This window comes from Methylobacterium sp. XJLW (genome assembly GCF_003254375.1).
GTDB classification, from domain to species: domain Bacteria; phylum Pseudomonadota; class Alphaproteobacteria; order Rhizobiales; family Beijerinckiaceae; genus Methylobacterium; species Methylobacterium fujisawaense.
Genome location: NZ_CP016429.1, coordinates 2,554,853 through 2,780,251, shown reverse-complemented (window position 1 = coordinate 2,780,251; position 225,399 = coordinate 2,554,853). Strand labels below are relative to the sequence as shown.

214 protein-coding genes, 2 tRNA genes and 3 pseudogenes (2 of these 219 only partly in view) are annotated in these 225,399 nt (G+C 70.5%); 100 read left to right on the top strand and 119 right to left on the bottom strand.

What is annotated here, in order from left to right:
- The 3 genes from A3862_RS12920 to A3862_RS12910 all read left to right on the top strand — a co-directional run.
- Window positions 1–882 carry the 3' portion of an NAD(+) synthase gene (locus A3862_RS12920; protein ID WP_043759060.1) on the top strand. 1,182 nt of this gene lie to the left of the window's left edge, so 882 of the gene's 2,064 nt are visible here — the last part of the coding sequence; its start codon lies beyond the left edge, outside the window; it ends in the stop codon at window positions 880–882.
- 116 nt (window positions 883–998) lie between these two features.
- Window positions 999–1,229: a hypothetical protein gene (locus A3862_RS12915; protein WP_043351157.1), complete on the top strand. Its 231-nt coding sequence runs from the start codon at window positions 999–1,001 to the stop codon at window positions 1,227–1,229.
- A 280-nt stretch (window positions 1,230–1,509) separates the two neighbouring features.
- Window positions 1,510–1,914 (top strand): PilZ domain-containing protein, encoded by a 405-nt coding sequence (locus tag A3862_RS12910; RefSeq protein WP_043351152.1) that lies wholly within the window; start codon window positions 1,510–1,512, stop codon window positions 1,912–1,914.
- 3 nt (window positions 1,915–1,917) lie between these two features.
- Here the strand turns inward: A3862_RS12910 and A3862_RS12905 are convergent, their stop codons facing one another.
- A complete protein-coding gene (locus tag A3862_RS12905; protein ID WP_043387800.1) occupies window positions 1,918–2,355 on the bottom strand; it encodes an HIT family protein in 438 nt (145 codons plus the stop codon).
- Between the two features lie 193 nt (window positions 2,356–2,548).
- On the opposite strand from A3862_RS12905, the gene A3862_RS12900 reads away from it, so the two are divergent.
- Window positions 2,549–3,508 (top strand): cation diffusion facilitator family transporter, encoded by a 960-nt coding sequence (locus A3862_RS12900; protein ID WP_043351145.1) that lies wholly within the window; start codon window positions 2,549–2,551, stop codon window positions 3,506–3,508.
- 547 nt (window positions 3,509–4,055) lie between these two features.
- Window positions 4,056–4,316: a PepSY domain-containing protein gene (locus A3862_RS12895; protein ID WP_100794007.1), complete on the top strand. Its 261-nt coding sequence runs from the start codon at window positions 4,056–4,058 to the stop codon at window positions 4,314–4,316.
- A gap of 182 nt (window positions 4,317–4,498) precedes the next feature.
- Here A3862_RS12895 and A3862_RS12890 read toward each other — a convergent pair whose 3' ends face one another.
- From A3862_RS12890 to A3862_RS12870, 5 genes are all read right to left on the bottom strand, one after another.
- Window positions 4,499–5,353, bottom strand: coding sequence for an SDR family oxidoreductase (locus A3862_RS12890; RefSeq protein ID WP_043759062.1), 855 nt, complete (start codon window positions 5,351–5,353; stop codon window positions 4,499–4,501).
- Window positions 5,354–5,363: 10 nt separating this feature from the next.
- Window positions 5,364–5,543, bottom strand: a complete 180-nt coding sequence (locus A3862_RS12885; RefSeq protein ID WP_043351142.1) for a DUF1328 domain-containing protein — start codon at window positions 5,541–5,543, stop codon at window positions 5,364–5,366.
- A gap of 112 nt (window positions 5,544–5,655) precedes the next feature.
- A complete protein-coding gene (locus tag A3862_RS12880; protein WP_053611052.1) occupies window positions 5,656–7,035 on the bottom strand; it encodes a chloride channel protein in 1,380 nt (459 codons plus the stop codon).
- Between the two features lie 103 nt (window positions 7,036–7,138).
- A complete protein-coding gene (locus A3862_RS12875) occupies window positions 7,139–7,426 on the bottom strand; it encodes a GCG_CRPN prefix-to-repeats domain-containing protein (protein ID WP_043351140.1) in 288 nt (95 codons plus the stop codon).
- A 284-nt stretch (window positions 7,427–7,710) separates the two neighbouring features.
- Window positions 7,711–9,099 carry a deoxyribodipyrimidine photo-lyase gene (locus A3862_RS12870; protein ID WP_043387797.1) on the bottom strand — a complete coding sequence of 463 codons (1,389 nt, stop codon included), beginning with the start codon at window positions 9,097–9,099 and terminating at the stop codon, window positions 7,711–7,713.
- Between the two features lie 541 nt (window positions 9,100–9,640).
- Between A3862_RS12870 and A3862_RS12865 the strand changes: the two genes are divergently transcribed.
- Window positions 9,641–10,753: a hypothetical protein gene (locus A3862_RS12865; RefSeq protein WP_111473630.1), complete on the top strand. Its 1,113-nt coding sequence runs from the start codon at window positions 9,641–9,643 to the stop codon at window positions 10,751–10,753.
- Window positions 10,754–10,867: 114 nt separating this feature from the next.
- Here the strand turns inward: A3862_RS12865 and A3862_RS12860 are convergent, their stop codons facing one another.
- Both A3862_RS12860 and A3862_RS12855 read right to left on the bottom strand, forming a co-directional pair.
- Complete coding sequence (locus tag A3862_RS12860) at window positions 10,868–12,280, bottom strand: phosphatase PAP2 family protein (protein WP_043351132.1); 1,413 nt, start codon at window positions 12,278–12,280, stop codon at window positions 10,868–10,870.
- A gap of 138 nt (window positions 12,281–12,418) precedes the next feature.
- Complete coding sequence (locus A3862_RS12855) at window positions 12,419–13,552, bottom strand: TRAP transporter substrate-binding protein (RefSeq protein WP_236952723.1); 1,134 nt, start codon at window positions 13,550–13,552, stop codon at window positions 12,419–12,421.
- 147 nt (window positions 13,553–13,699) lie between these two features.
- Between A3862_RS12855 and A3862_RS12850 the strand changes: the two genes are divergently transcribed.
- Window positions 13,700–14,269, top strand: a complete 570-nt coding sequence (locus A3862_RS12850; RefSeq protein ID WP_043759068.1) for a tyrosine phosphatase family protein — start codon at window positions 13,700–13,702, stop codon at window positions 14,267–14,269.
- Window positions 14,270–14,281: 12 nt separating this feature from the next.
- On the opposite strand, the gene A3862_RS12845 is transcribed toward A3862_RS12850, so the two are convergent.
- From A3862_RS12845 to A3862_RS12830, 4 genes and pseudogenes are all read right to left on the bottom strand, one after another.
- The gene (locus A3862_RS12845) at window positions 14,282–15,418 is read right to left on the bottom strand and encodes a branched-chain amino acid ABC transporter substrate-binding protein (RefSeq protein ID WP_043387790.1); all 1,137 of its coding nucleotides are present in this window, start codon (window positions 15,416–15,418) and stop codon (window positions 14,282–14,284) included.
- A 150-nt stretch (window positions 15,419–15,568) separates the two neighbouring features.
- Window positions 15,569–16,736: pseudogene (locus A3862_RS12840) on the bottom strand (polysaccharide biosynthesis/export family protein).
- A gap of 261 nt (window positions 16,737–16,997) precedes the next feature.
- Complete coding sequence (locus A3862_RS12835) at window positions 16,998–17,246, bottom strand: hypothetical protein (RefSeq protein ID WP_043351125.1); 249 nt, start codon at window positions 17,244–17,246, stop codon at window positions 16,998–17,000.
- A gap of 186 nt (window positions 17,247–17,432) precedes the next feature.
- Complete coding sequence (locus A3862_RS12830) at window positions 17,433–17,717, bottom strand: DUF3072 domain-containing protein (RefSeq protein ID WP_043761416.1); 285 nt, start codon at window positions 17,715–17,717, stop codon at window positions 17,433–17,435.
- Between the two features lie 174 nt (window positions 17,718–17,891).
- Between A3862_RS12830 and A3862_RS12825 the strand changes: the two genes are divergently transcribed.
- The 7 genes from A3862_RS12825 to A3862_RS12795 all read left to right on the top strand — a co-directional run bounded on the left by A3862_RS12825 (window position 17,892) and on the right by A3862_RS12795 (window position 23,555).
- Window positions 17,892–18,464, top strand: coding sequence for a gluconokinase (locus tag A3862_RS12825; protein WP_052083670.1), 573 nt, complete (start codon window positions 17,892–17,894; stop codon window positions 18,462–18,464).
- A gap of 4 nt (window positions 18,465–18,468) precedes the next feature.
- Entirely contained in the window at window positions 18,469–19,290 is an 822-nt protein-coding gene (locus A3862_RS12820) for a Cof-type HAD-IIB family hydrolase (protein ID WP_043759069.1), read from the top strand.
- A 188-nt stretch (window positions 19,291–19,478) separates the two neighbouring features.
- Entirely contained in the window at window positions 19,479–20,474 is a 996-nt protein-coding gene (locus A3862_RS12815; RefSeq protein WP_043759076.1) for a lytic transglycosylase domain-containing protein, read from the top strand.
- A 334-nt stretch (window positions 20,475–20,808) separates the two neighbouring features.
- Complete coding sequence (locus tag A3862_RS12810; RefSeq protein WP_043388170.1) at window positions 20,809–21,693, top strand: helix-turn-helix transcriptional regulator; 885 nt, start codon at window positions 20,809–20,811, stop codon at window positions 21,691–21,693.
- A gap of 227 nt (window positions 21,694–21,920) precedes the next feature.
- Window positions 21,921–22,772, top strand: a complete 852-nt coding sequence (gene cysE / locus A3862_RS12805; protein ID WP_043388169.1) for a serine O-acetyltransferase — start codon at window positions 21,921–21,923, stop codon at window positions 22,770–22,772.
- A 93-nt stretch (window positions 22,773–22,865) separates the two neighbouring features.
- Window positions 22,866–23,081, top strand: coding sequence for a DUF3126 family protein (locus A3862_RS12800; RefSeq protein WP_007565940.1), 216 nt, complete (start codon window positions 22,866–22,868; stop codon window positions 23,079–23,081).
- Window positions 23,082–23,225: 144 nt separating this feature from the next.
- A complete protein-coding gene (locus A3862_RS12795) occupies window positions 23,226–23,555 on the top strand; it encodes a DUF6949 family protein (RefSeq protein ID WP_043759078.1) in 330 nt (109 codons plus the stop codon).
- 6 nt (window positions 23,556–23,561) lie between these two features.
- Here the strand turns inward: A3862_RS12795 and A3862_RS12790 are convergent, their stop codons facing one another.
- Window positions 23,562–24,269, bottom strand: a complete 708-nt coding sequence (locus tag A3862_RS12790) for a transglutaminase-like cysteine peptidase (protein WP_051976324.1) — start codon at window positions 24,267–24,269, stop codon at window positions 23,562–23,564.
- A gap of 315 nt (window positions 24,270–24,584) precedes the next feature.
- Here A3862_RS12790 and A3862_RS12785 point away from each other — a divergent pair, with 315 nt between their 5' ends.
- Entirely contained in the window at window positions 24,585–24,842 is a 258-nt protein-coding gene (locus A3862_RS12785) for a hypothetical protein (protein WP_043358027.1), read from the top strand.
- 6 nt (window positions 24,843–24,848) lie between these two features.
- Here the strand turns inward: A3862_RS12785 and A3862_RS12780 are convergent, their stop codons facing one another.
- From A3862_RS12780 to A3862_RS12745, 7 genes are all read right to left on the bottom strand, one after another.
- Window positions 24,849–25,481: a transglutaminase-like cysteine peptidase gene (locus tag A3862_RS12780; RefSeq protein ID WP_043759079.1), complete on the bottom strand. Its 633-nt coding sequence runs from the start codon at window positions 25,479–25,481 to the stop codon at window positions 24,849–24,851.
- A 322-nt stretch (window positions 25,482–25,803) separates the two neighbouring features.
- Window positions 25,804–27,537, bottom strand: a complete 1,734-nt coding sequence (locus tag A3862_RS12775; RefSeq protein WP_111473629.1) for an AMP-binding protein — start codon at window positions 27,535–27,537, stop codon at window positions 25,804–25,806.
- 64 nt (window positions 27,538–27,601) lie between these two features.
- The gene (locus A3862_RS12770; protein ID WP_043759083.1) at window positions 27,602–28,381 is read right to left on the bottom strand and encodes an enoyl-CoA hydratase; all 780 of its coding nucleotides are present in this window, start codon (window positions 28,379–28,381) and stop codon (window positions 27,602–27,604) included.
- Window positions 28,378–29,271 carry a 3-hydroxyisobutyrate dehydrogenase gene (gene mmsB / locus A3862_RS12765; RefSeq protein WP_043759084.1) on the bottom strand — a complete coding sequence of 298 codons (894 nt, stop codon included), beginning with the start codon at window positions 29,269–29,271 and terminating at the stop codon, window positions 28,378–28,380. The genes A3862_RS12770 and mmsB overlap by 4 nt, the downstream gene beginning before the upstream one ends.
- Window positions 29,272–29,453: 182 nt before the next feature.
- Complete coding sequence (locus tag A3862_RS12755) at window positions 29,454–30,515, bottom strand: enoyl-CoA hydratase/isomerase family protein (protein WP_043759086.1); 1,062 nt, start codon at window positions 30,513–30,515, stop codon at window positions 29,454–29,456.
- Window positions 30,512–31,657, bottom strand: a complete 1,146-nt coding sequence (locus A3862_RS12750) for an isobutyryl-CoA dehydrogenase (protein WP_043759088.1) — start codon at window positions 31,655–31,657, stop codon at window positions 30,512–30,514. Before A3862_RS12750 ends, A3862_RS12755 begins: the two co-directional genes overlap by 4 nt.
- A 196-nt stretch (window positions 31,658–31,853) precedes the next feature.
- Window positions 31,854–33,350 (bottom strand): CoA-acylating methylmalonate-semialdehyde dehydrogenase, encoded by a 1,497-nt coding sequence (locus tag A3862_RS12745; protein ID WP_043385717.1) that lies wholly within the window; start codon window positions 33,348–33,350, stop codon window positions 31,854–31,856.
- A 116-nt stretch (window positions 33,351–33,466) separates the two neighbouring features.
- Here A3862_RS12745 and A3862_RS12740 point away from each other — a divergent pair, with 116 nt between their 5' ends.
- Window positions 33,467–34,375, top strand: coding sequence for a LysR family transcriptional regulator (locus A3862_RS12740; protein WP_043759090.1), 909 nt, complete (start codon window positions 33,467–33,469; stop codon window positions 34,373–34,375).
- 88 nt (window positions 34,376–34,463) lie between these two features.
- Window positions 34,464–35,627 carry an iron-containing alcohol dehydrogenase gene (locus A3862_RS12735; RefSeq protein WP_043759092.1) on the top strand — a complete coding sequence of 388 codons (1,164 nt, stop codon included), beginning with the start codon at window positions 34,464–34,466 and terminating at the stop codon, window positions 35,625–35,627.
- 104 nt (window positions 35,628–35,731) lie between these two features.
- On the opposite strand, the gene A3862_RS12730 is transcribed toward A3862_RS12735, so the two are convergent.
- Window positions 35,732–36,961: an ABC transporter substrate-binding protein gene (locus tag A3862_RS12730; RefSeq protein WP_043759093.1), complete on the bottom strand. Its 1,230-nt coding sequence runs from the start codon at window positions 36,959–36,961 to the stop codon at window positions 35,732–35,734.
- Between the two features lie 258 nt (window positions 36,962–37,219).
- Between A3862_RS12730 and cpaB the strand changes: the two genes are divergently transcribed.
- The 7 genes from cpaB (at window position 37,220) to A3862_RS12695 (ending at window position 45,215) form a co-directional block, all read left to right on the top strand.
- Complete coding sequence (cpaB, locus tag A3862_RS12725; RefSeq protein WP_043349290.1) at window positions 37,220–38,035, top strand: Flp pilus assembly protein CpaB; 816 nt, start codon at window positions 37,220–37,222, stop codon at window positions 38,033–38,035.
- A 5-nt stretch (window positions 38,036–38,040) separates the two neighbouring features.
- Complete coding sequence (locus A3862_RS12720) at window positions 38,041–39,603, top strand: type II and III secretion system protein family protein (protein ID WP_420845322.1); 1,563 nt, start codon at window positions 38,041–38,043, stop codon at window positions 39,601–39,603.
- A gap of 36 nt (window positions 39,604–39,639) precedes the next feature.
- A complete protein-coding gene (locus A3862_RS12715; protein ID WP_051976176.1) occupies window positions 39,640–40,383 on the top strand; it encodes a CpaD family pilus assembly protein in 744 nt (247 codons plus the stop codon).
- Between the two features lie 75 nt (window positions 40,384–40,458).
- Window positions 40,459–41,703: an AAA family ATPase gene (locus A3862_RS12710; protein WP_043349286.1), complete on the top strand. Its 1,245-nt coding sequence runs from the start codon at window positions 40,459–40,461 to the stop codon at window positions 41,701–41,703.
- 57 nt (window positions 41,704–41,760) lie between these two features.
- On the top strand, window positions 41,761–43,203 hold the full coding sequence (locus A3862_RS12705; RefSeq protein ID WP_043759097.1) for an ATPase, T2SS/T4P/T4SS family: 1,443 nt from the start codon (window positions 41,761–41,763) through the stop codon (window positions 43,201–43,203).
- A gap of 4 nt (window positions 43,204–43,207) precedes the next feature.
- On the top strand, window positions 43,208–44,206 hold the full coding sequence (locus tag A3862_RS12700) for a type II secretion system F family protein (protein ID WP_043385699.1): 999 nt from the start codon (window positions 43,208–43,210) through the stop codon (window positions 44,204–44,206).
- Window positions 44,207–44,237: 31 nt separating this feature from the next.
- Entirely contained in the window at window positions 44,238–45,215 is a 978-nt protein-coding gene (locus A3862_RS12695) for a type II secretion system F family protein (RefSeq protein WP_043385697.1), read from the top strand.
- A gap of 25 nt (window positions 45,216–45,240) precedes the next feature.
- Here A3862_RS12695 and A3862_RS12690 read toward each other — a convergent pair whose 3' ends face one another.
- Window positions 45,241–45,474 carry a GcrA family cell cycle regulator gene (locus tag A3862_RS12690; protein ID WP_020095642.1) on the bottom strand — a complete coding sequence of 78 codons (234 nt, stop codon included), beginning with the start codon at window positions 45,472–45,474 and terminating at the stop codon, window positions 45,241–45,243.
- A gap of 403 nt (window positions 45,475–45,877) precedes the next feature.
- Between A3862_RS12690 and sseA the strand changes: the two genes are divergently transcribed.
- Window positions 45,878–46,723, top strand: coding sequence for a 3-mercaptopyruvate sulfurtransferase (gene sseA, locus A3862_RS12685; protein WP_111473628.1), 846 nt, complete (start codon window positions 45,878–45,880; stop codon window positions 46,721–46,723).
- A gap of 161 nt (window positions 46,724–46,884) precedes the next feature.
- The gene (locus A3862_RS12680; protein WP_043759099.1) at window positions 46,885–47,361 is read left to right on the top strand and encodes a hypothetical protein; all 477 of its coding nucleotides are present in this window, start codon (window positions 46,885–46,887) and stop codon (window positions 47,359–47,361) included.
- Window positions 47,362–47,565: 204 nt separating this feature from the next.
- On the opposite strand, the gene A3862_RS12675 is transcribed toward A3862_RS12680, so the two are convergent.
- From A3862_RS12675 to A3862_RS12660, 4 genes are read right to left on the bottom strand one after another with little or no spacing between them, the layout of a single operon-like run.
- A complete protein-coding gene (locus A3862_RS12675) occupies window positions 47,566–48,390 on the bottom strand; it encodes an FTR1 family iron permease (RefSeq protein WP_043351362.1) in 825 nt (274 codons plus the stop codon).
- A 53-nt stretch (window positions 48,391–48,443) separates the two neighbouring features.
- Window positions 48,444–49,877, bottom strand: coding sequence for a 4Fe-4S binding protein (locus A3862_RS12670; RefSeq protein WP_043759100.1), 1,434 nt, complete (start codon window positions 49,875–49,877; stop codon window positions 48,444–48,446).
- Window positions 49,874–50,209 (bottom strand): cupredoxin domain-containing protein, encoded by a 336-nt coding sequence (locus tag A3862_RS12665; RefSeq protein ID WP_043351359.1) that lies wholly within the window; start codon window positions 50,207–50,209, stop codon window positions 49,874–49,876. The genes A3862_RS12670 and A3862_RS12665 overlap by 4 nt, the downstream gene beginning before the upstream one ends.
- A 17-nt stretch (window positions 50,210–50,226) precedes the next feature.
- Entirely contained in the window at window positions 50,227–50,790 is a 564-nt protein-coding gene (locus tag A3862_RS12660) for an iron transporter (RefSeq protein ID WP_205782340.1), read from the bottom strand.
- A 353-nt stretch (window positions 50,791–51,143) separates the two neighbouring features.
- On the opposite strand from A3862_RS12660, the gene A3862_RS12655 reads away from it, so the two are divergent.
- The gene (locus A3862_RS12655) at window positions 51,144–53,270 is read left to right on the top strand and encodes a carbohydrate porin (RefSeq protein ID WP_111473627.1); all 2,127 of its coding nucleotides are present in this window, start codon (window positions 51,144–51,146) and stop codon (window positions 53,268–53,270) included.
- Window positions 53,271–53,304: 34 nt separating this feature from the next.
- On the opposite strand, the gene lipB is transcribed toward A3862_RS12655, so the two are convergent.
- Complete coding sequence (gene lipB, locus A3862_RS12650) at window positions 53,305–54,036, bottom strand: lipoyl(octanoyl) transferase LipB (protein ID WP_043351352.1); 732 nt, start codon at window positions 54,034–54,036, stop codon at window positions 53,305–53,307.
- A gap of 88 nt (window positions 54,037–54,124) precedes the next feature.
- Here lipB and A3862_RS12645 point away from each other — a divergent pair, with 88 nt between their 5' ends.
- The 3 genes from A3862_RS12645 to A3862_RS12635 all read left to right on the top strand — a co-directional run bounded on the left by A3862_RS12645 (window position 54,125) and on the right by A3862_RS12635 (window position 56,700).
- On the top strand, window positions 54,125–54,430 hold the full coding sequence (locus tag A3862_RS12645) for a FliM/FliN family flagellar motor switch protein (protein ID WP_043351350.1): 306 nt from the start codon (window positions 54,125–54,127) through the stop codon (window positions 54,428–54,430).
- A 121-nt stretch (window positions 54,431–54,551) separates the two neighbouring features.
- A tRNA-Leu gene (locus tag A3862_RS12640) sits at window positions 54,552–54,636 on the top strand.
- Window positions 54,637–55,149: 513 nt separating this feature from the next.
- Window positions 55,150–56,700 (top strand): DEAD/DEAH box helicase, encoded by a 1,551-nt coding sequence (locus A3862_RS12635; RefSeq protein WP_043759103.1) that lies wholly within the window; start codon window positions 55,150–55,152, stop codon window positions 56,698–56,700.
- Between the two features lie 319 nt (window positions 56,701–57,019).
- Here the strand turns inward: A3862_RS12635 and A3862_RS12630 are convergent, their stop codons facing one another.
- Both A3862_RS12630 and A3862_RS12625 read right to left on the bottom strand, forming a co-directional pair.
- Window positions 57,020–59,158 (bottom strand): molybdopterin-containing oxidoreductase family protein, encoded by a 2,139-nt coding sequence (locus A3862_RS12630; protein ID WP_043759104.1) that lies wholly within the window; start codon window positions 59,156–59,158, stop codon window positions 57,020–57,022.
- Between the two features lie 136 nt (window positions 59,159–59,294).
- On the bottom strand, window positions 59,295–61,193 hold the full coding sequence (locus A3862_RS12625; RefSeq protein ID WP_111473626.1) for a tetratricopeptide repeat protein: 1,899 nt from the start codon (window positions 61,191–61,193) through the stop codon (window positions 59,295–59,297).
- Window positions 61,194–61,496: 303 nt separating this feature from the next.
- On the opposite strand from A3862_RS12625, the gene A3862_RS12620 reads away from it, so the two are divergent.
- The 4 genes from A3862_RS12620 to A3862_RS12610 all read left to right on the top strand — a co-directional run bounded on the left by A3862_RS12620 (window position 61,497) and on the right by A3862_RS12610 (window position 62,884).
- Window positions 61,497–61,682 (top strand): YegP family protein, encoded by a 186-nt coding sequence (locus A3862_RS12620; protein ID WP_043385745.1) that lies wholly within the window; start codon window positions 61,497–61,499, stop codon window positions 61,680–61,682.
- 166 nt (window positions 61,683–61,848) lie between these two features.
- Complete coding sequence (locus tag A3862_RS12615; protein WP_043385676.1) at window positions 61,849–62,118, top strand: hypothetical protein; 270 nt, start codon at window positions 61,849–61,851, stop codon at window positions 62,116–62,118.
- Window positions 62,119–62,267: 149 nt separating this feature from the next.
- Window positions 62,268–62,405: a hypothetical protein gene (locus tag A3862_RS31510; RefSeq protein WP_164706365.1), complete on the top strand. Its 138-nt coding sequence runs from the start codon at window positions 62,268–62,270 to the stop codon at window positions 62,403–62,405.
- Between the two features lie 26 nt (window positions 62,406–62,431).
- Window positions 62,432–62,884, top strand: coding sequence for an acyl-CoA thioesterase (locus tag A3862_RS12610; RefSeq protein ID WP_051976177.1), 453 nt, complete (start codon window positions 62,432–62,434; stop codon window positions 62,882–62,884).
- Here the strand turns inward: A3862_RS12610 and A3862_RS12605 are convergent.
- Window positions 62,877–63,416, bottom strand: a complete 540-nt coding sequence (locus tag A3862_RS12605) for a superoxide dismutase family protein (protein WP_043759105.1) — start codon at window positions 63,414–63,416, stop codon at window positions 62,877–62,879. The two genes, A3862_RS12610 and A3862_RS12605, sit on opposite strands and share 8 nt — an antisense overlap.
- 109 nt (window positions 63,417–63,525) lie before the next feature.
- Here A3862_RS12605 and A3862_RS12600 point away from each other — a divergent pair, with 109 nt between their 5' ends.
- The 5 genes from A3862_RS12600 (at window position 63,526) to A3862_RS12580 (ending at window position 69,170) form a co-directional block, all read left to right on the top strand.
- Entirely contained in the window at window positions 63,526–64,305 is a 780-nt protein-coding gene (locus A3862_RS12600; protein WP_111473625.1) for a TlyA family RNA methyltransferase, read from the top strand.
- On the top strand, window positions 64,302–65,555 hold the full coding sequence (locus A3862_RS12595) for a class I SAM-dependent RNA methyltransferase (RefSeq protein ID WP_111473624.1): 1,254 nt from the start codon (window positions 64,302–64,304) through the stop codon (window positions 65,553–65,555). The genes A3862_RS12600 and A3862_RS12595 overlap by 4 nt, the downstream gene beginning before the upstream one ends.
- A 53-nt stretch (window positions 65,556–65,608) precedes the next feature.
- Window positions 65,609–65,881, top strand: coding sequence for a hypothetical protein (locus tag A3862_RS12590; protein WP_043348336.1), 273 nt, complete (start codon window positions 65,609–65,611; stop codon window positions 65,879–65,881).
- 501 nt (window positions 65,882–66,382) lie between these two features.
- Window positions 66,383–67,387, top strand: coding sequence for a magnesium transporter CorA family protein (locus A3862_RS12585; protein ID WP_043348324.1), 1,005 nt, complete (start codon window positions 66,383–66,385; stop codon window positions 67,385–67,387).
- A gap of 97 nt (window positions 67,388–67,484) precedes the next feature.
- A complete protein-coding gene (locus tag A3862_RS12580) occupies window positions 67,485–69,170 on the top strand; it encodes a methyl-accepting chemotaxis protein (protein WP_111473623.1) in 1,686 nt (561 codons plus the stop codon).
- A 3-nt stretch (window positions 69,171–69,173) separates the two neighbouring features.
- Here the strand turns inward: A3862_RS12580 and A3862_RS12575 are convergent, their stop codons facing one another.
- From A3862_RS12575 to A3862_RS12555, 5 genes are all read right to left on the bottom strand, one after another.
- Window positions 69,174–69,494 carry a DMT family transporter gene (locus A3862_RS12575; protein ID WP_043759109.1) on the bottom strand — a complete coding sequence of 107 codons (321 nt, stop codon included), beginning with the start codon at window positions 69,492–69,494 and terminating at the stop codon, window positions 69,174–69,176.
- A 280-nt stretch (window positions 69,495–69,774) separates the two neighbouring features.
- Entirely contained in the window at window positions 69,775–71,460 is a 1,686-nt protein-coding gene (locus A3862_RS12570; RefSeq protein WP_043348316.1) for a B12-binding domain-containing radical SAM protein, read from the bottom strand.
- Between the two features lie 243 nt (window positions 71,461–71,703).
- Entirely contained in the window at window positions 71,704–72,510 is an 807-nt protein-coding gene (locus A3862_RS12565; protein WP_043348313.1) for an SDR family NAD(P)-dependent oxidoreductase, read from the bottom strand.
- Between the two features lie 32 nt (window positions 72,511–72,542).
- Entirely contained in the window at window positions 72,543–73,322 is a 780-nt protein-coding gene (locus A3862_RS12560) for an enoyl-CoA hydratase-related protein (protein WP_043348311.1), read from the bottom strand.
- A 10-nt stretch (window positions 73,323–73,332) separates the two neighbouring features.
- Entirely contained in the window at window positions 73,333–75,072 is a 1,740-nt protein-coding gene (locus A3862_RS12555; RefSeq protein WP_043759110.1) for an acyl-CoA dehydrogenase, read from the bottom strand.
- Window positions 75,073–75,209: 137 nt separating this feature from the next.
- On the opposite strand from A3862_RS12555, the gene A3862_RS12550 reads away from it, so the two are divergent.
- A complete protein-coding gene (locus A3862_RS12550) occupies window positions 75,210–76,208 on the top strand; it encodes an L-threonylcarbamoyladenylate synthase (protein ID WP_043761423.1) in 999 nt (332 codons plus the stop codon).
- A 133-nt stretch (window positions 76,209–76,341) separates the two neighbouring features.
- Here A3862_RS12550 and wrbA read toward each other — a convergent pair whose 3' ends face one another.
- Window positions 76,342–76,944 carry an NAD(P)H:quinone oxidoreductase gene (wrbA, locus tag A3862_RS12545; RefSeq protein ID WP_043759111.1) on the bottom strand — a complete coding sequence of 201 codons (603 nt, stop codon included), beginning with the start codon at window positions 76,942–76,944 and terminating at the stop codon, window positions 76,342–76,344.
- A gap of 131 nt (window positions 76,945–77,075) precedes the next feature.
- Here wrbA and A3862_RS12540 point away from each other — a divergent pair, with 131 nt between their 5' ends.
- Window positions 77,076–77,948 (top strand): LysR family transcriptional regulator, encoded by an 873-nt coding sequence (locus tag A3862_RS12540; protein WP_111473622.1) that lies wholly within the window; start codon window positions 77,076–77,078, stop codon window positions 77,946–77,948.
- A gap of 6 nt (window positions 77,949–77,954) precedes the next feature.
- On the opposite strand, the gene greA is transcribed toward A3862_RS12540, so the two are convergent.
- From greA to tuf, 16 genes are all read right to left on the bottom strand, one after another.
- The gene (gene greA / locus A3862_RS12535; RefSeq protein WP_043759113.1) at window positions 77,955–78,428 is read right to left on the bottom strand and encodes a transcription elongation factor GreA; all 474 of its coding nucleotides are present in this window, start codon (window positions 78,426–78,428) and stop codon (window positions 77,955–77,957) included.
- A gap of 97 nt (window positions 78,429–78,525) precedes the next feature.
- A complete protein-coding gene (acuI, locus tag A3862_RS12530; protein WP_043348299.1) occupies window positions 78,526–79,530 on the bottom strand; it encodes an acrylyl-CoA reductase (NADPH) in 1,005 nt (334 codons plus the stop codon).
- 66 nt (window positions 79,531–79,596) lie between these two features.
- Window positions 79,597–80,181 (bottom strand): hypothetical protein, encoded by a 585-nt coding sequence (locus A3862_RS12525; protein WP_043348296.1) that lies wholly within the window; start codon window positions 80,179–80,181, stop codon window positions 79,597–79,599.
- A gap of 212 nt (window positions 80,182–80,393) precedes the next feature.
- Entirely contained in the window at window positions 80,394–81,491 is a 1,098-nt protein-coding gene (locus A3862_RS12520) for a cell wall hydrolase (protein WP_043761425.1), read from the bottom strand.
- Window positions 81,492–81,757: 266 nt separating this feature from the next.
- Window positions 81,758–85,966, bottom strand: a complete 4,209-nt coding sequence (gene rpoC, locus A3862_RS12515) for a DNA-directed RNA polymerase subunit beta' (protein WP_043761427.1) — start codon at window positions 85,964–85,966, stop codon at window positions 81,758–81,760.
- 176 nt (window positions 85,967–86,142) lie between these two features.
- Window positions 86,143–90,267 (bottom strand): DNA-directed RNA polymerase subunit beta, encoded by a 4,125-nt coding sequence (rpoB, locus tag A3862_RS12510; RefSeq protein ID WP_043759115.1) that lies wholly within the window; start codon window positions 90,265–90,267, stop codon window positions 86,143–86,145.
- Window positions 90,268–90,513: 246 nt separating this feature from the next.
- A complete protein-coding gene (rplL, locus tag A3862_RS12505) occupies window positions 90,514–90,891 on the bottom strand; it encodes a 50S ribosomal protein L7/L12 (protein ID WP_012320773.1) in 378 nt (125 codons plus the stop codon).
- 48 nt (window positions 90,892–90,939) lie between these two features.
- On the bottom strand, window positions 90,940–91,458 hold the full coding sequence (rplJ, locus tag A3862_RS12500) for a 50S ribosomal protein L10 (protein WP_043348291.1): 519 nt from the start codon (window positions 91,456–91,458) through the stop codon (window positions 90,940–90,942).
- Window positions 91,459–91,973: 515 nt separating this feature from the next.
- Window positions 91,974–93,617 (bottom strand): B12-binding domain-containing radical SAM protein, encoded by a 1,644-nt coding sequence (locus A3862_RS12495; RefSeq protein ID WP_043348289.1) that lies wholly within the window; start codon window positions 93,615–93,617, stop codon window positions 91,974–91,976.
- Window positions 93,618–94,094: 477 nt separating this feature from the next.
- Complete coding sequence (gene rplA, locus A3862_RS12490; RefSeq protein ID WP_043348287.1) at window positions 94,095–94,793, bottom strand: 50S ribosomal protein L1; 699 nt, start codon at window positions 94,791–94,793, stop codon at window positions 94,095–94,097.
- An 11-nt stretch (window positions 94,794–94,804) separates the two neighbouring features.
- Window positions 94,805–95,254, bottom strand: coding sequence for a 50S ribosomal protein L11 (gene rplK / locus A3862_RS12485; protein WP_043385646.1), 450 nt, complete (start codon window positions 95,252–95,254; stop codon window positions 94,805–94,807).
- Window positions 95,255–95,471: 217 nt separating this feature from the next.
- Window positions 95,472–96,005, bottom strand: a complete 534-nt coding sequence (gene nusG / locus A3862_RS12480) for a transcription termination/antitermination protein NusG (protein ID WP_012320778.1) — start codon at window positions 96,003–96,005, stop codon at window positions 95,472–95,474.
- 73 nt (window positions 96,006–96,078) lie between these two features.
- Entirely contained in the window at window positions 96,079–96,375 is a 297-nt protein-coding gene (gene secE, locus A3862_RS12475; protein WP_043348282.1) for a preprotein translocase subunit SecE, read from the bottom strand.
- Window positions 96,376–96,557: 182 nt separating this feature from the next.
- Window positions 96,558–96,634 (bottom strand) — tRNA-Trp (locus A3862_RS12470).
- A 64-nt stretch (window positions 96,635–96,698) separates the two neighbouring features.
- The gene (locus A3862_RS12465; protein ID WP_124262968.1) at window positions 96,699–97,589 is read right to left on the bottom strand and encodes a hypothetical protein; all 891 of its coding nucleotides are present in this window, start codon (window positions 97,587–97,589) and stop codon (window positions 96,699–96,701) included.
- 203 nt (window positions 97,590–97,792) lie between these two features.
- Window positions 97,793–98,983, bottom strand: coding sequence for an elongation factor Tu (gene tuf / locus A3862_RS12460; protein WP_043348276.1), 1,191 nt, complete (start codon window positions 98,981–98,983; stop codon window positions 97,793–97,795).
- 309 nt (window positions 98,984–99,292) lie between these two features.
- Here tuf and A3862_RS12455 point away from each other — a divergent pair, with 309 nt between their 5' ends.
- The gene (locus tag A3862_RS12455) at window positions 99,293–100,156 is read left to right on the top strand and encodes an outer membrane protein (protein ID WP_043351243.1); all 864 of its coding nucleotides are present in this window, start codon (window positions 99,293–99,295) and stop codon (window positions 100,154–100,156) included.
- A gap of 147 nt (window positions 100,157–100,303) precedes the next feature.
- Here the strand turns inward: A3862_RS12455 and phnN are convergent, their stop codons facing one another.
- The 8 genes from phnN to phnG form a co-directional block, all read right to left on the bottom strand.
- The gene (gene phnN / locus A3862_RS12450) at window positions 100,304–100,834 is read right to left on the bottom strand and encodes a phosphonate metabolism protein/1,5-bisphosphokinase (PRPP-forming) PhnN (protein WP_193376701.1); all 531 of its coding nucleotides are present in this window, start codon (window positions 100,832–100,834) and stop codon (window positions 100,304–100,306) included.
- Entirely contained in the window at window positions 100,834–101,970 is a 1,137-nt protein-coding gene (locus A3862_RS12445; RefSeq protein ID WP_043351241.1) for an alpha-D-ribose 1-methylphosphonate 5-triphosphate diphosphatase, read from the bottom strand. Before A3862_RS12445 ends, phnN begins: the two co-directional genes overlap by 1 nt.
- A gap of 10 nt (window positions 101,971–101,980) precedes the next feature.
- Window positions 101,981–102,688, bottom strand: coding sequence for a phosphonate C-P lyase system protein PhnL (gene phnL / locus A3862_RS12440; RefSeq protein WP_043387921.1), 708 nt, complete (start codon window positions 102,686–102,688; stop codon window positions 101,981–101,983).
- On the bottom strand, window positions 102,685–103,458 hold the full coding sequence (phnK, locus tag A3862_RS12435; RefSeq protein WP_111473621.1) for a phosphonate C-P lyase system protein PhnK: 774 nt from the start codon (window positions 103,456–103,458) through the stop codon (window positions 102,685–102,687). The genes phnL and phnK overlap by 4 nt, the downstream gene beginning before the upstream one ends.
- Complete coding sequence (locus A3862_RS12430; protein WP_111474338.1) at window positions 103,455–104,246, bottom strand: alpha-D-ribose 1-methylphosphonate 5-phosphate C-P-lyase PhnJ; 792 nt, start codon at window positions 104,244–104,246, stop codon at window positions 103,455–103,457. Before A3862_RS12430 ends, phnK begins: the two co-directional genes overlap by 4 nt.
- A 188-nt stretch (window positions 104,247–104,434) precedes the next feature.
- A complete protein-coding gene (locus A3862_RS12425; protein WP_043387925.1) occupies window positions 104,435–105,541 on the bottom strand; it encodes a carbon-phosphorus lyase complex subunit PhnI in 1,107 nt (368 codons plus the stop codon).
- A gap of 3 nt (window positions 105,542–105,544) precedes the next feature.
- On the bottom strand, window positions 105,545–106,144 hold the full coding sequence (phnH, locus tag A3862_RS12420) for a phosphonate C-P lyase system protein PhnH (protein WP_043351234.1): 600 nt from the start codon (window positions 106,142–106,144) through the stop codon (window positions 105,545–105,547).
- 2 nt (window positions 106,145–106,146) lie between these two features.
- Window positions 106,147–106,617: a phosphonate C-P lyase system protein PhnG gene (gene phnG, locus A3862_RS12415; protein ID WP_170861899.1), complete on the bottom strand. Its 471-nt coding sequence runs from the start codon at window positions 106,615–106,617 to the stop codon at window positions 106,147–106,149.
- A 79-nt stretch (window positions 106,618–106,696) separates the two neighbouring features.
- On the opposite strand from phnG, the gene phnF reads away from it, so the two are divergent.
- On the top strand, window positions 106,697–107,440 hold the full coding sequence (gene phnF / locus A3862_RS12410; protein WP_043355026.1) for a phosphonate metabolism transcriptional regulator PhnF: 744 nt from the start codon (window positions 106,697–106,699) through the stop codon (window positions 107,438–107,440).
- Between the two features lie 24 nt (window positions 107,441–107,464).
- On the opposite strand, the gene phnE (A3862_RS12405) is transcribed toward phnF, so the two are convergent.
- From phnE (A3862_RS12405) to A3862_RS32060, 9 genes and pseudogenes are all read right to left on the bottom strand, one after another.
- On the bottom strand, window positions 107,465–108,331 hold the full coding sequence (gene phnE, locus A3862_RS12405) for a phosphonate ABC transporter, permease protein PhnE (protein WP_075380846.1): 867 nt from the start codon (window positions 108,329–108,331) through the stop codon (window positions 107,465–107,467).
- The gene (gene phnE, locus A3862_RS12400; protein ID WP_043355022.1) at window positions 108,328–109,209 is read right to left on the bottom strand and encodes a phosphonate ABC transporter, permease protein PhnE; all 882 of its coding nucleotides are present in this window, start codon (window positions 109,207–109,209) and stop codon (window positions 108,328–108,330) included. Before phnE (A3862_RS12400) ends, phnE (A3862_RS12405) begins: the two co-directional genes overlap by 4 nt.
- A 16-nt stretch (window positions 109,210–109,225) precedes the next feature.
- A complete protein-coding gene (phnD, locus tag A3862_RS12395) occupies window positions 109,226–110,155 on the bottom strand; it encodes a phosphonate ABC transporter substrate-binding protein (RefSeq protein ID WP_043387933.1) in 930 nt (309 codons plus the stop codon).
- A gap of 97 nt (window positions 110,156–110,252) precedes the next feature.
- A complete protein-coding gene (gene phnC, locus A3862_RS12390; RefSeq protein WP_043387936.1) occupies window positions 110,253–111,101 on the bottom strand; it encodes a phosphonate ABC transporter ATP-binding protein in 849 nt (282 codons plus the stop codon).
- A gap of 112 nt (window positions 111,102–111,213) precedes the next feature.
- Entirely contained in the window at window positions 111,214–111,834 is a 621-nt protein-coding gene (locus A3862_RS12385; RefSeq protein ID WP_043355958.1) for a chloramphenicol acetyltransferase, read from the bottom strand.
- Complete coding sequence (locus A3862_RS12380) at window positions 111,827–112,513, bottom strand: DUF1045 domain-containing protein (protein WP_043759134.1); 687 nt, start codon at window positions 112,511–112,513, stop codon at window positions 111,827–111,829. Before A3862_RS12380 ends, A3862_RS12385 begins: the two co-directional genes overlap by 8 nt.
- A 27-nt stretch (window positions 112,514–112,540) precedes the next feature.
- Window positions 112,541–113,689: a glycosyltransferase gene (locus A3862_RS12375; RefSeq protein ID WP_043759136.1), complete on the bottom strand. Its 1,149-nt coding sequence runs from the start codon at window positions 113,687–113,689 to the stop codon at window positions 112,541–112,543.
- Between the two features lie 91 nt (window positions 113,690–113,780).
- Window positions 113,781–114,680, bottom strand: coding sequence for an autotransporter outer membrane beta-barrel domain-containing protein (locus A3862_RS32065; protein WP_236961970.1), 900 nt, complete (start codon window positions 114,678–114,680; stop codon window positions 113,781–113,783).
- A gap of 1,409 nt (window positions 114,681–116,089) precedes the next feature.
- Window positions 116,090–116,977 (bottom strand): annotated as a pseudogene (locus tag A3862_RS32060) (autotransporter domain-containing protein); the annotation flags it as partial.
- A gap of 431 nt (window positions 116,978–117,408) precedes the next feature.
- On the opposite strand from A3862_RS32060, the gene A3862_RS12365 reads away from it, so the two are divergent.
- Window positions 117,409–119,037 (top strand): inorganic phosphate transporter, encoded by a 1,629-nt coding sequence (locus A3862_RS12365; RefSeq protein ID WP_043759139.1) that lies wholly within the window; start codon window positions 117,409–117,411, stop codon window positions 119,035–119,037.
- A 79-nt stretch (window positions 119,038–119,116) separates the two neighbouring features.
- Here the strand turns inward: A3862_RS12365 and A3862_RS12360 are convergent, their stop codons facing one another.
- Together A3862_RS12360 and A3862_RS12355 are read right to left on the bottom strand one after the other, a co-directional pair.
- The gene (locus A3862_RS12360) at window positions 119,117–119,365 is read right to left on the bottom strand and encodes a hypothetical protein (protein ID WP_043385309.1); all 249 of its coding nucleotides are present in this window, start codon (window positions 119,363–119,365) and stop codon (window positions 119,117–119,119) included.
- Between the two features lie 3 nt (window positions 119,366–119,368).
- A complete protein-coding gene (locus A3862_RS12355) occupies window positions 119,369–119,743 on the bottom strand; it encodes a MucR family transcriptional regulator (protein WP_269466598.1) in 375 nt (124 codons plus the stop codon).
- 483 nt (window positions 119,744–120,226) lie between these two features.
- On the opposite strand from A3862_RS12355, the gene A3862_RS32515 reads away from it, so the two are divergent.
- Complete coding sequence (locus A3862_RS32515) at window positions 120,227–120,502, top strand: hypothetical protein (protein WP_052083674.1); 276 nt, start codon at window positions 120,227–120,229, stop codon at window positions 120,500–120,502.
- 35 nt (window positions 120,503–120,537) lie between these two features.
- Window positions 120,538–120,885: a helix-turn-helix domain-containing protein gene (locus A3862_RS32510; protein ID WP_051976161.1), complete on the top strand. Its 348-nt coding sequence runs from the start codon at window positions 120,538–120,540 to the stop codon at window positions 120,883–120,885.
- A gap of 32 nt (window positions 120,886–120,917) precedes the next feature.
- On the opposite strand, the gene A3862_RS12345 is transcribed toward A3862_RS32510, so the two are convergent.
- The 5 genes from A3862_RS12345 to A3862_RS12320 form a co-directional block, all read right to left on the bottom strand.
- Window positions 120,918–122,246, bottom strand: a complete 1,329-nt coding sequence (locus A3862_RS12345; protein ID WP_043352551.1) for an MFS transporter — start codon at window positions 122,244–122,246, stop codon at window positions 120,918–120,920.
- Window positions 122,247–122,528: 282 nt separating this feature from the next.
- Window positions 122,529–123,455 (bottom strand): hydroxymethylglutaryl-CoA lyase, encoded by a 927-nt coding sequence (locus A3862_RS12335; protein WP_043352552.1) that lies wholly within the window; start codon window positions 123,453–123,455, stop codon window positions 122,529–122,531.
- Window positions 123,452–124,645 carry a CaiB/BaiF CoA transferase family protein gene (locus tag A3862_RS12330; protein ID WP_043352553.1) on the bottom strand — a complete coding sequence of 398 codons (1,194 nt, stop codon included), beginning with the start codon at window positions 124,643–124,645 and terminating at the stop codon, window positions 123,452–123,454. Before A3862_RS12330 ends, A3862_RS12335 begins: the two co-directional genes overlap by 4 nt.
- A gap of 100 nt (window positions 124,646–124,745) precedes the next feature.
- Window positions 124,746–125,666, bottom strand: coding sequence for a LysR substrate-binding domain-containing protein (locus tag A3862_RS12325; protein WP_043352554.1), 921 nt, complete (start codon window positions 125,664–125,666; stop codon window positions 124,746–124,748).
- Window positions 125,667–125,693: 27 nt separating this feature from the next.
- Window positions 125,694–126,068: a hypothetical protein gene (locus A3862_RS12320; RefSeq protein WP_043385305.1), complete on the bottom strand. Its 375-nt coding sequence runs from the start codon at window positions 126,066–126,068 to the stop codon at window positions 125,694–125,696.
- A gap of 214 nt (window positions 126,069–126,282) precedes the next feature.
- Here A3862_RS12320 and A3862_RS12315 point away from each other — a divergent pair, with 214 nt between their 5' ends.
- The 9 genes from A3862_RS12315 (at window position 126,283) to A3862_RS12275 (ending at window position 134,990) form a co-directional block, all read left to right on the top strand.
- Window positions 126,283–126,918, top strand: coding sequence for a LemA family protein (locus tag A3862_RS12315; RefSeq protein WP_043352562.1), 636 nt, complete (start codon window positions 126,283–126,285; stop codon window positions 126,916–126,918).
- A 22-nt stretch (window positions 126,919–126,940) separates the two neighbouring features.
- Window positions 126,941–127,735: a TPM domain-containing protein gene (locus tag A3862_RS12310; protein ID WP_043759142.1), complete on the top strand. Its 795-nt coding sequence runs from the start codon at window positions 126,941–126,943 to the stop codon at window positions 127,733–127,735.
- Window positions 127,725–128,357: a TPM domain-containing protein gene (locus A3862_RS12305; protein WP_043759144.1), complete on the top strand. Its 633-nt coding sequence runs from the start codon at window positions 127,725–127,727 to the stop codon at window positions 128,355–128,357. Before A3862_RS12310 ends, A3862_RS12305 begins: the two co-directional genes overlap by 11 nt.
- 289 nt (window positions 128,358–128,646) lie before the next feature.
- Window positions 128,647–129,957 carry a glycosyltransferase gene (locus A3862_RS12300; RefSeq protein ID WP_043759146.1) on the top strand — a complete coding sequence of 437 codons (1,311 nt, stop codon included), beginning with the start codon at window positions 128,647–128,649 and terminating at the stop codon, window positions 129,955–129,957.
- Window positions 129,954–130,193, top strand: a complete 240-nt coding sequence (locus A3862_RS12295) for a ferredoxin (RefSeq protein ID WP_043385300.1) — start codon at window positions 129,954–129,956, stop codon at window positions 130,191–130,193. Before A3862_RS12300 ends, A3862_RS12295 begins: the two co-directional genes overlap by 4 nt.
- Window positions 130,190–131,515: an NAD(P)/FAD-dependent oxidoreductase gene (locus A3862_RS12290; protein ID WP_043759147.1), complete on the top strand. Its 1,326-nt coding sequence runs from the start codon at window positions 130,190–130,192 to the stop codon at window positions 131,513–131,515. The genes A3862_RS12295 and A3862_RS12290 overlap by 4 nt, the downstream gene beginning before the upstream one ends.
- Window positions 131,508–132,749, top strand: coding sequence for a cytochrome P450 (locus A3862_RS12285; RefSeq protein ID WP_111473620.1), 1,242 nt, complete (start codon window positions 131,508–131,510; stop codon window positions 132,747–132,749). The genes A3862_RS12290 and A3862_RS12285 overlap by 8 nt, the downstream gene beginning before the upstream one ends.
- A 293-nt stretch (window positions 132,750–133,042) precedes the next feature.
- Complete coding sequence (locus A3862_RS12280) at window positions 133,043–134,218, top strand: zinc-dependent alcohol dehydrogenase (RefSeq protein WP_043759149.1); 1,176 nt, start codon at window positions 133,043–133,045, stop codon at window positions 134,216–134,218.
- Window positions 134,219–134,333: 115 nt separating this feature from the next.
- Window positions 134,334–134,990, top strand: coding sequence for an SOS response-associated peptidase (locus A3862_RS12275; protein WP_043357758.1), 657 nt, complete (start codon window positions 134,334–134,336; stop codon window positions 134,988–134,990).
- Between the two features lie 6 nt (window positions 134,991–134,996).
- Here A3862_RS12275 and A3862_RS12270 read toward each other — a convergent pair whose 3' ends face one another.
- From A3862_RS12270 to A3862_RS12260, 3 genes are all read right to left on the bottom strand, one after another.
- A complete protein-coding gene (locus A3862_RS12270) occupies window positions 134,997–135,758 on the bottom strand; it encodes a lytic transglycosylase domain-containing protein (protein WP_043759151.1) in 762 nt (253 codons plus the stop codon).
- A gap of 82 nt (window positions 135,759–135,840) precedes the next feature.
- Entirely contained in the window at window positions 135,841–136,101 is a 261-nt protein-coding gene (locus A3862_RS12265) for a hypothetical protein (RefSeq protein WP_043357761.1), read from the bottom strand.
- A gap of 60 nt (window positions 136,102–136,161) precedes the next feature.
- Window positions 136,162–136,458 (bottom strand): hypothetical protein, encoded by a 297-nt coding sequence (locus tag A3862_RS12260; RefSeq protein WP_051045121.1) that lies wholly within the window; start codon window positions 136,456–136,458, stop codon window positions 136,162–136,164.
- 136 nt (window positions 136,459–136,594) lie between these two features.
- On the opposite strand from A3862_RS12260, the gene A3862_RS12255 reads away from it, so the two are divergent.
- Window positions 136,595–136,807, top strand: coding sequence for a hypothetical protein (locus A3862_RS12255; protein WP_043357763.1), 213 nt, complete (start codon window positions 136,595–136,597; stop codon window positions 136,805–136,807).
- On the opposite strand, the gene A3862_RS12250 is transcribed toward A3862_RS12255, so the two are convergent.
- Window positions 136,801–137,427, bottom strand: coding sequence for an MSMEG_1061 family FMN-dependent PPOX-type flavoprotein (locus A3862_RS12250; protein WP_043357765.1), 627 nt, complete (start codon window positions 137,425–137,427; stop codon window positions 136,801–136,803). The genes A3862_RS12255 and A3862_RS12250 overlap by 7 nt on opposite strands.
- Before the next feature lie 53 nt (window positions 137,428–137,480).
- Complete coding sequence (locus A3862_RS12245) at window positions 137,481–138,647, bottom strand: hypothetical protein (protein ID WP_043759153.1); 1,167 nt, start codon at window positions 138,645–138,647, stop codon at window positions 137,481–137,483.
- A gap of 369 nt (window positions 138,648–139,016) precedes the next feature.
- Here A3862_RS12245 and A3862_RS12240 point away from each other — a divergent pair, with 369 nt between their 5' ends.
- The 3 genes from A3862_RS12240 (at window position 139,017) to der (ending at window position 141,814) form a co-directional block, all read left to right on the top strand.
- Complete coding sequence (locus A3862_RS12240) at window positions 139,017–139,625, top strand: NnrU family protein (RefSeq protein ID WP_043357769.1); 609 nt, start codon at window positions 139,017–139,019, stop codon at window positions 139,623–139,625.
- Window positions 139,626–139,718: 93 nt separating this feature from the next.
- On the top strand, window positions 139,719–140,429 hold the full coding sequence (locus tag A3862_RS12235) for a tetratricopeptide repeat protein (RefSeq protein ID WP_043357771.1): 711 nt from the start codon (window positions 139,719–139,721) through the stop codon (window positions 140,427–140,429).
- 29 nt (window positions 140,430–140,458) lie between these two features.
- Complete coding sequence (gene der, locus A3862_RS12230) at window positions 140,459–141,814, top strand: ribosome biogenesis GTPase Der (RefSeq protein ID WP_043357773.1); 1,356 nt, start codon at window positions 140,459–140,461, stop codon at window positions 141,812–141,814.
- A gap of 85 nt (window positions 141,815–141,899) precedes the next feature.
- Here the strand turns inward: der and A3862_RS12225 are convergent, their stop codons facing one another.
- From A3862_RS12225 to A3862_RS12205, 5 genes are all read right to left on the bottom strand, one after another.
- On the bottom strand, window positions 141,900–143,018 hold the full coding sequence (locus tag A3862_RS12225) for a carboxylate-amine ligase (protein WP_043759155.1): 1,119 nt from the start codon (window positions 143,016–143,018) through the stop codon (window positions 141,900–141,902).
- A gap of 61 nt (window positions 143,019–143,079) precedes the next feature.
- Window positions 143,080–143,490, bottom strand: coding sequence for a dihydrofolate reductase (locus A3862_RS12220; protein WP_043759157.1), 411 nt, complete (start codon window positions 143,488–143,490; stop codon window positions 143,080–143,082).
- A 63-nt stretch (window positions 143,491–143,553) separates the two neighbouring features.
- Window positions 143,554–144,303 carry an SDR family NAD(P)-dependent oxidoreductase gene (locus A3862_RS12215; RefSeq protein ID WP_043759159.1) on the bottom strand — a complete coding sequence of 250 codons (750 nt, stop codon included), beginning with the start codon at window positions 144,301–144,303 and terminating at the stop codon, window positions 143,554–143,556.
- A 65-nt stretch (window positions 144,304–144,368) separates the two neighbouring features.
- On the bottom strand, window positions 144,369–145,844 hold the full coding sequence (gene purF, locus A3862_RS12210; protein WP_043357788.1) for an amidophosphoribosyltransferase: 1,476 nt from the start codon (window positions 145,842–145,844) through the stop codon (window positions 144,369–144,371).
- 131 nt (window positions 145,845–145,975) lie between these two features.
- Window positions 145,976–146,584 carry a CvpA family protein gene (locus A3862_RS12205; RefSeq protein ID WP_043357783.1) on the bottom strand — a complete coding sequence of 203 codons (609 nt, stop codon included), beginning with the start codon at window positions 146,582–146,584 and terminating at the stop codon, window positions 145,976–145,978.
- A 263-nt stretch (window positions 146,585–146,847) separates the two neighbouring features.
- Here A3862_RS12205 and alr point away from each other — a divergent pair, with 263 nt between their 5' ends.
- Together alr and radA are read left to right on the top strand one after the other, a co-directional pair.
- The gene (alr, locus tag A3862_RS12200) at window positions 146,848–147,957 is read left to right on the top strand and encodes an alanine racemase (protein ID WP_100794008.1); all 1,110 of its coding nucleotides are present in this window, start codon (window positions 146,848–146,850) and stop codon (window positions 147,955–147,957) included.
- Between the two features lie 46 nt (window positions 147,958–148,003).
- Entirely contained in the window at window positions 148,004–149,440 is a 1,437-nt protein-coding gene (radA, locus tag A3862_RS12195) for a DNA repair protein RadA (RefSeq protein WP_043385270.1), read from the top strand.
- Window positions 149,441–149,548: 108 nt separating this feature from the next.
- Here the strand turns inward: radA and moaA are convergent, their stop codons facing one another.
- A complete protein-coding gene (gene moaA, locus A3862_RS12190) occupies window positions 149,549–150,601 on the bottom strand; it encodes a GTP 3',8-cyclase MoaA (protein ID WP_043357795.1) in 1,053 nt (350 codons plus the stop codon).
- A gap of 81 nt (window positions 150,602–150,682) precedes the next feature.
- On the opposite strand from moaA, the gene A3862_RS12185 reads away from it, so the two are divergent.
- Window positions 150,683–151,105 carry a gamma-butyrobetaine hydroxylase-like domain-containing protein gene (locus tag A3862_RS12185; RefSeq protein ID WP_043357798.1) on the top strand — a complete coding sequence of 141 codons (423 nt, stop codon included), beginning with the start codon at window positions 150,683–150,685 and terminating at the stop codon, window positions 151,103–151,105.
- 202 nt (window positions 151,106–151,307) lie between these two features.
- Window positions 151,308–151,634: a cupin domain-containing protein gene (locus A3862_RS12180; RefSeq protein ID WP_043759164.1), complete on the top strand. Its 327-nt coding sequence runs from the start codon at window positions 151,308–151,310 to the stop codon at window positions 151,632–151,634.
- Between the two features lie 52 nt (window positions 151,635–151,686).
- Here A3862_RS12180 and A3862_RS12175 read toward each other — a convergent pair whose 3' ends face one another.
- Both A3862_RS12175 and mdoH read right to left on the bottom strand, forming a co-directional pair.
- The gene (locus A3862_RS12175) at window positions 151,687–152,352 is read right to left on the bottom strand and encodes a L,D-transpeptidase (protein WP_043385259.1); all 666 of its coding nucleotides are present in this window, start codon (window positions 152,350–152,352) and stop codon (window positions 151,687–151,689) included.
- A gap of 411 nt (window positions 152,353–152,763) precedes the next feature.
- Window positions 152,764–154,692: a glucans biosynthesis glucosyltransferase MdoH gene (gene mdoH, locus A3862_RS12170; RefSeq protein ID WP_043759167.1), complete on the bottom strand. Its 1,929-nt coding sequence runs from the start codon at window positions 154,690–154,692 to the stop codon at window positions 152,764–152,766.
- A gap of 271 nt (window positions 154,693–154,963) precedes the next feature.
- Between mdoH and A3862_RS12165 the strand changes: the two genes are divergently transcribed.
- Entirely contained in the window at window positions 154,964–156,478 is a 1,515-nt protein-coding gene (locus A3862_RS12165; RefSeq protein ID WP_043759168.1) for a glucan biosynthesis protein, read from the top strand.
- Window positions 156,479–156,577: 99 nt separating this feature from the next.
- Here the strand turns inward: A3862_RS12165 and A3862_RS12160 are convergent, their stop codons facing one another.
- The gene (locus tag A3862_RS12160; protein ID WP_043357814.1) at window positions 156,578–156,778 is read right to left on the bottom strand and encodes a hypothetical protein; all 201 of its coding nucleotides are present in this window, start codon (window positions 156,776–156,778) and stop codon (window positions 156,578–156,580) included.
- A 121-nt stretch (window positions 156,779–156,899) separates the two neighbouring features.
- Window positions 156,900–158,372, bottom strand: coding sequence for a glucose-6-phosphate dehydrogenase (zwf, locus tag A3862_RS12155; RefSeq protein ID WP_043357817.1), 1,473 nt, complete (start codon window positions 158,370–158,372; stop codon window positions 156,900–156,902).
- A 219-nt stretch (window positions 158,373–158,591) separates the two neighbouring features.
- Here zwf and A3862_RS12150 point away from each other — a divergent pair.
- A pseudogene (locus A3862_RS12150) lies at window positions 158,592–158,880 on the top strand (GIY-YIG nuclease family protein).
- 150 nt (window positions 158,881–159,030) lie between these two features.
- Here the strand turns inward: A3862_RS12150 and A3862_RS12145 are convergent.
- Window positions 159,031–159,873, bottom strand: a complete 843-nt coding sequence (locus A3862_RS12145) for an SDR family NAD(P)-dependent oxidoreductase (protein ID WP_043759169.1) — start codon at window positions 159,871–159,873, stop codon at window positions 159,031–159,033.
- A 153-nt stretch (window positions 159,874–160,026) separates the two neighbouring features.
- Between A3862_RS12145 and A3862_RS12140 the strand changes: the two genes are divergently transcribed.
- On the top strand, window positions 160,027–161,205 hold the full coding sequence (locus A3862_RS12140) for an endo-1,4-beta-xylanase (protein WP_043759171.1): 1,179 nt from the start codon (window positions 160,027–160,029) through the stop codon (window positions 161,203–161,205).
- On the opposite strand, the gene A3862_RS12135 is transcribed toward A3862_RS12140, so the two are convergent.
- On the bottom strand, window positions 161,192–162,310 hold the full coding sequence (locus tag A3862_RS12135) for an acyltransferase family protein (RefSeq protein ID WP_043385243.1): 1,119 nt from the start codon (window positions 162,308–162,310) through the stop codon (window positions 161,192–161,194). The genes A3862_RS12140 and A3862_RS12135 overlap by 14 nt on opposite strands.
- Window positions 162,311–162,523: 213 nt before the next feature.
- Here A3862_RS12135 and A3862_RS12130 point away from each other — a divergent pair, with 213 nt between their 5' ends.
- Both A3862_RS12130 and A3862_RS12125 read left to right on the top strand, forming a co-directional pair.
- A complete protein-coding gene (locus tag A3862_RS12130; RefSeq protein WP_111473619.1) occupies window positions 162,524–164,341 on the top strand; it encodes a L,D-transpeptidase family protein in 1,818 nt (605 codons plus the stop codon).
- A gap of 136 nt (window positions 164,342–164,477) precedes the next feature.
- Window positions 164,478–165,011 carry a Dps family protein gene (locus tag A3862_RS12125; RefSeq protein WP_043385237.1) on the top strand — a complete coding sequence of 178 codons (534 nt, stop codon included), beginning with the start codon at window positions 164,478–164,480 and terminating at the stop codon, window positions 165,009–165,011.
- A 57-nt stretch (window positions 165,012–165,068) separates the two neighbouring features.
- On the opposite strand, the gene A3862_RS12120 is transcribed toward A3862_RS12125, so the two are convergent.
- Window positions 165,069–167,744: a bifunctional acetate--CoA ligase family protein/GNAT family N-acetyltransferase gene (locus A3862_RS12120; RefSeq protein ID WP_043759175.1), complete on the bottom strand. Its 2,676-nt coding sequence runs from the start codon at window positions 167,742–167,744 to the stop codon at window positions 165,069–165,071.
- A 406-nt stretch (window positions 167,745–168,150) separates the two neighbouring features.
- Here A3862_RS12120 and A3862_RS12115 point away from each other — a divergent pair, with 406 nt between their 5' ends.
- Both A3862_RS12115 and A3862_RS12110 read left to right on the top strand, forming a co-directional pair.
- Window positions 168,151–168,564, top strand: coding sequence for a MucR family transcriptional regulator (locus A3862_RS12115; protein WP_043357841.1), 414 nt, complete (start codon window positions 168,151–168,153; stop codon window positions 168,562–168,564).
- Window positions 168,565–168,662: 98 nt separating this feature from the next.
- Window positions 168,663–169,421: a restriction endonuclease gene (locus A3862_RS12110; protein ID WP_043759177.1), complete on the top strand. Its 759-nt coding sequence runs from the start codon at window positions 168,663–168,665 to the stop codon at window positions 169,419–169,421.
- 6 nt (window positions 169,422–169,427) lie between these two features.
- Here the strand turns inward: A3862_RS12110 and A3862_RS12105 are convergent, their stop codons facing one another.
- Together A3862_RS12105 and A3862_RS12100 are read right to left on the bottom strand one after the other, a co-directional pair.
- Window positions 169,428–170,069 carry a DedA family protein gene (locus A3862_RS12105; RefSeq protein ID WP_043385228.1) on the bottom strand — a complete coding sequence of 214 codons (642 nt, stop codon included), beginning with the start codon at window positions 170,067–170,069 and terminating at the stop codon, window positions 169,428–169,430.
- Between the two features lie 92 nt (window positions 170,070–170,161).
- Window positions 170,162–170,641: a peroxiredoxin gene (locus A3862_RS12100; protein ID WP_043357846.1), complete on the bottom strand. Its 480-nt coding sequence runs from the start codon at window positions 170,639–170,641 to the stop codon at window positions 170,162–170,164.
- Between the two features lie 501 nt (window positions 170,642–171,142).
- On the opposite strand from A3862_RS12100, the gene A3862_RS12095 reads away from it, so the two are divergent.
- Window positions 171,143–171,688: a YqgE/AlgH family protein gene (locus A3862_RS12095; protein WP_236953005.1), complete on the top strand. Its 546-nt coding sequence runs from the start codon at window positions 171,143–171,145 to the stop codon at window positions 171,686–171,688.
- 195 nt (window positions 171,689–171,883) lie between these two features.
- Here A3862_RS12095 and A3862_RS12090 read toward each other — a convergent pair whose 3' ends face one another.
- The gene (locus tag A3862_RS12090; protein ID WP_043385225.1) at window positions 171,884–172,867 is read right to left on the bottom strand and encodes a hypothetical protein; all 984 of its coding nucleotides are present in this window, start codon (window positions 172,865–172,867) and stop codon (window positions 171,884–171,886) included.
- Window positions 172,868–173,260: 393 nt separating this feature from the next.
- Between A3862_RS12090 and dnaK the strand changes: the two genes are divergently transcribed.
- The 4 genes from dnaK (at window position 173,261) to A3862_RS12070 (ending at window position 177,851) form a co-directional block, all read left to right on the top strand.
- Window positions 173,261–175,174, top strand: coding sequence for a molecular chaperone DnaK (dnaK, locus tag A3862_RS12085; RefSeq protein ID WP_043357850.1), 1,914 nt, complete (start codon window positions 173,261–173,263; stop codon window positions 175,172–175,174).
- Between the two features lie 317 nt (window positions 175,175–175,491).
- On the top strand, window positions 175,492–176,643 hold the full coding sequence (dnaJ, locus tag A3862_RS12080; protein ID WP_043759182.1) for a molecular chaperone DnaJ: 1,152 nt from the start codon (window positions 175,492–175,494) through the stop codon (window positions 176,641–176,643).
- Between the two features lie 139 nt (window positions 176,644–176,782).
- Window positions 176,783–177,421, top strand: coding sequence for a class I SAM-dependent methyltransferase (locus A3862_RS12075; RefSeq protein ID WP_043357854.1), 639 nt, complete (start codon window positions 176,783–176,785; stop codon window positions 177,419–177,421).
- A 109-nt stretch (window positions 177,422–177,530) separates the two neighbouring features.
- Window positions 177,531–177,851, top strand: a complete 321-nt coding sequence (locus A3862_RS12070) for a hypothetical protein (RefSeq protein WP_043357856.1) — start codon at window positions 177,531–177,533, stop codon at window positions 177,849–177,851.
- A gap of 57 nt (window positions 177,852–177,908) precedes the next feature.
- On the opposite strand, the gene deoA is transcribed toward A3862_RS12070, so the two are convergent.
- The 8 genes from deoA to A3862_RS12030 form a co-directional block, all read right to left on the bottom strand.
- Window positions 177,909–179,207, bottom strand: coding sequence for a thymidine phosphorylase (deoA, locus tag A3862_RS12065; protein ID WP_043761434.1), 1,299 nt, complete (start codon window positions 179,205–179,207; stop codon window positions 177,909–177,911).
- Window positions 179,208–179,209: 2 nt separating this feature from the next.
- Entirely contained in the window at window positions 179,210–179,941 is a 732-nt protein-coding gene (gene deoC / locus A3862_RS12060; protein ID WP_043759183.1) for a deoxyribose-phosphate aldolase, read from the bottom strand.
- On the bottom strand, window positions 179,934–180,758 hold the full coding sequence (locus A3862_RS12055; protein ID WP_043759184.1) for a purine-nucleoside phosphorylase: 825 nt from the start codon (window positions 180,756–180,758) through the stop codon (window positions 179,934–179,936). Before A3862_RS12055 ends, deoC begins: the two co-directional genes overlap by 8 nt.
- Window positions 180,751–181,179, bottom strand: coding sequence for a cytidine deaminase (locus tag A3862_RS12050; RefSeq protein ID WP_051045123.1), 429 nt, complete (start codon window positions 181,177–181,179; stop codon window positions 180,751–180,753). Before A3862_RS12050 ends, A3862_RS12055 begins: the two co-directional genes overlap by 8 nt.
- Window positions 181,180–181,279: 100 nt before the next feature.
- Window positions 181,280–182,038 carry an anti-sigma factor gene (locus tag A3862_RS12045; protein ID WP_043759185.1) on the bottom strand — a complete coding sequence of 253 codons (759 nt, stop codon included), beginning with the start codon at window positions 182,036–182,038 and terminating at the stop codon, window positions 181,280–181,282.
- Between the two features lie 103 nt (window positions 182,039–182,141).
- Window positions 182,142–182,777 (bottom strand): sigma-70 family RNA polymerase sigma factor, encoded by a 636-nt coding sequence (locus A3862_RS12040; RefSeq protein ID WP_043759186.1) that lies wholly within the window; start codon window positions 182,775–182,777, stop codon window positions 182,142–182,144.
- A gap of 58 nt (window positions 182,778–182,835) precedes the next feature.
- Window positions 182,836–183,390, bottom strand: a complete 555-nt coding sequence (locus A3862_RS12035) for a glutathione peroxidase (protein WP_043347523.1) — start codon at window positions 183,388–183,390, stop codon at window positions 182,836–182,838.
- 61 nt (window positions 183,391–183,451) lie between these two features.
- The gene (locus A3862_RS12030; RefSeq protein WP_043759188.1) at window positions 183,452–184,576 is read right to left on the bottom strand and encodes a patatin-like phospholipase family protein; all 1,125 of its coding nucleotides are present in this window, start codon (window positions 184,574–184,576) and stop codon (window positions 183,452–183,454) included.
- A gap of 373 nt (window positions 184,577–184,949) precedes the next feature.
- Between A3862_RS12030 and ispG the strand changes: the two genes are divergently transcribed.
- The 6 genes from ispG (at window position 184,950) to A3862_RS12005 (ending at window position 192,703) form a co-directional block, all read left to right on the top strand.
- Window positions 184,950–186,281, top strand: a complete 1,332-nt coding sequence (gene ispG / locus A3862_RS12025; protein WP_043356351.1) for a flavodoxin-dependent (E)-4-hydroxy-3-methylbut-2-enyl-diphosphate synthase — start codon at window positions 184,950–184,952, stop codon at window positions 186,279–186,281.
- A 429-nt stretch (window positions 186,282–186,710) separates the two neighbouring features.
- Entirely contained in the window at window positions 186,711–188,729 is a 2,019-nt protein-coding gene (locus A3862_RS12020) for a potassium transporter Kup (protein WP_043759190.1), read from the top strand.
- 111 nt (window positions 188,730–188,840) lie between these two features.
- Window positions 188,841–189,170 (top strand): DUF6968 family protein, encoded by a 330-nt coding sequence (locus A3862_RS32605; RefSeq protein ID WP_442919063.1) that lies wholly within the window; start codon window positions 188,841–188,843, stop codon window positions 189,168–189,170.
- Window positions 189,171–189,437: 267 nt separating this feature from the next.
- Window positions 189,438–189,917 carry a (2Fe-2S)-binding protein gene (locus tag A3862_RS12015; protein WP_043385201.1) on the top strand — a complete coding sequence of 160 codons (480 nt, stop codon included), beginning with the start codon at window positions 189,438–189,440 and terminating at the stop codon, window positions 189,915–189,917.
- Complete coding sequence (locus A3862_RS12010) at window positions 189,914–192,244, top strand: xanthine dehydrogenase family protein molybdopterin-binding subunit (protein WP_043759195.1); 2,331 nt, start codon at window positions 189,914–189,916, stop codon at window positions 192,242–192,244. The genes A3862_RS12015 and A3862_RS12010 overlap by 4 nt, the downstream gene beginning before the upstream one ends.
- 75 nt (window positions 192,245–192,319) lie before the next feature.
- Window positions 192,320–192,703 (top strand): hypothetical protein, encoded by a 384-nt coding sequence (locus A3862_RS12005; protein ID WP_043759197.1) that lies wholly within the window; start codon window positions 192,320–192,322, stop codon window positions 192,701–192,703.
- Between the two features lie 151 nt (window positions 192,704–192,854).
- On the opposite strand, the gene A3862_RS12000 is transcribed toward A3862_RS12005, so the two are convergent.
- The 3 genes from A3862_RS12000 to A3862_RS11990 all read right to left on the bottom strand — a co-directional run bounded on the left by A3862_RS12000 (window position 192,855) and on the right by A3862_RS11990 (window position 195,201).
- On the bottom strand, window positions 192,855–193,634 hold the full coding sequence (locus A3862_RS12000; protein ID WP_043385316.1) for a DUF1194 domain-containing protein: 780 nt from the start codon (window positions 193,632–193,634) through the stop codon (window positions 192,855–192,857).
- 311 nt (window positions 193,635–193,945) lie between these two features.
- Entirely contained in the window at window positions 193,946–194,173 is a 228-nt protein-coding gene (locus A3862_RS11995) for a hypothetical protein (RefSeq protein ID WP_043352204.1), read from the bottom strand.
- 314 nt (window positions 194,174–194,487) lie between these two features.
- Complete coding sequence (locus tag A3862_RS11990) at window positions 194,488–195,201, bottom strand: SIR2 family NAD-dependent protein deacylase (protein WP_111473618.1); 714 nt, start codon at window positions 195,199–195,201, stop codon at window positions 194,488–194,490.
- Window positions 195,202–195,321: 120 nt separating this feature from the next.
- Between A3862_RS11990 and A3862_RS11985 the strand changes: the two genes are divergently transcribed.
- The 9 genes from A3862_RS11985 (at window position 195,322) to A3862_RS11945 (ending at window position 204,684) form a co-directional block, all read left to right on the top strand.
- Window positions 195,322–195,882 (top strand): isochorismatase family protein, encoded by a 561-nt coding sequence (locus tag A3862_RS11985; RefSeq protein ID WP_043759202.1) that lies wholly within the window; start codon window positions 195,322–195,324, stop codon window positions 195,880–195,882.
- Entirely contained in the window at window positions 195,879–196,883 is a 1,005-nt protein-coding gene (locus tag A3862_RS11980) for a GlxA family transcriptional regulator (protein ID WP_043759204.1), read from the top strand. The genes A3862_RS11985 and A3862_RS11980 overlap by 4 nt, the downstream gene beginning before the upstream one ends.
- A gap of 203 nt (window positions 196,884–197,086) precedes the next feature.
- Entirely contained in the window at window positions 197,087–198,514 is a 1,428-nt protein-coding gene (hydA, locus tag A3862_RS11975) for a dihydropyrimidinase (RefSeq protein ID WP_043385186.1), read from the top strand.
- A 298-nt stretch (window positions 198,515–198,812) separates the two neighbouring features.
- Window positions 198,813–199,808: an ABC transporter ATP-binding protein gene (locus tag A3862_RS11970; RefSeq protein WP_111473617.1), complete on the top strand. Its 996-nt coding sequence runs from the start codon at window positions 198,813–198,815 to the stop codon at window positions 199,806–199,808.
- Between the two features lie 17 nt (window positions 199,809–199,825).
- Window positions 199,826–201,088, top strand: coding sequence for an ABC transporter substrate-binding protein (locus tag A3862_RS11965; protein ID WP_043386400.1), 1,263 nt, complete (start codon window positions 199,826–199,828; stop codon window positions 201,086–201,088).
- Window positions 201,089–201,293: 205 nt separating this feature from the next.
- The gene (locus tag A3862_RS11960; protein ID WP_043759208.1) at window positions 201,294–202,229 is read left to right on the top strand and encodes an ABC transporter permease; all 936 of its coding nucleotides are present in this window, start codon (window positions 201,294–201,296) and stop codon (window positions 202,227–202,229) included.
- 2 nt (window positions 202,230–202,231) lie between these two features.
- Window positions 202,232–203,122, top strand: coding sequence for an ABC transporter permease (locus A3862_RS11955; protein ID WP_043386406.1), 891 nt, complete (start codon window positions 202,232–202,234; stop codon window positions 203,120–203,122).
- 293 nt (window positions 203,123–203,415) lie between these two features.
- Complete coding sequence (locus tag A3862_RS11950) at window positions 203,416–203,832, top strand: hypothetical protein (RefSeq protein ID WP_124262967.1); 417 nt, start codon at window positions 203,416–203,418, stop codon at window positions 203,830–203,832.
- A gap of 159 nt (window positions 203,833–203,991) precedes the next feature.
- Window positions 203,992–204,684, top strand: coding sequence for a 50S ribosomal protein L25/general stress protein Ctc (locus A3862_RS11945; RefSeq protein WP_043386413.1), 693 nt, complete (start codon window positions 203,992–203,994; stop codon window positions 204,682–204,684).
- Between the two features lie 70 nt (window positions 204,685–204,754).
- Here A3862_RS11945 and pdxH read toward each other — a convergent pair whose 3' ends face one another.
- Complete coding sequence (gene pdxH, locus A3862_RS11940; protein WP_111473615.1) at window positions 204,755–205,378, bottom strand: pyridoxamine 5'-phosphate oxidase; 624 nt, start codon at window positions 205,376–205,378, stop codon at window positions 204,755–204,757.
- A 146-nt stretch (window positions 205,379–205,524) separates the two neighbouring features.
- Between pdxH and A3862_RS11935 the strand changes: the two genes are divergently transcribed.
- Window positions 205,525–205,962 (top strand): RT0821/Lpp0805 family surface protein, encoded by a 438-nt coding sequence (locus A3862_RS11935; protein ID WP_442919057.1) that lies wholly within the window; start codon window positions 205,525–205,527, stop codon window positions 205,960–205,962.
- 54 nt (window positions 205,963–206,016) lie between these two features.
- On the opposite strand, the gene A3862_RS11930 is transcribed toward A3862_RS11935, so the two are convergent.
- A complete protein-coding gene (locus tag A3862_RS11930; RefSeq protein ID WP_043386416.1) occupies window positions 206,017–206,316 on the bottom strand; it encodes a hypothetical protein in 300 nt (99 codons plus the stop codon).
- Window positions 206,317–206,675: 359 nt separating this feature from the next.
- On the opposite strand from A3862_RS11930, the gene A3862_RS11925 reads away from it, so the two are divergent.
- From A3862_RS11925 to A3862_RS11905, 5 genes are all read left to right on the top strand, one after another.
- Complete coding sequence (locus A3862_RS11925) at window positions 206,676–208,295, top strand: glucosamine inositolphosphorylceramide transferase family protein (RefSeq protein ID WP_111473614.1); 1,620 nt, start codon at window positions 206,676–206,678, stop codon at window positions 208,293–208,295.
- Window positions 208,296–208,431: 136 nt separating this feature from the next.
- Window positions 208,432–210,408 carry a monovalent cation:proton antiporter-2 (CPA2) family protein gene (locus A3862_RS11920; RefSeq protein ID WP_043356576.1) on the top strand — a complete coding sequence of 659 codons (1,977 nt, stop codon included), beginning with the start codon at window positions 208,432–208,434 and terminating at the stop codon, window positions 210,406–210,408.
- A gap of 17 nt (window positions 210,409–210,425) precedes the next feature.
- Window positions 210,426–211,862 (top strand): MATE family efflux transporter, encoded by a 1,437-nt coding sequence (locus tag A3862_RS11915; protein ID WP_043759217.1) that lies wholly within the window; start codon window positions 210,426–210,428, stop codon window positions 211,860–211,862.
- A 108-nt stretch (window positions 211,863–211,970) separates the two neighbouring features.
- Entirely contained in the window at window positions 211,971–212,744 is a 774-nt protein-coding gene (locus A3862_RS11910; protein WP_111473613.1) for a DUF937 domain-containing protein, read from the top strand.
- A gap of 73 nt (window positions 212,745–212,817) precedes the next feature.
- A complete protein-coding gene (locus A3862_RS11905) occupies window positions 212,818–213,135 on the top strand; it encodes a cupin domain-containing protein (protein ID WP_043759221.1) in 318 nt (105 codons plus the stop codon).
- Window positions 213,136–213,212: 77 nt separating this feature from the next.
- On the opposite strand, the gene A3862_RS11900 is transcribed toward A3862_RS11905, so the two are convergent.
- Both A3862_RS11900 and A3862_RS11895 read right to left on the bottom strand, forming a co-directional pair.
- On the bottom strand, window positions 213,213–213,659 hold the full coding sequence (locus tag A3862_RS11900; protein WP_043759223.1) for a hypothetical protein: 447 nt from the start codon (window positions 213,657–213,659) through the stop codon (window positions 213,213–213,215).
- On the bottom strand, window positions 213,656–214,348 hold the full coding sequence (locus A3862_RS11895) for a hypothetical protein (protein ID WP_124262966.1): 693 nt from the start codon (window positions 214,346–214,348) through the stop codon (window positions 213,656–213,658). The genes A3862_RS11900 and A3862_RS11895 overlap by 4 nt, the downstream gene beginning before the upstream one ends.
- 207 nt (window positions 214,349–214,555) lie before the next feature.
- On the opposite strand from A3862_RS11895, the gene glyA reads away from it, so the two are divergent.
- From glyA to A3862_RS11875, 4 genes are all read left to right on the top strand, one after another.
- A complete protein-coding gene (gene glyA / locus A3862_RS11890) occupies window positions 214,556–215,860 on the top strand; it encodes a serine hydroxymethyltransferase (protein ID WP_043356556.1) in 1,305 nt (434 codons plus the stop codon).
- A gap of 102 nt (window positions 215,861–215,962) precedes the next feature.
- Complete coding sequence (gene nrdR, locus A3862_RS11885) at window positions 215,963–216,496, top strand: transcriptional regulator NrdR (RefSeq protein ID WP_043386431.1); 534 nt, start codon at window positions 215,963–215,965, stop codon at window positions 216,494–216,496.
- Window positions 216,493–217,602, top strand: a complete 1,110-nt coding sequence (gene ribD / locus A3862_RS11880) for a bifunctional diaminohydroxyphosphoribosylaminopyrimidine deaminase/5-amino-6-(5-phosphoribosylamino)uracil reductase RibD (protein ID WP_043759227.1) — start codon at window positions 216,493–216,495, stop codon at window positions 217,600–217,602. The genes nrdR and ribD overlap by 4 nt, the downstream gene beginning before the upstream one ends.
- A gap of 3 nt (window positions 217,603–217,605) precedes the next feature.
- On the top strand, window positions 217,606–218,226 hold the full coding sequence (locus A3862_RS11875; protein ID WP_043759229.1) for a riboflavin synthase: 621 nt from the start codon (window positions 217,606–217,608) through the stop codon (window positions 218,224–218,226).
- A 6-nt stretch (window positions 218,227–218,232) separates the two neighbouring features.
- Here the strand turns inward: A3862_RS11875 and A3862_RS11870 are convergent, their stop codons facing one another.
- From A3862_RS11870 to A3862_RS11840, 7 genes are all read right to left on the bottom strand, one after another.
- Window positions 218,233–218,661 carry a PaaI family thioesterase gene (locus A3862_RS11870; protein WP_043386434.1) on the bottom strand — a complete coding sequence of 143 codons (429 nt, stop codon included), beginning with the start codon at window positions 218,659–218,661 and terminating at the stop codon, window positions 218,233–218,235.
- Between the two features lie 108 nt (window positions 218,662–218,769).
- Window positions 218,770–220,341, bottom strand: coding sequence for a SpoVR family protein (locus A3862_RS11865; RefSeq protein WP_043386436.1), 1,572 nt, complete (start codon window positions 220,339–220,341; stop codon window positions 218,770–218,772).
- Window positions 220,342–220,431: 90 nt separating this feature from the next.
- Window positions 220,432–221,733, bottom strand: a complete 1,302-nt coding sequence (locus A3862_RS11860) for a YeaH/YhbH family protein (RefSeq protein ID WP_043386438.1) — start codon at window positions 221,731–221,733, stop codon at window positions 220,432–220,434.
- Window positions 221,734–221,936: 203 nt separating this feature from the next.
- Window positions 221,937–223,889 (bottom strand): PrkA family serine protein kinase, encoded by a 1,953-nt coding sequence (locus A3862_RS11855; RefSeq protein WP_043348452.1) that lies wholly within the window; start codon window positions 223,887–223,889, stop codon window positions 221,937–221,939.
- 218 nt (window positions 223,890–224,107) lie between these two features.
- On the bottom strand, window positions 224,108–224,551 hold the full coding sequence (locus A3862_RS11850; protein ID WP_043348449.1) for an Ig-like domain-containing protein: 444 nt from the start codon (window positions 224,549–224,551) through the stop codon (window positions 224,108–224,110).
- A gap of 120 nt (window positions 224,552–224,671) precedes the next feature.
- Window positions 224,672–225,091 carry a hypothetical protein gene (locus A3862_RS11845; RefSeq protein ID WP_043759233.1) on the bottom strand — a complete coding sequence of 140 codons (420 nt, stop codon included), beginning with the start codon at window positions 225,089–225,091 and terminating at the stop codon, window positions 224,672–224,674.
- A 113-nt stretch (window positions 225,092–225,204) separates the two neighbouring features.
- Window positions 225,205–225,399: the end of a MerR family transcriptional regulator gene (locus A3862_RS11840; RefSeq protein WP_111473612.1), read on the bottom strand. The gene runs 297 nt beyond the window's last position; only the last 195 of its 492 coding nucleotides appear in the window; the start codon falls outside the window, past its right edge; its stop codon occupies window positions 225,205–225,207.

Sequence of the window (225,399 nt, the reverse complement as noted above, 5' to 3'; positions counted from 1 at the left end):
GGCTATCCGCGCTCGGACATCCTGGCCTACACGCTGCCGGGCTTCGCCACCTCGAACGCCACCAAGACCAATGCCCACGCCCTCATGAAGGCCCTGGGCTGCACGGCCGCCGAGATCGACATCCGCCCGGCCGCCCGGCAGATGCTCGCCGACATGAACCACCCCTTCGCCAGGGGCGAGGCGGTCTACGACGTGACCTTCGAGAACGTGCAGGCGGGCCTGCGCACCGATTACCTGTTCCGGCTGGCCAACCAGGCGGGCGGCATCGTGGTCGGCACCGGCGACCTCTCGGAGCTGGCGCTCGGCTGGTGCACCTACGGCGTCGGCGACCAGATGAGCCACTACGCGGTCAATGCCGGCGTGCCGAAGACCCTGATCCAGCACCTGATCCGCTGGGTGATCGGCCACGGCGAGGTCGGGCCGGACGAGGCGCGCACCCTCCAGGCGGTCCTCGACACCGAGATCTCCCCCGAGCTGGTGCCGGTGGACCAGGATGACAGCCCGCAGAGCACGGAGGCCACGATCGGCCCCTATGCGCTGCAGGACTTCAACCTGTTCTACACGCTGCGCTACGGGTTCCGACCCTCGAAGATCGCCTTCCTGGCGCTCCACGCCTGGGGCGACAGGGACAGCGGCTTCTGGGCGCCGGACTTCCCCGAGGCCAAGCGGGTCGCCTACGACCTGCCCGAGATCCGCCGCTGGCTCGGCGTGTTCCTCACCCGCTTTTTCGGCTTCAGCCAGTTCAAGCGCTCGGCGCTCCCCAACGGGCCGAAGGTCTCGGCCGGCGGCTCCCTCTCGCCCCGGGGCGACTGGCGCGCGCCCTCCGACGGGTCGGCGCGCATCTGGATCGCGGAGTTGAACCGAAACGTCCCCGAAACTTGACCGACACAAACTCGACCGATTGTGCCATTATGAGCACGGTCAAGCCGATTCTTCGCAATGCAAAATACCGTATTGGGAAAATTTGGCTTTGAGGGCGGCCAGGCGGAGGACTTCGGATGCGAAGCTACAACCTGTTCCAGCTCAAGAGCGTCGAGGGTCTCTGCTGCGCGGTGCCTGAGGCGAGCACCGTCCCGCCTTTCATCGGCGCCGGCCGCTGGACCTTCGGCGGCAAGCTCTGCGACGGCAGCCGGCAACCCCTCGACTTCGACGACCGAGCCGCCGACACCGCCGTGCGCTTCAACGGATTCTACCTGTTCCAGACGGTGGACCGGCGCTTCATCGCGTGAGCGGGGGCATCGGGAAGGACTGAGCGCGCCCATGCGGCGCGCGGGCCGAGCCGCCGGCCGGCGTTCCGCAACGCAGCACGAAGAACGCCGTCCGCCCGGCGGCGCCAGCCGCGCCGGCTTGAAACCGGATCACCCCGCGCACCGAGCCGGGACCCGGCGATGGGACCCCCGTCGGCAGGGATCCCGCCGCGCGGCGGGCCCCGACTCTGCGATCGCAACGAAGATTCCTTAAGGGCTGGCGTGCAGGACTGGCGGCATCGTCAGCTTCGGAGCCGGCCGCATGTCGGAGCATCGCAGAGAGGCGCGCCAGAGGGTCTTCCTCAAGGGTCGCATCGTCTTCAACAACGGCTCGTCGAGCTTCGATTGCCTCGTGCGCGACATGTCCTCCGCCGGTGCGCGGCTCGTCATGAGCGACGCCACCACGCTCCCGGAGGCGTTCGATCTCTACATTCCGCAGAAGGATCGGACCTACCGGGCCATCCTGCGCTGGCGCCGGGAGGACGGCATCGGCGTGACCTTCGAGCAGCCGGCCAGCGCCGCGCCCGCGGCGCCCGTTGCGGCCGCGACGGACGCCTCCGTGACCCTGCTGCTGAAGCGCGTCAGCGAACTCGAGACCGAGAACGCCGCCCTGCGCCGCCTGCTCGCCAGCATGGCCCAGTCGGCCGATCCGGCGAGCGCGGCCTGATCCTCAGCCCTGCCCCTCCAAGGCCGCGCGGATGCGTGCGGCATGCTCGGCCAGAACCGCGTTGTCGGCCATCCCGCCCTCGTGGCGCTTGAGCGGCACGCCCTCACGCCGCGGGATGATGTGGACGTGCAGGTGGAAGACGGTCTGGCCGCCGGCCGGCTCGTTGAACTGGAAGAGGGTCAGCCCCTCGGCCTGGAACGCCGCCTTCACGGCGCGGGCGACCTTCTGGACGCGCGCCATCAGGACGCCGAGCGACTCCGGATCGGCATCGAGCAGGCCCCGGGCCGGCGCCTTCGGGATCACCAGGGTGTGGCCTTCCCCCTGGGGCATCACGTCCATGAAGGCCAGCGTATGGTCGTCCTCGTAGACGCGGTGGCAGGGGATCTCGCCCCGCAGGATCTTGGCGAAGATGTTGTCGGGATCGTAGGGGGCGTCGGCCATGCTGCCTCCGGGTCTCCGTGAGCGGTCGTCGAGCGGTTGCAGGTTGCACGGGCCACCCACCCGCGTCCACACGGGAACAAGCGGCCTGCCGCAACGCTTGCCTCGCCGCGGCCGCAGCGCCGTGCCGGGCTCCGTCGGTCCGGCTTCCAACGAGGCGCGCAGGTCGGCACGCGGCGCGCGCAAGGAGTTCCGGATGGCGCACGAGAGCACGGGGGCGATCTACGCGGCCGCGGGGGCCAATCTCGCCATCGCGGCGGCGAAGTTCGTGGGCGGTGCGCTGACCGGCTCGACGGCGATGCTCGCCGAGGGCGTGCACTCGGTGGTCGACACGGCCAATCAGGTGCTGCTGCTCGTCGGCATGAAGCGGGCCGGGCGCCCGGCCGATGCCCGCCACCCGTTCGGCTACGGGCGCGAGATCTACTTCTACGCCTTCGTGGTGGCGCTGATGATCTTCCTCGGCGGCGGCCTCTTCGCGATCTACGAGGGGATCGAGCGGATCCGCCATCCCGAGCCGGACGTCGATGCCGAGCTGTTCGGCTATCGGCTGCCGGGCCTCTGGGTGAATGTCGGGATCCTCGGCTTCGCCATCGCGGCGGAGGGCACCTCCTTCTTCGTGGCGATGCGCCAGTTCTGGGCCGAGAAGGGCCAGCATTCGGCCGTGCGGGCGATCCGGCGCAGCAAGGATCCGACCCTGTTCACGGTGCTCGCCGAGGACACCGCCGCCCTGATCGGCCTCGTCATCGCGCTCGCGGGCGTGGCCCTGTCGCATATCCTGGAGATGCCAAGCCTCGATGGCTGGGCATCGGTGGGCATCGGCCTCGTGCTCGTCGGCATGGCGGTGTTCCTCATGGTCGAGACCCACGGCCTTCTGATCGGCGAGGCGGCCGATCCCGAGATCGTCGCGGCGATCACGGAGCTGGCCCGGGCCGAGCCGGGCGTGCTCCACATCAACGAGGTGCTGACCCAGCACCTCGGCCCCTCCGACATCCTGGTCAATCTCAGCATCGACATGGCCGACGACCTCAGCGCCGGGGATGTCGAGAGCCTCGTCACCCGTCTCGACCGAGCGCTGAAGGCGCGCAGCCCCGACGTGACCCGGGTGTTCATCGAGATCCAGCACCACGGCGACCACACGGTGCGGCGGGCGGCCTGAACGGGACTCGCTGGGCCCCCGGCCCGCAGGTCTCGCATCTGAAGCGGCGAAGCCGGATCGCGGCGTCGATCCCGCGTCCTCACGCGGGGACGCATCAGACGGCGGCCGGTCGAGCATCCGGGCGAGGAGGGTCGGCCCCTCGCCGGGACGGCCATGAGAACGTGCGGTGCCCCCGATCTCGTGGCGGAGATCGCCGCGCTTGCGACCACCCACGTCATCGCCCGCGGGGCGCTGCGTCCCTTGTGCCCTCTCGGGCGAGGGTCAGGGTCGCCCGGCTCGTCCCGATGACGGCCTGTTCCACGCCTGCACGGCTGCCCCCTTCGAAGGACGCGGCGTCTGCGAGACAGGCCTGAGTTCGGCCATCTCCTGCATCGCGACGAGAGCGGCGTCGCGACATTGGCTCAGTCTTTCGGAACGGCAATTCTATCGTTCGGCCGTCCGCCAGGGCCGGTGACTGAAGCGGCCGGCAGAAAATGACGATGCGATACCCCCCGGATGACTGGGGCGCCCTAGATCATTCTCTGCGTGACCTCATGAGATACAGACAATGATCAAGCGAACGATACTCGCACTCGTCCTTGCCCTCGGCGCAAGCGCGCCCGTCACCGCCATGGCCGATCAGCCGGGGCCGGACTGGATGCCGGTGGAACAGGTCAAAGCCAAGCTTCTATCGTCGGGCTACACGTCGATCACGAAAATCGAGGCCGACGATGGGCATTGGGACGGCGAAGGGATCAAAAACGGACAGAAAATGAAGTTCGAGCTAGATCCCAAGACGGGGGAAATCCTCGGCGAGGCCCCCCATTAGGGAGGCCGAGGGCGGACCATGCGTTGCGGGTGTGCCGCCGGATCGTCGGTCGTTCGTGCTTCGACCTGACGTGTTTTCGGCTTGCCGGGCTCAACGCCGATGAAGGTCACGTCTGAAGGTCTCGTCCGCCTCCACGAGACCATTGCTGCCAGCCGGCGCGTCCATCGGGACGGGCGCGCCGTTCAGTCGCTCCGGCCGACCTGCTGGAGGCTGAGAGCCCAGAGCCGTTCCTGCACCGCCTCGTCGCGGCTCTCGGCCGAGGAGACCTTCGGCTGCCCGTGCGAGAAGTAGCGGCCGCTGACGCCGTCGAGGTCAGGGGCGCTGGCCACGCGGAGGGAGGTCCGTGCGCCCTTCTCGGGCGTGATCAGGAACGGCCGCATCAGGGCCCAGGCCGCGCCGAACAGGCCGCCGGTGTTCTTGGCGAAGCCGGTATTGACCACCCCCGGATGGAGGGCGTTCACCGTGATGCCGCTGTCGCGCAGCCGGCGGGCCAGGGCATAGGTGAACAGCACGTTGCCGAGCTTGGCCTGGGCATACGCCCCCATCGCCCGGTAGCGCCGGGCGCCCTCGATGTCGTCGAAGTCGATATGCCCCCGGTAATGGGCCGCCGAGGCGACGTTGACGATCCGCGGCCTTCCGCCGGCCGCCGCCGCTTGCCTCAGGGGATCGAGGAGTTCGAGGGTCAGGAGCACGTAGCCCAGATGGTCGAGCGCCCAGGTGCGCTCGATGCCGTCGGCGGTCAGCGTGCGCCGGTCGAAGATCGCGCCGGCATTGTTCACCAGCACGTCGAGGCGCGGATAGGCCACCCGCAGAGTCTCGGCGAGCCGGCGGATCTCGGCCTGCGCGGACAGGTCCGCGCAGTGCGGCTCCACGGCGGCACCGGGCACCGCGGCGCGCATCCGATCGGCGCAGGCCTGCAGCTTCCCGGCGTCCCGGCCGACGATCGCGACCCGCGCGCCGAGGCGCGCGAGCCCGAGGGCCGTCTCGTAGCCGATGCCGCCGGTCGCCCCGGTGACGAGGCAGACCGTGCCGCGCACAGCGCCGGCCTCAGAAGACCGCCTGACCGACCGCGAAGGCGATGACCACGATCACGATGGCGATGACCAGGAACAGCCCGAACAGGATGCGGGCCAGCGAGCCGGCTCCCGAGGCGATGCCGGTGAAGCCGAGACCGCCGGCGATCAGCGAGATCACGAAGCAGATGAGGGCCCATTTCAGAAGGGTCATGACGTCACTCCGGCTGCGGCCCGGCGCGGGGCCTGTCGCTCCTGCCTCAACCGACGCCAAGCGAGACCGTTCCGCGGATTCCGGCCCGCGCCGCTTATAGTCTTACGTGAGGTCAACCGGTCTTCGCCACGGGCTGCGCCGGCACGTCGGCGCGCTCCAGCATGATCTCCGCCAGGGTGTGGTAGAGCCCGCCCCGGCAGACCGCCTTGGAGGCGGCGTCGGCCAGGAGGGCCGCGACCATCAGCGGGATCACCATCGCGTGGTTCTGGGTCATCTCGGTGACGATGACGAAGCTGGTGATCGGCGCCTGCAGCACGCCGGTCAGGTAGGCCACCATCCCGATCAGCACCACGGCGCCCACGGGCATGTCCGGCAGGAGGCCGTGGACCGTGCCGCCGAGGCCGGCGCCGACCGCCAGGGACGGCGCGAACAGGCCGCCGGGGATGCCGCTGATCGAGCTCAGCACGGTGGCGCCGAATTTCAGGGGCGCGTAGGTCCAGCCGGCCGCCGCATCCCCGTGGAGGATGGCCCGGGCCTCCTCGTAGCCGGTCCCGTAGGCCGCGCCCCCGGAGGCGAGGCCGCAGAGGGCGACGCACAGCCCGCAGCCCGCGGCGAACACGACGGGCCGCCGCCGGATCAGCCGCCCGGCCGCCCCGGGCAGGCCGCGGGCGAACAGGATCACGACGCGGCTGAACAGCCCGCCCGCGAGGCCGCCGACCACGGCGACGAGCGGCACGATCCAGGCCGCCGCCAGCGGCAGGGCGGCATCGGTCGTCCCGAAATAGGTGTAATTGCCCAGAAGCCCGAGGGAGGTCAGGCCCGCCGCGACGATCCCGGCGACGATCAGGCCCGAGGAGCGCGCCTCGTAGGCGCGGCCCAGTTCCTCGATGCCGAACACGATGCCGGCCAGCGGCGTGTTGAAGGCCGCCGCGACGCCGGCCGCGCCGCCCGCGAGCAGCAGCCCGGGCAGGCGCTCGGGCGTCAGGCGCCCGAAGGCCGCCATGATCGCCGCGCCCACCTGCACGGTGGGCCCCTCGCGGCCCGCCGAGGCGCCGCAGAGCAGGCCCAGGAACAGGACCAGCACCTTGCCCACCGCCACCCGCGGCGAGATCAGGGAGAAGCGGAAGCGCGCGTCCCGGGCATGCCGGGCGGCGATCACCTGCGGGATGCCCGACCCTTGCGAATTCGGGAAGACCGTGCGGGCCAGGAGCGCCGCGAGGGCGAAGCCCGCCGGCGTCAGCACCAGGGCGATCAGCGGCGAGGGCGCGGTGAGGCGCCGGAACCCGTCCTGCGCGAGGTCGGCGCCCTTGGCCATCAGCACGGCGGCGAGGCCCACGCCGATGCCGCCGACCAGGAAGAGCAGGCGCCCGCGCCAGAGGGGAAAGGCCTCCATCGAGGCCGACCGCAGGCGCATGATCGAGCGGCGGTAGCGCGAGCGTTGCGGCGGCGGGGCATCCCTGGTGTCCCCAACGTCGTCCCGCATCTCGACCATGAAAGAGCACCTCGTCCGCGCAGCCGGAGCGGACGCTATAGCGCAACGGTCGAGGAAAGACCCGTTTCAAGGGAGGCCGGCACGCGCGTGCCGGCCCCACCGCTCACCAGCGGTAATGCCACGCGGCCCGGCGCCAGCCCCCATGATGGTGCCAGCCCCAGGGGCGGTGCCAGCCGACCCGGCGCCAAGCCCAGGGACGGTGCCAGCCGTAGACCACCGGCCGGGCGTAGTAGACCGGGCGGTAGGCGTAGGGACGCCAGTTCGGCTTGCACCAGCCGGACCAGCCCCGGTGGAAGCCCGGGCCGCAGCCCTGGGCGGCGTCCGCCGTGCCGACCGTGGCGGTCAAGGTTCCGAGCGCGAGGAGTGCTGCGCCTGCAAGCTTCATTCGCATCGTCGTCCTCCTTTCAGTCGCAAGCTATAGCGATGATCCGGTCTCGGTCGGACCGAGATGTCACCGGATGATGTCCGGCCGTTTGCGAGGAGCCGGAAGTGCGCTCGAAACACCCGGAGCCGGGACAGCGTTTCTTCACAAACCTGTGTGCTGCTGAGACCCGGGATCCGGCCGAAGAAAGCGTTGCAATACGGTGGGGGACCGCACGGACCGGGCGCGCCGTCGCGCGATGATTGCGACGATGCTCCTGCGCCCGGAAAACGCCGGACGGGCGGCGCGCCCCCTCACCCCTCGGCCGCGCAGAGCGTCTCCACGGCCCGCACATAGGCCTTGGCGTCGAACTTCTTGAGCGAGTTCTCGCTCTGATACCGCACGGTGCCGAAGATCTTGCGCTTCTGCCAGGGCCGGTCGTGCAGGCCGTACACCCAGGCGACGTTGGTGAAGGAGTTCGGATCGCGCCCGTCGAGGAAGTAGCGGTTGTTCAGCCGCAGCGTCCGGGCGAAGCCTTCCTTCGGCGACGGGGACCATTCGAGGATCTTCTTGCCCCAGTACATCCGCAGCTGATTGTGCATGTAGCCTGTCTCGCGCATCTCGCGCATCGCGGCGTTCCAGTAGCGGTCGTGGGTCTCGCCGGCGGCGAGCTGCTTCTCCGAGTAGGCGTGCGGGCGCGCGTCCGTCGCGTGCTCGGCCAGGGTCTTGCGCGCCCAGTCCGGGACGGCCTTGTCGTAGTCGTCGTAGCCCTCCGTGTAGAAGACGTGGTTCATGGCGAGCTCACGCCGGACGATCAGCTCCTCCAGATAGGCACCGCGGTCGTCGGAATCGCCGATCCCGGCCTCCCGGACCGCCAGGGCGATCTCGACCGGCGAGATCTGCCCGAAATGCAGGTACGGGCTCATGTGCGAGGCGGCCGCCGCCTCCGGCCTGTTGCGCCCCGCGCCGTAGCCGGCAAACCCATCCTTCAGGAACGCCTTCAGGCGCTTGCGGGCCTGCGTCTCGCCGCCGGTGAACCGCTTCACCGGCCCGACCGCCCGGTCGAGGCTCATCCCGGCGAGTACCGCCTCCGGATCGGAGACGTCGACCGCGCTCTTCAGCTTCAGGCGATCGGCCTTGTGCTTCACCGTGCGGGGCTTCAGCGCCGCGATGAACGGGTCCCACAGCCGGTTCAGCTTCGGCCGCAGCGTCCGGGCGGCGTATTCGTGCTTTCCCGAGGCCGTCTCGACCGGCACGACGACGTCGCCCTCGACCTGGACGATCCGCGTCGTCACCGCCTCGGCGATCTCCCGGTACCAGCCCTTCTGGATGGCGAGATAGCCGCGGTCGAGGACGAGGAGCGCCGCGTCCGCGGCGAGGTCGATGGCGATTTGCGCGGGCGAGACCTTGCGCATGACGAAGCCGATCCCGCGCTTCTCCAGGCCCGCCTTCGCATCCGCGAGACCCTGCAGCAGGAAGGCGTAGTGCCGGGCATTGGCTTCGGGAAAGCCGCTGGCGCCGTCGAGCAGGCCGAAGCAGGCGACCACCGGCAGGCCGAGGCGGTTCGCCTCCTCGATGGCGAGTTCGAGGGCCGGGTTGAACGTCGCCCGGTTGGCCTGCTGCAACAGGTACAGGACGTAGGCGCCGTCTCCGCGGGGCTCGACATCGTTGAGGATCCGGATCCGCTCACCCTGGATCGCCATGCTGACCTGCCCCTTGCTTAGCGCGCCGCGCCGGAAACTTGGCTGGAGAAGGTAGAGCGTTCGGGCAATTCGTCCGTCCGGACGGCGCGGATGAAAAGCCGCAGTCGAACCCTCGGGCCGGGCCCGGGTTCGATCCTGCAAAATCGCGATTCATCAGCGGCTTGCGCAATGATCGATCGGATTCCGTGGACACAAAGCAGGTTTCGATCGGGCCGACCGATCTGCGACATTTTCAACACAGGCCTGCGGCGATGCGTGCGCGGGCACACAAAGGACAGCCCTGCTGTCCTGAATGCCCTTGAATTTTCCGTCCAGGGGCGCAGATTGTGCAGCGCGGGAAGGCGATGGCGTCGCCCTCTCGCAGCCCTTCTTGGGCGTTTCCTCCCTAGACTTCGGGCCGCTCCTTCGGGAGTGGCCTTTTTTCTGTCCGGATGGTGGTCGGGCAGCCTCTGTCACCGAAGCGCGTGCGTCCCGCTGGATCCCGCCGGACCCGGCCGCCAGACTGGCGGTGAGCGCCGGGACAGGCGCCGGAGGACACGCCATGAGAATCGTCACCGCCCTGCCGGCGCTCGCCTGCCTGCTCGCCCTCGCGGGCCCTGCGACCGCGGAGCCGCCGCGGTTCCAGGTCGACCCGTCCTGGCCGAAGCCGCTGCCGAACGACTGGATCATGGGTCAGGCGGCCGGCGTCGCCGTCGACGCCCAGGATCATGTCTGGGTGGTCCAGCGGCCGCGGACGCTCACCGACGACGAGAAGGCGGCCAGCCTCGATCCGCCGCGCACGAAATGCTGCAGGCCCGCCCCGCCGGTTCTGGAATTCGCCCAGGACGGGACGCTGCTGCGGAGCTGGGGCGGCCCCGGGACCGGCTACGACTGGCCGTCCAACGAGCACGGGATCCAGATCGACGGCCAGGGCTTCGTCTGGATCGCCGGCAACGGCGAGCAGGACGGCCAGCTCCTGAAATTCACCCCCGAGGGCAAGTTCGTCCTGCAGATCGGCAAGTCCGGTCCGCAGACCGACAGCCAGGACACGACCCGCCTGGGCAAGCCCGCCAACGTCGATTTCGACATGGCGGCCAACGAGGTCTACGTCGCGGACGGCTACTTCAATCACCGCATCATCGTCTTCGACCGGGACACGGGCGCGTTCAAGCGGATGTGGGGCGCCTACGGCAAGCCGCCGACCGACGACAAGCTCGGCCCCTACGATCCGGCGGCGGCCCCGTCCCGGCAATTCGCCAACCCGGTCCATTGCGTGCGGATCGCCCGGGACGGGCTGGTCTATGTCTGCGACCGGACCAACGACCGCATCCAGGTCTTCAAAAAGGACGGGACCTTCGTGAAGGAGATCCTCGTCGAGAAGAACACCCGGGCCAACGGCTCGGTCTGGGAACTGGCCCTCTGGCCGGACGCTGACGAGACCTACCTGCTCAATGCCGACGGGGCCAACAACGAGGTGCGCACGCTCGCGCGGGATACGGGTGAGGTGGTCGGCGCCTTCGGCCGGAACGGGCGCATGGCAGGCCAGTTCCACTGGGTCCACAACCTCGCGGTCGACTCGCAGGGCAACGTGTTCACCACCGAGGTCGACACGGGCAAGCGGGCGCAGAAGTTCCTGGCCCTGGGACAGTTCGTTCTGCGCAAGCGGACGCCATAAGCGGCGGCGCCGGGATCCGCGGCGGCGCCCTCGGCCCTGTCCCGACGGCGCCGGCCGCGCCGGCGTGCCGTCGTTCCGGCCCGGGTGGAGGGAGCGGGCGCAACCGCCGGCCTCTCAGCGCGTCGCGCTGGTACCCGCCCGTTGCGCCGCCAGCGCGGCGGCCTTGCCGGCCGCCGTATAGAGGTCGAGGCGGGCGTAGACGCCGAATTCCGAGCCGTCGTCGAGGAAGCCGCCGCCCGGTCCCTGCGTCTCGGTGAGGATGGCGTTGGCCTCGTCCAGCGTCAGCGCCGGGAAGGCCGCGGTAAGCAGGTGCCCGGCCTCCGGGGCGATCTTGGCGACATCCTCCTGCCGGCCGGCGGTCTCCGGGTGCACCACCGGCAGGCCGTAGGTCTGGGTCGCCGCGTAGAAGGCCGCGTTGGCGGCCGGGTCCTTGAACCGGCCCGTATCCTTTGCGGCACAGGCCGCCACCGTATCGCCGCAGCCGGCCTTCAGCGCCTCGGCCATCGCCGCGCGGGCCTCGGCCAGGAGCGCCCGGTAATCGGTCACGCCCACCGTCCTGTCGGCCTCGGCGGTCGCCTGATCGAGGACGGCCGGATTCTTCCGGATCTGGCCGACATAGACCGGATCGTTGGCGAGCAGATGGGCCAGGGCGTGCAGCGAGGTCGCCCGGCCGCCCAGCACGTCCATGGCGTAATGCGCCCCGACGATGATCCGGTCGTTGCCGTACTCGGCGGCGCGGGCGACCATCTGCTGGTAGCGCTCGGGGACGAGGAGCGCGAGCACCATGGACTCGGTGTAGCCGTAGGTGGTGTGGCCGCTCGGATAGGACGGGCTGTTGACGAGATCCTGCGCGGGGCCGCGCAACCAGTCGAGGCTGTGGGACGGAGCGCCGAAGTAATCCTGGCCGCGATAGGCCCGCAGGCGCGGCAGGGTCTGGAACGGGCGCGAATTGCCGTAGCGGTCGGCGCCGGGGCTGCCGGCGGGCCGGTCATAGGCCTTGCCGAACACGTCGGTCACGGCGCCGTCCGCCAGGATCGCGGCAGCCGCGTCGGTGACCGGGGTCTTGCCGTTGGTGGTGGCGTTGGCGAAGAAGTATTTGCCGGAATTCGAATCCGACTTGGTGACGTTGTTGGTGTAGCCGATCAGGTTGGCCACCGCCGGCGCGATGCTCGTGAAGGTCTTGTAGTCGCTGTAGGTCGCCTTGGCCTGGTAGGCCTGCGCGAGGGTCGTGCCCAGACCGTCCGCGAGGCCGGCGGCGTTGCCGTCGGTGATGAAGCAGTCCCGCAGGGCGAGCTGCTGCTGCTCCGGGAACGGCAGGAGCGTCGGCTGCTTGAGGTCGCCGGTCTGGATGTCGCCGGTGACCTGCAGGTTCGCGTCGAGCGCCGCCTTGCCCGCGGGCGAGGCCTGCAACCGCGCCACCGGGACCAGCCCGCGCAGGGCCGTCAGGTTGGCGGCCGATTGTGCGACGGCCTGAAGGGGCAAGGCCGCCCCGAGCAGCGCCAATCCGACCCGCAGCGTCCCGAACATGCAGCCGTCTCCCTCGCCGAAGCCGTGCCGGACGCTAGAGCCGGCCGCCCTCGCGTTGCAATCGCGCGCGGCCCCGGCATCCCCATCTTTGACGGGGCCCCCGAGGCCGGAGCCGGATCCCCTGCGGCGGCGCGCGCTTCAGCCCCGCGCCCGGGCGCGGATCATGAAGTTGTCGTAGGTGTATTCCGCCACCTGGAACCAGAGGTACTCCTCGTTGCGGAAGGTGCGCATCGCCTCGTAGACGCGACGGAAATCGGCGTTCTTGGCGGCGATCTCGGCGTAGACGTCGTTGGCGTTCTTCAGGGCGGCTTCCATGACGTCCTGGGGGAAGGGCCTCAGCTGCGCGCCCCCGGCCACCAGCCGGCGCAGGGCCTGCGGGTTGCGGGCGTCGTACTTGGCCTGCACGTCGGCGCCGACCTCGGCGGCGGCGGCCCGGAGGATCGCCTGGTAGGATTTCGGCAGCGCCTTCCACGCCTCGGCGTTGAACCAGAAGTGCAGCATGGCGCCGCCCTCCCAGAAGCCGGGATAGTGGTAGATCGGCGCGACCTTCTGCAGGCCGAGCCGCTCGTCGTCGTAGGGGCCGATCCACTCGGCGGCGTCGAGCTTCTTGCTCTCCAGCGCCGCGTAGATCTCGGGTCCCGGCACCGCCTGCGGCTGGACGCCGAACTTGGTCAGCACCTGGCCGCCCATGCCGCTGATCCGGAACTTGAGGCCCTGGAGGTCCGCGAGACTCTTGATCTCCCGGCGGAACCAGCCGCCCATCTGCGCGCCGGTATTGCCGCCCGGCAGGCAGACCAGCCCGGCCTTGGCGAAGATCTCGCCGAACAGCTCGGCCGCGCCCCCGGCCAGCCACCACGCGGCGGCGCCCCGGGCGTTCAGGCCGAACGGCACCGCGGTGGCCAGCGCGAAGGTCGGATCCTTGGCCATGCCGAGGGTCGCGGGCCCATGGCCCATCTCGACGGTGCCGGCGGCCACGGCGTCGAGCAGCCCGTCGGCCGGCACCGGCTCGCCGGGGCCCTGAACCTGGATCTGGAAGCGCCCGTCGGTGGCCTCGGCGACGATCCGGCTGAGCGCCTCGGGGGCGCCGTACAGGATGTCGAGCGTCTTGGCGTAGGCGGAGGACAGGCGCCAGCGCAATTCCGGGGCACTCTGGGCCCGGGCCGGGGCGGCGAGCGGCCCGGTGAGCGCCGCGGCCGCGCCGAGGCCGGCGGTCAGCACGCTCCGGCGCCGGGTCCCGGCCGAGGGGGATCGCGCGAGGTGAGGTTCGTCCAACGGCATCTCGTCCGAGCAGATCCGGTCCGACCGGGGCCGGATCGGAGGTCGCAGGTAGCACGTCCGTGCCGGTACTCGAAAGCCGCGGGCGCCGGGGCGGTTCCGTCGCGCCTCGAAACCGGCCTCCGCCCGTGCTAGGCGCCGGGGATGCGAACCGAGCCCGCCGTCACCCTGCACACCGTCTGCGGCCTGGAGGAGCTGGCCGGCCACGGCGCCCGCGGCGTCAGCCACGTCCTGTCGCTGCTCGATCCCGGAACGCCGGAGCCCGAGGCCTTCACCGCCTACGGCGCCCATGCCCGCACGACCCTCCGGTTCCACGATTGCCTCGCCCCGGGCGAAGGCCTGACCCCGCCGGAGCCCGAGCATGTCGGGGCGATCCTCGATTTCGGGCGGCACCTCGACGGCGCCGGCCATCTCCTGGTCCATTGCCATTACGGCCTGTCGCGCTCCACCGCGGCGCTGCTGATGTTGTTCGCGCAGGCCGAGCCCGCCACCCCCGCCGCCGCTCTGGTCGAGCGTCTCCACGCCCTGCGCGAGCCCGCTTGGCCGAATGCGCGCATGATCAGCTTCGCCGACACGATGCTGAATCGGGAGGGACAGCTCAGCGCGGCGGTGCGGCGGCTGCACGCTCTGCAACTGCAGGTCCGCCCGCATCTCGCCGAGCTGCTGCGCGGTCTCGGCCGCGGCGCCGAGGTCGAGGCCGCGCAGGCGCTGTGAGCGGCGGGGCGCTCACTTCCCGGCCGGCGTGAAGCTCCCGTCCTTCCAGACATAGAGCACGTAGCCCTGCGCGGTGACGTCGCCCTTGGCGTCGAAGCCGACCGTGCCGAGCACGAGATCGAACCGCTCCGTATGCAACGCCTGCGCGATGGGGCGCGCCTCGGTTGAATGGGCGAAGTTGCCGGCCGCAACCAGGGCCTGCATGGCCGCATACCCGTAGATCGTCGAGCCGGTGGGATCGACGCCCTCAGCCTTGAAGGCCTTCACGACGGCCGCGGCGGCGGGCTGCCGGCTCGGGTCGAGGTAGAAGGTCATCAGCACGCCGTTGCTCGCCGATCCGGCGGTCTTGGCGAAATCCGGCGTGGCGATGGCCGAGGTGCCGAACCATTGCGGCCGGTAGCCCCGGTCCGCGGCGATCTTCACCAAGCGGCCCATCTCGGCGGCGTCGCCGCCATAATAGACGACCTCGATCCCCGCGCCCTTGAGGCGGTCGGCCAGGGCGGAATCGTCGGCGTCGCTGGGCGAGAACGACAGGAACAGCGCCTCGTTCACGCCGATGCGGTTGAGATTGTCCTTCGTGGCGGCGGCGAGGCTGCGGGCGGCGGGCGTCTGGTCCTGGATGAGAGCGATCTTCCGGTCGCGGAACCGCTCGGCCAGAACGGCGGCGGACAGGCGGGCCTGATCGTCGTCGCGCCCGCACACCCGGAAGATCGTCGGCAGCCCCCTGTCGGTGAGCCGCGCCGCAACCGAGGCCGCGGAAATCATCACCACGCCGTTCTGGGCGTAGATGTCGGAGGCGGCGATCGAGGCGTTGGAGCAGACATGGCCGACCACGAGCCGGACGTTGCCGCGCACGAAATGGTTGGCCACCGCCGTGGCGGTGTTGGAATCGCAGGCATCGTCCTGCACGTCGAGGGTGACGGGCTGGCCGTCGAGTCCCCCCATGGCGTTGGCGTCCCGGGCCGCAGCCTCGACCCCCCGCAGCACCTGCTCGCCGACCGCCACGTAGGGCCCCGACCGCGGGACGGCCACGCCGATCACCACGTCGGCCGCCGCAGGAGTGGCCGGCAGGAACGCGAGACACAGGCTCAAGGCGATCAGTGCGGGCCGGAGCGGCCCGTGGGCGGGGACGAAACGTCCGATCTTCATCGGGCTCTTCTGGGCATCCTTGCGCGGCGGGTCAGCGCGACGGCGGATGCGGCTCCGTAGCCCCGATCCCGCCCCGCACCCTGTGCCCATACGCGAGGACGCGGCGAAACGCGATTTTTTTCCGCCGCTGTCCCGTATGCGGACCGCCTCCTACTTGGCGTAGGAGTAGGCCAAGGCGGCGGAGGAGACCGGTCCGGTGATGCCGCTGAAGACGGTGAGCACCTTCTGGACCTCGGTGAACGGCGCGTTCGACACGTAGACCAGATCGCGGTTGCGCATGCGGAACGCCTGGGAGACGAACAGGCTGTTGGGATCGCGCATGTCGATCCGGTAGACCACCGGCACCAGCGGCGTGCCGAGCAGCCGCGAGCTGGGGCTGAGGCGCCGCACGACGCTGGCCGGCTCGAACCGGAAGATGAACGTCCCGGCCGGGTCGGCGGCGAAGTCCGACAGGCCGCGCGCCTTGGCCAGCGCCTGGGCCAGGGTGATGCCGTCGGCCTGGAACGGCAGCTCGGTGCTGTTGCCCAGCGCGCCCACCGCGATGAAGGTCTGCGGGTCGCGCACCAGGGTGAGCACGTCGTTGGGCCGCAGGTAGATGTTCTCCTTGGGGTTCGACACCACCGTGGTCAGCGGCACGGTCGCGGTCACCGGGCCGCGCGAGAGCCGCACGAAGGTCTCGTTGACCGGCGCGCGGTTGCCGCCGGCGGCGGCGATGACGTCGAGGATGCGGTCGCCGTGGCCCGAGAGCGGCAGGCGGGCGCCGGCGGCGCCCTCGCCGGTGACGGTCACCGCCTGGCTGATCGGCCGGGTGACCGAGACCAGCACCTGCGGCTGGATGGCCTTGCCGGCGAGTTCGTTCTCGATGAGCGCCTGGACGTCCTGGGTGCGGCGGCCGGCGACCTTGATGCGGCCGGCATAGGGCACCGAGATGGCGCCGTCGCGCCCGACGGGCTGCTCGGGATGAGGGCGGACTTGGAGCCCGCCGAGAAGCGGTCGGCCACCAGCGGCCCGGAGAACAGGCCGCCCGACCCGGCTTCCCAGATCGAGACCGAGACCATGTCGCCGACGCCGATCACCGGCTCCGAGGAGGGCGGTGGTCGCCGAAGGAGGCGAGCAGGCTGTCCAGCGGCCGGCCGCGCAGGGCCTCGACCACCGAGGGCGTGACGTCGATGATCTCGTAGCGGGCGATCAGGCCGCCGTCGGCGGTGGCCACCTCCGCCCCCGCCTGGATCGCGCTCGCCGTCGGACCCGCCGCAGGCAGGTACGTGCAGCCCGACATCGCCGTGACGGCGAGCAGGACAAGGGGAAGTTTGCGCATCCAGATGTTGCCCATCGGTATTGCCGAGCCCGTGCCTAGCCCATGGCGGCCCAGGTGTCCGTAGCGGGTGAGCCACACTCCGGCCGGCACGGCCAAGACTGCGAAGTCATCCTCGTTAAGCACAGCTTTTTCGGGGCATCGAGACGACGAATGCCGGGCGTTCGCCCGCGGTCGCAATATCGAGATACAAATCGGGACGTCATCAGCGGCCGCACATTGGCCGTTCCAGCCCAATGGCAGACAATCCCGCAACCGATCGGCTCAATTTCCCTGCGTGACTGCCGCGGTGATGTCGCCGTAGACGACGCTGACGCGGGACACGTAGTACCGGATGCTGCCGACGGCGACGAGGAAGATCATGCCGCCGAGCAGGGCGTATTCCATTGCCGTGGATCCGTGGACGTCGCGGGCGAACCGTACGGCCTCGGCACGAATCCGATCCGTCAAGCCGAACGCCGTCCGGACCCGTACCGCACGCCGTCCTGCTTCGCCGCCGCCCGGCTCATCCATGGTCGAACGTGCCTTCTCAGTCCCGCTGCCCGCGCGGCCTCACGCGCTGCATGGGGGATAACCTCTCGCCATTGCCGCCGGCTTAACGAGGTGTTCGAAACAGGCCACCTTGTCCATTCCAGCCGGGATACGCCGCCCGGACGTACACGGCGACGGGCGCGCCGGGGGAAACGCGCCCGGCTTGGCTCAGGCGTGGCCGGCCTTGTGGCGAAGGTCGTCGATCCGCTTCGAGGCTTCGGCCTTGTCGAGGTCAGGATCGAACGCCGCCGGCTCCTTGGCCTCTTCCGAGAGCGTCTTCAGATAGGAGGCCTGCGCGCCGGTCATCGGCTCGCCGCCAGTCGTCCACTGATCCGGATCCTTGATCTGGTTCGACACGTCCTTCGGGTCGGTCTTGGGGTTCTCCGTAGCGTCCTGATGCGATCCGGTACCCCGGCCGGCCTTCGGTGTTGCCTTCGCGGTTGTGCTAGTCATGCGATTCATGTTCCCTAAATGTTCGGCGTCTGCGGGTGAACGCGCCCGGCCGCGCCGCGGTTCCTGCGGGCGCCGCGGCCCGTTTGCATCCCCGGCGATCTTCCCTTCTGGAAACCCGCTCCTATTGATGTGAGGGGCAGCGCCCCGACGCGCCTCGGAGCCAGGGTGGTCCGGATGACGTCCCAATCGGAGCCGGCGCCGGATGCCGGAACGGCCGCCGCCGGTCAGGTGCTCGTTGTCATGGGCGTCTCGGGTTCCGGGAAGAGCACCGTGGCGGCGCTGATCGCCGAGACGCTTGGCTGGATCTTCGTGGACGGCGACAGCTTTCACACGCCGGAGCACGTGGCGAAGATGCATGCGGGCCTCGCCCTCGACGATGCGGATCGCGCGCCCTGGCTGGCCCGGATTGCGACTTGGATCCAGCAGCGCCTCGACGCTGGCGAGTCGGGCGTGGTGGCCTGTTCGGCCCTCCGCCGCGCGTACCGGGACGTTCTCACCCGCGGGAGCCAGCGGATTCGCCTCGTCTATCTGGACGGCGACCGGACCCTGATCGCGCAGCGCCTCGCCGAGCGGCAGGGCCATTTCATGCCGCCGCGTCTCTTGGACAGCCAGTTTGCGGCCCTGGAGATTCCGGGGGCCGATGAACACCCGATCACGGTCGGCATCCGCGAATCGCCCGAGGCCATTGCCGACCGGGTGGTCGCGGAACTCGCGGCCGAAATGCGCCGGGATACGGTTGGGAAGTGAGCGGATGATTGCAGGATCCGGCAAGGCTTCGGGCATCGCCCTGGTGATCTCGGACGTCGATGGAACCCTGGTGACCGGCGACAAGCGCCTGACCGAGGCGACGGTCACGGCCGTCCGGCGGCTGAGAGCGGCCGGCATCGGCTTCAGCATCGCCTCGGCCCGGCCGCCGATCGGGCTGCGGAATCTGGTCGCCGAACTCCAGCTCGACCTGCCGATGGGGGCGTTCAACGGCGCGAGCGTCGTGCGGCCGGACCTCTCGACCATCGAGGAACGGACCATCCCCGAGGCGGCGGCCCGGTCGGCCCTCGACCGGCTGTTGGCCGAGGGACTGGACGTCTGGGTCTTCGCCGAGGGGGCGTGGTGGCTGCGCGATCCGGAGGGCCCCTATGCCGACCTCGAACGCCGCACGATCGGCGCGGAGCCCCGCGTCGTCGCCGATCTCGGCCCACTCATGGGGAGCGCAGCCAAGATCGTCGGCGTCAGCCGCGACCACGCCCATCTGGCAGCCTGCGAAGCCCGGATCGGTTCGGCCCTGGCCGGTCAAGCCACCATCCACCGTTCGCAGAAATACTACCTCGACGTGACGCCACCCCATCTCGACAAGGGGCGATTCGTCACCTGGATGAGCGCGCATCTCGCCATCCCGCCGGAGCGGATCGCCACCTTCGGCGACGCCGGCAACGACCGTCCGATGTTCGCGCACAGCGGATTCTCCGTGGCGATGGGCAATGCCGAAGCGGCGGTGAAGGCGGCTGCGCGCGCGGTCACCGACAGCAACGACGCGGACGGCTTCGCCCATGCGGTCGAGCGCTTCCTCCTTCCCTGACCGCCCGGCCGCCGCCCCAGGCATCCCTTTGGATCGCCGCGCCGCCGCGTGACGCGTCGCTGTGGCCCGCGGATCACAAACGCTCCCGACACCCCGGCCGCCCACAGGCTGCCGAACCGGGGCCGCTTTCCGGCCTCATTTCCCCGTGACCTAGCTTGACCACAGAACAAGCAGCACCGGGTCTCGGAATGCATCGCCTCATCCTGGCCGCCGTCCTCGCGGTCGTGCCCGCAGCCGCCTTCGGGCAGAGCGCGCACGACAATATCGACGCGTTGATCGAGCAGCAGGCCAAGGCGAACGGCGTGCCGGCAAGCTTCGTTCACGCCGTCGTCAAGCGCGAGAGCAACTACAATCCGCGGGCCAAGGGCGGCAGCGCCCTCGGCCTGATGCAGATCAAGCACGCGACTGCCCGCAGCCTCGGCTACACCGGCGATGCGGCCGGCCTGTACGATCCCGAAACCAACCTTCGCTACGGCGTAGCCTATCTTGCCGGCGCCTATCGGACCGCCAAGGGCAATCTCGGCCAAGCGTATCAATACTATAACCGCGGCTACTACTACGCAGCCAAGCGCCAGGGCATTTCCACGGAAGTCGCGGCGGTGGTGGCGCCCGTCGCGGCCTCGGCCAGCGCCCTGGCGAGCCTGTTCAGCGGCGGTGCCGCCGAGACCCGGAACACCGCGGCGGCCTCAGCCCTGGCCTACGCGCCCACCGCGGCCGCAGTGGCGGAGGTCCCGACCGAGGCCGTCGAGGTGCCGCTGCCGCCGCGTCGACCGGCCGCCCTGGCCGGCACCACGATCGAGCTCGCCAGCCTGTCCCTAGATCCCGCCGCGGCTTCAGCCGCGAATTCTGCGGCGACTCCGGCCGCCGCGCAGGCGGCGGCGGTTCCGTCCGTGGAGGTGCCGCTGCCGCCGCGTCGACCCGCGGGTCTCGGGAGCGCCCTGGCGGCGACGGAGGCCGCGCCGGCGCAGATCGCGGAACTCCGGCTCTCGCCACAGGCCACGGCAGCATCCGCTCCGATGTCCCCGGCCGCCGCTTCGGCACCGGCCAACGAGGCGGCGGTCGAGGCGATCGAGGTGCCGCTGCCGCCGCGTCGCCCGTCCCTGCAGATGCTCGCCGCCGCCACGCCGCGCCGCGCCCCGGCCGCGGCCCCCGTGCGCGAGGCCACCGCTCTCCCGGTCGAGTAGCTCCGCCATTCCGGAGCGGCCGCGCGTCGGGGAACCCGGTGCGGATCGGCCCTCTGCCCACACAAGGATCATGCCCAAGGCTTGACCATCGCACCGTTCCGCAACACATAGGCGCCACGCCAGCAACGTGGTTGGATCGGCACGGACCGAAGCCGCAAAACAGCGGCCGTGCGCGCATGGCGCGCGACGGATCTCAGGGCAGGAACGCCGGTTCAGGCGCGCGAGGTCGGGCATTCTATCGCCCGATGGTACGGTAGGGCGCGATCGATCTCGAAGCGGCAGGCATGCAGGGCACCGACCCTGCTCTCAAGCTGGCAGGAAAGCGAACGGCGCCATGAGCGGCGTGGTTGAACAGGAATCACTTTTTCTCACAGACCTCGGGCGCCGCGTCAGGCACGCGCGCACCGTGCGCGGTCTGTCGCGCAAGGTTCTGTCACAGACCTCCGGCCTGTCCGAGCGCTACATCGCGCAGCTGGAAGGCGGCCAGGGCAACGTCTCCATCATCCTGCTCCGGCGGGTGGCCAACGCCATGGGCGTGCGACTGGACGACCTGATCACCGGCAATGACGGGCTGCCCGATTGGCCGGTGGTGCGCGACCTGCTCGCCCAGGCCAGCCCGGCCCAGATCGCCGCCGCCAAGGACGCCCTATCCGGCGGTAGCCGACCGGAATCGAGCAACCGCCCGCGGGTAGCGCTGATCGGCCTGCGCGGCGCCGGCAAATCGACCCTTGGCAAGCTCGCGGCCGAGCGCCTGGGCTGGACCTTCGTGGAACTCAATGCCGAGATCGAACGGGAGAACGCCCTCTCGGTCCAGGAGATCTTCGCGATCTACGGCCAGGAGGGCTACCGCCGGCTGGAGCAGGCGGCCCTGCGTCGCCTCACCGAGCATCCCGGGCCGCTGATTCTGGCCACGAGCGGCGGGATCGTTGCGGAGCCGTTGACCTACGACCTTCTGCTGCAAGCCTTCTACACGATCTGGCTGCGCGCGCGGCCGGAGGAGCACATGAGCCGGGTCCGCGAACAGGGGCACCTCGCCACGACGGGCGACCATGCCTCTGCGATGCAGGAACTGCGAGCCGTCCTGGCGAGCCGCGAGCCGCTCTACGCGCGGGCACCCGCCACGGTGGACACCTCCAACATCCCGGTCCAGACGATGCTGGACCGCCTGACGGCAGCCATCGAGGCGCGGTTCGGCCAAGCTGCGCCGTTGGCGGACTGACCGTCGCTCGTTCGCTGACAGCCATGCGGCCAATGCGGCTTTCGGGTCGCGCCGGCCCTTGATCGCGGCGGTGCAGCGCACCACGCTAGGTCCGAACACGCGGCCCAGCGATGGCCCGGCCCGTTTCCGCCCCGGACAGCGCCCCCTTCCGCTCAATCGAGCGACGGGTCCGCCGCCGCAGGCATGACCGACAGCGAATCCGAAGTTCCGGACATGAGCATCCGCCTATGAGCGCCAGTCCTGCCTTCACGCACCAGTCGCACGACCTCACGCACCTCGACCCGGTCTGGTCGCGGCTGCGCGCCGAGGCGGAGGATGTCCTGCGCACCGAGCCGCAGCTCGCCTCCTTCATCGTGGCGACGATCCTGAACCACACCACGCTGGAGGGCGCGGTCTCCCACCGGGTCGCCGCCCGGCTGGGGCATCCGTCGCTGCCGGCAGAACTCGTCGCCCACGCCTTCCATGAGGCGATCACGGTGGACCCGGACATCGGGCAGGCCTTCCGCGCCGATATCGGCGCGGTGATCGACCGGGATCCGGCGACACTCCGGGCGCTGGAACCGGTCCTCTACTTCAAGGGGTTCCACGCGCTCCAGGCTTACCGCCTCGCCCATCATGTCTGGAACCGCGGCCGGCGCGACCTCGCTCTCTACCTCCAGAGCCGGGTCTCGGAGGTGTTCCAGTGCGACATCCATCCGGCGGCGCGGATCGGGCGGGGCGTCTTCCTCGACCACGCCACGGGGCTTGTGGTCGGCTCGACCGCGGTGATCGAGGACGACGTGTCGATCCTCCACGCCGTGACGCTGGGCGGCACCGGCAAGCAGCGCGGCGACCGCCACCCCAAGATCCGCCGCGGCGTGATGATCGGCGCCGGCGCCAAGATCCTGGGCAATATCGAGGTCGGCGCCTGCGCCCGGGTGGCGGCCGGCTCGGTCGTGCTGAGACCGGTACCGCCCAACACCACGGTGGTCGGCGTGCCGGCGCGGGTGGTCGGCACCGCAGGCTGCGACGATCCCGCCCGGGCGATGGACCAGTTCGTCGCCTTGGACCAGTTCATCCACTTGGGCGACGGGATCTGAACCGCAACGCCGTCGCGCTTGCCGCTCCGCCCGAGGCGTGGCAAGCCCTCGGCCCATCCGCGGCGCCAGCGCCGCCAGGGGAGATCGATCAGCGTGACCAAAGCCGAGACCGCGAAGCTTCAGGACTATCTGCGCCGCAAGTTCGCGAACAACAACATCCGCCTCACGGCGATGAAGACCGGCGACTCCGCCGAGGTATTCATCGGCGAGGAATCGATCGGCGTGATCGCCGACGACAAGGAGGATGGCGACGATTCCTTCGTCTTCCGGATGGCAATCCTCGACATCGATCTCGAGGAAGAGGCCTAGCCGACGACGCGGCTGACCCCGCATCCCCGGTGGGGCTGCGCCGGCCCACAGCTGTGCACGGATTAACGCTACCCGAGACTCGTGCTTAACAAGCGGTAAACGGCATGAGTACAGTGCGCGCAACCTGTATCAGGAGCGCGAATAATGGTCATCACGCCCGCCGCCATCGAGTCGATCCGGACCCTGTGCATCGGACTGGCACTGTCCGGCTTGATCGCCAGCGCCTTCGAGCTGTTCGCAGCACGGCGGGCGAGCTTCAGCCTGCTGGAGCGGGGCGGCCTCCCGGCGGTGGCCGCCCTGCCGATGCTGGCCTTTTCGGCGCCGTTCATCATCCTGCGCAACACGGTGCGCGGCCGGCGGATCGAGGGCCGGCCGATGCCGTTCGTGATGCTGGCGACCATCGTCGCGTGCGGCTGGAGCCTGCTCTCGGGCCGGGTCGCCCTTGACCTCGCCGCGATGCTGGTCGGCGTCTGACCAGATTCAGGGCTCGGCGGTGGCGACCTGTGCGGTGCCGTCCTTGCCCTCGAGGGAGACCCAGGCCGGCCCGTCCTGACCGGCCTGCTTGATGAAGCTGTAGCCGGTACGCCGCCAGGAGCGGATCGCGTCGGTCTTGTTGTCGAGAATGAAGTCGCCGCGATCGGTGCGAACCGTGAGCACCGCGTGGCCTTCGTTGGTCTCGTCGATGACCACGGTCATCAGCAGGGCACGCCGCGGCAGGCCGCGCTCCACCAGCATCCGCCGTTTCAGCAACTGGTAATCCTCGCAGTCACCGAAGCCGTCATCGGGAAAATCCCAGCGATCCACGACGCCCCAATGGGCCTGATCGGTGATGGGCTTGATGCGGGCGTTCACTCGACGGTTGACGCTCTGCAGGGTCCGCCACACCGCCATGGTGAGCGGGATCGCGTTGGGCTCGGCAATGTCGACCACGCATTCCTGGGGCGTCCGCGCGCAGAAATCCGTCCAGCCCGCGATGGCGCGCACCGACCCAGCCTGTTCGACGGCGGTCACCTGATCCGGAAGAACGAGCCGGGCATGGGCATGGGTCGTCGCGCCGCCCATCGTGAGGATCGCGCCCACCAGCGCGAAGCTCGCGGCTTGGCGCGCCCGGCGCACCGCATGAGCCCAGCCCCGCCATTGCAGGGCGCCGAACACCTGACACGAGATTCCGCCATCCGCGTGCCGCATGGCCCAAGCCCCCGCCGCCCGATGATGACGGAAGGGTGACACGACCACGTGCGACGCACAATGGGTCAGGGCGAGACTGATAACGCGCGTCGAGCCCTATCGGTTCCGATTTAAGAGACGTTTGCATCCGCAGAGCTGACCCGAAACACATGCACGGAGCGAATAGCCGCTCTGCGCCCCCTCCGAGGGTCTTGATTCAGGTCAGTTTTGCCGGCTTCTCAGGGATGCTCACGCGCAGGATTCGCGGCGGGCCCGATTGAATTGCAAGAAGCCAGCCCGTCGCGGACGGGACTGCGCCTCAGGAAAGGACCCGCAATGCAGCCCGCCATCCAGCAGGTGATCAGAGCGCTCGCCGAGGATGGTCGGGCCGGCGCGATCAATATCGCGGAGCACGCGGTGGATTCCTATCTCGCCGATGCGCCGAGCGAGGGCGACAGGGCGCTGTCGCGGGACATCCTGGTGCGGGATCTCGCCAGCCTTCGCGGCGTCGCCCCCCATCTCGCTGCCTTCATCGGCCGGGTCGAGGCCTATGTGGCGAGCCTTGCCCAGCCGTCGCTGAGCCGGGCGGCCTGAGACGGATCAGCGGTTGGCGGTGGTGACCGGGGAGGTGACGCCGCCGAGCGAGACCCAGGCGACGGCGTCCTGGCTCTCGCGCTTGATGAACACGTAGCCGGTCTTGTGCCAGGGCAGGATCGCGTTGGTCTTGTTGTCGAGCACCAGGTCGCCCCGGTCGGTGATCAGGGTGAGCACCGCGTGGCCCTCGCCCTTCTCGTCGATCACCACGGTCATGCGCATCGCCCGCCGCGGCAGGCCGGCCTGGGCCAGCAGATGGCGCTTGAGCAGCTGGAAGTCCTCGCAGTCGCCGATGCCGTCCTCGGCCAGATCCCACCGGTCGGCCACGTGCAGGTGGTCCTGATCGGTCATCGGCTCGACCGCCTTGTTGACCCGCCGGTTCACCGACACGATCGTCGCCCAGGTCGCGGGCGTCAGGCTGATCCGGGCCGGTTCGCCCCGGTCGAGCGCGCATTCGGCCGCGTAGTTCTGGCAGAAGGTCGTCCAGGCCGCGATCGGCTTGGCGTCGCCCAGCACCCGGGCATTGTCTTCCGTCGGCAGGCTCGCAAGCGTCTGCGCCTGGGCCGTGGCGGCGAGGCCGAGCAGCGTCGCTGCTCCGACCAGCATCCCCCGAACCGTCTTGAGAAGCCCCGCGCCCATCGAACCCGTCCCCGTTGTTGAGAACAGGATTGCGCCGCAGAGCCTCCGCGCCGCTGAAGCGGATGCGCGCAATTTTATCGATCGGCCGGCGCGGGCCGGCTGACATGCGGCAGCGTCGACGGGAGACTTGAGAAGCCTTGTAAATCGCGGGCTTCGGATTGGGGAAACGGAAACCTTGAGGGTTTGTCACCCGCCAACATGCAGTCTTGGCGGGGCGCCATCGTCGTTGCGAGCGGAGCCCGGCAATTCCCTGGCGCCCCATCGGCCGGCGTCGCGCTGCCCCGGATCGCTTCGCTGGCGTGCGACGACGGCGTGGACGCGGTCAGCCCGCGGTCTGGTCGAGCTTGCGCTCCGCCTCACCCTTCAGTTCCGGGAAGTCCGCCTGCGTGTAGGCCCGGCCCCGGTGCGGATCCTCGGTGATGCCCTCGTGCTCCAGGCGGCGCAGTTGCACCCGCCGGATCTTGCCCGAGATCGTCTTGGGCAGGTCGGTGACGAATTCGAGGCCGCGCAGGCGTTTGAACGTCGCGAGCCGGGCATTGGTGAAGCGGAAGATGTCGAGCGCCGTCTCCGGCCCAGGCGTGGACCCCGCCACCAGGGACACGTAGGCCTTCGGGATGGTGTGGCGCATCGGATCGGGCACCGGCACCACCGCCGCCTCGGCCACGGCCGGATGCTCGATCAGCACGCTCTCGAGTTCGAAGGGGCTGATCCGGTAGCCCGACGACTTGAACACGTCGTCGGCACGTCCCACGAAGGTGTAACAGCCCTGATCGTCCACGAAGGCGACATCGCCGGTATGGTAGAGATCGCCGTCGGCTCCCGACAGATGGCCCTGGCCGTCGTCGTAACCCTGCATCAGGCCCGCGGGCCGGTACGCGCCGAGTTCCAGGCAGACCTCGCCCTCTGAGGCCGGCTGTCCGTCGAGGTCGAGGACGCGCACCCTGTAGCCCGGCAGGGGCCGACCCAGGGCGCCCGGCACCACCGGCTGTCCCGGGGTGTTGGCCATGAGCGCCGTGGTCTCGGTCTGGCCGTAGCCGTCGCGGATCGTGAGGCCCCAGGCGCTCTTCACCCGCTCGATCACTTCGGGATTCAGGGGCTCGCCCGCCGCGCAGACCTCGCGCAGGGCGAGCCGCTTCCCGGTCAGATCCTCTTGGATGATCATCCGCCACACGGTCGGCGGCGCGCACAGCGTGGTGGCACCGGTGCGTTCCAGCTGCGCCAGCAGGGCGGCGGCGTTGAACGGCGCTTGATTGATCACCAGGATCGTCGCGCCGGCATTCCAGGGCGCGAAGAACGAGGACCAGGCGTGCTTCGCCCAGCCCGGCGAGGAGACGTTGCAATGCACGTCGCCGGGCTGGAGCCCGAGCCAGTACATCGTCGAGAGCGCTCCCACCGGGTAGGAACGGTGGCTGTGACGCACCAGCTTCGGCTTCGCCGTCGTGCCGGAGGTGAAGTAGAGGAGCATCGGGTCGTCGGCCCCGGTCGGCCCGTCCGGCGCGAAGGTCTCCGACGCTCCGAACGCGTCGTCGTAGGCCGCCCAGCCCTCCGTCGCAGCCCCGGTGACGAGGCGGATGGCGCCGCCCGTGTCGAGGCCGGCGAACCGCGCGATCTGCTCCGGCCCGGCCACGATCGCCCGCGGGCGCCCGCGGGCGAGGCGGTCGGCCAGCTCGTCGGCGGTGAGCAGCGTGGTCGCCGGGATGACAACGGCGCCGAGCTTCATCGCCGCCAGCATGGTCTCCCACAGGGCCGGCACGTTGCCCAGCAGCAGGAGCAGGTGGTCGCCGCGCTTCAGGCCGAGCTGCCGCAGGTGGTTGGCCACCTGGTTGGAGCGGCGGGCGATCTCCCCGAAGGTGAGGCTCTGCTCGGCCCCGCTGCCGGCCTCGACGATCCGCAGGGCGGCCCGGTCGCGGCTCTCGGGACCGGCGAGGACGGCATCGAACCAGTCGAGCGCCCAGTTGAACGGCACCGGATCCGGCCACGCGAAAGCCGAGACGGCAGCGCCATAATCGGTGCGATGGGCCAGCAGAAGGTCGCGGGCCTCCCGGAAGCTCAGCATGGTCGTTCCCCTCCCCGTCTTGTGGTCTTGGCGCCCCGACCCCATCGGCCGGGGCGGGCTGCGCTCAGGTATTCTCGAACCGAGGCGGCCGCTTCTCCACGAAGGCGGCCATGCCCTCCTTCTGGTCATTGGTGGCGAACATGGCATGGAAGACCCGCCGCTCGAAGCGGATGCCCTCGGTCAGCGTGGTTTCGTAGGCGCGGTTGACCGCCTCCTTGGTCATCATGGCGATCGGCAGCGACATCGCCGCGATGGTCGCGGCCGCCGTCATGGCCTCGTCGAGGAGCCGGTCGGCGGCGATCACCCGCGAGACGAGGCCCGAGCGCTCCGCCTCGGCGGCATCCATCATCCGGCCGGTCAGGCACATCTCCATGGCCTTGGCCTTGCCGACGAAGCGGGTGAGCCGCTGGCTGCCGCCGATTCCCGGCATCACCCCGAGCTTGATCTCGGGCTGACCGAACTGTGCGGTGTCGGCGGCCAGAATGATGTCGCACATCATGGCGAGCTCGCAGCCACCGCCCAGCGCGTACCCCGCCACCGCGGCGATGATCGGCTTGCGCACGGCGATGAAGCGGTCCCAGTCGGCGAACCGGTCGCCCGCATACATCTCCGCGTAGGTGGCGTGCTGCATCTCCTTGATGTCGGCCCCGGCCGCGAAGGCCTTGGCCGAACCGGTGATGACGATGCAGCCGATATTCGGATCCGCATCGGCCTCGGTGGCCGCCCGGATCACCTCGCCGGTGAGCTGTGCGTTGATGGCGTTCAGCGCCTTCGGCCGGTTGAGGGTGATCAGAAGGACGCGCCCGCGCGTCTCCGTCAGGATCGTCTCGTACGCGTCGCTCACGACTCGCCTCCCTGCCCGCGGAGCATATTGATGATCGCGGAAAAGTCCTCTCCCCCGTGACCGGCGCCCTCGAACAATCCGTAGACCTGCGCGGCCTCGGCGCCGAGGGGTGTCGCGGCGCCGGAGGCCAGGGCGGCGGCCTGGGCGAGCCGGAGATCCTTGAGCATCAGCGCCGCCGCGAAGCCCGGTTTGTAGCCGTTGTTGGCCGGAGAGGTCGGCACCGGGCCCGGAACCGGACAGTAGGTGGTCAGCGACCAGCACTGGCCCGAGGAGACCGAGGCCACGTCGTAGAGCGCCTGGTGCGACAGGCCGAGCTTCTCGCCGAGCGCGAAAGCCTCGCTGACGCCGATCATCGAGATGCCGAGGATCATGTTGTTGCAGATCTTGGCCGCCTGCCCGGCGCCGGCCGCGCCGCAATGGAACACGTTCTTACCCATGGCCTTGAGCAGAGGCTCGGCCTTCGCGAAGGCGGCCTCGGCGCCACCGGCCATGAAAGTCAGCGTCCCGGCCTTGGCGCCGCCGGTCCCGCCGGAGACCGGCGCGTCCACCGACAGGCAGCCCCGCGCCTCCGCGAGGGCGTGGGCCTTGCGGGCGCTCTCGACGTCGACGGTGGAGGAATCGATCAGCAGCGTGCCGGCTGGCAGCGCCGCGGCGAGCTGCGTCCAGACCTCGACCACGTGCCGTCCGGCGGGCAGCATGGTGATGACCACGTCCGCGCCCTCGGCCGCCGCCAGGGCCGAGCCCGCAACGGTAATCCCCTCGGCGCGGGCGGCCTCCAGCGAGGCCGGGACCAGATCGAAGCCGCGCACCGTATGGCCCGCCTTCACGAGGTTGGCCGCCATGGGTCCGCCCATGTTGCCGAGACCGATGAACCCGATGGTCTGTGCCATCCCGTCCTCCCTGAGTTGTTTATCGCCTGTCCCACCCTCGCCCTCATCCTGAGGTGCCCGCGTCAGCGGGCCTCGAAGGAGGGCTCCAGAACACGCCGCAATCCCTGGAGCCCTTCTTCGAGGCCTCCGCTGCGCTCCGGCGCCTCAGGATGAGGGGATGAGTGGGTGAAGACGAAGCCTCATCACACCGCCCCAGTGCGCGATTCTGGAAAGACCGGCGCCGCCCGCTTCTCCAGCCAGCGGGCGATCCGGGCCGGATCGACCGCGTCCAGGCTCGGCGGGTTCCAGCGCGGGGTCTTGTCCTTGTCGATCACGGCGGCGCGGATGCCCTCGCGGAAATCGCCCTCGTCCAGCACCGCCAGGGACGCGTGGAACTCGCGCTCCAGGCAGGCCTCCAGGCTCGGCGCGGCGCGCCCGAGGCGCAGCAGGCAGAGCGTCAGGACGAGGCTCGACGGCGACTTCGTCAGCAGGATGTCGCGGGTCGCCGCCGCGAAATCCGAGCCGTCGGCCGCCAGCGCCGCCAGGGTCTCGTCGACCATGTCGAAGGCGAAGCAGCGGTCGATCATGCTCCGGTGTGCGGCCAGGGGCGCCGGATCCGGCTCCCGGGCGAGACGCCCGATCAGGTCCCGCACGCCCGCGTCGCCGGCATCCGGCGCCAGGGCCGAGAGCGCGTCGAGGAGATCGGGAAGGGCCCGGGACGGCACCATCGCGTCGGCCAACCCGCACAGGATCGCGTCGGCGGCACCGACCGGCTCGCCGGTCAGGCCGAGATAGGTGCCGAGCTCGCCGGGCGCGCGGGGCAGGAGCCACGTGCCGCCGACATCCGGCAGATAGCCGATCCCGGTCTCCGGCATGGCGATGCGCGAGCGCTCGGTGACGATCCGGTGGGCGGCATGACCCGACAGGCCGACCCCGCCGCCCATGGTGATGCCGTCCATCACCGCCACGAAGGGCTTCTCGTACTGGGCGATGCGGGCGTCGAGGCGGTACTCGTCCCGCCAGAAGGATTCGGCGAAGGCCGTGCCGTCGCTCTCGTAGAGGCCGCGCAGGTCGCCGCCGGCGCACAGCCCCCGCTCCCCCTCCCCGGTGAGCAGCACCGCCGCGATGCCGGGATCGGCGGAGAACTCATCGAGGGCCCGATCGATCGTGCCGACCATGCCGTGGGTCAGAGCGTTCAGGGCCTTCGGGCGGTCGAGGCGCAGGCGCCCCAGGGCGCCGACCCGCTCGACGATCACGTCGGTCATCGGCGGTCTCCGGTCAGCGCGCGGGCGATGATCACCCGCATGATCTCGTTGGTGCCTTCGAGGATCTGGTGCACGCGCAGATCCCGGACGATCTTCTCCACCCCGTACTCGGCGAGGTAGCCGTAGCCGCCGTGGAGCTGGAGCGCGTCATTCGCCACCGCGAAGGCCGCGTCGGTGACGTGGCGCTTGGCCATGGCGCAGAGCTGGGTGGCGGCGGGATCCTTGGCGTCGAGGGCGGAGGCCGCATGGCGCAGGAAGGTGCGCGAGACCTCCAGGCTGGTCGCCATGTCGGCAAGCCGGAACTGCAGGGCCTGGAAATCGGTGAGCTTCGCCCCGAAGGCGCGCCGGTCGCCCATATAGGCGAGCGCCTTGTCGAGGGCCGCCTGGGCGCCCCCGAGGGAGCAGGCGGCGATGTTGAGCCGCCCGCCGTCGAGGCCGCTCATGGCGATGCGGAACCCCTGGCCCTCGGCGCCCAGGCGGTTGGCCACCGGCACGCGGCAGCCGTCGAAGCGTACGGCGCGGGTCGGCTGGGCGTTCCAGCCCATCTTGCGCTCGTCGGCCCCGAAGGAGAGGCCGGGCGTACCCTTCTCCACCACGATGGCCGAGATGCCCGCCGGGCCGGCCTCGCCGGTGCGGACCATGCAGACGTAGAGGTCACTGGCACCGGCCCCCGAGATGAACTGCTTCTCGCCGGTGAGGACGTAATGGTCGCCGTCGCGCTCGGCGCGGGTGCGGAGCGCCGCCGCGTCGGAGCCCGAGCCCGGCTCGGTCAGGCAGTAGCTGGCGATCCGCTCCATCCCCATCAGGGACGGGATCCAGCGCCGGCGCTGGTCGTCGTCGCCGTAGGCGTCGATCATCCAGGCGCACATGTTGTGGATCGACAGGAACGCCGCCACGGTCGGGCAGCCGGTGCTGAGCGCCTCGAAGATCAGGGTCGCGTCGAGGCGGGAGAGGCCGGAGCCGCCGAGATCCTCGCGGACGTAGATTCCCGCCATGCCGAGGGCGGCGGCCGCCCGCAGCGTCTCGACCGGGAAGGTCTTGTCGCGGTCCCAGTCGAGGGCGTGGGGGGCGATGTGCTCGGCTGCGAAGCCCTGCGCCATCTCGCGGATCGCGATCCGGTCCTCGTCGAGCCCGAAACTCATTGGGCACTTCCTCTCGTTCGCCACCCAACTGCACGGGGCTCGCACATCCGCTGCCACGATGCGCGACGTGCCCCCTCTCCCGTGCGGGAGAGGGTTGGAGTGAGGGATCAGGTCTTTCCGGAGAGTCCCCGCCCCTCACCCTGTCCCTCTCCCGCACGGGAGAGGGACCCGCGCCCCATCCTTGGACCGTCGCGGCCTACCGCATCGTCGGGATCGAGAATTCCGCCCCGCTCTTGATGCCGCTCGGCCAGCGCTGCGTCACGGTCTTGGTCTTCGTATAGAAGCGGATCGAGTCCGGCCCGTGCTGGTTCAGGTCGCCGAAGCCCGAGCGCTTCCAGCCGCCGAAGGTGTGGTAGGCGATCGGGACCGGGATCGGCACGTTGACGCCGACCATGCCGACATTGACCCGGGCGGTGAAGTCCCGGGCCGCGTCGCCGTCCTGGGTGAAGATCGCGACGCCGTTGCCGTACTGGTGGGTCGAGGGCAGCGCCAGCGCCTCCTCGTAATCCTTCGCCCGCACCACCGAGAGCACCGGGCCGAAGATCTCTTCCTTGTAGATGGTCATGTCGGGGGTCACGCGGTCGAACAGCGAGCCGCCCATGTAGAAGCCGTTCTCGTAGCCCTGGAGCTTGAAGCCGCGGCCGTCGACCACGAGCTCGGCGCCCTCGGAGACGCCCTGGTCGATGTAGCCCGCGACCTTCCGGACCGCCTCGGCGGTGACCAGCGGGCCGTAATCGGCCGAGCCGTCATGCGACGGGCCGATCTTGAGCGACTCGACCCGCGGGATCAGCTTCTCCATCAGCCGGTCGGCAGTCTTCTCGCCCACCGGCACCGCCACCGAGATCGCCATGCAGCGCTCGCCGGCCGAGCCGTAGCCGGCGCCGATCAGCGCGTCGACCGCCTGGCCCATGTCGGCGTCCGGCATGATGATCATGTGGTTCTTGGCGCCGCCGAAGCACTGCGCACGCTTCCCCGTCTCGGCGGCGCGCACGTAGATGTATTCGGCGATGTGCGACGAGCCGACGAAGCCCACCGCCTTGATGTCCTCATCATCCAGGATCGCGTCGACCGCTTCCTTGTCGCCGTTGACGACGTTGAGGATGCCGGGCGGCAGGCCCGCCTCCAGGAAGATCTCGGCGATGCGGATCGGCACGCTCGGGTCGCGCTCGGACGGCTTCAGGATGAAGGCGTTGCCGCAGGCGATCGCCGGAGCGCATTTCCACAGCGGGATCATGGCCGGGAAGTTGAACGGCGTGATGCCGGCGACCACGCCCAGCGGCTGGCGCAGGGAGTAGACGTCGATGCCGGGCCCGGCGCCCTCCGTGTACTCGCCCTTGAGCAGGTGCGGGATCCCGCAGGCGAACTCCACCACCTCGACGCCGCGCTGGATGTCGCCCTTGGCGTCCGGCACGGTCTTGCCGTGCTCGGAGGCGAGAAGCTCAGCCAGGGAATCGTTCTCGGCGCGGATCAGCTCCAGGAAGCGCATCATCACCCGGGCGCGCTTCTGCGGGTTGGTGGCCGCCCAGGCCGGCTGGGCCGCCGCCGCGTTCTCGACGGCGGCGCGCATCTCGGCCTTGCTGGCCAGCGCCACCTTGGCCTGGACCTCGCCGGTCGAGGGATGGAACACGTCGGCGAACCGCCCGCTCTCGCCGCCGACAGCCCGGCCGCCGATGAAGTGCCCGATCGTGCGCATGCGCGCCTCCCTGTGATGATGCGTTTGATTTTGATGCACCCTAACAGGATCCCTTGAGCGATAAAGCCGGATGCGCTTACAGCCGTCGTGCATCGATGCACAGCGGGAGTGCGGCCATGGCCAGGACGGGGCCCAACTGGGACGACCTGCGCTTCTTCCTCGCGGTGGCGCGGACCGGGACCCTGAGCGCCGCCGGAGCACGCACCGGCACCGAGCACACCACGGTCGGCCGGCGGATCCGCGCCCTGGAGGAGGGTCTCGGCGCCCGCCTGTTCCACCGCAGCAACCTCGGCTACGCGCTCACCGAGGACGGGGCGAACCTGCTGGGCGTCGCCGAGGCCATGGAGAGCGCGTTCCTGTCGGCGAGCGCCGCCACGGGGGCGGCCCAGACGGTCTCCGGCACGGTGCGGATCGGCGCGCCGGACGGCTTCGGCAGCGTGTTCCTCGCCCCCCGGATGCACCGGCTCACCGCCCGCCATCCGGGGCTGGAGGTGGAGATCATGGCCACCGCCCGGATCTTCAGCCTGTCCAAGCGCGAGGCCGACATCGTGATCAGCCTCTCCGGCCCGCAGCAGGCCCGGGTGGTGGCACGCCGGCTCACGGATTACCGGCTGTTCGTCTATGCGGCCGAATCCTACCGCGCGGCCGCGCCGCCGATCGCCGAACTCGCGGACCTGCCGGCCCATCCGTTCGTCGGCTACATTGAGGACATGCTGTTCACCCGCGAGTTGAACTACCTCGGGGCGCTCGGCCCCGCGGTCTCGGCGCGGCTGCGCTCGACCAACCTCCTGGCCCAGGTCCACGCGACGCTCGGCGGGGCCGGCCTGTGCATCCTGCCGGCCTTCATCGCGGCGGCGCATCCCGGCCTCGTGCCGGTGCTGCCGGAGGCGGTCTCGCTGACGCGCTCGTTCCACATGCACATCCACGAGGACCACCGGAAGGCGGCCCATATCCGCGCCGTGGCGGGGTTCATCGCCGGAGAGGTGAAGGCCGCGGGGGCGCTGTTCGCCGGGCCGGCGGTGTAAGCCGGGACGGTTTCGCGGAATCCGCCGGCGCCGTAAGATCGGCCGGCTCCGGCAGGTCAGGTCACGCGCCGGGTGGAAGGATCAAGAGATGGTCGCCTCGATCGCCCTGCCCCGGCTGATGCGCGTCGGCGCCGGCGCCTCGCGGCTCCTGCCGGAGGTGCTCGGCCAGCTGGGCCTGTCGCGGCCCTTCGTGGTCACCGACCCCTACCTCGCCGGCAGCGGCCGCACCGACACGCTGCTGGAACGGCTGACCAGGGCGGGCGCCAAGGCGACGATCTTCTCCGAGACCGTGCCGGACCCGACCGTCGCCTCCGTGGAGGCGGCGCTCGCCGCGCTCAAGGCCGGCGAGTTCGACTGCGTGGTCGGCTTCGGCGGCGGCAGCCCGATGGACACCGCCAAGGCGGTGGCGGTGCTCGCCCGCCACGGCGGCCACATGCGCGACTACAAGGCGCCCCGTCAGCAGGACGAGCCCGGCCTGCCGATCGTGGCGATCCCCACCACCGCCGGCACCGGCTCGGAAGCCACCCGCTTCACCATCGTGACCGACGAGGCCTCCGACGAGAAGATGCTGTGCATCGGGCTCGCCTACCTGCCGGTGGCGGCGCTGGTGGATTACGAGCTGACGCTCACCAAGCCCAAGCGGCTCACGGCGGATACCGGCATCGACGCGCTGACCCATGCCATCGAGGCCTACGTCTCGCGCAAGGCGAACATGTTCTCGGACGGGCTGGCACTTCAGGCGATGGGCCTGATCGCCCCGAACCTGCGGCGGGTCTGGACCGATCCGGGCGATCGGGCGGCCCGGGAGGCGATGATGCTCGGGGCCACCCAGGCGGGCATCGCCTTCTCGAACGCCTCGGTGGCGCTGGTCCACGGCATGAGCCGGCCGATCGGGGCACATTTCCACGTGGCCCACGGGCTCTCGAACGCGATGCTGCTGCCGGCGGTCACGGCCTTCTCGGCGCCGGCGGCCGTCGACCGCTACGCGGCCTGCGCCCGCGCCATGAAGATCGCCGGGCCGGACACCGACGACCGGTCCGCGGTCTCGGCCCTGGTGTCGGAACTGGAGGCGCTCAACGACGACCTCGACGTGCCGGGGCCGCAGGAATACGGGATCGACCCGGCCCGCTGGGAGGCGCTGCTTCCTACCATGGCGGCCCAGGCGCTGGCCTCCGGCTCCCCGGCCAACAACCCGCTGGAGCCCAGCGCCGACGAGATCGTGGCGCTGTACCGGCGCGTCTGGGCGGGGTGAGAGGGTTCGTTGCGAGCGCCAAGGCGGCGCGAGGCCGGTGATCCGAGCGCCGCCTTGGCGCTCGGATCGGCTCGCACAGCGCGGTGTTCGACGAGTCCTAAACCCTACTTCGCCGCCGTCAGCGGGCAGCCGCTCTCGGCCGGGGACGCGAAGGCCTCCTTGCCGGGGATCGTGGCGAGCTGCCGGTAGAGATCCCACGGGCCTTTCGACTCGGCCGGCTTCTTGACCTCGAACAGGTACATGTCGTGCACCATGCGGCCGTTCGGCTGGACGATCCCGCCATGGGCGAAGACGTCGTCCACCGGCAGCGCCTTGAGCTTGGCGTTGACCGCATCCGTCTCGTCGGTGCCGGCCGCCTTGACGGCCTTCAGGTAGGACAGGACAGCCGAGTAGGTGCCGGCCTGGATCATGTTGGGCATCCGGCCGGTGCGCTTCATGTAGCGCTGGCCGAAGGCCCGGGTCTCGTCGTTGGCGTCCCAGTACCAGCCCTCGGTGAGCGTCAGGCCCTGCGCGACCTTCAGGCCGAGCCCGTGCACCTCCGAGAGGGTGAACAGCAGGGCCGCGAGCTTCTGGCCGCCTTCGACGATGCCGTACTCCGCGGCCTGCTTGATCGCGTTCGAGGTATCGAGCCCCGCATTGGCGAGCCCGATCACCTTGGCCTTCGAGCCCTGCGCCTGGAGCAGGAAGGACGAGAAGTCCTGGTTCGAGAGCGGGTGCCGGACGCTGCCCAGCACCTTGCCGCCGTTGGCGAGCACCACCTTGCTGGTGTCGGCCTCCAGCGCCGAGCCGAAGGCGTAGTCGGCGGTGAGGAAGAACCACATGTCGCCGCCCGCGCGGGTCAGCGCGCCGCCGGTGCCCACCGCCAACGCCCGCGTGTCGAAGGCCCAGTGATAGCCGTAGGGCGTGCAGGCCTTGCCGGTGAGGTCGCTGGTGGCCGCTCCGGTGGTGATGGTGATCTTCTTCTTTTCCCTGGACAGGCCCTGGACCGCCAGCGCCACCGAGGACGTGGTCAGCTCCATGATCGCGTCGACATTGTCGCGGTCGTACCATTGCCGGGCGATCGCCGAGGCGATGTCGGGCTTGTTCTGGTGGTCGGACGAGAGGATCTCGATCGGCACGCTGCCGATCTTGCCGCCCATGTCCTCCACCGCCATGCGGGCGGCCTCGACCGAGCCCTGACCGCCATACTCCGCGTAGAGGCCGGATTGGTCGTTGAGGATGCCGATCCGGACCGCATTGTCCGAGAAGGTCCCCTGCGCGGCCGCCGGTACGGAGCCGAGTGCGGTCCCCGCGATGGCAGCCGCCAAAACCGCGCTGCCGAATGTCCTGATCATGTTTCCCCCCGGTTCGCCCGAGCGCCCGCTTCTGAGGCGGTTCCGGTGGCACGATAGGTCACGAAGCGGTGATGCACCACGGCCGAGTTCGGGCGGATGCTGAAGGATCCTGCGGATTGTGACGCGCTTCTCGGGCGCCCCGTTTCCGGACCGGCGACAACGCCAGAGGTTATAATACCTTAACCATAATTACACGAATCCCCGCGCAGGTTCGGGTCATGGACGGCAATTCGGCCGTCTCCGGCGCGTGGCGATGCGATGAACCCAGCCCGTTTCGCCGTCCTCGGTATCGCCCTCGCGGCGGGAACCGGGGCGGCCTTCCTGATGAGCGGCGGCGATCCGCCACCGCCGCCTCCGCCGCCGAAGGCCGAGGCGCCGCCGCAACCGATGACCGACGTGCTCGTGGCCGCCATCGACATGCCCATGGGTCAGGTTCTCCGGGCCGCGGATCTGCGCTGGCAACCCTGGCCGGACAGCGCCGTGACGGCGGGCTACGTGACCCGCAAGATCAACCCCAAGGCGCTCGAGGAGACCGTGGGCGCCTCGGTGCGCGCAGGCTTCCTGGCGGGCGAGCCGATCCGCGCGCAGAAGCTCGTGCGCCCGGAGAGCGGATTCATGGCGGCGATCCTGCCGGCCGGCATGCGCGCCGTCGCCATCGTCACCGACAGCCGCGGCACCAACTCGGCCGGCGGCTTCATCCTCCCGAACGACCGCGTCGACGTGATCCGCACGTTCCGCGACGAGTCCAATTCGCGGGCCAACAACAGCGACGTGCAGCTCTCCCAGACGATCCTGACCGACATCCGCGTCCTCGCGATCGGGCAGCTGGTCCAGGAGAAGAACGGCACCAACGTGGTGACCGGCGAGACCGCGACGCTGGCCGTCACGCCCGCGCAGGCCGAGACCCTGGCGCTGGCCCAGAAGGTCGGCGCCCTCACCCTTTCGCTGCGCAGCCTCGCCGATGCCGGGCGGCCGCCCGAAGCCACGCCGCTGGCCGATGCGTCCGTGGCGCAGATGCCCGAACCCGCCTTGACCGTGGTGCGCTTCGGCGTCGCGCGGCAGCAGACGCCGTGATCGCCATGACCGCTCCGTCCCCCCACCCGCGCCCGATGAGCCGCCCCGCCGGCCGCGCGGCCGGCGCCCTCGCCCTGCTGGCCGTCCTGTCCGGACCGGCCCCCGCGCAGGACCGCCAGACCTTCGGTCCCGCGCCGATCCTGACGGTCGGCGCCGCGGAATCCGCCTCGACCCGGCGTGTCGAGCTGACCGCCGGCCGCTCCGTGATCGTCGACCTGCCGCGGGACGCCAAGGAGGTGTTCGTGGCCAACCCCGCGGTGGCCAACGCCGTGGTTCGCTCGACCCGCAAGGTCTTCGTGATCGGCATGGCCGACGGCGCGACCTCGATCTTCATCATGGATGCCGAGGGCCGCCAGATCGCCGCCCTCGACGTGTCGGTGGCGCGGGATCTCAACCTCGGGACCCTGCGCGAGTTGCTCGGCCAGAGCATCCCGGGCGGGCGCTTCGACGTGCGCTCCTCGGGGGCCTCGGTGCTGCTCTCGGGGTCGGTGAATTCCTCCGCGGACGCGCAGCAGGCGATCGACATCGCCAATGCGTTCGTGGGGCTGGGCGGCGGGGGCGCGGCGGGGGCCGCGGGGGCACCGAGCGGCGGTGTCACCGCGGGCGCGCGCGGCGCCGTGATCAACAACCTCACGATCCGCAACAAGGACCAGGTGATGCTCCGCGTCACCGTGGTGGAGGTGTCGCGCAACGTCCTGAAGCAGTTCGGGATCAACATGACCGGCAACTGGTCGGCGCTGAACCCGCTCGGTTCCGCGACGTCACCGGCGCTGATCAACAACCTGCCGTTCCCGATCAACCCATCGGCTCCGAGCGGCAACCAGATCCAGGCCTCGATCCAGTCGGGCGGCTTCTCGCTCCAGGCAACCCTGAAGGCCTTCGAGCAGGCGGGCGTCTCGCGGATCCTGGCCGAGCCGACGCTCACCGCCATCTCCGGGGAGGCCGCGAAGTTCCTGGCCGGCGGCGAGTTCCCGGTGCCATCCTCGGCCGCCTGCACGGTGGGCGGCGTGTGCACCCCCGGCATCACCTACAAGCCCTACGGCGTCGCCCTGTCGTTCACGCCGGTGGTGCTCGCCGACAACCGCATCTCGATCCGCGTCGCAACGGACGTGACCGAGATCGATCCACAGCAGAACTTCACCTACGTCGTCGGGAACAACTCGGTCGCGGTGCCGGGCACCCGGGTGCGGCGCTCCGAGACCACCGTCGAGCTGCCCTCGGGCGGCGTGATGATGACCGCCGGCCTGATCCAGCAGGTGAACAAGCAGGCGATCTCCGGCCTGCCCGGCCTGATCAATCTTCCGATCCTCGGCGCGCTGTTCCGCTCCCGCGACTACCAGCGCCAGGAGACGGAGCTGATGATCATGTGCACCCCCTACATCGCCCGGACGATGGAACCGAAGCAGGTGAGCCGGCCGGACGACAACTTCGTCGATTCCACCGACGGCCAGGCGGTGCTGCTCGGCCAGATCAACCGGCTCTACGGCAAGGTCGCCTCCCCCGGGGCGGCCGCCGCGCCGCCGCTCGGACGCACCTATCGCGGCCGCGTCGGCTTCATCGTCGAGTAGCGCCCCGCGTCACCGCCGCGCCCCAGGATCGGAACCATGACCGGACGTCCCCCGCCCACCCTGCCGCGCCGCGCCGCGAGCCTGCTCGCCGCCTGCACGCTGGGCGCCCTCGCGGCGGCCTGCAAGAGCGATCCCGCCACCACCGGCGGGATCGACGTGACGGATTACCGCGCACGCCACCCGATCGTCCTGACGGACGGGGCCCGCAACCTCGACGTGTTCCCCACCGGCGTAGGGCATCTGGATCCGCGCCAGGCGGCCGATGTCGATGCCTTCATGCTCGAATACCGCCGGTACGGCCGCGGCGCCCTGCTGATGGAGGTTCCGCAGGGCGTCCCGCCCAACCAAGTGGCCGCCGTCCAGCGGACCGCCTCGGTGCTCGGCCGGTTCGGGACGCAGAACGGCATCGGCGTCCGCGAGATCACCGTCACCGGCTACGTGGTCACCGCCCCGACCCTCGCCGCGCCGATCCGGCTGAGCTTCCAGCGCATGCAGGCCAAGGTGTCCGACGCCTGCGGCCTCTGGCCTCAGGATCTCGGGACCCGAAGCTTCGCCTACGATTACAGCAACCAGCCGAGCTGGAACCTGGGCTGCGCCACGCAGTCTAACGTCGCCGCCCAGGTCGCAGATCCGGTCGACCTCGTGCGCGGCCGCCCCGAGGGTCGGATCGATACGGTCAAGCGCGTCCGGGACATCGGGCAATTGCGGGACGGCAAGGATCCGTCAACCACATGGCGGCAAGATGGGCAGACCGCCGTGAAGTCCCAAGTCACCAACTGAGACAGCCGGCGTTGGGACGGGCAGCCCCGCCGCTCCCCGACGCCGCGCCCCGAACGCGAACCCGAAAGCGCCGTCATGGCAGACCTGTCCGAGACGAGCGAGCGCACGATCGCCCCGGTGCCCCGGATCACCATCCAGGCATTCTGCGAGACCGGCGAGACCGCCGCGATGATCGAGGGCGCAGCCCTCGACCGGCGCATGCAGAAGGCGCAGGTCAAGGTCCGGATGGGCGGCGGCGCCGCCGCGATCGAGGCCTATCGGCACGCGCCGACGCCCAACGTCATCATCATCGAGATCCAAGGCGCGCGCTCGAAGCCGATCGAGTGCCTCGATGCCCTGGCCGAGGTCTGCGACGAGGGCACCCGCGTCGTGGTGATCGGCCACCTCAACGACGTGATGCTCTACCGGCAGTTGATCCAGCGCGGGGTGTCCGACTACCTCATGGTGCCGGTCGAGCCCCTGACGCTGATCGCGGCGATCTCCGACCTGTTCACGGCCCCGGGCGTCAAGCCGGTGGGACGGACCGTGGCGGTCTACGGCGTGAAAGGCGGCATCGGCGCCTCCACGGTGGCGCACAATTTCGCGTGGTCGGTTGCCCGGAACCAAGGCGTCCAGACGGTGATCGCCGATCTCGACATCGCCTTCGGCACCGCCTCGCTGAACTTCAACCAAGATCCGCCGCAGGGCATCGCCGAAGCGGTCTTCGCCCCCGAGCGGCTGGATTCCGCCCTGGTGGAGCGGCTGCTGTCCAAGTGCAGCGACAACCTGAGCCTGCTCTCGGCGCCGGCGAGCCTCGACCGGACCATCGACCTGTCCGAGCCGGCCTTCGACGCGCTGATCGAGCACATGCGGGCGAGCGTACCCTGCGTGGTCCTGGACATCCCGCATCAGTGGAACGCGTGGTCGAAGCGCATCCTGACCGCGGCCGACGAGATCCTGATCGTGGCCGGTCCCGATCTCGCCTGCCTGCGCAACGCCAAGAACCTTCTCGGCGCGCTGAAGCACGGGCGCCCGAACGACCAGCCGCCCCGCGTTCTGCTGAACGGCGTCGGCGTACCGAAGCGGCCCGAGATCGGCACAGCCGAGTTCGCCAAGGCCTTGGAGACCCCGGTCGCCCTGTCGATTCCGTTCGAGCCGACGCTGTTCGGCACCGCCGCCAATAACGGCCAGATGATCGCCGAGATCCAGGCCGGATCGAAGGTGGCGGAGCTGTTCAACGATCTGGCCGCCATGACTCTCGGGCGTCCGGAGAGCCGGCGGGGACGTCCGAGCCTGCTCGAGCCGCTGCTCGCCAAGCTCGCCGGCCGCAAGGCATCCTGATGCGGATACGATCCTTCGTCCCACGGGCTCCGCAGGTCAGCGTCGGAGGGCTGACCCATGTTCGGTAGGCGACACGCCGGCGGCACATCGGTGGCCCCCCCGCCGATCCCGCAGGCCCGGACCCCGGCGCCGGCCACGCCGGTCCTGCGCGATGCGGCGGCTCCGGTCGCGCGTCCGGCACAGGCGGCGCCGGTCGTCGTCGAGACCGCGCGGTCCGAGGATTATTACCGCACGAAGAGTCTGATCTTCGGCGCCCTGATCGAGGCGATCGACCTGACGCAGCTCTCGCGCCTCGATGCCGAGACGGCGCGCGAGGAGATCCGCGACATCGTCACGGAGATCATCGGGCTCAAGAACATCGTCCTGTCGATCTCCGAGCAGGAGGAGCTGCTCGACGACATCTGCAACGACGTCCTCGGCTACGGCCCGCTGGAACCGCTGCTCGCCCGCGACGACATCGCCGACATCATGGTCAACGGCGCCCATCGGACCTTCATCGAGGTCGGCGGCAAGATCCAGCTGACCAGCGTCCGGTTCCGCGACAACCAGCAGTTGATGAACATCTGCCAGCGGATCGTCAGCCAGGTGGGCCGGCGCGTCGACGACGCCTCGCCGATCTGCGACGCGCGCCTGCCGGACGGGTCCCGCGTCAACGTCATCGCGCCGCCGCTGGCCATCGACGGCCCGGCGCTCACCATCCGCAAGTTCAAGAAGGACAAGCTGACCCTGGAGCAGCTCGTCCGCTTCGGGGCGATCTCGCCCGAGGGCGCCGAGGTTCTCAAGATCATCGGCCAGTCGCGCTGCAACGTGGTCATCTCGGGCGGCACGGGCTCGGGCAAGACCACGCTGCTGAACTGCCTGACCGCCTTCATCGAGCACGACGAGCGGGTGATCACCTGCGAGGACGCGGCCGAGCTGCAGCTCCAGCAGCCCCATGTGGTCCGCCTGGAGACGCGGCCGCCCAACATGGAGGGCCAGGGCCAGGTCACCATGCGCGATCTCGTCAAGAACTGCCTGCGCATGCGGCCGGAGCGGATCATCGTCGGCGAGGTGCGCGGACCGGAAGCCTTCGACCTGCTCCAGGCGATGAACACCGGCCACGACGGCTCGATGGGCACGCTCCACGCCAACAGCCCGCGCGAATGCCTGTCGCGTATCGAGTCGATGATCTCGATGGGCGGGTTCACCCTGCCGTCCCGGACCCTGCGCGAGATGATCTGCGGCTCGATCGACGTGGTGATCCAGGCCATGCGCCTGCGCGACGGCTCGCGGCGCATCACCCACATCACCGAGGTGCTCGGGATGGAGGGCGACGTCATCACAACGCAGGACGTCTTCCTCTACGACATCGTCGGGGAGGACGCGAACGGCAAGCTGATCGGGCGCCACCGCTCCACCGGCGTCGGCCGGCCGAAATTCTGGGAGCGGGCCCGCTACTACGGCCTGGAACAGCGGCTCGGCGAGGCGCTCGACGCCGCCGAGATCATCGACCGGAGCTGAGCGCATGCCGGACCTGCCCGCCGCGGCCGCCGGCGCCTCCAACCTGCCGCTCGCCGCGGGCCTCATCGGCATCGCGGTCGCGGCGGTCGCCTACGTGGCTGTCCTGCCCCTGCTCGGCGGCGAGCGCCGGGCGAACAAGCGTCTGAAGTCGATCAGCGTCTCCGCCTCCGGCGCGGCGACCCGGGGCGTCGCGGTCAACCGGCGCGAGCAGGTCGCCAAGACGCTGAGCGAGATCGAGGCGAAGGCCAAGGGCGCCTCGAAGGCCAGCGTGGAGCTGAAGCTCGCCCGCGCCGGCCTCGGATGGACGAAGCGGACCTTCTATACGATCTCGGCCGCCAGCGGCGGCGTCCTCGGGTTGCTGATCTTCGTGATCACCGACAATGCCCTCGCGGCGCTCGGGGCCGCTTTCGCGGGGGGCTTCGGCCTGCCGGCGTGGCTGCTGCGCCACCTGCGGCTCAAGCGCATCGCGAAGTTCAACAAGGAGCTGCCCAACGCCGTGGACGTGGTGGTCCGCGGCATCCGAACCGGCATCCCGGTGGGCGACTGCTTCCGCATGGTCTCGCGCGAGGCCGAGGAGCCGGTGCGCAGCGAGTTCCGGACCGTCGTGGAGACCCAGGCCATGGGCCTGTCGCTCGGCGAGGCGTGCACGCGGCTGTTCGAGCGGGTGCCCACCGCCGAGGTGAACTTCTTCGCCATCGTGATCAACATCCAGCAGCAGTCGGGCGGCAACCTGTCGGAGGCGCTGAACAACCTGTCCACGGTGCTGCGCGACCGCGCCAAGATGCGCGGCAAGGTCCAGGCGATGAGCATGGAGGCCAAGGCCTCCGCCTCGATCATCGCCTGCCTGCCCTTCGCGGTGGCGGGCATCACCGCCCTGACGAGCCCCGACTACATCTCGCTGCTCTGGACGACCGATACCGGAAAGGTCGCCCTGGTCGGCGCGGCGATCTGGATGTCCATCGGCATCTTCACGATCAAGAAGATGATCGCGTTCGAGTTCTAGGCGCGGTGCGCCCTCTGCCGGATACCGCCCGATGATCGAAGACATTGCCGAGAAGCTGTTCGATCCCCGCTTCATGGGCACGCTCCTGACCGCGGTCGCGGCGGCGGCGACCGCCTACGCGGTGGCGCAGCCCTTCCTGGAAACCGACAAGCTCAGCAAGCGGATGAAGCTCGTCAGCGACGAGCGCGAGCAGATCCGGCGGCGCGAGCGGGTGAAGGCGGACGGGCCGGCGACCCGGGCCACGCTGCGCGTGGAGCCGAAGGCCTACATGAAGTCCATCGTCGAGCGGTACCAGCTGCGCCGCTGGCTCGGCACCGACACGGCCAAGCGCATGCTGATGCAGGCAGGCTATCGCGGCCCGGGGTCGGAGACGGCGTTCCTGTTCTTCCGGTTCGTCGTGCCGCTCGCCTCGGTGATCGCGGCCCTGTTCTACCTGTTCGTGCTCGAGGTTCTGGATTCATCCTACCTCGTGCGGTTCGGGCTGGTGGTCGGCGCGGCCTATGCCGGCATCAAGGCGCCGGAGCTGTTCCTGGTCAACGCCGCCAAGAAGCGCCAGACCGAGATCCGAAAGGCGTGGCCGGACGCCCTCGATCTCACGCTGATCTGCGTGGAATCCGGCATGGCGATCGAGAACGCCTTCCGGAAGGTCAGCACCGAGATCGCCACCTCCTCGGTCGTGCTGGCCGAGGAACTCGCCCTGATGACCGCCGAGATGTCGTTTCTGCCCGACCGGCGGCAGGCCTACGAGAATCTCGTGCTGCGCACCGGCCTCGAGCCGGTGAAATCCGTCGCCACCGCGCTGATCCAGGCGGAGCGCTACGGCACGCCGGTGGGACAGGCGCTGCGGGTGCTGAGCCAGGAGAGTCGCGACCTGCGCATGAACGAGGCCGAGAAAAAGGCGGCCGCCTTGCCGCCCAAACTCACAGTGCCGATGATCTTGTTCTTCCTGCCCGTGCTGTTCGTGGTCATCATCACCCCCGCCGTCATCCAGGTCATGCGGACACAGTGACGGCCGGGACGAAGAGACGCTTCGCTCAGCGGATGCGGCCGGGCCGGGTCGGCTCGAACACGATGCGGCGGTGATAGGCGCACCAGCTCTTGCCGTCGGACACGGGTGCCCCGCAACAGACGGCTCGGTCGTTCGGCTCACCGATAATGTACTTGCACACGAAGGCTCCGGACTGCGCGAAGGGCACGCGCAGGTCGGCCGACGGCTCCTCGACGGTCTCGGCGTCGCCAATCTGGGACATACGGACGAGTTGATTCATGGCGTTGATCGGCTCAATAAGTATCCTGCTCGGTGGATCATGCACCCCGGCAGACAAGGGAAGTTTGAACGCGTCTCGTTCAGGCGACGGACCCGGCGCGCATCCGCAAGCGGGGCGCCCGGGTCGGCCAACACGATGCCGGCCGGACGACCGACGCGATTGGCGTCATTATGTTGTCGTAACTGGGGTTACGGCTCTTTAAAACAAGACCAGCCTGCGTCGGGTGCATCGGACCACGGTGCGGGATGCGTAGCTCGGCGCATTCGCGCATCGCTTCGATTGGCATTGGCCGGGCCTGACGAATCCGCCGGACGCTCGCCTCCGAGCCTGTCCCGGGCGTGCAACGCGGTGCGACCTGTGGTTCTGTGAGCCTGCAACGCGAACAGAGCCGGATCCGCTGACCATGGCCCACGCGCCCCTCGTGTCACCCGAATGGCTGCACGACCGCCTTCAAGCTCCCGACATCGTGGTCCTGGACGCCTCTTGGTACCTGCCGGCCGCAGGCCGGGACCCCGAGGCCGAATACCGCGCGGCCCACATTCCCGGCGCCCGCCGCTTCGATCTCGACGCCATGAGCGACACCGAGTCGAGCCTGCCGCACATGCTGCCGCGGCCCGAGGTGTTCGCCGCCCGGATGCGCGCCCTCGGCGTCGGCGACGGCATGCAGATCGTGGTCTATGACGGTCAGGGCCTGTTCTCGGCTCCGCGCGTCTGGTGGATGCTCAAGGCCTTCGGCGTGCGGGACGCCCTGGTCCTCGACGGCGGCCTCCCGGCCTGGATCGCGGCAGGCTACCCCACCGAGGAAGGCGAGCCGCACCCGCACGAGCGTCGCCACTTCTCGGCCCGCCTCGATCACGGCGCGGTGGCGGATGCGGACGACGTGGCGCGGGCGCTGGAAACCGGGTCGGCTCAGGTGGTCGATGCCCGTTCGGCGACACGATTCCGCGGCGAGGAGCCCGAACCCCGGCCCGGCGTCCGACCGGGGCATATGCCGGGCGCCTGCAATCTGCATTACGCGGCACTCCAGCGTGACGGCCGGATGAAGACCCCGGAGGAATTGAAGTCGGTCTTCGCCGAGAACGGCGTCGATCCGGACCGGCCGATCGTGACCACCTGCGGCTCCGGCGTGACCGCGGCGATCATCGCGCTCGCTCTCGAGACCATGGGCCGCCCGGCGCGAAGCCTCTACGACGGCTCCTGGTCGGAATGGGGTGCCGATCCGGCCCGCGCGGTCGCGACGGGCGCCTGAGGAAAACGGGCGCCTGAGAAGCGGGCGCGCCGCCAGAACCTGCCCTCGGACATGGCGGGCTGCCGCCGTGTCCGGACCGATCTGATCGTGTCCTTGAAACCTTCGTGGCAGATTTCGATATATCGAATGCGCCTGCGGTTGGGCGCTCCACGGAGAAAATCATGCCGCTTCACGACACGACCGCCCTCTCGGGCACCATCCGGCACGTCTTCGCCCATCGTTTCACCCTCGAGGCGGGCGGCGAGACACATCTGGCCGATCTCGGCCCGAAGGGCGTGGACGCGTTTCCGATCACGAGCGGGCTGCACGTGACCCTGGAGGGCGAGCGCCGTCCCTCGGAGATCAAGGTCACACGGATTTCGGCCGCGGGCCGGGATCCGGTGGAGATCCATCACAAGAAGCCCCACCACGCCCCCGGCTCCAAGCGGGCGGATGGCCCCGCCGATCCCGCGCATGCCCTCGCGGCGGCGGCCTCGGCGGGTTGGATGGTCGTAAACGCGCCGCGCCGCAAGCCGAAGCATTTCGAGGTGCTGGCGCGCCGGCGCGAAAGGGCCGACACGGAACTGCACATCGATTTCGGCGGCACGATCTACAGGGAGAAGCCGGCCGATCGCGCGAAATGGGCTGCACCGGCCTGAGGGCCGCAGCCCGATCCGCCGCATCGCCGATCGGTGCGGCGGAACCGGTCGCCTCGCGTCGAGGACACACAGCCGGGTGGCCCCTTGGCCCGGGACGCCCGCACCCCGGCGCCGGATCTGTCCCGACCGGGTCAGCCGGGCGGCGCACAGTCTCCGCACATCACGCTGTCGGACGGACCGGCCGCCATGGGGTCGGACGCCGCTCTACGCCGCCCGCACCGCGCGGCGCTGGTCGGCGGCGCTCCATTGCATCAGGCCGATCATCACCGCGATGGTGGCGATGTAGACCAGACCCTGCAGGGCGGTCGGGCGGTCCGTGTAGCCGACCAGGGCGTGCAGGACGCGGCCGGGCCAGGAATTCTCGGCGATCAAACCGGAGCTGTTCCACAGGGTGTGGCCGAGGACGTCCACCACGCCGGCATTGCTCAGAAACTGCGCGGCCTGCGCAGCCAAGCCGGCCGCGAGGAAGATGATCAGCACGCTCGTCACCGAGAAGACGTAGCGGCTCGGAATCGAGGCGAGGCCGAGATAGGTGACCGCCGAGAGGAGCACGCCCGCACCGATGCCGGCGACGGCGCCGAACTGGATGTCGGCCCCCGAGGTGCCCGAGGCCACGAGGCCATACAGGAACAGCACCAGCTCGGCGCCCTCGCGCAGGATCGCGGCGCCGATCACGATCGAGAGGGCCGCCGCCTCCCGCTCCCCCGATCGCACCGCCGCGCCGGCGGCGCGCAGCTCGCCCGCCAGTTCCTTGCCGTGCTTGCTCATCCAGGTGTTGTGCCAGACGAGCAGCAGCACGGCGACGATCAGGACCGCGGCGTTCAGGATATCCTGCCCGCTCCCCTCGAAGGCATCGGAGATCTTCTCGGCGAACAGCGCCACCAGGGCGGCACCCGCGAGGCCGCCGGCAACGCCGAGCAGGACCCAGCGCATCCGGCCCGGGATGCCCCGGGTGGCCGCCAGCACGATGGAGATGATGAGGCCTGCCTCGATGACTTCGCGGAAGGCGATGACGAAGGCGCCGATCATGGCGGTCTCCAGGGGTTATGCGAGAGCGTGAAGCACCGCGCGCGGACCGCGCGCTACCAGATCCAGAACAGGAGCACCCAATTGGCCACCGACAGGGCGGCCGCCCCGGCGATGCAGGCTGCGGCCGCCACCCGGCGGACCCCACCGACGGCAAGCCCCGCCACCTGCCAGGCGAGCCAGACGCTCCACAGGCTCGCGCCGGCGAGCAGGGCCGTGCGGATCTCCGCCACGTAGGGGATCACGATGCCGTCCCCGCGGAGGAACGTGACGGTCAGCGCCGACAGGCCCAGGAAGACGCCGCAGCCCGCCACGGGGATCAGCGTCTGGGTCAGGTGGTGGAAGCGGCGCAGGGACCAGCCCCCGAGGGACAGGGTCGCGAGCGCCACGATCCCCGACAGGGCGAGCCCGAGGACGATCGTCGCGGCGCCGATGTAGGCCAGCAGCAACCCGCCGTCGAGGAGGGTCATGACGTCGTTGCGGTCAGGGTAGTTCGTCAGCACGAACCAGGGCGCCGAATGCTCCAGGGGCCACGTGATCCCGCGTTCGATGAGCCACGTGGCGGCCCATTGCTTGGCGTCGACGTACCAGGGACTCGACGACCACTGGAAGGCGCCGACCGCCAGCGCCAGCATGCCGAACAGGATCAGCATGGTCTGGTCGAGGCTGGGCTCCTCGCCCGCAACGCGGACGATCTCGTGATTGGGGGAGCGCAGGGCGAGGCGCACGGCGCCGCGATGGCCGCTGCAGCGCCCGCACATATGGCAGGCGCCCGCGCCGCGCATGGTCTTTACCGGCACGAGGGGCGCGCAGTTGAAGCTCTCGGTGCCCCCGACGGGCTTGGGCGAGACCGCCCAGGCGGCGCTGTCGACCTGGAAGCTGACCGGCGCCAGCTTCGACAGCACCGCGAAGACGCCGTTGACCGGGCAGAGGTAGCGGCACCAGACGCGCTTGTTGCGCCCATAGAGCAGGCCGACCACGATCGCCGCCAGCGTCGAGCCCCCCAGGACCGCGAGGACCGGCTTGGGATAGCCGTAGACGCTGGTCATCTGCCCGTAGACGGTGGTGCCGGCAAAGGCCACGAAGGGCCAGCCCTGCCAGGTGATCCAGCGCGGCACGGCATAGCCGCGGCTCCAGCGGCTTGCGAATTCGCTGAGCGCGCCCTCGGGGCAGAGCACGCCGCACCACGCACGGCCGACCAGGACCATGCTCACCAGCACGAACGGCCACCAGATCCCCCAGAACGCGAACTGAGCGGCGAGCGTCAGGTTGGTCCAGATATGGGCGGCGTTGTCGGGGAGCGGCAGCAGCGCCGGGACGATCACCAGAACCGCGTAGACGGCAACGATCAGCCATTGCACGGCCCGGATGATCCAACCGTACCGGCGCAGCCCGTCGCCGAACCGGGCCAGCGCACCGTCGATGACGGATCGACGCGGCGGAACACGGCTCAGGGCAAGGGAGGCTGGCGCTGTCGTCGACGCGCTCATTTGGCCACCAAAGTCGCCTTCGCCTCCGGGTGGAAGTCGTCGAACACCTGGTAGGTGCCGGCATCGAGGGTGCGGAACACGATCGCCGAGGTCGAGCCCGCGGCCAGCGCCTTCTCGCGCTTGAGTTCCGTGCTCTCGAACTCAACCGGGCTCTGGCCGGTATTCGAGATCTCCAGCTTGAACCGGGTGTTGGCCGGCACCTCGATCACCGCCGGAAGGATCACCCCATCGCGCATCTCGACCTTGATGACCGGCATGTCGTCGGCCCGCGCGGACGCGACGGCGACCAGCAGCACGGCGGCAGGGGCGAGGAAGCGCGACAGGCGGGACACGGACAGCTCCGGCAAATTCAGTAGGCGCCCTTCTTGCCGACACCGGCGAAGGTGAAATCCTGGGTGACCGCGAAGGGCTCGAACCACGGACCGACCCCTGTCTCCTTGTCCACGTGGCGACCGAAATGGCTGTCCTTGCCCGGGGGCGCGACCATTACTTTGAGGCGATAGCGGCCGGGGCCGAACAGCTTGACGTTATCGCCGTAATGCGGCCCGTCATTGGCGACCATCGGCATCAGCACCCCCGACACCGTCTGGTCGGTGGGCTTGTCGCCATCGAGCTTCACCGCCTCGAACCGGACGTCGAGGGCCGGCACCCAATCCCCCTCGGCGAAGCCGTTGCGGTTGTCCTTGGCGGCGCGGATATCGGTTTCGAGGTGGATGTCCGACTTGGCGGCCTCGCGCATCATGCCGGGAGGATCCATCTCGATCGGCTGGAGATAGACGGCGGCGACCTCCAGGCCGTTCTGCGTCACATGCGGACCGATCGGCACTTCCTTGGCCGTCGCGGGGCCCGCGAAGGCGAGGAGCGAGGCCGCGGCGAGGCCGCGGAGAAGCGGAGTGATGGGCGACGCATGCATGCGGTCGCACATAATCCACCCCGCTCGAAGTTCAAACTGGAATCGCATCGATCTCAAATAATAACAATTCTAATCTGAGACCACCTTGGGGAGCCATGATCGTATTCGCATGTCTTTCCGGCACCGTGACGCGGTCATTGCAAAAGCTCACGGAGATGTTCGCTATACGATGACCCTCTGCATCTTGACCGAGACGGCGGGACCGGGATTGTCATTCCACTGCCATGCCGAGCATCGAGGATGGCGGGCGGAACGGAGATGACTTGCGAGGCGGCCTGTGGCGAGAAGGCGCACCCTGGCTTGCGCGATGCCAAAGACCGTTTTAGCAAGTGCTATACTTTTTTGTGAGTCGGATGAGAACCCGTTCCGTGCCCCTGGTCCGCACCGCAGCCCTCATTCTGACGACGCCCCTTCTCGTCCCGGTCGCCGCGCGGGCGGCCGACTTCGCCGCGCCGCGCCCCGACGCCACCCGGCCGACCTACACCGACTGGTCGGGCGGCTATGTTGGCCTCGAGGGCAGCGCCGGCGGATCCTACGGGGCCTACAATTTCGGTCCGACGACGATCGGCGGCCGGCCGATCCCGGCCTTCAAGAGCGGCGATTCCACGGGCCGCAGTGACCAGGGGCGCAACGCCACCACGGCCGTGGGCGGCGTGTTCGGCGGCTGGACCTGGCAGGCCGGGCCGTGGGTCTACGGCATCGAAGCGAATCTCGATCTGGCGAATCTGAAGCGTCCGGTCCCCGCGACCGTCGCGGGGTTCGGCTACGCGGATGCGGATCCGGCCTTCAACGTCGTGCGCGCCAAGACGAATCTCTACGGCGCCCTGCGTGCCCGACTCGGCTACAGCTTCGATCGCTATCTGATCTACGGCACCTTCGGGCTCACCGGTGCGAACGCCCGGTTTCTCGCCAGCTATCCGGATCTCGACACGGGCGGCCAGACCACCGCGCAGCGGGAATTGGGCTATGTCGGCTTCACCCTGGGCGCGGGCGTGCAATACGCCATCACTGACAGCCTCGCCCTGGGCATCGACTACCGCTACATCGATCTCGGCGGCAGCCGGCGCTTCCCGCTGGGCGTGGTGCCCGGCGACACGGGTGGACCGGTCACGACCCGGGCGAGCTTCACCTCCAACCAGCTGTTCGCACGGCTGATGTGGTTTCCGGGCGGCTTGAAGGTGCCGCCGGACCCGGACGAGACCGCTCCGCACGACCCCGACAACGGCGATACCGGCCGCTTCTCGCTGCACGGGCAGACGACCCTGATCGCGCAGGCCGTGCCCGGCTTCCGCTCGCCCTACGAGGGCGCGCAGAGCCTGATCCCCCATCAGGCCCGGCAGACCACCACGGCGACGATCTTCCTCGGCCTCAAGCTCACCGACAGCACCGAGATCTACTACAACCCCGAATTCAGCCAGGGCTTCGGCCTTTCGCGGACGCTGGGCGTCGCCGGCTTCGTCAACGGCGAGGCGCAGAAGGCGGGCGCCCCGTTCCCGAAGCTGCGCTCGAACCGCTACTACGTGAAGCAGACCTTCGGGCTGGGCGGCGAGACCGTGGATGTGCCGGACGGTCCGAACCAGGTGGCCACCCGCTACGATGCCGAGCGGATCACGCTGATCGCCGGCAAGTTCGCGCTGGGCGACTTCTTCGACGGCAACATCTACGCGCACGACCCGCGCGTGGACTTCTTCAACTGGTCGCTCTGGGGCGCCTCGGCCTGGGACTTCCCGGCGAACCTCCCGGGCTTCACGCAGGGCGTCTACGCCGAGTACAACCGGCCGGAATTCGCCATCCGCGCAGCCTACACGCAGGTGCCCAAGGAGCCGTCGAGCGACGTGCTCGACCCGCGGGTGTTCCGGCGTGCGGGGCTGAACGTCGAGTTCGAGGAGCGCCACGTCCTCCCGTGGCTGGAGCAGCCCGGCAAGATCCGAATCGGCCTGTTCTCGAATGTCGGTGTCTCGGCCAACAACCGCGACGTGGTCACCCTGACGCAGCTCGGCCTGTTCGACGACATCAACGACGCCGTCGCGGCGACAAGGCGCCCCCGCCGCAAGACCGGCGGCTTCATCAACCTGGAGCAGGGGCTGACGCCGGAACTCGGGCTGTTCGCCCGGGCGAGCCTGAACGACGGGCGCACCGAGAACATCTCCTTCACCGACATCGACCGGAGCTTCTCCGGAGGCCTGTCGCTGAAGGGCAAGGCCTGGGACCGGCCCGACGACACGATCGGCATCGGCGCCGCGATGAACGGGCTCTCGCCCTCACACCGGGCCGCCTTCGCGGCCGGCTACCTCGGCCTGCTGATCGGCGACGGGCGGCTGAATTACGGCACCGAGCGCGCGCTGGAGACCTACTACGCCCTGAACCTCACGAAATTCGTCACCCTGACCTTCGACTACCAGTTCATCGACAATCCCGGATACAATCGCGACCGCGGCCCCGCGCATTTCTTCGCCTCGCGGTTGCACGCGGATTTCTGATCGGCGCGGCCGGAGGCATCGGCGGCATGCCCGATCAGTCCGCCGCCTCGGTCACGGTGGCCCCGAAGAGCGCCTCGAAGGCGGCGCGGAGCTGCATGTCGACCTCCGGCAGGCTCACGGGCAGGCCGAGATCGACGAGGCTCGTCACCCCGTGCTCCCGGACGCCGCACGGCACGATCCCGTCGAAATGCGCGAGATCGGGCTCGACGTTCAGGCTGATGCCGTGGAAGCTGACCCAGCGGCGCACCCGGATCCCGATCGCCGCGATCTTGTCCTCGACGCGAGGCCCCTTCTCGGGCCGGCGTACCCAGACGCCGACCCGATCCTCCCGGCGCTCGGCGCGGACATTGAAGGCGGCGAGCGTCTCGATCAGCCACGCCTCCAGGCTCGCCACATAGGCGCGCAGGTCGCGGCTGCGCCGGTCGAGGTCGAGCATCACGTAGGCGACCCGCTGGCCGGGGCCGTGATAGGTGTATTGCCCGCCCCGGCCCGTGGCGTGGACCGGGAAGCGGTCCGGTGCCACCAGATCCTCCGGTCGGGCCGAAGTCCCGGCCGTGTAGAGCGGCGGGTGCTCCAGCAGCCAGACGCATTCGGGCGCCGCGCCGCGGGCGATCGCCTCCACACGCGCCTCCATCCAGGCGAGGGCGGCCGCGTAGCCCACGGGCGCGTCGCTCACGCGCCAGCCCACCGGGCCGGCGACCGGATCTGCGCCGGGTCGCTTCGGGAAGGCGTGCGGGCGGACCGTGAGGCGGGGCGCGTTTACCAAGAGTTCATCATCCTGCGTCGATGGTCGCAGCCTTCAACATTCGCGGCCGGCGCTGGCAAGGACCGGCCGTGAGACAGGATGGCGGCTGGTGGCGATCTTCGAGACCCTGAAGGTCGATCTGACAGTGGTGCTGGGCCGCGCCCGCATGCCGCTGCACATGCTGCTGCGCATGGGCCGCGGCGCCGTGATCGAGCTGGAAGCCAGCGACAGCGACATGGTCGAGATCCTGGCCAACGACCACCCGATCGCCCGCGGGCAGATCGTGGTGACCGGCGACCGCATCTCCGTCGAGGTGACCGAGCTGATCCGCAAGGCGGCCTCGATCGTGGAGCCCGGCATCAGCATCGGCGACGGCGCGGCGCCTTTCCTGGAGGGCGGCTACGATTCCCCGTGAGCGAGGCGCTTGTCGGCGGCGGAACGATCTGTTATCCGCTGCGCCGCGCGATACGAAAGCGGCCCCGGGTTCTCCCGCGGCGCGCGACGGTCGGGCAAACGGACCGATCTTCGCGTCCGATGCGGCCATGGCGGAATTGGTAGACGCGCTAGCTTGAGGTGCTAGTCCCGAGAGGGGTGGAGGTTCGAGTCCTCTTGGCCGCACCACATTGTTTCGGTTGCCCCGGATCTGCGGCAGCCCGGATGTGGTGCAAGACAGGGCGGTGCGCCGCCGATTGCGACACAACATCAGAGTAAGCCGATCCGCTCTGCGGAACCGAGGCCCGGTCCCGATCGACCGAAAGCTCGGGCGCCCTGGCGCTGCGGGAGGCGGAGGGCCATGCCCGGATCGCCGGCCGTGTTCGCGGGCTCGACGGAGCACTGGTACCGGTCCGCGTGGCCCTCGGCCTGATCGCGCCGCAACCCGGCCCTGCATTGACTTCGCAGTCGCACAGCCGCATATCGGCGCTGCAGCGTCAGCGGCCGTCATGGCCCGCTTGAGGGGGCTGCGTGACGGATCGGGCGCCTTCCCGGCGTGATCCGGCCCCCCTCTTCATAACGTGCATGCACCCGGGCCGCCCCATCACGCGGGCTGCCCCCTGCCAACGGACCGGCCCCAACACGGCATCGATCGCGTGCGACGCGAGGCGCCCGGCCGGCCCTGCTGCATCGGATACATCCTTGACCCAATTCACCGATTTCGGCCTCGCCCAGCCCGTGCTGCGGGCGCTCAGCGAGGCCGGCTACGTCGCGCCGACCCCGATCCAGGCCCAGGCGATCCCGCCCGCCATGGAAGGCCGCGACCTCTGCGGCATCGCCCAGACCGGCACCGGCAAGACCGCGGCCTTCGCGCTGCCGATCCTGCACCGCCTCTCGCTCTCGGACCGCCGCGCGCCGCGCCGCGGCTGCCGGGTGCTGGTGCTCTCGCCCACCCGCGAGCTCGCCAACCAGATCGCCGAATCCTTCTCGGATTACGGCCGTCACCTGTCCTTCACCAACACGGTGGTGTTCGGCGGCGTCACCATCAGCCGGCAGGAGCGCGCCCTGGCGCCGGGCGTCGACATCCTCGTCGCCACCCCCGGCCGGCTGATCGACCTGATCGAGCGTCGCTCACTGATCCTCGACGGCGTGGAGATCCTCGTCCTCGACGAAGCCGATCAGATGCTCGACCTCGGCTTCATCCACGCCCTCAAGCGCATCGTGAAGATGCTGCCCGAGAAGCGCCAGAGCCTGTTCTTCTCGGCGACCATGCCGAAGAATATCGCCGGCCTCGCGGCGCAGTATCTCACCGATCCGGTCCAGGTCGCGGTGACGCCCGTCGCCACCACGGCGGAGCGGGTCGACCAGCAGGTGATCTTCGTCCACACCGGCGCCAAGCAGGCGCTGCTCGGCCACATCTTGCGCGATCCGGCGATCGAACGCGTCCTGGTCTTCACCCGCACCAAGCACGGCGCCGACCGCGTCGTCCGCGGGCTCGACAAGGTCGGCATCGCGGCGGCGGCCATCCACGGCAACAAGAGCCAGCCGCAGCGCGAGCGGGCGCTGGCGTCCTTCAAGGACGGCTCCTGCCGGGTTCTGGTCGCCACCGACATCGCGGCCCGCGGCATCGACGTCGAGGGCGTGAGCCACGTGGTCAATTTCGACCTGCCGAACGTGCCGGAGAGCTACGTCCACCGGATCGGCCGCACCGCCCGGGCCGGCGCGGACGGGCTCGCCATCTCGTTCTGCAACGACGAGGAGAAGGCCTACCTGCGCGACATCGAGCGGGTGACCCGGCAGAAGGTGCCGGTGGCGGGCTTCCCCGAGGGCTTCACCCCGCCGTCCCGCCAGGAGGCGGCCGAGATCGCCCGCGAGGAGGAGCGCCGGCCCGAACGGCAGCAGCAGCGTCCCGGCGGCGGCCGCCAGGGTCAGCGGCCCCGGCAGTCGCAGGGCCGTCCCCAGCAGGGTCGGCCGGAGGGTGGCCGCGGCTTCGGCGGTCCCGGCCAGGGTGCGCCCCGGCAGGGCCGGCCCCAGGAGGGCCGGGCCGACGCCCGCGGCGACGGGCGGGGTCATGCCCCGCAGGGCCGCGACGTCCGCGCCGACCGGCCGGCACGACCGCAGGGCGAGCGCCCCAACCAGGGCCGTCCGAACCGCGACGCCCGGCCCCAGCGGGCCGATGCCCGGCCGCGCAGCGGCGGGGGCGGCGGCGAGGGTCGCAGCATCGGCTGGCTGGAGCGGGCGCCCCGCTCCTGAGCGTCACATTCGAGCCGCCCGGGACGGATCCGTCCCGGGCGGCTTTCCATTTCAGCGCAGGCCGCGGCCGCGAAGCCGCGCCGCGCGGCGATCAGTTTCCCCCTGACGCCCGTGACCATGCCTCGGGCCCTTGCGGCCCCGCACGCGGCGAGGGCGCCGCCGGCCGGATGGCGGGCGGGGACGCCCCGCGACCCCGTCTCCCCATGAGGGCTCCGCTGTCCCCGCGCGCGCAGCGACGCACGCCAGCCGGCACCACATCCCCGGCTGTGACGCTGCCCCGGCTCCCGTCGCTGCGCGCGGTTCCCATCACAGGACTCGGTCAGTTCGCCCGCGAGACCTCGACGAGGTTGTCGGAGAACGAGGGGGCGTGGCCCATATCGGTGAAGGCCGCCGACGAGATGCTGTTGACTGTCCCCTCGTTGAGCTGGCGCCAGTAGCCGAGGGTCGCCACCACGATTCCGTGCGTGACGTCGTCGGTGACGCGCGCGACGCCCTTGAAGGCGCCCCGGGCATTGGCGACCTGGACGCGGTCGCCGTCGACGATGCCCCGGGACTCGGCATCGGTCGGGCTGATCATCACGAACTGCTCGCCCTGGCCCTTCTGCTTGTCCGCCATGTTGGCGTAGCAGGAATTCAGGAAGTAGTGGCTCTTGGGCGAGACGATGTTGAGCGGGTAGCGCTTGGCCAGCTCCGGATCGTTCGCGTGCGATTCCCGCGCACCGACATAGTCGGGCAGCGGGTCGAGGGGTTCGCCGGGCTGGAAGCCCTCGTACATCTGCCGGAACGGCGGCGCGACGAAGTTCGTGGCGCCCTCGATCTTGAGCATGCACTTGCCGGTATCGGTCGGGAAGTTGCCCTCCCGGTGCGGGGCGCGGTCGTCCGGCGTGCCCACCTTCAGGCGGGCGAAGCCATGCGCGCGCATGTAGGCGAGGTCGATCCCCGCGCAGGCGGGCGAGGCCCAGTCGACGTAGTGCTCCAGGCACTCCGCGTCCGACCATTTGAAGTTCTCTTCCTCGAAGCCGAACCGGGCGGCGAGCCTGCGGAAGATCTCGTTGTTGGGGATCGCCTCGCCGGGCGCCTCCGCGCACTTGGTGTTGTAGGTGAGGTAGAGGTGGCCCCAGGAGAGGATCATGTCCTCCATCTCGGCGCCCATCGCGGCCGGAAGCAGGATGTCGGCGTAGGCGGCCGTGTCCGAGATGAAGTGCTCGGCCGAGACCATGAACAGGTCCTCCCGCATCAGGCCCGCGACGATCTTGTCGGTCTCGGGGGCCTGCGTCACCGGGTTCGAGTTCCAGCACATCATCGACATGATCGGCGGGTCGAGCTTCAGCTCCCCGGTGAGCGCGCGGCCGATCTGCAGGTTCGAGACGACCCGGGTGCCCTCCGGGATCAGGTCGGGCCGGCACATGACGTCGAACTTGTAGGGATGCTCCCAGACCGGGAACTGCGTGACGCCGCCGCCGACATGGCGCCACGCACCGGTGAGCGCCGGGATGCAGGTGACCGCCCGGATGGTCTGGCCGCCGCCGAAATGCCGCTCCAGCGCCACGCCCATGCGGATGCCCACCGGCTGGGCCGTCGCCATCTCGTGGGCGAGCCTGCGGATGTCGGCCGCCGGGACGCCCGTGATGGATTCCGCCCATTCCGGCGTGCGCGGGGCGGCCCGCTCCTTCAGATCGGCGAAGCCGATCGTGTGGTTGTCGACGTAGTCCTGGTCGACGAGGCCCTGCGCGATGATCGAGTTGATCAGCGCCATGGCGAGGGCGCCGTCGGTGCCGGGCTTCGGGGCGATGTGCCAATCGGCGGCCTTGGCGGTGCGCGACGCGTAGGCGTCGATGACGACGACCTTGGCGCCCTTTTTCTGCGCGTCCTTCACGATCGCCCAGTGGTGGAGGTTCGTGCTGACGGAGTTGCAGGCCCAGATGACGATGTACTTGGAGTGGATGTAGCTCTCCGGATCGAGGCCGGCGGTCGGCCCGACGGTGAGGAGCCAGGCCGTGCACGAGCCCTCGCCGCAGAAGGTCCGCTCGGTCACGGTGGCGCCCAGGCGGTTGAAGAAGGCGTCGCCGCCGTTCAGCCCGTGCACGAGGCCCTGGTTGCCGAGATAGCTGTAGGGGGCGATGGCCTGCGGCCCGTACTGGTCGATAATCGCCGTCCAGCGGCTGACGATCTCGTCGAGCGCCTCGTCCCAGGTGATGCGCGCGAATTGCTTGGAGCCCTTCGGGCCGACGCGCTTCATCGGGTAGAGCACCCGGTCCGGATGATAGTGGCGCTTCTCGTAATCCTTCAGCTTCACGCAGAGGCCGCCCCGGGTCATCGGGTGGTCCGGGTTGCCGCGCACGCTCAGAAGCTCGCCGCCCTTCACCTCGAACAGCATGGAGCAGGTGTCGGGACAATCATGCGGACAGGCGCCGTAGAAGACCTCTGAGACGGCCTCGGCCTGGACGATCTCGTTCATCGTTTCCTCCCTGACCCCGCAGGCGTCTCGTTATTATGCGTGTTTCTCGGCGCGGGTCGGGTCCAGCCTATATCGGGAAGAAGAAAAATTCTAATTCGAGCGCGGTGCCCGATCCGCGCCGGGCGGACGCGCGGGGTCAGCCCTCTGGCAGTCCAGCGCGGCGCAGGCCCTCGTAGATGCGTGCCCGCTGGGCCAGGAAGGTCGGATCGGTGGAGGTCAGGCTTCGGTAGCGGGCGAGGGTGTAGCCGGGGCGCAGCCTGAGGAACTCGGCGAGGGAGGCCCGCGCCTCCACATCCCGGCCGAGCCGCGCGAAGGCGCAGGCGAGATAGAGGTGGGGGAAGTCGAAGAGCGGGTTCACCGCCGCCGCGCGGCGCAGCGGCTCGATCGCCTCCTGATCCTGCCCGAGATGGAGCTTGGCCAAGCCGTCCCGGGCGAGCCACGCCCCGAGCAGGGGATCCTTGGGGCTGAGGCGGATGGCGGCGGCGATATCGCGCTCCGTCTCCTCGGCCCGTCCGAGGAAGATCTGGATGAGGCCGCGATAGGCGTAGGCCCGGGCGAAGCTGGGATTCAGGGTGAGCACCCGGTCGAACGCCGCGAGGGCCTCCGCGTAGCGCGATCGGGCGCGCAGGGTCTCCCCGCGCAGGTAATGCGCGAAGGGATGTGTCGGGTCGCCCTGGAGGACCGATGCGATCGCCTGCTCGGCCGTGTCGAGATCCGCCGTCCGCTCGGTCGTCCAGCCGTTCAGCACCTCGTCGACGAGCACCTCGGCGAGCCCCAGGCGCGCATCGACATTGGCCGGATCGAGGCCGAGCGCGCGCTCGAACAGCGGGCGGGCCTGGGCGTGGTTGTCGCGGGCGAAGGGCCGGTTGAGCAGCGCCTGTCCGCGCATGACCAAGTCCACCGCATCCGCCGGCTGGCCCGACCGGGCCTGCGTGGCGGCCTCGAGAAGACGCACGCCGAGGGCGCGGCCGACCTGGGCGACGAGGACGTCCTGCGCGGCGCCGACGGCGGTCCGCGGTCCGTCGTAGCGGTCGGCCCAGAGGGCGGCGCCGGTCTCGGCATCCGTCAGTTGCACGGCGAAGCGCACCTGCTCGCCGCTCTGCCGAAGGCTTCCCTGCACGACGTAGCGGACGCCGAGTTCGCGGCCGACGGCGCGCGGCTCGAGAGGCCGCCCCCTGTAGGCCTGTGCCGTACCGTGCGCGATGACGAAGGTTCCCGGGGCGCGGGCGAGATCGGCGGAGAGATCCTCGGCGAGCTGCTCGGCGAGATAATCCTGGTCTGCTTCGCCGCTCTGGTTCGCCAGGGGCAGGACCACCAGGGACAGCCTCGGGCGCAGAGACTCGCCCGGCCCATCCGTGCGCTCGGATCCGACGAGACGGGGCCAGGTCAGAGCCAGCCCCGCGGCGGCGAGGACCGCGACGGCGCCGAGCGTCGGCCGGAGGGCGGCGCGGGCGCGGCCCGCCCGGATGGCGCGCGACGTCCGCTGGTCGGGGGGCGGCACGGCGTACACGCGCACGGGGCGTGCGATGTTCTTGAGGCGCTGCGGGCCGAGATCGATGAACGGGATTTCCGAGAGACCACGAACCTGCAGGTAGGCGGCTTCCGAAAGCCTCAGGGCGCCGGGCTCGGCGGCGCTCTGCAGACGCGCGGCGATGTTGACGCCGTCGCCGAAAAGATCGCCGTCATGCACCATGATGTCGCCGAGATGGATCCCGATGCGGAGACGGAACTGCGCGGCCTCCCCCTCGGCCTCGGCGAGGGCTCGCTGGATCGCCACCGCACAGCAGACGGCATCCATGACCGAGGCGAACTCGGCCAGCACGCTGTCCCCGGCCGTGTTGGCGATCCGTCCGTGACGGGCCGCGATCATCCGGTCGACGATCCGCCGCGTGGCCTGGAGGGCGCGCATGGCGCCGCTCTCGTCGGCATGCATCGCCTTCGAATAGCCGGCGATGTCGGCGGCGAAGATCGCGGCCAGCCGGCGTTCCGGAACCGACCATTCCGATGCGCTGGACAGTGCCCTGTTCTCGCTCATCGCGATCCGTTCACGCCACGGCGACCCGGCAAGCCCGACCGTGGCCGCGTGATTCGCCACCCGCAGCGATGCAGCCGAATACTGCTTTGATCCAATGATGTCGAGCGAGCTCAGGCATTCGTGCGCGTAAAACAAGGAATCAAACCGGATCCGAGTCCGTCGCCGGGACTTCTCGAGCGTCGCGCAGCGGATGGCCCTTCCTCGACCGTCGCCCGACAGGACGGCCGCTCCGGCGCAGGCAGATCCTTTTATTGGCCGCGCCGTGCCCCCATTTCTGCCGACGGACGAATGGGGGCCTGCATCATGCGGTTCGAACTCTATCGGGACGCCAAGGGTGAATGGCGCTGGCGCCTCCGGGCGCGCAACGGCGAGGTGATCGCCGAATCCGGCGAAGGCTATAGCCGCCGCGAGGATTGCGAGCACGGCATCGCCCTCGTGCGCCAAAGCGCTGAGGCCCGCATCGAGGACATGACGACGAAGATCGCCTGACCCGTCGGGTCTCAACCCGCGATCAACCCTGTCCGAAACGTCGCAGCAGTTATGCTGCAACGCTTCCGCTCGCCTACGCGTTGCAGCGTTTCGGACCGGGCGGAGGGCCCTCGCTTCCCGTGCGGTTCGTCGACCAGGACGTAACCACACGAAGGGAGTCGAGACCGTGCTGAGGAAATTCCTGCTCGCGGCCCTGCTGGTGCTGGGCTTCGCGGCTGCGGCGCCGGAGGGCGCGTCCGCCGCGCCCATCGGCCCGGGGCTGGCCCTGCCCGCCGAAGCCGCGCCGGCAGTAGCCGAGAAGGCCCAGTACTACTACCGCCGCCGCTTCTACGGCCCGCGGCCCTACTGGCGCCGCCCCTATTACCGTCGCCGGTTCTACTACGGCCCGCGGCCGTTCTACCGCCGTCCCTATTACGGCCGCCGGTTCTACTACTGAGCGGTTCTCCGACCTGACCGGCCCGGCGGCTCCCTCGAGCCGCCGGGCTTTTTCATGCGCCGATTCGGGGTGCGCGCGGGCGGCCCTTGCTTTATCGTGCCGAGAACGGGACCGCCGACGGCAGATCGGTGCGCCCGAGAGGAAGCCCGATGAACGATATTGCGCAACGCGCCGAGCCTGCGGCGGCGACGCCGGACCTCTGGCAATCCATCCCGCTCGAATGCATCCTGAGTGCGGTCGCCGTGCTGCTGGCGGCGGGTCTCAAGCTCGCCGGCCTGATGTCCTGACGGCGCAGACGGGGCGGATGGACGGCATGCAGCACGTCACACTCTCACCGGCCGGAAGCGCGACACCGCCCGTGGAGGTCGATCTGCCCAAGGGCGACCTCACGGTGCGCACCATCGCCATGCCGGCCGACACCAATGCCAACGGCGACATCTTCGGCGGCTGGGTGCTCTCGCAGATGGACCAAGCCGGTGGCATCGCGGGGGTGGACCGGGCGCAGGGCCGCGTGGTCACCGTGGCGCTCGAATCCATGACCTTCATCCGGCCGGTCCGGGTCGGCGACGTGCTGTGCGTCTATACCCGGGTGGCGCATGTCGGCCGGACCTCGATGAAGATCGAAGTCGAGGCCTGGGCGCGGCGCTTCTGCACCCAGGTTCGCGAGCGGGTCACGCAGGCCACGTTCACCTTCGTGGCCATCGACGAGGCCGGCCGCCCGCGGCCGATCCCGCCGGCGGTGCCCTCGCCCTCCGCGACTACTTGATCACCCCGCAGGCGATCCGGTCGCCGGCGCCGCCGATCGGCTGGCTGGTGTGGTCGTCCTCGTTGGCGTGAATGATCAGCGCCGCGCCGTCACCATCCTTGAGGCCGCCCTCGCCGTTCAGCGGCGTCTCGCTCGAGACCTCGGCATTGGCCGAGCCGTCCTGCGCGGCGTAGAGGTTCGGCAGATCGCCCTCGTCGGGCCCCTCGGCGTTGAGCAGCCCGTGCTTGCTCTGGTCGTGGTTCACGTGGGCCTTCGAGTTCATGAACTTCGGATCCGAGCAGTCGCCCACGGCATGGAAATGCATCCCGTGCCAGCCGGGCGGCAGACCACCGGGCTGGATCGTCACACGCAGGACCAGGGCATTCGCCCCGTCGCGGATCGACAGGGCGCCGATCGCGTCGCCCTTGGCGTTCTTGATCGGCGCCGTGTAGGTCTCTGCCGGTTTGGCGGCCTCCTTCGGAGGCTCCTGCGCCAGGGCGGCGCCGGCGGCGACGGTCCCGAGCAATGCGAGCAGCGGCAGGGTGCGGGTCATACGGTGGCTCTCCTCTCCGGCCCGGTCTAGTTAGGGAGCGCGCCGGCCTTCGACAGGGCGGCGGCCCGAAACCTCCGTCGCAGATCTGCCGGGACCGCACGAAGCCCTGATGACCCGAGACCGGCCTATCCCGGACCGCGCGCCGCCCACGGACGATCCGTCCCCGCGTCGCGCCGACCTGTTCCTCGTGGCGCACGGCCACTTCGAGAGCCGGGCCCGGGCCCAGGCCGCGATCCGCGCCGGGCTCGTGCGGGTCGACGGGCGCCCGCTCGCGCGCCCCTCGGACACGATCGCCCCGGGGGCACGGGTCGAGGCGGAATCCGAGCATCCCTACGCCTCCCGCGGCGGCATGAAGCTCGCCGCCGCCCTGGATGCGTTCGGCCTCGACCCGGCCGGCCGTACCGGCCTCGACGTCGGCGCCTCGACGGGCGGCTTTACCGACGTGCTGCTGGCCCGCGGCGCCCGCCACGTCCACGCGCTGGATGTGGGCCGGGGGCAATTGCATCCGCGCCTCGCCGGGGATCCGCGGGTGACCAACCGGGAGGGGACCGACATCCGCGCCCTCGACCCGGACGCCCTCGTCCCGCGCCCCGATCTCGCCAGCGTGGACGTGAGCTTCATCGGTCTGCGCCTCGTCCTGCCGGTCCTGCCGCCGCTGCTCGCCCCGGGAGCGGAGGTCGTCGCGCTGATCAAGCCGCAATTCGAGGTCGGGCGCGGGCGGGTCGGCCGCGGCGGCCTCGTGCGCGACCCGGCGGTCCACGCAGAAGTCTGCGCGGCCATCCGCAAAACCCTGGAGGCGCTCGGCGCCGAAATCCTGGGCCTCATCGACTCGCCGGTGCCGGGCGGCGACGGCAATGCCGAGTTCCTGATCGGTGCGAGGTTGCCGTGAGCGAGACAGCCGACATCGAGACAGTCACGATCCGCGACCTCGGCGCCCGCGGCGACGGGATCGCCGAGGATGGGATCCTCGTGCCCTACACCTTGCCCGGGGAACGCGCGGAAATCCGCCGGGAGGCGCGGCGCGGCGACCTCATCGCCGTCACGCAGGCCTCCCCCGACCGGGTCGCGCCGTTCTGCCCGTACTACATGCGCTGCGGCGGCTGCCGCACCCAGCACCTCGCGCGGCCCGCGGAACTCGCCTGGAAGCGCGGCCTCGTCGCGCAGGCCCTGTCCCAGGCCCGCCTCGACGTGGCCCCTGCCCCGATCATCGACGCGCACGGGACCGGGCGTCGCCGCCTCACCCTGCACGTGCGGGAGATCGATGGCCGTGCCGAGGCCGGGCTGATGGCGGCGCGCAGCCACGCGCTGGTCCCGATCGACCATTGCCCGATCACCGTGCCGGCGCTGCACGCGGCGCCCGCGGTGGCGCGCCGCCTCGCCGCCCCCCTGGGCCATGGGCGCAAACCCCTCGACGTGGCCGTTACCGCCACCGACCAGGGCCTGGACGTCGATCTGCGCGGCCACGGCCCGGTGAGTGCCGGCGTGGGCACCGCGCTGGTGCGGATCGCCGGCGAACTCGGCCTCGCCCGCCTCTCCCTCCACGGCGAGCGGCTCATGGAGGCCGAGCCGGTCTCGGTCACCGCCGACGCGATCCGCCTCTACCCGGCGCCCGGCGGATTCCTGCAGGCGACCGCCGCCGGACAGGCGACGCTCTGCGATCTCACCCTGACGGCCCTCGGCCCCCGTGTCCGACGTGTCGCCGACCTGTTCGCGGGCTGCGGGCCGTTGAGCCTGGCGATCGCCCGGACGGCCGCCGTTCACGCCGTCGAGTCCGACGCCGCCGCCCTGGCCGGGCTCGAACGATCCGCGCGCATGGCCTCGGGCCTGCGCAGGATCACCACCGAGCGCCGCGACCTGTTCCGGCGGCCCCTGCTCCCCCTCGAACTCGAGGCCTTCGATGCGGTGGTGTTCGACCCGCCCCGGGCCGGCGCGGAGGCCCAGGCCCGCCAGCTCGCCGCCGCGCGCGTGCCCCTCGTGATCGGCGTCGCCTGCGACGCCGGCACCTTCGCCCGGGATGCGGCGACGCTGGTTGCCGGCGGCTACCGGCTGGAGGCCGTCACGCCGGTGGACCAGTTCCGCCATTCGGGCCATGTTGAGATGGTTGGCGTGTTCCGACGCGAGCCGGCGCGGCGCCGATGAGGCAAGCAACCCGCAGTGAAGTTCGGCGTTCTCTCGAAGACTGGAGAGGTTCCATGAGCCGAGGATATTTTCGTCTCGCAGGTCTGGCCGCGCTGAGTCTCACCCTCTCGGCTCCCCTCGCGGCACAGACGGTCGCGCCCGATCAGACGGGCACCGGCGGCGGCCCGGCCTCGACGATCACGGCGCCGAACACCAACAGCCTCGGCGTCACCAAGCCGCCGGGCACGTCGCTCGGGGCCGCCGAAGTGCCGTCCCGCACGGAGGAGCGGCGCGAGCGCGCCCTGACCGATCGGATCGAACGCAGCATCTGCGACGGCTGCAACTGAGCCTGGGTCCGGGGCACTCGCTCGCGGTCGGCGGACCTTGCCGCCGCAGGGTCGTCCTGGGCCGGGCGGCAGGCGACCATGGCCGCCAGAGTGAGCCCGGCTCGCCGGACGCGGGGACGATGCCACCCGGACCGAGCAGGCGCCTCTCCGGGCGGCGATGGCCGAATTCGGCGGGATCGCCCAGACGACGGTCGGCTGACGGCGCCCAGGCCGGAGCGACCGGTCGCGCCCGCGGCGGTCCATGAGACGATCCATGAGACGGCGCGCGACCGCTCCGTCACTCCTATTCAGCGCCCTTTCGACGCCAAGGCCCTCGGCGAGGCGGCGACCGGCCCCGCAGCGACCGACCCCGAGCTGTTCCGAGGGATTGGGCCGCGATGTCACGGAAGCGTCAGAAAACAGCGCCACATCCCCGGCACAGCTTGCATCGATCGTCGCGGTGCCGGATGCGGGCTGCGGCCCTGCGCTGTCCCGTGACCGATCCGTATCCGAGACCTGCTCGTGATCTTCATCCACCAGCCCGCCATCGGCGCCGGGGCCACGCTGCTTGAACGCCGCGTCATCGATCTCCAGGACACGATCCCCGAAGACACCGTCTGGCTCGACCTGATCCGCCCGAGCCGCGAGGAGGAGCTGAAGGTCGAGGCCTTCGCCGGCATCGAGGTGCCGACCCGCGAGGAGATGAAGGACATCGAGCCCTCGGAGCTGCTCTACGTGGAAGACGGCGCCCGCTACATGACCGGGCGCGTGCTCTCGAAGGTCAGCGATGCCGAGGAGCCGGGGCTCGCCGGCATCACCTTCATCCTGCGCGGCAACCGGCTCGTCACCGTGCGCCACGAGGAGCCGCAGGCCTTCCGCATGTACACGCAGCGCGCCGGGCGCTCGATGGGCAACGGCAGCGCGTCGGCCACCTCGGGCGAGACCATCCTGGCCGGGCTGATCGAGGCGGTGATCGACCGGGCCGCCGACGTGCTCCAGCTCCAGGGCGAACGCATCGACCGCCTGTCGGGCAAGATCTTCGAAGTGCAGGAGGATCCGTCCGCCCGCAACACCGCCCTCCAGGACACGTTACGCGCCCTCGGCCGGCACGGCGATCTCATCTCCAAGCAGCGGGAGAGCCTCGTCTCCATGGAGCGTATTCTGCTCTCGCTGTCGGCGACCTACCGGACCAACAAGGCCCCGCGCGATCTGCGCGAGGATGTCCGCTCCACCCTGCGGGATCTGCAATCCCTCGAGGAGCATGCCACCTTCCTGTCCACGAAAATTCAATTTTTGCTCGACGCAACACTCGGTCTTGTCAATCTTGAACAGAACAACATCATCAAGCTGTTCTCGGTCATGGCGGTCGTCTTCATGCCGCCGACGCTGATCGCGTCGATCTATGGCATGAATTTTAAAGCCATACCCGAACTAGATTTCTCATTCGGATACCCGATGGCGCTGGTCATGATGGTCGTCGCAGCGGTATTCCCTTACTTTTTCTTTCGCTGGAAGAAGTGGCTTTAACGGCGAAGTCTGCTCCAGGACCGGAAAAATATTAAGGTCTCTGCGGGAGTATGGTGAGACCTTTAGGCGCGGCATGGCCGCGATGACGGAACCTCCCATGCGTTTCTCCCTCAAGACGGTTCTCGCCGGTGCGATCGGCCTGCTTGCCCTCGCCGCCGTCGGCCAGGGAATCGCCAGTGTCGTGAGCCTGTCGGAGATCGAGCGCAACGCCGCGGCGATCTCCCAGCAGGCCCTGCCCACGCAGAACCAGGCCGAGGCCATCGGGACGGCCGTGCGGGACGCCCGCCTGCGGCTCTACCGGCTGGTGGTGGCCTCGCCCGACGCTGCAGCCCTGGACAAGAACCAGACCGCGCTGACCGACACCCTCGGCGAGCTTTCCGGCCTCCGTCAGGCTTACCAGGAGCGCCTGACGGGTTCCCAGGACCGGGAGATCTACGAGCGCTTCACCACCGCCTGGAACGCCTACCAGAACGTGCAGCTACAGGTGGTCGAGCTGATGATCGCAGGCGATCAGCCGGGCGCGCTCGCGCTGGTGCTGGACCCCGCGACGGGTGCGCAGAACGATGCCGCGGTGGCGAGCCTGACCGAGTCCATCGCCTCTGCCCGGGCACAGACCGCGGCCAATGTCGCCGTGACCGTGCAGGCGGCGACGCGCGCCAAGCTGATCGCGATGGCCGCCACCGTGGTGGGCCTCGTGGTCGCCGCCGCCGCGATGCTGTTCGCCCTGTTCGGGATCGCGCGCCCGATCGAGCGCATGACCGGGGCGATGGGCCGCCTCGCCCAGGGCGACGAGAGCGTGCCAGTCCCGCACACCGGGCGCCGCGACGAGATCGGCGCGATGGCGGCGGCCGTACAGGTCTTCAAGGACAACCTGATCCACACCCGCGCCCTGGAGCGGGAGACGGCCCAGGCCCGGGAGGGCGCCGAGGCGCAGCGCCGGCGGGCCGTTCACGCCATGGCCGAGTCCTTCGAGGCCGCGGTCGGCGGCGTGCTGACGCGGGTGGCGGACGCCGCCCTCGGCCTGCGGGCCGAGGCCGAGGCGATGACCAGCACGGCCACGCACACGGCCGAGCGCTCGGCCACGGTGGCGGGGGCCGCGCAGGAGGCCGCCCAGCATGTCGGCACCGTCGCGGCGGCCGCGGAGGAACTCGGCGCCTCGGTGCAGGAGATCGGCCGCCAGGTGGACGGGTCTGCCGAACTCGCCCGGAGCGCGGTGGTCCAGGCCGGCGCCACCGCCGGCCTCGTACAGGACTTGAGCACGGCGGCGGGCCGGATCGGCGATGTCGTGCGCCTCATCACCGACATTGCAGGCCAGACGAACCTGCTGGCGCTCAACGCCACGATCGAGGCGGCCCGCGCCGGCGACGCGGGACGCGGCTTCGCGGTGGTCGCCAGCGAGGTGAAGCAGCTCGCCGCCCAGACCGCCAAGGCCACCGAGGAGATTGCCGGTCAGGTCGGCCGGATCCAGGGCGCCACCGGACAGACCGTGGACGCCATCGACGGCATCGCATCCCGCATCCGCGAGATCGACGGCGTGGCGACCTCGATCGCGGCCGCCGTCGAGCAGCAGGGCGCGGCGACCCGGGAGATCGCCAGGAACGTCGCCGAGGCCGCATCCGGAACCGGCGCGGTCACCGGGACGATCGACGCAGTGGCGCGGGCGGCCGACGACACGGGCTCGGCCGCCACACGGATGCTCGCCTCGGCGACAAGCCTCTCGGAAGAGACCGCCGAGCTGCGGCGGGAGATCGACGGCTTCCTGCACACCGTGCGCGCGGCCTGACGCTCAGCCGGGGCTCGAAAGCTTCATCAGGACGAGCCCGGACCCGATCAGGCCGGCCGCGAGGATCCGGCTGGCGCTCGCCTGCTCGCCGAGCACGGCGATGCCGACCAGGAAGGCGCCGACCGCGCCGATGCCGGTCCAGATCGTGTAGGCGGTTCCCAGGGGCAACGTGCGCATCGCCAGCGCCAGGAAGCCGACACTGCCGGCCATCGACACGGCCATGATCGCGGTCGGCCAGAAGCGCGTGAAGCCGTCCGACTGCTTCATCGCGTAGGCCCAGACGACCTCGAGAACGCCCGCGATGACGAGAAAGATCCAGGCCATGGCGGCCCTCCTGAAAGGGCCGGGCCGTCCCGGACTTGTGCCCCGTTAACCGGAGGGAGGACGTGGCCTCGCGCGGGATCAGCTAAGGTTTACGGGGGACGGCGGCAAGGGCGCCGCACGGGCCCGATCCACGGACCTTATCCTGAGGTGACCGCGCAGCGGGCCTGGAAGGCGGCCTCCCGGAAGCGCGCCGCCCGGTGGCGGTCTTCTTCGAGACCAAAGCTGCGCTCCGGCACCTCGGGACGAGGGCGCGGGTCGGATGACCCGAACCGACGCCCCGTCACGCCACCGCAGCCAGGTGCTTCACCTCGGCCCGCGCCACAACCTTACCCACGGGCGGCGCCTTGCAGGTCTCAGCCTCGGGGGCCAGGACCGGCGGCTGCACCCAGCGGCCGGCGTCGAGGTCCGCGATCCGGCTGTTGATCTCGCGGATGACGTAGCGCGAGAACGGGTAGACGTGCAGGTAGATCACCATGTTGGTGACCACCGCCTCCAGGGCGGCCGGATTGCGCCGGGCGGTCTCCAGGAACACGCTCCAGAAGTGCTTGGCGAGCTCGGGACGGCGCACGGTCATCCGCCAGCACACGCGCAGCAGCGAATAGAGATCGTGGGCGATGTGGCGCCAGTTCAGCTTCTGAGCGGCGAATTTCGGCCGCTTCACCTGCCGCGCGACCACCCGGACCCGGTCGAAGAAGTTCGGCGGGTCGTAGATCTCCTGGAGGACGTCGCGGTAATCGGCCAGCACGTCGCGCTGCGGGCGCAGGGTCACGAAGTTGATGCCCTGCGTGCACTGGTCGCCCTGGTCGGCCGTGGTCGCCGCGTAGTTCTCGTAGAGGCGGCCCTCCTTGCGCAGGCGGCGCGAGAGCTGCGTGTTCGGCAGCGCGAAGAGCAGGCCGACCATGGCGATCGGGATGCCGGTCTGGCTGATGCACAGCGACATCGCCTTGCTGATGCTGTCCTTCTCGGTGTCGAAGCCGACGATGAAGCCGGCCGTGACGAACATGCCGTGCTCGTAGAGCTTGTGCACGCTGTCGGCGATCGAACGCTTGGTGTTCTGCTTCTTCTGCGTCTGGATCAGCGTCGCCTCGTCGGGCGTCTCGATCCCGGTGAACAGGGCGAAGAAGTTCGCGTCCCGCATCATCCCGAGCAGCTCGTCGTCGTCCGCGAGGTTCAGCGAGGCCTCGGTGGAGAACTTGAACGGGTAGCCGTGATCCTCCTGCCACTTGATCAGGTGCGGCAGGAACAGCTTGATGGCCTTCTTGTTGCCGATCAGGTTGTCGTCGACGAAATCGACATGGCCGCGGTAGCCGAGGCCGTAGAGCCGGTCGAGCTCCGCCAGCATCTGCGGCGTGGTCTTGGTCCGCGGGGCGCGGCCGTAGAGCTCGATGATGTCGCAGAACTCGCAGGTGAACGGGCAGCCGCGGGAGAACTGGACGCCGATGTAGAGGTAGTGGCTGAAGGTCAGCAGGTCGAAGCGCGGGATCGGGCTCGTGGTGACGTCGGCCTTGAACTTCTCGGCCGTGAGCCGGCCGCGGCGCTCGCCGGCCTCCCAGGCGGCCACGAACTTGTCGAGGATGCCCTCGGCCTCGCCCAGCACCAGGAAGTCGGCCTTGTCGTAGACCTCGGGCGTCGAGGTCGGCGCGGGGCCGCCCACGCAGACCGGGGTGCCGAGCGCCACGCAGCGGTCGATGACCACGAGGCAATCCGGCTCCTGGGGGAGCATGCCGCCGGTCATCACGAGGTCGGCGGCGCGGATCTGCTCGTCGGTCAGCTCCTCGCAATTGCGGTTGACGAGCGACACCTGCCAGGCCGGCGGCAGCATCGCGGCCAGCGTGATGAGGCCGAGCGGCGGCGCGGGCGCGCGGGCGCCCTGCAGCTCCATGGCCTCTTTGAAGTTCCACATGGAGTTTTCGTAGAACTTCGGGAACACCATCAGCACGCGCGGGGCCGTGTTCGCTTCCGACATGCCAGTTTCCCTCGTCCACACATACCCGGCCCCGCCGGCTCCAGACGGAACCGGGTGCAGGATCGCCCCCTGACCTGCGGGTCAATTAAGGCCGTTTTTCGCTCCCGCAGCAATCGGCACCGCCAATCCCGACAGGACGCCGGACCGAACGCCGAAAATCGCCCCGCCGGGGAGCGTTGAGGCTCGTTTGGCCCGTCCGTCGGGAGCGTGCGCCGGTTCCACGACACGCCCGACAAGGCCCCGTCACGGCCCGACCCGGAACCGCTCCGGCTGCGTCCCGTCGGCGTCCGTGAAGCCGTAGATCCGGGCGAGGTCGCCGGCATGCAGCACCGCACCGGCCCGGGCGGCGATATCCGGATCTGCCGCCAGCGCCGCCAGCGCCCGGCCGGCATAGAGCGGGCTCTCGGTGGCGTGCACCTCCTGGCCGAGATCGCGCGCCCGCTCGGTGGCGACGAAGCCCGGTGAGAGGCCGAGGGCGGTGACGCCGTGGGGCGCGAGTTCGCGGGCGAAGGCCAGGGTCAGCCGGTTGGTGGCGGCCTTGGCGGAATCATAGAACACGTCACCGAGGTAATCCTCGGTCCCGAAGGAGACGAGCGCCAGCAACCCGGTCCGCGCCGCCACCAGGGCGGGGGCGACCGCGCGGGCGAGCAGCAGGGCCGGCAGTGGCCCGGCTTCGAGCAGCCCGAGATACGGCTCGGCCGAGCGGCGCCAGAACGGCGTGCCCCATCCGGCCCCGTCCGGGTAGCGCTCGCCGTCATAGCCCTCGTTGCCGCTCCACACGCTGCAGGCCACGACGTCGATCCGACCGAACCGGCGCAGGGTCCAGTGGACCAGCGCGTCGGTGGCGCGCTCGGAGCGGTGATCGCAGAGGTAATGGTGACCCCGCCCGCCGGCCGCGTCGACCATGCGGGCGGTGTCCTCGATCGCCTCCGGGCGCATCTCGGTGCGCGGGCCGGTCTCGCTGGAGCGCGCCGTGACGATCACCGTGGCCCCGGCCTCTCCCAGCGCGCGGGCGAGCCCCCGGCCGACGCCCCGCGACGCGCCCGCCACGAGGCAGATCTTCCGGGAGAGGTCGGGCGGGCTCACGCCGAGACGGGCTTGGTGCGGTTGAGGAAGGCGGCGAGCCGCTCCTGGGATTCGGGCGAGCGCAGCTGCGCGTCGAAGGCCTTGGCCTCCGCTTCGAGGGCGGCCTCGACCTGCGCCTGATCACCCCGGATCAGCGCCCGGGTTGCCGCCAGCGCCCCGCGCGGCAGGGCGGCGAGGCGCGCCGCCTGCGCGACCGCCTGCTCCACCAGCATGTCGGCCGGCAGCACCGCGTTGACGAGGCCGAGCGCCTGCGCCTCGTCGGCCTCGAGCGGCCGGGACAGGAGCAGCAGCTCGGTCGCCCGGAGGCGCCCGACCCGCAGGGGCAGCAGGTAGCTCGAGGCCGCCTCCGGCACGAGGCCGAGTTCGACGAAGGGCATGCGCAGCCGCGCCGCCGGGCTCGCATAGACGAGGTCGCAATGCAGGCAGAGCGTCGCGCCGATGCCCACCGCGATCCCGTCGACCGCCGCCACCATCGGGGTTCGGGTGCGGGCGAGCTGGCGGATGAAGGCCAGCGCCGGCGAGGCGCTGAACCCGTCCCCGGCACGATCCCCGGAGGACTGGCCCATGAAGTCGGCGAGGTCGTTGCCGGCGCTGAACATGCCGGGCTGCCCGGCGAAGACCACGGCGCCGATCCGGTCCGAGGCGTCGGCCTCGACCAGAGCTGCACGCATCGCGTCGTACATGGCGCCGGTGAGCGCGTTCTTCTTCTCCGGGCGGTTCAGGGTGATCAGGCGGACGCCGCCCGAGAGGTCGTCGATCGCGACGGGTTCGGCCATAATCCGCTCCTCAAACCGCCAGCGCCAGGGTGGCGTCGTCCGTGAAGGCGCCCCCCGCCACGACGGTCTGCTCCAGGCCGCCGGCCGCGGTGAGCAGGTTCTCGGCGTAGAACCGGGCGAGCGCGATGCGGGCGGCCTGCGCCGGATCGGTCTCGCCGGCCTTCAGGGCGGCGCTGGCGGCGAGCGCGATGCGGGCGAGGCAGGCGCCCCCGAGCGTCAGGCCGAACAGGCGCAGATACGGCGTCGCGCCCGCCAGCGCCGCCTCGGGGCGGTTGGAGCTCAGCGCGGCGAGCTGGTGGCTCGTGGCCCGGTCGAGGCTGCCGATCCCGTCGCGCAGCCGTGCCGCCATGTGGCCGAAGGCGGGATCGCCGGCCTTGAGCAGGCCCTCGGCCGCCCGGCGCATCCAGGCGATCTGCGACCGGGCCGTGGCGCCGCCGTTCAGCGGCAGCTTGCGTGCGGTGAGGTCGATCGCCTGGATGCCGTTGGTGCCCTCGTAGATGCCGAGGATGCGGGCGTCGCGCATGAGCTGCGCCGCCCCGGTCTCCTCGACGAAGCCCATGCCGCCATGGACCTGCACGCCGAGCGAGGTCACCTCGTTGGCGAGGTCCGTCGCGAAGGCCTTCGCCACCGGCGTCAGAAGCGAGGCGCGGTCCAGGGCGGGTTGCCCCTCCGGGCCCTTCGACGCGTCGAGGGCGGCGGCGGTGAGGTAGCAGATGGCGCGTGCCGCGGCCGTGTACGCCTTCATGGTCAGCAGCATCCGCTGCACGTCCGGATGCGCCACGATCGGGCTCGTCGCCTCGTCGGCCCCGATGGCCTTACCCTGGCGCCGCTCTTGCGCGTAGGCGAGCGCCCGCTGGGTCGCGGCCTCGGCCACGCCGACGCCCTGCAGGCCGACGTTGAGCCGCGCCGCGTTCATCATCGTGAACATGCAGGCGAGGCCCTTGTTCTCCTGGCCGATCAGCCAGCCGGTGGCGCCGCCATCGTCGCCGAAGGCCATGGAGCAGGTCGGCGAGGCGTGGATGCCGAGCTTGTGCTCGATGCCGGAGCAGCGCAGGTCGTTGCGGGTCCCGTCCGGCAGCACCTTCGGCACCAGGAACAGGGAGATGCCCCGCGTGCCGGCGGGCGCGTCGGGCAGCCGGGCCAGGACGAGGTGGACGATGTTGTCGGCGAGATCGTGCTCGCCGTAGGTGATGTAGATCTTGGACCCGGTGATCCGGTAGGTGCCGTCGCCCGCAGGTTCGGCCCGGGTGCGCAGCAGGGCGAGGTCGGAGCCCGCCTGCGGCTCGGTCAGGTTCATCGTGGCGGGCCATTCGCCCGAGACCAGCTTCTCGAGATAGCGCGCCTTCAGATCTTCGGAGCCGTGGGCCGCGAGCGCCTCGATGCCGCCCTGGGTCAGGAGCGGGCAGAGGCCGAAGGCGAGGTTGGCGCCGTTCCACATCTCGGTGCAGGCGGCCTCGATCAGCTTCGGCAGGCCCTGGCCGCCATGGTCGGCCTCGGCCGAGAGCCCGTTCCAGCCGCCCTCCGTGAAGGTGCGGTAGGCCTCGCGCCAGCCGGGCGGCGTGGTGACCCGCCCCTCCGCGAAGGGGGTGCCGTGCCGGTCGCCGACCCGGTTGAGCGGCGCGATCACGCCGGCGGCGATCCGCCCGGCCTCGCTCAGGATCGCCTCGGCGTCGTCCGGATCGACGGAATCGAGCCCGGCCACGTGCCGGAGGGTGAAGAGCATCTCGGGGACCGGGGCGCGGTAACTCATACGATCCTCCCGTGTTGCGGCCCGCCCGCTCGTTCGATCCGGGGCGGGTTTGACCGCGCCCGCGCACCGGCGCTAGGGCGGGGCGAGGATAGGCGCGCGGGGCTCGCATCGCCATGACCTCAGAGACGGCTTCCCGCATGAATGATCCCGGGTCAACGGGTCCGACCGCGACCCGCCGGCTTCCTCCCGACGCGGCCGGCATCGCGGAGGCCGCCGCGCTTCTGCGGGCGGGGCGCCTCGTCGCCTTCCCCACCGAGACGGTCTACGGGCTCGGGGCGGACGCGACCGATGCCGCCGCGGTGGCGGGCATTTTCGCCGCCAAGGATCGGCCGCGCTTCAACCCGCTGATCTCGCATCTGGCCGATGCGGACGCGGCCCTGGCGGAGGGGGTCTTCGACGCGCAGGCCCGCCGCCTCGCCACGGCTTTCTGGCCGGGTCCCCTGACCCTGGTCGTCCCGGCCCATCCGGGCACACGGGTCTGCGACCTCGCCCGCGCCGGCCTGCCGAGCCTCGCCCTGCGGGTGCCGGCGCACCCGCTCGCCCAGGCGCTCCTCGCGGAAGTCGGCCGTCCGGTGGCGGCGCCCTCGGCCAACCGCTCCGGGCGCGTGAGCCCGACCCGGGCCGCCCATGTCCTCGACGATCTCGCCGGGCGGATCGCCGCGGTGCTCGACGGTGGCGACACGATGGTGGGCGTCGAGTCGACGGTGGTGGCCTGCCTCGGCGGCGCGCCGCGGCTGCTGCGGCCGGGCGGCATCACGCGGGCGGCGCTCCGGGACGTGCTCGGCCTCGATCCGGCATCTCCGGAGGCGGCCGACGCCGACAGGCCGGCGGGCCCCGGCATGCTCGCCTCGCATTACGCGCCCCGGGCGCGGGTCCGCCTGGATGCGGTGCGGATCGAGCCCGGCGAGGCGGTGCTGCTGTTCGGCGCCGAGCGCCCGGCCGGTCACGAAACCGCGCGGGCCAGCCTCAACCTGAGCCCGTCGGGCGATCCCGCGGAGGCCGCGGCCCGCCTGTTCGGCGCCCTGCGCGACCTCGATGCCTCAGGGGCCGGCACCATCGCGGTGGTGCCGATTCCGGAAGACGGCCTCGGCGAGGCGATCCGCGACCGCCTCGCCCGGGCCGCCGCGCCTCGCTGACGGCGCAGAAATTTTTGCCGGCAGCGGAACAGATGTCGGCCTGATCCGTTTATTGATCACGAAGGCCTTCTCAGCCCCCAATGGCCTTTTTCCTTTCAGGCTCGGAGCAATCCGAGCCTTTTTTCTTGCCTTCTCAGTCTCGGGCCAGCTTGGCGGCAATGCCGGCCACATGGCGACCCTGAAAGCGGGCCCCCTCCAGTTCCACGGCGCTCGGCTGGCGGGATCCGTCACCATCCGCGATCGTGCTGGCTCCGTAGGGCGTTCCGCCCTTGACCGCCTCGACACCGCCCTGGCCCTGGAAGCTGTAGGGCAGGCCGACCACCACCATGCCGTGGTGGAACAGCACCGTGTGGAAGCTCGTCAGCGTCGTCTCCTGGCCGCCATGCTGCGAGGCCGTCGAGGTGAAGACGGAGCCGACCTTGCCGACCAGCGCGCCCTTCATCCAGAGCCCGCCGGTCTGGTCGATGAACTGCTTCATCTGCGACGCCATGTTGCCGTAGCGGGTCGGCGTGCCGAAGATGATGGCGTCGTACTGCGCCAGTTCGTCCACGGTGGCGATCGGGGCCGCCTGATCGAGCTTGAAATGGCCCTGCCGGGCGACCTCCTCCGGGACCAGCTCCGGCACGCGCTTCACGACGACCTCGGCCCCCGTCTCGCGGGCCCCCTCGGCGACCGCGTAGGCCATCTGCTCGACGTGACCGTAGGTCGAGTAGTACAGCACCAGAACCTTGGCCATGGACGGGTCTCTCCTGTGTGTCGGGCGGCCGAATCGTCGGCCAGCGTCGTGCCCCTCCATCGCGCATTTGGCGCCTTGCAAGAATGCCCCACCATGCAAGAGTGATCTTGCGCAGACGCAAGGACCCGGGTGTGGCGCTCGACTGGGACGAGTTTCGGTTCGCAAAGGCCGTGGCCGACCGCGGCGGCCTGACCGCGGCGGCGGCGGATCTCGGCATCAACCACTCGACGGCGTTCCGACGCCTCGCGGCCCTGGAGGCGAAGCTCGATACGCGCCTGTTCGAGCGGCTGCGCACGGGCTACGTGCCGACCCCCGCCGGACAGGCGATGATCGCGGCGGCCGCGCGGATCGAGGCGGACGTGGCGCGGTTCACCCGCGTGGTCGCCGGCCAGGGCGAAACCCCGTCCGGCGAATTGCGGGTGACCGCGCCGGCCGGCTTCGCCGCAGAGCTGCTGATGCCGATGCTCGCGAGCTTCACGGAGCGGTACCCCGACATCCGGATCGAGCTGATCCTCGCCGAGGCGACGCTCAACCTGTCGCGCCGGGATGCCGACGTCGCGATCCGGATCAGCCGCGAGCCGAGCGAGACTCTGGTCGGGCGGCGTCTCGCAGTCACGGCGTGGGGGGTCTACGGCCGGGCCGACCGCGCCTATGGCGACCTCGCCCGGGAGGCGTGGATCAGTCCGGGACCGCTGGTGGCAGGGGGCTCGTTCATGCGCTTCGTGGAGGCGCGGGTGCCGCCCGACCACATCCGCCTCCGGCTCAACGCGGTGATCGGCCTGGAGGCGGCCGTGCAGGCCGGCCTGGGGATCGGTCCGCTCCCCTGCTTCACCGCCGACGTCAATCCGGCACTGCAACGCCTGTCCGGGCCGCATCCGGAGCTGGGGGCGGATCTCTGGATCCTGACGCATCCGGACCTGCGCCACGCGGCACGGGTCCGGGTCTTCATGGAACATATTGCCGAGGCGCTGTTGCCCCTGCGACCGCGCTTCGAAGGCCGCTGAACCGGCTCAGCGGATCTCTGCCACCTCGACCTCATTGCCGTTCACCTCGACCACGTCACCGATCGTCTTGCCGGTGATCGCCCGGGCGAGCGGCGCCACGTAGGAGATCGAACCCTTGTGCGGATCGGCTTCGTCCTCGCCGACGATCCGGAAGGTCTGGCGGGTCTCCTTGCCGGACTCGTCCTCCCGGACCACCGTGACGGTGGAGCCGAACTGAACCGTGTCGCCGGCCTTGGGCTCGACGAGCTGCGCGGTGTTCTTCCGGGCCGCCCAGTAGCGCAGGTCGCGCCCGATGCGGGAATCCTCCGCCTTGTCGGCAGGATCCAGCGAGGCGACTTCCTTCTCAAGGCGGGCGACTTCGGCCTCGATCTGCGCGAGGCCTTCCGGCGTCACGAAATTCGTGTGCGGCGAGATCGGCCGATCCGGCAGATTCTCGAACGCTTCTCCACCCTCGGGCTCTTTGACGAATGCAACGCTCATGAAAACATCAACATGCGATGCACGGCAAAGGTTCCGGGGGCGCGGCGAAATTCCGGTCCAGCCCGATGCCGGGACGGGTTGGCCAAACCCCCGAGGATCAGCGAGGACCGCCCGCCCGATCCACCTCCACCACGATCCGCCCGCGCACCTTCCCGGCCAGGATCTCCGCGCCGAGCCGGCCGACTTCCTCCAGGGGGACACGGCTCGTCATGGCGGCGAGCTTGCCCAGATCGAGATCCCGGGCGAGCCGCGCCCAGGCCTCGCGACGCTTCGGCTGTGGGGTGGTGACGCTGTTGATGCCGAGCAGCGAGACGCCGCGGAGGATGAACGGCGCCACCGAGGTCGGCAGATCCATGCCCTGCGCCAGCCCGCAGGCGGCGACGGCGCCGTCCGCCTTGGTCATGGCCAGCACGTTGGCGAGCGTCGTGGAGCCGACCGCATCGACCCCCGCGGCCCAGCGCTCCTTGCCGAGCGGCTTGCCGGGCTTCGACAACTCGGCCCGGTCGAGGATCTCCGCAGCGCCGAGGCCCTTCAGGTAGTCGGATTCGCCGTCCCGGCCCGTGGAGGCGATGACGTGCCAGCCCGCCCGTGCGAGGAGGGCCACGGCGACCGAGCCGACGCCCCCGGAGGCGCCGGTGACGATGACCGGGCCGTGCTCCGGCGTCACGCCGTGGGCCTCGAGGGCCATGCAGCACAGCATCGCCGTGTAGCCGGCGGTGCCCACCGCCATGGCCTGCTCGGGCGTGAGTCCCTGGGGTAGCGGCACCAGCCAGTCGCCCTTCACCCGGGCGCGCTGGGCGTAGGCGCCGAGATGCGTCTCGCCGACGCCCCAGCCGGTGAGCACCACCGCGTCGCCCGGCTTGTATTCGGGATGGTCCGACGTCTCGACGATCCCCGAGAAATCGATGCCGGGGATCATCGGGAAGCGGCGCACCACCGGCGACGTGCCGGTGAGGGCGAGGCCATCCTTGTAGTTCAGGGTCGAGTGCGTCACCCGCACGGTGACGTCGCCGTCCATCAGGTCGGCGTCGTCGAAGTCCTTGAAGGCGAGGCTCTGGCCGGCCTCGTTCTTCTCGACCACCCAGGCCTTGAACGTCCCCATCGTCACCTCCCGTGTTGCGCGGTGAGGTGTCGCCGGGACGTCCGGAATCAAGCCTTCGCGGCCGGATCAGTACCCCTCGTACCGGCTGCCCGTGTAGAAGCCGAGCCCGACGCCGATATCCGAAGAACTGGCCCCGGTGATGCCGACGGCGTCCGGGATCGAGCCGACCAGCGGGCCACCGTAAGAGGCCGGGCGGTAACCGTAGCCGCCGCCGACCGGCACCCAGCCGGCCCGGGCGGGCGCCACGAGGACCCGGCGGCTGACGCTGGCGTATTCCGGCGGGATCGTCTCGGGGATCGATTGCGCCGGACGGACCAGCACGGTCCGCGTGCGCACGGCGAAGCGCGGCGGCGTGGTGACCCAGCAGCCGATCAACTCACCGCCGGGACCGCGGCTCGTCTGCCAGTAGCGGCCACCCGGCGAGACCATCACGCGCTCGGACACCGTATCGTAGACCGGCGGCGTGGTCCGGTAGACCGTGCGGGGCGGACGGACCAGCACGTTCTCCTGCACGGTGTCGTAGACCGGCGGCGTGACGACGTGGCGGTAGCATTCGGAGCCGTAACAGCCGCCGGCCTGGGCGGGTGCGGCAAGGAGAACGCCGCCGAGGGCGGCGGCCAGGAGAGCGGTGCGAGCGACCGGCGCGGTCATGGAAGTCCTCTGATACGCATTACAACGAGAAGCGGCGCGCAAGCGGCGCTCGTCTCGACGTACCAGAGGCCAGACTCGTTGCCCGGCGCGCAAGCATTATCGGGAACGAAGGTAAAATTAACCCTTGGTTTCGACTGCTTAGTCGTCGCCTACCTAGGTAGCATTGTTCGAATTTTCCACAGTCTCTCTTACGAAGTCAGGCCAGAGCCGCCTCAGGTCTGACCCGCCCGGAGCTGGTAGAAGATGTGCCGGCCGATCACGTCCATCTTGCGCAGGCGGCGCGCCCAGCCCGGACGGACGTAGTCGGCGTGGTAGTGGGTCGCGGCGCCGACCTCGGCGAGGTAGGTCCGGCCCTCGATCACCGAGCGGGCGATGCGGGTCGCCGATTCCCAGGCGCCGGCATCGGTGATGCGCAGGGACTTGCCCTCGCAGGCGAAGGAGAACTGGCAGCCCATGTAGTGGTGCCGGTTCTGGTAGACGACGCCGCAGACGCTCGCCGGGTAGAGGCCGCTCTTCACGCGGTTGAGCACCACCTGGGCGACGGCGGCCTGGCCGGCCTCCGGCTCGCTCCGGGCCTCGAAATAGACCGCCTCGGAGAGGCAGCGCTGCTCCTTGTCGAGGGCGTTCGGGTCGATCAGGTCGGCGTAGCGCCGGCGCGCATCCTCGGGCACCGGCTGGGCGCTGTCCGGGCGCTCCGTGCGGATCGCGAAATCGGGGAGCGCGAGACTCGCCGCGGCGATCTCCACGGGGATCGCGTCCGCGGGCGCCGGCGTGGTGGACGAGAGGGCGATGGCACGGGGCACCGGCGGGGTCGAGCCGTCGAAGCGCTCGGGCCCGCCATCCGCGGTGAGGTCGGCCGTGCCTTCGCCCGTGGAGGCGGCCGTGCCGGCGCCGGTGGTCAGGCCGAGATCGGGCACGGGGACGAAACCGGCCTCCGGCTCGGAATCCGGATCCCAGACCGCAGCCCCCTGCGTCAGCACGCCGGAGACGCTGCCGGTGACGTCGCCGAACACCAGGGCGCCGCCGGGCTCCCGGAGGTTGGCGGCCCGGCGGGCGAAGCTCTCGGCCGGCGGCCGGGTGGGGTTGCCCTTGCCGCCCCGCTGCACCACCGGGAAGACGTGCGCACCGGTCTTGAACACCGTCTGGGGCGGCTCGTCACCGAGGCGGCGCAGGGCGGATCCGATCAGCAGGGTGCCGGGCGGCAGGGGCGGAACGGTCTCGGCATCGATCACCCCGAGCCGGCTCGCCCCGATGGCGTTCTCCGTGCCGGCATCGGCCGTGAACGACACCAGCAGGCCGAGCCCGACCATCCAGGGCGTCATCGCCGCCGAGAGCCAGCGCAGGCTCGATTCCCGTCCTCGTCTCGTGCCCACGACGCCAGACCCGCACTCACGCACCCGAACCGGCCCGATCCTCCCCGTTTCCAGGGTGTTTCTGGGGCCGCTCAGGATTTATCGCGCGGCATGGTTGAGCCTCGGTTAAGTCGGTCGCCGTGCCGGCGTCCCGGTTTGGAGAGCGGCCACGAAAAAGGGCGGCCCGAAGGCCGCCCTTGTCTCTCTCAATCCTGCCTGTCGCCTTATTCGGCGGCGGGCGGAAGCTCCTCGACCGGCATCGCGCCGCTCTCGGTCTGCTTCTGCTGCAGGATCATCGCGTCGCGGCGGCGGGCGATGGAGCGGATATCCGCCACCATCGACCCGGTGCCGGCCGGGATCAGCGATCCGACGATCACGTTCTCCTTCAGGCCTTCCAGGGTGTCGACCTTGCCGTTGACCGCCGCCTCGGTGAGGACGCGGGTGGTCTCCTGGAACGAGGCCGCCGAGATGAACGACTTCGTCTGCAGCGACGCCTTGGTAATACCGAGCAGGACCGGAACGCCCTGGATCGGCTTCTTGCCCTCGGCGAGCAGCTTCTCGTTGAACTCGGTCAGCTCCGTCCGGTCGATCTGGTCGCCCGAGAGGATGTCCGAGTCGCCGCCATCGGTCACCTCGACCTTCTGCAGCATCTGACGGACGATCACCTCGATGTGCTTGTCGTTGATCGACACGCCCTGCAGCCGGTAGACCTCCTGGATCTCGTTGACGAGGTAGGCGGCGAGTTCCTCGACGCCCTTGATCGCCAGGATGTCGTGCGGAGCCGGGTTTCCGTCGACGATGTAGTCGCCGAGCTCCACCACGTCCCCGTCCTGCAGGTGGATGTGCTTGCCCTTCGGGATCAGGTACTCGACCGCCTCCGAGCCGTCATGCGGCGTCAGCGTGAGCCGACGCTTGTTCTTGTAGTCGCGGCCGAACGCGATGGTGCCCGACTTCTCGGCGATGATCGCCGCGTCCTTCGGGCGCCGTGCCTCGAACAGCTCCGCCACCCGCGGCAGACCGCCGGTGATGTCGCGGGTCTTGGCCGAGTCGGTCGAGACGCGGGCCAGGATGTCGCCGGCCTTGACCGTCGCGCCCGGATCGAAGCCGATGATGGCGTCGACCGGCAGGAAGTAGCGGGCGTCCGAGCCGCGCGGCAGCTTGAGCGCCTTGCCCTCCCGATCGACCACGACCATCGCGGGCTTCAGGTCCGAGGTCCGGGCCGAGCCGCGCCAGTCGACGACGACGCGCTTGGCGATGCCGGTCGACTCGTCGGTGGTCTCGGTCATGGACTGGCCGTCGACCAGATCCTCGTAGGCCACGAGGCCGTCGACTTCGGTGAGGATCGGACGGGTGTAGGGATCCCACTCGGCGATCCGCTGCCCGCGCTTGATCTTGTCACCCTCGTCGACCCGGAGCTTGGCGCCGTATTGCAGGCGGTGGACCGCCCGCTCGACGCCGTCCGACCCCACGATCACGACCGCCACGTTGCGGCCGGTGGCGATCAGGTCCCCGTCCGTGTTCTTGGCGACGGCGCGGTTGCGGATCTTGATCGTGCCTTCGAAGCTCGACTCGATGAAGGACGAGTCGGCGATCTGGGCCGCACCACCGATGTGGAAGGTGCGCATCGTGAGCTGCGTGCCCGGCTCGCCGATCGACTGCGCCGCGATGACGCCGACGGCCTCGCCCATGTTGACGGGCGTGCCGCGGGCGAGGTCGCGCCCGTAGCAGGTGGCGCAGACGCCGCTCTTGGTGGCGCAGACCAGCACCGAGCGGATCTTCACCTCCTGGATGCCGGCGGTGTTGATCGCCGGCAGGTGCCGCTCCTCGATGGTCTCGCCGGTCTTGACGATCACCGTGCCGTCCGCGGCCACGAGATCCTCGGCCGTGGCGCGGCCCAGGATGCGGGTGGCCAGCGTCGCCACGACCTGACCGGCATCCACGATGGCGCGCATCTTGATGCCGTTGGTCGTGCCGCAATCCACCTCGCGGATGACTGCATCCTGCGCCACGTCGACGAGACGGCGGGTCAGGTAGCCGGAGTTGGCGGTCTTCAGGGCGGTGTCGGCCAGGCCCTTACGGGCACCGTGCGTGGAGTTGAAGTACTCCAGAACGTCCAGGCCTTCCTTGAAGTTCGAGATGATCGGGGTCTCGATGATCTCGCCCGACGGCTTGGCCATGAGGCCGCGCATCGCCGCGAGCTGCTTCATCTGGGCGGGCGAACCACGGGCGCCGGAGTGGCTCATCATGTAGATCGAGTTGATCTGCTTGTCGGCGCCGTGCTCGTCCTTCTGGACCGCGGAGATGCGGCCCATCATCTCGGCGGCCAGCTTGTCCGAGCACTTGGCCCAGGCATCCACCACCTTGTTGTACTTCTCGCCCTGCGTGATCAGGCCGTCGTTGTACTGCTGCTCGTAATCCTTCACGAGCGCGCGGGTCGTGTCGACGATCGACCACTTGTTCTCCGGCACGACCATGTCGTCCTTGCCGAACGAGATGCCGGCCTTGAACGCGTGGTTGAAGCCGAGCGCCATGATCCGGTCACAGAAGATCACCGACTCCTTCTGACCGCAGTGGCGGTAGACGGTGTCGATCATCGCCGAGATCTCCTTCTTGGTCATCAACTTGTTGACGACCTCGAAGGGCACCTTGGCGTGCTTCGGCAGGGCACCGGACAGGATCACCCGGCCAGGCGTGGTCTCGTAGGTCTTGGTCAGGGGCTGATTGTCCGGGCCGATGCCGGTCCAGCGCCACTTGATCTTGGTGTGCAGCGACACGGCCTTGGCGGCCAGGGCGTGCTCCAGCTCGCCCATGTCGCCGTAGACGCCCTGCATCGGGTTCTTGGCGTTGTCCGCCTTGAACTCGCCCGGCATGCCCTCGGCCACGATCGACAGGTAGTAGAGGCCGAGCACGATGTCCTGCGACGGCACGATGATCGGCTGACCGTTGGCCGGGTGCAGGATGTTGTTGGTCGACATCATGAGGACGCGCGCTTCCAGCTGCGCCTCGAGCGACAGCGGGACGTGCACGGCCATCTGGTCGCCGTCGAAGTCGGCGTTGAACGCGGCGCAGACCAGCGGGTGCAGCTGGATCGCCTTGCCCTCGATCAGCTTCGGCTCGAAGGCCTGGATGCCGAGGCGGTGCAGCGTCGGCGCGCGGTTCAGCATCACCGGGTGCTCGCGGATCACCTCATCGAGGATGTCCCAGACCTCCGGCTTCTCCTTTTCGACCAGCTTCTTGGCCTGCTTGACGGTGGCCGAAAAGCCCTTGGCGTCGAGGCGCGCGTAGATGAACGGCTTGAACAGCTCCAGCGCCATCTTCTTGGGCAGACCGCACTGGTGCAGCTTCAGCTCCGGGCCGACCACGATGACCGAGCGGCCTGAATAATCGACGCGCTTGCCGAGCAGGTTCTGGCGGAACCGGCCCTGCTTGCCCTTCAGCATGTCGGCGAGCGACTTCAGCGGACGCTTGTTGGCGCCCGTGATGACGCGGCCGCGGCGGCCGTTGTCGAACAGGGCGTCGACCGCCTCCTGCAGCATCCGCTTCTCGTTGCGGATGATGATGTCGGGCGCGCGCAGCTCGATCAGCCGCTTCAGGCGGTTGTTGCGGTTGATGACGCGGCGGTACAGGTCGTTGAGGTCGGAGGTCGCGAAGCGGCCGCCGTCCAGCGGGACCAGCGGGCGCAGGTCCGGCGGGATCACCGGGACGACCGTGAGGATCATCCATTCCGGCTTGTTGCCGGACATCTGGAAGGCCTCGATGATCTTGAGCCGCTTCAGGAGCTTCTTGGGCTTCAGCTCCGACGTCGTGACCGCGATCTCCTCGCGCAGATCGTTGGCGATCTTGTCGAGGTCGAGTTCCTGCAGGATGCGCCGGATGGCCTCGGCGCCGATCATGGCGGTGAACGAGTCCTCGCCGTACTCCTCCTGGGCGCGCAGGTACTCCTCCTCCGACAGGAGCTGACGCTCCTTCAGGGGGGTGAGGCCCGGCTCGATGACGCAGTAGGACTCGAAGTACAGGATCCGCTCGAGGTCCTTAAGGGCCATGTCGAGCAGCAGGCCGATGCGCGAGGGCAGCGACTTCAGGAACCAGATATGCGCGACGGGGGCGGCCAGCTCGATATGGCCCATGCGGTCGCGCCGGACGCGCGCGAGGGTGACCTCGACGCCGCACTTCTCACAGATGACGCCCTTGTACTTCATGCGCTTGTACTTGCCGCACAAGCACTCGTAGTCCTTGATCGGCCCGAAGATGCGCGCGCAGAACAGGCCGTCGCGCTCGGGCTTGAAGGTCCGGTAGTTGATGGTCTCGGGCTTCTTGATCTCGCCGTACGACCAGGAGAGGATCTTCTCCGGGGACGAGATCGAGATCTTGATCTGATCGAAGCTGACCGGCGTGGCCTGCTGGTTGAAAAGGTTCATGACCTCTTGGTTCATGATCCGCTCCTTGTTGACGCCGGCAGCCCCGCGCCGGGCCACCGCGTCCTGAAAAAGATCCGGCGCCGCACCCCGCACGGGCGCTGCTCACCGTCGTCGAACCCGGAAGGCCCCTCCCCTCCCCGCTCGACCGTGGCGGCGGGATCCGCCGCCACGGGAGGTGTTTGTGACTGGCTCTACTCGGCCGCGTCGGCCGGCGGCTCCAGCTGATCGTTCGCGGCCTTCTTCGAAGACGTCAGCTCGACGTTGAGGCCGAGCGAGCGCATCTCCTTGACGAGCACGTTGAAGCTCTCGGGGATGCCGGCCTCGAAGGTGTCGTCGCCGCGGACGATCGCCTCGTAGACCTTGGTGCGGCCGGCCACGTCGTCCGACTTCACCGTGAGCATCTCCTGCAGCGTGTAGGCCGCGCCGTAGGCCTCCAGCGCCCAGACCTCCATCTCACCGAAGCGCTGGCCGCCGAACTGCGCCTTGCCGCCCAGCGGCTGCTGGGTGACGAGCGAGTACGGGCCGATCGAGCGCGCGTGGATCTTGTCGTCCACGAGGTGGTGGAGCTTCAGCATGTAGATGTAGCCCATCGTGACCTTGCGGTCGAAGGGCTCGCCGGTCCGCCCGTCGTAGAGCGTCGACTGCGCCGAGCGGTCCAGCCCGGCCATCTCCAGCATCTGCTCGATGTCGGCTTCCTTGGCGCCGTTGAACACCGGCGTGGCCATCGGCACGCCACGGCGGACGTTGTTGCCGGCCTCGGCCAGCTCCTCGTCCGTCAGCCCGTCGAGCTCGCCCGGGGAGTAGATCGCCTTCATCTCCTCCCGCAGCGGCGCGATGTCCTGCGACTTCAGATAGGCATCCACCGCCTTCGACACCTTGCGACCCAGGCCCGCAGCCGCCCAGCCCAGGTGCGTCTCGAGGATCTGGCCGACGTTCATGCGCGAGGGCACGCCCAGCGGGTTGAGCACGATGTCGGCATGCGTCCCGTCCTCCAGGAACGGCATGTCCTCGATCGGCACGATCCGCGACACGACACCCTTGTTGCCGTGACGGCCGGCCATCTTGTCGCCCGGCTGGATCTTGCGCTTCACCGCCACGAAGACCTTGACCATCTTCATGACGCCGGGGGGCAGCTCGTCACCGCGCTGCAGCTTCTCGACCTTGTCGAGGAAGCGCTGCTCCAGGCGCTTCTTCGACTCGTCGTACTGCTTCTGCATCGCCTCCATCTCGGTCATGAGACGGTCGTCGATGACGGCGAACTGCCACCATTGCGAGCGCGGATAGTCGTTGATCAGCTCGCGGGTGAGCGTGGTGTCCTTCTTGAAGCCCTTCGGGCCGGCCACCGGCGCCTGACCGATCAGCACATCCGCCAGACGGGCGTAGGTGTTGCGGTCGAGGATCGCCTGCTCGTCGTCGCGGTCCTTGGCGAGCCGCTCGATCTCCTCGCGCTCGATCGCCTGGGCGCGCTCGTCCTTGTCGACGCCGTGGCGGTTGAACACGCGGACTTCCACGATCGTGCCGGTGACGCCCGGCGGCACCCGCAGGGAGGTGTCGCGCACGTCCGAGGCCTTCTCGCCGAAGATGGCGCGGAGCAGCTTCTCCTCCGGCGTCATCGGGCTCTCGCCCTTCGGGGTGATCTTGCCGACCAGGATGTCGCCGGCATTCACCTCGGCACCGATATAGACGATGCCGGCCTCGTCGAGGTTCTTGAGCGCCTCCTCGGAGACGTTCGGGATGTCGCGGGTGATTTCCTCCGGCCCGAGCTTGGTGTCGCGGGCCATCACCTCGAACTCCTCGATGTGGATCGAGGTGAACACGTCATCCTTCACGATCCGCTCGGAGAGCAGGATCGAGTCCTCGAAGTTGTAGCCGTTCCACGGCATGAACGCGACGAGCACGTTCCGGCCGAGCGCCAGCTCGCCGAACTCGGTCGAGGGACCGTCGGCGATGATCTCGCCCTTCTTCACGAACTCGCCGACGCGGACCAGCGGCTTCTGCGTGATGCAGGTCGACTGGTTGGAGCGCTGGAACTTCTGCAGGCGGTAGATGTCGACGCCAGGCTTGTTGGCGTCGGCCTCCTCGGTGGCGCGGATGACGATACGGGTGGCGTCCACCTGATCGATGATGCCGGCCCGGCGGGCCGCGATGGCGGCGCCGGAATCCCGGGCGACCACCGCCTCCATGCCGGTGCCCACGAACGGGGCGTCGGCGCGGACCAGCGGCACCGCTTGCCGCTGCATGTTCGAGCCCATGAGGGCGCGGTTGGCGTCGTCGTTCTCCAGGAACGGGATCAGCGCCGCGGCGACCGAGACCAGCTGCTTGGGCGACACGTCCATGAGGTCGACGCGCTCAGGCCCAACGACGATCACCTCGCCGGCCCGGCGGCAGACCACGAGATCCTCCGTGAGCTTGCGGGCCTCGTCCATCTGGGCGTTCGCCTGGGCGACGTAGTACTTCGCCTCCTCCATGGCGGAGAGGTAGGCAACCTCGTCGGTGACCACGCCGTCGCGCACGCGGCGGAACGGGGTCTCGATGAAGCCGTACTTGTTCACCCGCGCGAAGGTCGCGAGCGAGTTGATCAGACCGATGTTGGGGCCTTCCGGCGTCTCGATCGGGCAGATGCGGCCGTAATGGGTCGGGTGCACGTCGCGCACCTCGAAGCCGGCGCGCTCGCGGGTCAGACCGCCCGGGCCGAGGGCCGACAGGCGGCGCTTGTGCGTCACCTCTGAGAGCGGGTTGGTCTGGTCCATGAACTGCGAGAGCTGCGACGAGCCGAAGAACTCGCGCACCGCCGCCGCCGCGGGCTTCGCGTTGATCAGATCCTGCGGCATGACCGTGTCGATATCGACCTGGCTCATGCGCTCGCGGATGGCGCGCTCCATGCGCAGAAGGCCCAGGCGGTACTGGTTCTCCATGAGCTCGCCCACCGAGCGGACGCGGCGGTTGCCGAGGTGATCGATGTCGTCGACCTCGCCCTTGCCGTCGCGCAGCTCCACGAGCGCCTTCACCACCGCGAGCATGTCCTCCTTGCGGAGGGTGCGCACGGTGTCGGCGGCGTCGAGGTCGAGGCGCATGTTCATCTTCACGCGGCCGACGGCCGAGAGGTCGTACCGCTCGGAGTCGAAGAACAGCGAGTGGAACATCGCCTCGGCGGTCTCGAGGGTCGGCGGCTCGCCCGGGCGCATGACCCGGTAGATGTCGAACAGCGCGCCCTCGCGGTTGGAGTTCTTGTCCACCGCCAGCGTGTTGCGAATGTAGGGGCCGACATTGACGTGGTCGATGTCGAGCACCGGGAGCTCGGTGATGCCGACATCATCCAGGCTCTTCAGGAGCTTGTCGGTGATCTCCTCGCCGGCCTCGGCCCAGATCTCGCCGGTCTGCGCGTTGACGAGATCCTCGGCCACGTACTGGCCGACGAGATCCTCGTCGGTGGCCTTGAGGAACTTGGTGCCCTTGTCGGTGATCTGACGGGCGTTGCGGGCGTTGAGCTTCTTGCCGGCCTCGAGCACGACCTCGCCGGAATCGGCGTCGATCAGGTCGACGGTGGCCTTCATGCCCTTCATGCGCTCGGCGTCGAAGGGCACGCGCCAGTCGGCGCCGTCGCGGTCATAGACGACCTTGTTGTAGAAGGTCGACAGGATCTCCTCGCCGTCGAGGCCGAGGGCATAGAGCAGCGACGTCGCCGGCAGCTTGCGCTTCCGGTCGATGCGGACGTGGACGATGTCCTTGGCGTCGAACTCGACGTCGAGCCAGGAGCCCCGGTACGGGATGATGCGGGCGGCGAACAGGAGCTTGCCCGAGGAATGGGTCTTGCCCTTGTCGTGGTCGAAGAACACGCCCGGCGAGCGGTGCATCTGCGAGACGATCACGCGCTCGGTGCCGTTGACGATGAAGGTGCCGTTCTCCGTCATCAGGGGCATGTCGCCCATGTAGACGTCCTGCTCCTTGATGTCCTTGACCGACTTCGCCTGCGTGTCGGGATCGACATCGAACACGATGAGGCGCAGCGTGACCTTCAGCGGGGCCGCGAAGGTGATGCCGCGCTGGCGGCACTCGTCGACATCGTACTTGGGCGCCTCGAAGGTGTAGCGCACGAACTCGAGCAGGGCCGTGGAAGCGAAGTCGGAAATCGGGAAGACCGACTTGAACACGCTCTGCAGCCCCTCGTCGGCGCGCCCACCCTCGGGCTCGTCGACCATCAGGAACTGGTCGTAGGACGCCTTCTGAACCTCGATGAGGTTCGGCATCTCGGCAACTTCCTTGATCTTGCCGAAGAACTTCCGAATGCGCTTGCGACCGACCAGCGTGTTGGCCATGTGACCTCGCTCCTACCCGCGTACCTCTCGCCCGGGGAAGCGTTCCCGAAAGGGACCTCCCGCACCGGGCCGCGACGCGCGCCCCGCCGGGCAGCGCCACCGAACCGAAACTTCTCGCCGGTCCCTTCCGGGACCATCCGCCGAAGCGGCCTAAAGCCCGCGGGTGTTGCACCCGCGGGCTCCGGTCACGACAGGCCCGAAGCGGACCTCCGTGGGGTGATGGGCCGGGACCGGCCCATCGTCGACTTACTTGAGCTCGATCTTGGCGCCGGCCTTCTCGAGCTGGGCCTTGAGCTTCTCGGCCTCGTCCTTGGCAACGCCTTCCTTGACCGGCTTCGGCGCGCCCTCGACGAGGTCCTTGGCTTCCTTGAGGCCGAGGCCGGTGATCGCGCGGACCTCCTTGATGACCTCGATCTTCTTGTCGCCGGCGGAGGCCAGGACGACCGTGAACTCGGTCTGCTCCTCGACGGCGGCGGCGGCGCCACCGGCAGCCGGGCCGGCGGCAACGGCGACGGCAGCGGCGGCCGAGACGCCCCACTTCTCTTCGAGCATCTTGGCCAGGTCAGCGGCCTCGAGCACGGTCAGCGAGGACAGGTCGTCGACGAGCTTGGCGAGATCAGCCATTTTGAATTCCTCTCAATATCGGTTCGAACGGATGGTTTTTGAAGGGCCTCAGGCGGCCTCGTCCTTCTTGGCATAAGCCCCGAACACGCGGGCGAGCTTGGCCGCCGGCGCGTTGACGACCTGAGCGATCTTCGTCGCGGGAGCCTGCACGAGGCCCACGATCTTGGCGCGCAGTTCGTCGAGGGACGGGAGCGAGGCGAGGGCCTTCACGCCGTCCGGGTTCAGGGCGGTCTTCCCCATCGCGCCGCCGAGGATCACGAGCTTGTCGTTGGCCTTGGCGAAATCGACCGCGACCTTCGCGGCTGCGACCGGGTCGCCGGAATAGGCGAGCAGGGTCGGGCCCTTCAGGAGCGGCTTGATGGAGGCGACGTCCGTGCCATCGAGTGCGATGCCGGCGAGGCTGTTCTTGGCGACCTTCACGGTGGCGCCAGCCTGCTTCATCTGCGAACGCAGCTTCTGCATGTCGGCGACCGTGAGGCCCTTGTAGTGGGCCACGACGACAACGGCGCTCTCACTGAACACGCCGTTGAGCGTCGAGACGAGATCAGCTTTAGCTGTCCGGTCCACTGGGCTCTCTCCGGTTGGCGGAACCCGATCTCGGGTCCGCCGGTTGCACATGCCGCCCGGACGTCATCTCGGCCAAGAGACCGGGAACGTCCGAACGACGCTTCGCGGCCCTGTCCCCGCGCGTGCCCCTGGAGGCCGCCTCGGGCGAGTTGGTTCAAACCGACACCCCTCCGCGGCCGAGGCCTGGGCGAGGCTTTTCGAATTCGGTCTTCCCCGTCTGTGCAGGCTTGGGGATTAAGCCGGCGAGCCGGCACCTGCAGTCTCGGACAGGACATGGCCGGACAAGGCTCCGCGGGGCTCGTCGCCCCTGGGATCCGTCCGGCCTTTGCCACCCGGTTGCCCGGGCGACATTTCGAGCGGAAACCGGCCGATCGGCCGTCTCCTTCCGTGAGGATGAAATGCGTGAGGCGCGGTGTATAGAGCCTAGCAAGCCGCCTGCCAAGGGCTGAAGCGCGACTTTTCCGCCGCAGGCAAGGACTTGCTGCGGAATCTCCGGGCCTGACCGGCAACCCGCCTCACGCGGCCTCGCGTTCCGGCGCCAGCCTGCGCCGGGCCGATTCCCACCAGCTCCGGTCGCGGGCCGCCTTCGCCTCCGCGGCCTTGGCGGCGTAGAAGGAGGCGTTGTGCTCGCCGCGCAGGGCCTCGCGGGTGAAGCGGATCAGATGGTGGGCCACGAAGCCCATGTTGAACACCGCCTCGATCTGCCCGCGCTTCAGCGCGTAGCCGGCCGCACTCCAGAACGGCTTGCGGTAATCGGAAAAGATCCCGACCCGGGTGATGATGTTGAACCCCAGGATCAGGCCCCGGCGGAGATTGGTGAAGGTCAGCTTGCCGGCGGTCGGCGTGGTGATGCGGTTCGGGTAGGTCACCGCGCATTGGTGCTTGAAGCGCTCGAAGATCTTCTCCGGCGTATAGGCGTGCGCGATGGCCCGGCGCCAGCTGCCCACCACGGTGTCGTGCGGGCGCTTGAACAGCACGTTCGATTCCAATGCCGCATCGTGGACGAGCCGGCCCTCGCGTTCCAGCCGGTCCCAGAGTGGGGTCTTGGGCAGGGCCTGGAGCAGGTTGATGGTCAGCACGGGAATGGCCGAGCGGTCGATGAAATCGATCAGGTTCTGCTCGGATTTGTCGGTGTCGGAATCGAGGCCCAGGATAATGCCCGAGGTCACCTCCAGCCCGTAGGAATTAAGGGTCTCGATCGCCTCGTACATCGGGACGGCGGCGTTGTGGGTCTTGTCGATGCCCTTGAGGGCCTCGGCCTCCGGGGTCTCGATGCCGACGAACACCGTCATGAAGTTCGCCTGCCGCATCAGCTCGAGGATCTCGGGCTGCTTGGCCATGTTCAGCGTCGCCTCGCAGGCGAACTGAAGCGGGTAGTTGTTCTTCTTCTGCCACGCCACGAGGTGCGGCAGCATCTCGCGGGTCGCCTTGCGGTTGGCGATGAAATTGTCGTCGACGAAGTAGACGACGGCCGGATGGCCGGGCTGGCTGATGATGGCGTCGAGCTCGGCGCACATCTGCTCGGGGCTCTTGAGCCGCGGCTGGCGGCCATAGAGCTGCGGGATGTCGCAGAACTCGCAGCGATAGGGGCAGCCCGAGGAGAATTGCAGCGAGCCGATCAGATAGCGCTTGAGCGGTGCGTGGTCGTAGGCCGGGGCCGGGAAGTCGGCGAGCGCGAGCCGGTCCTTCGTCTCCAGAACCACCTGGGCGGGCGGGGGCGCGACATCGGCGTCGAGGCGCGCGACGAGCTGGTCGGTGGCGTCGCCGATCTCGCCGACATGGAGATAGTCGAAGTCGCCATATTTCTCCGGCGCGCCCGAGACCGAGGGACCGCCCAGAACCGTGACCTTGCCGGCGGCCCGGGCACGGTCGCGGATGTCGTGGATCTGCGGTTCCTGGATGTGCATGCCAGAAACGAACACCGCGTCGGCCCAGGCGAACTCGGCCGGGCTCGCGCGGCGGATATTCTCATCGATGAATCTGCATTCCCACGCCTCCGGCATGTAGGCCGCGATCAGCAGCAGCCCCTGCGGCGGCATGAACGCCTTCACCCCGCCCATCAGCGGGTAGGCGTGGGAGAACGTCCCGAAGGACGGCGTGTAGGCGGGAAAGACGCACAGGATGCGTCGCTTGGAGGTGACCGTCAGGGTGCATCGCATGTCGGCCTATCTAGCACAGCCGCGCGCGTTGGCGCCCCCTCTGCCGTTAAGAATGGCGTGAAGGAGAACGGCGCCGCTGTCGCGGCCTGTCGCGTGCCGGGTTCCGGATAGGATCCGCTTCAACCGTCCGAGACAGGGGTGCGGGTTTATTTCTCACCGGCCCTTCCCGGGCACAGGGCGCGTCAGCGATGTGCGACCCGGGATCCAGCACGAGAATCGCCGCGATTCGGCCCCGCCGATCAGATCCGCCGACGGGCCTCGGACGGGACCAGCATGGTCACGCCGTAATCCGGGGCGTTTCCCGGCAAGGTGCCCACGCGATGCGCCGGATCGGTCGCCGAGCCCGCGTCGAGAGTGCCGTTCCGGCGGCTCGCCCGACTGTCGCGGCGGGACGGCTGCTCCGTCCGCATGCCCGCAACGGAAAACGCCCGGCCGTTTCCGACCGGGCGCTCCGCAGCGTAGACGCTATGCCTTGCCTCAGGCGGTCAGAACCGTGTTCGGCTCGACCTTCACGCCCGGGCCCATCGTCGAGGTGACGGCGATGCGCTGGACGTAGGTGCCCTTGGCGCCCGCGGGCTTCGCCTTGGCGACGGCGTCCGCGAAGGCCTTGATGTTCTCGACGAGCTTGTCGGCGTCGAACGAGACCTTGCCGACGCCGGCATGGACGATGCCGGCCTTCTCGACGCGGAACTCCACCGAGCCGCCCTTGGCGCCGGCGACGGCGCCCTTCACGTCCATGGTGACGGTGCCGACCTTCGGGTTCGGCATCAGGCCGCGCGGGCCCAGCACCTTACCGAGACGGCCGACCAGCGGCATCATGTCCGGGGTCGCGATGCAGCGATCGAACTCGATCTTGCCGCTCTGCACGATCTCCAGCAGGTCCTCGGCGCCGACGATGTCGGCACCGGCGGCCTTGGCGTCGTCCGCCTTGGCGCCGCGGGCGAAGACCGCCACCCGCACCGTCCGGCCGGAACCATTCGGGAGGTTGCAGACGCCGCGGACCATCTGGTCGGCGTGGCGGGGATCGACGCCGAGGTTCATGGAGACCTCGACGGTCTCGTCGAACTTCGCGGTCGCCCGCTCCTTCACCAGCTTGATCGCCTCGTCGAGGGGATAGAGCTTGGTGACCTCGATGCCCTCGCGGGCGGCGCGGATGCGCTTGCCTTCCTTAGCCATGCTGTCCTCCCTCAGGCCGTCACTTCGAGGCCCATGGCCCGGGCGGAGCCGCGGATCATGGCAACGGCCGACTCGATCGAGTCGCAGTTGAGGTCGGGCATCTTCTTCTCGGCGATCTCGCGCAGCTGCGCCTCGGAGATCTTGCCGACGGTCGGGCCCTTGCCCGGGGTCTTCGAGCCGGAGGCCGGCTTCTTGCCGATCTTCAGGCCGACGGCCTTCTTCAGGAAGAAGGTGACCGGGGGCTGCTTCATCTCGAAGGTGAAGGAGCGATCCTGATACGCGGTGATGATCACCGGAATCGGGGTGCCCTTCTCCATCTGCGCGGTCTTCGCGTTGAAGGCCTTGCAGAATTCCATGATGTTGAGGCCGCGCTGACCGAGCGCGGGACCGATCGGCGGCGACGGGTTCGCCGCGCCGGCCGGGACCTGAAGCTTCACGTAGCCCGTGATCTTCTTCGCCATGGGACTGCTCCCAATGAGAATCCGCCCCCACGCGGCCTGAAGCGCGGCGGGTCGGACGGTTGCAGGTCGCGGTGCGAGCCGTGGATCCCGGAGGCGAGGCCGGGCGGATCTCCCGCGGATGATGCCCCAGCCTCAGGAGGATGGGGCAAGTTCGCGGCCGCCGCACAGCGACAGCCGGAAGGACGCGGCGGCCTCAGGGCCGCCGAAATCAGGAGGCTCAGGCCTTCTCGACCTGGGCGTATTCGAGCTCCACCGGCGTCGCGCGGCCGAAGATCGACACGGCCACCTTGAGGCGGGAGCGGGCGTCGTCGATCTCCTCGACGGTGCCGTTGAAGCTGGCGAACGGACCGTCGGCGACCCGGACGGTCTCGCCGATCTCGAAAGAGATCGAGGGCTTCGGCCGGTCGACACCCTCGGCGACCTGGCCCTTGATCCGTTCGGCCTCGGCGTCGGGGATCGGAACCGGCTTCGACTTGTCGGCGCCGAGGAAGCCCGTGACCTTCGGGGTGTTCTTGATGAGGTGGTAGACCTCGTCGGTGAGGTCGCACTTCACCAGCACGTAGCCGGGGAAGAACTTACGCTCGGCATCGACCTTCCGGCCGCGGCGGACCTCCACGACCTTCTCGGTCGGGACCATCACCTCGTCGAACAGCTCGGTCAGCCCGCGCTGAGCCGCCTGATCCTTGATGGACTGGGCGACCTTGTTCTCGAAGTTCGAGTAGGCGTGGACGATGTACCAGCGCTTCGACACGGTTCCGTTCAACTCCGACAAGTCCGCGGGGTCTCCCCCGATCGGCGGCGAGCCGCCCTCGTACGCCTCCGACTCAGACGCCCAAAATCAGGCCGACCAGGAAGCGCAGGGCCTGATCCACGACCGTGAAGAACAGGCTCGCGGCCACGACCATCACGAAGACCATGATCGTCGTGATCGTGGTCTCCCGGCGGGTCGGCCACGTGACCTTGCGGGCCTCGTCGCGAACCTGCGCGATGAACTCGCCCGGCGTGGCACGCTTCTGCGGCGCCCGGTTCGGCGTCGCCGGCCGGGCCGGCGGCGGATTCGCGGGACCGCGGGCTGCGCCGCGCACCAGGTCCACCTTCTTGGTCGCTTCGTTCGATGCCATGGCGCCAGTATCTGTGCGTGTTCGGCCCCGAGGCAGAGACCGCATCCGGGAATGCGAATGTCGGCGCCGAGGACCCGGATGGGCCCGCACCGACGGTCGCTTCAGATCTCGGATTGCGCCCGCTCTAGCGCAACTCCCCCGGCTTGTCGACCGGGCCACCGCGCGGGATCGGGCTGAATGTCTGGCAGGAGTGGAGGGACTCGAACCCGCAACCTCCGGTTTTGGAGACCGGCGCTCTGACCAGTTGAGCTACACTCCTAGCGCACCGCCCAATGCCTCATCGCGGCGCGGCTTGCAAGAGGTTCGCCGCCGATCGCCGCGCATCACCGGCCGTGATCCGCCCGCTCGGCGGCGGTCAGGGGCCGGAGCCCGCCCCGGTCGAAGCGGAACAGCTCGTCGCTGCGGCCGTAGGGGCCGGCGCGCATCTGCGTGGTGGCCTCTGCGGCCAGCTCGCGCCGCGCAGGACTGTCGGCGGGCCACGCCATGAGCAGATTGCGGGTCGGCCCGGTCAGCGTGATGCCGTCGGCCTTCAGCGCCTTGCGGATCTCCTCGAGCCAGTCCGGCACGAGCAAACGCGCGAGGGCGTAATTGTCGTCCTCCCTGGCGAGGGCGGCGACGGGCGTGCGGTCCGCGACGACGAGCTGGAACGGCACATCCTTGGAGGCCCCCGCGAGGTTCCGCACCGCCGTGGCTTCCACCACGGCAGGATCGACGTGCCAGCCGGCGATCATCTCGCGGGTGACGTACTGGTAGCGCCTGGACTCGTCGAGCACGTAGACGACGTGCAGCGTCTCGGAGAACCGGCGATGCGCGAGCTGCGGGTTCTGCTGAAGGATCTCATCCGGCACCAGCTGCACGCGCAGGCGGCCCTTGATCGCCGCGAAATCCGCCGGCTCCGGCGCAGGGCCGGCCTTGGCGAAGGCGAGGCCGAGGAATTCGTCGACCTCCCGCCGGCGCTCGGCCTCGGTGAGACCGCGGACATGCTGGTGGAGATTGGTGAGATCGAGCGTCTGGGTGCCGATGCCGAGCTGCGCCGGATCGGCATTGAGGTCGATCGCCACGTCCGGTCGACGGATCCGGATCTGCTTGATCACCGCGTCGCGAAAGCGGCCGTCGCTCAGGTCGTCTGCCCGCGCGCCGACCGGCAGGAACACGGAGCCGGCACAGATCAGGACCAGCAATCGCGCGGCCCGCCGAGCGGAATCTCCGAACATCCGAGCCTCCCCCAAGACAAGGCGGAGACAAGACAAAACAACGCCGGCACCCCGTCAAGACGGAGGCCGGCGCGAGTCACATCGAAGTCGATGGCCTGAGCCCTGACGCACCCCCGTGGTCTAGAGATGACCACGGACCATCCGCCGGCTGACGGCGCGGGACCGGCGCATCGTCTGTCGCGACGCGCCGGCCCTGCTCGAGCTCAATCGTTGATGGCGGCGACGACGCCGGCACCGACGGTGCGGCCGCCCTCGCGGATGGCGAAGCGCAGCTTCTCCTCCATGGCCACCGGCACGATCAGCGCCACGTCCATGGTCACGTTGTCGCCCGGCATCACCATCTCGGTGCCCTCGGGCAGCGTCACGATCCCGGTCACGTCGGTGGTGCGGAAGTAGAACTGCGGCCGGTAGTTGGTGAAGAACGGCGTGTGGCGGCCGCCCTCTTCCTTGGTCAGGATGTAGGCCTCGGCCTTGAACTTGGCGTGCGGCTTCACCGAACCCGGCTTGCACACGACCTGGCCGCGCTCCACGTCCTCGCGCTTCGTGCCACGCAGCAGCACGCCGACGTTGTCGCCCGCCTGGCCCTGGTCGAGCAGCTTGCGGAACATCTCCACGCCCGTGACCGTCGTGGTCTGCGTGTCGCGGATGCCGACGATCTCCACCGTCTCGCCGACCTTGACGATGCCGCGCTCGACGCGACCCGTCACCACCGTGCCGCGGCCCGAGATCGAGAACACGTCCTCGATCGGCATCAGGAACGGCAGGTCGATCGGACGCTCCGGCTGCGGGATGTAGGCATCCACCGTCGCCATCAGCGCCAGCACCGCCTCCTTGCCGATCTTCGGCTCCTTGTCCTCAAGCGCCATCAGCGCCGAGCCCTTGGTGATCGGGATGTCGTCGCCGGGGAAGTCGTACTTCGACAGGAGCTCGCGCACCTCCAGCTCGACCAGCTCCAGGAGCTCCTCGTCGTCGACCATGTCGACCTTGTTGAGGAACACCACCAGCGCCGGAACGCCGACCTGGCGCGCCAGAAGGATGTGCTCGCGGGTCTGCGGCATCGGGCCGTCGGCCGCCGAAACCACCAGGATCGCGCCGTCCATCTGCGCCGCGCCCGTGATCATGTTCTTCACGTAGTCGGCGTGCCCGGGGCAATCCACGTGCGCGTAGTGACGGTTCTGCGTCTCGTACTCCACGTGCGCCGTCGAGATCGTGATCCCGCGCGCCTTCTCCTCCGGAGCCTTGTCGATCTGGTCGTAGGCCGTGAACGTCGCCCCGCCCGTCTCCGCCAGAACCTTCGTGATCGCCGCCGTCAACGACGTCTTGCCGTGGTCAACGTGACCAATCGTGCCAATGTTGCAGTGCGGCTTGGTGCGGGAGAACTTTTCCTTGCCCATGATTCCCATTCCTGCGGCGGGGACCACACAAGGGCCCCGAATCCTGGTCAGCCGCCCCGAAGCTCGGACAGGGGCGAAAAACGCGGTCCGCTTAGAGGGTCGGCCGCCAGGGATCAAGCTCCGCGGCGCGCGGGCGCCCGACGACCGGCTCTGCTGTCAAGCCGCGGCCATGAGTCTTGAACGCCGAAACATCAACCACAGGCAGTATCCACGCCGCTTTCGCGCCACAGTGTGGCTTCGCGGGCATAGCGGGATCCGTGCGGCCGAGCTTAAGTGGGGACAACAACGCATCACCTCGGACCCCCCGCCATGATGAAGAAGTTCCTCCTCGCCACCGCCGCGACGGCGCTGGTCACGACGGCCGCTTCGGCCGCCGACCTGCCGCGCCGGGCCGCGCCGCCGCCGGTCTTCACGCCGGTGCCGGTCTTCACCTGGACGGGCTTCTACGCCGGTCTCGAGTCCGCCTACACCTTCACGGATCGTGAGCGCATCACCACGGTCGGCGTCCAGCCGGGCAACGCCACCAATGTGGCCCTCGGCCGCCGTCCCTTCCTGACCTCGACCACGCAGGACGGCTTCGCCAACATCGGCGGCACCGCCGGCTACAACTACCAGTTCACGCCGGGCTCCGGCATCGTCGTCGGTCTCGCCAACAGCATCGACTGGACCGACATCACCAAGAACCGCGTCGTCCTCGGCACCGGTAACGTCGCCGGCGGCCCGCCGAACATCAGCCAGTTCCGCCAGAGCCTCGACTGGCTCGGCACCCTCACGGGCCGCGTCGGCTACGCCTTCGACCGCGTCCTGGTCTACGGGATGGGCGGCCTCGCCTACGGCAACGTGTTCCACGACGCCAACTTCTACACCCCGGGCGGCCGCCTGCAGTTCGCCGGCCGCTACGACGACTTCAAGGTCGGCTACGCCTACGGCGGCGGCATCGAGTTCGCCCTGCCCACCGACAGCTTCCTGAACACCTTCGCGCTCGGCCGCTACATCGGCATCAAGTACGACGCCATCACGGTGAAGGCCGAGTACCTGCACTACGACCTCGGCAGCCAGAACGTGCTCGTCGGCGCGGTCCCGGGTGTCGGCAACGGCGCGTACATCTCGCGCTTCCGCACCGAGGGCAGCATCGTTCGCGCCGGCTTCAACTACAAGTTCGGCGGCCTCTGAGACCGACGGCGCCGGGGCTTCCCCGGCCGAGACCAACATGGGCGGGTGCCGATATCGGCACCCGCCCTTTTTCGTTGCTCCGGCGCGATCGGTGCATCGGCCGGCGCGACCCGGCAGTCGCACCCGGCGTGCGACGAAGATGTCCCGTCAGCAGGCGCGCAGATGCGCGACGAGCCGCGACGCGGCGTCGCCCGGGGAGCCGGTGTTGAGGATCGTCAGATCCGCGACGACGTCGCCCTCCCGGGCGAGACGCGCGGCGAGGTCGCCGTCCTGCGGCCGGCCCCGGGCGGCGATACGCTGCGCCAGGATCTCGGGCGGCGCGGTGACTTCGACGACGCTCACCCGCGGGCAGGTCCTCCGCGCCTCCGCGACGATGCGGCGCGAGACGTTGCAGATCACCACCTGACCGTCGGCGGCGCGCCTTCCGGCCTCCGCCGGGAGGGCGTAGCCGAGGCCATGGGCGCGCCAGCTCAAGGTGAAGCGGCCGGCCGCGCAGCCATCCGCGAAGGCAGCCTCGTCGATCTCGTCGTTGTCCTCGTCCGCCGAGGGTGGCCGGGTCACGAGACGCCGCGGGAAGACGTAGCGCGGATCGTCCGCCAGGGCCGCCCGGGCCAGCCGGATCAGCGTGTCCTTGCCGGCGCCGCTCGGGCCGACCACGAGGACGAGGCAGCCCGGCATCAGGCGACCCGCCGGCCGGCGCGCCAGACCTCGCGGACCACCGGCACGCCCTCGGCCCGCTGCACGCGCACGAGATCGGCCCGCAGCCCGGGCGCCAGGGCGCCCCGGTCGGTGAGCCCGGTGGCGCGGGCGGGATTGGCCGTGACGGTGGCCAGCGCCTCGGGCAGCGTGATCGACGGTGCCTGCTCGGGCAGCAGGAAGGCCGCCATCAAGAGGCTCGCCGGCACGTAGTCCGACGAGAGGATGTCGAGGTGCCCGGCCTCGGCCAGCGCCAGGGCGGCGACGTTGCCGGAATGCGAGCCGCCGCGGATCAGGTTCGGCGCGCCCATCATCACGGTGATGCCCTGGCGGTGCGCGGCCTCGGCCGCCTCCAGGGTGGTGGGAAACTCGGCCAGCCGCACGCCTTCGCCGACCGCGAGGTCGACATCCGCCAGGGTGGTGTCGTCGTGGCTCGCCAGCGGGATCCCCATCTCGCGGGCGAACTGGACCAGGGCCGGCCGGTTCTTCGCATTCAGCGACCGACCGTCGCGGATCTTGCGCTCGGTGTTGGCGCGGATCTCCTCCATGGGACGGCCGCCGCGCGTGGCGTAGGTGTAGTACTTCTCCATGTCGCGGAACTGCCGCTGGCCGGGGGTGTGGTCCATGAGCGAGATCAGCCCCACCGGGTAGCGGGCCGTGAAGGTCGCCACCGTGTCGAGCACATCCGTGGAGGGCAATTCGCAGCGCAGATGCGTGAAGTGCTCGGCCCGGAACAGGTCGCCGGCCCGCGCGGCGGCGATGGCGCCGGCGAGCTGCTCCAGCTCGGAGCCGAGGCCGCTGCCGTCCGGGTCGCTGCCGGCGCGGAGCGAATCGAACACCGTGGTGATGCCCGAGGCGGTGATCTGCGCGTCGTAGGCGAGCACCGCGCCGAGCGGATGCCAGCGGACCTTGGGGCGCGGCGCGTAGTGGCTCTCCAGATGGTCGGTGTGCAGCTCGATCAGCCCGGGGATCAGGTAATCGCCGCCGCAATCGAGGCCGCGCGCGGGCGCCCGGCCCTCGCCGATCTCGATGATCGCCCCGTCGGAGACGGCGAGCCAGCCGCGCTGCACCCGGTCGGGCAGGACCAGGGTCGCGTTCTCGAGGATGAAGTCGTCCATCGTGAATTCCTCAGGCTGCCCGGGCTTGCGGCGCGAAGCGGGTGACATCGACCACCCGGGTCGCCACAGCGTCGCGCATCTCGCTGTCGTGGAAGATGCCGAGCACGCCGGCGCCGGCCTTCAGCTTCTCGCGCACGAGGTCGGCCACCACGGCGCGGTTCTGCGCGTCCAGGGAGGCGGTCGGCTCGTCGAGGAGCAGGAGCGGCCGGTCGGCGATCAGGCCCCGGGCGATGTTGACCCGCTGCTGCTCGCCTCCCGAGAAGGTCGCGGGCGGCAGGCCCCAGAGCCGCTCGGGCAGGTTGAGCCGGGCGAGGAGGTCCTTGGCCCGGGCGCGGGCCGCCTCTTCGGACAACCCGCCCTCGCGGCCGGCGGCCTCGACCACGTCGAGGGCCGGGACCCGCGGGATCACCCGCAGGAACTGCGACACGTAGGCGATGACCCGCGCCCGCAGCGCCCAGACCACTCGCGGATCGGCCCGGACGACGTCCACCACCGCCTCGCCGTCGCGGACCCGGATGGCGCCGGCATCGCAGCGGTAATTGCCGTAGGCCATCTTCAGGAGCGAGGACTTGCCCGCCCCCGAGGGGCCGCCGAGCACCACGCACTCGCCGGGCTCGACCACGAGGCTCACGCCGCCCACCACCGGCAGGACGATCCCGCCGCGCAGGTGCAGGGTGAAGCTCTTGGCGACGTCCTGGAAGGTCAGAAGCGCAGTCATGCGGCGAGCACCGAGGCGACGAGGAGCTGGGTGTAGGCGTGCTCGGGATCGTCGAGCACCCGGTCGGTGAGGCCGGTCTCGATCACCCGGCCGGCCCGCATCACGGCGATCCGGTGCGAGAGCAGCCGCGCCACCGCGAGGTCGTGGGTCACGATGATCACCGCGAGGCCGAGCTCGGCCGAGAGCCGCCGGATCAGGTCGAGGAGCCGGGCCTGGACCGAGACGTCGAGGCCGGAGGTCGGCTCGTCCATCAGCACGAGGCGCGGCCCGGTGACGAGGTTGCGGGCGATCTGGAGGCGCTGGCGCATGCCGCCGGAGAATTGGCTGGGCGGGTCGTCCACCCGGCCGGCCTCGATCTCGACCCGGCCGAGCCAGTCCAGCGCCTGGCCGCGGATCCGGCCGTAATGGCGCTCGCCCATGCCCATCAGCCGCTCGCCGACATTGCCGCCGGCCGAGACCGCCATGCGCAGGCCCTGGCGGGCGTCCTGCCGGACGAAGCCCCAGTCGGTGCGCATCAGCCGGCGCAGCGCGGCGGGTCCGAGATCGGCGAGGCTGCGGGTCTGCCCATCGCGCATCCGGTAGCGGACCTCACCCGAATCGGGCACCAGCTCGCCGGCGAGCAGCGACAGGAGCGTCGACTTGCCCGAGCCGGACTCGCCCACGATGGCCAGCACCTCGCCCTCCGTGATGTCGAGGTCGATGCCCGCGCAGGCGAGCCGGTTGCCGTAGGCCTTGGTCAGGCCGTGGGCGGAGAGGAGCGGCGCGCTCATCGGGCCGCCTCCGCGACACGGGTCTCGCAGATGTCGGTGTCGGAGCAGATGAACATCCGGCCTCCGGAATCGTCGGTGACCACCTCGTCGAGGTAGTGGCCGCTTGCGCCGCACAGGGCGCAGGGCTGCGTGAATTCCTGCACGCGGAACGGGTGATCCTCGAAATCGAGGCTGCGCACCCGCGTATAGGGCGGCACCGCGTAGATCCGCCGCTCGCGGCCCGCGCCGAAGAGCTGGAGCGCCGGGCAGTCGTCCATCTTGGGATTGTCGAATTTCGGCGTCGGCGACGGGTCCATCACGTAGCGGCCGGCGACCTCCACCGGGTACGCGTAGGTGGTGGCGATGTGCCCGTGGCGGCTGATGTCCTCGTAGAGCTTGACGTGCATGGCGCCGTACTCGGCCAGCGCGTGGAGCTGGCGCGTCTCGGTCTCGCGGGGTTCGAGGAAGCGCAGGGGCTCGGGGATCGGCACCTGATAGACCAGAATCTGCCCCTCGGTGAGCGGCGTCTCGGGGATGCGGTGGCGGGTCTGGATCACCGTCGCCTCCGTCGTGCGGGTGGTGGTGGCCACCCCGGAGGTCTTGGCGAAGAAGCGGCGGATCGAGACCGCGTTGGTGGTGTCGTCGGCCCCCTGGTCGATGACCTTGAGCACGTCCGATTGCCCGAGGATCGCCGCCGTGACCTGCACGCCGCCGGTGCCCCAGCCGTAGGGCATCGGCATCTCGCGGGAGGCGAAGGGCACCTGGTAGCCCGGCACCGCGATGGCCTTGAGGATGGCGCGGCGGATCATCCGCTTCGTGCCCTCGTCGAGATAGGCGAAGTTGTAGCCGGAGCCGCGCGCGTTTCCTGCCGCGTCGAGGACGGACGCGACGAGCCCACTCTCCCGTTCGGGAGAGGGAACCTGCGCGTCATCCGGCGCGCGGCCCGGAAGCTCCCGGGAAGCGGAGCCACCAAGGAAGGGGGACATCCCTGTCGCGCTCATTCGGCGGCCTCCTGCATCTCGACGGTCTCGGTCTTGCGCTCGAACTCGGCGCGCAGGCGCCGGACCAGCTCCAGCTCGGCCTGGAAGTCGACGTAGTGGGGGAGCTTCAGGTGCTCGACGAAGCCCGTCGCCTGGAGGCTGTCGCAATGGGCCAGCACGAATTCCTGGTCCTGGGCGGGGCTCGCCACCGGCTCGCCGAGCTCCTCCGCGCGCAGCGCCCGGTCCACCAGGGCCATTGCCATGGCCTTGCGCTCGCTCTGCCCGAAGCTCAGCCCGTAGCCGCGGGTGAACTGGGGCGCGGCCGCGCCCGAGCCCTTGAACTGGTTGACCATCTGGCACTCGGTGAGCCGCACCCGGCCGAGCGGGACCGCGAAGCCCAGCTCCTCGGGCACGAACTCCACCGCCACCGCGCCGACCCGGATCTCGCCGACGAACGGGTGGGTGCGGCCGTAGCCGCGCTGCGTCGAGTAGGCGAGGCCGAGCACGAAGCCCTCGTCGCCCCGGGCGAGCGCCTGGAGGCGCAGGGCCCGGTCGGCGGGGTAATCCACGGGCTCGCGGGTGAGGTCGCCCACGGGGGCGCCGTCGTCCGGCGGCGAGGCCTCGATCAGCCCGTCCTGGGCCAGCAGGTCGGTGACCCGCGGGCAGGTTCCGGCATCGGCGCGCGGCTCGGCCTCGGCGGCGGGCTCGGAGGCGGTATCTGCCGCGAGCGCGAAGTCGACGAGCCGGTGGGTGTAGTCGAAGGTCGGCCCGAGCACCTGCCCGCCGGGCAGGTCCTTGAAGGTCGCGGAGACCCGGCGCTCGACCGCCATGGTGCCGGTGTCGACCGGCGCGGAGGCACCGAAGCGGGGCAGCGTGGTCCGGTAGGCGCGGACCAGGAACACCGCCTCGACCACGTCGCCGCGCGCCTGCTTGAGCGCCAGGGCCGCGAGGTCCGGATCGTAGAGCGAGCCCTCGGTCATCACCCGGTCGACGAGCAGCGCCATCTGCTCGCGGATCTGCGCCACGGAGAGTTCCGGAACGGCGGGGTCGCCCCGGCGGGCCTCGGCGAGGAGCCGATGGGCGTTGTCGATGGCGGCCTCGCCGCCCTTCACGGCCACGTACATGGGTCAGGCCTCCGTGACCGTCGTGGAGCGCGGCAGACCGGCCACGCGGCCGGGCGCGGTGAGGATCAGGTCGACGCCCAGCGGAAAGTCGGCGCGGTTCTCGGCGCATTGCGCCGCGAAGCCGTCCGGCAGAGGTCCCGGCGCGACCCGGACCGTGCCCCGGACGCCCGGGCCGGAGAGGCTCAGCCCCTGCCCGTCCGTGATCGTGTCGAGGGCGAGCACCAGGGTGGTGGAGGTGTCGGGGTAGGCCGGCGTGCCGAGGGCGAACCGGCCCAGCGGCGGGCAGCGTCGAGACTCGCGGACCAGCGCGAAGGCGGCCCGGGCCGGGTCGTCGGTGAGCGGCGCGCCGGTGTGAAAGCGCAGGTAAGCCGCGACGTCCGCGGCTTCGGCGAGGGCCGGATCCAGCCAGACCGGCGTGTCGGCGTCGGTGAGCGCCAGTGCGACGGCGGCCAGTTCCGGCGTGAGCGGCGCGGGCGGCGCGAGGAACGGCGCAAGGAACGGGGCGAGCGGCCGGACGAGCCCGGGGCGGGCGAGGGCGTCCATCACGGCGCGGAAGGTGCCCTGCGCGTCGTGGACCGGATCGGCGAAGCCGGGGGCGAGCATGCTCAATCGTCTCCGCGGGCGAGGGTCAGGAAGTCGACCCGGGTGGCCGCCGTGCGCCGGGCCGCCTGTTGCCGGTCCGCCGCGAGCCGCCGGGCGGCGGGCGCCAGGGCGGCCTCGACCCGGGCGCGCCGGTCCGGGTCCTGCCAAAGGGCGTCGAGGATCGCGGCGAGCCGCGCCTTCGTGCGGTCGCGGCCGAGATGGTAGGCGAAGCCGGCCGGACCGTCCGCGAGGCGGATGGCGGCCCGGGTCACGCTGACCTCGCCGAGGTTGAACGGGCGCCCGTCGCCGCCGATCCGGCCTGAGGCCATCACGAGCCCCGTCTCCGGCGGCCGGAGATCCGCGGCGGCCGGGGTGTCGAGGACCGACAGGGCCGCCTCCAGGTCCGTGCGGCTCGCCTCGGCACAGAGCGCCATCACGGCCTGGCGCGCCCCGATCTCCCCCTCGGATGCCGGATGTCTCGGGCTCGTCGTCATCGCGAATCCCTCCGTCGCTCGGTTGTATAGGTGTATAGACAACTGGCGTGCGCCGCACAAATGAAGTTTGGATGACAGGATGGATGCGCAGGAGCAGGCACCCGGCCTCGTCCGGGGCGAGGGTCTGACGGCGTGGCGGCAGATCGCCGACGCGCTGACGGCCGAGATCGCGGCGGGGCGCTATCCGCCGGGACAGCAGCTGCCCGCCGAGGCCGCCCTGGCGGCGCGCTTCGCCGTGAACCGGCACACCGTGCGACGTGCCCTCGCGGCGCTCGCCGAGGGCGGGCTCGTGCGCGCCAGCCAGGGCCGGGGCACCTTCGTGGAGGAGGCACCCCTCGCCTACCCGATCGGGCCGCGCACGCGGTTCTCCGAGATCGTCGCCGGGGCCGGACGCGAGGCCTGGGGCGACCTCGTCGCCTCGACCACGGTCCCGGCCGGGCCCGAGCAGGCGGCAGCCCTGGCCCTCGCCCCCGGCGCGCCGATCCTGGAGCTGCTGACGGTCCACCGGGCGGACGACGCCCCGCTCTCGACGGCGCTGACCTGGCTGCCGCTGCCGCGCTTCGCGGGCTTCGCCGAGGCCTATGCCGAGCGCGGCTCGATCACCCGGGCCTTCGCGGCCTGCGGCCTGCACGACTATACCCGGCTCTCGACGCGCATCCGCGCCCGGCCGGCCGATTCCGCGGAGGCGCAGCGCCTCGACATCACCCCGGGGCGGGTCGTTCTGGTGGTGTCGAGCGTCAACATCGATCCCGCCGGCGTGCCGATCCAGGCGAACCGCACCCTGTTCGCCGCCGACCGGGTGGAGCTGGTGATCGGCGGGTGATCGGCGGTTTATCGGGCCGCCGGCTCAGCGCGCCGCCGGCCCGATGATCGCCCGGCGCAGGCGGGTCGAGACCCAGTCGATCGCCGCCACGGTGACGAGGATCATCAGCACCAGGAAGGCGACCTGCTGCAGCTCCAGCACGCGGATCAGCTCGGTGAGGTACTGACCGATGCCCCCGGCACCGACGATGCCGATGATCGTCGCCGACCGGGTGTTCGACTCGAAGAAGTACAGGACCTGGCTCGCCAGCACCGGCAGGACCCCGGGGATCAGCCCGAAGCGGATGCGGTGCAGGCGCGAGCCGCCCGAGGCGACGACGCCCTCGCCGGCACGCTTGTCGCAGGTCTCGATCGCCTCGGAGAACAGCTTTCCGAGCGCCCCGAAATCCGAGCACGCGATGGCGAGCGCCCCCGCGAAGGGGCCCAGGCCCACGACGTTGATCCAGATCAGCGCCCAGATCAGCACGTCCACCGAGCGCATCACGTCGAGGCCGCGGCGGACGGCGAACCGCGCGAAGGGGTTGGGCACGACGTTCCGGGCCGCCAGGAACGCCACCGGGAAGGCGAAGACCGCCGCCGTCAGCGTGCCCAGGAAGGCGATGCCCAGGGTCTCGCCCAGCGCGTGCAGGAAGGTCCAGAACTGGCCCTCCGGGGACGGCGGTAGCATCAGCACCGCGAAGGTACCGAGCCGCCCGAGCCCGTGGAGGATCCGCGCCATCGAGAAGTCGAGGCGCCAGTAGCCGAACGCCGCGAGCCCGATCAGGACGGCGAGCAGGGCGGCGAGCCGCGCCCGCCCCGGCCAGTCGGTGCGGAACTGCGCGGGGTAGCGCGCGCGCAGGCGGGCGAGGTCGGCCCGGGCCGCCGCCCGCAGAGCCTCGGGACGCGGGCTCATCGGGCCTGCTCCGCGCCGATCAGGCGGTGACGGACCCGCTCGGTGGCGAGGTCGATGCAGAACACGGTCAGGATGATCAGCACGAGGATCGCGCTCACGTCCGCGTAGTAGAAATTGCGGATCGCCACGAGGAATTCCTGGCCGATGCCGCCGGCGCCGACGAAGCCCATCACCCCGGCCCCGCGCACGTTGATCTCGAAGCGCAGCAGCGCGTAGGAGGCGAAGTTCGACAGCACCTGCGGCAGCACCGCGAAGCGCACCGTCTGGACCCAGGTTGCGCCCGAGGCCGACAGGCCCTCGACGGGCCGCATGTCGATGTTCTCGACCACCTCGGAGAACAGCTTGCCGAGCGCCCCCGTGGTGTGGATCGCGATGGCGAGCACGCCCACCATCGGGCCGAGCCCGAAGGCGATCACGAAGATCAGGGCGAACACCACCTCGGGGACGGTGCGGCACAATTCCAGGAGGCGCTTGGCGCCGACGCGCAGCAGGCGCGACCGCACGAGGTTGGCGGCGGCCACGAAGCTGAGGGCGAAGCCCGCGAGCCCCCCGAGCAGCGTCCCGAGATAGGCCATGAGCAGGGTCTCGCCCAGCAGGCCCAGCCATTTGGGCAGGCCCCAGTACCAGCTGCGGACGTCCTCGAGCGGATGCTCGAGGCTGATCGGCGGCAGGATCTGCTGGATGTAGGCGGTGAACTTGCCGATGTTCTCGGCGAAGACCAGCGGCCGCACCTCGGCGACCAAGCCGGCGACCAGGGCGAGCGCCGCCACAAGGGCGAAGCCCGCCAGCGTGCGGCGGCGCGCAGCGCCGGTCGCCGCCGCGTAGAGGCCGGAGAGGGCGGCTTCCCGCTCCGGCGACAGGGGTGTCAGACCGCGCAAGGCGGGCGGGCCCGGATCAGGACTTCCGGCGCTGCTCGTCGTTGAACCGCAGCATGTCGATGATCGGCTGGTAATCCTTGAGGGTCACCGGCGTCAGATCTTGGTCCTTGCCGTCGGAGAGGCGGTCGAAGGCGGCCTTGTCGGCCTTCGGCAGGGCCACGAAGGCGTCGCGGATCTTGGCCTTCAGGTCGTCCGGCAGGCTCGTCAGCATGGCGAAGGGCCCCTCCGGCAGGAAGTCGGACTTGAACACGACCCGGAAGTCCGATTGCTGCATCGGCGTGCCGTCGGGCTTCTTGAGCATGCCCTTGGCGGCCATGCGGGTGACCATCGTGTCGGTCTCGGAATTCCACAGGTTGGCGGCGGCGTCGGCCGTGCCCTGGGTGAGCGCCAGCACGGCGTTCTCGTGGCTGCCCGCGTAGAAGGTCTTGCCGAAGAACTTCTCCACGTCGTAGCCGGCCCGCTTCAGGAAGAAGCGCGGCGCCTGGTTGCCGGAGGTGGAGTTCGGATCGACCAGGGCGAGGTTCTTGCCCTTGAGATCCTCGACGGTCTTGTAGGGGCTGGAGGCCAGAACGTAGACCACCGAATAGTAGCCCGAGGCGCCGGTCTCGTGCTTTTGGTTGACGATCGGCTCGATCTTCACGCCGGTCATCACGGCCCGCGCGAAGGAGGCCGGTCCGTACCACGCGATCTGGATGTTGCCGGCCCGCTGGCCCTCGATCACGGCGGCGTAGTCGCTCGCCACCCGCAGCTTCACCGGCACGCCGAGCGTCTTGGTCAGGTAGGCGGTGAGCGGCGCCCAGCGGTCGGCGGTGCCCGAGGCGTTCTCGGCCGGGATCACGCCGAGCGTCAGCTCCGGATACTGGGCCTTCCAGTCCTGGGCGGCGGCCGGCAGGCCGAGGAGGGCGAGAGCCGCGGCGGCGCCGGCGAGAGTGCGTCGGGTGATCATCGTGTCGTCCTTCGTGACGGCGTAGGGCAGGAAGTTCGGCCGGCCGGAGGCCGGTCGGGCATTTCCCGAATGGTTGTTGGGGCTTGGAGGGCCCGGATCAGGCGCCGAGGGCGGCCTCGCGGACCGGCCGCGCCGGCACGAGACCGGGCCGGCCGGGCATCGCGGCCCGCTGCTCCGCCTCGCGCTGCGCGGAATCGTCCAGCACCTCGCCGGCCTCCAGGCCGTAGAGCCGGCGCGCCACGTCCTCGGTGAGGTCGAACGGTCCGCCCTCGAACACGACCCGCCCGGCCGCGAGTCCCACGAGGCGGTCGCAATAGGCGCGCGCGAGGTCGAGGGAATGCAGGTTGCACAGCACCGTGATGCCGTAGCGCCGGTTCACCTCGGCCAGCGCGTCCATCACGAGCCGGGTGTTGCGCGGGTCGAGGGAGGCCACCGGCTCGTCGGCGAGCAGGATCTCGGGCTCCTGCACGAGGGCGCGGGCGATAGCGACCCGCTGCTGCTGCCCGCCCGACAGGCCGTCGGCGCGCTGGCCGGCGAACTCGCCCATGTCGAAGCTCTCCAGGGCGGCGAGCGCCATGGCTCGGTCTTCGGCGGACCATTGCCGCAGCAGGGAACGGTAGCTTGGCACGTGGCTGAGCCGCCCCATCAGCACGTTGGTCATCACGTCGAGGCGGCCGACGAGGTTGAACTGCTGGAAGATCATGGCGCAGCGGGTCCGCCATTCGCGCAGGTCGCGGCCCCGCAGGGTGGTGACCTCACGGCCGTCGTGGAGAATGCGCCCCGAACTCGGGTCCGCCAGCCGGTTGATCAGGCGCAGCAGCGTCGACTTGCCGGCGCCCGACCGGCCGATCACGCCGACGAAGCTGCCGGGCTCGATCCGGAGCGACACGCCGTCGACGGCGCGCCGGTCGCCGTACTGGCGCGTGAGATCCTCGATAACCAGCATGCCACCATCCGCCGGGGAATGGCCGCAGGTAAACGCCGATTTCACGACGATTGGATGACGAATACAGATCGGTTATGTTTGCCGGCGCAATTCTTACATTTTGATAGCCGGCTTAAACTTCATAGCGCTCGAGGAATGCTTCGATGGGCAGGCCGCGGAAATCCGGAAGCGCCCGGCGCAGCCGTTCGTGATCCCAGTCCCACCATGCCAGGCGCATCAGACGTTCGGCGACGGCCTCGGGGAAGCGGCGCCGGACCGGTTTGGCGGGATTGCCGACAACGATCGTGTAGGGTTCGACGTCGCGGGTGACGATGGCGCCCGCGCCGACCACGGCGCCGGTGCCGATGGTGCGGCCGGGCAGGACAACGACGCCGTGGCCGATCCAGACATCGTGGCCGATCGCCACCGGGCTCGCCCGGCGCCGGTCGAAGAAGGCGGGCTCGTCGGACTCCTCCGGCCAGTAGGCTCGTGCCCGGTAGGTGAAATGCGCCTGCGACGCGCGCTCCATCGGGTGGTTGCCGGGATTGATCCGCACGCTGGCGGCGATCGAGCAGAACTTGCCGATGGTCGTGTAGATCACCTCGCAATCCTGACCGATGTAGGAATAATCGTCGAGGATCGTCTCGGTGAGGCGGGTTCGCGCGCCGACCTCCGTGTAGTGACCGAGGCGGCAATCCACGACCCGGGCGCTGGGATCGCGTGCGGGTTCGAGTCCGAGGGGACGGTCAACCACGGGGCTCTCCGAAGGGCAGGCGCGCCAGGAGCCGGAACGGGCCGGACCCGTCCTGAGTCAGGAGGCACACGGCGTCGATCACAAGGGGCTCCGGCCCCGCGGCGGCGTAGGCCTCGGACAGGCGCCGGTGCCAGGCTTCGCGCTCCGCCTCCGGCAGGGCGTCGGTCAGGGTCACGTGGAAGCGGAAGGCCTCGAACACGTACGGGTAGCCCCAGCGCGCCAGCAGCGCCCGCCCGCGCGGGTCGAGGCGCTCCGGGCGGCGCTTGGCGCGCTCGGCCTCGGTGAGCGGCGCACGGAACGGGTCGAGGGCGGCGACGCACTCGGCGGCGAAGAGCCCCAGCTCCGGCGGGGGAGCTTCCGGCACGAGGGCGAGGAACGGCCCGAGGGCGGCGACCCGGAGCGGGCCCACCGCCACCGGCGGGTGCGCGGCCGCGAGGTCACGGGTGGCGGCGACGAGATCCGCCTCCGTGGTGCCCGCCGCGAGGCGCAGCGGCGCCTTGAGGGTGGCGTGGAACCCGTAGATCCGGGCCCCCGCCGTGACGGCGGCGAGGTCGCTCAAGCCCTCCGGGTGCGGGACCGCCGCCCCCGAGACGGGGTCGGTGCCGAGGACGGACCGGCCGAAGGCCTCCAGCCGGGAACCCGGGGCGGGCAGGCAGTAGAGAGCGTAGCGGCGCGACACCTTTCGGCCTCCGATCGTCGGCCGCCGTCAGGCCGTCGGCGCGTAGGGACGCGCCTCGGCGGCCCGCCGGGGGCGCACGTCCATGGCGTTGCCCCGCCACACGATGGCGCTCTGCATCCAGGCGCCGAGCCAGATCGCCGGGATCAGGGCGTCGCGCACCAGGAAGGCCGCCAGCAGGCGGGGCGAACGGTGCCAGCCCGCGCGGATCGCGAGCCGGTGCTCGGCGGCATAGCACAGGCCGGCGAGGCCGGCAGCGCCGACGAGGCCCGTGAAGCTGCCGGCGCAGAGGGCGATGAGAAGCGCCGGCAACAGGACACCGCTGCCGATCTCGGGAGCGAAGAACAGCGGGAAGGTCACGCGGCGCAGGCGCGCCCAGCGCAGCTGCCGCGCCCAGACCTCCTGGAAGCCGCGCGGCCCGAGCGGCTGCTCGAACGGGCTCGCCACGAGGTGGACCCGCTTGCCGGCGGCCCGGACGAGCTTGGTGGCGGCCGCGTCCTCGGCGATCTCGGCCGCGAGCGCCTGCAGGCCGCCCTGCGCCTCAAGAAAGGGCTTGTGCCACAGCATGCTCTTGCCCTGCGCGAAGCCCAGCCCGAACGCCTCGGCGGCGTATTGCCAGCGGGCCTGCAGGGTGTTCAGGAAGGCGCATTCCACCTCGGCCATGAAGCTGCCCGGGCGCGCCCCGGCGGGGGTCGAGCAGACGAGGCCGGTATCGTCCCGCCACGCCGCCTGGAGCCGCTGGAGGTAGTCCGGCGGCATGGCCACGTTGGAATCGGCGAGCACCACCCAGTCGTGGACGGCGGCCCGCCAGCCCCGCAGGCAATTGTTGAGCTTCGGGTTCTCGCAGAGGCGCTCGTCGCCGAGGATCAGGCGGGCGGGCACGCGCGGATGGGCCGCGATCAGCCGCCGGACCATCGGCACGATCGGGTCCCCGGGGTCGGCCACGCAGAAGATCAGCTCGTAGGACGGGTAGTCGAGGCGGAAGCTCCGGGTGAGCATCTCCTCGCTGTAAGCCTCGATCCCGTGAAGCGGACGGACCACGGAGACGGGCGCGCCGTCCGGAAACCGCGACGGCCCGTGGCTCCGGCCGAGGCGCCGGCCCGCGACGCCGATGCTGACGATCTGGACGAGGGCCAGAAGCGCGCCGAGGGACAGGGCCGGCACCGTGGCGTCAAGCATGCGGATCCCTCGATCGATGAAGCGAGCGGTCCGGTCCGCTAGCGGCCGGACCGCGTCAGGCGTGTGACAGAGGCGACGTCGTCCGGCGTGTTCAGAACCGGAGGGTGAAGGTGCCCTTCACGGCCTGATCCTGGGCGCGGGCGCCGGTCTGGCCGGTATAGGCCACACCCAGGCTCGCGTTCGGCGCCACCGCCAGATCGAGCCCGACCTGCACCACCAGCGCGTCCCGGTCGATCGGCACGCCCGCGCTCAGGAAGGCCGGGCCCGTGCCGAACCGCAGCAGGGCCGTCGGCACCACGTCGCCGAACGCCCGCCGGTAGCCGACCAGACCCCGCAGCGTCACCGGAAGACCCAGCCCCAGCTCCAGGCCCGTCTGCGCCCGCACCCCCACGGTCGCCGCGCCCAGATCGTAGTCCCGCGCGACGCTCGCCAGCGCCGCCGCGCCCCCGGTCTCCGCGAAGGCGTCCCGCCGGATGCCGACATACGCCCCGCCGACGAACGGCTCGACGTAGGAGGCCGTCGGCGGCACCGGCACCGCGACGCCGTCCCTCGACACCAGAGCCGCCGGAGCCGGCTGGCCGAGCGCGATCCTCCAGCCGATCTCGCCGAAACCCTGCACCGTATAGCCGCCGCCATGGCCGCTCAGCGTGTCCGACAGCCCGTACAGCACCGCCCGCCGGGTGCGCGTGTCGGTCCCGGCGTAGAGCGCTCCCAGCCGCACCGACAACGGCCCGACCTCATAGCCGCCATACAGGCCGCCGAAGCCGCTCTTGAGCGTGGCGCTCTCCGCCCGGCTCGTGCCGCCGGACCGGCCGGCGCTGTCGAGATACGCCTCCGTGTAGCCGCCGACCACGCCGACGCGCAGCCCGTTCGACACGCGGACATCCGCGCCCGCCGCGAAGCCGGCGATCTGCCGGTCGAGGTTGAACGCGTTGCCGCCGCCCTCGGCCGTGCCGAAGGCGCCGAAGCCCTGGCCCCAGAGGCCGAACACCTGCGGGTCGAGGGTCCGCACCGGCACGCCCGCCACCACCGGCTGGCGCCCCGGCAGGTCGGCCGCGTAGGCGGCCGGCAGGGTGCCGTAATCGAGGCCGGTGCCGGGCTGCCCCAGCGCAGGCGGTCGAGCACCGCCTCGCGCACGAAGAACGCGGTCTCGTAGGCGGTGGACACGGTGCCGGCATGGATGTCGCCGGCCAGCGCCCGGAAGCCGGCATCGGCCTCGGCCGTGGTGAAGGCGACCGCCGCGTCGAAGAGCCGGCCCGGGCCGGCCGCCTGGACGGCGTTGGCCGCCGCCATGCCGTTGCGGCTGGTGGCTGACGCGGCGAACGGCACGTCGTTGCGGGTGAGGGTCAGGTCGACCGCGTCGGTCCGGTAGCGCAGGCCCGGGCTGAGGAAGGCGAGGTTCGCCGTCACGCCGGCGAACTGGCCCGAGACGCCGCCGGCGGCGGAGAGGATCGTGTAGGTGGTGCGCGGATTGTAGGCGCCCGAGGCGGCCAGCACCTGGACGGTGCCGCCCGACAGGGTGGCGCTGCCGGTGGCGGCGATGCGGTCGGCCTGTCCGGCGGCGTTGGCCTCGACCCGGTAGGTCGAGCCGGCCGCGAAGGCGGCATTGCCGGCGACGGTGAGCGTGCCGATGGAGTTGCCCGGCGCAACCGTGCCCCCCGAGAGCGCGCCGATCCCGCCCACCGTGCCGGAGCCGCCGAGCAGGCCGCCGGCGCCCACGAAGACAGTCCCCGCGATGGTGCCGTTGGCGTAGAGCGCGCCGCCCTGTCCGATGCCGACATCGATGCCGAGGCGGTCGGTGGCGTCCATGCGCAGGGTGCCGGTGACGTTCCCGAAATACCCGGCGGCCGCATAGAGGTCGAGGCGGCTCCAATAGCTCAGGGGGCTGCCGTAGAAGGCGGCCAGCGCGTTGGTCTCGGTGTTGACCAGGATCTGGTTGATCGTGCTGGTGGCGAGCTGGCCGTAGAGGCCGCCGGTGGGCGCGAGGGTCCGCGCGGCGGCGGTCGATCCGCCGTAGAGCGGCGCGAGCAGGATCGAGGCGTCCGGCCCGCCGGCGGGAGCCGCCTCGCGGGGCGCCTGGGCGAAGCTGAGGGTCGGCAGGCCGTAGGTGAGGCGTTGCTGGTAGGCAGCCTGGTTACCGGCCGACGGCACGTAGGGATTCCCGGCCGCGTTGGCGGCGCTGCCCGCGCAGGCGGCGACGGTGTTGCCGCACTGGGCGGCGAGGTAGGCCTGCAGCTGGCTCTGGGCCGCCACGAACTGGGCGGGCAGGTTGATCGCCGTGCCAGTCACCGCGGCGTTGTTGATATAGGCCGGGTTGGTGAAGGCCTGGGCGAGGTCGTAGGTGGCGAGCGCCCGTCCGCCGATGATGTCCAGGGGGTAGTGCACGCCCAGGACGATGCGGCTGTTGGCGTAGTCGGCCGCCCGGGCCAGCATGCTCTGGTATTGCTGCGGCACCAGCATCGCGAGCAGGATGCCGTCGGTGAACGCGTAGGTGGTGTGCCCGCTCGGAAAGGACGGGTTCGTGGCGATGCCGTTGAGCGCGGTCGGGTCGAAGGTGTTGAACCGGGCCGGCGCCGCCTGGACGGGCCGCGAGGAACCGTAGACATCCTGGCCGGCTTGCGTGTTGGTCACGCCGTAGGCGAGGTCGTAGACGCTGTTGGTCGTGTTCGGCAGCCCGTTGGCGGTGGGCAGGCTGTAGCCCGCCGGCGCCACGGCCGGCACCGCCACGTAGTTGGCCGGGGTCACGCTCGGATTGTTGGCCGCGCCGTTGGCATAGTAGTTCTTGGCGACGCCCAGGTTGTTGCCTGTGAAACCGTAGGCACCGGCCAGCAGATTGACCACGCTGCCCAGGGGTCCGCTCGCGCCCTGCTCGACCCCGCGCTGGTAGATCGGGCCGAGTTGGGCACCCAGGCCGCCGACGAGCTGTTGCGGAACGATGCCGTTGATCGGCGTCTGGGCCGGCAGGCCGCCCGCGAGATTTGCAGCCACGCCGTATGTCCCGAGCCCGGCCGAGGACAGGTCGTTGCGCGCCGAGCCCAGCAGGTTCTTGTCGCTGATCGCGAGCTGCTGCTGGGCGAGCCCCGCGGCGGTGTTGATCGCGATCGACTGCGCCAGGTTGAGCTGCAGCGTCTGCTGACCGGTCGCCGTCGTGTTGAGCGTCAGGTACGGCGCCAGCAGATTGAGGACATTGACGTCCGAAGCGGTCGTGTTGGCCGTCTGTGCCTGCGCGCCCGGTCCGAAGGCAGCGACCGCCAACGCCACGATCGAGACGCCATATCGAAATGTCATGCCAACCCCCAAAGCGCGCGGCGATTCAGCCTGCGAGCCGGAGATTTAGCGAACTCTACGCGCTCGCCTTCGTCATAATCCAGTCACAAATCTAAAAGCTTACATTTGTATCCTGCCAGCAACAGGATCAAAACTTTGCCGGCGCAAATCATATCATGACTCATCTTCGTCTTAACCTTGTAGCGCGTGCCGTCATGACATGAGGATCGGGGCGATGGCCGTCCGTCATCGCAACGGGCCCGGCACAGACCGCCCATCCTCGGCGGCCCGAACACTGGGACGGCCCGGACACTGGGGACGGGACGAAATCCCGCAAATCGCTTCGGCCGGATGCCGTTGCGCGAGGCTGGACGCGGGATCGACGTCACCCGACCGTCACGGGCACATTTTAATCCCGGCTCACCATCACGAATGATTCCGCGCGAGGGTTCATGTCCGATTCCGCCGTGGCGCCGTCGGGGGCGGTCGCAGGCCGGCAGGTAGGGGGCCCGCGCCTCGACCACGGACTGCATCTCGGCGGGGTGGTCGCCTTCCTCCTCGTGCTGGTGGCGGGCCTCGGCTACGCGGTGCTGAGCCTGATCGCGGACATGAACGCCGTCGGCGAGGCGCCCCTCGCCTACGGCGCCTTCGCGCTGCTCGGCCTCGCCTTGCTGATCGCCCTCGCCTTCGAGTTCGTGAACGGCTTCCACGACACCGCCAATGCGGTCGCCACGGTGATCTACACCCACTCGATGCCGCCGCTCGTCGCGGTGATCTGGTCGGGCGTCTTCAACTTCCTCGGCGTGATGCTCTCCTCGGGCGCCGTGGCCTACGCCATCGTGACGCTGCTGCCGGTGGAGCTGATCCTCAATGTCGGCTCGCATGCGGGCTACGCGATGATCTTCGCGCTGCTGCTGGCGGCGATCCTCTGGAACCTCGGAACCTGGGCGTTCGGGCTGCCTAATTCCTCGTCCCACGCGCTGATCGGCTCGGTGCTCGGCGTCGGCCTCGCCAACCAGTTGATGAACGGCGGCGACGGCACCGCGGGCGTCGACTGGAGCCAGGCCCTCAACGTCTTCAAGGCGCTGCTGTTCTCGCCGGTCTGCGGCTTCGTGCTGGCGGCGCTGCTGCTGCTCGCCCTGAAATTCGCGGTGCGCCGCAAGGATCTCTACGCGGCGCCGAAGGGCGAAGCGCCGCCGCCCCTGTGGATCCGCGGCCTGCTGATCCTCACCTGCACGCTGGTCTCGTTCTTCCACGGCGGCAACGACGGGCAGAAGGGCATGGGCCTGATCATGCTGATCCTGATCGGCGCCGCCCCCACTGCCTACGCGCTCAACCGCACCATGGCGGACGACACGACGCCCGCCTTCGTGCAGGCTTCGACGGCGGCGGGCGCGGTGTTCTCCGCCCGGGCGCCCGGCGCGGAGGTGCCGGACGCCGCCGCCGCGCGCCGGACCGTGACGGAAGCGCTGAAGACCAAGGACCTGAACGCGCCGCCCGTCTACGCCGCGCTGGCGGCGCTCGCGAACGACATTGCCGCCAGCGTGAAGAATTACGGCGCGATCCGCACGGTGCCGGCCGCCCAGACCCAGAACCTGCGCAGCGACATGTACCTCGCCGCCGACGCGGTGCGCGTGCTGCCGGGCTCCGGGGCCGATCTCTCGGAGGCCGACAAGGCGACCCTCAAGCGCTACGCGGGCCTGCTCAACGACGGCACGCGCTACATCCCGGGCTGGGTCAAGGTCTGCGTCGCCCTCGCCCTCGGCCTCGGCACCATGGTCGGCTGGAAACGCATCGTCGTCACGGTGGGCGAGAAGATCGGCAAGACCCACCTGACCTACGCGCAGGGTGCCTCGGCGGAGATCGTCGCGGCCGGCACGATCGGGCTGGCCGAACTCTACGGCCTGCCGGTCTCGACCACCCACATCCTGTCATCCGGTGTCGCCGGGACGATGGCGGCCAACGGCTCGGGCCTGCAGATGGCCACCGTGCGCAACATGGCACTCGCCTGGATCCTGACCCTGCCGGCGGCGATCACCCTCGCGGCCGTGCTGTTCTACCTCCTGCGCCACATGTTCTGATCCGGCGTCTGGCCGGCTGGCCGGAGACCGGGCGTCATCCCATGGGGAGCAGCCCGGTCTCCGGCTTCCGTCGGCCCCCTCAGGAACCCGCCATCGCCCGCACGAAGGCCAGGCAGGTCCGGCGCGCGGCCGGATTCTCGATCGCCACGAACGCCGAGACGAGGTCGGCCGCCTGGGCGATGGCCGCGTCGGGCCGGTCGGCATCCGGGAAGAAGCTCGCCACCGGCACGTCGAGAATCCCGGCGATGCGATACAGCGCATCCTTCGAGGCCGCCCCGGGGGGAGGCTTGTGGGTCCGGGCGGGGCCCGGGGACGAGGCGGGCACCATCACTCACCCCGCCTTGTGGCCGAGCTGGATCGCCCGGGCGATCTCGGAACGCCGGGCCGCATAGCCCGGGGCGACCATCGGGTAATCGGCCGGCAGGCCGTACTTGGCCCTGTACCGCTCGGGCGTGAGGCCGTGGGCGGTCAGGTGGCGCTTCAGGGTCTGGTAGGCGCGGCCGTCGATGAAGCTGATCAGGCCCGCTTCCTGGATCGAGGCGTCGACCTGCTCCTGGCTCAGGCCGCCTGCCCCCGAACCCGACGGGTCGCGGCGGAGGACTGCGATCGCCGAATGCACTTGGTCGATGAGAGCCGGCAGGGCCCCGACGTCGATCGCGTTGCGCGAGACGTAGGCGGCGACGATGGCGCCGACCTTCTCCAACATGAACGTTGAACGGGCTGCGCTGAGGTTATCCATAGGAGACATCACCATTGAAAGGCCTGGCACCATGCGCCTGATCCACGACTGCCGGTCGGGGTGAACCGAGACCGCAGACGTTGATCAGGGTGCCGGATCGAAGGCCGGAGAATTGCTACCTCAAGTTGATATCGCGCCAATTCTTGAGGTTGCAGATAATATACAATATGAGCGGGCCGGGGTTTGTCCGTGAGCGCGAGGTTTTTTGATCCGTCGCGCAGGGCGACCGATCCTCGAATTGGTTACCGCGGCATTCACTGTTTTCGGCCGCCAAGATCGGCATCCGAACTCATTTTCGGCGTCGGCGGCCGCCTGTCGGGCTCCAGCCCGGGACGGTTCACCGGTGCCGTCTGCCGGGTCCGGGCACGGCCGTGCGGGATCTGCTCCGCCCGACGACGTCCCGCAGCCGACCGCTCTCTTCCCCCATCCCGGCGTCGCGGGGATCGATCCGTGCAGACTCTGTTCTCAACCGCCGGTCTTCCACCGCAGGACAGCGTCCGACGGTGGCGGGAGATCATCTCCGGCCCCCTCATGACGGTCGAGCTTCGGACGCTCCAAGCAGAGCCCTTTGCGGCCAAGCGGGAACGCGCGGAGGTCGGCTCCCTCGTCTTGGTCGATCGTCAGCCGCTGGTGGTGATGACGGAGACGGACAGTCGCCGGATCCTGGATGTGCCGCGCGACCGTCTGGATCGCGGCTCGGACCGGCCCGGCTCTACACGGCCCTGACCGTCGGCGCCGATCGCGCATCCGCAAGCCTGGCAATGAGCGTCTTCAGCGAGCTGATCCGTGTCCGCGACCGTCTCGGGGCAGCCGCAGCCGCGCGCATGACGGAGATCGGCATCGACTTGATCATCGCCGGTCTCTCGGAGCCGCTGGCCCGGGAGGTGCCCCAGCCCGTCAACGGCAGCGTCGTGGTCCAGCGCGCCAAGGCCCATCTGGAAGCCGCCGCCCGGCGGCTGGCCGATCCGGCCTGCGCGCACCTGTCGATCGGCCTGCTCGCCTATGGCTGCGGCTTCGCCGGCCAAGCCCACTTCGCCCGCCGCTTCAAGGAGCGCCACGGGGCAGCGCCCCGCGCGTATCGGCAGGCGGCCCTGGTGGGCGTCCCGTAGCCCGTCGGCCCGGGACGCCCGATGCGGCCGGATCAGGCCGCCCTGTCGCTCCGGCGCAGGCTCGCCGGCATGGCGAAGAGCGCGAGCCCGGCGGCGACGAGGCAGAGCACCCCGATGCCGTACAGGGCCGGCGTCGTCGAGCCGGTCAGGTCCTTCACCCAGCCGACCATCACCGGGCTGACGATGCCGCCGAACTGGCCCAGCGTGTTGATCAGCGCGATCCCGCCCGCCGCGCCGACGCCGGTGACGAGCTTGGCCGGCAGCGTCCAGAAGGTCGGGATCGAGGCGACGATGCCGGCGCCCAGCAGGGCCAGGGCGAACATCAGCGGCACGATGTGCTTGTCGAACAGGCCGGCGCCGAAGAAGCCGAGCGCCGCCGTGATGGCGAGGCCCGCGACGAATTTCGGCCGCTCGCCAGAGGCGTCGGAGAGACGCCCGATCACGACCATGCTGATCGCGCCGCAGATGTAGGGAATCGCCGTGAGGAAGCCCACCGAGGCCGCCTGGCCGCCGCTCGCGGTCTTGATCAGGTCCGGCCCCCAGAAGTTGAGGCCATACGAGCCGATCTGGAGCAGGAAGTAGATCAGCGCGATCATCAGGAAGCCCGGCTGCCGGATCGCCCCGAGGAGCGAATGGTCGCCGATCTCGCGGTTGTGGTGGGCGATGCGGCTGGACAGGAGCGCCTTCTCGGGCTCCGAGAGCCAGCGGGCGTCGGCGATCCGGTCGTCGAGGCGCGTCAGCACGAGCAGGCCGAGGACGAGGCAGGGCAGGCCGCCCGCCAGGAACAGCCATTGCCAGCCGGCGAGGCCGCCGACGCCGTTGAGGCCGCCGAGGATGAGGCCCGCCACCGGCGCGCCGAAGATGCCCGAGAAGGCCGAGGCCACGAACATGAAGCTGGTGATCCGCCCGCGATGCGAGGCCGGGAACCACAGGGTCAGGTAGTAGAGGATGCCCGGCGCGAAACCCGCCTCCATGGCGCCGATCACGAAGCGCAGGGCGTAGAAGTGCCACTCGCTTCGGATGAAGATCATCAGCGCGGTGGCGATGCCCCAGGAGATCATGATCCGGGCGATCCAGCGGCGCGCCCCGACCCGGTACAGCATCAGGTTCGAGGGCACCTCGAAGATCACGTAGCCGACGACGAACATGCTCGCGCCGAGCCCGTAGGCGACGTTGCTGAAGCCGAGGTCGCTCTGGAGCTGGAACTTGGCGAAGCTGATGTTGATGCGGTCGAAGAACGCGAACATGTAGCAGATCATGATCAGCGGCATGAGCCGCCACGCGACCTTGCGGACGACGCTCGTCTCCGTCACCGCACCGGCCTCGACGGCGGCCGGCGAACCCGACAGGGCTGCGGTCATGGTTTCCTCCGTGTTGTTGTTTTTGGACACGTGGTGGGGGGCGCCGCCTTCGGACGGGCGGCTTGCCCCGGGTGAGCTCAGAGCCTGTTCGACTGGGCGCCTCCAACCCGCGCCCTCATCCTGAGGTGCGGCGAAGCCGTCTCGAAGGAGCCCTCCGGTCCGAAGCGCGATGCCTGAAGACCTCCTTCGAGGCCTCCGCTGTGCTCCGGCACCTCAGGATGAGGGCGCGACCGGGATCTCCCTCGCGTGGCGCGGGATCGCGGCCGCAGGGTCAACGCACTCTCAGGCGGCCTTGGCCGGCGCCGGGTGGAGATCGCAGGGGCGTCCAGCCTTGGCGACCTGGCCGGGCACGTCGTGGCCGACGAGGCGGGGCAGATCCCGCGACAGGCCGATCAGCGCCGGAAGGTCGAGGCCCGTCGGCACGCCCATCTCGTGGGCCATGCTGACGAGGTCCTCGGTGCAGATGTTGCCGGTGGCGCCGGGCGCGAACGGGCAGCCGCCGAGGCCCCCGAGCGCCGCGTCGAAGCGGCGGGCGCCCGCGTCGTAGGCGGCCAGCACGTTGGCGAGGCCGAGACCGCGGGTGTTGTGGAAATGGAGCGTCAGGCGCCCGGGGCCGACCAGCGGCAGGACCCGCGCGACGAGGCGGCCCACCTGCCGGGGATTGGCCATGCCGGTGGTGTCGGCCAGCGTCACCCCGTCGATGCCGAGGGACAGGTAGCGCTCCACTTGCGCGACGACCTTGTCGACCGGCTGGTCGCCCTCGAACGGGCAGCCGAAGGCGGTCGCCACCGTGGCGTTGGTGCTGACCGGGGCGCCGCGCACCGAATCCATGATCCGGGCGAAGCCGGCGATCGAGTCGGCCGGGCTCATGCCCATGTTGGCGCGGTTGTGGGTCTCGCTCACCGAGGCGACGAGGTTGATCTCGTCGACCTTGGCGGCGAGCGCCCGCTCGGCGCCCTTCGGGTTCGGCACCAGGGCGACGTAGACGGTCCCGGGCCGACGCCGGATCCCGGAAAAGACCTCGGCCGCGTCGGCGAGCGCCGGCACGGCCTTCGGCGAGACGAAGGAGGAGACCTCGATCCGGCTGAAGCCGGCCGCCGCCAGGGCGTCGATCAGGCGGATCTTCTCCGCCGTCGGCACGAAGACCGGCTCGATCTGGAAGCCGTCGCGGGTGGCGACCTCCTGGACGATCAGCGTGTCGCCGCTCATGCCACGGCTCCCTTCTCGCGCAGCGCGGCAATGCGCGCCGGGTCGAGACCGAGCTCGGCGAGCACGGAATCGGTGTGGGCGCCCAGCGCCGGCCCCTGCCAGCGGACCTCGCCGGGCGTGTCGGAGAGCTTCGGCACGATGCCGGGCATCTTCACCGCGGTCCCGCCGGGCAGTTCCGCCTGCAGGATCATGTCGCGCGCCTGATAGTGCGGATCGGCCACGATGTCGGCCACCGAGTAGATCCGGCCGGCCGGCACGTCGGCGGCGTCGAGGACGGCGAGCGCCTCCTCGACGGTCTTGGTCTTCGACCAGTCGGCGATGGTGCCGTCGAGCATCGCGGATTGCTGCGAGCGGCCCTCGTTGTTGCGCAGTGCCGGGTCGTCGGCGAGGTCGGGCCGGCCGATAGCCGTCATCAGGCGGCGGAAGATCGGGTCGCTGTTGCCGGCGATGACCACGTAACCGCCGTCCCGCGTCGGATAGGTGTTCGACGGGGTGATGCCCGGCAGGGCGCCGCCGGTGCGGGTGCGGACCTCGCCCAGCAGGTCGTATTCGGGAACGAGGCTCTCCATCACGTTGAACACGCTCTCGACGAGCGAGACGTCGATGACCTGGCCCGCGCCCTGTCCGGTCTTGACCCGCAGCAGGGCCATCAGCGCGCCGATGACGCCGTGGAGCGAGGCCAGGGTGTCGCCGATGCTGACGCCGACCCGCGCCGGCGGAGCCTCCGGGCTGCCGGTGGTGAAGCGGATGCCGCCCATCGACTCGCCGATGGCGCCGAAGCCGGGCCGGTCGCGGTAGGGCCCGGTCTGGCCGTAGCCCGAGATGCGGACCATCACGAGGTTGGGGTTGAGCGCCGAGAGCACGTCCCAGCCCAGCCCGAGCTTTTCCAGACCGCCGGGCCGAAAGTTCTCGACCACGACATCGGCGCTCTTGGCGAGCTGCTTGACGATGTCGAGGCCATCTGGAGACTTCAGATTGACCGCGATCGACTTCTTGTTGCGCGACTGCAGGTACCACCAGAGCGAGGTGCCCTCGTGCATCTTGCGCCACTTCCGGAGGGGATCACCCTCACCCGGGGGTTCGACCTTGATGACCTCCGCGCCGAATTCGGCCATCAGCCGCGTGGCGAAGGGCGCGGCGATCAGCTGACCAAGCTCGAGAACGCGGATACCGCTGAGCGGACCGGACACGGCTTTCCTCCATCTTTGGTTGCCTGGAAAATACGGCCGTTCCCGCCGCGAAGTCCAAACGCCATGCATCATCGTGCGTTCGCGAGCGGAGAACGCAGACTCAGCGCCCGGCGGCCCGGAGATGGTCCAAGAGGAGCGCCGCCGCCGGGGATACCGGTCCGGGCCGGACCACGAGGCGCAGCGTGCGCGCCGCCCAGGGATCGGTGAGCGGCACCGCGGCGAGCCGCATCGGCGGTCCGAGCAGGGCGTAGACATGTTCCGGGACGGTCCCGAGACCCAGGCCGACCTGCGCCATCCGGCAGATGGCGTCGAAGCTCGGGACGTGCATGCGCAGACGCAGGGGCCGGCCGAGGCGCCGGGCCTCGTCGCGCAGGGCGGCGTAGATCGAACTCTCCGCGTGCAGCCCGACATGGTCGTAGTCGAGGGTATCGGCCAGGGCGACGGCGCCGCGGCGGCTCAACGGATGCCCGACGGGCATCACCAGGACGAGGCGGTCGCTCCGGTACGGGTAGGCGGTGAGGCTGCGGGTGTCGGTGTTGTCGGCACAGAGGCCGAGATCGGCGAGTCCCTCCTCGACGCCGGCCACGACGCCGCCGCTCGGGCGCTCCTCGAGGTCGACCCGGATCCCGGCCTGCGCCGCCAGGAAGGCCTGCAGGTCCTCGGGCAGGAATTCCACGATGGCCGAGAGGTTGGCGAGCACCCGCACGAAGCCGCGCACGCCCCGGGCGTGCTCGGCGAGTTCCAGGGCGATCTGCTCGGCGCTCGCCAGCATCCGGCGGGTGTGGTGCAGCAGGGTCTCGCCCGCCGGCGTGAGCCGCATGCCGCGCGGCTCGCGGGTGAGCAGGGTGCAGCCCAGCGCGTGCTCCAGCTCGGCGAGGCGCTTGCTCACCGCCGAGGGCGCGATCGCCGCCCGGCGGGCCGCGCCGTTCAGCGTCCCCTCTGCGCAGATGGCCGCGAACAGCCGGAGGGTCTTCAGGTCGAGGCGGCTGAGGGTTGCGGCCGCGGGCAGGTCGGCGGACATCCGGTGACGGCTCGGTCAGGCGTGCCGTCAGTCGCGGGATCCGACCGGCTGGCCGTAGGTGCCGAGACCGGCCTTGGCCCCCTCCCGGTTGACGAGGCCGAGCCGCAGCACCGCCTGTTCCAGGTAGTCGATCGCGTCGACGAGATGGGCGCGCGCCTCGGCGATGCTCTCCTCGCCCTCCTCGACCGGCGTCTCGGCAAGCTTCACCGCGGCGATCAGGACCCGGTCGCGTTCGTCCTCGATCCGTGGGTCGCGGGCGAGGTGGCCGCGGACCCGGGCGTCGAACGCCTCGATGATCGACCAGGGCAGCGCGTCCTTGCCGGAGGGCGCCCGGTACGCCAGGGCGTGGCGCCGCGCGGCGGCGCTGGCGGCCCGGACATGATCGGCGAGTGCTGCATCCATTCCCGGTCTCCGCGGCGCCGCGCCGATGGGTCCACCCGATGACCGACCCGAGGTCCGAACGTGCGCCGACCCGGTCCGTTGCCGAGGCCCTTACCGGGCGGCACCACAATCCTTCAAGGCCGAGGACGCGGGGACCTTACCTTGGCGGTTCCGGCGCTTATCTCTCGTGTTCGTGATCAAGCGGCCGAGTCTCGGCCGGCAGATGGGGGACGATATGGGAACGACGCTGACGGCCGGTGCGGGGCGCCGGACATCGCCTGCGGCGCGCCTTTTCGGCGTGCTCTCGGTGATCCTGGTGGCCGCGGGCCTCTCCGGCTGCGGGGCGGTCAACCGGGTGCCGACGCTGCAGGAGCAGGCCAAATCCGCCTGGAGCGAGGTGCAGAACCAGTACCAGCGCCGGGCCGACCTGATCCCCAACCTCGTCGAGACCGTGAAGGGCTACGCCCAGCAGGAGAAGGACGTGCTGATCGGGGTCACCGAGGCCCGCGCCAAGGCCTCCAGCGTGAAGGTCGACGCCTCCACGGTCAGCGATCCGCAGAAGTTCAAGGAGTATCAGGACGCCCAGAACCAGCTCTCTGGGGCGCTCGGCCGCCTGCTGGTGACAGTGGAGAAGTATCCCGACCTCAAGTCGAACCAGAACTTCCTCGCCCTGCAATCCCAGCTCGAGGGCACGGAGAACCGCATCGCGGTGGCGCGGCGCGACTACATCACCGCCGTCCAGGCCTACAACACCGAGGTGCGCACGATCCCGGGCCGCTGGATCGCGGCGATCCTGTATCCCGACGCCAAGCCGATGGAGACCTTCACGGCGACGCCGAACGCCGACCGGCCGCCGAACGTGAAGTTCTAGGGTGCGGCACAGGGGGCGGACCATGGGGCGGACCATGCCCGTCCGGGCGCGCCTCGCCCTGTCGCTCGCCGTCCTGGCAGCCTGCCTGACGGTCTCCGCGATCGGGGCGCTGGCGGCCGAGCTGACCTTCCCGGCGCTGACCGGCCGCGTGATCGACGCGGCCGGCATCCTCACCCCGGAGCAGCGCGGCACGCTGGACGCCAAGCTGAAGGCGCACGAGGACAAGACCTCGGACCAAGTGGTCGTTGCAACGGTTCCGAACCTGCAGGGCACGACCGTCGAGGATTACGCCAACCGCCTGTTCCGGGACTGGAAGCTCGGGCAGGCCAAGACCAACAACGGCGTCCTGCTGCTCGTGGCGCCGAGCGAGCGGAAGGTCCGGATCGAGGTCGGCTACGGCCTGGAGGGGGCGCTGACCGACGCCCTGTCCAAGGTCATCATCGCCAGCGCCATCACCCCGCGCTTCAAGACCGGCGATTATTTCGGCGGCCTCAATGCCGGCGTCGACGGCATCCTGTCGATCCTGTCGGGCGACGCGCAGGAATGGCAACGCAAGCCGCAGGTGCGGGCCGACGAGGTCGATCCCGCCCAGGTCGCGGTCTTCATCGCCCTGTTCCTGATCGTGCTCTTCGTCGCTTGGCGCATGAGCCGGGGCGGCAGGACGGGGCGGGGCGGCGGCCTCGTCATCCTGCCGGGCCCCGGCTCGGGCGGATGGGGCGGCGGCTTCTCGGACAGCGGATCGTCGGGGGGCTTCGACGGTGGTTTTTCCGGCGGCGGCGGCTCGTCGGGCGGCGGAGGAGCCTCCGGTGACTGGTAGACGCGCGGATGTTCTGACGCCGGAGGCGCGGGCGCGACTCGCCCGCGCGGTGGCCCGGGCGGAAGCCGGGACATCCGGCGAGATCGTCGTGATGGTCAGCCGGCGCGCCGGCGCCTATCGCTCCGTGATCCTGCTCGCGACCCTGGCGGCGGCGCTGCTCCTGCCCTGGCCGCTGATCGCCCTGACGGCCTGGAGCGCCGCGTCGATCCTGCTGGCGCAGGCGGCCCTCGTGGCCGCGATCCTCGTCGCAAGCCAGAACGAGCGGCTGCGCATGGCCCTCGTGCCGCGCCAGCTGCGCCGGGCCCGCGCCCGGGAGGCCGCCCGCCGGGCCTTCTGGTCCCGAGGCCTGAGCCTGACGCGCCGCCGCATCGGCGTACTGCTCTACCTGTCGCTCGCCGAGCGGCACGCGGAGATCGTCACCGATCTCGGCGTCCTCCGGGAGATCCCGCCCACCGCCTGGGACGGGATCCTCGCCGAGCTGGTCCCGGCCCTCGGTCGCGGCGCCGTCGAGGATGGCCTGACGGCGGCGGTCGAGCGTGTCGGCGCCTGCCTGGCGGAACATCTCCCCGCGGAGCCCGGCGACCCGGACGAGTTGCCGAACCGGGTGGTCGTGGTCGACTGACGGCTTTCCGGTCCGCCGAGGATGGCCGCCACGGCCGGTGCGCCCCTGCCTTGGACAGGCCGCGCGCGCCTCGTGGCATCCGACATTCGGATCTTGCGCGGTTGTTCGGCCGGGTGCGATGGTGCGGTGCCGCACGAAGCACCCTCCGGTTGTGTAACTGCGCAGGCCCGGCTGCGATTCCCCCTGTGAGTCCGGCGCGCCGGGGGCAACGGGGCCGCTGCGCATGAAGGCGCCGGCACCCTGATCCGAAGCGCCGCCGGCTCGACCGGCTGCGCTCGAAGAGGCCGTGATGAAGATCCTGATCGCCGCGACGCCGCTCACCGGCCACGTGAACCCGCTCCTCGCCATCGGGCGGACGGCTGCCGCCCGGGGGGACGACGTCCTCGTTCTCACCGACCCGGCCTTCCGGCCGAAGGTGGAGGCGGCGGGTCTGCGGTTCACGCCCTACGCGGACCATCATGCGGCCGCGTACCGCGAGACCGAACTGCCCGCGGGCCCGGAGCGCTACCGCCGGGAATTCGAGCGCCGCTTCGTGGATCCCATGCCGGTCCAGGCCGCCGCCCTGCGGGCGCTGATCGCCGCCGAGGCCCCCGACGTGATCCTGGCCGGCAGCATGTTCCTCGGGGTGCTGCCGCTGCTCCTCGATACCGCGCCGCGGCCGCCCATCGTGACCGTCAACGTCAGCTTCCTGTTCCTCGACCGGCCCGACCATGCGCCCGTGGGCCTCGGCCTGCCCCCGGCCCGCGACCGGGACGACCTGGTCCGCTATGCTAGCCTCAAGGCCGGCATGGACGCGGCCTTCGTCAACCCGGTGCGGGCCTATACCGACGCGACGCTTGCGCGGCTCGGCCTGCCGCCGCTGCCGGCCTCGCTGCCGCATTCCATCGTGATCCTGCCGGACCTGTTCCTGCAGCCGACCGTGCCGGGCTTCGAGTACGATTACGGCACCCTGCCCTCCGGCCTCCGCTTCATCGGCCTGCTCCAGCCGCCGACGCCGCCCGCGCCGCTTCCGGACTGGTGGCCCGAGCTGGAACAGGCGAACGCGGCGGACCGGCCCGTCGTGCTGGTCACCCAGGGGACGCTGGCCAACGCGGATTTCGGCGAGCTGGTCGAGCCGACCCTCGCGGCCCTGGCCGACCGGGACGATCTGCTGGTCCTGGCCACCACCGGCGGCCGTCCCGTGGACGCGCTGACGGGTCCGGTCCCGGCCAATGCCCGGGTGTCGTGCTTCCTGCCGTTCCGGGACTTGCTGCCGCGGGTGAGCGTGCTCGTCACCAACGGCGGCTATGGGAGCGTCTCGCAGGCCCTCGCCGCCGGCGTGCCGATCGTGTCGGCCGGCCTGACCGAGGACAAGGCCGAGGTGAACGCGCGCATCGGCTGGTCCGGCGTCGGGATCAACCTCGGGACCAACGCACCGAGCCCGGAGGCCATCGGCGCCGCGGTGGGGCGCGTGCTCGACGAGCCCGGCTTCCGGACGCGCGCCGGGGCGCTGCGGGACGCCTTCGCGGCCCGGGACGCCATGGCCTCCATCCTGACGGCGGTGGACGACCTCGCACGGTCAGGTGCCGGCGGCGCAGGCCGTCTCGCGAGGTCGGCATGAAGCCGGCCGCCGGCGCCGGGGCGCTCCGGGTCGTCGTCGACCTCAACCGCTGCCAGGGCTACGCCCAGTGCTGCTACGCCGCACCGGAGGCCTTCGCCATCCGCGGCCATGAGATCCTGTTCTACGATCCTGCGCCGCCGGCCGACCGGCGCGGCGCCGTCGAGCGGGCCGTCGAGGCCTGCCCGGTCCGCGCCATCAGCCTCCAGGCCGGCCCGGATGACGGAGACGCCCCGTGACCCCCGAACCCGCCGGCATCGTCGTGGTCGGGGCATCCCTCGCCGGCCTGCGCGGCGCCGAGGCGCTGCGGCGGGGCGGCTATGACGGCCCGCTCACCCTGGTCGGCGCCGAGCCGCACCGCCCCTACGACCGCCCGCCCCTGTCGAAGCACGTGCTCGCCGGGGAACTCGCCGCCGACGCCACCCGGCTGCCGGAACTGACCGACCTCCACGCCCGCTGGCGCCTCGGAAGCCCGGCCATTTCCCTCGATCGGGCGGCCCGCACCCTTCGGCTCGCCGACGGGTCGGTCCTGGCCTACGAGGCCCTCCTCATCGCCACCGGCGCCGAGGCCCGGCCCTGGCCGGCCGAGACCGGCGGCGGGCTCGCCGGTCTCTTCACCCTGCGCGGGCGCGACGATGCCGCGGCTCTCCGGGAGGCCCTGGTTTCCCGCCCGCGCCAGGTGCTCATCGTGGGCGGCGGCTTGATCGGCTGCGAGGCGGCGTCGTGCCTGCGCGATCTCGGCCTGCCCGTGACCCTCGTGGATCCGAATCCGGCGCCCCTGGCTCGAGGCCTGGGAAGCTTCGTCGGCGGGGTGATCGCGTCGTGCCTGCGCGACGCCGGCGCGGCGTTCCGGCCCAACACGATGGTGCGCGCCTTCGAGGGCGATGCGGCGGGGCATGTGGCACGGGCCCGACTGGCCGACGGCAGCACGATCGAGACCAACCTCGTCATCGCGGCCCTGGGGGCGACCCGGGCGACAGGCTGGCTGCGGGGCGCGGGCCTGAAGGCGGATGCCGGCGGGGTGACCTGCGACGCGGCCTGCCGTGTCCTCGACGCCGACGGGGCGCCCTGCCCGGACATCTACGCCGCCGGCGACGTCGCCCGGTGGCCGATCCCGCTCTACGGCGATCGCCTGATCGCGGTGGAGCACTGGGGCAACGCCGTCGAGCAGGCGGCCCACGCCGCGCGCAACATGCTGGCCGGCCCCGGCGACCAGCGCCCCTACGCGCACCTGCCGGCCTTCTGGTCGAGCCAGTTCGGGATCAACATCAAGGTGATCGGGCTTCCCGAGGGCGCCGATTCCGTCGCGGTGGTGCAGGGGTCTCGGTCCTCCCGGCGCTTTCTCGCCGTGTACGGCCGGGCCGGGCGCAGCATCGCGGCCGTCTCGTTCGATCAGGCCCGCTGGCTGCCCGCCTACGCGGAGGCGATCACGGCCGGCGCCGCCTTCCCGCCGATCATCGACGCCACCGACCAGCCGCGCGTTCAGACCGCCGCCCCGGGCTTCCCGTCTCCGCGCCAAGCCGCCCCGGCGCGCCCATCCACCGAGACCGTCGATGTCTGACGACGCATTGTTCGCCGCCGTGATGGATCCGGCAAACCGGGCCGATCCGTACCCGCTCTATGCCCGGTTGCGGCAGCGGCCGGTCTCCCGCCAGCGCGACGGCAGCTACGTCGTCTCCACGCACGCGGCGATCCGCGGATTGCTGTTCGATCCGCGGCTCAGTTCCGAGGATCTGCCGCCGCCCCGGCGTCCGCGCACCGGCAACCCGCTCAAGGACCTGATCCTCAATCCGATCAAGAACCGCATCAGCGCCACGCACCGACCGTTCATCTTCCGCGACCCGCCGGACCATGACCGGCTGCGCAGCCTCGTCATGCGGGAATTCTCGATCGCGCGCGTGCAGGCCCTGCGGCCAAGGATCGCCCGCGAGGTGGACGCCCTGATCGATACATGTCGGGGACGCCGGGAGGTCTGCCTCGTCAGCGATCTCTCCTATCCCCTGCCGGTGACGGTGATCTGCGAATTGCTCGGCGTTCCGCGGGAGGACGAGCCGCGGTTCCAGGCCTGGGCGACGCAGCTCGCCACCGCGGTGGAGCCGGACGCGCGCCACGACGACACGACCCGCCGCAAGATCGTCGGGGCCTTCGACGAGATCGCAGCCTATATGCGCGACCTCATCCGCGAGAAGCGGCGGCGCCCGACCGACGACATGCTGAGCGGTCTGGCCGCGCCGGGTCCGGACGGCCGCAAGCAGCTGAGCGATTTCGATCTCCTGTCGACGGCGGTCCTTCTGCTGGTGGCAGGCCACGAAACCACCGTGAACCTCATCACCAACGCTATGCTGACCCTGCTCCGGCATCCCGAGCAGCTGGAGCGGCTCCGCGCCGATCCCGAACGTGCCCCCCGCCTGATCGAGGAGGTTCTGCGCTACGAACCGCCGGTGCATTTCCGGACCCGCAAGGCCCTCGGCGCGATCACGGTGGCCGGCGAGACGATCCCGAAGGGCGCGCCCGTCATCCTGCTCTTCGCCGCCGCGAACCGCGATGCGGCCCGGTTCGACGCCCCTGACCGCTTCGATCCGGACCGGTCCGATATCGAGCATTTCGGCTTCGGCGGCGGCCTGCATTATTGCGTCGGCGCGCCTCTGGCGCGGATCGAGGCCGAGATCGCCCTGGTGGCGCTGAGCCGCCGCCTGATCGCCCCGCGTCTGCCGCAGGATCCGCCCCCCTATCGCCCGGGCGCGTCCCTGCGCGGTCCGGAGCAGCTCCCCATCGGCATCGACGGGATCGCCTGAGGCAGGCAGACCTGGCACCGTCCCGGACCGTAAAAGGGCGGTGAACACCGCTGTTTCACGTGAAACATTTGTAAACCTCTCGTCCTGAGCCGGTCCAGCAGCCCCGCCCAGCCTGAGATCGACGGCCCTGAACCTGTCATGGCCACAACGCTGCGGCTGGCGGTCCGAGGGTTCGGCTGTCGGCGAGGCGATTCCCAAACGCGATCCCGGGGAACTTGGCCGTACCGCCGACGGCTTTACCCGGAAGGCGGCCGAGCCGGCCGCATTCCCGAAAGTCTCCGGAGATCCTCGCGATGAAGGCACTGTGCTGGCACGGCCGCAACGATATCCGCTGCGACACGGTCCCGGACCCGGTCATCGAGGATTCCCGCGACGTGATCATCAAGGTCACGAGCTGCGCGATCTGCGGCTCGGACCTACATCTGATGGACGGCCAGATGCCGACCATGAAGAGCGGCGACGTCCTCGGCCACGAATTCATGGGCGAGATCGTGGAGGTCGGGACCGGCTTCACCAAGTTCAAAAAGGGCGATCGGATCGTCGTGCCCTTCAACATCAACTGCGGCGCATGCCGCCAGTGCAAGCTCGGCAATTACTCGGTCTGCGAGCGCTCAAACCGCAACGCCGAGATGGCGGCCGCGCAGTTCGGCTACACGACGGCCGGCCTGTTCGGATACTCGCACCTGACCGGCGGCTATGCCGGTGGCCAGGCCGAGTATGTCCGTGTGCCGATGGCCGACGTCGCGCCAATGAAGGTGCCGGAAGGCATGGACGACGAATCCGTCCTGTTCCTCACCGACATCCTGCCCACCGGCTGGCAGGGCGCGGAGCATTGCGAGATCCAGGGCGGCGAGACGATTGCGGTCTGGGGCGCCGGCCCGGTCGGCATCTTCGCGATCCAATCGGCGAAGATCATGGGGGCCGAGCGGATCATCGCCATCGAGACCGTGCCCGAGCGCATCGCCCTCGCCCGGAAGGCCGGCGCCACCGACATCATCGACTTCATGAACGAGGACGTGTTCGAGCGAATCAAGGAGATCACCAAGGGCCAGGGTGCCGACGGCGTGATCGACTGCGTCGGCATGGAGGCGAGTGCCGGCCATGGCGGCCTCACTGGCGTGCTCTCCGCCGTCCAGGAGAAGCTGACCGCCACCGAGCGGCCCTACGCGCTGGCCGAAGCCATCAAGGCGGTCCGGCCCTGTGGGATCGTCTCGGTGCCCGGCGTCTATGGCGGACCGATCCCGGTCAACATGGGCTCGATCGTCCAGAAGGGCCTGACCCTCAAGAGCGGCCAGACCCATGTGAAGCGCTATCTCGAGCCGCTGACCAAGCTGATCCAAGAGGGCAAGATCGACATGACCTCCCTGATCACCCACCGCTCGCACGACCTCGCGGATGGGCCGGACCTCTACAAGGCCTTCCGCGACAAGAAGGACGGCTGCGTGAAGGTGGTGTTTCACCTGAACTGAGGCGGCGCGCTCCGGCCGCCGATCGGCCGGGGCGTATCCCCGTAGGCCCGGCTGGGCGCGGCATCCCGGAAGCGTGTAGAGCCGGCGCCGTGCCCACCAACCGTCCGGGACGCCCATGTGCAACCTCTACAGCCTGCGGACCGGCCCCGCGGATCTGCGCCGGGCCTTCGCGATCGCGGAGGACCGCACCGGAAATCTTCCGCCGTTGCCGGCTATCTTTCCCGACCAGCTGGCGCCGGTGGTCCTGAACGGCACCGCCGGACGGGACCTCGCGATGATGCGCTGGGGCATGCCGGGGCCGAAGGCGTTCGGCGAGCATCCGATCACCAACGTGCGCAACGTCGCGAGCCCGCACTGGCGACCCTGGCTCGGGGTCGCCCATCGCTGCCTCGTGCCGGTCACCGCCTTCAGCGAGTACGCCGACACCAAGCCGCGGAAGACGCCGGTCTGGTTCGCCCTCGACGAGGATCGGCCGCTCTTCGCCTTCGCGGGGATCTGGCGGCCCTGGACGGGCGTGCGGGGGACGAAGCGCGAGAACCCGGACCGGGTCGCCGCGGAGCACCGGCTGTTCGCCTTCCTGACCACGGAGGCGAACGGCGTCGTCGGGCCGGTCCATCCCAAGGCGATGCCGGTGCTGCTCACGCAACCGGAGGAATGGGCGACCTGGCTCGAGGCGCCCACCGCGGAGGCGCTCCGGCTCCAGCGCCCGTTGCCGGATGCCGCCATGCGCGAGGTCGCCCGGGGGGCGCGGTCGGACGGGGCCGAGGACTGATCCGCCCTACCCGCCCGCCGGCTCGCCGGAGGGATGGCCTGTGGGGGCGGCCGTCACGCCGCGGGCCCGCCAGCGCGCCAGCACGGCGGCGTTGAGCCGGGCGATCCGCGCGCGGTGCGCCTCCCAGAACGAGAGCGGCGGCGTCGGCTCGGCGACCGCGCGTGTCCGGTGGACGGGGCGCCCCTGCTTGTCGGCGAGGCGGAACGGGACGGCTGGGCGGGCGCTTGCCCGGACGAGGCGCGCTTCGGGATCGGCCAGGATCGCCTGGGCGCGGGCGCAGTAGAGCTGCGACAGGGGCGAGATCACCTCCGACCCGTGTCCCGCCCGGTACTTCATAAGGGCGCGGCAGAGGTCGCCGTCGGCCCGGCGCCAGGCTTCGGCGAGATAGCGTACGCCGTAGCGAACGTTGATCTCCGGGGCCGCCAGCTCGGCGACGGTGCCCCGGAAGCCGAGCATCGCCGCGGTGGTGGGCCGGACCTGCATCAGACCGACCTCGCCGACGCTGCCGACCACGGTGGGATCGTAGCCGCTCTCGATCCGCGCGACGGCGTCGGCGACCGCGAGCGGCAGGCCGGTGCCTGCGGCCTCGCGGGCGATGAGCGGCAGGAAGCGGGCTCGCGCATCGGCGACGGCCGGCGCCGGCGCGGCAACCGGGGGAACCGGCGGCAGGGACGCCATGCCGAGCGCATGCACCGCCAGAAAGGTCGCGGGCCGGGCCTGCGCGGGGGCCGCGCAGGTCAGCAGCAGGAGAAGCAACGGAGCGCGCATCGGCCGCCACGGAGAGGGTCCGGGACCTGTCTATCCCGGCCGCCTCAACGAAGCCTTTCGCCGCCCCGGCGACGGGCCGAAGCTACTGCACCGGCCCGCGCTCGCGCGCCTGCAGCAGCCGCAGGGCCTCGCCCAGGACCGTGTGAAGGTCGGCGACGCCCTGGGGGCTGAGCGGCAGGCCGACCCGCTGCCCGTGGATCGTGCTGAGGACCAGCATGGCGAGATCCTCGCCGATCAGCAGGTTGGATCCCGGCAGGCAGAGCGGCAGGACGAAATCACCCTCGACCTCACCGAGGACATCGACCGCATCCGCGGGCCGAAAGGGCGGCTTCCGATCGGTCATCGCTCCCCTCCTCGCTATCCGCGCGGCGCCGATGGGCCGCCCGGAAACTCATACCGTGTCTCAACCCGGATCCCGGTCGGGCATCCGCAGAGACCGCACCGTGAGCGTGTCGATCTCCAGCGCGCCGATCTCCAGGGAGCCGACCCGGGCCCGCCCCACCGAAAGGCGTCCGATCACGAAGGCGCCCACCGCGACGACGCCGAGCGCCGCGGCCCCGAGGGCCAGCGCACCCAGCGCTGACGCCCCGACCGTCCCGGCGCCGATGGCACCCGCGCCCAGAAGCGCCGTGTCGCGGGGGTCGGCCGACGCCGTCCCGACCGTCCCGATCTCGGCCTCCGGAACCCTCGAATGCGGCATGCGGGATCCTCTCCGGCCGGTCCACTCCGACGACAGCTATACGCGACATTAACCGCGTTTTCACGCCGCGCGCTGACGATGGTCCTCGGTCCCCGCACCCCGGACAGTCCGTCCGCAGCCAGAGAGGACGTCGCCCGTGCAGCATCTGCTCCCGGCCTTCGCGATCTTCGCATCCGGCTGCCTGCTGATCCATGTCGGCCGTGCCTATGCCCGGGCAACCACGATGCTGCTCTCGGGCACCGCCCTGATGCTGAGCGTGACCCTCGGCACGGTGGTCTGCCAGCGGATCGGCCAGCCGGTGCGCTCCGTCGCATCCGACGCACGAGCGCTCGGCCAATCCGGTCAGTAGAGCCGCGTCCGGTAGGCGTCGGCGATGGTGGCCTCGGCCTCCGCCACGTCGGCGGCCGCAGTCTGATCGGACAGGATGCGTCCCAGGCTCGGGAAGGTGTCGCGCGCGACATGACGCGCCGGATCCCAGAGCCCGGAGCGGATCATCGCCTTGCCGCAATGGAAGAACGCCTCGCGCACCTGCACGACGAGCCCGGCGGCCGGCACCTTGCCCTGGGCGCGCATGGGCTCGAGCAGCGCGGCGTCCTGCGTCAGCGCGGCGGTGCCGTTCACCCGGAAGGTCTCGTCGATCCCCGGCACGAGGAAGATCAGCCCGACGCCCGGGCTCTCGAGCAGATTGAGGAACGTGTCGATGCGGTTGTTGCCGCGCCGGTCCGGGATCACCAGGGTCCGGGAATCCGCAACGGCGACGAAGCCCGGCGCATCGCCCCGGGGACTGGCGTCGACATGGCCGGCCTTGTCCGCGCTCGCCACCACCAGGAATGGCGCCAGGGCGATGAAGCGGCGGCCGTAATCGTCTATGTGGTCGAGCACCTTGCGGGCGGCGAGCGGTCCGACGGGCCCGAACTGCCCGCGCAGCGCGGCGGCATCGCGAATCGGCGTATCGGCTTGCGCGTCCATGCGAACCTCTCAGGCCCTGAGTGGCGCGGCGGCCGCATCCCGGTCAAGCGCGATCAGGGCCAGACGTGGATCGCCACCGGGCGGCGCAGCAGGTCCCGGTCGGAGGTGATCGTGCAGCCCTCCGTGCGCAGGCGCGCATAAGTGAGCAGCGCCCGGTCTCCGACATCGTCGAAATTGCGGCCCCGCGCGTCCGGATCGAGCAGCGACGGATACGCGATGAGCGGCGCCGTGGCCGCGCACGGGTCGTCGTAGAGGGTTGCGCCCGCGAGGAGCAGGCGCGGGCTGTCCCAGGTGATCAGGTCGCGGGAGGTGGTCCAGTAGAAGCCGGATTGCGGGTAACCCTCGGCCGCCTTGGCCATGAACACGGCGATCCAGGCGCCCGAGCCGCGGTGCCGGACGACGGCCCCGACCGGGCCCGGGAACGGCCCGACCGGCCGGCAGGTCGCCGTGTTCGGGCGGGCGGCGCGGTAGGGGTCCGGGAAGGCGGCGGTGAAACCGGTGCCGGTCCAGGCGCGCCAGCGGGTCGGATCGGCCGGATCGTCGCTGCGGAACAGGCAGATCCCGGATTCCTGGTCGCTGCCGGGCCGGGTCCAACCGGTGGTCGAGGCGAGGAAGTACCGCCATCTCCCGTCCGCGACGATGTTCGACGGATTGAAGAAGCCGCGGTGGCGGCCCTGGTCGCTCTCCTGCCGGAACGGGGCTCCGGCGACCACCACGGGCGGGCTCTGCCGCTTGAAGCTACGGCCGCCATCCGTCGAGGTGGCGGCCGTGATCGTGTTGTACCAGCAGGCCATGTAGGTGGCCGCCGGACAGCGGCCCGGATGCTCGTTGGCCTGGTACTCGTGGTGGAGGAGTGCGGCCACGCGGGCGCCGTCCTCGGTCCAGGTGGCGGTGATCCAGGAGCGGTCGTCGTAGGCCGCAGGATCGGATTTCTCACCCGAATCGAGCACCACCGTGCAGTCGAGCTTGAGCTGGCCGAGATCCGGGCCGCGCAGCGCCCGGTTGCGGTAATGCATCCCGTAGAGCGCCACCGCGCCCGCGGCGTCGCGGAAGGCACGGGCCGGCGCGTCGGGGACGTCGGCGCCGTCGCAGGCATCGCGGCCGGCCTTGAAGATCTCCGTCGGCGGCCCGACCAGGGTCAGGGCCGAGAGCGGGGGATCGGCGGAGGCGGGGGTTGCGAAGGGGATCAGGACCAGCAGCGCCACGCGGCCAAGGCGCACCGCCCTCCCACACCCCTCTGCGGGGGAGGGTTTTCTGCGAAGCGGGCGGGGAGCGCGGCGGTGCGACGGTGCAGGCTTCAGCGCAGGTGGCGGTCCCTCCGGAAACGGGGCTCCCCTCGCCCGACCCGGGCTGACGGCCGTGCCGCCCTCCCCCGCAGAGGAGGGAGGGAGACTGCGCGGCGCCGGCTGCTCAAACCCGCGCGATCGCAGCGTGGCACCGCCGCGTCGCATCCCGGACACCCGATCCGCCCAGCCCATGGTCGCCATCCGGCTGCGTCCCGGCCGCGCCTGGACAAACAGGCGGAGATTCGCTTGAGAACCATTACAGAGTGCTTGCCGCCGGCCGTGCGGCCCGACTGAAAGTCTCCTATGGTTCTCCTGATCCTCGGGCTGGTGCTGTTTCTCGGCACGCATGCCTTCTCGATGGCCCGCACCCGGCGCGCCGCGATCGTCGACCGGATCGGCGAGGGCCGCTACAAGCTCGGCTACATCGCCCTGTCGCTGCTCGGGCTGGTGCTGATCGGCATCGGCTTCCACGATTACCGGCTCGCCGGCTACATCCCGGTCTGGGATCCGCCGGTCTGGACGCGCCACCTCGCCCTGACGCTGGTCTGGCTCGCCTTCGTGTGCCTGGCCGCCGCCTACCTGCCGGGCCATATCCGCGCCAAGGCCAAGCACCCGATGCTGCTCGCCGTGAAGATCTGGGCCACCGCGCATCTCCTGGCCAACGGCGATCTCGGCTCTATGCTGCTGTTCGGCGGCTTCCTCGCCTGGGCGGTGGCGGCGCGGATCAGCGCCAAGCGCCGGGCTCTCGCCCCGGGGGCGGTCGCGGCTCAGCATGGCGGGCCGGCGGTGGCCCCGCAGGGCTGGCGCAACGACATCCTGGCTCTGGTGATCGGGACGGCCGCGTGGTTCGTTTTCGCCCGCTATTTGCACTATCCGGTGATCGGCGTGCCGGTCTGGCCGGGCACCGCCTGAGACACTGCCTGTCGCCAACCCCGCGCCCGTGTGTTAGGCGCGGGGCCCGAACGAGACGAGGTGGTCCGCTGAAATCATGCGGGCCGGGATAGAATGGCCGAGAACAACGAGTTCCTTCGCGAGGTCGACGAGGATTACCGCCGCGACCGGATCCTTCAGATCTGGAAGCGCTACAGCGGCGTGATCATCGCGCTCGCCGTGCTCGTGGTGGCGGGCGTCGCGGGCTGGCGCTACTGGCAGGCCCAGCAGCGCGCGGCGGCCGAGGTGGCCTCGGTGCAGTTCGACGACGCCAACCGCCTCGCCAAGGACGGCAAGGTCGCGGAGGCCGACAAGGCCTTCGACGCCCTGGAAGCGCAGGGCCCGGCGGGCTACCGCCTGCTCGCCCGGTTCCGGGCGGCGGCCGAGACCGGCAAGCGCGACGCCGCGGCAGGCGCCGCGGAGTTCGACAAGCTCGCCGACGATACCGGCCTGGGCGACGGCCTGCGCGACCTCGCGCGCCTGCGCGCGGCCCTGCTGCGCCTCGACGGGCCGAACCCGGATCCGGCGCTGGCCAACCTCCAGGGCCTGGCCGCCGGCACCCCGTTCCGCCACACCGCCCGGGAGATGCTGGGCCTCGCCGCCTTGAAGAAGGGCGATTACGAGGAGGCCGGACGCTGGTTCGACCAGATCGTGGCCGATCCTGATACCCCGCGGAACCTGCGGGATCGGATCGAGGTCTACGCGGCGATCGTCGCGGGCGGCCCCGTGACGGTGACCGAGGCCAAGCCCGAGCCCGCTGCCCCGCCCCCGCCGATCACGCGCTGATTTCTGTTCGGACTGTTTCGAGAACCACCATGGATATGCCGACCGTCGCGATCGTCGGGAGGCCGAACGTCGGCAAGTCGACCCTGTTCAACCGCCTCGTGGGCAAGAAGCTCGCGCTGGTCGACGACCGCCCGGGCGTCACCCGCGACCGGCGCGAGGGCGACGTCACCTTCGGCGGCCTCCAGTTCCGGGTGATCGACACCGCCGGCCTGGAGGAGGCCGACGCCGCGACCCTCACGGGCCGGATGCGGATGCAGACCGAAGCGGCGATCCTCGCCGCCGACGTGGTGCTGTTCGTGATCGACGCCCGCGCCGGCGTGCTGCCGGCCGACCAGCCCTTCGCCGAACTGGTGCGCCGGGCCGGCTGCCCGGTGATCCTGATCGCCAACAAGGCCGAGGGCGGGGCCGGGCTCGCCGGGGCCTACGAGGCCTTCACCCTCGGGCTCGGCGACCCGATCCCGTTCTCCGCCGAGCATGGCGAGGGCCTGGGCGAGCTGCACGAGGCGCTCAAGGGCGCCCTGCCCCAGCGCGACGAGGACGAGGACGAGGAGGACGACGCGGACGCCCCTGGCGGCCGGTCTCTTAAGGTCGCCATTGTCGGTCGCCCGAATGCCGGCAAGTCGACGCTGATCAACCGCATGCTCGGCGAGGACCGGCTGCTCGTCGGCCCCGAGGCCGGCATCACCCGCGACTCGATCTCCCTCGATTGGGAATGGCGCGGGCGGCGGATCAAGCTGCACGACACCGCCGGGATGCGCCGCCGCGCCCGGATCGACGACAAGCTGGAGAAGCTCGCGGTCTCGGACGGGTTGCGCGCCGTGCGCTTCGCCGAGGTGGTGGTGGTGCTCCTCGATGCCACGATCCCCTTCGAGAAGCAGGATCTCACCATCGTCGACCTCGTCGAGAGCGAGGGCCGCGCCCTGGTGATCGGCCTCAACAAGTGGGACCTCGTGGCCGACCAGCCGGGCCTGCTGAAGCAGCTGCGCGAGGATTGCACCCGGCTGCTGCCGCAGGTGCGCGGCGTCGCGGTCGTGCCGCTCTCGGGGCTGGCCGGCGACGGCGTCGACAAGCTGATGCAGGCGGTGGTGCAGGCCTCCGAGGTCTGGGACCGGCGGATCTCGACCTCGCGCATCAACGACTGGCTGAACGAGGCGACGTCCCGCAACCCGCCGCCGGCGGTGTCGGGCCGGCGGATCAAGATCCGCTACGCCACGCAGGTGAAGAGCCGGCCGCCGCATTTCGCGCTGTTCGGCAACCAGCTCAACGCCCTGCCGAAATCCTACACGCGCTACCTCGTGAACGGCCTGCGCGAGGCCTTCGACCTGCCGGGCACACCGATCCGCCTGAGCTTGCGGACCTCGCAGAATCCGTTCGACAAGGGCTGATCCAGCCGCGGCCGGGCGGGGGTCCCCGTCGAGGCCTGCGTTGCATTCCCGCACCTCAGGATGCGGCGGGCGGACGGGGCCCGCTCTACCGCGCCGCGTCGGCGATCCAGTCCACCGCCGCCGCCAGCGCGGCGCGCTCGTCCTTGCCCTCGGACAGCGCGGCCTCGAAAGCCGCGATCTGCCCGTCCGCGCTGGTCCCCTCGGCCACGATCGACCGGGCCCGGGCCACGTCCGCTGCACAGCCGAGGGCGTCCGCATCCTCGGCCACGAGGGCGAGCACCGCCTCCAGCGCCTCCGGGAACGGGACGGCGTCGCCCCGCGCCTCGTCGATCAGCGCCGCGGCCACGCCGCTGTGCTGGGCGCGCCAGAGGTTCTCGGAGGCCAGCGCCCGCGAGACGCCGTCGAGATCGGCATGGAGGTCCGGCCGGCGCACGCACAGGCGCACGAGGCAGCGGAACAGGGCGGCGACGCAGAGCGAATCGTCGAGCCGCGTGCAGGCATCGGCGATGCGCAATTCCAGCGTCGGGAACTTGATCGAGGGGCGCAGCGACCACCACAGGAAGCTCGCATCGGCGATGGCGCCCGAGCGGGTCATGATGGCGACGAACCGCGCATGGGCGGCGGCATCGGAAAAAAGCTCCGGCAGGCCGGTGCGGGGCAGCTCGCCGAAGACGCTGAGCCGGTACGCCTTGAGCCCCGTCGCCTCGCCCTGCCAGAACGGCGAGGAGGCCGAGAGGGCGAGCAGCAGCGGCTGGAACGGCAGCAGCCGGTTCATGAGATCGATGCGGGCCTCCGGGTCCGGCACCTCGACATGGACATGCATCCCGCAGATCAGGGCCCGCCGGGCGGCGATGCCGACATCCGACAGGATGCCCTTGTAGCGTTCGCCGTCCGTGGCGGTCTGGCGCGACCAGCGCGCGAGGGGATGCGTGCCGCAGGCGAGGAGCGCCAGCCCATTCTCCGCGGCGATGCCGGCGAGCCGGGCCCGCTGGCCGCCGAGATTCGCCCGGGCGGCGCTCGCGTCGGTGAGCGGCGGGGTGCAGACCTCGACCTGTGCGGCGACCAATTCGCGTCCCGTCTCGGGGAGTTCCGCCTTCACCCGCGCGTGGAAGGCGGCGAGGTCGCCGCGCGGTGTCCCACGGGTCTCGGCATCGGCCAGGAAGTATTCCTCCTCGATGCCGAAGCGGTAGCTGTGGGCGCTCATCGTGGCCTCCGGAAACGCGACGCGTGCGCGGCCAACGCGCCGGCTCACGGGAAGGTGCCGTTCAGGCCGCGCGCAGCGGTCCGCCCACCAGCCAGGCGGGATCGAACCAGCGGTCGGCCTCGCCGTCGTAGGGCAGGCGGGTGATGTCCCAGTTCTGGATGTACTTGGCGTAGACGTTCCACACCGCGATCCCGCCGCCGACGAAGATCCGCCGGCCGGGATAGCGCTTGAGCACCTCTTCGGGGTCCTCGTGGCTGCGGATCACGTCGATGGTGCGGTCCTTGAAGGCGAATTCGGGGACCGAGGCCACGGTCTTCGGCCCGGCGATCAGCACGTGGCCCATGGTCAGCGCGAAGAAGCGCGTCACGTCTTCCACGAACAGCGGATCGGTGTTGCCCTCCCAGGGGAGGTGGCCGTTCAGGCCGAGCTGGCCCCGCAGGCCGATCGCGCAGATGCAGCGGACGTCGATCATCGCAATTCCCAGACTCGGCGGGCTCTGCCCGCCACCCGCCGGGGCCGCAGGCCCCGGACCCCATTACTCGGGTGCGCGGAAGCGCAGCACCCGGTCGGTGGGGAAATCGTAGAGCGCGCCGGTCTCGGTCCAAGCCGGGCTGGCGAGGCGCACGAAATGAGGGGCGAGGTCCTCCGGGGTCCGCAGTGTCTCCGGGTCCTCGCCCGGCATGGCCGAGCGGCGCATCCCCGTGCGCAGGGGACCTGGGTTGACGAGCATCGCCCGGATCGCCGTGCTCTCGTTCTCGGCCGCGTAAGTCCGCACCAGGGCCTCCAGTGCCGCCTTCGACACCGAGTAGGGTCCCCAGTAGGGCCGGCACTTCGAGGCCGCCCCCGAGGAGACGAAGATCGCCCGCCCGGCATCCGACATGCGCAGCAGCGGATCGAGGGAGCGGATCAAGCGCCAGTTGGCGGTGACGTTCACGTCCATCACCTGCCCCCAGATCTTCGGGGTGATGTGGCCGATGGGCATGAGCGCGCCGAGGATGCCGGCATTGGCGATCAGGATGTCGAGGCGCTTCCAGCGCTCGTTGATCGCCGCGCCGAGGCGGTCGATCGCGTCGTAATCGGCGAGGTCGAACGGCACGAGGGTGGCGCTGGAGCCGGCCGCCCGCACGGCGTCGTCCAGCTCTTCCAGGGCGCCGACGGTGCGCGCCACCGCAATCACGTGGGCGCCGGCGCCGGCGAGCGCCAAGGCGGCAGCGCGCCCGATGCCGCGGGACGCGCCGGTGACGACCGCGACGCGGCCTTCCAGGGGTTTCTGAGACTCAGCCATGGAGAGGACCTAGCGCATTTCCGCCCGCGGGGGATGCCCGTCCGCGCACGGAATCCGCAGATCCGTCAATCCGCCTCGGCCAGCATGGCGAAGCGCTTCGGGCCGGCGATGGAGAGGTCCGTGAGGCCGGTCGGGTAGTCGCCCGTGAAGCAATGGTCGGTGTATTGCGGGCAGGCGGCGTTCCGGGCCTCCTCGCCCATTGCCCGGTAGAGGCCGGGGATCGACAGGAAGGCGAGCGAATCCGCGCCGATATACTTGCGCATCGCCTCGAGATCGTGGGTCGCGGCGAGCAGCTTCTCCCGCTCGGGCGTGTCGATCCCGTAGAAATCCGGGTAGGTGATCGGCGGCGAAGCGATCCGGAAATGCACCTCGGCGGCCCCGGCCTCGCGCATCATCCGGACGATCTTCACCGAGGTCGTGCCGCGCACGAGGCTGTCGTCCACGAGGACGATGCTCTTGCCCTCGATCGCCGCGCGGTTGGCCGAGTGCTTCATCCGCACGCCGAGTTCGCGCACCGACTGGGTCGGCTGGATGAAGGTCCGCCCGACATAATGGTTGCGGATGATCCCCATCTCGAAGGGAATCCCGGTCTCCTGCGAGAAGCCAAGTGCCGCCGGGACGCCGGAATCCGGCACCGGCACGACGATGTCGGCCGTGACGGCGGCTTCGCGGGCCAGTTCCCGGCCGATCGCCTTGCGCACCCCGTAGACGCTCTTGCCGTTCACTACCGAGTCCGGCCGGGCGAAGTAGATGTATTCGAAGATGCAGGGCCGCATCGGCACGGCGTCGGCGAAGCGGATCGACTCGATCCCCTCCTCGGAGATCACCACGATCTCGCCGTTCTCGATGTCGCGGACGAACCGGGCGCCGATGATGTCCAGTGCGCAGGTCTCGGAGGCCAGCATGTAGCGGCCGTCCAGCTCGCCCAGCACCAGCGGGCGGATGCCCAGCGGGTCGCGGGCACCGATCAGCTTCTTGTTGGTGAGCGCCACGATCGCGTAGGCGCCCTGGATCGCCTGCAGGGCGTCGATGAAGCGCTCGATGATCCGCGGCTTCCGGGAGCGGGCCGCAAGGTGGAGGATCACCTCGGTGTCGGAGGTCGACTGGGTGATCGCACCGTCGCGGACGAGGTCGCGTCGGATCGACAGGGCGTTGGTGAGATTGCCGTTATGGGCGACTGCCAGCCCGCCGCTGGCGAGCTCAGCGAAGAGCGGCTGGACGTTGCGCAGGATCGTCCCGCCGGTGGTCGAGTAGCGCACGTGCCCGATGGCGGCGCGGCCCTTCAGGCGGGCGATGGTGTCGCCGTCGGAGAAGGAATCGCCCACGAGGCCGGGGCGCCGCTCGGAGTGAAACACCGAGCCGTCGAAGGAGACGATGCCGGCCGCCTCCTGGCCGCGGTGCTGAAGGGCGTGCAGCCCCAGCGCGACGATGGCCGAGGCCTCCGGATGGCCGAAGATGCCGAAGACGCCGCACTCCTCCCGGAGCGTGTCGCCATCGAGATCGAAATTGAAAGCGTCGGTGGAGGCGGCGGCGTGTGACATGAGGCGGTCGATCACTCACAGATCCCGGCGGCGAAGGGCCGACGCGCCGGTCGTCGCGGAAGCAATCCGTGCACCACCGGAACCGCTATCTAGGCGTTCCGCACGACGAGTCCTACGGCGAATACCGCAGATCAGCGTCGCGTCGGGGTCGGCGCGGTCTCGGTCCGGCGCTGGGGCGCCGCGTCGGTCTCGGCCGGGGCGTCGGCCGCCTCATTGGGCGGCGTGGCGACCTTCGGCTTCTTGAACTGCTTGAGGAAGCCTTCCGGATTCTCGGGCAGCTGCGCCACGAGGGCGTCGCCGGACTTCTCCAGCATCGGGCGCGTGCGGGCCTGGGCGGCCCAGTCCGGCACCTTGCCCTGGACCAGCCAGGACAGGAACACCCAGCCGATCACGCAGATCAGGAAGCCGCGGGCCGCGCCGAACAGGAAGCCGAGGGAACGGTCGACGGCGCCGATCCGCGAATCGAGCACCACGTCGGAAATCTTGACCGTGATGATCGACACGATGATCAGGGTGCCGAGGAAGATCGCCGCGATCGAGGCGACCAGCGCGACGGTGTCGCTGTTCACGTGCTGCTTCACGGTCGGCAGCAGCATCGGATGGAGCGTCCAGGCGACCGCGGCGGCGGCAACCCAGGCGACGATCGCCAGCACCTCGCGGGTGACGCCGCGCACGGCCGCGAGCAGCGCGGAAACCGCGACGATGCCGAGCACGGCGAGATCCAGGACGGTAAACGGCATCGTTAAACTTTTTGGTACCCGCGGGGATGCCGTGTCCGACCTGCGGCTCCCCCGGACCGCGGTGGATTTATACCAAGCCGGATCTCGGCCGTCACCCTCGCGAGCCCGCCTGATCGCGCGCTGTGCCGTCCTTGCATCAGCCGCGCCGTTCACCAGGGCGCGAGCCGCCGCGCCGAGGGCCCGGCTCCACCCGGGCGCCGTACCGGTGCTATGGGTCCGGCCTGGGGTCCGGTCTGTGCTTCCGGAGCCCCGGTGGCGAATGGATGGAGGCGGTCTGCGTGGCCGAGGCCGGACCTGTGACGGAGATCGGCGCCCACGGCGCCCGGCTCACGATCGACCTCGGGGCGATCGTGGCCAACTGGCGGTTCCTGGCGGCCCGCGGCGCGGGCGCCGACTGCGCCGCCGTGGTGAAGGCCGACGCCTACGGCTGCGGCATCGGTCGCGTCGGGCCGGCCCTGTGGGCCGCCGGCTGCCGGACCTTCTTCGTCGCCCATCTGTCGGAGGGGGTCGCGGCCCGTGCCGCCCTGCCCGAGGCGGCGATCTACATCCTGAACGGTCTGCCACCGGGCGCCGCGGAAGCCTTCGCGGCGCACGAGCTGCGCCCGGTGCTGGGCAGCATCGCGGAGTTGTCGGACTGGGCGGCGCTCTCGTCCGGCCGCCTGCCGGCGGCACTCCACGTCGATACCGGCATGAACCGTCTGGGCCTGCCCGTGCCGGAGGCGCTCGATCTCGCGGGCGATGGGCGGATCACCGCGGCCGGGATCGATCTTCTCCTCAGCCACTTCGTCAGCGCCGAGAAGCCGGAGGATCCGGTCAACGCCCGGCAGATCGCCGATTTCGCCCGCGTCCGGGCGGCGTATCCGCAACTCCGGGCCTCGCTGGCGAACTCGTCGGGCGTCTTCCTCGACGGGGCCCGGCACGATCTCCTGCGGCCGGGCTACGCCCTGTTCGGCGGCAACCCGATTCCGGGGGGCGCCAACCCGATGCGCCCGGTGGTGCGGCTGGAGGCGCTGATCGCACAGGTACGCGACGTCGCAGTCGGGGCGACCGCGGGCTATAACGGCCGCTGGACCGCGCCCCGGCCGAGCCGGCTCGCGACGCTCTCCCTCGGCTACGCCGACGGGTTCCCGCGGGCGGTCAGCGGGCGCGGGCAGGCGCTGGTTGGCGGCGTGCCCTGCCCGATCCTCGGCCTCGTCTCGATGGATCTCATCATCCTCGACGTCACTGCGGCGCCCGCCGCGACGCGCGGCGCAACCGCGGTGCTGATCGGCGACATCCTCGACATCGACGCGGTCGGGCGCTCTGCCGGCACGATCGGCTACGAGATCCTGACCGGGCTGGGTTCTCGTTATGTTCGAGATTATGTAGGCTGACGCACCTCCCCGCTGATCCGCCGGACCGACGGCGCCCCGGATTCGAATGGCCAAGATCCATCAGACCTTCGTCTGCCAGTCCTGCGGGGCGGTCTACAACCGCTGGCGCGGGCGCTGCGAGGCCTGCAACGGCTGGAACACGATCGTCGAGGAGGCGCCTTCGGCTCCCGGGCAGTCGGGTCCCGCCGCGACAAGGCCGTCGCGCAACCGCGGCCGGGTCTTCCCGCTGGAGGGGCTGACCGGCGAGGCCAAGGAGGCGCCGCGCATCCCCTCGGGGATCGGCGAGCTCGACCGGGTCACCGGCGGCGGCTTCGTGCGCGGCTCGGTGATCCTGCTCGGCGGCGATCCCGGCATCGGCAAGTCGACCCTGCTGATGCAGGCCTCCGCCGCCATGGCCGGGACCGGTGAGCGGGTCGCCTACATCTCGGGCGAGGAGGCGGTGGGACAGGTGCGCCTGCGGGCGGAGCGGCTGGGGCTCAGCGCGCTCCCCGTGCAGCTCGCCGCCGAGACCAATGTCGAGGACATCGTCGAGACCCTGAGCCAGGGCCGGCCGCCGGCCCTGGCGATCATCGACTCGATACAGACCATGTGGACCGAGACGGTGGAATCGGCCCCCGGCACGGTGACCCAGGTGCGCTCCTCGGCCCAGGCGCTGATCCGCTTCGCCAAGACCACCGGCACGGCGGTGATCCTGGTGGGCCACGTCACCAAGGATGGCCAGATCGCCGGCCCCCGGGTGGTGGAGCACATGGTCGACGCAGTCGCGTCCTTCGAGGGCGACCAGGGCCACCATTTCCGGATCCTGCGCGCCGTGAAGAACCGGTTCGGGCCCACCGACGAGATCGGCGTGTTCGAGATGACCGACGCGGGCCTCAGCGAGGTACCGAACCCGTCCGCCCTGTTCCTCGCGGGCCGCGACCATCAGGCGGCCGGCACCGCGGTCTTCGCCGGGATGGAAGGGACGCGGCCGCTGTTGGTGGAGATCCAGGCGCTGGTGGCGCCATCGTCACTCGGTATGCCCCGGCGCGCCGTGGTCGGCTGGGACCCGAACCGGCTGTCGATGGTGCTCGCCGTGCTGGAGGCCCATGGCGGCATCCGGCTCGGGAGCCACGACGTCTACCTGAACGTGGCGGGGGGCCTGCGCATCACCGAGCCCGCGGCGGATCTGGCGGTGGCGGCCGCCCTGGTCTCCTCCCTGTCGGGGGCGGTGCTGCCGCCGGAGACTGTGTATTTCGGCGAGATCGGCCTGTCGGGGGCGATCCGGCCGGTGGCCCAGGCCGGATCCCGGCTCAAGGAGGCCCAGAAGCTTGGCTTCGCCAAGGCCTTGATCCCGCAGGGCCGGGGCGAGGGCGAGAAGGCGCTGTCGGTGGAGACGCTGCGCCACATCGCCGATCTGGTGGCGGGGATCAGCGCGGGCGCGCCGCGGAAGGGCTCCGGGCAGCGCGGGCGGCAACAGGCACGCTACGCCGACGAGGAAATGTGAGGTCGCCGAACGACGGCCTGCGCCGGCAGGCTCCACACCGTTCGAGGGACGAGCGCGGGTTCCCTGTCCCACACGGGAGAGGGCGCGCGTGGCGCCGGGGCTAGTCTGTCAGCCGCCCGTCACGCTCATGTGCCGCGGCACGGCGGCCGGGCGCTGGCGCTCGATGACGAAGTCGTGGCCCTTGGGCTTGCGGGTGATCGCCTCGACCACGGCCGCGGCCAGCACCGCATCGTCCTGGGAGGCGCGCAGCACCGCCCGCAGATCGGCCGAATCCTCCTGACCGAGGCACATGTAGAGCTGGCCGGTGCAGGTCAGGCGCACCCGGTTGCAGCTCTCGCAGAAATTATGGGTCAGCGGCGTGATGAAGCCGAGCTTCCCGCCGGTCTCCTCGACGCGCACGTAACGCGCCGGGCCGCCGGTGCGGTCGGGCAGCGGCGTGAGGGTGTAGCGGGTCTCCAGGCGCTGCCGGGCCACCGACAGGGGCAGGAACTGGTCGGTCCGGTCCGCCTCGATCTCGCCGAGCGGCATGACCTCGATCAGCGTCATGTCCATGCCGAGGCCGTGCGCCCAGGCGATCATGTCGGGGATCTCGTCGGCGTTGACGTCGCGCAGCGCCACCGCGTTGATCTTGACCTTCATCCCGGCGGCCCGCGCCGCCGCGATGCCGTCGAGCACCACCGCGAGATCGCCCCGGCGGGTGATCTCCCGGAACTTGTCGGGGTCGAGGGTGTCCAGCGAGACGTTGATCCGGCGCACGCCGAGGCTCGCCAGCTCGTCCGCGTAGCGCGTGAGCTGCGTGCCGTTGGTGGTCAGCGTCAGCTCCTCCAGCGCGCCGGAATCGAGGTGGCGCGAGAGGCGGCGGAACAGGTGCATGATGTCGCGCCGCACCAGCGGCTCGCCGCCGGTGATCCGGAGCTTGCGGACGCCCCGGGCGATGAACACGCCGCAGAGCCGGTCCAGTTCCTCCAGGGTCAGCAGATCGCGCTTGGGCAGGAACTGCATGTGCTCGGACATGCAGTAGGCGCAGCGCAGATCGCAGCGATCCGTCACCGAGATGCGCAGATACGAGATCGCCCGCTGGAACGGGTCGATCAGCGGGGCGGGCCCGGCGGGCACGCCGACCGCGGACGTCTGCGGCGTCAGGGAGCTGTCATCGAGCATCGTCCGGCATATGATGTCCCGGACGGTCGCGGGCAAGCAGGTCCCGCGCCGCAGCCCCAGATTGCGTGAGGAGTGTGACCCGTGAGCGAGGATCTGTGGCCGACCGAGATCCGCCTGTCGGCCGATCGGCGGGTGCTCAACGTCGCCTTCGAGGACGGGGCGCGCTTCGCCCTGCCGGCCGAGTACCTGCGCGTGTCGAGCCCCTCGGCCGAGGTGCAGGGCCACTCGCCGCTGGAGCGCAAGGTGATCGGCGGCAAGCGGTCCGTGGCGATCCTGGCGGTGGAGCCGATCGGCAACTACGCGGTCAAGCTCGGCTTCGACGACATGCACGACACCGGCATCTACGGCTGGGGCTACCTCCACACCCTCGGCCGCGAGTACGAGACGCGCTGGACAACCTATCTCGGCGAACTCGCCGAGCGCGGCCTCGACCGCGACACGGCGCGGCAGGCTTCGGTCAAGTCCGGCGGGGGCTGCGGCTCGGGTTCGTGCGGGTGCCATTGAGGGCCGCGGCGGACGCTGCTCGCCGCACCGTTTCCGGCGCGGGATGCCGCGACGACCGGCCGCCGCGGCTCGGCGGCTGAAGCCGCGCCACCCTGGGGCGTCGCGCCGCGTGCGCGAGGACGGCGTGGGTCACTGCGCCGCCCGGTAGGCCGAAGCCTTGCATCGCCATGACGGCACACCGACCGCTTCCCTTGGAGCCGCCATGGCCTTCGCCTGCACCATCCCAGCCGTCCCGACCGTCCAGCAGGACGACGCCACCGTGCGCATCACCCGCTGGGACTTCCCGCCGGGCGCCGTGACCGGCTGGCACGAGCACGGCTGGCCCTACTTCGTGGTGATGCTGATGGATGGGATCCTGCGCGTCCACGACGGCGCGGCGGTGAGCGAGACCGCGCTCGCGGCCGGCCAATCCTACATGCGCCCGGCCGGCATCCGGCACGACGTGATGAACGGCTCGGACCACCCGATCGCCTTCGTGGAGATCGAGGTGAAGCGCCCGGACGCGCTGGTGACCCTGCCGGGCGCCTGAACGCGAAAGGGCCGACCTGTGACGGCCGGCCCCTCCCAAAGGTCCGAACGCCTCAGCGCTGGACGATGACCTTCGTGCCGACCTTGGCGCGGGTGTAGAGGTCCGTCACGTCGTCGTTGGTCATGCGGATGCAGCCCGACGAGACGGCGGTGCCGATGGTCTCCGGCTCATTGGAGCCGTGGATCCGGTAGATCGAGCCGCCGAGATACATGGCGCGGGCGCCCAGCGGGTTCTCGAGGCCGCCCTTCATGTAGCGCGGCAGGTCGGGCCGGCGCTTCAGCATGGTCGACGGCGGGCGCCAATCCGGCCACTCGCGCTTCATCGTGATGGTCTGCACGCCACCCCAGGTGAAGCCCGGCCGGCCGACGCCGACGCCGTAACGCAGGGCCTGACCGCCGCCCAGCACGTAGTAGAGCCGGCGCTCGGCAGTGGAGACGACGATCGTGCCGGCGCCGTAGGGGCCGTTATAGGCCACCGTCTCGCGCGGGATCGCCGACATCTGCGGGACCGCGGCGTCGGCGTTCAGCGGGTCGGCGGGGTTGAGCGAGGCGTTCGCCACCGGCACCGCAACCGTCTCGACGGCCTGCGGGCGCACGCGCACGGTGAGCGCGTCGTTCAGGGGCTGGCGGGTCAGCGGGTCGATCTCGTAGGCCAGAACCGGCGCGGCGGAGGCGGCCACGCCGAAAAGCCCGATCAGGGCGGGGAGAAAACGACGCATCAAAGCCTCTCGGGGCAGGCGCGGACTATGGCGGGAACGCGGCGAATACCGGGGCACGATGCCGTGCCGATCCTCGCCAAGGGGTAAACGCTCGCGCCTCGAATCCAAGCCTGAAACCGCCCCGCCCGGGCGGTTCCGCCCGCCCGTGACTCGATGGCAACACTGTGGCAGCTTGGCCGTAGCCCCGGGATGAATGCCGACGGTCCCGGCGTCCGGTGCCTTCGCCCCGCCGGCGAAGGCTTGCTCGCATCCCGTCTCCGGTCGATGGCGCCGGCACCACCGTCCTTGCGCGCCGAGAGAAGCAATCTCGTGCGCGTGGCAGGTCCTGCTGTCCCACGCTCCTGGGGCGCTTCGCTGCGCGCGACGACGGCGAGGGCCGGCTCGACCGACGGCCCGCGACCGGCGCCCGGATCAGGCCTCGTCAGTGGCGAGCCAGATGGCCGGCTCGCGGGGGACCGTCCGGAGCGGAGCCGGTGCGGAGGGCAGGCCGCGGAGCTGGGCGAGTTCGGCGAGCTCCGGCGCCTGCGCGGTGTCGTCGGCGTTCAGGAACAGGCCGCGCGCCCGGGCGGCGCGGCCGAGATCGGCCCGGCTCGTCCAGACGCTCTGGGCCGGGCTCGTGAGGAGCGCCAGGGCCAGCGGCGCCATCCAGAGGGCGAGCCACGCGTTCCCGACGAGGAGCAGCGCGAAGACCATCAGCCCGCCGACCACCACGGCGTCCGCCTGGAGCCGGAAGGCCTCCGCCCAGGACAGTTGCCGATCGTCGCGATCCTGCGTCTCCCAGCGCACCACCCGGCCAAAGAAGGTCGAGACCACGGCCCCGGCGGTGAACAGGGTCAGGACCGGCCACAGGAACACCCACGCCGCCTGCTCCAGGGCGGCGCTCGCGAGCAGCGCCCGGGTGCCGCCGAAGGCCGCCCGGCGCTCCGGCGATGCCAGGACATGGACGAGGCTGAGGAGCTTCGGCAGGGCCAGGATTGCGAGGCTGAGGGCGGCCAGAGCGTGGGCGGCCGCGCCCTGCCCGGTCAGCCCGTAGGCCAGGAGGCCGAGATCGCCGGTCCGGGCGGCCTGCCACGCGGCGAGGCCGAGGAAGGCGATCCAGAGCGGCAGCATCCCGTAGGAGAGGATCCCGACCAGGAGATGCCAGCGGCTCGCCGCGTGCAGGCCCGCCCAGGGCAGCACGCGCAGGTGCTGGAGATTGCCCTGGCACCAGCGGCGCTCGCGGCCGAGCAGGTCGATGAGGTTGGTGGGCATCTCCTCCCAGGTGCCGCCCATCTCGGGCAGGAGCCGCACCTCCCAACCGGCGCGGACCATCAGCGCGCCCTCGACGATGTCGTGGCACAGGATCTCGCCGCCCAGCGGCTCCCGGCCCGGGAGCTTCGGGAGCTGCGCATTCTCCGCGAAGGCCTCGATCCGCAGGATCGCGTTGTGGCCCCAGTAGCTGCCCTCCGGCCCCTGCCAGGTCTCCAGGCAGCGCAAGGCCAGCGGCGCGTAGAGGCGGACGGCGAATTGCTGGATGCGGGCGAAGAGCGTGTCGCGACCGGCCGCGTAGGAGACGGTCTGGATCAGGCCGGTGCGGGGGCTCGCCTGCATCAGCCCGACGAGCCGGGTCATGGCCGCGCCGGTCATCAGGCTGTCGGCATCCAGCACGATCATGAAGGTGTATTCGCCACCGTAGCTGCGGCAGAACTCGCCGATGTTGCCGGCCTTGCGGCCGACATTCTCCGTCCGGCGCCGGTAGCGGATCCGCGGCAGGGCCGGATCCTGTGCCGCCCAGGCCTGGATGCGCGCGAATTCGTGCTCCTCCACGGCGGCGATCGCCCCGTCCCGCGTGTCGGAGAGGACGAAGATGTCGATACCCTGCGCGTCGGTACGGGCCAGCGAGCGGGCCATCACCCGCAGGCGGGCGAACACCGCGACCGCGTCCTCGGCGTGGATCGCCACCACGGCGGCGGTGCGTCCGGTCCCGGCCGGCCCGGCACCCGCCGCTTCGGAGCGGCGCTCCAGCGCGGATTTCGCCCGGTCGCCCAGGAGGGAAGCGACGAACCCGTAGACGTACTGGCAGGCGACGAAGGCCTGCCAGCCCATCACGAGGCCGAACAGAACCAGGACCGCCCAGGCAAGCGGGCTGACGCCCGCCGGATAGGCGAGCGCGGCGAGCCACACGAGACCGCCGGCGGTGCCGAGGCTCGGGACGGCCAGGGCCAGGCGCCGGGCGCGCAGGGCGCCGCGGCCCGCGCCGGTCCAGACCTCGCGACAGGATGCGGCGTCCGACGGATCGGGTATGGCGGGATCCGCGTTCCGGTGCGACCGCTCGGCGGAGGAGGTGACGCGTGAGGACATGGCGCGAGGAACTCGACCGTGGAAGGCTGCCGGCCGCCCGGCCGTCGGAGGCCGGGAACCGATGACCGTGGATACCGATGTGCGGGGTGAGGACACGGAGCCGACCCGGCAGCACAGACCGCCGGAAGCCGAACGGATCAATCCCCCCTCCCGACGCCGCGTTCTTCGAACAGCTCTGGCCGCGGCTGCCGGCACGGTTCTACCTAGCGCGGCTGATCTGAATGGGTCCAGAACGTGGGCCGGGCCGGCGCTTCCGCCGCAGGGGGGCGCAATGACCTTCGAAACCCTGTCGGCGGAGGCGGCACGCCTCGCCGCGGCCCCCTATGCCGCCCCGCCCGAGGATCTTCCGCCGGCGCTCGCCGCCCTCGACTACGACGGCTACCGCGCCATCACCTTCCGTCCGGCCGAGAGCCTGCACCTCGGCGACCATTTCAGCGCCCAGCTGTTCCACCGCGGCTTCCTGCAGCGCAAGCGCGTGGCGCTCTACCTCCAGCCGCGGCGCGGGCCGGCGCGCCCGATCCCCTACGAGACCCGCCTGTTCGATCTTGGCCGGCGGCTCGCCGGCCAGAGCTTCGCGCCGGATCTCGGCTTCGCGGGCTTCCGCCTGCACTACGCCTTCCCGGACACGCCGGCGTGGCGACCGAAGGGCTTCCAGGAAGAGTTTCTCGTCTTCCTGGGGGCCTCCTATTTCCGCCTGCGCGCGGCCCATCAGGAATACGGGCTCTCGGCCCGGGGGCTCGCCATCGGCACGGGCGCGCCGGAGGGCGAGGAATTTCCCGACTTCGTCGCCCACTGGATCTGCGAACCGGAACCGGAAGCCCGCACTCTGACGGTGCTCTCGCTGCTCGACAGCCCGAGCGTGGCCGGCGCCTTCCGGTTCGCCATCAGCCCCGGAGACCCGGCGCGGATCGCCGTCACCGCGGCGCTCCATCCACGCCGGTCGATCGCGAAGCTCGGGCTGGCCCCCCTCACCAGCATGTTCCTGTACGGGCAGAACGGGCCCGGGGCGCGGGGGGCCAAGCCGTTCGACGACTTCCGGCCGCAGGTCCACGATTCCGACGGCCTCTGCGTCGCGGCCGGGGCCGACCCGGCGCGGGTCGACCGGATCTGGCGGCCCCTGGTCAACGGGCGCAAGCAGCCGCAGATCTCCGCCTTCGCGGCCCGGCCGCTCGCCGGCTTCGGGCTGCTGCAGCGGGAGCGGACCTTCGCGGCCTATCTCGACGTCGAGGCGCGTCACGAGGCGCGGCCGGGCCTGTGGGTGGCCCCGGATCCCGCCGGGGGCGCCTTCGCGAACGGCGCCGTGCAGCTCTTCGAGATCCCGTCGGGCGAAGAGTACATGGACAACATCGTGGCGGCCTTCGTGCCCGCGGCGCCGGCGCAGCCCGGCGCGCCGCTGCATCTCGCCTACGGCCTGACCACGGTGGGGGCGGAGCCCGTGCCGGCGATCCCGGACGCCGCCCTCGCCCGGGTGACCTCGACGCGATTCGGGTCCGCGGAACGCCTGCGCCCCATCACCCCGCCGAGCCCGCAGCGGCGGCTCTGCGTGATCGATTTCGAGGGTCCGGGCCTGCCGAAATCTGCCGACGAGGCGGTCACCGCCGAGGTCTCGGCCAGTGCCGGCACGATGCACGAGCCGGTGGCCAACTTCGTGCCGCAGACCGGCGGCTGGCGGATCTATGTCGAGTGGCGCCCGCCGGAACCGATGCCGGCGGGCGACGTCGTGCTGCGCGCCCGGCTGGTCCGCGGGACGACGCCCCTCAGCGAGACCTGGGACGCCGCCCTGTAACCCCGTGATCGCGCGCGACGCGAAGCGACCCGGGGCAGCGCGATGTCGGGTCTCGCCGCTCCGAGCGGGGCGCGGCGAGACGGTTCGGGCGGCGAACGCTCAGGCGGTCCGGCGCTCCTGCTCCAGGCGGCGGGCCAGGCGGGTGGCGCCGTAGACCTCGCTCAGGCGGCGACGGGCGGCGGAGACCGGCGGGGCCTGCCGCTCGACATGGGCGGCGGCGATGACGCGCAGGGCGGCGGCGACCGAACGCTCCAGGCGACGCTCGGCCTGAGCGGCCGCGTCGTGATGATTGTCCAGCATTGATGATCCCTCGTGCTGCGCCGTATCCGCCCTCTCGCGGGGCGGTATCCGACAGCGCAGACAGATTTCACATCTGGCTTGACCGTATCAAGGCAGCTTGGCCGTAAGCCGAAGACCGTCGTTACCGCAGTTCCTCGTGCCAGGTCCGGCCGTCGCGCTCGATCAGCGCGATGGCGGCGGTCGGCCCCCAGCTCCCAGCCGGGTAGGGCCGCGGCGCCTCGGGCCGGTCGGCCCAGGCCTTGAGCACGCCGTCCGCCCAGGCCCAGGCGGCCTCGACCTCGTCGCGGCGCATGAACAGGGTGGCGTTGCCGCGGACCACGTCCATCAGCAGGCGCTCGTAGGCGTCGGGATAGCGCTGCTTGAAGGTCTCCTCGAAGGAGATGTCGAGATCGGTGGGACGCAGGCGCAGGCCGCCGGGGCCCGGATCCTTGGTCATCACCTCGAGCTTCATGCCCTCCTGCGGCTGCAGGCGGATCACGAGGCGGTTCGGCTCGCGGCCGAAGGCCTCCTCGGGGAAGATCGAGAACGGCGAGGCGCGGAATTGCACCACGATCTCCGAGAGCTTCCGGGGCAGGCGCTTGCCGGTGCGCAGGTAGAACGGCACGCCGGCCCAGCGGCCGGACTGGATCTCGACCTTCATGGCGACGAAGGTCTCGGTCCGGCTCTCGTGGCCGAGCTCGGAGAGGTAGCCCTCGACGGGCTTGCCGTCGACGGCGCCCGCCACGTACTGGCCGCGCACCGTCACGCTCTGGATATCGTGCGTGGTGATCGGCTTGAGGGCGCGGAGCACCTTCAATTTCTCGTCGCGGACCGAGTTCGCCTCGAGGTTGAGCGGGCTCTCCATGGCGGTGAGGCACAGGAGCTGCAGGATGTGGTTCTGCAGCATGTCGCGCATCGCGCCCGACGTGTCGTAGTAGCCGGCCCGGCCCTCGACCCCCACCGTCTCGGCGACCGTGATCTGGACGTGGTCGATCACGTCCGAGGTCCAAAGCCGCTCGAAGATCGTGTTGGCGAAGCGGAGCGAGAGCAGGTTCTGGACCGTCTCCTTGCCGAGATAGTGGTCGATCCGGAAGATCTGCGATTCGGGGAAGACCTCGCCGACCGCGTCGTTGATCGCCCGGGCCGATTTCAGGTCCTTGCCGATCGGCTTCTCCAGCACGACGCGGGACTTCTCGCCGACGAGCCCGTGGGCGGCGAGGTTGCGGCAGATCGAGCCGTAGAGGTCGGGCGAGGTGGCGAGGTAGTAGGGCCGGACCTGGTCGGGCCGCTCGTCGAGCTTGGCCACGAGGTCCGTCCAGCCGCTGTCGCCGGCGCCGTCGACCGCGACGTAGTCGACGTGGTCGAGGAAGCGATGGAGCATGTCTTCCGACAGGTCGGCGGCGGGGACGAAACGCTTCAGGGCGTCGCGGGCATGCTCGCGGAAGGCGTCGAGGGACAATTCCGAGCGCGAGGCACCGATGATCCGGCTCGTCTCCGGGATCTGCCCGTCCCGGAAGCGGTAGAACAGGGCCGGCAGAAGCTTTCGCGCGGTCAGATCGCCGGTCGCGCCGAACACGACGCAGTCGAAGGAGGCGACGGGAATGATCGTGGCCAAGTGCGGCTCCCGGTTGTCGTGCGCTGGTCTCGTGCGGCGGCTGCGTCGCACTGACCTAGCCCGTGTGCAAGGGCTTCGCCAGACTCGGGGCGCGGACCAGCGCTGCCCGGGCCGGGGCGCAGCCGCGACAGCTTTGGGCAACCCGATGACGTCACGCTCCGTCTTTGCGAGCACGGCGAAGCAACCCAGGGCCGCGCGCCGACGCCGAAAGGCAGCACGATGCGTGAGCCGGCCGTCTACATCATGGCGAGCCGCCGCAACGGGACGCTCTACACCGGCGTGACATCCAACCTCGCCCGGCGGGGTCTACGAGCATTGCGAGGCGCTGCTCCAGGGCTTCACCAGCCGCTACGATTGCAAGCGCCTCGTCTGGTATGAGCGCTATCCCACGATGAATGAGGCCATCACGCGCGAGAAGCAGATCAAGGCGGGCTCACGGAAGAAAAAGCTCGCGCTGATCGAGGCGATGAATCCGGATTGGAACGACCTGTATCCAGATCTCGCGTGAACAGGTCCGGCGTCGCGGCTCCCTGGATTGCTTCGCTGCGCTCGCAAGGACGGTGAACGCGGCAACCCGCGCGCAGCCAGGCGACGAGTCTCGCTCCCCCGTCTTTGCGAGCGAAGCGAAGTGACCCAGGGCCGAGCGAGGCCGTATGGGTCACCCCTCCATGTACCGCTTGAAGCCTTCGGAAAAATCCGGGTGCCAGCGCGACAGGGCGGGCCGGTTCTCGATGATGTCGCCCGCCGCCCAGGCGATCCGCTTCGCGTCCTGCGCCCGGGTGGTCTCGTTGTCGGGGCAGAGGATGTAGAAGTCGCCGGCGGCGAGCCGCTCCAGCATGAAGGCCACGGTCTCGTCGGTCGTCCAGGCTCCCGCGGGCTTCTCGGCGACGCCCCGGGCCTTGGTGAGGCCCGTATAGACGAAGCCCGGGATCAGCAGGTGGGCGGTGGTCCGGCATCCTTCGCGGTTGCGCAGCTCGTGGGCGAGCGCCTCGGTGACCGCCTTCACCCCCGCCTTCGAGACGTTGTAGGGCGCGTTGCCCGGCGGCGTGGTGATGCCCTGCTTCGAGCCGGTGACGATGATCGCCCCAGGCTTGCCGCCCGCGATCATGCCGGGCGCGAAGGCGTGGATGCCGTTGACCACGCCGCCGAGATTGGTGCCCAGGATCCGCGTCCAGGTGTCGGGGTCGGAGAACAGTTTCCCACCGGCCTCGATGCCGGCATTCAGCATCACCAGGGCCGGCGGCCCGGCCTTGGCGACGGCAGCCGCCAGGGCTTCCACCGCCCCGCGATCCGACACGTCGGTGGGTATGGCCCGGACCTCGACGGCGGCGAGTTCGGCCACGGCGGCGCGGGCCGCGTCCAGGGCCGGCCCCGGCAGGTCGGCGAGCCAGACGTTCATGCCGGCCCGCGCGAAGGCCTGCGCGGCGGCGCGCCCGATGCCGCTCGCAGCGCCGGTGACGACCGCGCTGCGGCCGGGGCTGATCGCGGGGTTCTGGCTCATGACGGATCCTCGGAGGCGTGGCGCCCTTCAGATGGGGCGAGCCGGACGGAAGGCGAGTTCGAGCCGGATCCCGCGACCCGGCAGAACCCGCGGATCGCCGCGGCGGCGGCTTCTGCTAGGGTGACCGGACACCCTTCGGAACGAAGCACCCGGATGCCCCCTCCCCCGAGCCGCCGGTCGATCCTCGCCGGTGCGGCCTCCCTCGGCCTCGCCCATGCGGCGCGTGCGGCCGGCCCGGCGGGGTTCGGTCCCCTCGGCCGTCCGTCCTGGTCGGGCGACAGCCTCCAGGCCGCGGCGGCCGCCAAGGGCCTGCTCTACGGCTGCGAGGTCCCGTTCCACCGCTTCGATTCGACGCCCGCCTACCGGCAGGCGGTGGCGCGGGAATGCGGCATCCTCGTCTGCGGCACCGAGATGAAGATGGAGGAGGTCCTGCCCGCGCCCGGCAAGACCGACTTCGCCCGCGGCGACGCGATCCTGCGCTTCGCGCGGGGAAACGGCCAGCGCATGCGCGGCCACACGCTCGTCTGGCACGCGGCGCTGCCGCCCTGGGTCGGCCCGCTGCTCGGCCGGGCGAGCGCCGTCCAGGCCGAGGATTTCATGCGGCGCTGGATCGAGACGGTGGCCGGCCACTACCGGGGCCAGATCGTCGCCTGGGACGTGGTCAACGAGATCTTCGGCAACGAGGCCGATCCCGACCGCGGCGGGGGCCTGCGCGACTCGCCCTGGCTCGCCGCGATCGGCCCCGGCTACGTCGACCTCGCGTTCCGGATCCTGCACGAGACCGACCCGGCGGCCGCCGGCACCTGGAACGAGGACGCGGTGGAGCAGGGTGTGCCCTGGATGGAGGCCAAGCGCACCAAGGTCCTGCGCCGCCTGGAGGGGATGCGGTCCCGCGGCGTGCCGATCCGGCGCTTCGGGCTTCAGTCGCACCTCACCAGCACGATCCCGATCGACCAGGGCCAGCTCCGGCGCTTCCTCCGGGAGATCGGCCAGATGGGGCTCGGCATCGCGATCACCGAACTCGACATCGACGACCGCGCCTTCCCGTCCGACGTGGCGACCCGCGACCGGAAGGTGGCCGATTACGCCCGGCGCTACCTCGACGTGGTGCTGGACGAGCCCGCCTGCCTCGACGTCCTGACCTGGGACATCTACGACCCCGACACGTGGCTGAACGACCATCCCTACCGCAAGCGGCCCGACGGCCTGCCGCAGCGGGCCCTGCCCCTCGACGCGCAGTTCCGGCGCAAGCCCCTGTGGCACGCCATGAAGGCGGCCTTCGAGGCCGCGCCGGATCACAAAGCCGCCCGCGAGACGCTCAGGCGGGTGTGACGCCGGCCCGGCGCCCGTCCTCGGCCAGGCTCGGCTCGGGCGGCCGGTCCGCGAGGAGCCGGCGACGAAGGCGCGCGCAGGGGCGCTCGACGACCGCGTACATCCCCCAGCACCACAGCAGCGTCACCGGGAAGGCCGCCAGCATCAGCCCGACGCCGTGCAGCCCGGGCCTCACGTGCAGCACCAGCGCCACCACGGTCATGTGTGCGAGGTAGAAGCTGTAGGACCACAGCCCGAGCTGGCGCATCGGCCGGCTGGCGAGCAGCCGGACCATAGGCCCCTCGCCGTGCAGCAGGTACGCGAAGGGCACGAACAGGGCGGCGCTCTGGAGCGTGTAGCGCAGGCTCTCCCGGAAGGCGGGCTCGCGGACCGCCAGGGTTCCGAGGATCACCGCGAGGCTGGCCGCGACGTGCCAGGCCGTGGGGCGCCACGCCCGGTCGGCCGGGACCACCGGGTTGTTCCACAACCCGAGGCAGCAGCCGAACAGGATCGCGTCGATCCGCGTGTGGGTCCAGCTGTAGTTCAGGCTGTAATCCGGCAGCCGCCAGACGTTCTCGCACCGGATCGCCAGCACCACCGCGCAGAGCCCCAGGCAGGCCAGAGCCGCACGGCGCGGCCGGAGGCGCCCGAGCCAGAGCACGAAGGCCAGCGGGAAGACGAGGTAGAAGTGCTCCTCGATGGCGAGGCTCCACAGCGGCACCGGCAGCACCGCCTCGGTGCCGAACAGGCCGGGATAGTTGGTCAGGAACGTCGCCTGTCCGAGGATCGCCGCCGGTTCGACGTGCATCCAGTCCAGCCATCCCGCCCCGTAGAGGGCGCCGGAGGCGAGCAGGGTCAGGTACATCGGGGGCAGGATGCGCAGGCTGCGCCGGAGGTAGAAGGCCGGGAGCGACACCGCGCCCGTCTGCGCCCGCTCGATTCGCAGGAGCGTGGTGATCAGGTAGCCGCTGAGGAAGAAGAAGACGGTGACGCCGAAGCCGCCCGGCACAACGTGGCTGTAGCCGCAATGGGCCGCGAACACGATCAGGATGGCGAGCGCCCGCACCCCGTCGAGCTGAGGCAGGTAGGGCATCGTCTTCGGGACCAGAAACCCGGAATCCGGCATGGCGGAGGTCGATCTCCTGTCGCGTCAGGGGCCCAGCATAAGCGCCCTTTCCGTGCGGACGGACATCCGCACGGCACGCTGAGCGGCTGGACCAGTGTCCGGATGGTGAATCCGGGACTCAAGGCCCCGGCAACACCGGAGGAGATTGGTAACCACGGCCGTCCATGATCCTGCCCGACCGCCCTGTCTCGGGCGCCGTCGGGAGTGTTGCGTATGGTCCCGGTCCCGCCCCGCCGTCACGCCCGCCCGCACGCCGCCCTGGGCGCGGGCCTGTCGCTGCTGGCGCTCCTCGGCGCACCAGCCGTGGCCCTGGCGCAGGGCGCCGGCGCGGTGCAGGGCAGCCCGGTGCCGCCGCTCGCCGTGCCGGTCGCGGTGCCGCCCGCCGCCACAGGGGAGGCCGCGAAGGGCCAGGAGCCCCGGATGCCGGAGGCGAAGGGTGAGGCGAAGGGCACGGCCGGCAAGGCGGCGGATGCCAAGCGCCCTGAAACCAAACCGGCCGAGGCCGCGCCGGAGCCTGTCCCGGTGCAGGGGAAGGCGCAGGATGCCAAGGCGCAGGATGCCAAATCCCCGGACAACAAGGCTCAGGACACCAAGTCGTCGGACAACAAGTCGTCGGACATCAAAACCCAGCAGGCCAAGCCTCAGGAGGCGGCCAAGAAATCCCGAGAGCCGGCCCCGCTGGTCTACGCCAAGGTCTCCACCGACCCGAACCCGACGCTGACCCCCCGGACGTTCCTCGACACCCTCCGGGCGGCCGAGCGGTACGCGGCCTTCGCGGAGGCCGGCGGCTGGGAGCGGCTGCCCGAGGACCTCGCGCGCCTCAAGCCCGGCGAACGCAATCCGGCGATCCCCGCCCTGCGCCACCATCTGACGCTGACCGGCGACCTGCCGGCGGATGCCCCGCCGAACGACCGCCTCGACCCGCCCCTGGTGGCGGCGATCGCGGCGTTCCAGGCGCGCCACGGCCTCCCCGACAGCGGCATACTTGGCCGGCTCACCATCAATGCGCTCAACGTGCCCGCTGCGGTGCGCCAGCGCCAGCTCGCCGCCTCCGCGGCCCGGTTGATGGGCTCGAAATTCCCGTTCGGCGACCGCTACGTCGTGGTCAACATCCCGTCCGCCGCCGTGGAGGCGGTGGAGAACGGCGCCGTTGCGCGCCGCTACGTCGCGGTGGTCGGCTCCCCCGACAAGGCGACGCCGCCGGTCGAGACGCGGATCACCGACATCAACTTCAACCCGACCTGGACCGTCCCGGCCTCGGTGGTGAAGAACGAGATCATCCCGCAGATGCGCAAGAATCCGGGCTATCTCGCCAAGAACCACATCCGGATCCTCGGCCCTTCGGGCGAGGTCGATCCGACCCGGATCGACTGGGCCGGCGAGAAGGCGGTCAATTACACGTTGCGGCAGGATTCCGGCTTCGACAATTCGCTGGGTCAGGTGCGGATCGACATGCCGAACCGCTTTGCCGTCTACATGCACGATACGCCGGCAAAATCGCTCTTCGCCGCCAGCGTGCGGTTCCACAGCCACGGCTGCGTCCGGGTGGGCCAGGTGAAGGAACTCGTCGGCTGGCTGCTCCAGGGCACGGACGGGCCCAACGGGCCGGGCACGAACTGGGGCCCGATCGAGATCGAAACCGGGATCGCCGATGGCGAGCGCCGCGACATCAAGCTCGCCAAGCCGGTCCCGGTCGTCTTCGTGTATCTCACCGGCTTCGCCACGCCGGACGGGAAGGCGCATTTCCGCGACGACATCTACGCCCTCGACACGCCGGCTCCGGAACCGGCCGCCACCGGCGCGATCCCCCCCGCAGCACCCCCGGGTGCGGACGCGGCCTCCACGAAGCCGGCCCCCGCCGGTGCCGCGCCGACCGCGCCCCGGCCCGGGGCCGTCCACGACGCGAAGCCGGCCCCGGCGCGGGCCGCTGCGACCAAGCCCGCCGCAGTCAAACCCACCCCCGCGAAGCCCGCGGTGGGCCGCTCGGCCGCCGAGCGCCATAGTTTGGAATCTGTCGAACCTATCCGCTAAGCCCAACCCAGCCATGCGATTCTCGGTCCAGCGGAACCTCCCGGCAGCCCCGTCATTGGCTCAGGGAACGCGCATCGGCCCGTTTTCAGCGAGACGGGGCGACGCGCCGAGCCACGGAATCAGACTGGAGACCACCATGGCCAAGGCCAAGCCGAGCAGCCGCATCGAGAGCGCGCGGCTGAACACCCCGACCGACCTCGATCCGAACGACGTGCGGACGATCGCCGAGGGCCTGACGATCCTGAGTTCGGACCTGTTCGCCCTCTACATCAAGACCAAGAACTTTCACTGGCACATGAGCGGACCCCACTTCCGCGATTACCACCTCCTGTTGGATGAGCAGGCCGCTCAGATCTTCGAGATCATCGACGCCGTGAATGAGCGCGCCCGCAAGATCGGCGGCACGGTGCTGCGCTCGCTCGGCCAGGCCAAGAGCCTGACCCGCGTGGCCGACAACGATGCCGAGTATGTCTCGCCCCTCGACATGCTCAAGGAGCTGCGCGACGACAACAAGGCCCTCACCGCCAACATGCGCACGCTCCACGGCGTGACCGATGAGGCGGGCGACGTTGCGACGACCTCGCAGCTGGAGGAATGGATCGACCAGTCCGAGGAGCGCACGTGGTTCCTCTACGAGACCACCCGCAACGCGACCGACAGCGGCCACTGAGCCGCACAGTCCGGCATCGGCACGGCCGATGTCGGGTCCGGCCTCGTCGCGCCGCCGCTAACTGCCGGCGAGATCGAGGTGCACCTTCACGAGTCCCGGGTCGTCGGGATCCCGCCCCTGCGTGAACCCGAGGCGGCGGCACACCGCCAGCATCGGCCGGTTCTCGGCGAGCACCGTACCCTCGACCCGCCCGATGCCCTCGGACTGCGCCCAATCGATCATGAGGCGCATCAACGCGAAGGCGAGGCCGGTCCCCCGGGCATCGCGGCCGACCGCGATCGCGTACTCGCCGCTCTCGTGGTTGGCGTCGGCATGCAGCCGGACGGCGCCGAGCATGCGCTCGCCGCCGCCCGGTTCGATCTCCGTGGCCACGAAGGCGATGGCGCGGGCGTAGTCGAGCTGCGTCAGACGCGCCAGGAAGGCGTGGCTGAACTCGCGTACCGGGCCGAAGAACCGCAGCCGCAGATCCTCCGGGTCGAGTCCCTTAAAGAAGGTCAGGAACAGGTTCTCGTCCTCCGGGCGCACCGGCCGCACCCGCACCGTCCGGTCCTTGAGGTTGAGCGTCCGGACCCATTCGGCCGGGTAGGGCCGGATCGCGAAGCGCGGATGGCCGCGTCCGTCGGCTCCGCGCTCGGCGCGCCCGATCCGGACCCGCGCGTCGAGGGCGAGCACGCCGGTCTCGTCGGCCAGAAGCGGGTTGATGTCGAGTTCGCGCACCTGCGGCAGGTCGGCGGCGAGCTGGGACAGCTTCACCAGCGTCAGCGCGATCGCCCCGAGATCGGCGGCGGGCACGTCGCGGTAGGCTTCGAGGCGCCGCGCGACCCGGGTGCGGGCGATGAGGTCGCGCGCGAGGGTCAGGTCCAGCGGCGGCAGGCCGAGGGCGCGGTCGTCGATCACCTCCACGGCGGTGCCGCCCCGGCCGAAGACCACGACCGGGCCGAACACCGCGTCCTCGGCGAGCCCGGCGATCAGCTCGCGGCGCTGGCCGCGGCGGACCATCGGCTGCACGGCAAAACCGGTCACCCGGGCATCCGGCCGCTCCCGGCGCGCGCGGGCCAGGATGCTGCGGGCCGCGTCCGCCACGTCGGCCTCGCTGGTCAGGTCGAGATGGACGCCGCCGATGTCGGATTTGTGCACCACGTCCGGCGAGACGACCTTCAGCGCCACCGTACCGCCCGCCGCGATGATCGGCCACGCGGCCGCCGCCGCCGCGTCCTTGTCGGGCGCCAGCGTGATCGGCACGGTCGGAATCCCGTAGGCCTCCAAGAGGCCGTTGACCGCCACCGGGTCGAGCCAGGCAGCCCCCTGCTGCAGCGCCCCGGCGACGATCGAGCGGGCCCGCGCCGTGTCGGGGGAGAAGTCCCGCGGCAGCGAGTCCGGCGTGCGCATCAGATCGTCCTGCGCCTCGCGGTAGCGCACGAGGTGCAGGAAGCCCTCGATCGCCTCGGAATCGGTGGTGAAGTGCGGGATCCCGGCCTGCGCGAAGGTCTCGCGCCCCGCCTCCGCGTCGCCCAGCGAGACCGCGAAGACGGGCTTCTTGCGGGATTGGCCGGCCCGGGCGGTCTCGACCGTCTCGGCGATGGCACGCGCCACCGCGCCCGCCTCCGAACGAATCGTGGGCACGTGGATCGCCAGCACGGCGTCGCTCGTCCGATCGGTCAGCAGGGGTGCCAGCGCGGCGGAGAAGGCCGGCCCGGCGGCATCGATGCCGAGATCGAGAGGGTTGCCCGGCGCGCGGCCGTCCGCCTCGGCGGGCGCCGCCAGGGTCCCGGCCCGCTCGATCAGCCGATCCGCGGCGAGCAGCCCGATGCCGCGGCCGTTCGACACGATCGCCAGCCGGTGGCCCGGGAAGGGCCGCTGGCGCCCCAGGGTCTCCACAGCGGAGAACATCGCGTCGAGGTCCGGCACGGCCAGCAGGCCCGCCCGCCGGAACGCCGCCGCGTAGACCGCATCCGGACGGGCCAGGGCGCCGGTATGGGTGGCGGCGGCGCGCGTGTCCGGGCGGTGCCGGCCGGCCCGAAGCACCACGACGGGCTTGGCCCGCGCGGCGGCCCGGGCGGCCGACATGAAGCGGCGGGCATCCGCGACCCTGTCGAGGCAGAGCAGGATCGCGCGGGTGTGATAATCGGCAGCGAAGTGGTCGAGGCAATCGGCCACGCCGATATCGAGGACGCTGCCGAGCGAGAGAACCGCCGAGAAGCCGGTCCCGTGGCGGGCGCCCCAGGCGACGATGGCGGCCGCGACCGTGCCGGATTGCGAGACGAGGGCGAGGTCGCCGGACGCGGGGGCATGGGCGAACAGGCTGGCGTTGAGCTTGGCACCCGGCACCGCGAGGCCAGCGCTGTCGGGACCGAGCAGGCGCAGGCCGTGGGCGCGGGCGATCCGGTGGGCGACCGGGCCGGGATCGTCCGGCTCGGACCCGAGCCGGGCGGTGAGGATCACCGCCGCCCCGGCGCCGATCGCGGCGGCCTGCGCGACGACCTCGGGCACGCGCGGCGGCGGCACCGCGATCAGAACGAGATCGGGGGCGACGGGGAGATCCGCGACCCTGGGCACGCAGGGCAGCCCCTCGACCGTCGCCTGATCGGGCTGGACCGGCAGGATCGCGCCGGGAAAGCCCGCGGCGCGCAGGCTGTCGAACACGCTGCGCCCCAGTGAGCCCACGCGGGCGACCGCACCCACCAGGGCGACCGACCGGGGCGCCAGCAGTTTGTCGAACCGGTATGTGCTCATGACCGGCGGCTCACGGCGCCGCCGTCACGGGATGAGCTTCCGCAGGCCGTTCGTGCCGGCACGCATCTGGTCCCCCGCTTCGTCCGATCGGGCACGGCTCATGGAACGCCCACTGCCCCCCTCAGATGGCGCGATCCGGCGCGCCTGCAACGCCCGAGCGGCACGCGACATGGGGACACCGAACGATCGCCCCGACGGCATCGTTGGCGACGTCCTTTTGTCCAATATCCAGCGCGCTTTATCCACCCCAAGACGGCAGTTGTGGGCGTGTGTAGATTGGTCTTGCTATTAAATTCCCACCACCATAGTAACTGCTGCTTAACTACCCTGTATCGGGTTGAGCAGAGACAGATTCCGGCCGGCACCTCGGGTTGGCGGCGAGCCGGGATCGACAGGAGGTTATGGGATGGACGCCACGGGTGAAGGGCAACCGGACTATCTCGCGCTGTCCGTCGACATCGTGTCGGCCTTCGTGAGCAACAATCCGGTGCCTGCGCCGGAGCTGCCCGGGCTCATCGCGGCCATCCACGCGACGCTGCACGGTCTCGGCGAGCCGGCCATCACGCCGACGGAGGAATTGCGGCCGGCCGTGCCGGTCCGGCGCTCGGTCCAGCCCGACTTCATCGTGTGTCTGGAGGACGGCAAGAAGTTCAAGTCGCTCAAGCGCCATCTGCGCACGCACTACAACCTCACGCCCGAGGAATACCGGACGAAATGGGGCCTTCCGCCCGATTATCCGATGGTGGCGCCGAACTACGCCGCGGCGCGCTCCAGTCTCGCCAAGAGCATGGGCCTCGGCCACCAGCGGCGGAAGGGCTGAGAACGCGCCGACCGCGTCCACAGCTTTCGGATCCGGGTTAGGCATCGGGCAAGCCAAGCTTGCGAGGGTCAGGGGCCCGTCAGCGCCTCAGAGACCCGATGCCCGGCAAGCCCAATCCCGTTGCCCGCCTGTTCTGGACGGCCGTGATCGGCCTTCCGTTCGGGCTCTGGTACGGCCCGCCGGCCCTGGCCGCGACGGGCCTGGCCCTCGTCCTGGTCCTGCTCCGGCATCTCGGGCGCAAGCGCCGCTTCCGTGCCCGGGTGCGGCGGATCGCCCGGGCGCATGCCGACACGCTGGCGCTGCGGCGGCGTCAGGAGAGTTACTGCGATCCTTACGGCAACTGGATCGAGGACGGCTGGCTGCGCGAGCGGGACTACTTTCTCGACCGGACCGTCCTGCCGCAGCTCGGCCCCCGCTTCGCCGACCTCGCCGAGGTGGAGCACGAGCGGATGCTGGCGATCATCGAGGCCGAGGCGGCGGCCGTCGCCCTCCCGGAGGAGGACGAGGCGCCGGGGGACGGGCTGGACTACGAGCGCTACTGCGCCGAGCGCCTGACCCGGGCGGGCTGGCGGACGCACCGGACGCCGGCGAGCGGCGACCAGGGCGCCGACATCGTCGCGGTGCAGGACGGCCTGCGCCTCGTGGTGCAATGCAAGCGGCTGAGCAAGCCCGTCGGCAACGCCGCCGTGCAGGAAGCGGCGGCGGCGCTGCGCTACTGGGACGGGGACCGGGCCGCCGTGGTCTCCAATGCCGGCTTCACCCCGGCCGCGCGCCGGCTCGCCACGGCGACCGGCGTGCTCCTGATGCATCACGAGGCGCTGGACACCCTCGACGCGCACGATCTCGCGGAGGCGTGACGGTCGTCAGGCAAGCGGCCCGGGGATGGCGGTCTCCGCCTCGCTGAGCAGCCGCGCCTCGTGCCGACGCACGAACAGCCAGAGGGCCAGGCCTCCGAACACCACGAGCGCCAGCAGGGTCAGGCCGACCGGGCCGACGATGTGCTCGATCTGGCGCCCGCAATAGTAGGAGCCGATCCCCATGCTGCCGGCCCAGACGACGCCGCCGAGGGCGTTGAAGGCGAAGAAGCGCCGGGCATCCAGACGGTTGACCCCGGCGAGGACGGCCGCGTAGGCGCGCAGCATCGCGGTGAAGCGGCCGAAGAACACGATCTTGCCGCCGTGCCGGCGGAACAGATACTGGCCGAGCTTGAGCCGCCCGTGATCGAGGGCGATGAGGTGACCGTAGCGCAGGAGCAGCGGCATGCCCCAGCGCCGCCCCGCCCAATAGCCGACATTGTCGCCCAGGATCGCCGCCGCCGCGGCCGCGGCGATCACCAGGCCGATATTCAAATTGCCGGTGCTGCCCGCATAGACGGCGGCCGAGATCAGCACCGTCTCGCCGGGGCATGGCACGCCGGCGCTCTCGAGGGTGATGATCACGAAGATCGCGATGTATCCGTAATTCGCGATCAGCTCGGCGATGGGCAGATCGTTCAGGAAGGCCATGCGGTCCTCGGGGCCGGTCTCCGGGCAAAGCCCGGCGACACAAGCGGATGGATCGTGGCCTTAAAAGGGCCGATCCGCGGAGCGCGGCGCGGTCAGAGGACCTTCAGCAGGGCCTCGGCGCCCGAGGCCTCCGCCTTCGAGGGCGTCTCCTCGACGTTGAGGATCCGGACGACGCCGTCCTCGACCAGCATCGAGTAGCGCTTCGAGCGCATCCCGAGGCCGAAACCCGTGCCGTCCATCTCGAGGCCGATGGCCTTGGCGAAATCGGCGTTGCCGTCGGCCAGGAATTCCAGCCCTTCCGCGCCGCTCGCCTTCGACCACGCGTCGAGCACGAACACGTCGTTGACGCTCGTCACCGCAATGGCATCGACGCCGCGTCCGAGGATCTCGTCCTTGTGGGTGACGAAGCCCGGCAGGTGGTTGCGGTGGCAGCTGGGGGTGAACGCGCCCGGCACGCCGATCAGGACCACGCGCCGGCCCTTGAACACGTCGTCGGTGGTGCGCGCGATCGGGCCCTCGGGGCCGATCACCCGGAAGGTGGCCTGGGGCAGGTGGTCGCCGACCTGGATCATCGCGGGTCCCTCGTTGTCGCGCGCTGGGATGGCGCGCGTGAGCAGCGCGCCTGACCTAGCGTGGCAGGGGATGCCTGTCGAGGATGCGGCCCAGTCCGGCTTGAACCACACGCACGGGCCGAGGCGCTTGATGCCGAGGCGCTTGATCTTGTGAGACCGCTCGATCCGCGCCCTCTGCTCCCCAACGTCGAGAGCGGGAGAGGGCACGACACCCGCCGTGACCATCGGGCCGCGGCCGCAACCGCGCCGGCCGCGACCCGGACCGTCCTCGGCATTGCGGGACACGGATTGCGACGCGCACAAGCTTGGGGGAGGCTTGCTGCGTCCCTATTGCCCGCTGGACAACCAGGAGACGGGGCGTAGCATGGACGCATGGCGCACCCTCCGCACCGCAGGCCCGATCCCCCGTCGGCAGCGTCTTCGCTGGCCGGCAAGGCCGCGTCGCCGCTTCAGACGGAGCTGTCGGGTCCGAACTTCCTCGACGGGCAATTCCTCGTGGCCATGCCCGGCATGGCCGACGAGCGCTTCGCCCGTTCGGTGATCTATGTCTGCGCCCATTCCGCCGACGGGGCGATGGGCATCATCGTCAACAAGGCGGCGACCGACATCAGCATGCCGGACCTCTTGGTCCAGCTCGACGTGGCGCCCGAGGCGGATGCGATTCGCCTGCGCGAGCGGGTCGGCCACATGCCGGTCCTGATGGGCGGTCCGGTGGAAGGACGGCGCGGCTTCGTGCTCCACAGCGACGATTTCCACATCCAGCAATCGACGCTGATCATCGACGACGGCATCTGCCTGACCGCAACCGTGGAGATCCTCCGCGCCATCGCCAGCGGCGAGGGGCCGGCGAGCGCCGTGCTGGCGTTGGGCTATGCCGGCTGGCAGGCGGGGCAGCTGGAGAGCGAGATCATGGCCAATGGCTGGCTCAACTGCCCGGCCGACCCGGCCCTGATCTTCAACGCCGACCTCGACGCCAAGTACGACCTCGCCCTGCGGGCCAACGGCATCGACCCGGCGATGCTGTCGATGACCGCCGGCCGGGCCTGATCGGCACCGACTTCGGAGATTTGCGGCGCCCCGGTGCTTGCGAGCGGGGCAATCCCGCCGGCCCAGGCTGTCCGGTCTGAGGCTGTCTGGTCGCAGGCTGTCCGGCCTCCTGCCGCCCTGAGCCGCTGCCCAGCGTTCGCGATGACGCGGGCGTCAGAGCGCCGGGCCGACGGACCCGGCGCGCCGCACTTCCACCTATTCCGGAAGCACGTCGCCGCCGCCGGCCGCGTCCGGGTTCATGCCTTCGACGGCGGGCTTGGGACGCGGCCTGCGCGGCGCGACGGCGGCCGTGGGCGTCGCCGTGTTGGCGCCAAGCCGGGTCGCCAGGGCCAGGGCGCGGTTCTCCGTCACCCGCAGGTGGCAGAACCCGTGTGTGCCCTCCCGCGCATAGGTGCGGCAGAGCTGCTCCCGGTCCGACGAGAAGGCCGCCTGCTCGCTGACGATCGGCCGCACGTCCTCGCGCCGGGCGCGCTGGGTCATCAGCTTGTAATTGTCCCGAACGGCCTTGTCGGCGACGCCCCGGGCGGTGTCGAACTCGCCGGCCCGCGGGATCAGGGTGGCGGCGGCCGGCCCCCAGAGGCCCACCGGCGTCGTGGCGCAATCCGCCGCCGAGAAGGTACAGATCGGGCCCGCACCGAGGCTCGAGACCAGGACGCCGCCCTCGGTCACGTCGAAGCGCAGCGGGCACTCGGCCCCGGCCGCCTCGAAGCGCGGCACGCCCTCGGGCTTGCCCTCGGCGCTGAGCGTCACCGGGTTGCCGCCGGCGAGGGGAACCGTGCAGGATTCCGCCGGCTGCGAGATCTTGGTCCCCGGCAGCTTGATCCGTGCCGTGACGGCGGTGCCGGACCGTTCCAGCTTCAGGGTTCCGGACAGGCCGTTGAGCTGCAGATCCTGGCCGATCACGCCGTCCTCGGAGGGCGTCTTCAGAACGATCGGGCGGGCCGGCGCAGGGGCGGGCCGGGGCGCCTCAGGGGCCGCGGGCGGACCCGGCTCGCCCGGCGCGGCCGGAGCCGGCGGCGCCTCCGGGAGGCCGCGGGGCGGCACCGGCGGCCGCTCCGGCTTGATGCCGAACAGGCGCTCGAAGAAATTCTGGGCCTGCGCCGGAGGGGCGGCGAGCATCCCGGGCGCCGCGACGGCGACCGCCAGGATCGGAAGCAGGAGACTGCGGATCGGGCGCATCGGACTCTACGACGGGGACACGAAGTGGCGGGGCCACGCGCAACCCCTTGTCGAAGCGTTAACACGGCGTCGATGGCGCCGACGTGGCAGCGAAGCAACAAAATGCAGTCACGCCGCCGGGCAGAGGGCGGCCCTGCGGCGAGATCCTGCCGGAATGACAAGGATATGGCGCGCCTGTGCGGGATGAATGCCGCCGCGCAGGCTTCGCCTTGCGAGCCCGGAACGGGGTTCTTATATCGCCCTCGACGCGGGATTGCGCGCTGGGTTTCAGCCGTTCACGGCCCTTGATCCGGCCCGGGTCCCATACTCACATCACCTCCGTACACCGCCATGGGCCGAGCTGCTTCGGGGCTCGGCGGTCTGCTTGAACGCGACGAAAAGAGGGATCCCGCCATGGGTAAAGTTATCGGCATCGACCTGGGCACCACCAATTCCTGCGTGGCCGTGATGGATGGCACGCAGCCCAAGGTCATCGAGAATTCGGAAGGCGCGCGCACCACGCCGTCGATCGTCGCCTTCACGGATGACGGCGAGCGGCTCGTCGGCCAGCCGGCCAAGCGCCAGGCGGTCACGAACCCCGAGCGCACGTTCTTCGCCATCAAGCGGCTGATCGGCCGCACCTACGACGATCCGCTGACCCAGAAGGACAAGGGCCTCGTCCCCTACAAGATCGCCCGCGGCGACAACGGCGACGCCTGGGTCGAGGCGGACGGCAAGAAGTATTCGCCGTCGCAGATCTCCGCCTTCACGCTGCAGAAGATGAAGGAGACCGCGGAGGCCCATCTCGGCCAGCCGGTGACGCAGGCCGTCATCACCGTCCCCGCCTACTTCAACGACGCCCAGCGCCAGGCCACCAAGGATGCCGGCAAGATCGCGGGCCTTGAGGTTCTGCGCATCATCAACGAGCCGACCGCGGCGGCGCTCGCCTACGGCCTCGACAAGAAGAAGGCCGGCACGATCGCGGTCTACGACCTCGGCGGCGGCACCTTCGACGTGTCGATCCTTGAGATCGGCGACGGCGTGTTCGAGGTGAAGTCCACCAACGGCGACACCTTCCTGGGCGGCGAGGATTTCGACAACCGGATCGTCGAATACCTGACCTCCGAGTTCAAGAAGGAGCAGGGCATCGACCTGACCAAGGACAAGCTCGCCCTCCAGCGCCTCAAGGAGGCGGCCGAGAAGGCCAAGATCGAGCTGTCCTCGGCCACCCAGACCGAGATCAACCTGCCCTACATCACCGCCGACAACACCGGCCCGAAGCACCTCGCGCTGAAGCTCAGCCGGGCGAAGTTCGAGTCGCTGGTCGACGATCTGGTGCAGCGGACGATCGAGCCCTGCCGCAAGGCGCTCAAGGATGCCGGCGTCTCGGCCTCCGAGATCGACGAGGTGGTGCTGGTCGGCGGCATGATCCGCATGCCGAAGATCCAGGAGGTGGTGAAGTCCTTCTTCGGCAAGGAGCCCCACAAGGGCGTCAACCCGGATGAGGTCGTGGCCATCGGCGCCGCCGTGCAGGCCGGCGTCCTCCAGGGCGACGTCAAGGACGTGTTGCTCCTCGACGTGACCCCGCTGTCGCTGGGCATCGAGACGCTGGGCGGCGTGTTCACCCGGCTCATCGACCGCAACACCACGATCCCGACCAAGAAGTCCCAGACCTTCTCGACGGCGGAGGACAATCAGAACGCCGTCACGATCCGGGTCTTCCAGGGCGAGCGCGAGATGGCGGCCGACAACAAGCTGCTAGGCCAGTTCGATCTCGTCGGCATCCCGCCGGCGCCCCGCGGCATGCCGCAGATCGAGGTGACCTTCGACATCGACGCCAACGGCATCGTCAACGTGACGGCCAAGGACAAGGCGACCAACAAGGAGCACCAGATCCGCATCCAGGCCTCGGGCGGCCTGTCGGACGCCGACATCGACCGGATGGTGAAGGACGCCGAGGCGAATGCCGAGGCCGACAAGAAGCGCCGCGAGCTGGTCGAGGTGAAGAACCAGGGCGAGAGCCTGATCCACGCCACCGAGAAGTCGGTGACCGAGTACGGCGACAAGGTCCCGGCCGCCGACAAGGGCGCTATCGAGACCGCGATGACCGCGCTCAAGACCGCCCTCGAGGGCGAGGATGTTGAAGCCATCAAGGCCCGCACCACGGACCTGATGCAGGCCTCGATGAAGCTCGGCGAGGCCATGTACGCCGCCAATCAGGCGGCCGGCCCCGACGCCGGTGCCGAGGCGGCCTCCGAGAAGAAGGACGACGTGATCGACGCCGACTTCCAGGAGGTCGACGAGAAGGACCAGAAGAAGCGCGCCTGAGGCGCGGGTCGGAGACGACCGTGCGGGGCCGGAGCGATCCGGCCCCGCCTTTGCTTGACACGCGCTGTTGCGCAGGCGCCGCAGGACGCGGGATATCGCCCGGATCGGAGCCGCGGGCTGCCGGCCCGTGCTAGAGCGCGAATCGCGACGTGCATCGGTCCGCACATCCTGCGCAAACCCGCGTCCCGAAGCCCCGCCGCGGCGGGCGTCGGCGCGGCGGGGTTCAGGGATCACGGCGCCGTCTGGACGCCTCCTGCGAGGCGGCCGCGCCGCGCCCCGAGACAGGGCGCGGATGGATTGTCCGGAGACGGGTTGGGATGTCGAAGCGGGACTATTACGAGATCCTGGGGGTCACCAAGACCGCCACGGAAAGCGAGATGAAGGTCGCCTTCCGCAAGCTCGCGATGACCTTTCATCCCGACCGCAATCCCGGCGACAAGGACGCCGAGATCAAGTTCAAGGAGATCAACGAGGCCTATCAGTGCCTCTCCGACGGCCAGAAGCGTGCCGCCTACGACCGGTTCGGCCACGCGGCCTTCAGCCAGGGCGGGGGCGGCGGTCCCGGATTCGGCAACGAGTTCGGCGACTTCATGTCGGATATCTTCGACAATTTCTTCGGTGACGGCCGCGGCGGCGGCGGCGGCGGGGCGCGCGGGCGCGGCGGCACACCGGGCCGCGAGCGCGGGGCGGATCTGCGCTACAACCTCGAGATCACCCTGGAGGAGGCCTTCACCGGCAAGGCCGAGACCATCCGGATCCCGACCTCGGTGACCTGTGAGGCCTGTGACGGCTCGGGCGCCAAGCCGGGCTCGAAGCCCCGGACCTGCCCGACCTGCGCGGGCTACGGCCGCGTCCGGGCCGCCCAGGGCTTCTTCGCCATCGAGCGTACCTGTCCAAACTGCCACGGCCGCGGCGAGATCGTCGACGATCCCTGCACGTCCTGCCAGGGCGCGGGCCGCGTCAACCGCGAGCGCACCCTCTCCATCAACGTGCCCGCGGGGGTCGATGACGGCCTGCGCATCCGGCTCGCCGGCGAGGGCGAGAGCGGCCTGCGCGGCGGGCCGGCCGGCGATCTCTACGTCTTCCTGTCGATCAAGCAGCACGAATTCTTCCAGCGCGACGGAGCCGACCTGTTCTGCCGGGTGCCGATCTCGATGGTGACGGCCGCCCTCTCGGGCGAGATCACCGTGCCGGTGATCGACGGCTCGCAGACGCAGGTGCGCATCCCTGCGGGCACGCAGACCGCCAAGCAGTTCCGCATCAAGGGCAAGGGCATGCCGGTGCTCCGCTCGCGGGAGGTCGGCGATCTCTACATCCAGGTCTTCGTCGAGACCCCGCAGAACCTGACCAAGCGCCAGCGCGAGTTGCTCCAGGAGTTCGATCAGTCGGCCTCGCCGGAGAATCATCCCGAATCCGCCGGCTTCTTCTCGAAGGTCCGGGACTTCTTCGGGGGCGCGGTCCGGCCGTGAGCCGGATCCGAATCCTGGGAAGACCCGTTATGCAAGCGGCCGGCGTGGCTTGGGTCCCCTAGGCGACGCGCCGCCTTGACTGTAAGACAACGCCGTTCTTCAGCCTTTCATTCTCATTCGGCATCAAGGAATCCAGGACTTGCCGCCGCTCCGCCGTCCCAACGCGAAGGCTCCTGTCGGCAGGAGCGCGATTTTCGGGCCGCGGCGCGACCCCCTGGAGGACGAGGCCCGGTTCCTGCGTTCGTGGCTCGAGCGGCCCCTCGTCACGGGTGCGGTGACGCCGTCGGGCAAGATGCTCGCGCGCACCATGGCCGCCTATGTCGACCCGCGCCTGGAAGGACCGGTGGTCGAACTCGGCCCCGGCACCGGTCCCGTGACCGAAGCGCTGATCCGGCGCGGCGTTGCGCCGGAGCGCCTGATCCTCGTGGAATTCAATCCTGATTTCTGCCGCCTCCTGACCCACCGCTTCCCCGGTGTGCGGGTCATTCAGGGCGATGCCTACAACATGCGGGCGAGCCTTCAGGACGTGCTGACGCAGCCCGCGGCGGCCACGATCTCGAGCCTGCCGCTGTTCACCAAGCCGTTGGAGCAGCGGCTGGACCTGCTCAACACCGCCCACGACCTGATGCGGCCGGGGGCTCCGTTCGTGCAGTTCACCTACGCGGTCGTGCCGCCGATCCCGGCCCGTTGCGAAGCCGGCAGCTATACCGCCGACCGTTCCAACCGGGTGTGGCTGAACCTGCCCCCGGCCCGGGTCTGGGTCTATCGCCGACCCTGACATGAACACGGCCTGAGCGAACAGGTCACGTTTGCGTCAACTTGAAAGGCGCATACCTGAGACACGGCCGGACGCGCCAACGCGGCCGGCGTGGAACAGGAAAGTGCCGATGTTCACCAAGACTGCACGGACCCGCTTTGCAGCCGCCCTTGCCTTCGGCGGGCTGGCCTTTGCGGCCCCGGCCATGGCCGCTCCGCTGAGCCTCGACGCCGGGCTTCAGGCTGACAGCGGGGACATCCACACCGTCCAGTATGGCTACGGCTACGGTCCCCGTCACGGCGGCTGGGGCCACCATGGCTTCGGTCCGCGCCATCATCATCATGGCGGCTGGGGACGGGGACGCCATTACGGCTGGCGCAACCATGGCTTCGGCCCGCGTCACCACCATCACGGCGGCTGGGGCCATCGCCACGGCTACGGCCGCTGGTAAGCACTGACGGCGTGCGTCTCGCTCAGGCGGGGCGCGCGCCGGCCCTCACGCCGGCCCTCATGCCGCCCTCACCCGTTCGATGACGGGCAGCCGATCCGACGGCGCGTCGCCGATCCGGTAGGCGGCGCGCAAGGCAGCCTCCGCGCGATCCGCCGAGGCCTCATCGGCGGCGTGGACGACCCCCAGCAGGCCACCGGACGCACCGGGGCCGGCGAGATCCGTGAAGCCCACACGCGGATCGATCAAGTCCCCCGGCTGCGTCCGCCCGCCACCGAGCCCGATCACCGCCAGGCCCAAAGCCCGTGTGGCGACCGCCGCAACGGTCCCATCCTGGTGGACCGGCCGCCGCACCGGCGCCGCGGGTAGATAGGTTGCCGGCCTCTCCAGCAGATCACCCGGCCCGCCGAGAGCCTTGACCATGCGGGCGAAGCAATCGGCCGCCCGGCCCGACGCGAGCGCCTGCTCCAGTCGCTCGGCGGCGCTGTCGCGGTCCGGCGCCAGACCGCCGACGACCAGCATCTCGGCTCCCAGTGCCAGCGTGACCGCGTGGAAGCGCGGCTCGCGGCGGGCGCCTATCAGATACGCGATCGCGTAGGCGACCTCGACGGCGTTGCCGGCCGCACTGGCCAGCGGCGCATCCATGTCGGTGATCAGCGCGGCGGTGCGCAGGCCGGCGCCCTCCGCCACCGTGACGATGCTCTCGGCCAGGGCCCGCGCCTCCGGCAGCGTCGCCATGAAGGCCCCGCCCCCCTGCTTGACGTCCATCACCAGCCCGTCGAGCCCGGCGGCGAGCTTCTTCGACAGGATCGAGGCGGTGATCAGGTCGAGGGACTCGACCGTGCCGGTCACGTCGCGGATCGCGTAGAGGCGCCGGTCGGCCGGGGCGAGGTCGGCGGTCTGGCCGATGATCGCGCAGCCGACGTCCCGGACGACCCTGCGGAACGCGTCCAATCCGGGCGTCGCGTCATAGCCCGGTATACTGCCGAGCTTGTCCAGCGTCCCGCCTGTATGGCCGAGGCCGCGCCCCGAGATCATCGGCACGTAGCCGCCGCAGGCCGCGACCATCGGCGCCAGCGGCAGGCTCACCGCGTCGCCGACGCCGCCGGTCGAGTGCTTGTCGAGGACCGGCCCCGGCAGATCCCAGGCGAGGACACGGCCCGACTCGGCCATCGCGCGGGTCAGGGCCACCCGCTCCGGAAGGGAAAGCCCGCGGAAGAACACCGCCATGGCGAAAGCCGCCGCCTGCCCCTCCCCCACCGTGCCGTCGGTGAGGCCACGGACGAAAGCGTCGATCGCCTCCGGGTCGAGGGGAAGGCCGTCGCGCTTGGCCCGGATCGTCTCCTGAGGCAGCCGCACGTTCACGACTCCCGGGCCTGGATCAAGGCCGCGAACAGGCTGCTCGCCCCGAGCCGGAAGGTCTTGGGGCTCACCCAGGCGGGACCCATGAGGCGGTCGGCAAGAGCCAGGTAGGTGGCTGCGTCGGCGATGCTGCGCAGGCCGCCGGAGACCTTGAGGCCGGCGGGCCGGCCGCTCGCCCGGATCTCATCCAGCATCGCCTCGGCAGCCTCCGGCGTCGCCGAGACCGCGCTCTTGCCCGTGGAGGTCTTCAGGAAGTCGGCGCCCGCCTCCAGGGCGATCCGGCTGGCCTCCCGGATCCGATCGGGATCGGCGAGCTCGCCCGTCTCCAGGATCACCTTGAGGATCGCGGATCCGCAGGTGTCGCGCACCGCCTCCACCATGTCGCGGGCGATCGCCGCCTCGCCCCGCAACAGGGCGCGGTAAGGCAGGACGAGGTCGATCTCGTCCGCCCCGTCGCGCAGGGCCTCGGCGGTGTCGTCGGTGGCGCGGGCGCAATCCTCGCCGCCGTCCGGGAAGTTGATCACCGTGGCGATCCGGATGCCGGTGCCCGCGAGCGCCCGCGCCCCCTGCTCGATGAAGCGCGGCCAGACGCAGATCGCCGCGACGCCGCCGCGCTTCGCGTCCCGGCAGAGGGCGTCGATCCTGGGTTCGGTACAGGTCTCGCCGAGATCGGTGAGGTCGAGGAGCGGCAGGGCCCGGCGGGCGACCGCGCCGGCTTCGAACTCAGTCATCGGCGGTCTCTCCATCGGGCAGATGGGCCACGAAGGCCCGGATCAGGCGGCCGAGATCCTCCGCGGTCCGCGCCGCGACCGCCTTCGTCTCCGCGTGGTGCGGCGCGCCCCCGGCGATCCCGGCCGCGAGGTTCGTCACCACCGAGACCGCCGCCACCGGCAGGTCGAGGAATCGGGCGAGGATCACCTCGGGCACCGTGGACATGCCCACGAGGTCGGCCCCCAGGATGCCGGCCATCCGGACCTCCGCGGGCGTCTCGAAGCTCGGGCCGGAGAACCACGCGTAGATCCCCTCCCCGAGGGGCAGGCCGCAGGCCGCCGCCGCCGCGCGCAGCCGCGTCCGCAGATCCGGATCGTAGGCCGCGGTCATCGGCACGAACCGGGCGTCGCTGGCCTCGCCGATCAGCGGGTTCAGGCCGGACAGGTTGATGTGGTCGGCGAGCAGCACGAGGCTGCCCGGCCCCGTCCCAGGCCGCAGCGATCCGGAGGCGTTGGTGAGCAGCAGACGTCGGGCGCCGAGGTGCCGGGCGCAAGCGAGGGGCACCCGCATCACCGCCGGATCACCGCGCTCGTACGCGTGGGCCCGCCCCTCGAAGATCAGGACCGGCCGACCTGCGAGACGACCGCGGTGCAGCCGGCCGCCGTGACCGCTGACGCCCGGCCCCGGAAAACCGGGAATCGCCGCGTAGTCGACGACGATGGCATCCGTCAGGGCGGCGGCGATGCCGCCGAGGCCGGTGCCGGTGACCACCGCGCAGGCGTAGGGTCCTGCGAAACCGGCGTCGCGCAGGGCGTCGCGGGCAGCCGCCTCACTCACCCAGCGTCTCCGGGCCGAAGGATTCCGGCAGCAGCTCCGCCAAGGTGAAGCTGCGGGCGACGCCGCCCGGTCCGGCGGCATGAATCGGCGTGTCCGGTCCGGCGAACTCGCGGATCCGCTGGCGGCAGGCACCGCAGGGCGTCACCAGGCCGACGCCGTCGCCGCAGACCAGGATCGCCGCGATGCGCCGGCCTCCGGCCGCCACCATGGCGGCGATCGCTCCGGCCTCCGCGCAGGTCCCGACCGGGTAGGCGGCGTTCTCCACGTTGCAGCCGGCATGGATGACGCCGCGCTCGTCGCGGAGCGCCGCACCGACCGGGAAGCGGGAATAGGGCGCATGCGCCCGGTCACGCACCGCCCGGGCGGCCTCGAACAGGGCGGCGAGCCCGTCATCGTCCCGTGCTGAATCCGCGGCCTGCATGGCCGATCTTTGGCACCCGCCGGGGCGCCCTGTCGAGGGGGCCTGTCGAAGGGGCCGGGGCGGGGTCAGCGCCCTCCGGCCGGGTACCGCCGGGACGCCGTCAGCGGATCGCCGCGCCGAGGAGGCGCGCCGCCTGCCGGAGATCCGTGTCGTCCCGCGGGCCGCTCAGGGCGTAGGCCGTGTCGCCGGCATTCCACGACACGACGTCGCCGTCATCCGAGCCGGTGAGCGTCGTCGGACCGCCGCGGATGCCGCGGGTGGCGAACAGCGACGCCTCGCCGAACCGACCGGCCTCCAGAGCGACCTCGATCCCGGTGCCGTGCCGGGCGGGGAAGACCTGGATGTCGCGGACGCGCCAGCCATCCGGCAGGGCCGGGAGATCGATACCCGTCGCCGAGCGCAGGCGCGGCCGGTCGTAGACCGGATCGTCGGCTTGGCCGCCCATGCTCTTGCGCAGCTGCGCAACGACCCGGGCCTGGCGCGCATCCGCGATCAGGGCCGGGTCCGGCGTCGCCGCCTGGGTGTCGGGAACGCCGAAGCGGCCGATCTCGTCATGGGCGAGCCAGCCCGCCCCCACGAGCACCGCGATGGCCGCGGCCCGCTTCAGGCGCGAGGCGACCCGGCGCCAGCGCAAATTCCGGTCGAAGCGACGCGCCAGAACGACGTTCCGGTCCGGCCCGGGCCCGGGAACGCGCTCGAAACAGGCCCGCAGGGCGTCGCGATCGTGCATCTCGGCCATCACCCGGGCCGCGGACTCGGGGTTGGCCGCGAGATGGGCCTCGACGTCGAGACGGCGCATCGGGTCGATCTGCCCGTCGACGAAGGCGATGAGATCGTCGTCTGTGATCGGATCGATCATCGTGAAAGTCCTCGAATCCAGCGTGCCCGGAGGCGATCCGCCGGTCGCAATCGTTCAATCGGCACCGGCGCCCGCGGGCGCCGGACCTGTGTCGGCGCGGTCCTCAGCTCTCGCCGACGGCGCGTCGGAGGTGCCAGTTGGACCCGCTTTTCGGCTCGTCGGACACGACGAGCCGGAGGGTTGAGGGTGGCCCGCGACGCGTCTCGGGTGCCCGGGACGGCTCCCCTTCGCCGGAGGCCCGGTCGGCCCGCGTCCCCTCTTCGAAGGCCCGCAGGGCCGCCCGGCCGCGGCCGAGACGGGACATCAATGTGCCGATCGGAATGCCCAGCACAGCGGCCGCATCGGCGTAGGCCATGCCTTCCAGCGTGACGAGATGGAGCGCGGCGCGCTGCTCCTCCGGCAGCTTGAGGAACGCCTGCCGAATCTGGGCGAGGCGCACCTGGCCCTCCTGGGCCGGCGGGGCCATGTCCTCGGTCATCCGCACCAGCGTGTCGGCGTGACGGGCCTCGACCTGCCGGCGGCGCTGCTCGTCGATGAAGGCGTTGTGCAGCACCGTCATCATCCAGGTGCGCAGATTGGTGTTGGGCCGGAGCGTGCCCTGCATCTCCAGCGCCCGCACCAGGGTATCGTGCACGAGATCGTCGGCCCGCAGCGCGTCGCGGGTCAGCGAACGCGCGTAGCGCCGCAGGGGCACCATCAGGTCGAGGAGGTCCGGGCGCGTGTTCTTGTCCGATGCCATGGGATGTGAACGCGAGGCAGCGGCCTTTTAATCCCGCCTGTCGGCCGGGTCTCGGATGTCAGGCCTGATCGAGGGCTGCCGCGATGCCCGAGATCACCCGCGGATCCGTCGGCTCGACCTGCGTGGCGAAGGCCGCCGCCAGGGTGCCGTCCCGGGCGATCAAGTACTTGTGAAAATTCCAGCGCGGCGTCTCGGCCGGGCGCTCGGCCGCTGCCCAGCGGTAGAACGGGTGGGCGCCCGGCATCTTCACCCGGGTCTTGGCGGTGAGCGGAAAGGTGACGCCGTGATTCTTCCGGGCGGCCTCCGCGATGGCCGGCCCGTCCAGCGGCTCCTGATTGCCGAAATCCGGCGAGGGCACGCCCAGGACCGTGAGCCCCCGGTCGCCGAACCGCGTCCAGAGCGTCTGGAGCCCGGAGAGTTGCCCGGCATAGCCGCAGGCCGTGGCGGTGTTGACCACCAGGATCGGCTTTCCCGCATAGGCCGAGAGCGGCATCGGCGCGCCCTCGGGCGTCTCGAAGGCGAAGTCCGTGGCCCGCATGGCCTCGGCGGCGCGGGCAGTGCCGGCAAGGCCGGCACCGATCAGGATGAGAGCCTCGCGGCGCAGCAGCGTCATGGCAGGTCTCCGGCTCGGACGTCCCGCGGCCGCAACGGGCCAGGTCGGACGGGGGATCAGCTCATTGATATGCCTGCTGCAGGTCGACCGTACAGTCTCGGCCGACTGCGTCATAATTCTCTGCGAGCCAGGCTTGCGCGGCGGCGCGGCCCTTGTCGCGCAGGCGCTTGAAGACGGTCCAGCGGGCGTCGAGCTTGGAGGCGGCGTTGTAGTCCTCCAATGCGTCGGTCCCGTCGATGCGGTGCACCAGGACCCGGCGATACTGGCCCTGGCCGAGAACGCCTTCCTCGATCAGCCCGTCAAGGAAGTCGATCGCCCGCAATTCCCGCATCAGGTTGGCGTTGAAGGTGATCTCGTTCAGCCGGTCGCGGATCTCGGCCTCCGTGCGCGGGGTCTCCCGCCGCTCCACGGGGTTGATCTGCACGAGCACGATGTCGCGGGTCTGGGCGCCGCGATGCAGGGGGTAGAGCGGCGGATTGCCGAGATAGCCGCCGTCCCAATAAGGCACGCCGTCGATCTCCACCGCCTGGAAGACGGTGGGCAGGCAGGCCGAAGCCATCAGGTGATCGACGGTCAGCCGCTCACGCTCGAAGACCGCGAGCTTGCCCGTCCAGACATTGGTGGCCGAGACGAACAGGCCCGCCGTGTCGGCCTCGCGCAGGCGGTCGAAATCGACCTGCTTGGCCAGCGCCTTGCGCAGCGGGTTGATGTTGAGCGGGTTCGACACGTAGGGGCTCGGCGCCAGCATCTTGGCCCAGAACTCGGCCACCGGATTGCCCTTCCAAAGACTGAACAGGCCGCTGACGAAGTTGCGCTGGGCCGGGCCCAGGTCGCCGTCGAGGCTGACCTCGCGCCAGAACCGCTCCAGACCCTCGCGGGCTCCGTCCGGGCCGCCCTTGAGCCAGCCATCCACGAGGACGACGGCATTCATCGCGCCCGCGCTCGCCCCCGTGACCGCCTCGAAGCCCAGACGCCCATCTTCGATCAGCGCATCGAGGACGCCCCAGGTGAAGGCGCCGTGCGCACCGCCGCCCTGCAGCGCCAGGGCCACCGGCTTCTCCGCCTTGGGCCCGGCCAGCACGTGGCCCGACCCCTGGGCGGACTGCGCCTCGATCACGTCCGAGACGGGTGACTCGGGGACGGCGGTGGCCGGATTGTGCGGCTCGCCGCCGGATTGCTCGCTCATGTCGGCCTCCTGGTCCGGCCGCTTAGATGGGATGCTGCATTGCAGCATCAACCGTCGGCCACGCCTGCGGTCCGCGGCCCGCGCCCCCGCCGACCCGAGCGAATCAGCAACAGAGGCGGACGAAATCCCGATGGCGCCGAAGGCAAACGCCGCGCGGACGTGCAGCAAACTCGACATCCGCGCCCGGATACGACATGACAGCCGCGATGCTGTCATGCGCGATGCTGTCCTGCGTGGCGCCGGCTTGACGCGGCGCCGGGTCGTCCGCAGCTAACCCGCGACAGCCCCGAAGTTCCGGCGAAGCGTGTCCCGGGACAGACCCGGCAGCCCTCAGGCTCCGGCGTCCCGTGAGGCGCGCCCGCGAAGGTCCACGATGGAAGTCATGGAAGCCACCCGTTCCGAAAGCCCTGCCGCCGACAACCCGCTGGCCGGTGGCGGCCCGGAAATCGCCGGCCCCGCGCCGCGCCACCGCACCGTCGGCGTGACGGTCGGCGAGGGCGAAGGCGCGGTCACGGTCGGCGGCGGCGCGCCGATCGTCGTCCAGTCGATGACCAACACCGACACGGCCGACATCGACGCCACGGTGGCGCAGGTCGCCCAGCTCGCCCGGGTCGGCTCGGAACTGGTGCGCATCACGGTCGACCGGGACGAGGCGGCGGCGGCGGTGCCGAAGATCCGCGAGCGCCTCGACCGGATCGGCGTCCACGTCCCGCTGGTGGGCGACTTCCACTACATCGGCCATAAGCTGCTCGCCGACCACCCGGCCTGCGCCGAGGCGCTCGCCAAGTACCGGATCAATCCCGGGAACGTCGGCTTCAAGGACAAGAAGGACACCCAGTTCTCGGCAATCATCGAGCAGGCGATCAAGCACAACAAGACCGTGCGGATCGGCGCCAACTGGGGCTCGCTCGACGGCGAGCTGCTCACCCACCTGATGGACGAGAACGCCAAGGCGCCGCGGCCGATCGATGCCCGCGCGGTGATGCGCGAGGCGATGGTCCGCTCGGCGATCAGCTCGGCCGACCGCGCCGTGGAACTCGGCCTGCCGCAGAACAAGATCATCCTCTCGGCCAAGGTCTCGGCCGTGCAGGACCTGATCGCCGTCTACCGCGAGGTGGCGCGCCGTTCGGATTACGCGATCCATCTCGGCCTCACCGAGGCCGGCATGGGCTCGAAGGGTCTCGTGGCCGCCTCCGCCGCCATCGGCGTGCTCCTCCAGGAGGGCATCGGCGACACGATCCGCTACTCGCTCACCCCAGAGCCCGGCGGCGACCGGACCGTCGAGGTCAAGGCCAGCCAGGAACTCCTGCAGACGATGGGGTTCCGCACCTTCGTGCCGATGGTGGCGGCCTGCCCGGGCTGCGGTCGCACGACCTCGACCACCTTCCAGGAACTCGCCCGGGACATCCAGAACTGGATCGTTACCTCCATGCCGGAGTGGAAGAAGTCCTATCCGGGCGTCGAGGGGCTGAACGTCGCCGTTATGGGCTGCATCGTGAACGGCCCGGGCGAATCGAAGCACGCCGATATCGGCATCTCGCTGCCCGGCACCGGCGAGACCCCGACCGCGCCGGTCTTCATCGACGGCAAGAAGGCCATGACCCTGCGCGGCCCGACGCTGGCCAAGGATTTCGAGACGATCGTGATCGACTACATCCAGCGCCGATTCGGTCAGCAGGGCGGGACGCGCACCGCCGCCGAGTGAGGCGCGGTGCGGGGGTAAACACCCCCGGCCCGCTCCCGTCGCGGCTCGGTGAAGTCTGTCCTCGCCCGGGAGGACACCTCCCGCCGCACCGGCATTCCGGGGCTCCGCGGGCGGGTCCGGAAACCAGAACCCGCGTCAGTTCAGGCGCTTGATCCGGAGGCGCATCGGGCCGGCGCGCGAGCGTGTCGCGCCTCCGGCGCATCGCATTCGGACCTGAATCGCACCGAGACCCAGCTCCGCGATCTTCGCAGAGGCACACGGTTTCCGGCCGCACGAGGGCATGATAGCAAGGCCACACGATCCCGCGAGCGGTCGGCCCGGTGGCCGGCCCGCACGGTTCGGCGGAGTGTTCGCGTGTTCTGCCCGGCCCCGACTGGCCCCTGAGCCGAACCGCGAAGCGCCGGCCACGCCCGAGCTTCCGACATCCCCATGAGCCACAACTTCGCACCCGGCGTAGCAGCCCAGCCCGCGCCCGCAGCGCCCGACGCCGCGCGGGAGGCCGCCGCGGCGTCTGACGAGACGGCCGGCCAGACGCCCATGCACGGGCCGGCGACCTCCGGCACCCTCGATGCCCCCGAGAAGGCGGAGACGCGCCACGGCCATGCCGGCTTCTGGACGCTCCTCGTCGGCTCCGTCGGCGTCGTCTACGGGGATATCGGCACCAGCCCGCTCTACGCCTTCCGCGAGGCGCTGGTTCCCGCCCGCACCGACGGCATCCTGCTGCCCGAGGAGGTGATCGGCACCGTCTCGCTGATCCTCTGGGCGCTGTTCATGATCGTGACGGTGAAATACGTCGCGATCCTGCTGCGCATGGACAACAACGGCGAGGGCGGCATCCTCTCGCTGATGGCGCTCGCCCGGAAGGCGCTGGGCGGCTCGCGCATCGTGTTCATGCTGGGATTGATGGGCGCCTCGCTGTTCTACGGCGACGCGGTGATCACCCCGGCGATCTCGGTGCTCTCGGCGGTGGAGGGCCTGAAGCTCGTCACCCCCGCCCTCGACGATTACGTGCTGCCGATCACCGTGGTGATCATCGTCGCGCTGTTCCTCGTGCAGAACCGCGGCACCGGCAAGGTCGCGGCCTTCTTCGGGCCGGTGACCATCGTCTGGTTCCTCGCCATGGCGCTGGCGGCACTGCCGCATATCGGCCTGCACCCGGAGGTGTTCCGCGCCATCAATCCCTGGCACGCCGTGAACTACCTGCTCGGCCATGGCACCGGGGCGCTGGTGGCCTTGGGCGCGGTGTTCCTGGCGGTGACCGGGGCCGAGGCGCTGTTTGCCGATCTCGGCCATTTCGGCCGCAAGCCGATCCAGCTGGCCTGGATCGGCCTCGTCTTCCCGGCGCTCGCCCTCAACTATCTCGGGCAGGCGGCCCTGGTACTGGAGAAGCCCGACACCGCCGACCCGTTCTTCCAGCTGGTGCCGGCCTGGGGCCTGCTGCCGATGGTGATCCTCGCCACGATCGCCACCGTGGTGGCGAGCCAGGCGGTGATCACCGGCGCCTTCTCTTTATCCCGGCAGGCGATCCAGCTCGGCCTGCTGCCGCGACTGGAGATCCGCCATACCTCCGAGTCGCATGCCGGGCAGATCTATCTGCCGCAGATCAACGGGCTGCTGATGGTGGGTGTCGTCCTGCTGGCGGTGCTGTTCAAGACCTCCTCGTCGCTGGCCTCGGCCTACGGCATCGCGGTGACCGGCACGATGCTGCTCACCGCCTCGCTGACCTTCCTGGTGATGTGGCGCATGTGGAAATGGTCGCCGGTGGCGGCGGCCGCCGTGATGCTACCCTTCATCGTCCTGGAGTTCCTGTTCCTGCTGTCAAACCTGATCAAGGTGGTGGAAGGGGGCTACGTGCCGCTGCTGCTCGCCGGCGGCCTCATCATCCTGATGTGGACCTGGGTGCGGGGCGTCACGATCCTGTTCAACAAGACCCGCAAGACCGACGTGCCGCTCGTGGAACTGGTCGGCATGCTGGAGAAGAGCCCACCCCACCACGTGCGCGGCACCGCGGTGTTCCTGACGAGCGATCCCGAGATCGCCCCGGCCGCGCTCCTGCACAACCTCAAGCACAACAAGGTGCTGCACGAGAAGAACGTGATCCTCACCGTCGAGACGGTGGACACGCCCCGCTCCAACGAGGCCGACAAGGTGCGGATCGAGCCGGTGGGCCCGCATTTCTACCGGGTCGTGATGAAGTTCGGCTACATGGAGACGCCGAACATCCCGAAGACGCTGGTGCTGCTGCGCCGCCAGGGCTTCAAGTTCGACATCATGGCGACGTCGTTCTTCCTGTCCCGCCGCTCGATCCGGCCGGCGGCGCATTCGGGCATGCCGCTCTGGCAGGACCGGATCTTCATCACCCTCGCCAAGAACGCTAACGACGCCACGGACTTCTTCCAGATCCCCACCGGGCGGGTCGTGGAGGTCGGCACGCAGGTCACGGTGTGAGGACCACGCCGCCATGGTCATCGGCACGCGCATCCTGACGATCCGCGGGCCGGTGGCGGACATTCCTGGCGCGGTCCGGCTCGAGCGCCGGAAGACACGGACGGGCACGGGATCTGCCGCTTCACGATCGGCCGGCCCGAAGAGCCGTGCGAGAATTTCGGGGCCGGCGTCGATGCGCTGCGGGCCGTCCACTTAGCGATGCAGAGGACCGGCATCGACCTCAAGGTCAGCGCGGCCCACGAGACCGGCACCCGGGTGGGGGCAAAGCCCGGGCATGGGCCGGCTCTCCTATTCCGTAGAACGGCCACGCGCGTCCGATCGGCGCGGACAAGGTCTCGAGGAGCGAGGGCCCTGCGCTGCCTGTGCGAGCGGAGCGAAGCCACCCGGCACGCCACGCGCACCGGGTGCGCGCGGTCGTGGATCACGTCGTGCCCCGCGTGAGGCATGCTGCCTGTGATCGCACGCCCTGACGATGTGCGCCGCCGCACGCGGCATGTCCTGAGCGCAACCACTCGCGGATGACCGGCCCCGTCCCTGCGTTGCGCCCGGCCCGAGGCCTGATTTAGAATACTTATTATTCTGAGCTTGAGCGTTAGCCCGGCGGCCCGGCCGCATCGGTGAACGTTAGCTGGCAAATCCGGCCTTGGCCTCCGGCCCGGCTCAGACCCGACTGATCGCCGCTCCGGCGCCGCCAGACAGGACGCAACGATGATCAAACTCACCGTGAACGGGGCTGCGCGCAGCTTCGACGGCGACCCCGACATGCCGCTGCTGTGGTACCTGCGGGACGAACTCGGGCTCACCGGCACGAAGTTCGGCTGCGGCGTCTCGCTCTGCGGGGCCTGCACCATCCATCTCGGCGGGACGGCGACCCGTGCCTGCATCACCCCGGTCTCGGCCGCCGCCGGCCAGGAGGTCGTCACCATCGAGGGGCTGTCGCCGGACGGCAACCACCCGGTGCAGGTGGCGTGGCGCGACCAGAACGTCGCCCAGTGCGGCTTCTGCCAGTGCGGCCAGATCATGCAGGCCGCCGCGCTCCTGAAGGACACGCCGAAGCCGTCCGATCAGGACATCGACGACACGATGAGCGGCAACATCTGCCGCTGCGGCACCTACCCGCGCATCCGCGCCGCGATCCATCAGGCTGCCGGCCAGCCGGCGCCCGCCACCAAGGGAGAGCGCCTGTGATCCACGACGCGAAGATGAGCGCCCAGCTCGCCGCCGGCACCAAGCCGGCCCTCGACAATGTCAGCCGCCGCGGGATCCTCGGTGGCGCCGGCGCTCTCGTTCTGGCCCTCTCGCTGCGTCCGGCGCGAGCCGACGAGACCCAGACCGCCGAGCAGAAGGCCCAAAAATTCGGCGCCGACGGCATGCCGCACGGCTGGCGCGACGATCCGAAGATCTTCGTCGCCATCGCGCCGGACGGCACCGTCACGGTGACCAACCACCGTTCCGACATGGGCCAGGGCATCCGGACCTCGGTGGCCTTCACGGTCGCCGACGAGCTGGAGGCCGACTGGTCGAAGGTGAAGGTGGTCCAGGCCTGGGGTGACGAGACCCGCTTCGGCAACCAGGACACCGACGGCTCGCGCTCGACCCGCCACTTCTTCCAGCACTTCCGCCACGCCGGCGCCGCCGCGCGGCTGATGCTGATCCAGGCCGCGGCCAAGCAATGGGGCGTGCCGGCCTCCGAGGTGACGGCGGTCAACCACACCCTGACCCACGCCAAGTCGGGCCGCACCCTCGGCTACGGGGCCGTGGCCCAGGCCGCCGCCGAGCTGCCGGTGCCCACCGACGTCAAGCTGAAGGACCCCAAGGACTTCCGCTACATCGGCACCGGCAAGGTCGGGCTGATCGACAATTTCGACATCACCACCGGCAAGGCCGTCTACGGCCTCGACACCAAGCTCGACGGGATGCTCTACGCGGTCGTCGCGCGCCCGGCCGTCTATGGCGGCACGGTGAAGTCCTTCGACGACAGCGAGGCCAAGAAGGTCCCGGGCGTCGTGAAGATCTTCAAGATCGACGGCGGCACGATCCCGTCCGAGTTCATGCCGCTCGGCGGCGTCGCGGTAGTCGCCAAGAACACCTGGGCGGCCCTGAAGGCCCGGGACGCCCTCAAGATCACCTGGGACGACGGTCCGAACGCCGGCTACGACACCGACGCGTTCCGCAAGGAGCTGGAGGCCGCGGCCCGCAAGCCCGGCAAGGTCGTGCGCACGCAGGGCGACGTCGACGGCGCCCTCGCCAAGGCCAAGACCAGGGTCGAGGCCGAGTACTTCGTGCCCCACCTCGCCCAGGCGCCGATGGAGCCCCCGGCGGCGGTGGCCCGCGTGAAGGACGGACTCTGCGAGGCCTGGGCCTGCACGCAGGGTCCGCAGGCGGCCAACGACCGCCTGATGAAGGCGCTCAAGCTGCCCGACGACAAGGTCAAGGTGAACGTGACGCTGCTCGGCGGCGGGTTCGGGCGCAAGTCGAAGCCCGACTACGTGGTCGAGGCGGCGCTCTGCTCGCAGGCCGTGGGCGGCGCCCCGGTGAAGCTCGCCTGGACCCGCGAGGACGACCTGCACCACGGCTTCTACCACACGATCTCGGTGGAACATCTGGAGGCCGGCCTCGACGAAAAGGGCATGCCGGTGGCGTGGCTGCACCGCTCGGTGGCGCCGACGATCGGCTCGATCTTCGCGCCCGATCCGAAGCACGAGCTGCCGTTCGAGCTCGGGATGGGGCTGGTCAACACGCCGCTGAACATCCCGAACATGCGGCTGGAGAACCCCGAGGCTGCCGCCCATGTCCGCATCGGCTGGTTCCGCTCGGTGTCGAACATCCCGCACGCCTTCGCGATCCAGTCCTTCGTGTCGGAGCTGGCGCACGCCGCCGGCCGCGAGCCGAAGGAGTACCTGCTCGACCTCATCGGACCCGATCGCAAGATCAGCCCGACCGAGATCGGCGACGTCTGGAACTACGGCGAGGACCCGAAGCGCTACCCGATCGAGACCGGCCGCCTGCGCGGCGTGATCGAGGCGGCCGCCAAGGGCGCGGGCTGGGGGCGGCAGATGCCCAAGGGCACCGGCCTCGGCATCGCCGGCCACTACAGCTTCGTCACCTACACGGCGGTGGCGGCCGAGGTGGAGGTCGACGACAAGGGCCAGGTGAAGGTGAAGGCGATCGACATCGCGGTTGATTGCGGGCCGCAGGTGAACCCGGAGCGCATCCGCTCGCAGATGGAGGGCGCCGTGGTCATGGGGATGGGGCTCGCCCTGACCTCCGAGATCACCTTCAAGCAGGGCCGGGCGGTGCAGAACAACTTCGACGGCTACGAGGTCCTCCGGATCGACGCCGCCCCGAAGGTGGTCCGCGTGCACCTCGTGCCGACCGGCAATTGGGACGGGCCGCTCGGCGGCGTCGGCGAGCCCGGCGTGCCGCCGGTGGCGCCGGCGATCGCCAACGCGATCTTCGCGGCCACGGGCCGCCGGGTCCGGCAATTGCCGATCCGCGATCAGCTGAGCGCCTGAACCGTCACCCGTCGCGAGACGTTGGGGCCGCAGGGGGAACCTGCGGCCCCATTCTTTTGGAAAGTACCCGACCCGATGATGCGTCCCGCCCTGACGGCCTGCCTGACCCTGATCCTGACGGCAGCCCCGGCCCTCGCCTCGCCCTGCGGCGACCGGATCGACAGCGTTTCCAAGCGGGTTCAGTCCGAGATGAGGCAGTCGATCTCCGCCTCGACCAGCGGCCAGGGCAATGCCGCCAAGCGCGGCGGCGAGGGGGTCACCGGCACGGAGGGTCAGCGGGCGAAGGAATCCCCCGAGGCGCCGCCGGAAAAGTCGGCCCAGGCCGGCCAGGGGGCGGATGCCGCCCAGCAGGCGCAGGTCGCCCTCGAAGAGGCGCGCACGGCCGATTCGAAGGGTGACGCCAAGGGCTGCGAGGCGGCCCTGTCCCGCGTCGAGCAGCAGTTGAAGAAGGCACCCTGAGGCACTTCATAGAACGGGCTGACGGGTTCGATGCGCGAGGCTGGCCGCTCCCGCATCGATCCAAGCCACCTCTCTCATCCTGAGGCCCGCTGCGCGGTCACCTGAGGATGAGGGGAAGGGTTCGACGTGAGCCCTGGCTGGGCTTGCCGCCTCACCGGCCCAGCGCGCTGATCTCGATCACGAACTTCCGCCGCAACGCCCGCGAGAAATCGCCGTAGCCGGCGGCCGCAAGCAGGAACGCCCCCGGGCCGCCGATGACGTGGGCGCGGTACCATTGCTCCAGGCTCGTGCGTTCCTGCGGCAGCGGGGTCGGGAGCAGGCCGTAGCCCGGCGCCCGATAGGCCCCGGCCCCGACCACGTCGTTCTCGCCGGGCACCAGGATCGGCAGGCCGTTGACCGTCGCGCCGGTGGCGAGCAGCGCCGCATGCGCCTCCGCGAGGCTGTCGGCGTCGGTGCAATTGTCGATCCCGTCGCCGGAGACGTCGACCACCACGCGCTCGGCCGGGATCGGGAGCGTCGGGAGCACGGCGTCGGTCACCGTGCGGAACATCTGGCCGAGGCAGGTGAACTCGCCGGCCTGCCGGGGCGTGGCCCGGACGAGGGCGGCGGTCGCCGCAGCATCGACGCGGTTGGCGATCCGCCGCCAGCCGACCGCGAGGTTCGCCCGGTCCGCCCAGGTCACCATCGCAAATAGGATCCCGCCCGGATTGCCGGTGATCGCGCCGATCACCGACGGATCCTCCAAGGCCTCCGCGATGCCCTCCATCTGGAGCCGGAATCGCGATTCGTCGACGGATTGCGACACGTCCACCGAGACGACCAGCGCGGTGGCGACGCTCTCAGGTGCGGCCTTGGCGGGCGCCAGCCCGAGGAGCAGGAGGCCGGCGCCCCGCAGCGCGCCGCGGCGGATCCATCCCGAACCCGTCCGCATCATCGGCCTCGGCGCTCCCGGAAGGCGCGGCCCTGCGGCCGTCGCGCATCCGTTAGGCCACGTTTCGACGGGACGCGAAACCGGCCTTTCGGGGGGGCCGCCGCGCGGCCCCGCCCGTCGGACCGACGCGCTGCGGGCAGGCCCGGATGCGCGTCGGCAGGGTGTCGTGCGGGCGCGAAGCCCGGCCCCGGTGAGGAGGATTCGCTCCGGCGGCGGTAGCCCGCTCATCTCGGAGGTGGCCCGTCCTCCGGCCCCATCCCTGGGCCGGCCGCGGGGTCGTCGAGGACGGCCTCGGCCGCCCAGGAAGGTGCTTAGGCCGCCGCCGCCGCGGCGAGGGCGTGCCGGTTGCCGTTCAGGCCGGCGCAGAGATCGTCGATCTCGGCGAGGTCCAGCGCCTCGCCGGCCCGGCCGGCGATGGTGTCGATCAGGTGATCCTGGCGGGGATCGAACGGATGACCCTGCATCCGGTAGAACTGGTAATAGCGCAGCGCCGCCAGGACGGTGTCACGCTCGCGGTCGGTTACGGTGAAGTGCTGCATGGGTAGTTGCTTCCCCTTGTGGCTTCAACGAACGCCCGGGTAGGCCGCGACGCCGATCCCGAGCTTGACTGTTGTAACCCCTGGGCAACTGCCCGACCAGTTCTTGACAGCTCGCGCCGATGTGATTCGCGTCATTTAAGATTTTGATCCTGGCCGGAGCCGGACGATCACGGATCGAAAAACCCTGTTCTCAAAACAGCTTGGCAAACCGGGTCGCGAATGCCGCGCGGTCGGACCCGGCCGTCGCCCGTCCCAAGTCCCCGCATGGACCCTCATGGACCCTCATGGACCCGCGCCGCCGCCCCCGGGCCCGCCTAGAGGCCGAGTTCGGCCAGATAGCGCGGCAGTGCGGCGCTCGCCGGCCCGTACCGGGCCTCGTCGAAGGCGTCGGCGTTGTCGGACGGCTCCAGGTTGACCTCGCAGGTCGGGATGCCGAGCGCCCGGGCCTGCCGGACGTAGCCCGCCGCCGGGTAGACCGCCCCCGACGTACCCACGGCCACGAACAGGTCCGCCCAGGCCAGCGCCGCCTCGATCGCGTCGAGGTGCATCGGCATCTCGCCGAACCAGACCACGTCCGGCCGCATCCGGCCCGACACGCCGCAGGCGGGGCAGCGATCGGCCCGGCTCAGGTCGGCGCGCCACGGCGTGACCGCATCGCAGGCGCAGCAGCGCGCCTTGAGCAATTCGCCGTGCATGTGGGTGACCGCCTGCGAGCCGGCCCGCTCGTGCAGGTCGTCGACGTTCTGCGTGCACAGGAACAGCCGCCCGCCCCGCGCGGCGAGCCGCGCCTCGGTCTGCGCCAGAGCGACATGCGCGGCGTTCGGCTCGGCCGCGACCGCGCCGCGGCGGCGATGGTCGTAGAAGTCGAGCACCGTGTCGGGGTCGGCCGCGTAGGCCTCCGGGGTGGCGAGCCGCATCGGGTCGAACCGCGCCCAGATCCAGCCGCGGTCCCGGAACGTGCCGAGCCCGCTCTCGGCCGAGACGCCGGCCCCGGTCAGCACGAAGATCGTCCTGGGATGGTCCGTCATGCGGTGCTCCTGCTTGCCGGAGATTGGCCGGATATGTCCGCTGGCTGGCAGCGCGGTTTCTTTCGCCCAGGGTCAAGCCGAGGAATTCTGCGGCTCGCTTCACCGAGCGGGAGACACGAAATGTCCGATGTTGCGCTGCTGGTCATCGATGTCCAGGAATCCTTCCGGCACAGGCCCTTCTGGAACGACGCCGATGTCGCGCCCTTCACCGAGCGCCTGCAGACGCTCATCGACGGTGCCGCGGCGCGCCGGATTCCGATCCTGCAGATCTTCCACCTCGCCGAGAGCGGTCCCTTCGCCGCCGCCTCCGGCCATGTCCGCACCCTGGAGCCGATCGTGATCGCGCCGACGGCGATCTTCCACAAGCGTCGGCACAGTGCCCTGGTCGATAGCGGCCTGCCCGGCTGGCTGACGCAGCAGGGCATACGGCGCCTGATCGTGTCCGGCATCCGCACCGAGCAATGCTGCGAGACAACCACCCGCCACGCCTCCGACAGCGGCTGGCAGGTGGATTACGTCACCGAGGCGACGCTGACCTTCGCGATGACCCATCCGTCCGGACGCCGGTTCACGGCGGACGACATCAAGGCCCGCACCGAGCTGGTGCTGATGGACCGCTTCGCCCGCATCGCCACGGTGGAGCAGGCGCTCGCCGGTCGGGACTTGCCGGTCGCGGCATGAGCGGGACGGCGCGGCGCATCCCGGTCCTCGTGGTCTTGCCGCCGCGCACCCTGCTGCTCGACCTCGCGGGACCGGTCGAGGTCCTGCGCATCGCCGGGGCGGCTCAGGAGCGGGTCGCGTTCTCGGTGCGCTACGTGGCGCCGGAGGCGCGCACCCGCTGCTCGATCGGTCTGGATCTCGGCGGCACCGAGCCGCTGCCGGAGGCGATCGCGCCGGGCACCGTGGTGCTCGTGCCGGGCGCGTCGGCCCGGGTGCTCGGCGGCGAGGCCGATCCGGACGAGGGCGCCGCCGAAGCGCGGATCGTCGACTGGCTGCGCGGCGCGGTCCGGCCGGGCCACACCCTGGTGACGGTCTGCGACGGTACGCTGCTGGCGGCTCGGGCCGGCCTGTTCGACGGCTATGCCTGCACCACCCATCACGCGAGCTGCGCCCGGCTCGCCGCCCTGGCGCCGCAGGCGCGGGTGCTGGAGAACAGGCTGTTCGTGCAGGACCGGGACCGGTTCAGCAGCGCCGGCGTGACCGCGGGCGTGGACCTGATGCTCCATCTCGTCGCCGAATGGGCCGGCCCGGCCGCGGCGCTGGCGGCGGCCCGGACCCTGGTGGTCTACATGCGGCGCGGCCCCGACGACCCGCAGCTCTCACCCTGGCTCGAAGGCCGCAGCCACCTGCACCCGGTGGTGCACCGCGCCCAGGACGCGATCACCGCCGAACCCGCCCGCGCCTGGTCCCCCGAGATCCTCGGCCGCCTCGCCGGGGCGAGCCCGCGCAACCTCGCCCGGCTGTTCCGGGTCCATGCCGGGATGACGGTGACCGATGCGGTCAACCGCGCCCGGATCGCGCTGGCCCGGGACCTGATCGCCCAGACCGACCTTGCCCTGGAGCAGGTCGCCGACCGCGCGGGCTTCGGCTCGGCCCGCCACATGCGGCGGGTCTGGCGTCAGTTCCACGACGCCGCGCCCTCGAATCTCCGAACCCAAATCTTGGTTTCGAAAGGTCCGTGACCTTTCGCGGGTCCAGGGCGGAGCCCTGGGGCCTCAGGGGCACCGCCCCCGAACCCCTGCCAAAGGGGTGAGCCCTTTGGGATCCCCCGACCACGCTCTGGACCCCGCCGGATGGCTGTGCCCTCCTCGCATCGTCCGAATCGGCGCGGACGATGCATCCGCCCGTCCCGACAGGCGCCCGCGGGCGCGGAGGAGAGCGCATCATGCCCGAATTCGACCTGGCGATCCGCGGCGGGACCGTGGTCACGGCGAGCGACACGGTGCGGGCGGATGTCGGCGTGCGCGGCGGCCGGATCGTGGCTGTGGCCGAGGGCATCGCCGACGCCGCCCGGGTGATCGACGCCTCCGGCCTGCTGGTCCTGCCCGGCGGCATCGACAGCCATGTCCACATCGCCCAGGATTCGGGCCCCGGCATCGTCATGGCCGACGACTTCGCCAGCGCCACCCGGGCGGCGGCGGCCGGCGGCAACACCTGCGTGATGCCCTTCGCGCTCCAGCCCCGGGGCGCCTCCCTGCGCGGGGCGGTCGACGCCTACCGGGCCAGGGCCGAGGGCCAGTGCCACGTCGACGTGGCGATCCACATGATCATCTCGGACCCGACCGAGGCGGTGCTCGGCCAGGAGCTGCCGGCCTTGGTCGCCGACGGCTACACCTCGTTCAAGGTCTTCATGACCTACGACGACCTCGTGCTGAACGACCGCCAGCTCCTCGACGTGTTCCACGTCGCGCGGCGGCAGGGCGCCCGGGTCATGGTCCACGCGGAGGGCTACGACGCAATCCGCTACCTCAGCGAGCGTCTGGAGCGGGCGGGCGAGACGAGGCCCTACGGCCACGCCCTGTCGCGCCCCGAGATCGTCGAGCGGGAGGCGGCCCACCGGGCCATCAGCCACGCCGAGCTGATCGACCTGCCCATCGTGATCGTCCACGTCTCGGGCCGCGAGGCCACCGAGCAGATCGCCTGGGCTCAGGGACGGGGCCTGAAGATCCGGGCCGAGACCTGCCCGCAATACCTGACCCTGACGGCCGAAGACATGAAGGGGCTCGGCCAGGACGATCCGATGGCGGGGTCGAAATACGTCTGCTCGCCGCCGACGCGGGATGTCGAGAGCCAGGAGGCGGTGTGGTCGGGGATCCGGCGCGGGATCTTCGACGTGGTCTCGTCCGACCATTGCCCGTTCCGCTACGACGACCCGCAGGGCAAGCTGAACCCGCGGGGTAAGACCTCCTTCCGCTGGATCCCGAACGGCATCCCCGGCATCGAGACGCGGCTGCCGGTGTTCTTCTCCGAGGGCGTCTCGAAGGGGCGCATCAGCCTCAACCAGTTCGCCGCGCTCACCGCCACGAACCACGCGAAGCTCTACGGGCTGTACCCGCGCAAGGGCTCGATCGCCCCGGGCTTCGACGCCGACCTGACCCTCTGGGACCCGAACCGGCGCGAGACCATCCGCCAGGAGATCCTCCACCACGGCTCCGACTACACGCCGTGGGAAGGGTTCGAGGTCACCGGCTGGCCGGTGATGACCATCGCGGGCGGGCAGGTCATCGCCGAGGATGGCCGGGTCCTGTCCGAGCCGGGCCGCGGGCGGGTGCTGGACCGGGCGGTCGATCCGGCCGAGCGGCGGGAGGCGTAGCCTTGGCCCGCCGCTTGCTCTCCGGTGTCGGATGGCGGGCGACACAGGGGGAATCGATGTTGCGGACGCGGCGTCGACCGGATCGAGCGCGGGTCCCCTCTCCCGTGCGGGAGAGGGACAGGGTGAGGGGCGTGCGGCTTCCGGATAGGGCGCGCATGGCAAGGGTGTGCCCCGTCCTGAACGTTCTCGTCCCTCACCCCTACCCTCTCCCGCACGGGAGAGGGGGCGTGTCGCGGCCTTCAAGAGTGATCGTGCCACTCTTGTATCTTGCACATCGCCGGAAGCAGGCGAGCCTCACATGAATGTCGAGCTGATCGGCCTGACCAAGCGCTACGGCGCGGCGACCGCGGTCGATGCCATCGACCTGAAGGTGCCGTCCGGGGCCTATTGCTGCCTGCTCGGCCCCTCCGGCTGCGGCAAGACCACGACGCTCCGGATGATCGGCGGCCACGAGCGCGCCAGCGCGGGCGACGTGGTGATCGGCCCGAAGGCGGTGGGCGACGCGGCGCCGTCCGAGCGCGGCACCGCCATGATGTTCCAGAGCTACGCCCTGTTCCCGCATCTCGATGCGCGGGACAACGTCGCCTTCAGCCTGCGGATGCGTGGAATCGGCAAGGCGGAGCGCCGGGCCAAGGCCATGGCGATGCTCGACCTCGTGCAGATGAGCCACCTCGCCGGGCGCCTGCCGGCCCAGCTCTCCGGCGGCCAGCAGCAGCGCGTCGCGCTCGCCCGCGCCCTCGTCACCGGCCCGAAGGTGCTGCTGCTCGACGAGCCGCTCTCGGCGCTCGACCCGTTCCTGCGGGTCCGGATGCGGGTCGAGCTGAAGCGGATCCAGACCGAGCTGGGCCTCACCTTCATCCACGTCACCCACAGCCAGGAGGAGGCGATGGCGCTCTCCGACCTCGTGGTGGTGATGAATGCCGGGCGGATCGAGCAGGCCGCCGACCCGCGCACCGTGTTCGAGCGGCCGGCGACCGCCTTCGTGGCCCGGTTCATCGGCGGCCACAACGTGATCCGCCTGCCCGACGGGCTCATCTCCGTGCGGGCGGACCGGATGCGCCTCGGCGCCGAGGCCGGCCCCGCCGCGCGGCCGGCCCGGGTGGTGGCTGTCGAGTACCAGGGCACCAGCGTCCATGTCGGCCTCGACGCAGAGGGGCTGGAGCGCGCGCCTGAGAGCCCCGCCGCCCTCACGGCGATCCTCAGCGACGCGGATTTCGCCGCCCGCCCGCTGCGCCCGGGCGACACGATTCCGGTCGGCTGGGACGCGGCCGCCGCCCACCGCCTCGACGCATAACCGGTACGGAGACGACGATGGATGCTTTCTCGAAGCCGAGCCGGCGCACGCTCCTGAAGGGGGCCGCCGCGCTGGCCGCGACGCCGGTCACCGGCTTCCCGGCGGTGCACGCCGCCGAGCCGGTGACCCTGCGCTACCTCGGCACCGCGGTGAACCAGTCCGCCGACATCGCCAGGAAGGTGAAGGAGGATCTGGGCCTCACCATCGAGTACATACCGGTGGTGACCGACGAGGTGACCAAGCGCGTCGTCACCCAGCCGAATTCCTTCGACCTGGTCGACACCGAGTATTTCAGCCTCAAGAAGATCCTGCCCTCCGGCAACCTCCAGGGCATGGACGCCAAACGGATCAAACTGGCCGACAAGATCTCGTCGATCTTCACCAAGGGCGAGGTGGGGGGCCGGAAGATCGGCGACCAGGGCACGGCCCCCCGGAAGGTCTTCTATCTGGAGGGCCAGGATTCGAAAAAATTTGCCGGCGAACAGACCGAGTGGATCTCGCTGATCCCCACCGTCTACAACGCCGACACGCTGGGCATCCGGCCGGACCTGATCAAGATCCCGGTGACGAGCTGGAAGGAGCTCCTCAACCCGGCCTTCAAGGGCAAGGCCTCGATCCTCAACATCCCGTCCATCGGTATCATGGACGCCGCGATGGTGGTGGAGGCCACCGGCGACTACACCTACGGCGACAAGGGCAACATGACGCGCCCTGAGATCGACCGCACCATCAAGGTGCTGATCGAGGCTAAGCGCGCCGGCCAGTTCCGCGCCTTCTGGCAGGACTTCAACGAATCCGTGAACCTGATGGCCTCGGGCGAGACGGTGATCCAGTCGATGTGGTCGCCCGCCGTCACGAAGGTGCGCGCGCAAGGCGTGCCCTGCACCTATCAGCCGTTGAAGGAAGGCTACCGGGCCTGGGCCTCGGGCTTCGGCATCCCCAAGACCCTGAGCGGCAAGAAGCTCGATGCCGCCTACGATTTCATCAACTGGTTCCTGTCCGGCTGGGCCGGGGCCTACCTGAACCGGCAGGGCTACTACTCGGCGGTGCTGGAGACCGCACAGGCGAACATGCAGCCCTACGAATGGGCCTTCTGGATGGAGGGCAAGCCCGCCGAGAAGGACATCCTCGGTCCCGACGGCACCCTGATCGAGAAGGCCGGCGCCACCCGCGACGGCGGCTCCTTCGACGCGCGGATGGGCGCGGTCGCCTGCTGGAACGCCGTGATGGACGAGAACACCTACATGGTGCGCAAGTGGAACGAGTTCATCGCGGCGTGAGGGCGGTGGGCGCCCCCTCCCCGTCCTTCTCCCTCCGCGGGTCCTCGGAGACGCCCGTCCTGCGCGGCCACGCGGCTGCCGGATGGAAGGCGGGCCCCCTCTCCCGTGCGGGAGAGGGGGCGCGGTGCGCCTCGCGGAAGCCGATGTGTGAACATCGGAGCCCGCAGAGGGGGAGGGAAGCGGCGGCGCGCGTGGGGCGAATCCGATGACCGATCTCGCCCTGCCCGCCGCCGAGACCGCCGCGCGGACCGCAGCCCCCACCGTTGCGGGCCGCCCGCGCCGGCGCACCCTCGCCTATCTCCAGGCCGCGCCGCTGGCCCTCGTCTTCCTCGCCTTCCTGGTGGTGCCGCTGGTGCTCACCGGGATCGTCTCGCTGTGGGAGTACAACGAGTACGAGATCATCCCGGCGCTGACCCTGCAGAACTACGCCGACGTCTTCGACGGCTGCCTGTCCGCCGACCTCTGCACCACGCTGCGCACCTATCTCTCGACGGTGAAGTTCGTCGCGCTGACGCTGGCGATCACCCTGCCGCTGGGCTTCGCCATCGCCTACTTCCTGGCCTTCTATATCCGCTCCGGCACGGTGCGGATGGGGCTGTTCCTGCTCTGCACGATCCCGTTCTGGACCTCGAACGTGATCCGCATGATCTCGTGGATCCCGCTGCTCGGCCGCAACGGCCTCGTCAACGACACGCTCCGTGCCCTCGGGCTGATCCGCGCGCCGATCGAGGGCCTGCTCTACTCCGACTTCGCGGTGGTCCTGGCCTTCGTGCACCTCGACACGGTGTTCATGATCGTGCCGATCTTCAACAGTCTCGCGCGGATCGACCGGCGCCTGATCGAGGCGGCGCGGGATTGCGGCGCGTCCGGCGCACAGATCCTCTGGACCGTGATCCTGCCGCTGGCCAAGCCCGGCATCGCCATCGGGACGATCTTCGTGACGACCCTGGTGATGGGCGACTTCGTCACCGTCGGCGTCATGGGCGGCCAGCAGATCGCCAGCGTCGGCAAGGTGATCCAGGTGCAGATGGCCTACCTGCAATTCCCGGCGGCCGCGGCCAACGCCATGGTGCTCTTGGCTGCCGTGCTGCTGATGATCCTGGGACTCACCCGGATGATCGACCTCCGGCGGGAGCTGTAGCGATGGACCGGCCCCGCGGCCTCGCCTTCTATCTCCTGGCCGGCGTCTTCGCCCTCTACGTCCTGTTCCTCTACGGGCCGACGCTGACCATCCTGGCCCTGAGCTTCCAGGGGCCCTCCGGCGGCCTGACCTTCCCGATGAACGGCGTGTCGACCCATTGGTTCGCCAAGCTGTGGGAGGGCGTCGGCGTGGTCGACATCTGGGCGGCTCTGCGGCGCTCCCTGGCGCTCGGCCTCGTGGTGATGGCACTCACCGTGACGATCGCCTTCTATGCCGGCCTCGCCTTCCGGAAGGGGTTTCGGGGGGCCGGCCTCGTCTTCGCCCTGGCGGTGTCGAGCCTGATCGTGCCCTCGATCGTGGTCTCGCTGGGCATCGGGCTGGAGTTCCGGCTCCTCGACGATGCGATCAAGGCGCTCGCCGCCGCCACCGGCTGGGGGTTCCTGGAGGATCACGGCACGCTCATGGGCCTCTACACCTCGGCGCTGGGGGCGCACCTGACCTGGACGCTGCCCTTCGGCCTGCTGATCATGTTCGCGGTCTTCAACCGGTTCGACCCGGCCTACGAGGAGGCCGCCCGCGACCTCGGCGCCAGCGGTCCGCAGACGCTGCGCCACGTGGTGGTGCCGATCCTCGCGCCCGCGCTCGTCGGCGTCGCGCTGTTCGGCTTCACCCTGTCGTTCGACGAACTCGCCCGCACCAGCCAGGCGATCGGCGGCCGCAACACCCTGCCGCTGGAATTGCAGGGCCTGACCACCACGGTGACGACGCCGGAGATCTACGCGCTGGGCACGATGACCACGGCGGTCTCGGCCCTGGTGATCGGGACGGCGCTCGGCCTGACCCTGTGGCTGCAGAAGCGCCGGGCGCGGCGGGCCATGGCGGGGTTGCGGTAGGGCGCTTACCCGCTCACCCTGGAGGCCGTCGAGTCGACGAGGTTCGCGGGTGTGGCCAGCTGGTTCCGTTGCGATCGCGATCCTCGCTTACGGCCGCGGCAATACGGTTCTGATCGAGATCGAGACGCCTGCCGGACGGCTGGAGGCTGTCGGCGAACTGGAGCAGATCGGCCGAACCTTGTATTTTCGTCGCGCCCACATCCAGGGGCTGCACAAGGGTGCCCTTGGGCGAGCGGGGCTGAACGCGATCGGCGCGGAGATCCTGAGAGAGGCTGAAGTCGATGCGGTCGTCATTGAAGGAGGCGCTCGAACGACAGGAGCGGGACCGAAACGGGGGCGCCGGCCACCACCCTTCCGGTATCCCCGTTGAACTCGTGCTTCAGATTTCGGCCTCGAGCGATCAGCCCGTCGACCTCGTGAAGGCCCTGATGGCATTCGGCCTGGACTTGCACGAGGCACACGACATCGTCGATCGCTTGGCGATCGGAGAAAAGGTCGCGACCACCCTATACCTGACCGCCGAGAGTGAATCGCCTTTCGCATTGAGCCGCTTCGGTGTGATGGTTGGCGCCCCCCAGCCGGTCGACGCGGCTTCCATCCCTGTGGATGTGCTGAACGCGATCGAGGCGTGGCGCCTGTCCGAGCCGGAGCGTCCCACCCGGGATGAGGCGATCGGCATCATCCTCCGCCGCGGCCTCGCGGCCGCGTAGGGGCTCCACCGCAACATTGCCAACCCACCCCCATCCGTGTATGCGCAGCCCGCGCCCCCGAGACACCCTTGGAGGCAGGGGCGCGTCGGGAAGGGCTTGGCCGTCCGCACAGGGCGGCCTTTTCGCGTTCCGGCTCCAGCAATTCGTAAGGATCACGCCATGAGCGCAGTCAAGACGCTTGAGGCCGTGGCACGCGACCGGGTCGGCAAGGGGGCCGCCCGGGCCGTTCGTCGCCAGGGCCAGATTCCCGCCGTCATCTACGGCGGTGGCCAGCCGCCGCAATCCATCGCGGTCGATCTCATCCGCACCCGCACCCTGATCTACGCGGGCGGCTTCAAGACGACGCTGTTCGAGATCAACGCTGGCGGCAAGAAGATCCGCGCGATCCCGCGCGACTTCCAGCTCGACCCGGTCTCCGGCGTGCCGCTGCACGTCGACTTCCTGCGCGTCGTCTCGGGCCAGACCGTCACCGTCGAGGTGCCGGTGCACTTCGTCAACGAGGACGCGGCCCCCGGCATCAAGAAGCTCGGCGGCACCCTCAACATCGTGGCCCACACGCTCGCCCTCGACGTCGCCCCGGATCAGATCCCGGACGCGATCGAGGTCGACCTGACCGGCCGCGCGATCGGCGACGTGATCCACGTCTCCGACATCAAGATCCCGGCCGGCACCTACACCGGTGAGGCGACCGATCCGGTGGCCAACATCGTGCCGCCGACCGTGCTGGGCGCCGAGGTGGAGGCCGAGGAGGCCGCCATCGCCGAGGCGCAGTCGGCCGAGGCCGCCGAGGAGAAGGCCGAAGCCGAGGCCGAGACCTCCGAGGACGAGAAGAAGGACGGCGAGGAGGCCTGAGCCTCGTCGCACTGCTCCGCACTCTCGAGAGCCCCGGCCCTGCCGGGGCTCTCTTCGTTCGGGCGGGCGGTCAGGGATAGAGCCGCGCGCGGCTCCAGCCGTCGCCAGTCCGGGTGAAGCGGACCCGGTCGTGCAGGCGGAAATCGCCGTTCTGCCAGAATTCGAGGGTGACCGGCGCGATGCGGAAGCCGGTCCAGTGCTCCGGCCGGGGGATCGGCCCTTCGCCGTAGCGCTCGGAGAGGTCCGCCACGGCGCTCATCAGCGTGGCGCGATCGGCGAGCGGGCGTGATTGCTGGCTGGCGATGGCGCCGAGCCGGCTCTCGCGGCGGCGGCTCTGGAAATAGGCATCCGCCTCCTCGGCCGTCACCGGCGTGATCGGGCCCCGGGCCCGCACCTGCCGACGCAGGCTCTTCCAGTGCAGCACCAGGGCGGCTTGCGGGTTCTGGGCCAGCTCCTCCCCCTTGGTGGATTGCGTGTTGGTGTAGAAGACGAAGCCGCGGGCGTCGAAGCCCTTCAGCAGCACCATCCGCACGTCCGGCAGCCCGTCCGACCCGGCGGTGGCGAGCGCCATCGCGTTCGGGTCCTCGGGTTCGGCCGCCTCCGCGTCCTTCATCCAGGAAGCGAACAGCCCGAAGGGGTCGTCGCTCAGTGTGAAGTCCGCGCTCTTCGGGTCATCGGTCCTTAACTGATCCACGCCAAGACTCCTGCCTGCCGCGTCAAGGGCCTGAGGGGGCACCGACATCGGCATGTTCGGTCGAGCGGAAAGCCCGTCGTGAGTCAGGTGTAATGCGGCGATGCGCGTGTAAAGGGCCAAGCCGGCGGGCGCGCATCTGCGCGTCCGTGTCGGTCGTGTCGGTGGCGATAGCCCTGTGCGGCTGCAGCCAGCCTCTGCTGATCTTCCGGGGCGATCCCCCGGCGGCGCCGCGCGTGGTCGAGGAGCCCACCGTCACCGGCAGCATCGAGAAGCGGCCTGTGAGCTTCGGGGACGACCTTGCCGAGGAGGATTGGCGCCGGGCGCGTGCCGCCCTGGGCGTCGCCCTGGATCCGCAGGGCAACGGGCGGCCCGTGAAATGGGACAATCCGGAGACCGGGCTTCACGGGTCGGTCAACCCGACCGGCCTGCCCTATGTCTCGGACGACCTGATCTGCCGCAACTTCCTGGCCTCGGTGATCGGACCGGCCCGCAGCCGCTTCGTCCGCGGCACCGGCTGCAAGCTCTCGGGCGGTCCATGGACGCTGAAGCGCGTCCGGAGCGCGAGCGGCGCCGGCCGCTCCTGAACGAGGCCGCCGTGCCCGGCGGCCTCAGCCAAGTCTTTCAGCCGGCGAGGTTTCTCAGTAGGGGTGGCCGTAATACGGCCGCACGCGCAACCGCGGCTGCGCCGCCGGCGGGGCGGCGTAGCGGGCCGCGGCCTCCGGATCGTAGGTCCGGATGTAAGGGTCGAGGGCCGGATCGCGGTAATTGCCGTTGTTGACCCCGGCCGAACGATCGTTGCCGCTCAGCGCCGCGTAGGGCGAAAGGCCGCTGCCGCTGTCGCCGCCACCACCACCGCCGCCGCCCCAGGCAAAGGCCATCCCCGGAGTGGCGGCGAGGAGCATCGCCGCGAGGGGCACCGTCAGCGTCTTGCGCGTCATGTCCTGTCTCCGCACCATGTCATTGCCAAGCGAACGGTCCAGCTGAAAGCGCGGTTCCCTCAAAGGCGGACTCTGGCGCGAACCGTCGCGGCTTCACAGCATTGTATCACCGTCTGCCAACACCCGCCTATTCGACGCCCTGAATTTCGATTTTTTCGGTTCACCGCCCAGAAATCGTCTCCGCTGTTAAGATTGAACCGGTAGACATCGATCCGGCCGTGCTTGATCGTGGCGCGGCGTAACAGAATTCGAGCCTGCGCGGCGACCGTATCGGCGGTCACCGCCGGGCGCATACCGGGTCTGGCTGCCGTGAACGTCGATACGAAAGCCGACACGCGGGGCATGAGGCCGACCGGCTGATGGAGCGGGCGACCGGAGGCATGGACCGGCCATCGGCGGCCGGCGGCCGGGCTCCCGCCCGGGCCGAGCCTTCGCCCTCGCGGACGCTCCCCCGCAGCCGGACCGTCACCGTTCGACTGGACCGCCGGGCGCTGCGCGGCTGGCATATCCGCCTTCTCGACCAGCTCGGGCAGCGGCCCGACCACCGGATCCGCGTCGCATGGGTCGACCACGCGGGGGGGCTGCCGCCGAACGCGGAACTCCTGTTCCGGCTGGAGGCCACCATCCACGGCCTGCCCCGGCCGGGCCTGGCCACGGCGGCCGAGCCGGTGGCGCTCGCGTCCTACGAGGCGAGCCCCGCGGGCGAGGAGCTCAGCAGCAGCAGCGCCCACGATCTCGTCCTCGATCTCTCGAGCGCGCCTGCGGAACCGGGATCGGCACCGGCGTGGCGGCTCGACTATGACGGGATGCCGGGCGAAGCCGGCCTGCTCGCGGCCCTGTTCGCCCATGGTGCCCCGGTGGCGGCCCTGCGTGGAGCGGACGGCAAGCCGGTGGCCTTGGGGCGCCTGGGCGCGGAATCGCATACGGTGATGCTCGCGGCCTTCGAGGGCTACCTCGCGCGGACCATCACGCTGATCCTCGCCGCCCTCGACGGCGCCGCCTCGACGGAGCTTCCCGACGGCGCCGGGGCGCCCCTGCAGCCCGCGACCGCCTACGACCTCGGCGGCCTGGGCGCCCGGCGGCGGGCCGCCGGGGGGCTCGCCCGGCAGATCGCCCGCAGGCTCTACGCCCTCTGCTTCCACGGCCCGCACTGGCGGGTGGGCTGGCGCCGGATCGTCGGCCCCGACCTGATCGATCTGCGCCGGCATCCCGAGGGCGGCTGGCAGGTCCTTCCCGACGACGGCCGGCGCTTCTACGCCGACCCCTTCGCGATCGCCCGGCACGGCGCCGTGACCCTGTTCGTGGAGGAGTTCGACTATCGCCGCGGCAAGGGCGTGATCGCCGCGGTGGGCTTCGGGGAGACCGGACCCCGCGGCCGTCCGGAGCCGGTGCTCGAACTCGAGACCCATCTCTCCTACCCGTTCGTGTTCGAGGCGGACGGGCAGGTCTGGATGATCCCGGAATCCCACGCCTCGGGCACGATCGACCTCTACCGGGCCACCGACTTCCCGCGCGGATGGGTCCACGAGGCGGTGCTCCTCGACGGGGTCGTGGCCGGGGATGCGACCCTGCTGCAGCAGAACGGCCGCTGGTGGATGTTCGCTACGGTCCGGGCCGGCGGGGGCAGCTATTCCGACACCCTGCATCTCTGGCACGCGCCGCATTTCCGCGGGCCCTGGACCCCGCACCGGCACAACCCGGTGTTGATCGACATCGGCTCGGCCCGGGCCGCGGGCCCGATCGTGGCGCGCGACGGCGGCCTGATCCGGCCGGTCCAGGATTGCCGCGAGGGCTACGGCGCGGCGCTCGGCCTCGCCCGGATCCTGCGCCTCGACGAGGAGGCCTACGCGCAGCGGGTCGAGACGCGCCTGCGGCCCGGGGCGGCCTGGCCGGGCACGCGCCTGCACATGCTGAGCGCCGCCGGCGGCTTCGAGTTCATCGACGGCTCGCACCGGGCCCGCACGCGACTCCTGGGCTGATCCCGGCTCGCGCCGCGCCCGGCGCGGCCCCGTCGGTGCCGAACGGCACCCGCGGACGGCTCGCATCCCGGCCCCGCGCACGCTAAGCGGGGGGCTCCACCCGCGCCGATCAAGCAGAACCGCCGGGACGATCACCATGGCGAGCCCCGTCGAACATGCGAGCTTCCTGCCGCCGGTCCTGACCTTCCTCACGGCGGCGGTGATCGGCGTGCCGATCTTCCGGCTGATCGGCCAGAGCGCCGTGCTGGGCTATCTCGTGGCCGGGGTGCTGATCGGGCCCTCGGGCCTGTCGCTGATCGCCGAGCCCGAGACGGCGGCGAGCGTCGCCGAGATCGGCGTGGTGCTGCTGCTCTTCATCGTCGGCCTGGAACTGCACCTGTCGCAGCTCGTCTCGATGCGGCGCGACATCTTCGGCCTCGGGACCGCGCAGCTCGTCCTCTGCGCGCTGGTGCTCGGCGGCGCCGGAATCCTGGCGGGCCTCAGCTTGGGCGCCGCCGCGGTGATCGGCCTCGCGCTGGCGCTCTCGGCCACCGCGGTGGCCCTGCAGCTCCTGGAGGAGCGGGGCGATCTCTCCAGCGCCTATGGCGGCCGCGCCTTCGCGGTCCTGCTGTTCCAGGACCTCTCGGTGGTCGGCATCCTGGCGCTGATGCCCCTGCTGGCCTCGGCGGGGGAGGCGACCGACGTCTCCTGGCTCGGGGAAGCGGCCCTCTCCACCGGCAAGGCGCTCGCGGCGATCCTGGCGGTGGTGCTGGTCGGCCGCTACGGCCTGAACCCCTTCTTCCGGCTGCTCGCCGCGAGCGGCGCCCGCGAGGTGATGACCGCCGCCGCGCTCCTGGTGGTGCTCGGCACCGCGCTCCTCATGGAGCAGGTCGGCCTGTCGATGGCGATGGGCGCGTTCCTCGCCGGCATCCTGCTGGCCGAGTCGAACTTCCGCCACCAGCTGGAGGCCGATATCGAGCCGTTCCGCGGCATGCTGCTCGGCCTGTTCTTCATGAGCGTCGGCATGTCGATCGACGGCAACCTCGTGCGGGAGGTCTGGCCCGCCCTGTTCGGCGCCACCCTGGCGGCGATCCTGGTCAAGGTCGCCATCGTGGCCGGCCTGTTCCGGCTGTTCGGCTCGGACACGCTGGGGGCCCTGCGGGGGGCGGCGGTGCTGGCGCCCGCGGGCGAGTTCGCCTTCGTGCTGCTGCCTCAGGCCCAGGATCTCGGCCTCACCGGCGTCACGGCGACGCGCTTCGCGGTGGCGCTCGCCGCGCTGACCATGCTGATCGGGCCGATTGCCGCCAAGGGGCTCGACAAGCTGATCGAGCGGCGCACCGCGCGCAGCACCCGCGCGCTGGAGGCGCCCTCCACCGAGCTGACCGAGAGCGGCGACGCCAGGGTGCTGGTGATCGGCTTCGGCCGCTTCGGGCAGGTGCTGACGCAGGTGCTGATGGCCGAGGGCATCCCCGTCACGGTGATCGACAAGGACGTGGAGCAGCTGCGCGCCGCCTCGCGCTTCGGCTTCCGCATCTATTACGGCGACGGCACCCGGCTCGACGTGCTCCGCGCCGCCGGGATCGGCCGGGTCGAGCTGGTCTGCATCTGCGTCGACGACCGGGAGGGCGCCCTCAAGATCGTCGACATCGTCCACGAGGAGTTCTCCAGCGTGCGCACCTTCGTGCGCGCCTACGACCGCCTGCACGCGGTGGAGCTGATGAACCGGGACGTCGACTACCAGATCCGCGAGACCGCCGAATCCGCCCTCGCCTTCGGACGGTCGGCGCTGGAGGGGCTCGGCCTGTCGCCGGAGGCCGCCTCGGCCCGGGCCGACGACGTGCGCAAGCGCGACATCGCCCGCCTCGTCCTGCAGCAGGCCGGGGCCCTGCCGGACGGCGCCGGCTGGATGCGCGGCGCCGCGGCGGGTCTGAAGCCCGAGCCGCTGACCATTCCGGTCCGGCCGGCGCGGGCGCTCAGCACCGAGACCCGCGACCTCGTGGGCAGCGACCGGCGCGAGGCGGCCGAGCGGCTGCTGGAGAAGCCCGCACTGGCGCCTCAGGAGACGGACGCCGCCGAGGGGGAGGCCGATCCGGAGGCGGAGCTGGAAGCGGAAGGCAGCGCCCGGGATGCGTGACCGGCCGGATGTCTGACATGTCCGACGGGCCGCCCCCGGCGGAGGCGGGCCGCTTCGTCACCGGCTCGATCCTCCGGCACGTGGTGGTGATGGCCGCCACCGGATCGGTGGGGCTGATGGCGATCTTCGTCGTCGACCTCTTGTCGCTGCTCTACGTGTCGACGCTCGGCGACCCGAACCTCACCGCGGCGGTCGGCTTCGCCGGCATCGTGCAGTTCTTCGCCACGGCGGTGAATATCGGCCTGATGATCGCCGCCGGGGCCCTGGTCGGGAAGGCCGTCGGCGCGCGCGACCGCGCGGCGGCGCGGCGCCTCGCGACCTCCGCGCTGGTCCTCGGCAGCCTCGTGGCCGCCCTCATCGCGGTGCTGATCGCGCTGCTCGCCGACCCGCTCCTGGGCCTGATCGGCGCGAAGGGCGAGGCGCTGCGGGTGGCGATCCTGTTCCTCCACATCACCCTTCCGTCGAACCTGCTGCTCGCCGCCGGCATGCTGTTCACCGGCCTGCTGCGCGCGGTGGGCGAAGCCAGGCAGGCGATGTCGGTCACCCTGGCCGGAGCGGTGGTCACCGCACTGCTCGATCCGCTGCTGATCTTCGGGGCCGGCCTCGGCGTCACGGGCGCGGCGATCACCGTCTGCGTCGCGCGCGCGACCTTCGTGGCGGTGGGCGTCCGCGGCGTCGCCCGGCACGGACTCCTCCGCCGGCCGCACCTGTCCGACCTGGCGGCCGACGCCGCCGCCCTGGCCGGCGTCGCGGGACCGGCCGTGCTCACGAATCTCGCCCCCTCGGTGGCGAGCGCGTTCCTGGCACGGCTGTTCGCCGGCTACGGGGCCGATGCGGTCGCCGCCGCGTCGGTGATCGACCGCCTGACGCCGGTGGCCTTCGGCGGCCTGTTCGCCCTGTCGGGGGCGATCGGCCCGATCCTGGCGCAGAATTGGGGCGCGGGCCTGTTCGACCGGATGCGCGGCGTGCTGCGCGCGGCGGTCCGGGTGACGCTGGCCTATGTCGCCGTGGTCTGGCTCGTCCTGGCGCTGACCCGGGGATGGCTCGCCACCCTGTTCGGCCTGCACGGGGTCGCGGCCGAGCTCTTCGGCTTCTTCTGCCTCGTCGGCGGCGCGATCTGGTTCTTCAACGGGCTGCTGTTCCTCGGCAACGCCGCCTTCAACAATCTCGGCTTCCCCCTGCGCTCGACGCTGCTGAACTGGGGGCGCGCGACCCTCGGCACTGTCCCCCCGGCGATGCTCGGGGCGGCGCTCTACGGCCCCCGCGGCGTGGTCGCCGGGATGGGCGTGGGATCCCTGGTCTTCGGCGCCCTCGGCATCCTGCTGGCCCGCCGCACGGTGGACCGCCTGGAAGGGAGCGGCCGGCGCGGGCGTGAGCCCGAGGCTGCGGCGGCGGTGCTGGAGAGGCCGGCGCCGCTGCCGCCGGGCCATGCCCATCCCGAGCCGTTGCACTGAGACGGCGGAGAAGGCGCAAGTTCCGCGGGGAAGAACTGGTATTTCCCCGCGTGACGGGTCACCATACCCTGTCTCGGCCTGTCCCGGCCGGGGCAGGATCGAGGCGTCATGTTCAACCCGCTCGAGATGTTCCAGGCCCAGGGCGAGGCCGGCCTTCAGGCCATGGCCCAGCAATTCGGCCTGACGACTGAGCAGACGGCCCGCGCCTTCGAGGCGCTGATGCCGGCCCTGACCCTGGGGCTCCAGCGCAGCGTCGGCGTGGACCCGACCGGCTTCGCCCGGATGTTCGGGCTGGAAGCCGCCAAGCCTACGCCGCCGCAGGGCTTCGAAGCCCTCAGCCAGATGTTCGGCTCGGCGCAGCTGATGCAGGCCGTGCTGCGGCAGGCCTCGGCCACGAGCGGCGTCGGCGCGCAGGTGCTGCGCCAGATGCTGCCGATGATGGCGGGGGCCGTGGTGGCGAGCATCGTCCATGTCATGCTGAACCAGCCGCAGGCCGAGCCCGCGCAGGCGCGGTCGAGCCCGCCGCCGCCCGTTCCGTTCCCGTTCGGGCCGGCCTGGGCCGAGATGGCCAAGGCGATGATGCCCGCGGTCCAGCCGCCGGCGCCGCCGCCGAAGCCGGCCGCCAAGCCGACCGCGAAGCCGTCGCAGGGAACTGCAGGCGAAGCCGGCTCGGATGTGTTCCAGCAGATGATGCGCACCGGGGCCGAGGTTCAGGGCAACAACATCCGGGCGATGCAGGAGCTGTTCGAGACCTTCTGGCCTGCCTCCGGGGGCGCGACGCCCCAGTCCTCGGACGGCACCCCGGCACGTCCCGATCCGGCGCCCGCCGATCCCGCGGCGGGCAAGGGCCGGCGCGGTCGCCCGTCCGGCGGGACCGGTTGACGCAGGGACAGGGCCCGGGCGGACGTTGACCCCGCGGATCGAAGCGGAAACCTGTCGCCGAGGAGATCCGCCGATGAGCGACCATTTGACCGCCTGGGACGATCGCACGGAGAGCGTCGCCGGGAATGGCGTCGCCAAGCGCGCGATCCCGGGTGCGGGTGCCAGCCTCGTGCGCGTGGTGGTGCCGGCGGGCATCTCGGCGCCGGCCCACAGTCACGACCACGAGCAGTTCGTGCAGGTGCTCGCGGGCTCCGGGGTCCTGGAGACCGAGCAGGGTCGCAAGCCGTTCTCGGCCGGCAGCGTGTTCCACTTCCCGGCCGGAGCGTGGCACGCGGCCGAATTCGAGACCGAGACGGTCTTGATCGAGACGAACCTCGCGGCGCAGGTCTGACATAGGTCCGGCGGGTGTGGCTGGTTCGGCCGGGACTCCTCGGCCGGCTCAGGCTCGGCGCTGAGGAGGAGGACGGATCATTCCGGTCCGGGGCCGAGTTGCCGTTCCAGTTCCTCAGCCGCGGGCACCGTCTCGCGCGCGTACCGGACGGCCTGATCGGCGGTCAGCAAGCGACCGTCCTCGGGAAAGAAGGCGAGCCCCCCGACCGATGTCACGCAGACCGTGATCGCCATCAGGGCGCCGATGGATTCCGCGATGGTGCCGAACCAGAACGCGTACACGCATGGCCAGGAGCCGGCGAAGTCGGTCTCCGGATAGGTTTCCTTCAATTCCGAGAACGGCACGATCGAGCACTCGAAGCCCGAGGCCCGGCCGCGCCGCACGGCCAGCAGATGCCCCGACGAGGCCGGCGGAATCGTCGTTCCACGAAGCTGCAGATCGAAACCGAGCGCGTCCAGGCCGGCCTGCCAATCCGATACGCCGGCGAGTGGTCTCGGACACAGGGCGTACGCTTCATTACTCATGCGCGCACGACTCCGAGTGTGACGGCGACAGAGATGCGGCTCGTGACGGAGATGCCGCGGAGCAGATGGATCTCGATGACCGGGACGCTGTCGGCGACACCTGCGCCGGCCCGCAGGGCACGGATGCGGCGCGGCGACAGACCCGTTTCGCCGGTCTTGATGTCCCAGATCGCCCGGACCGGCGCTGCGCTGGTCCGGCCATCCCGGAGAAGAACATCCGTGCGTCTGCTGCCGGACAGGCCGTGGCGGACGATGTCGCCGGCGACGAAGCTCTGCTCGACACCGTGCCTGCCGATCCCGGGGAGATCCAGCGCGCGCAGGCGGGCCGCCAGGCTGGCATGGATCTGGAACCCGTAGAGGAACCCCTCTCCCGGCTCGGTGCTCGCGACGACGTCCTTCAGGACATCGAGGATCTCATCGGTCTTCGCGTCGATCCGAGGATCACCCGTTCGGTCCTTGCGAACGACGGTGGGCGACCCGCCCTCTCCGCACCACCGACCATCGCGGCCCCGTAGCCGATCCGGTCTGAATCCGGCTTTGATGCCCCGGCGTTCCAGGGCCACGAAGGCTCGGCTCAAGCGAAGCTCCGCGAGGGAATACGCCCAGATCACATCGGGATCGTGATCTCGCATCGCGCCAGAACCCGCCGTCTTTGTTCCTGTTTTATTCCATGATTCTTTTCCTTCCATTAAGCGATCGCAGGTTGCGTTAGGAAAGCACTTCGACCCCATCCGGCCGAGCGGGCGCCCGGCCTGCGGCAAATTATTCTTGGCGCGCGAGCAAAATGCCTGCGCTTGGCCTGAGCCGTCGGCGCGTGTAGGAATCCCACCTTGAACGCCCGCCCGTGCACGCCGACGAAAGGCCGGGCATCGCCCCTACCAGAACAGAGGCAGACCATGAGCGCCGGTACCGCCGCCGACAAGCACTTCTCCAACAGCTTCTTCGCCGCGCCCCTCACGGAGACCGATCCCGAGATCGCCGAGGCGGTGGCCAAGGAGCTCGGCCGTCAGCAGCACGAGATCGAGCTGATCGCCTCGGAGAACATCGTCTCCCGCGCCGTGCTGGAGGCGCAGGGCTCGGTGCTGACCAACAAGTACGCGGAGGGCTATCCGGGCCGGCGCTACTACGGCGGCTGCCAGTTCGTGGACATCGCCGAGGATCTCGCCATCGAGCGCGCCAAGCGCCTGTTCGATTGCGGCTTCGCCAACGTGCAGCCGAACTCGGGCTCCCAGGCCAACCAGGGCGTGTTCCTGGCCCTTATGCAGCCCGGCGACACCTTCCTGGGCCTCGACCTCGCCGCGGGCGGCCACCTGACGCACGGCGCCCCGCCGAATGTCTCGGGCAAGTGGTTCAAGCCGGTCTCCTACACGGTGCGCCGCGAGGACCAGCGGATCGACATGGAGCAGGTCGCCCAGCTCGCGCAGGAGCATAAGCCGAAGGTGATCATCGCCGGCGGCTCGGGCTACCCGCGCCACTGGGACTTCGCCAAGTTCCGCGAGATCGCCGACTCGGTGGGCGCCTACTTCATGGTCGACATGGCCCATTTCGCGGGCCTTGTTGCGGCCGGCGTCCATCCGTCGCCGTTCCCGCACGCCCATGTCGCCACCACGACGACCCACAAGACGCTCCGCGGCCCGCGCGGCGGCATGATCCTGACGAACGACGAGGCGCTGGCCAAGAAGTTCAACTCGGCGATCTTCCCGGGCATCCAGGGCGGCCCGCTGATGCACGTCATCGCCGGCAAGGCCGTGGCCTTCGGCGAGGCGCTGAAGCCCGAGTTCAAGATCTACGCCCGCCAGGTGGTGGAGAACGCCAAGGCGCTCGCCGACACGCTGATCTCGGGCGGCTACGACATCACCTCGGGCGGCACCGACAACCACCTGATGCTGGTCGACCTGCAGCGGAAGGGCCTCACCGGCAAGGCGGCGGAAGCCGCGCTGTCGCGGGCGCACATCACTTGCAACAAGAACGGCGTGCCCTTCGACACGCAGAAGCCGACCATCACCTCGGGCATCCGGCTCGGCACCCCCGCCGGCACGTCCCGCGGCTTCGGCGTCGCCGAGTTCAAGCAGATCGGCGGCTTCATCGTCGAGGTGCTGGACGGGCTCGCCGCCAAGGGTGAGGCGGGCGACAGCGCGGTCGAAGCCGATGTCAAGACCCGCGTCCATGCCCTCACGGACCGGTTCCCGATCTACGGCTGAGGCGTGAGCGGGGCCGGTCTTTCGGGCCGCCCTTCGGTGGATTAGGAAACGGCCGCGGATCCGACCGGTCCGCGGCCGTTTCCATGCCCGAGTATCCCATCCATGCGGTGTCCCTATTGCGGCGGCTCCGAGACCCAGGTGAAGGACTCGCGGCCCTCCGAGGACGGGGCCGCGATCCGGCGGCGCCGGGTCTGCCCCGACTGCGCCGGCCGCTTCACCACCTTCGAACGGGTGCAGCTGCGCGAGGTCGTGGTGCTCAAGCGCTCGGGCAAGCGCGTGCCCTTCGACCGGGACAAGCTTCAGCGTTCCATCGACGTGGCGCTCCGCAAGCGCGCCGTCGATCCGGAGCGGATCGAGCGGCTGGTCAGCGGCATCACCCGGCAGCTCGAGAGCGCCGGGGAGCCCGAGGTGACCTCCGAGGCGATCGGCGAACTGGTGATGGCGGGGCTCAAGGGTCTCGACGACGTCGCCTACGTGCGCTTCGCCTCCGTCTACAAGAACTTCCGCGAGGCGAAGGACTTCGAGGACCTGCTCGGCACGCTGAGCGACGGTAGCCCGGTGCCGGCGGCCGTGCCGGGGCCGGACGCCGAGCTGGAGCCCGAGGCACCGGGGCGGCGCCGCGCCGGCCGCCCATGAGCGACGATACCCACTTCATGCGCCTCGCCTTGGCGCTGGGCCGCCGCGGTCTCGGCACCACGTGGCCGAACCCGTCGGTCGGCGCCGTGGTGGTCGAGCCCGGGACCGGGCGCATCCTCGGGACGGCGGCGACGGCGCGGGGGGGACGCCCGCACGGGGAGCCTGTGGCGCTGGCCGCCGCGGGGGACGCCGCCCGCGGCGCGACCCTCTACGTGACCCTGGAGCCGTGCTCACATCATGGCCGCACGCCGCCCTGCACCGACGCCATCCTGGCCTCCGGGATCGCCCGGGTGGTCAGTGCCCTGGAGGATCCCGACCCGCGGGTGGCGGGGCGGGGCCACGATCTCCTGAGACAGGGCGGCGTCGCGGTCGAGACCGGGCTGATGCGGGATGCGGCGGCGCGCGACCATGTCGGCCACATCACCCGGGTGACACGCGGCCGCCCGGCCCTGCACCTCAAGCTCGCCCGCACCCGCGACGGCTTCTGCGCCGCCGCCGGTCCGGACCGCCTGCGCATCACCGGCCCGGTGGCGGACGGGGCGGTCCATCTCTGGCGCGCCCATGCCGACGCGATCCTGATCGGCATCGGCACCGCCCGGGCGGACGACCCGTCGCTGACCGTCCGGCTGCCGGGCCTGGACGGGCGCTCGCCCCTGCGGGTCGTGCTCGACACGCATCTGCGGCTCTCGCCCGCCAGCGTCCTGGCGCGGACCGCCCGCGACACGCCGACCCTGGTGCTCACCACCCGCTCGGCCCCGGCCCATGCGCGTCGCGCCCTGGAAGCGCTCGGCGTCGAGGTCGCGACCGTCCCGGCGGACGCGGCCGGCGGGATCGATCTCCCGGCGGCCCTGGCGCAGCTGGGGGAGCGCGGCCTGACCCGCCTGTGCAGCGAGGGCGGCCCCCGCCTTGCGGAGGCGCTCGCACGGGCCGATCTGATCGACACCTGCACTCTGGTCACCGGTCCGGTGGAACTGGGACCGGCGGGCGGTCTTCCGGCGCTGGGGCCCGCCCTGGCGGAGGCCCTGGCGGGCGACCGGTTCCGCGAGGCCGAGCGGCTCACGTTCGGGCCCGACGAGGCCGTGACCTACGAGCGCAACAGGACGTAAGCGATGTTCACGGGGTTGGTCAGCGACGTCGGCACGGTCGTCTCGGTCTCGGGCGAAGGTGATCTGCGCCGGATCGCGATCCGCGCCTCCTACGACCCGGCGACGATCGCGCTCGGCGCCTCGATCGCCTGCGCGGGCCCCTGCCTCACGGCCGTGTCGGTCGAGCCGGCCGAGGGGGGCTGCGTCTTCGCGGTGGACGCGGCCGCCGAGACCCTGGCGCGCACCACCGTGGGCGCCTGGGTGGCGGGAACGCGGATCAACCTCGAACGCTCCCTCAAGATCGGCGATGAACTCGGCGGCCACTTGGTCACGGGCCACGTCGACGGTCTCGCCGAGATCGTGGAGCGCGAGAGCGTCACGGCGGGCGCCTGGGGGCCGAGCGAGCGGTTCACGCTCCGGGCGCCGGCGGCCCTGGCGAAGTTCATCGCCGAGAAGGGGTCGGTCTGCCTCGACGGCACCTCGCTCACGGTGAATTCGGTCCAGGGCGACCTGTTCTCGGTGCTGCTGATCCCCCACACGCTCCAGGTCACCACCTGGGGTGAGCGGCGCCAGGGCGACCGCCTGAACCTGGAGGTCGACCTGATCGCTCGCTACGCCGCCCGGCTCGCGGAGGCGCGGGCCTGAGCGTCCTCAGCGCGGCGGGATCGAGTAGGTGCCGGTGGCGTGGCAGACGAGGTCCGGGCTGCCGACAGCGGTGATCGCCACCTCGCCGACGGCGAGCCGCCGCCCGAGCTTGAGCAGCCGGCATTCGGCCACGAGATCCCCCGTGGCGGGCTTGCGCAGGAAGTTGAAATTCAGGCTCGTGGTCACCGCGAGCGCCACCGGCCCGATATTGGCGAGGATTGCCGCGTAGAGGGCATAGTCGGCGAGCGCCATCATGGCCGGCCCCGACACCGTCGCGCCCGGGCGCAGGAAGCGCTCGTGGGCCTCCAGCCGCATCCGCGCCGAGAGCGGTCCCACGGCCTCGAGGTGGTAGGCCCGCCCGCCCGCCTGCATCTGCGGGAACTCGCGGTCGAGGAAGTCGCGGGTCTCGGCGAGGGTCAGGATCGTGGCGGTCATGGGCCCTTGCAGCACGGGCGCTCCCGGGAGGCAATCCGAAGCCCGCCTCCCGTCTATCCCCCCGCATCCTGCGGTGTCCGGATGGAATCAACCGTCGCGCGGCTCCGATCAGAAGAAGATCGGCCGTGCGCTGGCGGTGATCTCGCCCAGCACCGTGCCGGTGGCCGGCTCGATCTCCTTGAGCACCACGTCGTAGCCCCAGAGGTCGGCGAGGTGCTGCAGGACCCGCTTGGCGTCGTCCTTCTGCAGGGTGATCTTGTTGATCGCCTTGTGGTGCAGGATCAGGCGCCGGTCGCCCTCGAGATCCACATCCACCACCTCGATGTCGGGATCGAGCCACGCGACGTCATACTGGCGCGCGAAGGCGCGGCGCAGCTTGCGGTAGCCGCGCTCGTCGTGGATCGCCTCGACCCGCAGCTCCGGCTCCTCCGGATCGTCCACGACGTGGAACAGGCGCAGGTCGCGCATCAGCTTGGGTGACAGGAACTGCTGGATGAAGCTCTCGTCGCGGTAATTCTCCCAGCAGTCGCGCAGGACCGCCATGGCGTCGCCGGTGCCGGCGATGTCGGGGAACCACGCCCGGTCCTCGTCGGTCGGCTGCTCGGCGATGCGGGCGATGTCCTGCATCATGGCGAAGCCGATCGCGTAGGGGTTGTGGCCGCCATAGGAGCGGTCGTCGTAGTTCGGCTGCCGGATGACGTTGGTGTGCGATTGCAGGAATTCGAGGTAGGCCGCCTCGGTGATCTGCCCGGATTCCGACAGGGCGTTCATGATCCGGTAGTGGCAGTACGTGGCGCAGCCCTCGTTCATCACCTTGGTCTGGCGCTGCGGGTAGAAGTACTGGGCCACCAGGCGGACGATGCGCAGGATCTCGCGCTGCCAGGGGCGCAGGCGGGGTGCGACCTTCTCCAGGAAATAAAGAATGTTCTCCTGGGGCAGCTCCAGCAGCGCCTTGCGCCGCTCGGCGGCCATGTCGGAGCGGACGGCGCCGACCTTCTGCGGCAGGGTCCGCCAGAGATCGTTGTAGATCTGCTCCCCGTGCTCGATCCGCTCGCGCTCGCGCCGCTGCTCGGAGGCGAGGTCCGGCCGCTTCTTGCGCGGATAGCGGTGGACCCCCTGGCTCATCAGCGCATGGGCGGCGTCGAGCACCTGCTCCACCGCCTGATGGCCGTAGCGCTCCTCGCAGCGGGCGATGAAGCCCTTGGCGAAGTCGAGATAGTCCAGGATGCCTTCGGCGTCGGTCCACTGCCGGAACAGATAGTTGTTCTTGAAGAAGTGGTTATGCCCGAAGGCGGCGTGCGCGATGACGAGCGTCTGCATCGTCGCCGTATTCTCCTCCATGACGTAGGAGATGCACGGGTCGGAGTTGATGACGATCTCGTAGGCGAGGCCCATGAGGCCGCGGCGGTACCCGGACTCGTGCTGGGCGAAGTGCTTGCCGAAGGACCAGTGCTTGTAGAACAGCGGCATGCCGATCGACGCGTAGGCGTCGAGCATCTGCTCGGCCGTGATGATCTCGATCTGGTTCGGGTACCAGGACAGGCCGAGCTGCGGTCCGGCCACCGCCTCGCAGGCGTCGTGGATCCGTCGGATCGTGTCGAAATCCCAGTCGTTACCGGTGAACAGGGGTTTCTGGCCCCCGGAGATGGTCTGGGGCGTCCGTGCCTTGACGAGCGTCATGCGGCCTCCCGTTCGATTGCTTGGATCCGGCCAACTCCGCGTCTCGCCCTCCCCCGCAGAGGCGGGAGGGACGCGTCGCGCCACTCCGTGTCACGCCTCCGCCTCGGCGCGGCCTTCCTTGCGGCCGAACAGCTCGCGGAAGACCGGGTAGATCTCCCGGCGATGGTTGACCTTGCGCATGGCGATCGGACCGCCGGCCTTGGCGATCGCCTCGTAGGTCCGCCACAGGGTGGTGCGGTGCTCCACGAAGCCGGCGCGGGGGCCGTTCTCGTCCCCCACCTCGAGATAGGCGAAGTGCTGGCAGGCCGGCAGGATGTGCGACCGCAAGAGTTCCGTCGAGGTCGGCCCGTCGGAGGAGACGTTGTCGCCGTCCGAGGCCTGGGCGGCGTAGATGTTCCAGTCGTTCGGGTCGTAGCGCTCGGCGATGATGCGCTTCATCTCCACGAGCGCCGAGGAGACCAGGGTGCCGCCGGTCTCCCGGGAGCCGAAGAAGGTCTCCTCGTCCACCTCGGTCGCCCGGTCGGTATGGCGGATGAAGACGATCTCCACGTGCCGGTAGCGGCGCGTCAGGAAGATGTGCAGCAGGATGTAGAACCGCTTGGCGAGGTCCTTCATGTGCTCGGTCATCGAGCCCGACACATCCATCAGGCAGAACATCACCGCCTGGGCGATCGGCCGCGGATAGGGCTCGAACCGGCGGAAGCGCAGGTCGATCGGATCGACGTAAGGGATCCGCTTCGACCGCTCGCGCAGCCGGAACAGGGCCTGCTCCAGTTCCGAACGCTCTGGATCGCCCTCCGCCAGGGCCTGGATCTGCGCCTCCAGGGCCGCGACTTCCTCGGGCTTCGGCCGCTTGAGGGCGATCCGCCGGGACATCGAGTTGCGCAGGGTGCGGGTGAGCGCGAGATTCGCCGGCGAGCCGGTGACCGTGTAGCCGGCCCGGCGCAGCCCCTCGGTTTCCACCACGGCCAGCCGCCGCTTGGCGAGGTCCGGAAGCTCCAGGTCCTCGAGGAAGAGCTCCAGAAACTCCTCGCGGGTGAGGACGAAGCGGAACGCGTCCTCGCTGTTCTCGCCGCCCTCCCCGCCTTCACCGGCACCACGGCCGCCGCCGCTGCCCGGGGGCCGCTCGATCGTGTCGCCCTCGACGTAGGTCTTGTTGCCGGGCAGGATGTGGTCCTGCAGGCCCGTGCCGGGCTGGCGCGAGAAGCGCGGCTCCCGGACGCCGTCCGCCGGCACGGTGACGCGGCCGTCCTTGCCGAGATCCTTGATGTCCTTCTCGCGGGCGGATTCCCGCACCGCGCGCTGGGCCACGTCCTTCACGCGCCGCAGGAAGCGCTGGCGGTTCGGGAGGCTCTTGCCGCCCGGGTTCAAACGTCGGTCGACGATATGCATCCGCTGCGAAAACCCTCGTCCGCGTGTTCCGGCCGGGTCCGGACCCTTGTCGTACCATGCCGTTACCGGAGGGATGGATCCCTCTTTTGCAGCAGGGCCGAGATCTTCACCGGCCGGTCGTCCGAAACTGTGGCGGCAAAGGGTCGGATCTCAGGGTCGAACCCTGTGCCGGCCGGATTGGACCCGGCCGGACACCCCGTGCCTCAGCCGGCCTGCTTCACCCGCATGTACCATTCCACCAGACGGCGAACCTGCCGCTCGGTGTAGCCGCGCGCGACCATGCGCTCGACGAACTCGCCGTGCTTCTTCTCGGTCTCGCCATCCTTCTTGGAACCGAAGGAGATCACCGGCAGCAGTTCCTCCACCTGGGAGAACATCCGCCGCTCGATCACCTCGCGCAGCTTCTCGTAGGAGGTCCAGCTCGGGTTGCGGCCGCCGTGCTGGGCTCGGGAGCGCAGGGCGAACTTGACCACCTCGTTGCGGAAGTCCTTCGGGTTGGCGATCCCGGCGGGCTTCTCGATCTTGGTGAGCTCCTGGTTCAGGAGCTCCCGGTTCATGAGCTGCCCGGTCTCGGCATCCTTGAAGTCCTGGTCCTCGATCCAGGCGTCGGCATAGTCGATATACCGGTCGAACAGGTTCTGCCCGTAATCGTGGTACGATTCGAGATAGGCCTTCTGGATCTCGTGCCCGATGAACTCCGCATAGCGCGGGGCCAGCTCGGTCTTGATGAATTCCAGGTACTTCTTCTCGGTCTCGGGCGGCAGCTGCTCGCGCTTGAGCGACTGCTCCAGCACGTACATCAGGTGCACCGGATCGGCCGAGACTTCGGTGGTGTCGTGGTTGAAGGTCGCGGCCAGGACCTTGAAGGCGAAGCGGGTGGAGATCCCGTCCATGCCCTCGTCGACGCCGGCCGTATCCTTGTATTCCTGCATCGAGCGGGCGCGGGGATCGACCTCGCGCAGGGACTCGCCGTCGTAGACCCGCATCTTCGAGAAGACGTTGGAATTGGCGTGCTCGCGCAAGCGGGACAGGACCGAGAAGCGCGCCAGCATCTCCAGCGTGCCGGGGGCGCAGGCGGCGTCCGAGAGTTCCGAGCTGGAGATCAGCTTCTCGTAGATCCGCTGCTCCTCGGTGACGCGCAGGCAGTACGGGACCTTGATCACGTAGATGCGGTCGATGAAGGCCTCGTTGTTCTTGTTGGTCTTGAAGGTCTGCCACTCGGCCTCGTTCGAGTGGGCCAGGATCACGCCGGTGAACGGGATCGCGCCGATATTCTCGGTGCCGACGTAGTTGCCCTCCTGCGTCGCCGTGAGCAGCGGGTGCAGCATCTTGATCGGCGCCTTGAACATCTCGACGAACTCGAGAATGCCCTGGTTCGCGCGGTTCAGGCCGCCCGAATACGAGTAGGCGTCGGGATCCGCCTGCGACAGGGTCTCCAGGCGCCGGATGTCGACCTTGCCGACCAGCGAGGAGATGTCCTGGTTGTTCTCGTCCCCCGGCTCGGTCTTGGCGATGGCGATCTGGCGCAGCCGGGAAGGCCGGACCTTGATCACCTTGAAGCGCGAGATGTCGCCGTTGAACTCGTCGAGGCGCTTGAGCGCCCAGGGGCTCATCAGGCCGGTCAGCCGCCGGCGCGGGATGCCGTAGCGGCGCTGGATCTCCTCGCCCATCGTCTCGGGATCGAACAGGCCCAGCGGGCTCTCGAAGACCGGCGAGACCTCGTCCCCGGCCTTGAGGACGTAGACGGGGTGAACCTCCATCAGGAGCTTCAGCCGCTCGGCCAGCGACGACTTACCGCCGCCCACCGGGCCCAGCAGGTAGAGGATCTGCTTGCGTTCCTCCAACCCCTGCGCGGCGTGGCGGAAGAACGAGACGATCCGCTCGATCGTCTCCTCCATGCCGTAGAACTCCCGGAAGGCCGGGTAGGTCCGGATCGTCCGGTTCATGAAGATCCGGCCGAGGCGCGAATCCTTGGCGGTGTCCACGAATTCGGGCTCGCCGATCGCCGCGAGGATGCGCTCTGCGGCCGAGGCGTACATCAGGGGCTCGTCGCGACAGGCCTCCAGGTACTCGGAGAGCGTCATCTCCGTGTCGCGGCGGGCCTCGTACCCTCGGGCGAAGCTCTGGAAAAGGTCGTTCGTCGCATGCATGGGCATTCGATAACCCTCTCAGACCGTGACAGCTTCATCCTGTCTCGGCTTGGATGCAACCGACAGGCCCGCTTTTGTCGCAGTGCGGCGAGCGTGGCGCCCGGCATGTCGATTGCTTGCAACACTCCCGAGCGCTGAAGGCCGCACAGATGAGACTCCGTGCGGCCCCCGAACGGCTGCACGAGCCGCTGAACTGGGCAGATACCGCCTAAGCGGGCCCAGGCTCACAAATCCGTGCCCTCTTTCTTGCCATCGTCTCCCGATTTGGCACCGGACGCCGCGACCGTAATCTTGACGGTCTGCGTCTGCACTTGACCGTCGGAGCTCTTGACCTCGAACGTCACTTCGTCGGTTCCGGTGAAACCGGAGTTGGGCTGGTAGAACAGCGCCTGGACGGCCGCCTCCTTGTTGGGACAGCGATAGCTCGCCGGCGTCTTCAGCTTGCCGACCTTGGTGATCACCGAGCCGTTCTTGGGCGGCCCGGAGACCTTGAACTCGGGCATCGGTCCAGGAGAACAATCCTTCTTGAGGTTCGGCGCGATCTCGATGCGCACGGTCTTGCCGGGCGCCACGGTCTTGGTTCGGCTGGCAGGCGCCTGGGCCAGCGCCGGGCCGGCGAGGGCCATGCTCCCGACGAGCAGCGCGGCGAGCGGACGAAGGGCAATCATGGAAGCGTCTCTCCAGTGCCGAGCCGGGACCTGTCTCCGGACGCGCGTCCGGATGCCCCGTTCCTCGGTGGAGACCATGTGGGGACGCCGCGCACGGGCGTCGAGGGCCCGGACGGCCCCTTAATTCTGGAGCGCCGCCGCGACGATACCGGTGATGCGGGCGATCTGCGCGGCATCGAATTCGCCGGCCAGGGCGGCGGCGAGCCGCCCTTCGACCCGCGCGCGCTCCCCGGCATCGGCAAGCGGAGCGGGGGGAATCTCATCCTCGGCCAGACGGCAGACCCGGCGAATCGTCTCGGCGGCCGCGAGGAGTTTCTCCCGGTCGGTGGGACCCATCTCCCAGAGCGGATTGCGCAGGCGGCTGATCACGCGCTTGGCGTCGCGGTACTCGCGGTCGACGCCGGTGGCCGCCTCGATCTGGCTGACGAGGAACATCAGTTCCAGGACTTCGGAAGCCGCCTCCGGGCATGTGCGGACGATCCGCATGATGCGGGCCATCAGTTCCTGGCTGGGCGTCAACTTGGGTTTGGGCGCGGCCATGCGGGCGACAACGCAGGTTGTCGCCGGAAAGTTCGCTGGCCGCGTGTCGGAACGCGCGGTCGTGCCGACACGGTCAGGCTGGGCCGGTCAGGCCTCCAGGTCAGGCCTCCAGGTCAGGCCTCCAGGTCGGGCATCTCGCGCAGGCCATCGAGCAGGGCGCGGCAGGCCCGCAATTCCTCCAGGGCTTCGGCCAGGGACGCCCGGTCGGAGGCTCCGAGAGTGCCGAACCGGGCGCCCGCCTCCGTCTCGACCTCCTGAATCAGGGGTTCGGCCGCCACGGCCTCGCCGCGGCCGACCGCCTGCACGAA

Coding starts and splice junctions, on each gene's coding strand:
- A3862_RS12705 (WP_043759097.1), top strand. CDS start 41,761: ATGTTCGGTAGGCGACACGCCGGCGGCACATCGGTGGCCCCCCCGCCG.
- A3862_RS12285 (WP_111473620.1), top strand. CDS start 131,508: ATGTCTGACGACGCATTGTTCGCCGCCGTGATGGATCCGGCAAACCGG.
- A3862_RS12625 (WP_111473626.1), bottom strand. CDS start 61,193: ATGAGCGAGAACAGGGCACTGTCCAGCGCATCGGAATGGTCGGTTCCG.
- A3862_RS12110 (WP_043759177.1), top strand. CDS start 168,663: ATGCCCGGCAAGCCCAATCCCGTTGCCCGCCTGTTCTGGACGGCCGTG.
- A3862_RS12550 (WP_043761423.1), top strand. CDS start 75,210: ATGAATGATCCCGGGTCAACGGGTCCGACCGCGACCCGCCGGCTTCCT.
- A3862_RS12870 (WP_043387797.1), bottom strand. CDS start 9,099: ATGGCGATCCAGGGTGAGCGGATCCGGATCCTCAACGATGTCGAGCCC.
- mmsB (WP_043759084.1), bottom strand. CDS start 29,271: ATGGCACAGACCATCGGGTTCATCGGTCTCGGCAACATGGGCGGACCC.
- A3862_RS12780 (WP_043759079.1), bottom strand. CDS start 25,481: ATGGGCGCGGGGCTTCTCAAGACGGTTCGGGGGATGCTGGTCGGAGCA.
- A3862_RS12100 (WP_043357846.1), bottom strand. CDS start 170,641: ATGATCCAGGTCGGCGACCACCTGCCCCAGGCCACCTTCCGGGTGATC.
- purF (WP_043357788.1), bottom strand. CDS start 145,844: ATGTCACACGCCGCCGCCTCCACCGACGCTTTCAATTTCGATCTCGAT.
- dnaK (WP_043357850.1), top strand. CDS start 173,261: ATGGGTAAAGTTATCGGCATCGACCTGGGCACCACCAATTCCTGCGTG.
- A3862_RS12000 (WP_043385316.1), bottom strand. CDS start 193,634: ATGCGGACGGGTTCGGGATGGATCCGCCGCGGCGCGCTGCGGGGCGCC.
- A3862_RS12130 (WP_111473619.1), top strand. CDS start 162,524: ATGGTCCCGGTCCCGCCCCGCCGTCACGCCCGCCCGCACGCCGCCCTG.
- A3862_RS11970 (WP_111473617.1), top strand. CDS start 198,813: ATGAATGTCGAGCTGATCGGCCTGACCAAGCGCTACGGCGCGGCGACC.
- A3862_RS12115 (WP_043357841.1), top strand. CDS start 168,151: ATGGACGCCACGGGTGAAGGGCAACCGGACTATCTCGCGCTGTCCGTC.
- A3862_RS12880 (WP_053611052.1), bottom strand. CDS start 7,035: ATGGTCGAGATGCGGGACGACGTTGGGGACACCAGGGATGCCCCGCCG.
- A3862_RS12445 (WP_043351241.1), bottom strand. CDS start 101,970: ATGGACGACTTCATCCTCGAGAACGCGACCCTGGTCCTGCCCGACCGG.
- dnaJ (WP_043759182.1), top strand. CDS start 175,492: ATGTCGAAGCGGGACTATTACGAGATCCTGGGGGTCACCAAGACCGCC.
- A3862_RS12315 (WP_043352562.1), top strand. CDS start 126,283: ATGGGAACGACGCTGACGGCCGGTGCGGGGCGCCGGACATCGCCTGCG.
- A3862_RS12570 (WP_043348316.1), bottom strand. CDS start 71,460: ATGTCGGAAGCGAACACGGCCCCGCGCGTGCTGATGGTGTTCCCGAAG.
- glyA (WP_043356556.1), top strand. CDS start 214,556: ATGAGCGCCGGTACCGCCGCCGACAAGCACTTCTCCAACAGCTTCTTC.
- A3862_RS11855 (WP_043348452.1), bottom strand. CDS start 223,889: ATGCCCATGCATGCGACGAACGACCTTTTCCAGAGCTTCGCCCGAGGG.
- A3862_RS12090 (WP_043385225.1), bottom strand. CDS start 172,867: ATGCGCCCGATCCGCAGTCTCCTGCTTCCGATCCTGGCGGTCGCCGTC.
- A3862_RS12905 (WP_043387800.1), bottom strand. CDS start 2,355: ATGGCCGACGCCCCCTACGATCCCGACAACATCTTCGCCAAGATCCTG.
- A3862_RS12310 (WP_043759142.1), top strand. CDS start 126,941: ATGGGGCGGACCATGCCCGTCCGGGCGCGCCTCGCCCTGTCGCTCGCC.
- wrbA (WP_043759111.1), bottom strand. CDS start 76,944: ATGGCCAAGGTTCTGGTGCTGTACTACTCGACCTACGGTCACGTCGAG.
- A3862_RS12265 (WP_043357761.1), bottom strand. CDS start 136,101: ATGACCGATCGGAAGCCGCCCTTTCGGCCCGCGGATGCGGTCGATGTC.
- A3862_RS12835 (WP_043351125.1), bottom strand. CDS start 17,246: ATGGATGAGCCGGGCGGCGGCGAAGCAGGACGGCGTGCGGTACGGGTC.
- A3862_RS12820 (WP_043759069.1), top strand. CDS start 18,469: ATGATTGCAGGATCCGGCAAGGCTTCGGGCATCGCCCTGGTGATCTCG.
- A3862_RS12455 (WP_043351243.1), top strand. CDS start 99,293: ATGATGAAGAAGTTCCTCCTCGCCACCGCCGCGACGGCGCTGGTCACG.
- A3862_RS12790 (WP_051976324.1), bottom strand. CDS start 24,269: ATGCGGCACGCGGATGGCGGAATCTCGTGTCAGGTGTTCGGCGCCCTG.
- A3862_RS12020 (WP_043759190.1), top strand. CDS start 186,711: ATGAGCCACAACTTCGCACCCGGCGTAGCAGCCCAGCCCGCGCCCGCA.
- A3862_RS11845 (WP_043759233.1), bottom strand. CDS start 225,091: ATGGCCGCGCCCAAACCCAAGTTGACGCCCAGCCAGGAACTGATGGCC.
- A3862_RS12105 (WP_043385228.1), bottom strand. CDS start 170,069: ATGGCCTTCCTGAACGATCTGCCCATCGCCGAGCTGATCGCGAATTAC.
- A3862_RS12845 (WP_043387790.1), bottom strand. CDS start 15,418: ATGAAGATCGGACGTTTCGTCCCCGCCCACGGGCCGCTCCGGCCCGCA.
- A3862_RS12235 (WP_043357771.1), top strand. CDS start 139,719: ATGGCCGAGAACAACGAGTTCCTTCGCGAGGTCGACGAGGATTACCGC.
- A3862_RS11860 (WP_043386438.1), bottom strand. CDS start 221,733: ATGCATATCGTCGACCGACGTTTGAACCCGGGCGGCAAGAGCCTCCCG.
- A3862_RS12695 (WP_043385697.1), top strand. CDS start 44,238: ATGATCGAAGACATTGCCGAGAAGCTGTTCGATCCCCGCTTCATGGGC.
- A3862_RS12575 (WP_043759109.1), bottom strand. CDS start 69,494: ATGGCCTGGATCTTTCTCGTCATCGCGGGCGTTCTCGAGGTCGTCTGG.
- A3862_RS12815 (WP_043759076.1), top strand. CDS start 19,479: ATGCATCGCCTCATCCTGGCCGCCGTCCTCGCGGTCGTGCCCGCAGCC.
- A3862_RS11870 (WP_043386434.1), bottom strand. CDS start 218,661: ATGACCGCCACGATCCTGACCCTCGCCGAGACCCGCGACTTCCTCGAC.
- A3862_RS12670 (WP_043759100.1), bottom strand. CDS start 49,877: ATGAGCGCGTCGACGACAGCGCCAGCCTCCCTTGCCCTGAGCCGTGTT.
- A3862_RS11930 (WP_043386416.1), bottom strand. CDS start 206,316: ATGACGCGCAAGACGCTGACGGTGCCCCTCGCGGCGATGCTCCTCGCC.
- A3862_RS12360 (WP_043385309.1), bottom strand. CDS start 119,365: ATGGTGCCCGCCTCGTCCCCGGGCCCCGCCCGGACCCACAAGCCTCCC.
- A3862_RS12850 (WP_043759068.1), top strand. CDS start 13,700: ATGCGAACCGAGCCCGCCGTCACCCTGCACACCGTCTGCGGCCTGGAG.
- A3862_RS12180 (WP_043759164.1), top strand. CDS start 151,308: ATGGCCTTCGCCTGCACCATCCCAGCCGTCCCGACCGTCCAGCAGGAC.
- A3862_RS12555 (WP_043759110.1), bottom strand. CDS start 75,072: ATGAGTTACCGCGCCCCGGTCCCCGAGATGCTCTTCACCCTCCGGCAC.
- A3862_RS11910 (WP_111473613.1), top strand. CDS start 211,971: ATGTTCAACCCGCTCGAGATGTTCCAGGCCCAGGGCGAGGCCGGCCTT.
- A3862_RS12030 (WP_043759188.1), bottom strand. CDS start 184,576: ATGAGCGAGCAATCCGGCGGCGAGCCGCACAATCCGGCCACCGCCGTC.
- hydA (WP_043385186.1), top strand. CDS start 197,087: ATGCCCGAATTCGACCTGGCGATCCGCGGCGGGACCGTGGTCACGGCG.
- A3862_RS12260 (WP_051045121.1), bottom strand. CDS start 136,458: ATGCCGCATTCGAGGGTTCCGGAGGCCGAGATCGGGACGGTCGGGACG.
- deoC (WP_043759183.1), bottom strand. CDS start 179,941: ATGACTGAGTTCGAAGCCGGCGCGGTCGCCCGCCGGGCCCTGCCGCTC.
- acuI (WP_043348299.1), bottom strand. CDS start 79,530: ATGGGGACGTTCAAGGCCTGGGTGGTCGAGAAGAACGAGGCCGGCCAG.
- rpoB (WP_043759115.1), bottom strand. CDS start 90,267: ATGGCCAACACGCTGGTCGGTCGCAAGCGCATTCGGAAGTTCTTCGGC.
- A3862_RS12885 (WP_043351142.1), bottom strand. CDS start 5,543: ATGACCCTTCTGAAATGGGCCCTCATCTGCTTCGTGATCTCGCTGATC.
- A3862_RS12560 (WP_043348311.1), bottom strand. CDS start 73,322: ATGGCCGAACCCGTCGCGATCGACGACCTCTCGGGCGGCGTCCGCCTG.
- A3862_RS12710 (WP_043349286.1), top strand. CDS start 40,459: ATGGCAGACCTGTCCGAGACGAGCGAGCGCACGATCGCCCCGGTGCCC.
- A3862_RS12225 (WP_043759155.1), bottom strand. CDS start 143,018: ATGAGCGCCCACAGCTACCGCTTCGGCATCGAGGAGGAATACTTCCTG.
- ispG (WP_043356351.1), top strand. CDS start 184,950: ATGGAAGTCATGGAAGCCACCCGTTCCGAAAGCCCTGCCGCCGACAAC.
- A3862_RS11945 (WP_043386413.1), top strand. CDS start 203,992: ATGAGCGCAGTCAAGACGCTTGAGGCCGTGGCACGCGACCGGGTCGGC.
- A3862_RS12375 (WP_043759136.1), bottom strand. CDS start 113,689: ATGCTTGACGCCACGGTGCCGGCCCTGTCCCTCGGCGCGCTTCTGGCC.
- A3862_RS11905 (WP_043759221.1), top strand. CDS start 212,818: ATGAGCGACCATTTGACCGCCTGGGACGATCGCACGGAGAGCGTCGCC.
- A3862_RS12220 (WP_043759157.1), bottom strand. CDS start 143,490: ATGATCGACGTCCGCTGCATCTGCGCGATCGGCCTGCGGGGCCAGCTC.
- phnC (WP_043387936.1), bottom strand. CDS start 111,101: ATGCTGGTTATCGAGGATCTCACGCGCCAGTACGGCGACCGGCGCGCC.
- A3862_RS11985 (WP_043759202.1), top strand. CDS start 195,322: ATGTCCGATGTTGCGCTGCTGGTCATCGATGTCCAGGAATCCTTCCGG.
- A3862_RS11850 (WP_043348449.1), bottom strand. CDS start 224,551: ATGATTGCCCTTCGTCCGCTCGCCGCGCTGCTCGTCGGGAGCATGGCC.
- A3862_RS12580 (WP_111473623.1), top strand. CDS start 67,485: ATGCGTTTCTCCCTCAAGACGGTTCTCGCCGGTGCGATCGGCCTGCTT.
- A3862_RS12610 (WP_051976177.1), top strand. CDS start 62,432: ATGCAGCACGTCACACTCTCACCGGCCGGAAGCGCGACACCGCCCGTG.
- cpaB (WP_043349290.1), top strand. CDS start 37,220: ATGAACCCAGCCCGTTTCGCCGTCCTCGGTATCGCCCTCGCGGCGGGA.
- radA (WP_043385270.1), top strand. CDS start 148,004: ATGGCCAAGATCCATCAGACCTTCGTCTGCCAGTCCTGCGGGGCGGTC.
- A3862_RS12300 (WP_043759146.1), top strand. CDS start 128,647: ATGAAGATCCTGATCGCCGCGACGCCGCTCACCGGCCACGTGAACCCG.
- A3862_RS12035 (WP_043347523.1), bottom strand. CDS start 183,390: ATGACGCTGCTGCGCCGCGAGGCTCTCATCCTGATCGGTGCCGGCCTT.
- rpoC (WP_043761427.1), bottom strand. CDS start 85,966: ATGAACCAAGAGGTCATGAACCTTTTCAACCAGCAGGCCACGCCGGTC.
- A3862_RS12275 (WP_043357758.1), top strand. CDS start 134,334: ATGTGCAACCTCTACAGCCTGCGGACCGGCCCCGCGGATCTGCGCCGG.
- A3862_RS31510 (WP_164706365.1), top strand. CDS start 62,268: ATGAACGATATTGCGCAACGCGCCGAGCCTGCGGCGGCGACGCCGGAC.
- A3862_RS11995 (WP_043352204.1), bottom strand. CDS start 194,173: ATGCAGCACTTCACCGTAACCGACCGCGAGCGTGACACCGTCCTGGCG.
- nrdR (WP_043386431.1), top strand. CDS start 215,963: ATGCGGTGTCCCTATTGCGGCGGCTCCGAGACCCAGGTGAAGGACTCG.
- A3862_RS12750 (WP_043759088.1), bottom strand. CDS start 31,657: ATGAGTTTCGGGCTCGACGAGGACCGGATCGCGATCCGCGAGATGGCG.
- A3862_RS12240 (WP_043357769.1), top strand. CDS start 139,017: ATGGTTCTCCTGATCCTCGGGCTGGTGCTGTTTCTCGGCACGCATGCC.
- secE (WP_043348282.1), bottom strand. CDS start 96,375: ATGGCATCGAACGAAGCGACCAAGAAGGTGGACCTGGTGCGCGGCGCA.
- rplK (WP_043385646.1), bottom strand. CDS start 95,254: ATGGCGAAGAAGATCACGGGCTACGTGAAGCTTCAGGTCCCGGCCGGC.
- A3862_RS12590 (WP_043348336.1), top strand. CDS start 65,609: ATGAGCCGAGGATATTTTCGTCTCGCAGGTCTGGCCGCGCTGAGTCTC.
- A3862_RS12215 (WP_043759159.1), bottom strand. CDS start 144,303: ATGGCTGAGTCTCAGAAACCCCTGGAAGGCCGCGTCGCGGTCGTCACC.
- A3862_RS12320 (WP_043385305.1), bottom strand. CDS start 126,068: ATGGATGCAGCACTCGCCGATCATGTCCGGGCCGCCAGCGCCGCCGCG.
- A3862_RS12630 (WP_043759104.1), bottom strand. CDS start 59,158: ATGAACGAGATCGTCCAGGCCGAGGCCGTCTCAGAGGTCTTCTACGGC.
- A3862_RS12720 (WP_420845322.1), top strand. CDS start 38,041: ATGACCGCTCCGTCCCCCCACCCGCGCCCGATGAGCCGCCCCGCCGGC.
- A3862_RS12045 (WP_043759185.1), bottom strand. CDS start 182,038: ATGATCGATCCGATCACAGACGACGATCTCATCGCCTTCGTCGACGGG.
- A3862_RS12145 (WP_043759169.1), bottom strand. CDS start 159,873: ATGAGCCAGAACCCCGCGATCAGCCCCGGCCGCAGCGCGGTCGTCACC.
- A3862_RS12250 (WP_043357765.1), bottom strand. CDS start 137,427: ATGGACGCGCAAGCCGATACGCCGATTCGCGATGCCGCCGCGCTGCGC.
- phnD (WP_043387933.1), bottom strand. CDS start 110,155: ATGATCACCCGACGCACTCTCGCCGGCGCCGCCGCGGCTCTCGCCCTC.
- A3862_RS12895 (WP_100794007.1), top strand. CDS start 4,056: ATGATCAAGCGAACGATACTCGCACTCGTCCTTGCCCTCGGCGCAAGC.
- A3862_RS12135 (WP_043385243.1), bottom strand. CDS start 162,310: ATGCCGGATTCCGGGTTTCTGGTCCCGAAGACGATGCCCTACCTGCCT.
- der (WP_043357773.1), top strand. CDS start 140,459: ATGGATATGCCGACCGTCGCGATCGTCGGGAGGCCGAACGTCGGCAAG.
- A3862_RS12365 (WP_043759139.1), top strand. CDS start 117,409: ATGTCCGATTCCGCCGTGGCGCCGTCGGGGGCGGTCGCAGGCCGGCAG.
- A3862_RS12755 (WP_043759086.1), bottom strand. CDS start 30,515: ATGACCGACGTGATCGTCGAGCGGGTCGGCGCCCTGGGGCGCCTGCGC.
- A3862_RS12425 (WP_043387925.1), bottom strand. CDS start 105,541: ATGTACGTGGCCGTGAAGGGCGGCGAGGCCGCCATCGACAACGCCCAT.
- A3862_RS11920 (WP_043356576.1), top strand. CDS start 208,432: ATGGCGAGCCCCGTCGAACATGCGAGCTTCCTGCCGCCGGTCCTGACC.
- A3862_RS12740 (WP_043759090.1), top strand. CDS start 33,467: ATGGCCAGGACGGGGCCCAACTGGGACGACCTGCGCTTCTTCCTCGCG.
- A3862_RS11915 (WP_043759217.1), top strand. CDS start 210,426: ATGTCCGACGGGCCGCCCCCGGCGGAGGCGGGCCGCTTCGTCACCGGC.
- A3862_RS12280 (WP_043759149.1), top strand. CDS start 133,043: ATGAAGGCACTGTGCTGGCACGGCCGCAACGATATCCGCTGCGACACG.
- A3862_RS12690 (WP_020095642.1), bottom strand. CDS start 45,474: ATGAATCAACTCGTCCGTATGTCCCAGATTGGCGACGCCGAGACCGTC.
- rplA (WP_043348287.1), bottom strand. CDS start 94,793: ATGGCTAAGGAAGGCAAGCGCATCCGCGCCGCCCGCGAGGGCATCGAG.
- A3862_RS12865 (WP_111473630.1), top strand. CDS start 9,641: ATGAGAATCGTCACCGCCCTGCCGGCGCTCGCCTGCCTGCTCGCCCTC.
- A3862_RS12015 (WP_043385201.1), top strand. CDS start 189,438: ATGATCAAACTCACCGTGAACGGGGCTGCGCGCAGCTTCGACGGCGAC.
- A3862_RS12915 (WP_043351157.1), top strand. CDS start 999: ATGCGAAGCTACAACCTGTTCCAGCTCAAGAGCGTCGAGGGTCTCTGC.
- phnH (WP_043351234.1), bottom strand. CDS start 106,144: ATGCTCGCCCCCGGCTTCGCCGATCCGGTCCACGACGCGCAGGGCACC.
- A3862_RS12355 (WP_269466598.1), bottom strand. CDS start 119,743: ATGTTGGAGAAGGTCGGCGCCATCGTCGCCGCCTACGTCTCGCGCAAC.
- phnF (WP_043355026.1), top strand. CDS start 106,697: ATGGATGCGCAGGAGCAGGCACCCGGCCTCGTCCGGGGCGAGGGTCTG.
- A3862_RS12175 (WP_043385259.1), bottom strand. CDS start 152,352: ATGCGTCGTTTTCTCCCCGCCCTGATCGGGCTTTTCGGCGTGGCCGCC.
- A3862_RS12680 (WP_043759099.1), top strand. CDS start 46,885: ATGCCGCTTCACGACACGACCGCCCTCTCGGGCACCATCCGGCACGTC.
- A3862_RS11900 (WP_043759223.1), bottom strand. CDS start 213,659: ATGAGTAATGAAGCGTACGCCCTGTGTCCGAGACCACTCGCCGGCGTA.
- A3862_RS12860 (WP_043351132.1), bottom strand. CDS start 12,280: ATGTTCGGGACGCTGCGGGTCGGATTGGCGCTGCTCGGGGCGGCCTTG.
- alr (WP_100794008.1), top strand. CDS start 146,848: ATGGAGGCGGTCTGCGTGGCCGAGGCCGGACCTGTGACGGAGATCGGC.
- A3862_RS11955 (WP_043386406.1), top strand. CDS start 202,232: ATGGACCGGCCCCGCGGCCTCGCCTTCTATCTCCTGGCCGGCGTCTTC.
- A3862_RS12730 (WP_043759093.1), bottom strand. CDS start 36,961: ATGATCAGGACATTCGGCAGCGCGGTTTTGGCGGCTGCCATCGCGGGG.
- A3862_RS12095 (WP_236953005.1), top strand. CDS start 171,143: ATGCCCGGCATGGCCGACGAGCGCTTCGCCCGTTCGGTGATCTATGTC.
- A3862_RS12160 (WP_043357814.1), bottom strand. CDS start 156,778: ATGCTGGACAATCATCACGACGCGGCCGCTCAGGCCGAGCGTCGCCTG.
- A3862_RS11875 (WP_043759229.1), top strand. CDS start 217,606: ATGTTCACGGGGTTGGTCAGCGACGTCGGCACGGTCGTCTCGGTCTCG.
- A3862_RS12125 (WP_043385237.1), top strand. CDS start 164,478: ATGGCCAAGGCCAAGCCGAGCAGCCGCATCGAGAGCGCGCGGCTGAAC.
- ribD (WP_043759227.1), top strand. CDS start 216,493: ATGAGCGACGATACCCACTTCATGCGCCTCGCCTTGGCGCTGGGCCGC.
- A3862_RS12205 (WP_043357783.1), bottom strand. CDS start 146,584: ATGCCGTTTACCGTCCTGGATCTCGCCGTGCTCGGCATCGTCGCGGTT.
- A3862_RS11925 (WP_111473614.1), top strand. CDS start 206,676: ATGGAGCGGGCGACCGGAGGCATGGACCGGCCATCGGCGGCCGGCGGC.
- A3862_RS12345 (WP_043352551.1), bottom strand. CDS start 122,246: ATGACCGCAGCCCTGTCGGGTTCGCCGGCCGCCGTCGAGGCCGGTGCG.
- A3862_RS12295 (WP_043385300.1), top strand. CDS start 129,954: ATGAAGCCGGCCGCCGGCGCCGGGGCGCTCCGGGTCGTCGTCGACCTC.
- A3862_RS12140 (WP_043759171.1), top strand. CDS start 160,027: ATGCCCCCTCCCCCGAGCCGCCGGTCGATCCTCGCCGGTGCGGCCTCC.
- A3862_RS12050 (WP_051045123.1), bottom strand. CDS start 181,179: ATGCAGGCCGCGGATTCAGCACGGGACGATGACGGGCTCGCCGCCCTG.
- A3862_RS11980 (WP_043759204.1), top strand. CDS start 195,879: ATGAGCGGGACGGCGCGGCGCATCCCGGTCCTCGTGGTCTTGCCGCCG.
- A3862_RS12810 (WP_043388170.1), top strand. CDS start 20,809: ATGAGCGGCGTGGTTGAACAGGAATCACTTTTTCTCACAGACCTCGGG.
- A3862_RS11895 (WP_124262966.1), bottom strand. CDS start 214,348: ATGGAAGGAAAAGAATCATGGAATAAAACAGGAACAAAGACGGCGGGT.
- greA (WP_043759113.1), bottom strand. CDS start 78,428: ATGAGCGTTGCATTCGTCAAAGAGCCCGAGGGTGGAGAAGCGTTCGAG.
- A3862_RS12335 (WP_043352552.1), bottom strand. CDS start 123,455: ATGAGCGGCGACACGCTGATCGTCCAGGAGGTCGCCACCCGCGACGGC.
- moaA (WP_043357795.1), bottom strand. CDS start 150,601: ATGCTCGATGACAGCTCCCTGACGCCGCAGACGTCCGCGGTCGGCGTG.
- A3862_RS12005 (WP_043759197.1), top strand. CDS start 192,320: ATGATGCGTCCCGCCCTGACGGCCTGCCTGACCCTGATCCTGACGGCA.
- A3862_RS12745 (WP_043385717.1), bottom strand. CDS start 33,350: ATGCGCACGATCGGGCACTTCATCGGCGGCCGGGCTGTCGGCGGCGAG.
- cysE (WP_043388169.1), top strand. CDS start 21,921: ATGAGCGCCAGTCCTGCCTTCACGCACCAGTCGCACGACCTCACGCAC.
- A3862_RS11965 (WP_043386400.1), top strand. CDS start 199,826: ATGGATGCTTTCTCGAAGCCGAGCCGGCGCACGCTCCTGAAGGGGGCC.
- phnE (WP_075380846.1), bottom strand. CDS start 108,331: ATGAGCCCGCGTCCCGAGGCTCTGCGGGCGGCGGCCCGGGCCGACCTC.
- A3862_RS12875 (WP_043351140.1), bottom strand. CDS start 7,426: ATGCGAATGAAGCTTGCAGGCGCAGCACTCCTCGCGCTCGGAACCTTG.
- A3862_RS12775 (WP_111473629.1), bottom strand. CDS start 27,537: ATGCTGAGCTTCCGGGAGGCCCGCGACCTTCTGCTGGCCCATCGCACC.
- A3862_RS12040 (WP_043759186.1), bottom strand. CDS start 182,777: ATGGCATCGGACAAGAACACGCGCCCGGACCTCCTCGACCTGATGGTG.
- A3862_RS11960 (WP_043759208.1), top strand. CDS start 201,294: ATGACCGATCTCGCCCTGCCCGCCGCCGAGACCGCCGCGCGGACCGCA.
- A3862_RS32510 (WP_051976161.1), top strand. CDS start 120,538: ATGAGCGTCTTCAGCGAGCTGATCCGTGTCCGCGACCGTCTCGGGGCA.
- A3862_RS12785 (WP_043358027.1), top strand. CDS start 24,585: ATGCAGCCCGCCATCCAGCAGGTGATCAGAGCGCTCGCCGAGGATGGT.
- phnK (WP_111473621.1), bottom strand. CDS start 103,458: ATGAGCGCGCCGCTCCTCTCCGCCCACGGCCTGACCAAGGCCTACGGC.
- A3862_RS12465 (WP_124262968.1), bottom strand. CDS start 97,589: ATGTTCGGAGATTCCGCTCGGCGGGCCGCGCGATTGCTGGTCCTGATC.
- A3862_RS12070 (WP_043357856.1), top strand. CDS start 177,531: ATGTTCACCAAGACTGCACGGACCCGCTTTGCAGCCGCCCTTGCCTTC.
- A3862_RS12700 (WP_043385699.1), top strand. CDS start 43,208: ATGCCGGACCTGCCCGCCGCGGCCGCCGGCGCCTCCAACCTGCCGCTC.
- A3862_RS12900 (WP_043351145.1), top strand. CDS start 2,549: ATGGCGCACGAGAGCACGGGGGCGATCTACGCGGCCGCGGGGGCCAAT.
- A3862_RS12620 (WP_043385745.1), top strand. CDS start 61,497: ATGCGGTTCGAACTCTATCGGGACGCCAAGGGTGAATGGCGCTGGCGC.
- sseA (WP_111473628.1), top strand. CDS start 45,878: ATGGCCCACGCGCCCCTCGTGTCACCCGAATGGCTGCACGACCGCCTT.
- A3862_RS11990 (WP_111473618.1), bottom strand. CDS start 195,201: ATGACGGACCATCCCAGGACGATCTTCGTGCTGACCGGGGCCGGCGTC.
- phnG (WP_170861899.1), bottom strand. CDS start 106,617: ATGACGACGAGCCCGAGACATCCGGCATCCGAGGGGGAGATCGGGGCG.
- A3862_RS12735 (WP_043759092.1), top strand. CDS start 34,464: ATGGTCGCCTCGATCGCCCTGCCCCGGCTGATGCGCGTCGGCGCCGGC.
- A3862_RS12165 (WP_043759168.1), top strand. CDS start 154,964: ATGACCTTCGAAACCCTGTCGGCGGAGGCGGCACGCCTCGCCGCGGCC.
- A3862_RS12525 (WP_043348296.1), bottom strand. CDS start 80,181: ATGACCGCGCCGGTCGCTCGCACCGCTCTCCTGGCCGCCGCCCTCGGC.
- A3862_RS12600 (WP_111473625.1), top strand. CDS start 63,526: ATGACCCGAGACCGGCCTATCCCGGACCGCGCGCCGCCCACGGACGAT.
- A3862_RS12675 (WP_043351362.1), bottom strand. CDS start 48,390: ATGATCGGCGCCTTCGTCATCGCCTTCCGCGAAGTCATCGAGGCAGGC.
- A3862_RS12325 (WP_043352554.1), bottom strand. CDS start 125,666: ATGTCCGCCGACCTGCCCGCGGCCGCAACCCTCAGCCGCCTCGACCTG.
- A3862_RS12605 (WP_043759105.1), bottom strand. CDS start 63,416: ATGACCCGCACCCTGCCGCTGCTCGCATTGCTCGGGACCGTCGCCGCC.
- A3862_RS12830 (WP_043761416.1), bottom strand. CDS start 17,717: ATGACTAGCACAACCGCGAAGGCAACACCGAAGGCCGGCCGGGGTACC.
- A3862_RS12520 (WP_043761425.1), bottom strand. CDS start 81,491: ATGGTCGGGCTCGGCCTGCTGGTGTCGTTCACGGCCGATGCCGGCACG.
- A3862_RS12795 (WP_043759078.1), top strand. CDS start 23,226: ATGGTCATCACGCCCGCCGCCATCGAGTCGATCCGGACCCTGTGCATC.
- A3862_RS11865 (WP_043386436.1), bottom strand. CDS start 220,341: ATGACGCTCGTCAAGGCACGGACGCCCCAGACCATCTCCGGGGGCCAG.
- A3862_RS12715 (WP_051976176.1), top strand. CDS start 39,640: ATGACCGGACGTCCCCCGCCCACCCTGCCGCGCCGCGCCGCGAGCCTG.
- A3862_RS12825 (WP_052083670.1), top strand. CDS start 17,892: ATGACGTCCCAATCGGAGCCGGCGCCGGATGCCGGAACGGCCGCCGCC.
- mdoH (WP_043759167.1), bottom strand. CDS start 154,692: ATGTCCTCACGCGTCACCTCCTCCGCCGAGCGGTCGCACCGGAACGCG.
- A3862_RS12270 (WP_043759151.1), bottom strand. CDS start 135,758: ATGCGCGCTCCGTTGCTTCTCCTGCTGCTGACCTGCGCGGCCCCCGCG.
- A3862_RS12910 (WP_043351152.1), top strand. CDS start 1,510: ATGTCGGAGCATCGCAGAGAGGCGCGCCAGAGGGTCTTCCTCAAGGGT.
- phnL (WP_043387921.1), bottom strand. CDS start 102,688: ATGACTGCGCTTCTGACCTTCCAGGACGTCGCCAAGAGCTTCACCCTG.
- rplL (WP_012320773.1), bottom strand. CDS start 90,891: ATGGCTGATCTCGCCAAGCTCGTCGACGACCTGTCCTCGCTGACCGTG.
- A3862_RS12655 (WP_111473627.1), top strand. CDS start 51,144: ATGAGAACCCGTTCCGTGCCCCTGGTCCGCACCGCAGCCCTCATTCTG.
- phnN (WP_193376701.1), bottom strand. CDS start 100,834: ATGCCGGGCTGCCTCGTCCTCGTGGTCGGCCCGAGCGGCGCCGGCAAG.
- tuf (WP_043348276.1), bottom strand. CDS start 98,983: ATGGGCAAGGAAAAGTTCTCCCGCACCAAGCCGCACTGCAACATTGGC.
- A3862_RS12120 (WP_043759175.1), bottom strand. CDS start 167,744: ATGAGCACATACCGGTTCGACAAACTGCTGGCGCCCCGGTCGGTCGCC.
- A3862_RS12430 (WP_111474338.1), bottom strand. CDS start 104,246: ATGATCCGCCGCGCCATCCTCAAGGCCATCGCGGTGCCGGGCTACCAG.
- A3862_RS12660 (WP_205782340.1), bottom strand. CDS start 50,790: ATGCATGCGTCGCCCATCACTCCGCTTCTCCGCGGCCTCGCCGCGGCC.
- A3862_RS12495 (WP_043348289.1), bottom strand. CDS start 93,617: ATGCGATGCACCCTGACGGTCACCTCCAAGCGACGCATCCTGTGCGTC.